Genomic DNA, 230,686 nt, shown 5'->3' on the forward strand with positions numbered 1-230,686 from the left:
GCGCCGCGGCGCGGCAGCAGGCGCACAAGCTTTACCAGATAAACGAGCGAATAGAACGCCAAAAGCGGGATGCGCCATACCGTCAGCGCGGTAAACAGCAGCGCCGCCGGAACATACCCGGCGATACGCCAACCGAGCCCATCCCCGCATGGCCCGCACAGTGCATCATCCAAACGCAGGCAAACACGGCTGTGCAGCACGGACAGCACCACGACCAAAACTACCGCGACCAGCACAGCTTATCTACCCCTTCCTCATTTGTTGAATTTTTTTCCTATTTAAATATGCTACCACATCGCTCTTTGCTTTTCAAGCGCGAAGGCTGGTGCATTTCGCCGGTTTGGGCGCGCTAAAGTATCTCACGCGCGTAAATTACCACAAAAGGGCGCTTCTTTCGGAAATCTTAATATTTTCCTTTTACATTCCTTAATTTCTTACCGGCATACTGCTAGGTAGAGGTGATGAGGAATGAAACGAGCAAAGCTGGCGCCGGCCGCGCTGTCGCTTGTTCTGCTGCTGACAGGGTGCGGCCCACAGCCTGCCGGGCCGGGTTCGGCGGATAGCGCGCGGTGGAACCCCGCGCTGAATAATATACTCGGTCTGACAGCCGAGCAGCGCTTGGAGGATTACGACTATTTCCGGGACACGCTGCAAAACAGCTACCTGTACCTTGGCGTGCACGACCGGGAAGTACCGGACGACCCGTCAAGCGGCATTTTTGACGAGTACCGCGAGTTGATCGCCGCAAACGATACGGACGAGGCCTTTTATACCGCGCTTTACAGCTGCCTATACCGTTTGAACGGATTTGGCCACCTGTGGCTGATCGAACCAGAGGGTTATCAAGCTACGGTGGAAGCGGCCCAACTAGGCGCTTACAGCGATAAGCCCTATTGGGCCGAGGTGATCGGCAGCTCAAAGGCCCGAGAGGGCTACGCCAAGCTATCCGCCTATTTAGCGGAGCGGGACAAGGACGATCCATATGACGGCCAGAGCCCCACGGTGGACGAGGATTACCAAAACCTGCGCACGATGCTGCTGCCCGGCGGTGAGATCGGCTACATCAAGATCGACAGCTTTCTCGCGCCGTATGAGTACGAGGAGGAACAGAACGCGCTTTTCGCCTTTTACGAGCAGGCCGCAAATTGCACCGACCTGATAATCGACCTGACCGAGAACAGCGGCGGCAGCGAGCTTTACTGGCAGAATCTGATCGTCGCGCCGCATATCGACCAGCCGCTCGCCTGCGAAAACTACGCGTTGCTGGCCAAAAGCGAGAATAACACGCCCTATATCGAATCCGCTTTCCGGCCGGAGGAGCTGCACCCGATCGCCGAACTGCCAAAGCTGCCCGCCTTTCAGCAAAGTGGCACCCAAGCCGCCACCCATTTTATAGTCAGCAAGCTTGCGGTCTCGCCCTCCGCCTACCGCAGCCCGTTCCGTGGACGCTTATGGTTTTTGGTGAATGAAAGCGTGTACTCGGCCAGCGAGAGCCTGTGCGTGTTTGCCAAACAGACCGGCTTTGCCACACTGGTTGGCACGCAGACCGGCGGCGACGGCATCGGCGCGCTCGACCCGGTTTATATGACGCTGCCCAACAGCGGCCTGATGATCCAGTACTCCATGATGTTCGGCCTGAACCCGGACGGTTCAAGCAGCGAGGAAGCGGGCACCACGCCCGATATCGTTTCGCCGGCCGGAGAAACGCCGCTGATCACCGCGCTGCGCGCCATCATCGAAAAATAGAACAAGAGGACGTTGCTATCATTCGCAACGTCCTCTTGTTGTGATCCCGCGGCTGTAAGCCAAAGGACTGATGATCGCTATCATGCGGCGGCGGACGCATCCTCCGTGGTGAGCGCGATGGTTTGCGTTTTGCCGTCCCACGCGACGCTCACGCCCGCCATGCGGCACAGGTCGCGCAGCTTGAAATAGTGGTTGCCCGCAATCTCATACGCCTTGCCTACAAGGGGCATATCCCCGATGGCCACGTCGCTCGTCGCGCGCACCGCGGTCTGGTCGCCGCCCGTAAGGGGCTGCAACTCGCCGCCGACCGGCGTATACGTCCCCTCCGTCAGCTGGATGTGCTTTGCCGCGCCGTCCCACGTGACGTTGAAGGCGCTTTTTGTGCCCGCGAACGCCATGGCCAGATCGCGCAGCTTAAAATAGTTGCTGTCCGCGATCTCGTACGCCGCGGCGGCAACCGGCTTGCCGTTCACCGTAACGCGGGCAGAGGATACCTTGGCCGTCTCCGTCAGCACCGGCGTGACGGGCGCGTGATCCAGAATATACTGCACCGCCGTGTCCACGCCCTTTAAATAATCCGCGAAAGAGGGCTGCACCGTGATATCGGGCGGGAAGCTTTCCACATCATAGGGCTTTGCCGCGTCCAAATAGTCCGCCATATCGATAAATTTATTGGAATATTGGCCGCGCATTTTGGAATTTGGCAGCTCGAACGTGCTGATGGAACCGAAATGATCCACGCTGCCGCCCGTCGGCGTGCCGACCACCGCCGCGTCAACGTCCTTAAGTTGCACGGTGTTGATCAGCGCCGAGGAAAAGGTGCGGTCGCCGGCCAGAGCGTAAACCGCGCCGCCCTTTGCCAGAAACTGCTGCGTCTGATAGACGACCGGGTACAGCACGCCGTCCGACCCGCCGCCATTGTTCCGCAGATCGATGATAAATTTGGAATACGCGCCGGAGTCCAGCTTTTCCTTAATCTCGGCGGCAAAGGCAGCCATGGGCAGGTTTTCGTCCTCCCGGCACTTGTTATACTGCATATAGAGCGTGCCGTCGCCCAGATCGAGCAGCTTGTAGATCACGGCGCTGTCCGGCTCGGTCGCGGGCACGGCGGAACGCAAAAGCTTTTTGTTGATAAAGCCGTCGTCGCCTAGCGCCGTTTCCTCTTCCGCGGTCAGGATGGGCATATCCAGTACGGTCTCCTTGCCGTCCGTGCCGCGCAGGGTGACGGGCACCGTCTTTTCATCGCCCTTTACCACGCCGTAGTGCGCGAGCACCTCGAACACATACATGTTGCCGCCGAGCTGAACGCGCAGTCGCGTGTCGTTGTCGTTGCTGAGCATGGGCTTCAGGCGCTCCAGCAGCTCGTCCATGGACACGCTGCCGATCGCCGTGATCTCGCTGCCGACGTACTGCTTATATTCGCGCAATCCGCCGGTCATCGTCCAGCGGCCGTCAAACCATTCGGGCGCAAAGGGCAGCATATGTACCTGTGCGCCCGCGCTGCCGATGGAAAGCATGGTGTGCGCGTCGCCCGCAAGGGCGGCCAGCTCCTGCAGGGAGATCGCAAAATCAATATCGCTCGCCGTTGCGATCGTGCTCTCGATCGCGGCCTTTTTATCCGCCACCGCCTGCTTTGTCGTGTTCCGGTAAAAATCCGGGTGTTTCTCCGTCAGCGTCTGTACGAGGAAATCCAAATCCTCCTGCCTTTTGTCCGCTTCCGTGCCGCCCGCCGCAAAAGCGGAGACAGGCAAGAGCGCCGCCGCAAGCAGCGCCGCCAACCAGCGTTTGATCTTCATCCTGCTTCACTCCTTGTATTATTAAATTAACACAATAATATCATGTCCATAACGCCCTGTCAAGTGGTTCTATCAAATACCCAAGGGCGCATACAATGGCTGGGTAAAGGAGGCGGGGACAGACATGCGCAAGCTGTTTTACGCGGGATTGGGGCTAGTGCTTATTTTGTATCTGCTGCCCGCTGTTTATCAAATCATGGGGCGCGGGGACAAACTCGCGATCGACTTTGAAACGCTCGACCTGCCGGGCGCGGTGCCCGCGAGCCAAACGCCGGAAGCGTCGCCCGGCGCGGCGCAGGATGAGACCGGCGACGCTGACGCGCCGCTCGACTATTCTTCCATTACCGTTTCGATCGACGGCAAGCCGGAAACCCTATCGTTGGAAAGCTATGTGGCGGGCGTGACGGCGGCGGAGATCGGCGATGAGTTCCCCGAAGAGGCTATCCGCGCGCAGGCGGTAGCGGCGCGCACCTATGCAGTCTATAAAATCTTTCGCGGCCGGCCGGACGCGCACCCGGACGCCGACGTATGCGACGATTTCCACCACTGCGCGGCCTACCGCGCGGACGCGGCGGAAGCTTCGACCGGCGGCGGGCTGACGCGCGTGCAGCAGGCGGTAAAGGACACGGCGGGCCAAATTCTGACCTACAATGATGAACCGATCGCGGCGGTGTTCCACTGCGCGAGCGGCCCGCGCACCGAGACCGCGACCGATGTTTGGGGCGGGGACGATATCCCCTATTTGCAAAGCGTGGTCAGCCCCGGCGGTTCGGCCTGCGAGAAATATGAAGGCACGGTGAAGGTAACGGCGGATGAATTTCGGGAAAAGGTAAAAGCCGCCTTTCCGACCGCCGACGTATCCGGCAAACCAAAGTCATGGTTTAAAGCCTCCGTGCGGTCGGAAGCGGGCGGCATAGAAACCATCAAGCTGGGCGGCGTAACGGTTGAGGGCACGGCGGTGCGCGAGCTGTTCGGCCTGAACTCCACCAACTTCACCGTCACCACGGACGAGGACGCGATCACCTTCCACACCATCGGCTACGGCCACGGCGTGGGCCTGTCGCAATACGGCGCCAAGTACCTTGCCGAGCAGGGCGAAGATTTTGAAAAAATTCTAACGCATTATTATCCCGGCACGTCGCTCACGCAAATTTAATTCAAAAAAATCCGCTTTTTTTGTTGCTGTTACAAATCATTTTTCATCAGGCCCGAAACGAAGTATAAATGAAATTCCTCCTGTCGATACTATTGGCAACGGAGGTAAAGGGACATGAAAAATTATCAATCCAAACACGTATCCACACTATCCACACGCGGCTTTTACACGATTTTGACCATATGCGCGCTGATCATCGCGGTATCGGTCTATGTGCTGACGAGCACCGCTTCGCGCGGTCAGGAGGAAGGCCCGGCGACGATCTCCACACCGATCATCGCGCCGACCGAAGCCATCCCCGACCTGTCGGGCGACGAGCCGGTATCCGCCGACGAACCCGAACCGGCGGAGCCCGCGTCCGCCACGGCGGAAACGAAAGAGAAGGAGCAAGCTCCCGCCGTGGTCGAGACCGTGCACGCGCCGGTCTACGTCCGTCCGACGTCGGGCGCGATCATCACCCCGTTTTCGGGTGACGAGCTGCTTTACCAGCCGACGCTTGGCGATTGGCGCACGCACACGGGCACCGATATCGGCGCCGAGCCGGGCGAGCCGGTGCTTGCCCTGACGGACGGCACGGTCATTTCGGTTTATGACGACGCGCTGTACGGCACAAGCGTCACCGTATCGCACGACGCGGAGCTGACCACCACCTATTCCGGCCTTGACGCGGTGCGCGTTTCCGCCGGTCAGGCCGTGGAAGCGGGCGAGACCCTCGGCACCTGCGCGGAGACCATCGACGCGGAAGCCGACCTTGGCACCCACATCCACGTGGTCGCCCAGCGCGCCGGCACCAACATCGACGTTCTGGAGCTGCTCGGGGAAGCGGAAACTGAATAATGAAGTAAGACGGGGCTGGGGCTGCGACGATTTACGTTTCGTCGCAGCCTCCGTTATTTTTGAAGGCTCGCTGTGCTCGCGATATCATCCGCGGCAGTAGCCGCGAGGACGGTGCGGCTCCCGCCGCAGGGGCAAAGGGGAAGGAACAACCATACGGTTTTTCCTTCCCCCTTGACCTCCATTCATTTCCTTTATTACTGTCCGTGGGCGGTGTTTGCCGTCCTTTTATGATACATATAATTTGCCATGGAGCTGTATCGGGTGCCAAGTGATTCAGTGGACGGGTTGCTTCGCCCGGCCGAACCGGCCTGCTCCGCGCGCCCATCTTTGTTGGCGCTTCGCTTTCGGCGGGCTGGGGTCAGCCCGCTCTACCGCGGCGTATTTTATTGCAAGCAAAGCAAGTATCCGCAAGCCTCCCATACGCAATAAGGACATGTTTTTTTACAAAAGCACAGCGCTTTCCAAACACTTTGCACCTGTAGGGCGGGCTGTCCCAGCCCGCCGCAAGCGAAGCGCCCAGACATGCGGGCGCGCTAATCAGGCCGGTCCGGCCGAGCGAAGCAACCCGTCCACTGAATCACTTGGCACCCGGTACGGCTCCATGACAAATTGATTATATAGCAAAAGGGCGGCACGAGTCCTCCAGTCGGGAGATGGGAAAAGGAGAGGAATCCATAAAGGGGAGGAAAAACCGTCTGGGTTTTCCTCCCCTTTATGCCTCCGCGGGTGCCGCACCGTCCTCGCGGCTACCGCCGCGCATTATATTGTGAGCAAAGCGAACCTCCTACAAAACGAAGGCACCGGCCCCGCCAAGTGCGGGAAGCCGGTGCCTCTTCTTCTTCATTTCTAATCACATTTTACGATGCTGTGTAGTTTCCTGTTACCCCGCCGCCCGCGACGGTGATGACATCATCCGAAAACAGGAAATTGATCTTGCCGTCCACGCTCTTGGCGGTGTTGCCCGCAATCTGCGCGTTGCCGGTGGTGCCGTCTGAGAATGCGAACTCAAACGAGCTGCCATCCCCCTGCAGCACATCGAGCGTTACCTTGGCCGGGCCGGTGTAGCTGCCTTCCCAATCGCAGACCGCGTCCACGGTGGGATCGTACAGCGGAAAGGTAGCATAATCATCCAAAACGCCGTCGCCCAGATAATTGTACTTGTCGCCCGTCTGCTGGTCGACCGCGACACGGCCGACGGAAGCGCCTTCGAGGTCCTTTACATCGATCACAAAGTAATCGTGCTGGCTCTCTTCATCCTTGCCGACGGTGAGCGTTTCGTCGGTCAGTTCGGCGGTATAGTGGTCATCGTTTAGCGATTCCACAACGCGAGCCTTGGCTTCCTCGCCGGTCAATCCGGTGCCGGGCGCGGGGTCTTCCGGCGTTTCCGGCGGTTCGTCGGTCGGGTCGGTCGCGCCCTGTTCCGTCGCGGGCGGCTCGGTTCCGGCCTGCGGATCGGTCACGGGCAAATCATCCTTTCCGCAGCCGGCCAGAACGAGCGTAAGCAGCGCGATAAGCGCCAAAATTCGTTTCATTTCTCCCCCTGCCTCCTTTTGCGCACGGTTGTAAAGTGCGTCGAGTCGAAGTATACCGTTACATCATACCGTATTTTATGCAAAAAAGCAATGGGATTTTTCCGAGAAGAAACGACCTTATTCCGCAGTTTCCTCCGCTTTCAGCAACTTCTGCCCCTTCCTCGGCTTCTTTTTCCGATTTGTGAAACGCGAAGCAAGGCTGTCGATCAGCGAGTAATAAACCGGGGTAATGAACAGCGTGGCAATGGTGGAAATAATCATACCGGTGACCATAACGATCGCCATGGGCTTCATCATTTCGGAGCCTTCGCCGCCCGAGAACACCATGGGCAGCAAGCCCAAAATGGTGGTGAGCGCGGTCATGAGCACCGGGCGCACACGGCGCGGACAGGCGTTCAGGATCGCTTCGTTTTTCTCCTCGCCCGCGTCGCGGCGCTGCTGGATATAGTCGATCAGCACGATCGAGGAGTTGACCACCGTACCGGCCAGAATGATAACGCCGAGCAGCGCGACCATGGAAACCTTGTTGCCGGTAAAGAACAGAAGCGACATGGATCCGAGCAGGCCGATCGGCAGGATCAGCATGATCGCCACCGGCAGCACGAACGAGTTGAACTGGCTGGCCAGAATGAAGTACACCAGCAGGATCGCGGCGCCCAGCGCCAGCATCAGCGTGCCGGTGGTCTCGGCCATATCGGCGGCGGCGCTCGACCCGTCGTCTATCTCGACGCCGTCCGGCAGATCATAGGTCGCAAGGAATTCGTTGACGCGCGTGGCCATGCCCGCCGAATCGCCCGATTCGGAATCGCCCGATATCGTAACGGTTTCGTTCTGGTTTTCGCGCTCGATCGACTGCGGGGCCAGCTCGGTGTATACATCGGCCACCATGCTCAGCGGCACGGTGCCGCCGGTCGGCACCGGAAGCTGCATGGACTTGAGCGCGTCGATATTTTTAGAGGCGCTGTCGTCACCGGAAACGGTGATGTCGTACTCCTCGCCCTTCATGCGCAGCTTGGTAGCGACCGAGCCGGTCAGCTCGCCGCGCACCAGACCGCCGATGGAGGCAGCCGACAGGCCGAAACGCGAAGCGTTCTCGCGGTTCACCTTGACCGCGATACGCGGCACCTGCTCGGCGGCGGAGCTCTTGACGTTGACCGCGTCCGGCAAGCGGGACAGTTCCTCCGCCAGATCGTTTGACACCTGACTGAGCTCGTCATAGTCCTTGCCGGTCATTTTCAGGCTGATCGCGCTGCCGCTCACGCTCGACATCGAGCTGGACGACGAGACCGTGATCTCGCAGCCCGCGATATCCTGCAGGTCGCGGCGCAGCTGGTTGGCCACCTGCTTTGCCGAGCGGTCGCGGTGCTTGCGCTCGACAAGCGTGATGCCCACGCTCGCGCTGGACGAGCTTGACATCATGGAGGAGGAGTTGCCCGTGGTGTAATACAGCAGATCCATTTCCGGGATCGTATCGGTCGCAATGGTCGCGATACGTTCCTGAATGGCCGCCGTTTCCTCCATCGAGGAGCCGGTCGGCATGCCGACCGAGACGCTCAGTTCGCCCTGATCCATTTCCGGGATCAGCTCCATGCCGGCAAGTCCGATGCTGATGATGGAACCGACACAGATCACTACCGTGAGCAGCATGCCCACCGCGCGGCGCGTGATGAACAGCTTCAGCACCGCTTTATACTTGCGCATCAGCGGCTTGTCGGCGATAAATTTATCCTTCACATCCGGAATGGTGACCATCCGGTGGCGGCCGCCGCGATCGAGAAGGATATAGCACAGCAGCGGCACAAGGGTAAGCGCGATGATCAGCGACGAGCCGAGCAGCGCGCAGATCGTGATACAGAACTCGCGGAACATCATACCGGTCATACCGCCGGAAAGGCCGATGGGCAGGAATACCGCCACGGTCGTCAGCGTGGACGCGGTGATGGAGAGCGAAACCTCGGCCGCGCCCTTGGTACAGGAATCCCAGCGGTCGTAGCCGTCCGCCCGGTATCGGAAAATGTTATCCAGCACAACGATTGAGTTATCCACAATCATACCGACGCCGAGCGCGACGCCGCCGAGCGACATCATGTTCAGCGTGATGTTCAGGCCCTTCATGATAAGGAACGTGAACAGGATACAAAGCGGCATCGCGATCGAGATCGCCGTGGTCGCGCCGAAATCACGCAGGAACAGGAACAAAACGAGCGCGGCGAAAATAACGCCGAACACGATGTTGGAGATCGCGTTGTCAACCGACAAGTTGATAAATTCGGATTGATCCATGAGCATATCCCAAGAAAGCGCCGCGTTCTGGCTGACCAGCTCGTCGAGCTTGGCCTTGGCGCGTTCCGCGATATCCACCGTGTTGGAGCCGGACTGCTTGTTGACGGAAAGAAGGATACATTCCTCGCCGTTTACCTTGGCGAGCGAGTTCTGATCCTTATGCGCCATGGAAACGTCCGCGATCTGGCTCAGGCGGACGGTGCCGCCGGTGGGCAGCGAGATCAGCGCGTTTTTCACATCGTTGACCGATTCGTACTGGCCGTTCGTGCGGACCGACAGCGTCTGCGAGCCGCTGTCCAGATCGCCGCCCGGCACGGCCATGTTGTCCGCGCCGATCTGCTGGGCCACGCTCGAAACGGTCAGGTTATAGCCCTTGAGCTTGACAGCGTCGGTCTTGACCGCGATCTCGCTGTCGTAGCCGCCCGATACGTCGACCGAAGCGACGCCGTCCAGACGGGAGAGCGCGGGAGAAAGCTCATCGTCCGCGATGGACTGCAGGGAAGCCAGATCGTTGCCGCGCAGCGCGACCATGATGACCGGCATCGAATCGATGTCGAGCGACATGACCGTGGGTTCGCCCGCGTCGTCCGGCAGGGACGACTTCGCCATGCCGATCTTATCGCGCAGATCGGCCATCGCGGTATCGATCTTGGTATCCTCCGTAAACTGAATGACGATCACGCTCATGTTCTCCGAAGAGGACGAGGTGAGCGTATCAAGGCCGGACATACTGGCGCAGACGCTCTCGAGCGGATCGGTCACCTGCTGCTCGATATCGTCCGGGCTCGCGCCCGCGTACGTGGTGAACACGATGGCGATGGGCACTTCCATGGACGGCATCAACGAAAGCGGCAGGGCTTTAAAGCCGACAAAGCCGAAAATGGCGATTAGGATAAACGTCAGGATGGTCATGACCCTGCGTTTGATGCAAAGCTGTGCGATTTTCATATGCCGCTCAGCCCTCCCCGCCGTCGTCCTGAGACGCGGCCGGGCTTTCCTCGCCCGCGGTATCGTCATCCGATACGACACGGACGGCCGCGCCATCCGACAGATAGGATTGCCCCTTGGTCACGACCAGATCATCCGGCTCCAGTCCGGAAACGATCTCGGTCAGGCTTTCGCCGACCAGACCGGTCTCCACCGGCAGGCGCATGGCGCTTTTCCCGCCTTCCCCATCGTCCTGCACGATATAGACGAACTGTCCGTCGGTGCCGGTCAGGATCGCTTCGGTCGGGATTTGGATGGTGTTGTCGCGTCTATTGGTATAGAAGGTCACCGTGGCGAACGCGCCGATGGGCGGCGTCACGCCGCTCGGCAGCGAGATCGACACATCGTAAAGGCTGGTCTGCACGTTGGCGGCCGCCGGTACGGAAGCGATCTTGCCCTTTGCCGTCTTTTGCTCGGTGGAGGCGATGGCCAGATCGACCTCGTCCCCCGCCTTGATATTGGTAAACACATCCTCGGCAACGGAGACCTTTACCTCTACCTTGCTATCCTCCGCGATGACCACGGCGGGCTGCGCGGACGAAGCCATTCCGCCGCGCACAACGTTCACCGAGGTAATCAGGCCCGCGCAGGGCGAAACGACCGTGCCGTTTTGCGCCTGCTTATTGATCTGGTCGATCTGCGCTTGGATCTGCGCCAGCGAAGCCTTCTGCTGCGCCTGCGCCTGATTCAGACCGGCGGTGGCCTGTTCCAAAGCCTGCTTTGCCTTGGTCAGGTCCTGCTCGGCCGCCGCGCCGGCTTCGTACAGCGCCTGCGTGTTATCCACCGCGGTCTGCGCCTGATCGATGCTGATGCGCGCCGACTGGATGGCGAGATTGGTCGCCTGCTGGGTTGCAGCGTAAGACTGCTGCAGCGCGGAAAGCGAGGAGGTCACGTTAGAAGTATCAACCGTGAACAGAACCTGCCCCTTGTTTACCTTGCCGCCTTCCTTGACCGGAAGCGTGAGCACCTGTCCCGCGAGCATCGGGAACACCTGCACCTCGTTTACCGCGGCGACCTTGCCGGTCAGCACCGACTGCGCCGACATCGGCCCCGCGAGCGCCGGGGTTACCTCTACCGCCGTGCCGACCGGCGCTTCTTCTTCCGGCTCTTCCTCTTTGCCACAGCCCGCGCAGAGAATCAGCGCTCCCGCGAGCGCGGCTGCTATGATACGTTTGGTTTTCATGCGGTTCCTCCGTTATATGTGATTACTGCCTGATCCCGTCAGGAAGCAGAACTGATGACGCCACGCTTGGCCCACTGGTAGTTGTTATACGCGGTGAGCAGATCGATCTTTGCACTATCGATCGCTTCCCGCGCGGTCTCCAGCTCATCCTGCGCGTTTAAATAGTCGAGTTTGGAGATCATGCCGCGCTTATACTGTGTTTCCTGCACATGGAAGGTCTTCTGCGCCTGCTCCCAGTCGGACTGGGCCGCGCCGAGCATCGTTCTGGCTTCCTCCAGCGCTTTGTACAGCTTGCGGAAGGCGACGGTCGCCTTTTCCTTTTCCGCGTCCAGTTCGATCTGCGCGGCCTTATAGGCGTACAGGTTGTTGGTCTTGTTATTTTCGTAATCATCCGAAGCCTGACGCACCGCGTCCTCCTTGGACCAGATGGAGTAGCTGTTTTTCAGCGCTTCGGCCAGATCGGCGGCATAGTCCACCCCGCCCGCCTGCTCGGGCGCGACCTCGGGCAGCGCGGTGGTAATGATCTCGGTGCCGATGGCGTAGCCGCACTGCACGGCCAGCGTGTTTTTCAGGTTTTCCGCCTGCGTTTCGATGGTGTCGAGCGCGGCCAGCACGGTCTCGCGCTGGCTTTGCAGGCTTTTCAGGGTGTTCTGCCCCGCCGCGCCGAGGGATACGCGCACGCGGGTCGCTTCGATGTTGCGTTCCAGCTGCTTGAGGCTGCGCTCCCGCTCGCTGTGCGAGAAAGCCAGCGACTGGAGCGAGATATAGGTGCTTTCCGCGCCCATGCAGATCAGGTCGGCCGCGTTTTCAGTCTGCCTTCTGGTGCTGTTCACCGTAAACTCGTGCTGTTCCTCGTCGTCGTCTTCCTTATCCTCCAGATCGTCGTAGGATGCCTGCGCCGCTTCCAGACTTTGTTGCAGCGCGTAGCGCTGGGCCTTGAGCGTATCGCGCAGCGCGGTCTCGCCTTCAGGCAAGGCGGCGATCGCTTCGTCCAGCTCCTTGATCTGCTTGGTGTACTGGGCAATCTCGTTGTCCGTGTTCCAGTAGTTTGTTATGTAGCTGTCTCCGGGATCGGTTTTTTCCACGCCGGTGAGCGTCGACTGTCCCGCCTTGATGGAGACGTTGTTCTCGCGCACGGTTTGCTCCAGCGTTTCAAAGGAGAGCGTTACCGGCCCCTTTTTCGTTTCGGTCTTGTCGGTCTCCGCGGCGTCCGCTGCGTACGCGGGCACGCAAAAGCCCATCAGCATCAGCGCGGTTAAGCCCGCGGCTATATATCGTTTCATTCCTTCGTTTCCTCCTGTTTCGCCTAAGCTGCGCCGCTTTATACCAACCCTTGCTTGGCCCACTGGTACTTGTTGTACGCGCTGGTGAGCTGTAGCCCCGCGCTGTCCACCGCGTCCTTCGCGCTGTCCAGCGTATCCTTCGCCGCCAAATAGTCCATTTCGGATATCATGCCGTGCTTATATTGCAGCTCGGCCGTTGAGAAATCCAGTTCGGCCTGCCGCAGCGCGGCCTCGGTGGCGGTCAGCGTGGTCTGGCAGTTGCGAACGGTTTGGTAGGTGGTAAGAAACGCGCTTTCTACCGTTATCTTTTCGGCCGCCAGCGCGTCCTTCGCGCCGGCCACCGCTTCGGCCGTGCCCGCGATCGCCGTATCGTAACGGTTTTGCGCGTCGCGCAGGTCGCACTGCTTCTGCCAGATGGAAAAGCTGTTATCCTTAGCGGAAGCCAGATCGGCTTCATACTTCATCTTACCCAGATCGGCCGCGCCGGGAACGGGCAGTACCGACGGCAGCACCAGCGTGCTCGCGTCGAAGCCGCACATCAGCGCAAGGCTGCTGGCCAGATTTTCGCGCTGCGTCGCCAGCGTGGTCATGTTGACCGCAAGGCTCTGCCGCGCGTGCCGGGCGGTGTCGATCTGGTACTGGCTGATCATGCCGAGCTTGCGGGTGGTCTCCATCATCGAAAGCGTGCGGTCGAGCTGCGCGAGCTGACGGTTCAGCCCCACCTCCGTGCTTTGCAGGGTCTTGATGCCGATCAGCATATCCTGCGCGCCCATCGCAAGCTGGTCGGCCACGTTCGCCGCTTGCTTTCGCAGGTCGTACACCGCGTCGTCGATCGCGGAGGCGTAGGCCTGCTGCTGCACCGGCATGGTCAATTCGTTAAGCTGCAAGCTCTTTAAATTGTCCTCCAGCAGCTTTTTCTGCGCCGCGTAGGTTTTGTACAGGTTATCCGAGGGTTCCAGCCCCTCCATCGCCGCATCCAGCCCGGCGATCAGGTTTTTGTAATTCTCGATCTGCACTTGGATCAGGCCGCCCTGTGCCGCGTATTGATCGGAGATGTCTGATACCGTGTCGATGCTGGACGCTATGTTTTTTAGCGATCGCACGGTCGAGTTGTTTTCGCGCACCGCGCGTTCCACCGCCGTCAGGCCCATTTCTTTCACTGTGACCGGCATTCCACTAACGGCGGGGGCCTCCGTACCCTGTGGTGCCTGCGCGGCCGCCTGTCCGCCGTCCTCCGCCGCGCCCGCCGGCGCGGCCAAAGCAGCAAGCAGCGCCGCCGAGAGCAGCGTGCTGACAAGCCGCCGTCCCTTGTTGCTATTTTGCTTCATTCGGTTCTCTGTTCCTTTCTCTACCGTCGCTGCCAAGCGGCCGCGACCATGCCTGTAGAATACGTTTCGCTCACCAAACGCGGGGCGCTCCCCCAAGCGCGGCGCACGGCGGGCGATATGCGGGGTTTGCTACCTCAAATTTAAGGTTCGTTCCATAATCGCAAGACGTAGTTATATTACCACAACTTTGCCCTTCAAAACAAGCGTTCGCGTGTATTTTAGACATCTTTAAGGGAAGTGTTGCATTTATTCCGCCCTGAATTTGACACCGCGCGCATGATTCCCCTATTCTTTCCCCCGTTTTCCTTCGCATAATGACCAATGGCAAGCCAAGAAATTACAGCGGTGCGCCAAAAATTTGCAAGACCGCTTGCAAGCGCCCCGGCAACAGGCTATAATAAAGGTGCCCTTGTATGAGGACAACCTTAATATTCTAAAGGAGAGAAGAATAATGGGAATCTTAAAAATTGGCGTAGTGGGCTGCGGCCGTATCGGCAAGCTGCACATCAACAACCTGATCAACTCTGTGCCGGGCGTGCAGGTCGTCGCCGCTGCCGATCCGATGCTTGACAAATCTGGTGCGCGCGAGTGGCTGGCAGAGCGCGGCGTTACCAATGCCTCCACCGATTTTATGGACGTGATCAACAATCCTGAAGTGGACGTTGTTTTCGTTTGCTCCTCCACCGATACGCACTGCGACGTTTCCATGGCCGCTGTCAAGGCCGGCAAGCACGTCTTCTGCGAGAAGCCGATCGATTACGATATCGACAAGATCAAGGCGCTGCTCGCCATGGTAGAGGAAAAGGGCGTGAAGTTCCAGGTCGGCTTCAACCGCCGCTTCGACCACAACCACAAGGCCGTGGCTGACGCTGTGAAGGACGGCTCCATCGGCGATCCGCACATCGTTGTTGTTTCCTCCCGTGACCCCGAGCCGCCCCCGGCTTCCTATGTCGCTGTTTCCGGCGGTATTTTCTACGATATGATGATCCACGACTTCGACATGGTCCGCTACGTGACCGGTTCGGAAGCAGTAGAGATCTCGGCTGTCGGCTCCTGCCTCGTCAACCCGAAGCTGCAGGAAGAGTCCGGCATTCCGGACGTTGACACCGCTGTTGTTACCCTGAAGATGGCCAACGGCTGCATCGCCGTGATCAACAACTCCCGTCAGGCTGTTTATGGCTACGACCAGCGCGTCGAAGCGTTCGGCTCCAAGGGCATGGCTTCCGATGCGAACGATCTGGTCAACACCACGACCGTTGTCACCGTGGACGGCGCCAAGAGCGAGAAGCCGGTTTGGTTCTTCCTCGAGCGCTACAATCAGGCGTTCATCGAGCAGGTCATCTCCTTTGTCGATGCGATCCAGAACGACAAGCCGACCGCCGTTGGCGCTATCGACGGCCTGCGTCCGGTCCTGATGGCAAAGGCTGCTACCGAATCCTGCCGCAACGGTGGCGTTTACGTAAAGGTAGAAGCATAAGCACATATGCATCAAAGAGCGTCCGCTTCGGCGGGCGCTTTTTTTGCGCCCTTATTCCTCTTGCTCCGCTTCCTTGGGATCGCTGGCCGCTTCCATAATGGCCTGCGCAAAGCCCATGATCGCCTCGCTTTTTATCATCGCCAAGCCGCCGCCCTGCGCTTCATCGCCTAAGACGAGCAGTAGGTCGCCCGGGTGGATGCCAAATAGATCCCGCGCTTTCTTCGGGATGACGATCTGCCCCTTTTCCCCGACCTTTACCGTGCCAAAAATATGTTTGCCATGCTGCTTCACCAAATCAGTTCCCCCAGTTGATAAAAGTATGAAAAATATGAATTGTGCGATAAGTATACAACTTCTCTCCTTTCATGTCAAGGCCTTCCGAAAGGGCTTTTCGCAATCTGATCGCGGTTTCTTAAAAAAATTCAAGGGGCGTGCGATAAAGCCCGCGGCCGGCGCATTATCCTTACAAAGGCGGAAGCGCCGCGACGAAAGGATGGATCGACATGAAAAAGAAAAGGTTAGCACTTCTCGCCCTGCCGCTGGCGGGCGCGTTCGCCCTCGGCGCGGCTGCCGCGGGCGGCGTTCAGCAGATCACCGCATATCTCCGGCCCGACGTGACCGTAGAACTCGACGGCTACCGGCAGGTCATGACGGACCGGAACGGCAACACCGTTTACCCTGTGGAGTATAACGGCTCGACCTACCTGCCGATCCGCGCGCTCGGCGAAATGCTGGGCCAGCAGGTGGTGTGGAACCCGGATACCCTGACCGTTGCGCTTTCCGCGCGCACCGGCACCCCGGCAGAATCGCTGAGCCCCGAGGCCCTGCGTTCGCGCATGACGGCGCTCGAAAACCGCTACGCTTCGCTCGCCGCCGATCTCCGCAATACCGACAAGGCTTCCTCCTACGCGGAAAACCAAAACCGCTACGGCAAGCTGGAGGAACGCCGCGAAGCGATCGAGGACGCGGCCACGTTTTTACTGATCGACTGCCGCGAAGCGCGGTACGGCGGAACCCTGACCGCGAGCGAGTATCAAGCGCTGCAAGACCGTCTTGCCACCTTGGAGGATCAACTGGACACACTAAAGGATAGCATACGCACCAAATTCGGCGTCTATGAGGACGGGGCGAAAACCGAGCAGGCGCTCCGCGGCGAAGCCGACCGGCTGGACGCCGAGCTGACCGCATTGCGGCGGCAGGTGGCCAATGTGGAAGCGGCGGACAGCAAGTCCGTCTGGAAAGCGCGTGACAACGAAGCGCGCGCCGACTGGCGTTCCTTCCGCACCGATGTGCGCGCGTTGCAGCTTGCGCTGAACGACAGCCTGCGGCGTGACGTCATCGGCTACACCGCGTACGACGAGATCCGCGCGGACGCCGACGCGCTGGACACCGCAAGCAAGGAACTGGGCGACCGGCTGGATCGGGCGCAGGCCCGCTGGGACGGCACGGCCACACAGCCCGGCGCCGAGCCGTCGGGCAAGGATTATGAAGGCTACTTGGATGACCTTGCCGCTCTGGAAACAGATTCGGAAGCCCTGCTCACCGATGCGCGCGAATTTTTCACCAGCAAAACGCAGGACCGGGACGCTTACCGCGCGCTCGAAAAGCGGCTGGATACGCTGGATGACCGCGCCGACCGGCTGGAAGACGCGGTGGAGGACAGCCGCAAGCTGAGCCGCCAGCAGGCGCACGAGCTGCTCAGCCGCCTCGACAAGGTGGAAAACAAACTCGATCAGGCGGACAATTTCCTTGACAAGGCGGAAGACCGCTATGACGACGACCACGATGATGACGATCACGACGACTGGGACGATTGATCCCTTGCCCCCAGCGCGCCGCGCCGAACAGGCGCGAGGAGGAGGGCATTTCCCTCCTCCTTTCCAGCTTGTCAAAGAGCCCCTCGCGCCGCAGCGCATATAAAATGGAAACTTGAAGCAAAGCTTCAAGTTTCCAAAAAAGTGGGAGCATGTATCTCACTTTTTTAACAAACCGGCGGAGAAGTGTGCCCAGAGGGCGCGCGCCGAAGCCGGAATACTCGATCGAAATGGGGCTTTGTTTCGATCGACAGACTGTCAAAAATAGTTTTTGACAGTCTGGGAAGGAGGAGGGCATTTCCCTCCTCCTTTCGCCTGCGGCGAACGCCACGCCGCTCACTTGAATTTCCCCGTCCGCTCTGCTACACTGTAAAAAACGGGCCAAAAGGGGGAACGGGCCATGCTGTTTACCATCGCAGAGCCAAAGGCGGACATAGACGCCGCCGCGTTGGAACGGATGCTGGCGGCTATCGCGCTTGGGGACGGGTCGGCCTTTGAAGCGTTTTACCGGGCGACCGAGCGCACGGTATACACCTTTGCCCTTTCACTTACCCGCAACGCGCCCGATGCGCAGGACGCCATGATGGAGACCTACCTTGCCGTGCGTACCGGCGCCGGACGGTATCTGCCTATGGGCAAGCCGCTCGCATGGATTTTTACCATTACCAAAAACGCGGTGCGGATGCAGCAACGCAAGCTAAGCCGCGAAACGCCGCAGGACGAACTGCCCGAGACCGGCCCGCCCTGCGCCGCCGATGAAACGGACAGCCTCGCCCTGCGCGAAGCGCTTACGATCTTAGCCGAGGACGAGCGCGAGATCGTTCTGCTGCACGCGGTATCCGGACTGCGCCACCGCGAGATCGCGGACGCGCTGGCCCTGCCGCTTTCCACGGTTTTATCCAAATACAGCCGCGCGATGCGCAAGCTGCGCCGGCATCTGACCGCGCTCGACGAGGAGGTGGGCAACCATGCGGAAGTGGAATAACCGCGAGATTGAACAAAGCCTATCCCGCGCGGCCTTGAGCGGCAAGACCGACGTATACGGCCGGTTGGCGAATGCGCCCGCCACGCGGCAGTCGCAAGCCCTCGCCCTGATCCCGGACAGCGCTCCCGTCCCACGCCGCCGCGCCCCCGTTCGCGCTTTGGCGGCTTGCGCCTGCCTTTTTATTTTGTGCGGGGTGGGGCTGTGGAGCTGGTTTGGCACGGCGGCTTCCATCACCATCGAAATCAATCCCAGCTTTTTGCTGACCGCGAACCGCTTCGGCCGCGTGCTCTCCATTGCGCCGCAAAACGAAGAGGCGGAAGCTGTACTGGATGGACTTACGCTCCGCTACGCCAAGCTGGACGACGCGCTCGCCGCCCTGTCGAATTCGCTGCTCCGGCACGATTACCTGACCCCGACTTCTACCGTGCGCGTCACCGTGACCGGGCCGAGCGAAGCGCGGGCGGAGCAGCTTGCGCAACGCGTAACGCAGGATATTCGCGCCCTTCAGCCACAGGCTAAGCCGGAGGAAAAGGCCGAAGAAAAGCCCGAAGCGCCCCCCGAAAGCGCGCCCGCCCCGGCCGCGCCAAACCAAGCGGCGACCGCGCCCAGCGCCGCGCCGTCCACAGCGCCGGCCCCCAAGCCCTCGGGCGCCGGCGCAAGCCCCACCCCGCCGCGCGGCGATCATTTCGACGATGACGAACGCGACGATGATGACGAGGACGACGAGGATGATGACCGCGAAGACGAGGATCTCAGCGACGAGCGGGACCAGAACGACGTGCCCGCTTTGCAGCCGACACCCGCGCCTCCCGTCGGACAGCCCGACGATTCCCAAAACGATGAGTGTGACGAAGAAGACTTCGACCGCGAAGACGACGGGGACGATGATGATCGCGACGATGACGGCGACGACGAGCATGACGATGATATCGATGATGAAGATGACGACGATGATTGAGCCCATTTCCAACGGCCCGTGGAGCAGCTTCCACGGGCCGTTCCTTTTCGTTTTTCTATAATTAGCTTCCGCTAACCATTTTTCTTTTCATTTTTGCAAAAACGTGGTATACTAGAGAAAAATACATTAAAGAGGCGACTATCCATGACCAAAATCGACATTATTTCTGGCTTTCTGGGCGCCGGTAAGACGACGCTGATCAAGCGGCTGCTGCCGGAGGCGCTATCGGGCGAGCAGGTCGTGCTGATTGAAAACGAGTTCGGCGAGATCGGCATAGACGGCGGCTTCCTCAAGGAATCCGGCATTGTGGTAAATGAAATGAACGCGGGCTGCATCTGCTGCTCGCTCGTGGGCGATTTCAGCAAGGCGCTTGCCGATGTGCAAGCCACCTACCACCCGGACCGCATTTTGATCGAGCCTTCGGGCGTCGGCAAGCTGTCGGACGTGATCCATGCCGTGCAAAACGCTCACATCGATGTGACGCTCAATTCCTTCGTCACCGTGGTGGACGCGCTAAAGGCCAAGATGTACCTGAAAAACTTTGGCGAGTTCTTTGAAAATCAGGTGGCGCACGCGGGCGCGATTCTTCTTTCCCGCACGGCGGAATGCCCGGCGAAGCGGCTGGAAGAGACCGTGGCCCTGCTGCGCGGCCTGAACGCGAACGCGCGCATCGTCACCACCCCGTGGAAGGAGCTTTCGGGCGCGCAGCTGCTTGAAGTGATGGAAGGCAGCCGCGACCTGACGAGCGAGGTGCTCGCCGAGCTAGCGCATGAACACCATCACGACCATGACCACGAGCATCATCATGAACACGACCATGAGCACGAGTGCGGCCACGACCACGAGCATGAACATCACCACGAGCACGGTCCGGACTGCACCTGCGGCTGCCATGACCATGACCACGAACATGCGCACGAGCACGACCACCACGAGCATGGCGCGGCGTGCGGCTGTGGCCACCACCATGACCACGACGCGGACGAGGTGTTCACCTCTTGGGGCACAGAAACGCCGCACGCCTACACCGAGGGCGACCTGAACCACGCGCTGATCGGTCTGGGCGATCCCTCGCTCGGCACGGTGCTGCGCGCCAAGGGCATCGTACCCGCATCGGACGGCGGCGAGTGGATCCACTTTGACTATGTGCCCGGCGCGCCCGACATCCGCCGCGGTCCGGCGGACTATACCGGCCGCCTTTGCGTGATCGGCGCAGAACTCGATCAGGAGCGCATTTCGGCCCTGTTCGGCCTGTAAGAAGGAGGATGCAGCATGATGCCACAGCGCATTCCGGTGTATGTGTTCACCGGTTTTTTGGAGAGCGGCAAGACCCGCTTTATCCGTGATATCCTGTCCGACCCGGACTTTACCGCCGGTGAAAAAACGCTTTATTTACAGTGTGAAGAGGGCGTAGAAGAGCTTTCAGAAGACGAACTGATGGATTACAACACCATCGCCGTGCCGGTCGATTCCCAAAAGGAATTAGAACCCGCGCCGCTCAAGCAGCTCGACCGCCTACACCAGCCCGAACGCGTGCTGGTCGAACTGAACGGCCTTTGGAACATCGACTCCGTTGTCGATCACTTCCCCGCCCGGTGGGAACTGTACCAGATCGTCACCGTGGTGGACGCGACCACCTTTGAACTATACTCAAACAATTTGGGTCCCATGATGTTCGAGCATATTACGACGGCGGATCTGGTCGTCTTCAACCGCTGCACGGACGAATTGAAGGACATGCTCTACCAAAAGAACATCCGCGCCATGAACCCCCGCGCCACCATCTTTTTGGACGGGGCGGACGGCACGACCGAGGATTACAACCAAAACCTGCCCCTGCCCTTTGATATCGAAGCCGATGTGATCGACATTGCCGATACCGATTACGGCCTGTGGTATGTGGACGCGATGGGCTCCCCCGGAAAGTACGACGGTAAGACCGTTCGCTTTACCGGCATGGTCTATGTCGGCGGCGAGGTGCCGCCCGGCTCGTTTATCCCGGGCCGGTTCGGCATGGTCTGCTGCGCGGACGATATCAGCTTTTTGGGCTTCCTTTGCCGGTATGACGGCTCCGACAAGCTGACCACGCGTTCGTGGGTCACGGTCACCGCGTCGATCACGGTCGAAGCCCTGCCCCAGTACCGCGGCGAAGGCCCAGTGCTGCACGCAACCCGCGTAACGCCCGCCGAAAAGCCCGAGGAAGAGCTCGTTTATTTTAATTAAACCCTCAAAAAGAGCGCCGCAGACCAAATCTGCGGCGCTCTTTTTTTGGGGGCGGCTCACCTGCCCCGGTAATAATCCGTATCCAATATCGCGTCGCCCACATGGGCAAGGCGGCGGGCATAAGCGTTCATTTGCGCGATTTCTTCCTCCGTCATGCCATGGTTCCACTCCACCGCGCCGTTTTTTACATAAGCCTTGTCCGTCATCCACGTGCCGTCCGGAAAGACGGCCCATCCCGGGTACGCGGAATCAAAGGCGTCGCGCCCCGGCGTGCGCGGCTCCGGCAGGCCGTACAGGTTCGCGAGGGTCGGCAAAATATCGATGGTTTGCAGCGTTTTGGAAACCGTCGTGGGCGTACAGCCGGGATACCAGAAAAAGCACGGCGTGCGCTCTAAAAGCGCGCCGCCCGCCTGCGCGGAGTAGGTTTCCAGCACGGCCCGGTCGGTCAGGCCATAAGCGTAATGATCGTCATAGACGAAAAACACCGTGTTTTCAAGCAAACCGTCCTCGGTCAGCCGTTCAAGCAGGCGCTCGAACAGCTCGTCGGTCAGACGCGCCTTGGCAAATAGACCGCTTATCTCATAGGGGCGCGCGGGGTCCAGATACTCGGGATAGCGTTCCAGCGCGTAGGTAGTCAGCGCGTCGCGCTCGTCATAGCCAAGATGTCCGCTATAGGTGATGATAAAATCAAAAAACGGCTGGCTTTCGATCATTTTCTCGTATAGCTCGTCGCAGTCCGCGAGGAAACGGTCGGTGCCCGCCTCGGTCTCGTTCGCCGCGTAATCAAGGGCGGAGTGGTAGCCCTCATACCCAAAGGCGCGGTGCATCGCGCCCCGGTTGTAAAACTTGGCTTCGCTCTTATGAAACGAATTTGCCGCATAGCCCGCCTGCCGCAGCAGATGCGCCAGCGTATCCGGAAACGCGCTGCGGCTGAGCGAATAGGCCACGTTGCCGTTGGCATAGGGATACAGCCCGGTCTGCGCGGCGAACTCCGTGTTGAAGGTATAACCGTTGGCATACTGCGGGGTATAAAAATTCGTAAAATTCACGCCCTCGCGCATCAAACGCGCCATTGTGGGCGTGTTTTCTTCGTTCAGCACAAAATCATCGATGCTTTCGAGCTGCACCATGATCAGATTCTTACCGCGCAGCAGACCGGTCATCTCGTTATCCTGACGGGCGGGCCGCTCCGCCAAAAACGCTTCAATCTCCGCCAGCGCCGCTTCCTCGTCCGCGTCCGGCGCAAGGGATAAAAACGCGTCCCGCGCGACGAACTGATACGGCCCGGTCAGCGCCATATCGTAGCTGGACGAAGCAAACTTTCGGTATTCGTATCCGCTCGACTGCCAAGCGTCCCAATCCAACGTTTCGGGCACGGACGCGTAGCAGCGCGGAGCCGCAAACTGTGTCAGAGCAAAAAACAACGCCAACCCGTCGCATACGCGGCGGCGCGGCAGCGCGCCGCCCGCCGGCAGCCGCCAAACGCCAAACGCGCCCCATACTATAAGCAGCAGCACGAAAAACGCAAACCGCAGATCGAGCAACTGGCGCACGTAGCCCAGAAAACCAAGCCCCTCGCCCGCGAACAGAAAATCGCTCAAAAATAAAAACCGGTCGAAAATGCGCCACACACCATACTGCACGACCGCATACACCGCCCACAGCGCGTAACAAACGCCGTATGCGATACGCCCCGCCCGCCTTGGCAGCGCAAGGCACAGCGCGGCAAACAGCGCGCCGAAGCCGAGCGAAAACAGATTCGGCGCTGCGGCATAAAGCGCGTAATAGCCCGCGCTGCCCGCCATGGCGCGCAGCGTCAGGTCGAGCAGCCAAAACGGCAAAACCGCCGTGAAAACGCCGAGCCACGCCCGTTTCTGTTCGGTTTTGTCCATACGACCGCCCCCCGTCTTCCAACAGACAGTATAAAGCAGATTTTACGGGGACGCAACGAAAATTTTACACAGGCGCGCCCTTAAAAGCCGTACAGCAGCCCGGCGATGCCCATTTCATTGTACAAAAGAAAATTGCCCAAAAACAGCGCGGCGATATAAAGCTCGGGCGCGCCCTTGCCCGCCGGCGTGCGCTTGACGTCGCGGCGCAGCAGCAGGCCCGCGAGCACCCGGAACGCCAGATAGCCCAGCACCGCGCCGAGTGTATTCATGAGCAGGTCGTCCACATCCGAGCTGCGCGGGTTCAAAAGCTGGCTCAGCTCGATCAGCAGAGAGACAGAAAGGCCGGACAGCGCCACGCGGCCAAGGCTTCGCATACACGGCCAGATCACGGGCAGCAAAAAACCCAGCGGCAGAAACAGCACCACGTTCAGCACATAGCCGACAAGGCTGATATCGTGCGAAAAGGGCAGCCAGTTGATGTTCGCGCGCTCCAGCTCCAGCCCGTGCCGCAGCAGATCGTACAGCGTGCCCGAACCGGTCAAATAAAAGACGGCGCAAAAATACGCGGCGAGCAACAACACCAGCGGCAGCCGCCCTGCGGCAGCGCCGCTCTCATGCTTACCGCGCCCGCGCAGCAGCGCGTAAACCACAACGCACGGTAGAAGCACCGCCGCGAACTGATAGGCCAATATGATATAAGTTTCCATTTTTCACTTCCTCCATAGACACTTAGGATACCACGGTTTTCTTGCCAAAACCGGCGGGAAATTCTTAAGAAATGATAAAGGACGCATTTTGTCTTACTGATAAGAGCCGCGAGCGCATCATTTGGTTCATTGATACACTGTGAAAAATCACAGAAAAAGTGAAATATGATCAAACCGCCCGCCCCGTCCCCAAAGGCCGCAAACCCATTGCGGCCCCTTCCAAAACCTGATATGCTGAATGCAACAAGAAAGCCGGCTGGTAAAGAGACGTAAGAGAAAGGGTGACGATTTCAAGGTTATGATGCAAAAAATTCAAAAGTTCGGCGGCGCAATGTTCACACCCGTCCTGCTGTTCGCGTTTGCGGGCATCGTGGTCGGCGTGGGCACGCTGTTCACCACCGAAGCGATCATGGGCGATCTGGCCCGGCCCGAAAGCATGTTCTACCAATGCTGGAACGTTATTTTGCAAGGCGGCTGGACCGTGTTCAACCAACTGCCGCTGCTGTTCGCGGTGGCCCTGCCGATCGGCATGGCAAAAAAGCAAAACGCCCGCTGCTGTATGGAAGCGCTCGTTTTGTACCTAACCTTCCATTACTTCCTGAGCACGATGCTTTCCCAGTGGGGCGGCGCGTTCGGCGTTGACTTTTCAGCCGAGGTGGGCGGCACCAGCGGCCTTGCGATGATCGCCAACATCAAGACGCTCGACATGGGTATGCTGGGCGCGCTGGCGGTATCCGGCCTCGTCATTTGGCTGCACAACCGGTTTTACGAAACCGAGCTGCCCGACTGGCTGGGCTCGTTCAACGGTTCGACCTTTGTTTTCATGGTAGGTTTTTTCGTGATGATCCCGGCGGCGCTGCTCTCCGCCCTCATCTGGCCCAAAATTCAACTTGGCATGCTGGCCTTTCAGGGGTTTGTCACACACGCCGGCGCGGCGGGCGTTTGGGTGTTCATCTTTCTGGAGCGCATGCTCATCCCCTTCGGCCTGCATCACATCCTGTACTCCCCCTTCTATTACGACAACGCGGTCGTACCCGGCGGCCTGTACTCCTACTGGGCGACCAAGCTGCCCGAGCTGGCCGCTTCGACCGCGCCGCTCAAATCGCTCGTACCCGAAGCGGGCTTCACGGCGACCGGCTTTTCCAAAATCTTCGGCTGCCCGGGCATCGCGCTGGCGTTCTACTCCACCGCGCGGCCTGAAAAGAAAAAGCAGGTCATGGCTCTGCTCATTCCGATCACGCTCACCGCGATTCTGTGCGGCGTGACCGAGCCGATCGAGTTCACGTTCCTATTCGTCGCGCCGCCGCTATTCGTCGTGCACGCGCTGCTGGCCGCGACCCTGTCAACCGTCATGTATCTGGCGGGCATTGTCGGCATCCACTCGGGCGGCGCGATCGAGATGGCTTCCCTTAACTGGATCCCGCTCGGCGCGAACCACGGCTGGCAGTATCTGGTGATGCTCGGCATCGGTCTGGTGTTTACCGTGATATGGTTCCTCGTCTTTAAATTCCTGATACAGAAATTTGACTTTAAAACGCCCGGCCGCGAGATCGACACCGGAGACGTCAAGTTCTACTCGAAAAAGGAGTACCGCGAACGGCAGGCGGAGGGCAAGACCGAAGACCAACCCGCACAGCAGGCCGCCGGAGGCGACAGCTTAGCCGCCCGCATTCTCGAAGGACTTGGCGGCGCGGATAATATCGAAGAGCTGACCAACTGCGCGACCCGGCTGCGCGTCAACGTAAAGGACGCGACCAAGGTACAGCCGGACGGATACTTTAAGTCCATCGGCACGCACGGCGCGATGGTAAAGGGCAAGAGCGTGCAGGTCATCGTGGGCCTGTCGGTCGCCAAGGTGCGCGCCAATGTGGAAGACCTGATGTTAGTCAAAACCTAACGAGAAAAAAGGAGATGCCATTGATGATGGATCTGCAGCTTACCGCTCCGCTGAAAGACGCGAAGCTGAACCGGTACTTTAACATTTTAAAGCTGGCGCTGGTTTTGATGCCCTTCCTCTGCCTCGGCTACCTGACGATCGGCGCGGGCGGCGCGAGCCTGACCGCGGACGGCGTGCTTGCGGGAAACCCGGCGATGGCGGTCTCCTTCCTCTCCGCGATGATACAGCCCTACGCGGCGTGGCTCGTCATTCTCGCCGAGCGCCGCCTCGCGGACGGCCGCACGGCGTGGGCGCTGGTGAATCTCACCCTGCTGCTGATTGCCGAACTGATGCTGATGAGCACGGTCGGCGTGATCGGTCTGGGTCTGATCGTATGGAAGACCGGCAGAGTCTACGCGCTGCGTCCCGCCGCCGCGTTCCGCCAGTGCGATAAGCGGCAGTTTGTACGCGAGGCGGGCGGCAGCGTACTGGTCATCCTGCTTGCCGGGCTGTGCCTGTTCGCCATGTGCCGGCTGGGGCTGGCGTTTTAAGAGCCTTAACCCTTTTGTCAAACCAACCACTTTAAGGAGGACGATATAAAATGTCTAACAAAAAATACGCAGTAACCGTCGCGGGCGGCGGCTCCACCTTCACCCCCGGCATCGCGCTGATGCTGCTCGAAGAGCGCGAGCGCTTCCCCATCCGCAAGATCATGTTTTACGATAACGACGCGGAACGGCAGGAAACCGTGGCCAAGGCGTGCGAGATCTATCTGCGTGAAAACGCGCCCGATATCGAGTTCGGCTACACGACCGACCCGGAGACCGCGTTTACCGATATCGACTTTGTGCTCGCCCATATCCGCGTCGGCAAATACGCCATGCGTGAGAAGGACGAAAAGATCCCGCTGAAATACGGCGTGCTCGGTCAGGAAACCTGCGGCCCCGGCGGCATTGCCTACGGCATGCGCTCGATCGGCGGCGTGCTGGAAATTCTGGACTACATGGAGAAATACAGCCCGAACGCGTGGATGCTCAACTATTCCAATCCGGCGGCCATCGTCGCGGAAGCGACCCGCCGCCTGCGCCCCCATTCCAAAATCCTGAACATCTGCGACATGCCGATCGATCTGGAAGAAAAAATGGCGAACATGGTCGGCCTGAAATCCCGCAAAGAGATGCAGGTGGGCTACTACGGCCTGAACCACTTCGGCTGGTGGCACAAGATTTATGACAAGGAAGGCAACGATCTAATGCCCGCCATCAAGGAGCACATGGCGCAAAACGGCTTTGCGGACGCGCTCTCCCTGACCAATCAGCATGTGGACCAAAGCTGGATCGAAACCTTCCAGAAGGCGCGCGACGTGTACGCGGTCGATCCTTCCACCATCCCGAACACCTATTTGAAGTACTACCTGTTTCCGGACTATGTGGTGGAGCACTCCAATCCGGACTATACCCGCGCAAACGAGGTCATGGCGGGCCGTGAAAAGAACGTGTTCGGGGCGTGCCGCGATATCATTGCAAAGGGCACGGCGAAGGACGGCGGCTTTGAAGCCGACGCGCACGCGACCTACATTGTCGATCTGGCCTGCGCCATCGCAGAAAACACGCAGGAGCGTTTTCTGCTCATCGTGCCGAACGAGGGCGCGGTGGAGAACTTCGACCGCACCGCGATGGTCGAGATCCCCTGCATCGTCGGCTCGAACGGATACGAGCGTATCTGTCAAGGAACGATCCCGCAGTTCCAGAAGGGCCTGATGGAGCAGCAGGTCAGCGTGGAAAAGCTGGCGGTGGAGGCATGGATCGAGGGCAGCTATCAAAAGCTGTGGCAGGCGCTGACGCTTTCGCGCACCGTGCCGTCCGCCCGTGTCGCAAAACTTATTCTGGATGATCTGATCGAAGCTAACAAGGGTTACTGGCCCGCATTAAAATAAAGCCCACTCCTTTTCATTCATCATAAGGTTCCCATCGCGAGCAAAAGACCGACGAAAGTCGGTCTTTTGTGCATTCTTGGTGATTCGCGCCGCCAATGTCATTTAGTTAAGGAAATTGTATATGTCTGTCATCCTTCGCTCTCATTCGATCGCCGCTCGGCGGCGATCGGAGGATAGAGGACTACGGTCTCGTCACTACGTTCCTCAGAATGACAATACAAACCCAAACCAAACGACATTGGTATCCCCACCCCGCCGTCTTGCTGGACATTCCCCGCCCCATCCGGTATACTGGTAAAAAAGGGTGCAAAGGGGCTGGACCGCGTGAAGCTGGATGAACTGTTTAACGAGCACCGTCCACAGCTTGGGGATAACGACCTGTATATTTGGAACTATATCGCGCCGCGCAAACGCGCCTGCGCCCGCCTGTCGATCGAAGAGCTGGCAAAGCGCTGCAACGTTTCGCGCACCACCATTCTGCGCTTTGCGCAAAAGCTGGGCTTACAGGGCTACAGCGAGCTCAAGCTGCTCATGCGCATGGAGCTGGACGAGCAGCAGGGACAGGCCCCGGACTACATCGGCCAAGCGTGCGACGCTTACCGCCAAATGATGGACGCCATCTGCCAAAAGGACTGTACGGACCTGTTCCGGCAGATCGATCAGGCGGAAAACCTTTATGTATTCAGTTCCGGTATGCTGCAAGATGCGGTGGCGCGCGAGCTGTGCCGCGTCTTTCCGGTGGGCGACCGGTGGTTCTTCCACATCCACGCGGGCAGCGAAGCCGATGTACTGCTGCAAAACGTGACCGCGCGCGATTTGGTGCTGATCCTATCCGTGTCCGGCGAATCGCCGCATGTGCTCAGCTTAGCGCAGGCGCTCAAGGTGCGCGGCATCCCGGTCGTTTCGGTCACACGGCTGCGGGAAAACACGCTCGCGCAGCTGTGCGACACGCGGCTGTACGTTTCCACCATTGAAATGACCGAGCAGGAGCTGGGCGCGCAATATCAATCGACCACCTCTTTTTTTATCCTGATCGAACTTTTATTCCTGAAATACATGGAATACCGAAAGGAGGCGGCCGGGCGTGACGCTGGAAACGCTGATCGAGCAGAATTACCATAAGCTGAGCGAGAACGATCTTTACATTTGGGACTACATCCGCACCCACCCCGCGCAGTGCCGCGACGGCTCGATCGACGAGCTGGCCGCCGCGTGCAGCATTTCGCACACGACGATTTTGCGCTTTGCCAAAAAGCTGGGGCTGACCGGCTTCAGCGAACTTAAGGTGCTGCTGAAATGGCAGGAGCCCGCGCAAAACCGCTTTCGCAGCGACGAAATCACGCGCACCATACAGGATTATCAGCAAACAATGGAATACCTCTGCATGGTGGACCTATCGGATCTGTTCACCCTGATTGATCGGGCGGGCAAGATCTATATTTACGGCTCGGGCAGCGTGCAGCAGCTTGCCGCGCAGGATCTGAAGCAGAAGTTTTTCCACGGCAACAAGCTTTTCCACACGGTGGAGGGTGAGGAGGAGATGCGCAAGCTCGCCGGACGGCTGGGCGAGAACGATTTGATGATCTTTATCTCGCTATCGGGCAATAATGCGTTTGTCAACGCCATTGCCGAGCAACTCAAGCAAAAGGGACGGACGATTGTCTCCATCTGCCGTGTGCAGGGCAACCGGCTGATCTACCTGAGCGATATCAACATCCCTTTTTTCACCCACGCCATTGACGCGGGCGTGCCGGTCGAACTGTGGCCGGTCAACCTGATTTTTCAGGTCAACGAATTTCTGCTGCTCCGGTATCTGGAATATCTGGACCGGCAGCGGAATAGATTATGAAAAGCGGGCGACTGCACATGAAAAAGCGGCCCCTTAAGGGGCCGCTTTTTCATGTGCGGATTCTTCTGTTTTGATCTCCCAATGGATCAGCAGGGTAAGCGCCGCGCGCAAAATGATGATCGCGCCGACCAGCATAATCTCGGAGAACTCGCGCACGACGACCGTGCGCAGGATTTCGCTGCCCAGCTTAAATTCCAATCCCGTGGACATGCCCTTGGCAAGCTTTAAGCGGGTAAACGGATCGCGCCGCAGGTAGTGGTAAAGCCCCATAGCGCCTGTGACTACAATGACGGATACGCCGCCCAGCTCAAAGAGCAGGATGGCGGCGTCCGTCACGAACGCCAAAAGGCTATGCAGTTGTTCGATCGGCTTTACCCCCTTCCGTTTTTACGCCTCCGGCTGCTTCGGCAGGGTAGCAAAGCCCTGCTCTAATTCTTCGTCGGAGGGTACGTGGTTGACCATGGTGTGATTCAGGTACGCTTCATAAGCGGCCATATCGAAATAGCCGGTGCCGGTCAGGCCGAAGAGAATGGTCTTGGCCTCGCCGGATTCGCGGCACTTGATCGCTTCATCAATCGCGCAGCGAATCGCGTGGGACGATTCGGGCGCGGGTAGAATGGTTTCCAGCTTGGCGAACTGAACGGCAGCGTCAAACACATCGGTCTGCTTGACGGCGTTCGCTTCCATGTAGCCATCGTGGTACAGCTTGGAAAGGATGGGGCTCATACCGTGGTAGCGCAGGCCGCCCGCATGGTTGGAGGCCGGGATGAAGCCGTTGCCCAGCGTGTACATACGCGCCAGCGGGGTCACGTGGCCGGTATCGCAGAAATCATAGGCGTACTTGCCGCGTGTGAGCGACGGGCAGGAAGCGGGCTCGACCGCGATAATGCGGGGATTGGCCTTGCCGGTCAGCTTATCCTGCATGAACGGCGCGATCAGGCCGCCGAGGTTGGAGCCGCCGCCCGCGCAGCCGATGACGATATCCGGGTATTCGCCCAGAATCTCCATGGCGGTCTTGCTTTCCAGCCCGATGATGGACTGGTGCAACAGCACCTGATTGAGTACCGAGCCGAGCACGTAGCGGCAACCCTCGTGCTTTACCGCCATTTCAACCGCTTCCGAGATCGCGCAGCCGAGCGAGCCCGAGGTGTTCGGGTCGTTTGCAAGGATGGCGCGGCCGGCATCGGTCGTCATGGAGGGCGAAGGGGTGACGTTCGCGCCGAAGGTCTGCATGACCGCCTTGCGGTAGGGCTTCTGCTCGTAGGATACCTTGACCATGAACACGTTCAGGTCAAGGCCGTAGAACGAGCAAGCTTCGGAAAGCGCCGTACCCCACTGGCCCGCGCCGGTCTCGGTCGTCAGCGAGGTCAGGCCCTGTTCCTTGGCGTAATACGCCTGCGCGATGGCGGAGTTGAGCTTGTGGCTGCCCGAGGTGTTGTTGCCCTCGAACTTGTAATAGATCTTCGCCGGGGTATCGAGCGCCTTTTCCAGATTGTACGCGCGGATCAGCGGCGAGGGACGGTAAATGCGGTATTCCTCCATAATGCCGTCCGGGATGTCGACATAGCGGGTCTCGCCGTCCATCTCCTGATGCGCCAGTTTTTCGCAGAAGATCGGATAAAGGTCCTTCTCCTCCAACGGCTCCATGGTGCCGGGGTTCAGCATCGGATCGGGCTGCTCTTTCATATCGGCCCGCAGGTTATACCACTGCGTCGGCATTTGATCTTCCGTTAAATACAGTCTGTGAGGAATCTTAGCCATAGTAGTTTCTCTCCCTTTATGATAAATTATTTGCTTATGAAATATAAAAAAACTCCTGCCCCACCGAAATGGGACAGGAGTTTGTAAACTCTTGCGGTACCACCCAAATTGACGCAAAAAGCGCCCACTTTGGCCACACATCGATCAATGTGCGCTCCCCTGATAACGGGTGGAGTCCCCGGCGCTGATACTCGGCCAAAAATGCTTCGGCCTTTCGCGTTGCCCTGCTGAAGTCCATTCACAAGGTTCTTGCCTGCCGCGATCCCACCGCCCGCGGCTCTCTGAGAGGTTCGATCTCCCTGCTACTCGTCTTCGTCCTTGGTTTGTCGTTATGTTGACAGTATAAGCGCGGATTTTTGATTTGTCAAGCGGATTTCCTGAAATTTTCGTGATAATATTTTATTGCATTTTTCTCATTTTGAGAAACTTTTATCCGAAGCGGCCGATCGCGCCGTACTGCGCGGGCCGTCGGTCGCGGAACACGCCCCAATCGCGGCGGAACGCGCGCACCGCATCCAGATCGAAGGTGTGCGTCAGAATGGCCGCATCGTCGCGCGGAGCCTGCTCGACGATCTGGCCGGTCTCATCCGCGATGAAGGAAGAGCCGTAAAACGTCAGCGAGGAGGACTGCTGCTGGTTATCCACCGAAGGCGTCACCGTTTCCGTGCCGATACGGTTGGCCGCGATTACGGGCATCAGATTGGCCGCCGCGTGGCCCTGCATGCAGCGCTGCCAATGCGGCATGGAATCGCAATCCAGAATCGGCTCCGAACCGATGGCAGTCGGATAAAGCAGCAGCTCCGCGCCCATAAGCGCCATGCTGCGCGCGGCCTCCGGGAACCACTGGTCCCAGCAAATGCCCACGCCGATCTTGGCATACGCCGTGTCCCACACGCGGAAGCCGGTATCGCCGGGGGTGAAATAAAACTTTTCCTGATAAAAGTGGTCGTCCGGGATATGCGTTTTGCGGTATTGGCCCAAGATCGTGCCGTCTGCATCGATCACGGCGACGGTGTTGAAAAACGTGTTGCCCACGCGCTCGTAATAGCTCACCGGCAGCACGACGTGGAAATCGCGCGCCACCTCGGTCAGGCGTATCACGGCGAGGTTTTCCTCCATCGGCGTGGCCAGCTTGTAATTTTCGTAATTCCGCTCCTGACAAAAGTACCAATTTTCAAACAGCTCGGGCAGCAGAATGATCTGCGCGCCCAGCGCGGCGGCTTCCTCCACGCGCGGTGCGGCCTCTTCGAGGCCGTGGGTGATCTGGATCGCCGCTACGGTTACCTTGCTCATATGATCTAAAACTCCTTCTTATGGTTTGGCCGCGGATGCGCGGCACGGCTCGTTTAAACACCATAGCAAAAAACGGGCTCCCGCTTTCGCGCCGCATCAAACGGCTTTGAGCCGGTCACACCGCCGGTATTTGCTGCGTGATGCAATGGATATTGCCGCCGCCGATCAGGATATTCCGCGTGGGGATGGAAACGATCTCGCGCGTGGGGAAAAGCCCCTGCAAAATGCGCACGGCTTCCGCGTCCGCCGGGTCGTCGAACGCGGGCATGACGACCGCGCCGTTCGCAATATAAAAATTAACGTAGCTTGCCGCAAGGCGCTCGCCCGGCACGCGGGTCGGCTCGCCCTCGCAGAAATCAAGGCCGCCGCATTCCTCTTCCGTGATGGTAACGGGCCGGGGCAGCGGCAGCTTGTGCACACGGATGGCCCGCCCCTTCGCGTCCCGCTCGTCCGCGAGCGTTTGCAGGCAGGCGTTCGACAGCGCGAACTGCGGGTCGCTCTCGTCGTCCGTCCAAGCAAGCACGACCTCGCCGGGCGCGGTGAACGCGCAGATGTTGTCCACGTGCTCGTCCGTTTCGTCGCGGTAAATACCGCGCGGCAGCCAAATCACCTTTTGCACATTCAAATAATCGCATAGGGTGCGCGTGATTTCGTCCTTCGTCATATCGGGGTTGCGGTTGGGGTTTAAAAGGCACGCCCCGGTGACCAGCGCGGTGCCCTGCCCGTCCACATGGATCGAGCCGCCCTCCAAAATAAACGCGCGCTTATCATAGCAGTCGTCGCCGTACAGGTCGCACACCTTGCGGGCGGCGGCGGCATCCCGCAGGCAGTCCGGGTAAAGCCCGCCCCATGCATTAAAGCCCCAGTCGATCCCGCGCCGCGTGCCGCGGCCATTCACCACATAGGTGGGGCCTACGTCGCGCGCCCATGCGTCGTCCGTCGCCGTTTCGATCACGCGCACGTTCGCCGGCAGCGCCAACCGGGCGTTATCATACTGCCGGGGCGAGCACAAAACCGTCACGCGCTCGCTGCGCCCAATGGCGGCGGCAATCTGAACAAACGCGCGTCTGGCCGCGTACGCGCCATACTGCCAGGAATCGCCCCGTTCGGGCCAGATCATCAGGCAGCCTTCGTGCGCTTCCCACTCGGCAGGCATATGAAATCCGTCCCGCGCGGGGGCTGTGTGTAAAATTTCCATGTCGCTTTCTCCATTTGCAATTCTTCTTCTCATAGGGTACAACATTTTCGCGGCACTTGCAACGCCCCCGGCCATATGTTACACTAAAGTCACAAATTCTTCAAGGTTTGCACAGGAGGCTCCTTCATGTTTTATACGCCACAGTTCTTTTACTCGCCCCTTGCCGTATTGCTGCCGCTGCTCGGTCTGATTGTCGTTCTAGCGTGCGGGCTGGCGCTTTATTTTCTGTTTGTTCGCAAAACGCCGGAAAAGCCGCTTTCCCACGCGCTCGCTTGGCTGCATGACGCGCTCAATTTCCGCACGCTGTTTACGGAAAAGCTGCTGCGCGTTTTATACTGCATCGCCGTTTGCGCGCTCATCCTAGGCAGTGTGGACATGCTGTTCACCAACTTCCTCGGCGCTGTTTTGCTGTTTGTGATCGGCAACGTCGCGGCGCGCATCGTATTTGAGTTCGCGCTGCTGCTGCTCATTTTGTGCCGCAACACGCAGGAGATCAACCGAAAAATGGGCCCCCTGCCCGCCGAACCGCAACCCACCCAGCCGCCCGTTCAGCCCGTGCAGCCGCCCGTTCAACCCACGCAAACGGAAGACCGCACCACGCTTTAAACTTAACCGCCCCCGGAAACATTTGTTTCCGGGGGCGGTTTGCTATCTGTCTTTGCCGCTGCGCGACCTACTCACGAGAAATAAACACCAGCTCCGCTTCACTCGACAGGCTGCCTTCAAAATAAAAGCCGTTCCAGTCGAAAAACGGGAGCTGTTCGGGTCCGTCCAGCTGGTTCTGTAGGATGAACCGCGCCATTGCGCCGCGCGCCATTTTGGCCATGGTAGGCAGGCAGCGCAGCTTGCCCCGGCTGTAAACGAGAAAATTACAGGCGATCAGCCGGTCGCCGGGCCGCAAGAACGCGCGTACCGCGCGGCTGTACTCCTTGGAAGCAAGGTCGATCACCGGCTCGCCCGCCGCAAACAGGTCCTCGTAAAACGTTTTGTCCCAAAATCCGTATAACGATTGCCCGCCGATCTTGTGCGCCAGCTCCAGCCGATACGGATGAATCGCATCCAGCGGCCGCAGCGGGCCGTAAAACCCGGAAAGCAAGCGCAAATGCTCCTGCGCGTACTCCAGCTCCCATTTGGACAGGCTGTGCGCGTCCAAGTAGCGGTAAGCCAAGCCGTCAAAGGTCAAGGCCGCAGCCGTGCCTCCCTCGTCCCGCCATTCGGCAAAATCCGCGCAGGCGCGCAGCGCGATGCGCGGGCCCACGTGCAAAACGCTTTCCAGTTCATGCGGCGCGAGCGCGCGCAATTCATCCCACAGCCGCCGCGTAAGCTCCATGTAACGTGGCGCGGCGGTCTTGATATCCGGCCGTTCCGTGGGCCGCATGTTCTTTGCCGGCGATAGCATGGCGATCATATGGTTATCCCTCCGTTATCCTGCCCCTATTATATACGGCGCGGCGGCTTATCGCAAGCGCGCGTATATTGCCAAATCTGCCAAGGCATGATAAAATAAGATATCTACATCCATCACTAGGAGGCGCAGTGCGATGAAACTGCAGGAAAGCGCGGAAAATTATCTTGAAGCAATATATGTACTGTCTCAGGAAAAGGGCTCGGTTCGATCGATCGACGTGGCCCACTATATGGGCTTTTCCAAGCCGAGCATCAGCCGCGCCGTCGGCCTGCTGCGTGATAACGGCTTTGTCGCCATCGACCAGAACGGTCTGCTCGCCCTGACCGAAGCCGGGCTGAAAACCGCGCAGTCGGTTTATGAGCGCCACACCGTGCTGACCGACTGGCTGGTCTCCATCGGCGTCAAACGCGAGACCGCCGCGCAGGACGCTTGCCGTATCGAGCATGTGATCAGCCGCGAAAGCTTTGAAAAGCTGAAAGAGCACCTGCGGGAACACCACAATACGTAACGCCATCCCGCCCGGCCGCATGGCTGGGCGGGATTTTCCGAAAGGAGCATAAAATGCCGCGCACCTTGGAGCGCCTGCCGAATGGGCTTGTCCTTTGGCAGGACGACGCTTATTTTAAACTGGGGCAGGACAGCGTGCTGCTCGCCGCCTTCGCCCGGGTCCGCCCGCGCGACCGGGTGCTCGATCTGGGCTGCGGAACGGGGGCGCTCAGCCTGCTTGTTTACCGGCCCGGTCTTCAAATCACCGGTCTTGAGCTGCAAGAGGGCCCGCTCTCCCTTTTTCGCACTTCTATCGCGGAAAACGATGTTCCCATCTCCACTTTACAGGGTGATATGCGGAATATTCGTCAGCTTATCCCCCACGGCAGTGCCGACCACGTGATCTGCAATCCGCCCTACTTCGCGTCTGCCGCGGGCAAGTCCGCCGCTTCTCCCGCCCACGCCGCCGCCCGGCAGGACGCCGCCTGTACCGCGCGGGACGTAGCGTCCGCCGCCTCCTTCGCGTTGCACACCGGCGGGCGGCTCAGCATCGTCTTTCGGCCCGAGCGGCTTTGGGTGCTGCTCCCCGCCCTGCACGAAGCAGGACTTACGCCCAAGCGGCTGCGCTTTGTCCACCAAAACGCCGGCGCGCCGCCCTCCGCCGCGTTGGTCGAATGCCGCAAGGGCGGCAGCGCGGAAGGGCTCGCCGTCGAGCCGCCGCTTCTCGTGGCGAGCGAAGAGTATCAACAGATATACGGAAAATAATATTTAAAGGATATACTACAATGAGTAATGGAACGCTTTATCTGGTCGCTACGCCGATCGGCAATTTGGGCGACCTTTCGCCCCGTGCGCGCGAGGTGCTCTCCTCGGTCGATTTTCTAGCGGCGGAGGACACGCGCGTCACACACAAGCTGCTCACCGCCCTCTCCCTGCCGCGCAAGCCGATGATCTCCTATTACGAGCACAACCGCCGCGCGCGCGGCGAAGAGGTGTTGGAACGGATTCTCGCGGGCGAGGACTGCGCCCTTGTGACCGACGCGGGCACGCCCGCCGTTTCCGATCCGGGCGAAGATCTGGTCGCCCTGTGTGCGGAACACGGCGTGGCCGTTATCCCCGTGCCGGGCGCGTGCGCCGCGGTGTGCGCGCTCGCCGCCAGCGGGCTGCCCACCGGCCGCTGGTGCTTCGAGGGCTTTCTTTCCGTCAATAAAAAGGCGCGACGCGAACATCTGGACGCGCTCGCGGGCGAAACGCGCACCATGATCTTTTACGAAGCGCCGCACAAGCTGCGCCAAACGCTGAGCGACCTTGCCGCCGCTTTTGGCGCCGAGCGCCGCCTATCGCTCTCGCGCGAGCTGACCAAGCTGCACGAAGAGACGCTGCGCATGACGCTGGGCGAGGCTATCGCTCATTTTGAGCAAACGCCGCCGCGCGGCGAGTTCGTCCTCATTTTGGAGGGCGCGCCGCCCCAAACGCCGACGGAGCAGAGCGAGACCGAACGCCTTTCCGCCGCCGCCACCGAGGTGCGCCGTCTGATCGAGGCGGGCGAAACCCAGAAGGACGCGGTAAAGACCGTTTCCGCCGCCTCGGGCGTCAAGAAAAACGCGCTGTACCAGTATGTTTTAGCCCTTGCGGACGATTTAGACACCTAAAACACGTCCCCTGTTCACACAACGGACAAAAAGCCGGTCTATACTAAAGGCATATTAGGATGGAGGTATCGGACATGTCCACCATATTGATTGCAGACGACGAGGCGCGCATCCGCCGTCTGGTCAGCGATTTTCTCAAACGGGATGGGCACACCATCATGGAGGCGGGCGACGGGCGCGAAGCGCTCAACCTGCTGGAAAACCGCCGCGCCGGTATCGATCTGGCCATTTTAGATGTTATGATGCCCGGCATGGATGGTTTTTCCGTGCTGCACGAACTGCGGCGGCAAGAGGAGGAAAACACCCACCTGCCCGTGATGATGCTGACCGCGCGCGCCGAGGACGCGGATCAGGTACGCGGGCTGGAGGACGGCGCGGACGATTACGTGACCAAGCCGTTTTCCCCGGTCGTGCTGGCCGCCCGCGTGCGCGCGCTGCTCAAGCGCGAAGGACGGGGCGCCGCGCCCGTGGCCGAGCTGGGCGCGCTGTCGATCAACGAGCTGCGTCGCGAGGTGCGCGTAAACGGCGCGGCGGTCGAGCTTACGCCCAAGGAATACGAACTGCTGATTTATTTTAAAAATAACCGTGCGATCGCGCTTTCTAGGGAAAGTATCCTCAACGCCGTTTGGGGCTATGACTATTTCGGCGACCTGCGCACCGTGGATACCCATGTGAAAAAGCTGCGCGCCAAGCTGGGCGACTGCGGCGCCATGATCGAGACCGTGCGCGGCTACGGCTACCGGCTTGAGGCCTGACGGATGAAACGCCATTCGATCAAATTTAAGTTTTTCGTTGCGATCAGCGCGGTTGCGCTGGTCTTTATCGGCGTGCTTTTGCTATTAAACCTGTTTTTCTATGACGATTACTACCTCATGACCCGCAAGACCGAGCTGCGCGACACCTACCAGACGATCACCAAAAGCTACGACGGCGATCTGGAAACGACCGCCTCCACGCTTGACGCGCTGGAAAGCAAAAGCGCCATCCGGTTCGCATTGGTCGACCGCAGCGGCTCGCTGCTCTACGCCTCGTTTTTTTCTTTTGATCAGGACCGGAAGACCACACCCAACTTTCCGCCGAACGACGACTTTTCCGGCCCACCCTTTACCGGCGGCCTTCCGGATTTCGGCGACCAACGCATGCGCGGCGCGGCGATCGTGTTCGCCGTACTCAGCAGCACCGACCTGAGCGCCGTTTCGCCCAACAAACTGCTCACCGTATCGCTGCACGGCAATGAACAGTACCTCTGTCTGGTCGGCGAATTGGACGATCATTACCTGATCGCCTACATGCCCTATGCCTATATCGAGCAAAACTCCACCTTCAATCTGCTTTTTCTGCTGATAGCGGGCGGCTGCGCGCTGGTCATCTGTCTGTTTTGCGGCTATGTCATCTCCCGCGCCTTCACCAAACCGCTGATCCAAATGGGTACCGTGGCCAACAGCATGGCGCGCTTTGATTTTTCCAAAAAGTACGAGGGCGGTGAATCGGACGAGATCGGGCAGCTGGGCGATTCGCTCAACCGCTTGTCCGCTTATCTGGAACAAGCCATCGGCGAATTGCAGCAATCCAACACGCAGCTCGCGCAGGAGATTCGCGAAAAGGAACGCATCGACAACATGCGGCGCGAGTTTATCGTCAACGTTTCACATGAGCTAAAAACGCCGATCGCGCTGATTCAAGGCTATGCCGAGGGCCTGACCGCCGGCGTGGCCGATGACCCGGAGGACCGCAAGTTTTACTGCGACACCATCGCGGACGAAGCCGATCACATGAACAAGCTGGTCATGCAGCTGCTAAGCCTTTCTAAGCTGGAACTGGGCGCGGAGCAGACCTATTTGGAGGACGTGGACCTGCACGCCCTGTGCGACGAGGCGGTACGCAAAACCGCCGTGCTCTGCGAAAGCCGCGGGCTGAGCGTCGGCTATGCAAACACCGCGCTTACCGTGCATACCGACAGCGGCCTGCTGGAGCAGGTGCTGATGAACTACCTGTCCAACGCGATCCGCTATACGCGGGACGGCGGACACATCGAGCTTTCCGCCGTGGAAACAGAAACCGGCGTACGCCTTTCCGTGTTCAACGAAGGCGACGGTCTGCCCGAGGAGGAGCTCGATAAGATCTGGGAGAAATTCTACCGCACCGACCGCGCCCGCACCCGCGAGGCGGGCGGTACCGGCATCGGCCTGTCTCTCGTCCGCGCGATCGCGGATACTCTGCACGGTTGCTGCGGCGCCTGCAACGCCCCCGGCGGCATTGAATTTTGGTTTGAAATACCCGCCGGAATTGCCTCCACGGAAAACCTTTGAATTTGTCGAACATAATTTCAAGTTAACGCTTGACAAAGCCCAATACAAATGGTATAGTATATAAGCACCTCAAACGAGGCGCCTATATCGCGGGGTGGAGCAGTTCGGTAGCTCGTCGGGCTCATAACCCGAAGGTCGTGGGTTCAAATCCCTCCCCCGCAACCATATTGAAAGGCCGGTTTCGTAAGAAACCGGCCTTTTTTCAGCGTGTCAAAGAACTCCCTCGCGCCGCAGCGCGCATAAAATACGATTTTGCCGTTTGCGGCAAAATTCGTAAAAACCGGGAGCATATATCTCGGTTTGCTCTCATTTAATCGCCGCACGGCGGCGGTCAGTGGATAGAGGCCTACGGGCTATACAAACCGACTTCAAGTGTGCCTGCAAGGCGCGCGCAGAAGCCGGAATTCTCGATCGAAATGGGGCTTTGTTTCGATCGACAGACTGTCAAAAATTGTTTTTTGACAGTCTGAGGCCGGTTTCTTACGAAACCGGCCTTTTTTTGTTATGATTACTCTCTTTCTCAGGCGTCACCGCTGTTTCCAATCAAAGCAGCCGTAAAACGCCGCGTTTTTACGCTTTAGATAATCCTGCTCGTCTTTTTCGGTCCAATCGTACAGCCCCCGCCCCGCGCTTCGGCCTGTCGCGCCGTCCCGCAGACCCTGCCGGACAATCGGCGCGATTTCCTGCGCGCTGCACAGCGAGGGGTACACGCTTTTGGCGATCTCCGCCTCCAGCGCAAAGCCCACATCGTCAAAGTATTCCAAAAGGCCGATATTGGCGTAGCGCATCCCGACCGCGTACTTGACCGCCTTATCGAGATCAGCCGGCGTCACCACGCCCTGACCGACCAAATAGAGCGCTTCACGAAACAGCGCCTGCGCCAGACGATTCACCACAAAGCCCGGCACGTCTTTTTTCAGCACTACCACCTCGCGGCCCAACGCTTCCAGCCACGCTTTCATTTGCGCCAGTACCGCGGGATCGGTTTTCGGCCCGGGGACGAGCTCAATCAGCGGCAGCAAGTGCGACGGCTGAAAAGGATGCGCCACCGCAAAGCGGCGCGGCAGGCGCAGGTGCTCCGAGATTACCGCCGCCGGTATGGCGGAGGTAGCGGAAACCAGCATCGTTTGCTCCTCCACCGCAGCTTCGATCTGTTGAAACACCGACCGCTTGACGGCGATTTCCTCCGAAACCGCTTCCATGACCATTTCGCAGCCTGTAAACGAACCATAGTCCACACCCCCTGTAATGCGCCCGGCGATCGTTTCCCGGTCCGCGGAGGTCAGCAGCCCCTGCCGCACAAGATCGTCCAAGTTTTCCCGCACCATGGCCAGACAGCGCGTTACGCTGCTCTCCCTACGGCCCACCACGGCGACCGAAAAACCGTTTCCCGCCAAAAGCGTCGCCAGCCCGGCGCCGATTCGTCCGGTGCCTGCAACGCCAGCCTTTCGCCCTTCCATTTGCTTTCCTCCTATGTTTTAAATGCCGCACTGCATCCAGTGCGGCATTTTGTTTATTTTTATTATATACGCCGCGCCGCGATGAAGTCCAGCGCGTTTTTCCACGCATCTTCAAACCCGGACCGGAACAATACCACCGGCCCGAACGACTCGTAATCCGCGGCCTGCAACGCGTCCGCGTCGTATCCCTTTCTAAAATCGGGCAGCTTGGCGCGCAATTCTTCCACGACAGACGCGGGCGTTGGCATGAAAAACCGTTGCACGACCGGCGGGTCCTCTTCGAGCAGCCGGTCCGCCGTACCCTTCCAGTTGATCGTGATGCACGCATCTGCGCCCACCATTTCTGTAAAGTGCTGCAAGCCGCGCGCGCCGCCGCCGATGAAGCCGATCTCCGGGCAGATCTCCCGCGCCATCCAATATGCTTTTTTCGCCGCGGCAATGCCTGCCTGCCAAAGCGCGTCCGGGCAAACGTCAATGCTCTGACGGGCCGCTTGCTCAGTCAGGTACTGATCCAGAATACCCGTGATATGGGAAAAATAAAGCTTGGGCTTTCTGCCCATGCCCTCCGTCGCGCGCCGGTATACCCGGCACACATCTAAAGCCTGCCGCACGCTCAGCACCTCAGTCGCGTTGACGGAGATTTCTTCCCGCAGCACGGTCTCGATCGCCCGAAGCCCCTCCTCGGTCACCGGGATCTTGGCGATCATATTGGGCGCGTTCTCGCAGTTATATCGCGCGCACCGCACGATCGTATCATAATCCTCGTGAAACGGGTCGCCCTGTATGCTCACCAAGCCCTCGTTGCCGCCGCTTTTCTCGTACAGCGGCAGGAACTGTTCGGCCACCCGCTCGACCAGCGTCCGTTGCAGCGCGACCAGCGCCTTCGTATCGTCCGGCTCCCGCTGCAAGATTGGATTTAGCAGCGTGCCCACATAATCGGCCTCTTCCGGGCTTTGCATCATCTTCCACGAGTAAGCCGGATTTTGCGTACAGCCCACCGCGCCCGCGTCGATCGCCAGCCGCGCCTGCTCCCTCGTTACGTTGTTGATCCAAAATCTCGTCGCGGTCTGCGCGTGCACCCGTTTAAAATAGCTTTCCTTCATCATGATTTTGCATCCCCTTCCAAGACGGTCGGATTGACCGGGTATTTTGGCGCGCCGCCTGTCAAAAAATCGGCGATGCCCTGCGCGCTGTCCATGCCCATGGCGCGCAGCGCCGCGTCGCTCAGCGCCGCGTTGTGCGGGGAAACGATCAGGTTGTCCAGTTCCCACAGCGGCGAATCGGACCGCGGCGGCTCTTGCTCAAATACATCCAGCGCCGCGCCCGCGATCGCGTGTGCCGACAGCGCCTCGTACAGCGCGCGCTCGTCCACCACCGGTCCGCGCGACGCGTTGATCAAATACGCGCCGGGCTTCATCCGGCTAAGCGCCCCTGCATCAATCAGATGGTGCGTTTCTTCGGTAAGCGGCGTGTGTAAGCTCACAATATCGGCAGCGCGCAGCACTTCCTCTAAAGACACCAGCGAAACGCCCAGCGCGTCCGCCTGTTCCCGGCTCATAAAGGGATCGTAGGCAAGAAACGCCGCGCCAAAGCCAGAAAGCTTGTCGCGCACCAGCTGCGCGATACGGCCGAACCCTACCAAGCCGACCGACTTGCCCCGCAGCTCGGTCGTTATGTACTGATTGCGCTTTTGAAACTCGCCCTTTCGCGTTGCCCGGTCTAAAAACAATAGGTTTTTCAGCAGCGCCAAGATCAGCGCCGCCGTGTGCTCGGCCACGGCGTGTATGTTGGCCGTGGGCGCGTTCACGACCAGAATGCCGCGTTCCGTCGCCGCTTGCAGATCGATATTGTCCACACCGATGCCGTGCTTTGCAATCACGCGCAGCGTGGGCAGCGCGTCCATCACCTGCGCCGTTACCTGCTTGACCCGCACCAGCATGCCCTCGCAGCCCCGTGCGGCGGTCAGGTCTTCGCCGCCCTGTACGACTTCAAACTGCTTTTGCAGCAGCGCGATCGCATCCTCGTGGATTTGTTCGGTTACCAATACTTTTTTCATGCCTCAGCCTCCGTTATCGATCGTTTGCTTTTTCCTTGTGCCGCGCGCGCAGCTCCTTACGCACCGCCAGCACGATCACGGCGGCTGTGATGAGAAGGAAAACCAAGCTGATCGGGTGTGTGAAAAACGGCACGATGCTGCCTTCCGACTGCATCAGCCCGCGCCGCAGGTTGGTTTCGATCATGGGCCCCAAAATAAAACCCAAAATGATCGGCGGCAGCGGGAACCCGCCCTTTTCCAGCAAATACGCCACGATGCCGAAAAACAAAACCGCCCATACGTCGAACAGCCGGTTGTTCACGCCGAACGCGCCGACCACGCACAGCACCATGATAATGGGCAGCAGAATGTGTTTGGGTACGGTGAGCACGCGGGCAAATACCTTAATGCCGAGGTACTCCATGACCAGCATCAGCACATTTGCGATCAGGCACGCGGCAAAAATACCGTATACCAGCGGCCCGTTGTTCTGGAACAGCAGCGGGCCGGGGTTTAGTCCATGAATCATCAGCCCGCCCAGCAGCATGGCCGTCACCGTGTCGCCCGGAATGCCAAGGGTCATCAGCGGCACCAGCGCGCCGCCGATCGATGCGTTGTTAGACGTTTCCGAAGCGACGATGCCGTCGATCACGCCCGTGCCGAACTTTTCCGGCGTTTTGGACTGGTTCTTCGCCGCCGTGTACGCCAAAATATTGGAGGTGCCGCCGCCGATGCCGGGCAAAATACCGATGCCGATACCAATCGCGGCCGAGCGGAAAAGGTTGCCGATCTGGCTTTTAAACTCCGCGAAGGAAAAGCCAAAGCCCCGGATCTTAAAATCCTGCAAGACCTTGCCCTGCGGCACGCCCTTTTGCTTTGCCGCTTTGATGATCTCCGAGATGGCAAACAGGCCGATCAGCACGGGCAAAATATCGAAGCCCGCGTCGAGCGCGTGAAAGCCGAACGTCAGCCGGGGGATCCCGTCGATCGGGGCCGAACCGACCATTGCGAACGCCAAACCGACGGCCCCGCTGACCAGCCCCTTGACGACCGACCCGCTGATCAGGCTCGCCATCATGGAGATCGAAAAAATACCGACCGCGAAATACTCGTAATAGCTGAATTTCAGCGCCACCCGCGCCAGCGAGGGCGCGATGAACATCAGAACCGCAAGACCCAGCAGCGTGCCCAAAAAGGAAAAGAAAATGCCCACGCCGAGCGCCTTGCCCGCCTGTCCCTTGGCGGCCAGCGGATAGCCGTCAAAGCACGTCGCGACGGAGGCGGGCGTGCCCGGGATTCGCAATAGGATCGCCGCCACCAGACCGCCGGAAATACCGCCGATATAGAGACCCATTAAAAGCGCCATGCCCGAAATGGGCTCCATGCCGTACGTCATCGGCAGGCAGAGCGCGACCGCCATCGTCGCAGACAGGCCGGGGATCGATCCGAAAATAATGCCCAGCAGTACGCCGCCCGCGATCAGCGCGATGCAAAGAGGATTGAAGACCTCGGCAAAGCCGGTAGAAATCAGTGATAACATGCGCTCTCCTCCTTAACCCAGCAAGCCGCTGGGCAGCATTAAATAAAACACGCGCGTAAACAGCAGATAAATACCGGCCGACAGCGCGAGCGACAGCAGCACGTACAGAACAAGGTCCTTTTTACGCCGGTGCGCATCGTCCGCCAGCACCAGCATCTGCACCACCAGATACACCGCGGTCGACAAAAAGAAGCCGACCGGTTCCAAACAGAATACGTACACCGCGATCAGCGCCAGCGTTATGATCATGCAGCGCGTGCCTTCTGAAATCCCCTTTTGCTCTGCTTCCGCAGGCCCCGGATCACGCTTCGCTTTTTTCACCCCGTCGATCAGCAGAATTATTCCGAGGACGCCAAGCAACACGGCATCCATTTTCGGAAAGAAATCCGCCTTAATCAGGTTTAGGGAAAGCGACTGGATGGTCGTGCTCGCCCCAAACAGAGCCAGCGCAATGAGGATGACAACGCCGCCAATCGCGGCGTCCTTATATTTTTTGAGCAATACGCTCGCCTCCCGCCCTTACTTGTTTTGCCTACTTCGGTATGGGGAGGGCGGTCGGACGCCGCTCCTTCCGAACAGCGCCCGTTCCGCCCCGGTCCGTCGATCTTTTAGGAAAGCAGCTCGGCCGCGTACCGGTCGATGATCTCCTTGGTCGAATCCAGCAGCTTTCGTCCTTCCGCCGCGTCGGCATAGAACGGCGTTTGCCGGTATGCGTCCATGATATTTTCTGCGTATGCCGGCTCCTCGCTTACGGCCTTGCACGCTTCCGCAAACTTCTGAACGATTTCATCCGGCGTATCCTTCGGGAACGCGAAGAAATAGTATTTTTCCAAATGCACGTCAAAGCCTTGCTCGGTCGCGGTCGGGATATCGGGGAAGCCGTCGCTGCGTTCCGCGTTCACCTGTCCCAGCGCCACGAACTCGCCGGTTTCCAGATAATCCTTCACCGTGCCATACGCGTTGATAATCAGATCGATATGGCCTCCCGCAAGCGCCGCCACACGGTCGGAAGCGCCGCCAGCGTCCACAAAGGAGATATCGATGCCTGCGTCCTGCATCTGCTTGCCGTTGATATGCACCATCGTGCCGGTCTCAATGCCCATTTTCACCTCGCCCGGATGCTCCTTGGCGTACTGCGCCAATTCGGTCAAATTGGTGTAGCCCGCGTCCTTGCGCGCCACGATGATCTCGCCCGGGCCCTTGCCGACCACGGCGGCGAGCTTAAACTCGTCCAGTCCAAAGTCCGCCGTGCCGATCGCCTGATTGACGTTCATTGCCGTATGGAAAAACAAAGCCGTATACCCGTCCGGCTCCGAATCCTTGACCTGACGGCTCGCGATCGAGCCGCCGGAGCCCGTCACGTTGCTCACCACCACGGATGTGCCGAGCTGCTGATTGAGCCCTTCGAGATAAGCGCGCGCGTTGAAATCCGTATCGCCCCCTGCGCCGTACGGTACGATAACGGTAATGGGCCGTGCGGGCCATTCGCCGCCCTTGGCCGCGTTTGCCCCGTCGCCCTGCGTTCCGCAGCCGCCCAAAAGCCCCATGCACACAGCGCCTGCCAGCAATGCCGATACCATTCGTTTCATTTCAATGACCTCCTAATTTTTATATTGTTTCCTTGTCAACGATCCGGGTATGCCGCATGGAATCGGTCCACCTGTTCGCGCGCCACGCGGCCGAGCGTGCCGCCATCCGCAAATGCCACCACCATGCTGTATCCCTTGTCGTACAGGTCTTTTGCTTTGTCAAAGCTGCCCGCCACCGTGGCGAGGAATTTCCCGCTTGCAAACACCTTTTGCTCGATCGTGCGGATCGCCTGCTGGACCTCCGGAGCGGAGGGATCGCAGAAATGCCCCATCGACGTCGCCAGATCCATCGGCCCGATAAAAATACCGTCCAGCCCGTCCACTTCCAGAATCTCATCCAGATTTTCCACGGCAGCGCCCGTCTCCACCGCGGTCATCACGACGATCTCGTCGTTAGCGTGCGCCAAATAATTTTGCGCGTTCATGCCGAAGCCGCCTGCCCGCGGAGAAGGCGCGATGCCGCGCATGCCCTGCGGCGGATATTTGCACGCGCGCACCGCGTTTTCCGCCTCCTGCTTTGTGTTCACGTAGGGAATGAGCAAGCCGTACAAGCCAACGTCCAGCATGCGCTTGATGGTCACCAGATCGTTCCACGGCGCGCGGGCGAAGGGCACCGCGTCGAACCGGCCCATGGCCCGCAGCTGTTCCAGCAGGGTGAGCGGGTCGTTGGGCGCATGCTCCATGTCCACCATCAGCACGTCCACGCCGGCCTTGGCGAATATCTCCGCCGCGTACGGGCTTGCCATTTGCAGCCAAGCCCCCAGTACCTTTTTGTTTTCTTTCAGCAGTTGTTTTACCGGATTGTGAAACGTCTCATCCAGTCTCAGCATCGTAATGCCCCCTTGTTTTATTTTTCAATGCGAAACGGTAAGTCATACCGTTCCGCGTAACCTTTCAGCTCTTCATAAATACTGGGTTGCAGCAAAAGGCCGTTTTTCTGTCTATCGCGTTTGCAGGTTTCCTCGATCTCGCCGGGGAAGCAAAGCGGCGGCCCGTCCTCCACGGTCGGGATGGCGGCGATGTATTCCCGGTATTCCTTCATCCGCGCCTTTAGGATTTCTTTTCCGATCACCGCTTCCGCGTTCAGGGCCAGAAACAGGTGGCATGTCCCGCTGGGTTCGTCCGGGTCGGCATACATGCTCTTCAGGTGGTCGGAAAACGCGCCGCCCGTCAACACGCCGCACAAGATATCTATCACGTAGGCGATGCCAAGGCCCTTGAAGCCACCCACCGGCAGGAAATAGCCGTCAAACCCCTTTTGCGGGTCGTCCGTCGGGTCGCCGTTGCGGTCGGTCGCCCAGCCGAACGGTATCTTTTCCCCTTTGCGCGCCGCCATTTTCAGCTTGCCGCCCGCCACAACGGACAACGCCATGTCCAGCATGAAGGGTTGCTCGTCATAGGTCGGTATACCGATGGCGAACGGGTTGTTCCCCACCACGCGCCCCTTCGCGCCCGGCGCGGTGATATTGGGGCGCACATTGGTCGCCGCCGTGCCGATCATGCCCGCGTCCACCGCCAGCTGCGCGTAAATCGAAGCCGCGCCGAAATGATTGCTGTTTTTCACCAGCACCATGCCAAGGTTATATTTCTTTGCCAGCGCGATCGCCCGCTCCATCGCAAAGTGCGAGGCGACAAACCCGGAAGCGTTGTCCGCGTCTATCACGGTAAGCGCCCGGTCGCCGGAAACCGTTCTCATCCGGGGCGTTCGGTTGATTGCCCCCTTACAAAACCGTTCAAAATAAGCGCCCGTCCGCATCACGCCGTGCGAATCCACCCCGCGCAGACTCGCCTCGGTTAAGCCGTGGGCGTGGATCTCGGCGGTTCGTTCGTCCAAGCCTGCCTTTTGATACAGGCATTTAATAAAATCCGCAAGCTTTTTATCATCGCATAGGTAAGCCTTATCACTCATTTTTGATCATCCTCCCATATGCCTTGTAAAATATTCACTTCCCCAGAACAATTATCCGAACAGCTTTTCTAGGCAAAATTATGCTATTCGACCAGAATTATTGGATTTTTCGATATCGAATTATGAATTGTGCTTATAATATAACAAGCATTCCGCTGTTTGTCTTTAGAATATCTTCACCTCTCTTTCCCCTATATTCGCTTTTTGCGTAAAATCTATCGCAAACCTTTTTGGTCATGATTTATCACCCCATCAAAAAAAGCGGAAGTCAAATGATTGACTTCCGCTCAGACTGTAGACAAAGGTCTCTCGCCGCAACGCGCATAGAATGGAAAATGGAGCGTAGCGACGTAAAATCCGTTTTTTCGGGGGCGTGTACCTCGAAAAAACACCTCGACCCGCGCCACTGGGCGCGTAACCCGGGGGTATCGAGACCGGTTTCTCCGGAACTGGTCGAGTATCTAGGGGGCACCCAATGCCCCCTAGACAGCGTGTCGACTTTGTCGACACGCTAAGCGGAAGTCAAGTAATTGACTTCCGCTTTCAGGTATGTGAGGTATGTATTGATGCGGGCGCAAAAAGCTTTATCCGCCATAATATCGATAGCTGAACTTTCCATGCTGCTGAATCGCCGTAAACATCGCGTCCTTTTCCAGTTCGCGCATTTCACCCGGCGTTTTGCCCGTCACTTTTTTAAACACTTGGGTAAAATAATGCACGCTGGAAAATCCCGAAAGCGCGCTGATATCGGTCAGGCTATAACCGGAATAGCAGATCAGCTCATACGCCTTGCACACGCGCAAATAATTTACATAATGCACGATCGTAAAGTTCGTGGCTTGTTTGAACACTTTGCACAGGTAATTCTTGTTGTATTTCAGCTCATCCGCCAGCTGGCCGAGCGTAAAATCCTCTGCAAAATGGGCGGAGGCGTAGTCCGCGATCCGCTTTTCGATCCCGGTCAGGTTCGCAATGATATGGTCGATCGCGCGCGAAAACGGGTTGCGCTCCACAAAGGAGCCGTTTTTCCGTATGTACAGGTAAAACGCCTGTTCAAACAGCGCGTTGGCCATGGCCCGGCTGTACCGCATGTTGGACTGCCACTCGTTCCGCGCGCCCAAAAGCGCGGTCTCAAACTCGCTGTCCTCAATGGCAAAGCAGCGCGGAAGGCCGTGCACCTCCTCGCGCATTTGCTCGTTATGCAAATAGAATTTGGTGTCAATAATGCGCAGGCAACCGGCTTTGATCACGGGCAGCTCGTGCAGCTGCCCCGGTTCAATAATCAGGCACAGGTGCGGATACAGGCGCAGCTCCTGCCGCTCGAGCAGCATGTCGGCCTCGCCGGAAACCACGTAATACATCTGGTAAAAGTCATGGCTGTGTTCGCGAATGCCCCAGCCCCGCATGTAATCCAGCATGAACGTCCATACGACCTCGATATCCCGCATGCGCCGTCGCCTCCCCTTTTATGTTTCAGCCCTATTATACCGTTCACCCATTAGCGGCGCAAGAGTGGGATTTTTCCTGTTTGCCGCGCGCGTTCCCAAGCATCCCGCGATTGCTTTTCCGTTTTGGTATGGTATAAGCCGCAAGACGGCTATTATACCCGGATTAAATTAATTATACCATCAGCGGCGCTTAGGTGCATTTTGACTCTTCGGAATTGCTTGCCGCTGTGGTATAATAGCCGCAAGACGGCTATTATACCCGGATTAAATTAATTATACCATCAGCGGCGCTTAGGTGCGTTTTGACTCTTCGGAATTGCTTGCCGCTGTGGTATAATAGCAGTATCTAAAATCCGAAACAGAGGTGTTGACCATGGACTTTACCACGCTTTCCGGTTGCATTTACGCGGAGGACGCCTCAGGCAAACGGATCGCCGAAATCACGTTCCCCACCGTTCGTCCGGGCGTCGTTGACATCGACCACACGTTCGTCGACAACTCCCTGCGCGGTCAAGGCGTTGCCGACCAGCTTATGCGCGCGGCGCTGACCGAGATCCGCGCCGATGGCAACCGTGTGGTCGCCACCTGCCCCTACGCCGCCGCATGGTTTGAAAAGCATCCCGAGCAAGCCGACATTCTTGCGGATTGATCCGTTTGGGCTGTCTGAAGGACCCGTTGCAGAATTTTATTCTGCAACGGGTCCTTTTCACAGTTTTACTGATTGCTGTTATATCGCTTTGCCCTTTACAGGGAGCAGCATGCTCGCAGTCCTTTGCATGCGCGCCAGCAGCGCGTCCACATACGCGGCGGAATCATCGCAGCGGATGCCGCCGAGGCCGATATACGGCTTCCCCTTGCCGTGAAAATCGCTGCCGCAGGTCACGAGCAGGCCGCGTATACCGGCCTGCCCACAGTAAAAGGCCGTTTGCTCCGGCGTGTGATAATTGCTGTACGCTTCCACGCCGTCCATCCCTATGTCCGCTAGGCGCTGCAGCTCGTCCACGCGCAGCGCGTTTCCCGCGCCCGGATGGGCGAGCACCGCCACGCCGCCGCACGCGTGAATCATCCGGATTGCTTCGGCCGCCTGCATGTAGCGGATCGGCACATAGGCGGGGCCGCCCGGCGTGCAGTAGTCCAAACAAAAGTTTAAATACGGGTCGTCGCTCCGCGAGCCGCCCGGCCGGTAGGGCTTTAGCCGCGAACTGTTGACGTTCTCCGCGTCGTTCATCGCCGCTTCCGCGATCAGCTTACCGGTGATCACGCCGTCGCGCGCATGGCCGCATAGCCACGCGCCGTCGATCTGGATACCGCATTTACGGATCAGCTCAATGCGCAGCCCGCTCGCGTGGCGCTCCTGCCGCAAGATATTTTCCTCCACATCGGCAAAAACCACGCGCGTCTCGTCCACGCCGTAGCCAAGCAGGCGCAGCGCGCGCCCTTCCCAAACGCAGTCGAGCTCGATGCCGCTGATCAGCCGAATGCCGTGTACCCGCGCCGCCAGCCTTGCCTGCGCCACGCCGCGCACCGAATTGTGATCGGTCAGCGCCACCGTGGCAAGCCCTGCCGCCGCGCACCGCCGCATCAGTTCCTCCGGCGGCAGCTCGCCGTCCATGCTCACGCTGGAATGCAGATGCAGGTCGACCGTTTGTTCCATGTGCATGCCTTCTTTCTATTGTGGATCGCCGCAAGCCGTCGCCCGTAAGCGCAGCTCGATCAGCTCCCCCGTTTCATCCTCCACGCGCTGGCGGCTTTCGGTTATCTGAAAAACAGCGGCGCCCGCCCGCCGCGCCTTCCGCGCGGCGGCTTCCCGCGCGCATCGCAGGGCGCGTTCCTCCGCCTGTTCCAGATCATCCGCCCGCTGGCGTTCGGTCTCGGTATATACAAAATAGGAGGAGCCCAGCTTGTTCGGCCGCACCAGCGTCCACGCGGTCTCCCGTATCTCGCCTACCGCCGCGCCCACCGCGTTGGCCACCTCGGCGTATGGCGGCACCGCGGCGCGCAGGCCAAGCCGTTTCGCCGCTTCCGCAAGCCAAATACGCGCCGGCGCGCCCACGCCCACCAGCACGGCGGCGTGTGCCGCGCCAAACGCCGCCATGCCATCCCGGCAATAAGCCGCGAGCCGCTCGGCAACCTCGGCGCGCAGCGATGCGGCAAGCGCCTCCGGCGTCCGCGCGCACCGCGCCGCTTCATCCGCCGCGCCCCGCATCGCGCGGGCGGTGTTCCACCGGCGGTATTCGCCGGTGATGTGAAGCAGATCGGTCGGCGTTAGGCCCGCGTCTTGCGCGCCGTCCCGCGCCCGGCAAAGCGGCAAAACGCGGCGCGGACCGATCTCGGCCCGTCCATCCCGCCCGATCTTGATCTCGCTGTCGCCGCCCAGCCCATAGGTGCAAATCTCCAGCGCGCGCACGCGCGTACGCCAGCCCGCCAGCCGCGCGCCCTCGTCCGATAGCGCGCAAACCCCGTTTTTCAGGCAGGCGATATCGGTCGTCGTGCCGCCCATATCGACCACGACGCAGTCCTCCCTGCCGCTGAGGAACCGTGCGCCGATCACGCTGGCCGCCGGGCCGGAAAGCACGGTCTCGACCGGACGCTCGCCCGCGTAATCGGCCCGCATCAGGCTGCCGTCGCCCCGCACGACCATGACCGGCGCGTCGATGCCGAACCGCGTCATGACCCGGCAAACCGTGGCGATCAGGTCGCGAATGATCGGAATCAGCCGGGCGTTGAGCACAGCCGTGACCGTGCGCTCGTAAAAACCGAGCGCGCCCGTCAGCTGGTGCCCGCAAACCACGGGCAGACCCAAAAGCGCGTCCGCCGCCCGCGCCGCCTGCAGCTCGTGCGCGGGATTACGCACGCTGGCATAGCCCGACACGGCCACCGCGTCGCACCGGCCGTGCAGGCGCAGCAGCGCTTCGTGCAGCTCGCCTTGCGCGAGCCGCTCGCGCACGCCGCCGCGAATATCGACCCGCGCGTTCAGCGTCACGCACACCTCGGCCGGCAACTGTCCCTCCGGCTTTTTGCCCATAACGACCAAACCGACGCGGCAGCCCCGCCCCTCCACGATGGCGTTGGTCGCCAGCGTGGTGGACAGGCTGACGAGACCAATCTCCTCCCAGCGATCAAACGGTAAGGCGCGCATACAGTTTTCCATGCCGATGGTCAAATCGTTTTGCGTGGTCAGCGCCTTGGCTGTGCAAAGCACCCGTTTGGTCTCGCGTTCGACGATCACCCCATCGGTATAGGTTCCGCCCGTATCGATGCCTAAAATCAGCATGACGCCGCCCTCCCGCGGTTCAATAATGGTTTCTGTTATCCGCGCGCCGGCCACACGCGGTCCAACGCTTCCACGGCGTGGCGCAGGGTCTCGGAAAACGGCCGGCCATTGAGCGCCGGATCAATCGGCTCCGGTACGACCGAGCCTCCGTAACCGAGCGCGCGCAGACGCGTAAACAGCGGCCCGCAGTCGATCACCCCGGTCTCGCCGGGCAGCCGCCTCTCCTGATCAAGCTGTTCGTTCGGCTGCCTGCCCGGCACGCCGTCACTCACATGCACCATGACGACCTGCGCGCCGTTTTCGATCAGCCGGTAGTCCTCCGCCTGATGCCCGGCACAGTAAAAATGGAAAACGTCCAGCACCGCGCCGACGTTTTCCATTCCGGTTTGCCGGAGCAGCGAGAGCAGATAGCCAAGGGTCGCCGGGATCGGATACCGGTACTGCTGCTGCAGCGTATAGGGCGCAACCAGCTCCACAGCTAAGCGCATATCATATTCCGCGAGCAGCCGGGCCAGCCGTGTCAAACGGCTGACCAACACCGCGCGGTGATCGAACGGCGGCACCGTGTCCGAACCCGGCATAATCCAAGTGAGCGCGGCGGGATACCCGGCCTCATACGCCAGCCGGATAACGCCCGGCAGCGCTGCGTAGGCTTTTTCAAACAACGCGGCGCACGCGTTGAGCCGGATCGGCAGGCGGAAACCGGTGGGTGTGAGGTGAAATTCTGTAAAGCACCGCCGGGTCTCCGCCGCGCCGCGCGCGGTGTCCGGGCCGATATCATACGAATAATAGCCCGCAAAGCCGCCCTGCGCCGCGATGCACGGCGCGGTCTGGTAAAAATCGTTCTTACAGCCCAGATAGGCGGGGCAAACCGTTTTAATCATACCGTTAATTCATCGTTTGGCCGCCCGAAATATTAACGGCCTGCCCGGTCATGTACGCGGCATAGTCGGAGGCGAGGAATACCGCGATATCCGCCACGTCCTCGGGCGTGACCCAGCGGCCCAGCGGAATGTCGGCCTGCCAAGCCTTGAGCGACTGTTCGGGTTCGATACCGTCCAGCTCGTAAACGGCCTGCGCCTCTCGCAGCGTCATGTCGCTCATGACCGAGCCCGGGCAGAAGCAGTTGACGCGAATGCCCGTATCCTTCAGCTCCATGGCCAGCGCGCGCGTATAGCCGATGACCGCCGCCTTGGTCGCGCAGTAGTGCACCTGCTTGGGGATTGCGCCCTTGCCGGCCTGCGAAGCGGTGTTGATGATGCGGCCGCCGCCCTGCTTTTTCATTTGCGGGATGGCCGCCTTGGAGCACAGGAACACGCCCTTGCAGTTGACGGCAAAGATCTTATCCCACCAATCCTCGGGCATTTTTTCAATTTCGCTCACCGTGCAGATACCGGCGTTGTTGTACAGCAGGTCGACACGGCCAAACAGCCGCACCGCCTTGTCGATCATGGCCTGCGCGTCCGCCGCGTTGGTCACGTCTACCTGCACGGCCGTCGCCTGACCGCCCGCCGCGCAGATCATGGACGCGGTTTCCTCCGCGTTTTGTAGCGCCATATCGGCGACCAGCACCTTGGCGCCGTGCGCGCCGAGCGCCATACAGATTGCGCGGCCAATGCCCGCGCCGCCGCCCGTGACAACGGCGACTTGATCCTTCAATGAGATTCCCTTGTTCAGCATCATGAATACCTCCATCAATAATTGGGTTTTTGTTTATGCGGTGCGCACGCCTGCCGCAGGAACGGCCGCGTGCAGCAGGCGCCGAGCCGGAACACCGCGTCGGCCTCCATGGCCCAGTACGCGGGACGAAATAGCTCCAAGCAGGCCGGGCCGTCGTATCCTGTGCTTTGCACCGCCTCCGTGATCTCCGCCACCGGGATACAACCCTTGCCCGGCATGATGCGGTGACAGTGATCGAGCACGCCGAAGGGCCGATCCTCGCAGTCGTTGATGTGATAGATAAACAGCTTGCCGCGCGGGATATTGCGAATGGACGCCATATCCGCGCACTTATCGTGCATGTAAAAGTTGATGCAGTCCACCGTCAGGCCGACGTTGTCCCGATCGACCGCATTTACGATCTCGGTCGCGAAACGGAGCGAGTTGCAGCACCAGCGCCGGTCGCCGACCGGCTCAAAGGCGATAGATACGCCATAGGGCCCGGCCAGATCGCTCAGCCTGCAAAGGACGGAAACCGTATCGTCAAAAACCTCTTGTTCGGTCTTGGTAAAATAGGTATCCGCCTTGCTGGGGCACACGATCAAATACCGGCAGCCGATCCGCCGCGCGATGCGGCAGCTAAAAAGCGCCTGCCGCCGGACCTCCTCCCACTGCGCGGGGGAGGTAAAATTGATATAATCGATCGCGTTGATCGAAAAAGGCTTTACATGGCTGGCGCTGAAAAATGCTTGCAGGTCCTCCACCGTGTGGGTTTGCAGGTATGCTTCCAGCATGTCGATGCGCAGCTCGATATCGTCGTACCCATATTTTTCGCACAGGATGAGATCCTGCTCCAAGCTGGAATTTTCCATACAGGTGGCTTCGTTATAGCCCAGTCGCATCGCGTATCCCTCCTAACGAACCGCCTTACACGTCCTCGCGCTTCTTTTTGCGCGCGTAACAGTCCATCGCGATAACGAACACGATCACGATGCCGCGGATGAGCTGCTGATAATAGGACGATACGTTTTTCAGGCTCATTGCGTTTTCCAGCACGCCCAGCAAGAAAATGCCGATGAGCGACTGGACGATACCGCCATATCCGCCGTTAAACGGCGTGCCGCCTACGACGACGCCGCAGTTGACCAGCAGCGCGGTATTTTCACCATAAGTGGCCGAACCGGAATTGAGCTCCGCCGAAAAACAGAAGCCCGCGAGCGCCGCGCACATCGCGCTGATCAAAAATGTCATGCGCTTGTGCCGCTTGACATTAATGCCGGAATAGGAGGCAACGCCCTTGTCGCCGCCGACCGCGAAGCAGTTACGGCCAAACTGTGTATGCGTCATCACCCACCAGCACACGAAAAACATGGCGATGGCCAGCCAAGTGATAAAGTTGATGCCTAGGAACTTGCCGTTGCCAAAATGCACATACGCTTCACTCGCGCCCGATACCGGCTTGCCGTTGCTCGCTACCAAGGAAACGCCGCGCAGCACCATCATCATGCCGAGCGTACAAATAAACGAGTTTGCCCCCTGATCGACGATGATAAAGGCATTGATCGCGCCGACCGCCAGCCCCACCAGCAGAACCACCAGTAAGATCGCGAGTAACGGTAAATACTGCTGCAACTGAATGGACAAAATGCCGGCTAAGCACATATTGGTGCCGAGCGACAGGTCGCACTCGCCGGATACGATGCAAAACGTTACGCCGAATGCCATTATCAGCAGAATGGTGACTTGCAGCATCAGCGCCGACATATTGGTGCCGGTCAGAAAGTAGGGGCTGAAGAAGGGCATGATGATGAAAAACGCGAGGATCGCCAGCGCGGCCTTTTGTTTTTTCAGCACTTTCCAAAGCTGCGTAGCCTTTTGGGTCTTTTCCATATCCGTCCCCCTCCTTAAACCGTCCGGCGGCTGTCAAGCCAGATCGCCGCGACCAGAATAACGCCCTTCCAGACGTTTTGCATGTTCGGGCCAACGCCCAGCATGTTCAGTGCGTTGGCCATAATGGTGAACAGCGCGACGCCCAAGACCGTATTGAGCACGCTGCCCTTGCCGCCCGACAGGCTCGTGCCGCCGATGGTGACGGACAGGATCGCGTTCGCCTCATAATTGCGGCCCGCGATCGGCAAGGCCGAACCGACGCGGCAGGTCATAATAAACGCGCCGAGAGTGGTGAGCACGCCCGTGATGATATAGATCATCATAATAATACGCTTGAGCGGGATGCCGCACAGCTCAGCCGCGACCGGATTACCGCCTGCCAGATGGATTCCGCGCCCGATCGGCATTTTCTTCATCATAAATTGCAGGATAGCCGTGACCACGATGAAGATGATTAGCATAAACGGAATGTGCAGCACGCCGCCGTTACCGACAAACTGCGTAAACGCCGTCTCGTTCAGCGCCACATAGTTGCCGCTATTGGCGATCAGCGCCAGCGCGCCGAACACGGTCTGCATGCCAAAGGTGATGAACAGTGCGTCCGAATCATCCCGCGCGCCGCACTTGATCAAGATCAGCGCGTTGACCAGACCGCACAACCCGCCGATCGCAAGCACCACGATCAAGGATGCCGGGCCCATGCGGTTGAGCAGCAGGGCGGACACGATGCCCATGAAGGAGAAAATTCCCGCGACGGACAGGTCGATATAGCCGCCGATAATGACGAGCGTCATGCCGAGCGCCACCATGCCGAGCGGCACGAACTGCCGAACCAGACTGAGCAGGTTGCCCGGCGCAAGGAAGGACGGCTGCACGATGCAGGTGTATAGAGTAAGGATCAGAATACCGATCAGGATCAAATAATCGTTTACAAGCTTTTTCACTACGTGCCGTTTTTGCGCTTTTGCGGCAGGCTGCGCCGAATGGATCGCATTCATATTTCTTCACCCCTCCCCCAGTGCGGCCGCCATAATATCCTCCGACGATACCGCGTTAGGATCGAACTCTCCGACCACGCGGCCATCCGAAAGGACGATCACACGGTTGGACATGTTCAGCACCTCGGGCAGTTCGCTCGAGATCATGATGATGGTGCCGCCCGATTCCGCGATCTGCTTCATCAGCATATAAATTTCGTACTTAGCGCCAACATCGATGCCGCGCGTCGGTTCATCCATGATCAGCACCTTCGGGTTGTTTTCCAGCCAGCGCGCGATCAGGCATTTTTGCTGATTGCCGCCCGAAAGCGTGCTGATGTAAACCTCCGGCCCCGGCGTTTTGACAGCGAGAGCCTTGATCTGCCGGTCGATTATCTCGCGCTCCTTCTGCTTGTCGAACACGCCGTTTCTGACAAAATGATCGAACGACGCCATGGTGATATTCGTGCCCACATCGAAATTCAGCAGCAGCCCCTGCTGCTTGCGGTCCTCGGTCACAAAGCCGAAGCCCTCGCGCTTGGCGTCCATGGGGTTTTTGATATCGAGTTTTTTGCCGTTCAGCCAAACCTCGCCCGAATGCTTTTTGTCCGCGCCGAATACGGCGCGCACGGTCTCGGTCCTGCCCGCGCCGACCAGACCGACAAAGCCGAGGATCTCGCCTTTTTTTGCGGTAAAGCTCACGTCATGCAGCTTCTTGGTGTTGATATTTTTTACTTCCAGAATGGTTTCGCCCACATTTTGCGCGCGCGGCGGGTATTCGTTTTCGATCGACCGGCCGACCATCTCGGCGATCATTTCGCCGCGCGTCACCTGCTCGATCGGCTTGGTGCTGATAACATGGCCGTCGCGCATGACGGTCACGCGGTTGCACAGATCGAATATCTCATCCAGCCGGTGGCTGATATAGATAATCGTAATGCCCTTGCCGCGCAAATCGTGGATGATAGCGGTCAAACGGTCCATTTCCTCGGCGGTCAGCGTGGTGGAGGGTTCATCCATGATAATCAGCTTGGAATCATAGGACAGCGCCTTGCAGATCTCCACCATCTGCTTTTCCGAGACCGAAAGATCCTCTACCGGCGTATAGGTGCCGATTTTGCTGCCGATGCTGTCCAACAGCGCCCTTGCCTTTTTATGTATCTGCCGCAGGCCGCCCAGCTCCTTAAACCGGCCGAGAAAGATGTTCTCGCCCACGTTCATCTGGTTGACCAAGTTGAATTCCTGATAAATGATCGACAGGCCCAGCCTGAGCGATTCCGTTGGTTTTTTAATGCGCATTTCCTGTCCGTCAAAAAAGATATTGCCTTCGTCCTTGCTATAAACGCCGGAAAGGATCTTCATCAGCGTTGATTTGCCAGCGCCGTTTTCACCGACGATCCCGTGCACCTGTCCCTGATAAATATCAAACGATACCTGATCGAGCGCCACGACGTTGGTGAACCGCTTGGTCACGTTCTGTACTGAGAGTATCACGTTAGTGTCCACATTCCCGCACCTCCTGATTTGGATGGCAGCCTCTGTCAGGACGCGCCCGACAGAGGCTTGCTGCCATCTAAGTTGCTATACCTTAACCGATCAGCCCCAGCCGGCCTCGAATTTACCGGCGTTATCGGCGGTGATCACCACGTTGGGGGTCACCGTTTCCTTGTCCACCTTGTCGCCGTCGCCGTTGAGGTAAGCGAGCGCGGCCATGACCTGAATGGCGGTATTGGCTTTGAAATCCTGCATCGAGGTGCTCTTGAAGCAGCCGTTCTTGGCGATCTCGTCCAGCGCGCCTTGCGTGCCGTCCACAGAGAAGAACATGATCTCGTCTTCGCGGCCGACGTTTTGGGTGGACTGGATCGCCGCCAGCGTGGCCAGATCAAAATGGCTGAACACCGCGTCGATCTCGGGATATTTGGATAAATAGGACTCCATGATATTCATCGCTTCGGCGGTAGACCACTGTGCCGACTGTTCCTCGACGATTTCATATTGGGGATAATTCTGCATTACGCCGCGGAAGCCCGCCGTGCGGTTGATCTGTGCGGTCGAACCCATCATGCCGTCGATCATAACGATCTTGCCGCCGTCTGGCAGCATTTCCATCAGGACGGACGCCATCTGCTGGGCGGCCATGGTATCGTCCGGGCCGACATAGCAGTCATACCCGCTCGTATCCGCGATGCGGTTCTGCGAGTTGATGACGACAAGTCCCGCGTCCTTTGCCTTTTTCATGGGAATGCTCAGCGCCGAAGCGTCCACCGGGTTTACGATGATCGCATCGCAGCCCTGCGTGATCGCGTTGTTGATATGGTCGGTCTGCTTCTGCGGGTCGCTCTGTGCGTCATACCGCACCAGCTCAAACCCGTATTCGTCAGCCGCCTGCTGCATCAATCCGGTCATAAACGCCATGGACTCATCGGAATCATCCGCGCAGCACCAAGCGAGCTTCCATTTGGAGCCGTCCTCCTTTGTGCCGCTCAAATTGCACTCGTCCGGGATGTAATCGGAAATGACCGGGGAACCCATGAAATCCTCGATATTGACAGGCTCTAAGCTTTCAAATTCCGAGGCCGTCGCCGCGGCCGCGCCGCTATCCGCCGGGCTCTCGTCCGGCGTCGCCGCCTTGCCCGCGCTATCCGCCGCGGGCGTACACCCTGTCATGCCGAGCATTGCGAGTACCGTTGTGATCGCGATCCATTTTCTCAGTTTCATCTTTCGCACTCCTTTTTTTCTATCGGTTTATACTTTAAGACCCCCGCCTGCGCGGCGATCCTAAACCACGGTGAAATGACATGCGCGGGGCCGCCATCCGGCCGGGACCGCCCGGCCGGAGCCTGAGGAGAGAAGAAATGAGTATGTAGGCAGATATGTTCTGTTTAAGAGAAGGCTGCACGGTATTACTCGTACATTGAAAAGACCTTTTCGTAAATGGGCAGCACCTGATCGAGCAGTTCCAGCGAGGGGTAGCTCAAAAACGTTTTGTTTCCGCCCGCCGTGAGCACGCCGTTCGCCGCGAGAGCCATTGCGAAATCGGTCATGCGCGCGGTGGCAAACTTGCGCTTTTCCGCCTGCTGCTCGGGCGTGTACTCCGGGAAGGTCGCCACGTGCTTCATGCCGGTCACATCGATCTGCATCACCGAGCCGGTGGACGAAATAATGGCGGGCAGATCATATTTGTTGGCAAGATCGGTCAGCTTCTGCGCGAACGTCTTGCCCGCCGCGTTCAGTTTGTTCGGGACATCCTCGCGCTGCAGCTTGCACAGCGTTGCGTAGGCCGCGGCGCAGGTCAGCGGATTTGCCGACAGGGTGCCGCCGATGACGATCTTCTTGCCGGCCACGTGTGACACGCCCGCCGTCAGCACGCTCATGACGTCCTCGTTGCCGCCGATGCCGCCCGCGCCGGCCAGACCGCCGCCGATGATCTTGCCGAAGATGGTGATATCCGCGCGGGTATCGAAAAACTCCTGCGCGCCGCCCAGCGCCAGACGGAACCCGGTGACGACCTCGTCGTAGATCAGTACCACGCCGTACTTGTCGCACAGCTTGCGCACGCCCTTGTGGTATTCCCGTGTGGTAGGCAGCACGCCGGAATCCTGCCCCATACCTTCCATGATGAAGCAAGCCGTGCCGCCCTTTTTCTCGTTATCGATAAAGCGCTGCTCGAGTTCGTTCAGGTCGTTGACCATAACGGCGGAGACATATTTGAAATTCTCATCCGGCACGCCGACCGCAAAGGAATTCATGGAACCGCAGTACCGCATATCGTAAATGAGCTGATCCGAATTGCCGTGGAAGTTGCCTTTCAGCTTGACGATGTTCAGCTTACCGGTGAAGGCGCGCGCCGCGCGAATGGCGAACATGCAGGCCTCCGTGCCCGAGCCGAGCATACGGAACTTATCCACGGAAGGGAAAAACTCTTTGACCTTTTGCGCGACCTTGTATTCGTTCTCGTGGTACAGGCCGGTCAAATACCCGGTCTTGCTCAGGCAGTCCTCGATCGCCGCGCGCACATCCGGATCGTTGTTGCCCAAAATAGACGGGCCGCCCGCGCCGATGAAATCAACATAGCGGTTGCCGTCGATATCGTACAGATACGCGCCTTCGCCCTTGACGCAGTTGAGCGCGAACGGATAGTTGTTCGCCAGATTATGCTGCACGCCGCTCGGGATCAGGCTTTTCGCCGCGTCGATCGTCTTTTTCGACGCGGCGCAGTTTTTTTCAAACCAGTCGAGGCATTCCTTTTCCGCCGCGGGCTTCAGGCGCTTCGTGTTTTCCAGCACATATTTGGCGCGGGCGTGCACGGCCTCGTAATCAAAGCCGTCAAGGTAATCCAGTTTCATCGTGATCGTCTCCTTCTACTTTTTATCCGCATTTAACTTTCTGTACATATCCTCCAGCGCCGTGTAGCTTTCGCGGTACAGGGCGTAGAGCCGGTCGTACCGGCTTTGCAGCCGGGGGCGGGGGATCAGCGTGGGCCCGCATTGCACCACGCGGTCTAAAACGCCAAAGCCTTCTTTGGAGCCAAGGCCCGTTTCGATACAGGCCTGTAAGCCCAAATTACCCGCAAAGCGGGGATTTTGCAGCGGCGTCACCGGCGTGTCCAGCACATCGGCCAGCATTTGCACAAAGGTCTCGCTCGACATGCCGCCGCCGATGCCGCGCAGAAAGTTGGGGTCCCACCCGTGCTGCGCCGCGTGGATGTCGCGCATCCACCGCAGGTTGAAACACACGCCCTCCATCACCGCGCGGGCGATATGCCTGCGCTCCGTCCCGCGCGACAGATTGAGGAGCGAGGCGCGCACCGTGGTATTGGAGATCGGCGCGGAAGCGCCGGCCAGAAACGGCAGGAAAAGAACGTTTTCACGGTCGCCGTCCTTCATGGCCTGACGGATCTCCTGATCCATCTCGGCAAACACGTCCTTGCCCTGCGCGGTTTCCTTGCCATAGTAGGTCTGCAACAGGTAATCGATACAGCTGCCGCCCGAATCGGTATCGTAAAAATGGTAGCGCAGCCCCTCCACCGGAGAGGGCATACGCCCCGGCGCGCGCGTGAACGCCGAGGTGCCCACGGCCAGCCACGCGCTGGTGCCGATGTAGAGGTGCGCGTCTCCGGGCCGGATGCAGCCGGTGCCCAGCATAGCGGTCGCGTGGTCGGTACAGCCGCCGAACACGGGAATTTCAGCCGCCAGACCGAGTTCGCGCGCCGCCTGCGCGGTCAGCGCGCCCACCCGCTCGGTCGAACCCACGATGCGGTCGGGCACCAGCCGCCGCGGAAAGCCGATCAGGTCAAACATGGCGGGGTCCCAGCTGCGGCGATCCAGATCGACCAGACCCGTCGCGCGCGAGCCGGTGAACTCATACGCCCACTCGCCGGTCAGCCGGTAAAACAGGAACGCAGATACGTCGAGCATATAGCGCGCCTCGTCCACCAGATCGGGCTCGTGCTGCAGGAACCACAAAAGCTTGGCGAGCACATTTTTGCCGCTGAAGCGCTTTTCGCCCAGCTTGCGGTTGATTTCGCGCGCCTGCTTGTCGGCGCGGCCATCCATCCACATGACGCAGTCGGAAAGCGGCTTGCCGCGATCATCCACAAAGATGATCGTCGTCGCGGTCTGCGCCATCGCCATGCCCGCGATCCGGCTCGGCGCTGCGCCCGTGCGCGCCATTAAGCGGCGCGTCGCCTTGCACATGGCCTGCCAAAGCTCCTCCGGCTTTTGCATTGCCCAGCCGAGCCGGGGGAAATAGGTGGGGTACGGCTCGTTTTCCACGCCAACGAGCGTGAACTGCTCGTCGGTCAGCGCCGCCTTGACGCTGCCCGAGCCAAAATCATAAGTCAGACGGTATTTCATCTGCCGGGCCGCCTTTCTTTGCTTAAATCTCGATCACAACCTTGCCCGCCGTGCCCTTGACCATCAGCTCGATGCCGTCCAGCAGCTGCTCGAGCGGCAGGCGGTGGGTGACCAGCTTGTCGATCGGGATAATGCCGCTTTCAATGATCTTGACCGCCAGCGGGAAGGTGCCCTTGGTGATGTAGGTGCCGCGAATGGTCAGTTCCTTTTCCGTGATCGGATACTGCGGAATATTGACCGTGGCCGTCTGGTTGACGCCGAACACCGCGATGCGCGCGCCCTTTTTGGCAATCTGTATGGCGGTGGGCAGCATCACGCCGACCGCGTCCACGATCAGATCCGCCCCCTGCGGCGCGTAAGCGCGAAGCGCGGCTTCCAGATCGATCTCCTTGGGGTTGATCACTTCGTCCGCGCCGAGCGCGAGCGCCAGCGCGCGGCGGTATTCGCCGGGCTCGGAAACCGTGACGTGCGCGCCCATGGCCTTGTACAGCATGGCGAAGATCAGCCCGATCGGGCCGCCGCCCAGCACGACGACCTCGTCGCCCGGATGCGCGGGCAGCGTGGTCGTGCCGTTCAGCACACAGGCGAGCGGCTCGGCCAGCGCCGCGATGTGGCTGGGCACCTTGCTGTCGATGACGTAGACCATGCGCTCCTCGATGCAGAGATACTCGGCCATCGCGCCGTCGATCCGGTCGCCGATGTGCCGGAAGTTTTCACACAAATTGATGTGCCCCGTGCGGCACGAAGGGCATTTGCCGCACCAGATATTCGGGTGAACGACCACCTTGTCGCCCACCTTGCAGTTGGACACGTCGCTGCCGACCGCCTCGACGATGCCGCAGCCCTCATGACCGACGATGATGCCGTCCACAAAGTCAAACGCGGGCGGATCGGCCAGCGCGCGCACGTCGGTGCCGCAAATGCTGACCGCCTCGATGCGGATGAGCACCTCGTCCGGCCGGGTGACGGCCGGTTTGGGCACCTGCGTGATCGGGCAGCGCGCCGCGCCGACGCCGTTCTTATTGAACTTCGCGCCCTTCATCATTTCTGTATTCGTCATACGGCTCACTCCCCCATGAATTCGTGGTCGTCATTTCGCCCGGCGGACGGAACGATGCCCTTGCACTGCGCCATGGCCACGCAGGGATTATGGCCCGACGTGCCGAACAGGCGCAGCTTGGCTTTGGCCACTTCCTTGACCTTTTCCCGGGCATAGGCCGAGCAGATGCGCGGCTCCTTTTCGCCCTTGTTAAACATTTCCTTCATTGCGGCGGACCAAGCGTATTTCAGCTCGGTGCCGACGTTGATCTTTGTAATGCCGCATTCAATCGCGCGCCGGATCATTTCATCCGGCGTGCCCGATCCGCCGTGCAGTACGAGCGGCACGTCGACCGCGGCGCGCAGCTGCTCGATGCGCTCAAAGTTGATCTTGGGCGGCTTGGTATAAACGCCATGCGCCGTGCCGACCGCGGGGGCCAGCGAATCAACGCCGGTCTCTTCGATCAGGCGGACGCAGTCCTCGACGCGGGCGGTCTCGTCGCCGTCGTCCAGCCGGTCGTCGTCCACACCGGCGCGGAAGATACGGCCGATCTCGGCCTCCGTGTACACGCCGACCGATTTTGCCACCCGAACGACCGCTTTGGTCAGCGCGATGTTTTCCTCCAGCGGCAGGGCGGAACCGTCCACCATGACCGAATGAAAATCCCATTTGATACAGCGCATGATCAGATCGTACTCGGTCGCGTGATCCAGATGCAGATAGGCGCAAACCTTGCTTTGCGCGATCGCCTCGAGGCTTGCCGCGGCGAGCACCTTGTCATGCAAAAAGGGAACGTACGCGCTGTAAGGCTGCACGATCACGGGGGCGTTTTCCGTTTCCGCCGCTTCCAGCACGGCGAATAGCACGTCGAGATTGTAATAATTGAACGCGGGCACGGCGTAACCGCGCATGCGCGCGTCCGCCATGATGACGTTAGGGGATACCAGCATGGTTTTGTCGCTCCTTTCCTCACCGGCCGTGCCGCGCGATCAGCGCGACCGTTGTCTTTAAATCGTTATCCGCTTGAATGCCCATGTCGCACAGCAGGGGGCCCACCTCGGTCGGCTCCGCGTCGCCCGGCAGAATGGTGTTGAGCTTGCCGCCCATGAAGATCACGTATTCCCTGCCGCGTTCGGCCGCGAGCTGTTTGAGCTGCCTGCCGTAATCGAGCGCCTGCCCGTTGTGGCAGCTGATGCCAAGGTAGGGCGTGCCGTCCTCGTCCGCCGCGTCCAGCACGTCGACCGGGTCCATGTCCACGCCGATGTTCACGGTTTCCGCGCCCATCTCACGCAGCACGCCGTCCACCAGCATCAAGCCGTAGGCGTGCGCGTCGCCGGACGCGACGACGATCTGCTTGCCGGTCAGACTGCCTGCAAGGCCTTCCGCCTTTAGCTCGGTCACGATCTCGTCGCGCATCTGATTGGTCTGGCGGCCCAACACGGTCGGATAGAACGGCGTCACCTCGCTCTTCTTGCCGTCCACAGTGGAGGAGTGGAACGCGCTTTCTAGCCTTTGCGGCGCGAACTTTTTGAGCATGAGCAGCATTTCAAGCGGATCGCCGGTGTCGATCCCGGCCTCTTCAAAAGCCGTCATTGCATTTCGGAAATAGCGCTTTGCCTCTTGCACCATCACGTCCTTCATATGAATGATGGGCGTCCAGTCGATCAGCGGCATCCATTCGTCCGCCTTTTCCTCCACGCGCTTGCCGCAGGCGTAGATATTCAGCAGCTCCTGCAGGGTGGGCACGGCGATTTTTTCCGTGATCGAAACCGGGTTGATGCCGAGCGACATATGGAACTTTTTTTCCGCGCAGATTTCCAGCAGCATTTCCTGCGCGGCGAAGCCGTAGTTGCCGTCGATATCGTGATCCCACTGCATGTTGGTGGAACCGTTGATATAGGTCAGCACGGGCTGTTCATCAGTGCCCATGAGTTCGTGCAGGGCCAGCGCCACCGCGATGCGGGTGTGCCCCTCGCTCAGCAGGCCGCCGAACGAAATGACGTAGCGCGCGCCGCACAATCTGGTGCAGATATAATGCTCGATCAGCGCGTAGCCGACGTAGGACGCGCAGTCCATAAAATAGCCGGGAAAGCTGTCGTCCAGATAGGTCTCGACCGCGAACATATCGTCCCGCTTGCTGGCCATCACGCCGAGCGAGGTCACCATATCGGAGTAGCGCTTGACGTGATCGGTGAAGCCGGGATAATCCCATAGGAACTGGCCGAACGAGCCGACGCGCACCGCGCCCGCCTTGAGCGCGTTTACCGTGGTCTCGATCGAGTTCGGGCAGACCAGATGGTGATCGTTCAGGCTGATATCGATGGGTGCGGCGTTCCGCAGCGCCATCCAGTCGTCCAGTCCGTCCAGCATAAAGCTGGTCGTCTTGGGCGCGTTTTCGCGGTATTCCCGGGGCAGGGCCACGTTGCCGCTCGGGATATGCAGCATCGAGCCGAGCTTGAAGCCCGTGCGCTTTTGAAATTCATCTATTTTCTTGACCGCGGCGACCTCGTCCTCCATGGTGGCCAGCCCCATCAGCAGCGTCCAGTAAATCTTGCCCTCGCGCTGATAAGCCTTCTTAAACTCCATGTGGTTTTTGTAGCCCTCGTACCGGGTCAACGGCGCTTCAAAGCTGTTTCCCAGTTCGATCCCCTGCCGCACCAGCGCGCGGCCATCCGCGTGGGGCGCGGGCTTGAGGCTGCGGATGTATTCAATGGTTGCGGGATTCATCCGCCCACCCTCCTTTTTGTTATTCAAACAGTCCGGTCGCGCGCAGATACTTGACTTCGCCATGAATGGCGGCGATCGCGTTTTCGCGCGTGGTGTGCGGTTCGAGCGTGCACAGGCCGTCATAGCCGTCCGCCGCCAAACGGTGCACCAGACCGTCGATGTTGACCACGCCGTCCTTGGCCTCGCAGTAATAGATCGTGCCCGGCTCCATCGTCATCGCGCCGCCGAACCATTTGGTGTCCGGACAGAAGCCGCCCGGCCGGTACAGCCGGCCGTTTTTGATATGTACATAGGCGATGTGCTCGCGCAGCAGCTCGTAGGCGTAGGGGAACGCTTCGCAAGAGGCGTGATAGTAGTTGGTCGCGTCAAAATTCGTCTTGAAAAACGGGGAATCGAACGCCTGCATGATCGCCAGCATGTTTTCCGGCGTGCGGCTCGCGTCGCCCGCTTCGTTTTCCAGCGCCAGCGTAATGCCCAGCTCCGCCGCGCGCTTTAGCGCCGCGTCGAAATAGTCGTGCAGGCGGCCCAATTCGGGCGTCGTGCCCGGCTGGATCTTATCCGAATAGTGGTTGACGACCTTTGCCCCGAAGAACGCGGCCGCCTCGACCGTGGCGACCAGTTCTCTCGAAAACGCCTCCGGGTCGCTGGTCATTTTAGTATCCAGCCCCAGACCGGACGATACCGAGCCGACCAAAAGCCCCGCGTCCGCGATCTGCCGCTTTGCCGTTTGCAGGTCCTTATCGGAGAACGCGTAAAAGTTTACCGGCGCTGCGCCGTTCGGCGCAAGGTTGGAGCCCCAAAGCTCTAAATATGTAATGCCGAAGTCCTTTGCCATCGGCAGCAGCACCGCGAGCGGTTCGCCCGCGAAGGTATTGGTATTAAGACCGATCTTCATCATTGCGAATTCTTCCTTTCCAGCTTTTCAGAGATTGCCCAGCACGTTGCGCAGCACATAGGACTTTTCCTGCGTGAACTCCAGCAGCGTGTGGGACGAACCCTCGCGCCCAACGCCGCTCTTTTTATAACCGCCGAACGGCATGGTCGCGGTGCGGTAGTTGCTGCCGCCGTTCACGATGACGCTGCCAGCCTGCACGCGCTCGGCAAAGGAAATGGCTTTTGCCATGTCCCGTGAAAACACGGCGCTGTTGAGTCCGTAGGGGCAGTTGTTCACAAGCGCCAGCGCTTCTTCCGCCGTGCGGAAGGTCATGATCGGGAACACCGCGCCGAAGATCTCCATATCGCGGGCCACATCCATTGCGCCGGTCACATTGGTCAGCACGGCGGGGATCAAAAAGTTTTTGCCCTGCGGCTCGCCGCCGTAGACCAGCTTCGCGCCCTGCTCCACCGTGCGGCGAATCTGCCGCACCACCTCGTCGCGCGCCTTTTCCGAGATCATGCCGCCAATATCCATCGAGCGGTCCATGGGGTCGCCGATTTTCAGCCCCTTCAGCGCTAGGATCAGCTTGTCGGTAAACGCGCCGAAAACGCTCTCGTGCACGATAAAGCGCTTGGAAGCGCAGCACACCTGCCCCGCGTTATTGGCGCGGCCTTCCAGCGCCTGACCGATCGTCCAATCGATATCCGCGTCGTCCATGACCACAAAGGCGTCGTTCCCGCCCAGCTCAAAATAGCAGCGCGTCAGGTTTTTCGCCGCGACCTCGGCAATGTGCGCGCCGGTCTCGGTGCCGCCGGTCATGGTGATCGCCGCGATGCCGGGGTGCGACACCAGCGTGTCGCCGATGACCGAACCGCGCCCGGTGACGACCTGCGCCGCCCCCGCGGGCACGCCCGCCTCGTGCAGGCAGTCCACCAGCCGGATGATGGCGAGCGGGCAATCGGAAGGCGGCTTGATGATCACCGCGTTGCCCGCCGCGAGCGCGGGCGCGATCTTGTGCCCGCACAGCTCGACCGGGAAATTAAACGGCAGCAGACAGGCGACCACGCCGACCGGCTCGTGCCGCGTGACGATCATATCGCCGTGGCAGTTGGTCGCGTCCGTCCCGTTCGGGAGGGAAACGCCGTATAGGTGGCTCGCCTTGTCGCAGTAGCTCTCCACCAAGGCCGCCACGGTGTCGAACTCCTCCTCCGCTTCGGCGATGCGCTTGCCGTTTTCCCGGCATAGCAGCTCGCCCAGCTCGGCGCGTCGGCTAAGCAGCAGCTCGGCGAAATGCCGTAAGATACGGTTGCGCTCGGTCTGCGGCTTGGCCGCCCACTCGCGCTGTCCCTCTGCCGCTGTCTCCACCGCGCGGTCGATATCCGCTTTCGTCAGCGCGGGCACGGTGTCGATCGCTTCGCCGGTTGTCGGATCGAAGACCGTCAGCGCTTCACGCTCCTTTTCAACGGTCCCGCCGCCAAGTTGAACGTACATGAGTCTACCTCCATAAATATCCCAATTTTCATTTTACTTTTTATTAATTCAATTAAAACTCGCGAAAAAATTTTACGGCCATACGCCGCGAATCTTCTTCGCCTCCACCACGCGCTGGATCGCGATCATATACGCCGCCTCGCGCAGGGTGACCTTGCTTTCCTCCGCCATTTCGCAAACCTCGCCGAAGGAGCGGTCCATGACGTGCTTGAGCTTTGTGTTGGTTTCGGTCTCTTCCCAGTAGATGGCCTGCTGGTTTTGCACCCATTCCAGATAGGATACGACCACGCCGCCCGCGTTGCAAAGGATATCGGGAACGACGGTGACGCCGCGCTCCGCCAAGATCTTATCCCCTTCGAGATTCGTCGGGCCGTTGGCCGCTTCGACAACGATCTTGCAGCGCAGGGTGGCGGCGGTGTCCTCATTGATCTGGTTCTCCATTGCCGCCGGGATCAGCACCGTGCATTCGGCCGCGAGCACCTCGGCGTTGGTGATGTGCGAAACGCCCTCCGCCTCGTAATCGGCAAACAGCTTATCGGGATTTTTCTTGGTAAAATCGAGCAGCTCATAGATGTTCAGGCCGTCCTTGCAGTACAGGCCGCCCGATACGTCGCTGACCGCCACGATTTTAAAGCCCTCTTTATAAAGCAGACGCGCCGCCGTGCCGCCCACATTGCCGAAGCCTTGAATCGCAATGGCCGCGTCCTCAAAAGCAATGTCCATTTTCTTTAAAATGTTCTTGGTGGTGAACATCACGCCGCGTCCGGTGGCCGACATACGGCCCGGAATCCCGTGAATGGCAAGCGGCTTGCCGGTGACGACGCCGGGCATGCTGTGTCCTTTCAGCATCGAATAAGTATCCATGATCCATCCCATGATCTCGGGGTTGGTATTGACATCGGGTGCGGGAATATCCTGATCCGGCCCGATGATGGGCGCGATCATCGCGGTGAAGCGGCGGGTCATATGCCGCAATTCGGATTTGGAAAGCTGCCTCGGATCGACCACCACGCCGCCCTTCGCGCCGCCGTACGGAATGTTGACGACCGCGCACTTGAAGGTCATCCACGCGGCAAGCGCCTTAACTTCGTCCTTATTCACCGCGGGGTGGAAGCGGATACCGCCCTTGGCCGGGCCGCGCGTGGTCGAGTGCTGCACGCGGTAGCCTTCAAATACGCGGATAGTGCCGTCGTCCATCCGCACGGGGATGGAGACCTGCAGCTCGCGCTCCGGGTGCTTGAGCGTTTCATAGTCCGCCGGTGCGTAGCCGAGTTTTTGCGCCGCGTTTTCCACAACAGTGATCACATTGTCAAACGGATTATAGCGTTCCATTTTTCCTTTACCTCACTTTGCTGTTTCGTGTTGCACGATATGCTTTTTATTGCGGGGCGCGTACCTTCGCCTCCTCTCAAAAGCGGTCCTCCCCGCTGCAAACTATATTTGATTTTACTTTTAATTAATTATTTAATTAGTTGTTGCAATAATCATAGCGCCACCTTTTCCATTTGTCAATCCGTTTTATGCAATTCCCCTCAAATACGTGATTCCCGCCAATCTTCCCTCTGTTTTTTTGTGCATTTCTCGTGACATAACAAAGGCGCGTTGCAAAATAAAAAAATTCTTGTCATTCCGAGGAGAGAAACGACGAGGAATCTCGCGCGAACGCGCGGTTTCCACGTTCATTCCGCGCGTTCGCGCGGGATTCTTCACTTCGATCAGAATGACATACGGAATTTCTTTTATTTTGCAACGCGCCCTTCGGTTTGTGTGCATTTTGGGGGCTTATGCTTTGCGTTTGACCAGCATCACGCCGCAGGACAGTTCCTCCAGCGCCAAATTGAGCAGCCCGCTGACATACTCCTCGTGGATATTGGCCCTGAGGATGATCTGCGGCATGTGCTGCGGGGCAATCAGCCGAAGGCAGCGCGCACGGATCTCCTCCACCGTCTTTTTATCAAAATAACCGCCCGTCAGCGCGACGATCTCCGGGTTGAGCACCGGCACGATCGAACCGATGATATGGCTCATCGACTCGACCGACGCATCCACCGGATCGATTTCCTTGGAGCGCACCACCGGCAGGAAGGACACCTCGCCGGCAAACCCGGAAAATCCGCGCAGGATATGACCGCCGGACACAAAGCCCGCGCCAAAGTTGATGGAAAGGTTGATCAGCGTGCGCTGTTCCTCACTCACCGGCATGGTGGGGTCTTCCCGCAGCATCTGCTCCAGCCCGGTCTGCGCGTCGATCGGCGAATAGATGAACGCAATGGTGGTGTCGCGCCCGCCGCAGTTGTTCTGGTAAAAACCGTAAGCGGCGGCGTTCATATCGTTTTCGACAAGTATTTTGATATCCGGGAACTTTTCCTGCAGCATGCTGCGCAGCGGCAGCCCCATCAAATCGACGAAGTTACAAAGGCCGATCACATCGTTTGTGATATAGCCCGGTATGCCGATGGAAGCCACGCGCAGCTTCGCGTGCTTTTCTGTCAGGCGGCGGATGGTATCTTCCAGCACATCATAGGTGGCCCGTTCGATCTCCCGCGTGGATTCCTCCTGCACCTCGCCCAGCAGGTTGCACACCATGGAGGAAAGCGTTACCTTGCCGCGGTCGCTTGCCACATAAACGCAGGCGATGAGCGAGTAGTTGCCGTTGTAAACATAGCTTTTCGCCGGGCGGCCATAACCGCCCGAGGTCACCGCCGCTTCCATTACCTCGCCGCTTTCGCAGAGCTCGTTGAGGATCTTGCCGCAGGTCGCCACGCTGATCTCGGTCGCCTCCGCGATCTGCGCCTTGGTGGCCGTGCCCAGCCCCTTGAGGGCGGATTTGATCAGTTCAACGTTTATTTCCTTCACTTTTGTGATATCGTTCCGAATAGTGTGCATGTATTTCACCCTGTTTCAAGGCCCCTGTTTCGGCGCCGTTAAAAATTTCATTATTTTCCTATTCACATCATAGCATTCCCGCTTACCCAGTGTCAATAGTTACGATTTCTTATTTTGATTCTATATTTCAAAATGATTTTCGTTTGTCTTTTTATATTGACAAGGATTTTTATTGTGCTATATTGAAAAGCAAGTCAGGCAACGGAAAGGAGCGCGACCTATGAAACACATTCTATGCTATGGCGATTCCAACACTTGGGGGTACAACAGTGAAACGGACGCCCGTTTTCCCTTTTGCGAGCGCTGGACCGGACGGCTCGCGGCGGAACTTGCCCCGGACTGCCGCATCATCGAGGAGGGACTCTGCGGGCGTACGACGGCCTATGAGCTGCCGCTTGAACCGGGCCGCAACGGCTTTGCCTATTACCCCACCGCGCTGTCCAGCGCCGACCCGCTCGATCTGGTCGTGCTGATGCTGGGCACCAACGACCGCCGCAAGCAGCTGATCGTCTCGCCCGAGGAAAGCGCGCTGGCGCTCGAACGCTACATCCAGTTCACGCGCACGCCGGTGCATTGGTCGGGCCGGCAAACGCCGCGGCTTCTGCTGGTCTCCCCGCCCGAAATCGACCCCGCGATCGCCGAAAACGAATTTGCCTTTTATTACGATGAAAATTCGGTCGCCCACTCCCGGCGGCTCAAAACCGTCTACCGCCGCCTTGCCGAGCAATACGGCTGCGCCTTCTTGGACGCTGCCGCACATTGCGGGCCCGGCGCGGACTGCGTGCATCTCGACGCGGCGGGCCACCGCGCTTTGGCACAGGCGCTGGCAATACAGGTCCGGCAGATCATATAGCCCACAACGATAAAAAGCACCCCAAAGCGATCGCTTTGGGGTGCTTCAGACTGTAGACAAAGGTCTCTAGCCGCAGCGCGTATAGAATGTAAAATGGAGCGAAGCGACGTAAAATCCGTTTTTTCGGGGGCGTGTACCTCGAAAAAACACCTCGACCCGCGCCACCGGGCGCGTAACCCGGGGGTATCGAGACCGGTTTCTCCGGAACGGGTCGAGTATCTAGGGGGCACTGGGTGCCCCCTAGACAGCGTGTCGACTTTGTCGACACGCTAAAGCACCCCAAAGCGATCGCTTTGGGGTGCTTTTTTAACAAGCTATGGGAGACGAGTTCTGTTTATCTGCGGAAACAATCGCTGCAGTACACAGGACGGTCGTTACGGGGCTCGAAGGGCACCTTGCAGGGCTTGCCGCACTCGGCGCAAACAGCGTCATACATCTGGCGGCCGCCACCCTGACCACCGCGGGAGTTGCCTTTGCGTGCATCGCGGCAGGGCTTGCAGCGCTGCGGCTCGTTGGTGAAGCCCTTTTCAGCAAAGAACTCCTGTTCGCTGGCTGTGAAGGTGAACTCCTGTCCGCAATCCTTGCAGACGATAGTTTTGTCTTGAAACATGTAATACCTCTTTTAAGTTAGTTCGCCATGATTGGTCGATGGTTTAACTGTACCTCTTAATCGCGATAAAGTCAACAAAAAGTTTTGCAAATGTTCCCGGATTCCGCAGAAAATACGTTTTTTATCGGAAAAGACCTTTTTATTCCATAACATCGGGGGGCGTATAGTCTAAAATCACGTGGCCGTGCTTGCCGCCGTGCTTGGCTTGGTACATGGCGGCGTCCGCCCGTTCGGTCACTTGGGCCGAAGTCAAATTCTCCATACCGCTTTGCGAAAAGTCGATACGGACCGCGCCGATACTGCAATAAACATACAGCCGGGCGCCGCTGCCGCGCACCACGAACTGGTTATTCGACGGCTCTTCCAGCCGGTTCAGGAACGCGTCGAGCGAAGCAAGCTGCTCCGACGCTTCCATGATCACCAAAAACTCGTCTCCGCCCACGCGGCCCACCGTGCCGCCCGTTTGCTGCGCCAACTTGGAGGTGAGGTACAAAAGCACCTGATCGCCCACGTTATGCCCATACTGTGTATTGAAATCTTTAAAATCATCCACATCCACAAACAGGACCGCCATCGGCGTGCGATCCGCCCGGTGCCGCTCGATCGCCTCCTGCAAGACCTGATCGATGCGCTCCTTGTTCAGCACCTTGGTCAGCGCGTCCTGCTCGGCCTTTGCCTGAAGCAGGCGCTGCTGCTGCGTTTTATAGAGATTTTCCGTTTCTATAAAGTCAAGCAGCTCGTTCACTTCCCCGGCCAAGCTGCCCAGCTCATCCTTGCGTTCAACCGCTACCCGCAGCGTATAATCCTGCTCCTGCCTGATGTTTTGCAGGGTGCCGGAAATGCTTTTGATGGGATGGATGATCCGCTTGGAGGCAAACCGGCCGATCCATATCGCCAGCAGGATGCATAAAAGCACCATGGAGCACGCCAAAACGAAATACACGGTCTCCTTGGACTGGTAATTGCTCAAATTCACCGAAAGCAGCACGCGCCAATCGGTATATGCCACGTCGGAATAATAGGTGATGTAACTATTTTCGTTCATGGTGTAGCAAAAGCTGCCTTCGGGTTCCTTTTCAAAATCAATGGCGCTATATTTTTCGTTATAATCCTCGCGCTCCTGCGCGCTCGTCACAAAGCTTTCCCGCTTTTCGTTTTGCGTGCCCGCGCTGACGATCTGCCCGCGGCCGTCCAGCAAATAGAACGTCGAGTCGTTCCAAAGCTCGGCCCGCTCGCGGATCGCGCTGTAAAAATCAAGATTGATCTCCGCCAAAATATAGCCGAGCGTCTGCCCGCCTTCCTCGATCCGGGCGGTCGCCACCAGCAATTTTTGGCCCTTGGCGTCCGTCAACACGTCGGAAATGTGGAAGGGCTGCCCCTTCATGGCTTGCAACACGTTATCGATGCCCTCATTCGCAAAGGCCGTGTGGGCCGCGCTGCACGCGACGACGCGGTTCTTGTTGTCAATGATAGCAAGGGTGTTCAAATAGTCCAGCGTTTGCACGCGGGCCAAAAGCACATTGTCCAAATACTGATTCATATCTCCGGCCAGCTCGCTGCGCATGGCCGCGTGAGACAGATCCATGGTGCCGATAAATTCCAGATATTCTTTTTGCTGCTCACAAAAATTCGCCATTTCCGCAACTTGCGCATCTGCGACCACACGAAGGCTATCCGCAATGATGTTCTCCAGTATGCTGGAGTACAGATTTGTGATAACCAAGCTAAACAGTAGAAAGGGCAAGACGATCAAAGCAAAAACCATGCGGTACATGGAAGTACGAACGCTCATGGTGATCCCCCGTTTAATTTTTTATATCGGGCCGCAAGCACATCTATGCATTGTGTTGTTACCATTATACAACTCGTCCCCCCGCACATCAAGTCAATAAAACAGCACTTTTCACAAGGCCTTGCCGGATTCGCCATGGTGTTTGCAGGGGGTGTGGTTCCGTTCCATTCTCAATTCGTTTGAAAAATTTTATTGACCGACCGGTCTATTTCGTGTAAAATAGACCATATAGTCTACTTTAGGAGGCCGGCGTATGAAGCAGGAGGAACGGAGCAAACGCACGTATCAGCGCATTTTAACCGCAGCAATCGCTGAATTTGGCGGCAAAAGCTATGAAAGCGCTTCTATCAACAACATTTGCAGCGTTAACCATATCCCCAAGGGGCTGATCTATTACAATTTTGAAAACAAGGATCAGCTGTATCTGCGGTGTGTGCAAGCCTGCTTTGACGAGCTGACCGCATACCTGCAAAGCGCGTCTTACCCGCCGGACGATACGGCGGGCAGCCTGCGGCTGCTGCTCGCGCGGCGGCAAACCTTTTTTACCGACCAGCCCTCGTATAAGCGCCTTTTCTTTCAAACGCTGTTCCAGCCCCCGCTTCATCTAGCAAACGAGCTTCGGACGCTTCGCCGCGCGTTCGACGGCTTCCATGCCGCCCGCTATCAAGCGGTGCTCGATCATATTGAATTGCGCGACGGCATCTCGGCGCAGGCCGCCAAAGAGTATTTCTTTATTTTTCAGGAGATGTTCAACGGGTATTATCAAACGCAGGCTGTCGGCGGCACCGACCTGTCCCTCCTGATTGAAAACCACGAAAGCAAGCTGCCCGCCCTAATCGACCTTATGCTTTACGGCGTTGCGAAGGAAAAGGACTGACGGCGCGTGCAACAAAGGAGGCCCCATGCTATTACCGATTCTCAGGCTTTTGGCCACAGTCGTTCTTGCTTTTGTGGTGGGCAGGCTGCTCGCTAGGATCAAGCTGCCCGCTATTCTCGGCTGGCTGATCACCGGCATGCTCCTCGGCCCGCACGCGCTGCAGCTGCTCGATCAGAGCGTGCTCGACGCGCTGTGGTACCAAGCCGCCGTTCACGTTCTGGAGTGCACCGTCGGCCTTCTGATCGGCACGGAGCTTGTGTGGAAGCGAATCAAGCAGTTCGGCAAGCAGATCATCGTCACCACGCTGACGCAGTCGCTCGGCACCTTTCTGGTGGTCAGTCTTGTGTTCGGCATCATTTTTCATTTCATGGATATCCCGCTCTATCTCGCCGTGATCTTTGGCGGCATCGCGTTGGCCACTGCTCCGGCTCCGGCGCTTTCGATCGTGCGGGAATTTCAAACCAATGGGCCGGTCACCAAAACCCTGATCCCCATGGCCGCGCTGGACGATATGGTGGGCGTTGTGGTGTTCTTTTCGGTCATCTCCCTTGTGGCTTCCCGTGTTTCCACCGAGCGTTTACCGGCGTATATGATCGCGTTAGTCGTGCTGCTGCCGCTGGGAGTTGGCGCGGCGGTGGGCGTGCCGGCCGGTTTGCTCCTGAAAAAGGAACGGGGGCCCGCGCCGACGGTCGCGCTGCTCGTTGGCACCCTGCTCCTTGCCTCCGCCGCCGGTTTTTACTTGAACTACCGGGTCATGCCGCGCCCTGTTTTGAACTTCATGCTCATCGGTATGGCGTTCTCCGCCGTTTTTGCCAATATGGTGGGCGAGGTGCGGCTGGAACGGATTCTGTGCAGCTTCAACCCGTTCCTCGGTTTGTCGATGATCGTGGTCATTTTAAATTTGGGCGCGCCGCTCGATTACCATCTGATCTTGGGCGCGGGCCTGTTTACCGCCCTATACATCGTCTCACGCGCGGCGGGCAAGTATGGCGGCGCTTATCTGGGCGCGACCCTTACCGGCGCGCCGCAGACCGTGCGCAAGTATTTGGGCCTTACGCTGCTGCCGCATTCCGGCGTCTCGCTCGTTTTCACCGGCATTGCCGTTTCCGTGCTCAGCGGCCCCGCGCCTGAAAGCGCGCAGATCATTCAGGGCACGATTGCGGCCGCGGCGGTCATCAACGAGGTGCTTGCGGTCGTTATCGCCAAAAAAGGCTTTGAATGGTCGGGCGAGCTGCGTTAGCGCACGCGCCGCACCGCCTTTTTTCGCATAAAAAAGTCTCCGATTCTTACATCGGAGACTTTTTGCGCTTTTGCTTTTTACGCGGCGGCGGCGTTCAGCGCTTCCGCGGGGATTTCAATGCTTTCCACACCGTTGATGTTGCTCACGGTCATGGATACGAGCACGTTGGCTACGTCGAGCTTATCGTCCTCGCCCGCGCCCATGCTGTCCATCATCTTGCCCATCAGGCTCTGCATGATCGCGGTCATGTCCATTTCGTACTTGACCGGGATCTGGTCCGCCTTGGAGATCCACAGGCTGATCGGCAGGTCGCCCAGATCGGTGAGCATGGTATCCAGCTGGTCGCCCGTAATGCCAAGGCTGGAAAACTGGTCCATCACGCCGGAAGCTTCGAGCACCTGAGCCAGGTCCTCCTCGGAGATCGTGCCGTCATAACGGGTCGCTTCCGCGCCGCCAACCGTTTCGGTACCGTTTTCCTTAAAGCTTTCCGCGCTGGAAAGATACAGGTCAAAGCTTTCGCGCGCGTCCATCTGATCGAACGCGGAGGTATCGGCCATCTCCTGCTTCTGCCAAACCAGATTGCCGTCGCCCGCGTCAATTCCGGTGTACAGCATGTACTTATCGCCATCCTGCGCAACGTACATGGCGGTATTCATATTGCCGACCTCGCCCATATCCACGTTCATATCCAGTTTCATCGTGATCGGATCGACGATCTGGTCGACCTTGCCGCTCGTGGCGATCTTCAGGGTCTCGTCATTCGCCTTCATTTCCATGCTCATGGTCATATCATAGCTCATGCTCTTAACATCCGCCATGTTGGCCTGCGCGGTCTTCATGATATCCTCGATGCTCTGGCCGGCGGCGCCGCCGTCAGCCTTGTCGCCGCAGGCGCCAAGCCCAGCCGCCATCGTCAGTGTCAGGATCGCCGCGGCCGCCCGCCGCGGCCAGCTTCTGGTATTTCTCATTTTTCGTCTCCTTTTGTGTATGTGAGTTTTATATTGAAACACGCCCCAAGGGGCGCAATTTCCACCCATAGCGTATGCGGCGCCGTTGTGGGTCATGACACGCGCCGCCCTTACACTGTCGAGGATACCACACCCGCCGCCTTTCGTCAAGAAAGCCGCTGTACAAAATGTGGAAATTCCCAAACCCGCATGACACACCGCGCGTTTGCCTTGCGGCTTGCGCTGCCGGCGCGCAATCGTGTTCGCACCGGTTGCAGTGTCAATATGGCTTCTTATGATCACGTCATGAACAAAAGGAAAAATGTATGTGCCATGCAATAAACTGGTATATCCTTCAAAAAAACCGCTTAAAACGACGAAAAAAACACGTTTCCGTACGATAAGCGGCTTGCACCCGTCCCGGCTTTCGGTTATAATGAAAATATAGCTTCAACTTTTTAGTAAAAGAAGGTGGCTGCATGGCTACGCTAAAAGAGCTGGCGGAATATACGGGTTTTTCCATCGCGACGATCTCCCGTGTGCTCAATAACGACCCCACGATGAGCGTGAGCGATTCGACGCGCGCCGCGATACTGGACGCCGCCGGAAAGCTGCATTACGATACCGCCGCGCGCACGCGCAAGGCGCGCGTGAACATACGCACACGTCGTTTCGCCATTGCGGAAATGCTCACCCCGGCCCAGCAGTTGGCTGATCCTTACTACTTATACCTGAAAAACTTTGCCGAGCAGCGCTTTTTCGATCTGGGCGCCGAGGTCACGCACCTGCTGGAACGCAACGGCGCTTACCGCCAGAATATGCCCCAGCCGGTGGACGGCGTGCTCGCCATCGGTATTTTTTCCGAAGCGCAGATTGAATCGCTGCGCAGCATCACCGAAAATTTGGTTTTTCTCGATTCCGCGCCGGACGAGTTGCATTTTGATTCCGTGGTGCTGAATTTTCGCCTTGGCGTCGAGCAGGCGCTCGATTATTTTATGCAGCGCGGCCACCGCAGCATCGGCTTTTTAGGGCCGGACTGCAAGCTGGACCAAAAAAAGCGCCCCGCGCCGGAAGTGCGGCGGCAGTATTTTATTCAATACATGCAGGACCGGGATCTGTTCGATCCCAAACTGCTCTTTAACGCGAAAATGAACGCGCGTGACGCGCGCGACGCCATCAGCGCACGGCTGACCGCCGGCGGGCCGATGCCCACCGCCCTGCTGGCCGCCAACGAAGAAGCCGCGATCGGCGCGGTCGGCGCGATGCGGGAAGCCGGGCTGCGTGTGCCGCACGACCTTTCCATCATCAGCTTTAATAACACCGCTGTTTCCGCGCTGACCGATCCGCCGCTCACCAGCATCAGCACGCACGTCGAAGCAATGAGCGCCACCGCGGTGAGCCTTCTTGCCCGCCGCACCGACGGCGCGTTGCCGGATATGCCGCTCAAGATCGTCGTGCCGCCCACGCTGATCGAGCGCGACAGCGTTTTTGCACCCAGTAAATAAACAAAAAAAGTGCACGCTACGGCGTGCTTCAGGCATCTGCGCGCGCCTTACAGGCGCACTTGAAGTCGGTTTGTTAAAAAGGTGAGATACATGCTCAATGTCATTCAGTTAAGGTCAGACAAGACAAAAAGGTATCGCAAGTACAGAACATGTAGGGCGCGACGCCCTCGGCGCGCCGAGAGCGAAGCACCGGGATAAGTGAGAGCATCAAACAGGCTGGTACAGCCGAGCGAAGGGACATGGTTTCTCAGGAAGCGTTACGTCCCTTCGAGACGGCGCGCCGGAGGCGTGGTCCAGACCAGCTTCTCTTGGCCTTCGGCCAATTCACCTTCTCGCGCCCTACTAGCTCGGTGATTCCCTTGTTTTTTCCTATGCGTTTCCCTTATCTTTATGACATTGGATACATGCTCCCACTTTTTTCAACTTGAAGCGCTGCTTCAAGTTGACACTTTATACGCGCTGCGGCGCGAGGGGATTTTTTAACAAGCTGGAGCACGCCAAGGCGTGCTTTTTTACTATTGCAAAACCACCAAAAAAGCGAGGGCGTTTTTGGTGGGTTTTTCAGTAAAACTTTCATTGAGTTTTTACTAAAACAGTGTTATCCTGATGATAGGAGCACTGCGCAACTGATACGGATAAGAATGGAGAGAGAGCATATGTTACGACAAAGCAGCCTTTCCGCTGAAATCGGGAACGGCGCGCTTGATTCACGCCTGCGCGCCATGACCGGCTGCGACCCGAGCGAGCTGCCCGCCCTGTGCGCGCGGCTATCCCACGTGCTTTCAAGATATGGAAAAATCTTTGGGCCGGACGGCGAGGTCGGCCTGTTCAGCGGCCCCGGCCGCACCGAGATCGGCGGCAACCATACCGACCATCAGCGCGGCCGCGTGCTGGCCGCCGCCATCAATCTGGACGCGCTTGCCTGCGCCGGGCCAAACGGCACGGATACCATCCATATTTGCTCGGCCGGTTATCCGGATATCGCGGTATCGCTCGGCGATCTTGCCGTACAGCCGGGCGAAGCGGGCACCTCCGCCGCGCTGGTGCGCGGCGTGGCCGCGCGTTTTACCGCGCTCGGCCATCCGGTAAGCGGGTTTAACGCCTATATCGAATCGACCGTGCTGGGCGGATCGGGCCTCTCGTCCTCGGCGGCGTACGAGGTGCTGATCGGCGTGATCGTGAACCACTTATTCTGTCAGGACGCGGTCTCGCTCGTGCAGATCGCGCAGATCGGCCAATACGCGGAAAACGTGTATTTCGGCAAGCCCTGCGGACTGATGGATCAGCTTGCCAGCGCGGTGGGCGGCATCGTTTCGATCGACTTTAAGGACCCCGAAACGCCCATCGTACACCAGATCGATTACGACCTTTCCGCTTCGGGCCACGCGCTGTGCATCATCGATTCCGGCGCCGACCACGCCGACCTGACCGAGGATTACGCCGCCATCCCCCGTGAAATGGGCGCTGTGGCCGCCTTTTTCGGCAAGGATGTGCTGCGGCAGGTCGACTATGAAGCGTTTTGGCAAAACATCCCCGCTCTGCGAAAGGCCGCGGGCGACCGCGCCGTGCTGCGCGCCATCCACTTTTTCGACGACAACCTGTGCGCGCAAAAGCAGGCGACAGCGCTTGAGAGCGATAACTTTGTTCAGTTTTTGAATCTGGTCAACCAGTCCGGCATCTCCTCGTCCGAGCACCTGCAAAATCTGTACAGCGCGTCGGCCCCGGGGCAGCAGGCCCTGCCGCTCGTGATTGCGCTGGCGCGCCGCCTGCTCGGCGGTACGGGCGCGGTGCGTGTGCATGGCGGCGGTTTTGCCGGAACCGTGCAGGCCTTTGTGCCCTTCCCGCAGCTTGATACGTTCCGCGGGCGGATCGAAGCCGCGTTCGGCAAGGGCTGCTGCCATGTGCTGCGTATCCGCCCGGAGGGCGGCGCTGTTATTGCGGGTTAACGAATCGATCACCGAATGCAAGGAGGCATTTTGTTATGGCAATTTTAGTTTTGGGCGGCGCGGGCTACATTGGTTCGCACACCGTACGCGCGCTGATCGACGCGGGACGCGACGTGGCCGTGGCCGATAATCTGGAGACCGGCTACCGTGCGGCCGTGCACCCGCAGGCCCGCTTTTACGAAGGCGACATCCGCGACCGCGCGTTTGTGGACCGTGTGCTGGAAAGCGAGCAGATCGAAGGCGTGATCCATTTCGCCGCCAACAGTCAGGTCGGCGAAAGCATGACGGACCCGCTGAAATATTATGATAACAATCTGACCGGCACCAAGGTGCTGCTGGAAAGCATGGTCGCGCACGGCGTGCTGAAGATCGTATTTTCCTCCACCGCCGCGACCTATGGGGAGCCCGAGCGCGTGCCCATCCTCGAAACCGATCGCACCGACCCGACCAACTGCTACGGCGAGACCAAGCTTTCGATGGAAAAGATGATGAAATGGGTTTCCGCCGCGCACGGCCTGCGCTTTGTGGCCTTGCGCTACTTCAACGCCTGCGGCGCGCAGCCAGACGGCTCGATCGGCGAGGCCCACAATCCGGAGACCCATCTTGTGCCGCTGATCCTGCAAGTGCCGAACGGCCAGCGCGCGCAGATCGCCATCTTCGGCGAGGATTATCCCACGCCGGACGGCACCTGCATCCGCGATTATATCCACGTTTGCGATCTGGCGCAGGCGCATATTCTGGCGCTCGACTACCTGCTCGCGGGCGGTGAAAACAACATCTTTAACCTTGGCAACGGCGTGGGCTTTTCGGTCAAGGAGGTCATCGAGGAGACCCGCCGCGTGACCGGCCACCCGATCCCGGCTACCGTTTGCCCGCGCCGCGCGGGCGACCCGGCGCAGCTGATCGCTTCGAGTGCCAAGGCCCGCGAGGTGCTCGGCTGGGAACCGCAGTACGACGACCTGCACACCATAATCGCGACCGCGTGGGACTGGCACAAGGCCCATCCCCACGGCTACTTCAAGTAAAAGGAGCGAACCGCCATGATCGACAACGCAGTCGCCAAGCTGATCGCATACGCGGAAAAGACCGGGCTAACCCTGCCCGAGGATCGCGTGTGGGCCACGAACGCGCTGCTGGAGGTATTACAGCTTCCCGCCTTTGACGCGCCCGCCTATGAGGGCCCGATCGATCTGCCCGGCGTGCTGGACGAACTGACGGACGACGCTTACGCGCGCGGCGTGACGAGTGAAAACTCCATCGTTTACCGCGACCTGTTCGACACCTCGCTGATGGGCCGCCTGACCCCGCCGCCGCGCGAGGTGACCGCTCGTTTCCGCGCGCTTTACGCGCAGTCGCCCCAAAAGGCGACCGATTGGTTCTATCAGTTCAGCCAAAACACCAATTACATACGCCGCGACCGCATCGCGCGGGATATGCAGTGGAAGACCGGGACCAATTACGGCACGCTGGATATCACCATCAACCTATCCAAGCCGGAAAAAGACCCCAAGGCCATCGCTGCCGCGCGCGAGATGCCGCAATCCGGCTACCCCAAGTGCCAGCTCTGCGCGGAAAACGAGGGCTACGCGGGCCGCGTCGATCACCCGGCGCGGCAGAACCACCGCATCATCCCGCTCACGATCGACGGCAGCCCGTGGTTTTTGCAGTATTCCCCCTATGTTTACTATAACGAGCACTGCATCGTGCTGAACAGCCGCCACGTGCCCATGCAGATCGACCGCGCTTGTTTCCGCAAGCTGACCGATTTCGTCACCCAGTTCCCGCACTATTTCGTCGGCTCGAACGCCGATCTGCCGATCGTCGGCGGCTCCATCCTGTCGCACGATCATTTTCAGGGCGGTCACTACCAATTTGCCATGGAGCGTGCGCCGATTGAAACGCGCGTACCGTTCGCCGGCTTTGACGATGTGACCGCCGGTATCGTGCGCTGGCCGATGTCGGTCATTCGCCTGCGCGCCGCGGACCGCGAGCGCCTGATCGAGCTGGCCGATCGCATTCTGAAGGCGTGGCGCGGCTATACGGACGAAGGCGCGCGGATCTATGCCGAGACCGGCGGCGTGCCGCATTCCACCATCACGCCGATCGCCCGCCGCCGCGGCGACGATTACGAGCTGGACCTTGTGCTGCGCAACAATTTAACGACAGAGGAGCACCCGCTCGGCCTGTACCATCCGCACGCGGAAAAGCACCATATCAAGAAGGAAAACATCGGCCTGATCGAGGTCATGGGTCTTGCCGTGCTGCCCGCCCGCCTGAAAGACGAGCTGGAAAGCGTGGCCGCGGGCCTGATCGAAGGAGCCGATCTGACGGCGGATGAAAGCACCGCGTCCCATGCCGCGTGGGCGCAGGAGATCGCGCGCCGCATACCGCTGAGCGAAGCCAATGTGCGCGACGTGCTGCGGCAGGAGGTCGGCAAGGTGTTCGCCGCCGTGCTCGAGGACGCGGGCGTGTTTGCCCGCACGGACAAAGGGCAGGCCGCGTTCCTTCGCTTTATAGAAACGGTGAGGTGATTTTACATGGATATTGTATGCACGCCCTTTGGGCGCGACCGCGCGGGCCATGCGGTGCTGCGCTATACGTTGACGGAAGGGGCGCTTTCCGCCTCGATCCTGACGCTGGGCGGCGTTTTGCAGTCGCTTACCGTGCCGGACCGGAACGGCAAGCCCGTGGACGTGGTGCTCGGCTTTGATTCGGCCGAGGATTACGAACAGCAGACCTGCTATATCGGCGCGTTGATCGGCCGGTGCGCCAACCGCATCGCGGAGGGCCGCTTTGTGCTGAACGGGCAAGCCTATCAGCTTGCCTGCAATGAAAACGGTACGACCCACCTGCACGGCGGTAAAATTGGCTTTGATAAACGGCAGTGGATCACCTCGATCCATTCCGAAGGGCTCAGCCTGCAATACCACAGCCCGGCGGGCGAAGAAGGCTATCCCGGCGCGCTGCACGCCGCCGTTACCTATCGGCTGACGGCGAACAGTCTGATCATCGACTATCACGCCGAGTCCGACACGCCTACCCCCTGCAACCTGACGAACCACAGCTACTTCAATCTGGACGGCCACGGCGCGGGTCCGGTGGGCGGGCAGCGCATCCGGCTGAACGCCGCGCGCTATACGCCGATCGACGCCGCGAGTATCCCGACCGGCGAGATCGCCGCGACGCAGGGCACGCCGATGGACCTGACCCGCGAAACGCCCCTCGGCGCGCATTGGGACGACGATTTTGAACAGCTGCGCCTTGCCGGCGGGTACGACCACAACTTTATCGTGGACGGCGCCTTTGGTACGCTGCGCCCTGCGGCGCGTGTGAGTAGCGAGCGCACCGGCATCATCATGGATGTGGATACCACCATGCCCGGTATGCAGCTATACACCGGCAACTTTTTACGCGCCGATATGCCCGCGGGCAAGGGCGGCGTCAAATACGCGCCGCGGCACGGCTTCTGTCTGGAAACGCAGTATTACCCAAGCGCGCTCACCCTGCCCCAGTTCCCGCAGCCCGTGCTGCGCCCCGGCGAGACATACCGGCACCAAACCGTGTTCCGCTTTTCGGCAGAATAAAACAAGCCCATAACCCACCCCATATAGCAGCAGCGCACACGGCAAACCGTTTTGCCATGTGCGCTGCTGTGTTTTTTACTGCTTCTCTCGGATCGGTAGCAGCTCGATATAACCCCTTGTGCCGATCGGCTCCAACTGCACGCGGGGGTTCGTTTCATCCCACGCATAGCCGATCACCGCCGGATCGTACTTTTGGATCGAAGCCTGCACCTCGTCAATGGCCTGACAGTAGTCCTCCTCCGCGAACGGCTCGCCCTGAAACATCAGATACTTGGCGGCAGGCAGGTCGATCACATCCAAGCCCTCGGGCACGACGCCGTCGTAATCCACGCCGACCTCGACGCCCTGCACATACTCCGAGGTGCCCGGCTTGCGGTACGGCAGCGGCAGCCACAGGCAAACCGGTTCGCCGCTAATGGATCGGATGCTTTGCAGCAAGCCCCACACGTCGCAGCCCACCTCCTCGCAATAGGTCCAATAATCGGCCGCCTTGATCCCACGCTTGATCAGCGCCTTGCGCGCGGGCTTTTCGATCACCTGTACAAATACGTTCTTTAAATTTTCCATGACCGGTCTCCTTTCGATATGCCTAAACTTCACGCCGTAGGGGGTGAACAGATAGACCGGAACCGGATGCGCGGCGTATTCGCTCGGGTTGCACCCAAATTCACGGCGAAACGCGCGCTGGTAGCCGTCCACGCTGCCGAACCCCATGGCAAACGCCACCTCCGCTATTTTGCACGGTTCGTCCCGCAGCCGCAGCGCCGATTTGGAAAGGCGGAACCGGCGGATATAATCCGCCGGGGCCATTCCGGTTTGACGGACAAACAGCCGGTGCGCGTACCACGGTGAAAACAGCGACGCCGCCGCGAGATTGGCCAGCGTGATATTTTCAAACAAGTGCGCTTCGATATAATCCTGCATGCGCTGTACGGCTTCTATTTGTTCCTGCATCTGTGTCACCTCCCGACAAACGTTATTATAGGAGACTTTGCAAAAAACCGCTCGACGTTTTTTGCGCAATCGCTTTTTCTATTATAATGCAAATCCACGGATCTTGCAGCTTTTTATGCTGCGGGCAGTAGTGCGCGTTCCTTTTTCCATAGCGCCAGTGTCAGCAGCGTGGCGCACACGTCCGCCGCCAGCTGGGCGCCGATCATGCCGGGAATGCCCCAAAGGCGGCTCAGCACTAAAAGAAACGGGATGAAAAATAATCCTTGCCGGAATACGCTGAGCATGCCGCCCTGCCGCGCCTTGCCCGTCGCCAAAAAGTAATTGCCGATGACGATCTGCACGCCCAGCAGCATAAAGGAGACCGCGTCCACACGGAGTGCGGCGCTGCCGATCGACAGCACCTGCGCGGAGGACTGATTGAACAGATGGATCAGCGGCCCGGCGAGCACGATGCAGATCACGCCAAACAGGATATTGGCCGCCGTGCTCCAACGAGCGGCGGTTCTGGTCGCTTCGCGCACGCGCGCCAGATCTCCCGCGCCGTAGCTGTAGCCGACCAGCGGAGAATACCCCTTTAAGAAGCCGTAAAGCGCGTTGGTCTCAATGGACATGATCCGGTTGACAATGCCCATGGCGGCTACCGCGGCTTCGCCAAACGGCTTTGCGGCGTTGTTGGTCAAGGTAACCGCGGCGCCGGCCAAAAACTGGAACAAACAAACGGGCAAGCCGATACGGAAGATTGTAGCATAAAGCTTACCATTCGGCCGAAAGCGCCGAACCGAAACACGAAGGCAGCTTTTTCCCCGCAGCAGGTACCCGATATAAAACGCGGAAGAAACCAAGCGCGAGAGCAGCGTGGCCGCCGCCGCGCCGCCCACGCCCCAGCCGCAGGCGAAAATGAAAATCGGGTCCAGCACCAGATTGGCGCAGCCGCCCGCCAGCATCGCAAACATGCCGAAGGAAGAAACGCCCTCTGCCGCGATCAGGTTGTTCATTATCATATTGAACACATTGAAGATCAACCCGATGATATAAAGTATACCGTAATCCCTTGCAAACCCATAGCTGCTCCGCGAGGCCCCCAAGGCATACATGAGCGGCTTGAGGAACAGAAGCATGCCGACCGCCAGCACGGCCATGACCGCCACGCCGGAAAGGATGGCCGTACTGCTGAAAGCGCCCACCTGTTCAGCATCCTTTTTGCCGAGCAGCCGAGAAATGTTAGAGCCCGCCCCGTTGCCAAACAGCAGCCCCACACCCATGGCGACCATGGTTAGCGGATAGACCACCGTAACGGCGGCTGTTTGCAGGGTGCCCAATGTGCCGATAAAAAAAGCGTCCACCAGATTATAGACCGTGGAGATCAGCATACCGGTCATGGCCGGTATGCCGAGCCGCAAAAGCGCGGGCTTCACCGGCGCTTTTTCCAACAGCTCGGTGTGTGTTTCTTGCATGATAAATCCTTCTTTCCGGTTTTCGCGTCAGTTAGCACCTCTACAGTATAAAAGCTAAACAATATAGGTAAAAAAATACCGCGTTAGCAGGTATTTCTTTTTGATCCTCATTCGGTTTTCCTGATCGCGGCGCTTTTTAAGCCGTTTTCTTTCGCCTGCTTGCGCCAACCATAATGGGCGGCCAGCTTATATAAAAAGCGTGGAAGATTCGGCTCTACAAACAGATCATTTTGGGCGCTTCCGGCTTCTATCGTCTTGACAAGCCGATCGATCGCCTTGCCCAAATTAACGAGCGGCCCATGTCCCATTGGCGCCATCTGCACCATTTCCCCCGCGCCGATTCCCACCGCGCAGCCCCTTTGAAAGCCGCACTGATCGCACCAATTCCAAAGGATATCGATCGCTATGCTGTTTTGCGCGGCGTCATAAAACCCATTGTTGACCAGCGTGTAGACTCTGATCTTTTCCCGTCCCGTTATGCTTGCCTGTTGGACGGCGCTTAACGCTTGCAGCAGGTTGGAAGGCACGCCATCCACATAGAGCGGGCATGCGATCACAAAAACATCGCTGCCGGATAGGTCAGCCGCCAAGGCAGCCAGATTGGTGCCGGTCGACTGATACATCGTTATCTCGTTTTCCGCCGCCAGTTTATCTTTTAGGATATCCAGCAAATATAGAGACGTACTTCGCTTTGGGCGCGGGCTGCCGCTTAACATTACAATTTTCATTGAGTTGCCACCCCGATTTCTTCCGCCGTTTCATAAAACAGTACCGAACAGCCTGCCGCGCCCAAATTGATCGCGTTGGCGTTGACCAATCTTTTTGCGATGCTCCGCTCGTTATCGCCGCACGTTCCATAAAAGTGTACGTTTAGCTGAAAGGGATTTTGGTGCCGCATTTGATGGTGCATCTGTCCATCGATATACCGGAAATACGGCAGCAAATAACCGATCGAACGGTCTAAAACAGCCTTTACATTGGCCGAATAGCCGCCATATAAAATGGGACTGACGATCATGACCTCGCTGCATTGCGCAAAGTAGGAAGGGAGCACCGAAGCCCGATCCTTTATTACACACCGGCCGGGCGTTTTAATCCAGCACCCAAAACAACCGATACAGTGCGCGACCGGCGGGTTGGCGGAAAAGAGCAGGTCCATCCCCTGTCGCCGGTCAAAAGTCGCCTCCAAACGCGGCTCCACATCATAAATCAGTAATCGTTTTGCCATATGGTCTCACCGCCCTTTACTCTTCCCGCAAGCCTTCATCGATGACCTTCTCGAAGGCTTCAAAATATTCCGCCATGCTTTCCAAAAGCGGCTCCGGCATTTCTCTGAGCAGGTTCAAGGCTTTGTCGCCCGCCTGCCGATGGTAGGCCGCGTGTGCTTCGTGATTCTTTTTTCCCGCCGCGGTGAGGTTCAGCACCACCTCGGTATCCGAATCCGGCGATACCCGTTTTTCCACCGCGCCTTTATCAACCAGCTTATAGATCATTTGCGAAGCCGCGCCCTTCGTGACGCCCATAACCTCCGCAAGCGCGGTAATGTTGATATTCGTATGATCGCCAACGGCGGCGATCGTATGGATTTCCGCCTTGGATAGCGGCACCTCGGTACCGTAGGTGCGCTTTTTGTCCTCCCAACGGGTATATTTATGGACAACGCGCTCCATCAGCGCGGTCAGCTCAGAAAAGTCCCTCATGCTATCATCCTCCAATTTTAGCATCTATACAGTTTAGTTTCTAAACTCATAATAGGCGCTTTCTTCCCATTTGTCAATAGGGTACGCAAAAAGGGCGGCACAGTTTTCCTGTGCCGCCCGGGGCGCGCTTCCGTTATTTATCCAATAGGCCCAGACGATCGAGCACGACCGCAAGCTGTTCGCGCGTGGCGCAAGAGCGCGGCGCGGTGCCGTCCATAATGCCCTGTTTCTTCGCGTCGGCCCAAGCTTCTACCGCGTAGCGGCTGGGCGCCTTCTCCTCCTGCGCCGCCAGATAGCCGTTCAGCGCCGTATCGAACATCCGATTAAACTCTTCTTGTGTCATTTCGGGCTCCTTTCGGTAGTTTTTATAACACAGATCAAGGTCTACGTTGGTCGGAATGCCGGGCACGCGCCCGGTCGAGGCATACTGCCACATTTCATAGCGGCCCGTATAGGTAGGCTTTGCGCTCCACTGCGCCAGCCACACGTCGCAGGGCGGCAGTTGCTCCACATCGATGTAATGCGTCAGCCAATCCTCGTTGGCGTAAACGCCGCAGGGCCTCCCATTGGCACGAATGACCTCTAAAAATGCCGCGCAAAGGCCAGTGATGTTTTGTCTGGAAAACACGAACCCATGCCGCGCCTTGTACCCGTCCGCGTCCTCCATATCGAGCCAAATGGGCATGGTGGGCCGTCTGGTGCCCAAAACGGAAAGCACATGGTTCGCTTCCGCGCGGGCGTCCGCGTCGTTCAGCGCATAGCTGTAATGGTAGACCCCGCGCAGCAGCCCGGCTTCTCCCGCCTGCTCATAGTTATAGGCAAAGCGTTCGTCCACACTGTACAGGCCATAGCTTGACCGAATCACAGCGAATTGCTGCCCATGCTGCGCTACCTGCGGCCAATCGATCGCGCCGTCGTGCTCGCTGACGTCGATCCCTCTCAGCATCCGCCATTCCTCCTTTCATCGGATAGAATTTCTGGTTCTACCCTATGCGGGGAACGGCGCCCTTATGCCGCCGGCAGCGTCACGCCGTGAGATTCCGCAGGATCTCCTGATAGCGCCTTGTGGCAAGCTCGCTCGTCCCGCCTTTTTTTGCAAAAGCGCAGCGCCCCGAGCTTGGGAACGACCCTTTCAACCGGCACCTCCCCATGGACCGTTTTGGATCGAAGTGCTTCAAAGGCCTCTAAAAAGCGCGGGTCGGCCTTGGCCCGGTCATAGAACGATAGCACATACACATAGTAAAACAGGCCGTAGCCGCGAAAGGGATATTCGATCTGCATGAACCGGGAACCAATGCCATAGTGGCAAGGGCTGATTGGCTTACGAATGACCCAGTGTTCCAAAAGAAATTCCACCGCCCGGTCGAGGCGTTGTTCCTTGTTGAGAACACGCGCATAGCGAAACAAATCCAAGACTTCCAAGGTCGTATAGGGGGTGGAGTATGCGGTCTCCTCGCCCCTGCCAAAGCTATATTTATTGCACTTCCAGCCGCCATCCTGCTGTTGCGTTACAAGGAAATAGTCAAACGACTTTTTCACCCGTTCGTCGTCCGCATAGCCCATGCGGCACAAAACATTTACCGCCAAAGCGGTATGACATGGATATATCCCGCCGGTGGGCGAAACTTTTATTCTTCCATCCTCTCTCCAGCCGTCAAAAATGAGCGCGGCGACGTGTTTCATCACCTCATCCTCCGGCGGCACCCCGAGTTCCAATAGATATAACGCGCTTTCCAAGGTCGTAAAGGGCGCGCCTTTCAGCAATTTGTGATCGGGCGTCGTCCAATAGTCCGCGCCATTATCATACCGGTGCGATAAAATTGCCTCCACATCGGCCATATATTGTTGTTCCATATCGACGGGTCACCTCACTCCTGATTTTCATGCTAACAGTATACCACCGATCCGAGGGGCGCACAATTTTGGGTACAAAGAGATCGGTTTACGCTAGCAAATCATTTTTCAGTACTTCCATACATTCCAACGCACTGCGAATCATAGCGGTCACCACCTCTATTTGATAGGGCGGCGCGGTTTTCCATAGGTCAGAAAGTACATTAAAACCGCTCAGTTCATTATCGTTCAAGCAATCTTCCAGCAAATAGGTTGGCGATACCGCAAGCTCCCTGCATAGGCTAACGAAAACCGTCAGACTGGGAATCTTACGGCCTGCCTCAATTTGCCGAAAATAGGTCGCGTTGATATGACACAACTCGGATAAATGTTCTCCTGTCAATCCCTTGGCTTTACGCGCCGCCTTGATTCGCTTTCCCATACCGCTTTGTTCTGCCACTTTCAATTCCTCCGTCCATCATAACCTTTCTGTGTAGGTAACGCTATCATAACATTAAATCTTTAGGGGTGGAATTGCCGTTAATAGTAATTTTACTACCACAGGTAGCTCGCACCGCTCGCAATTTCATACGCGGCAGTAGCCGCGACGGCGGCGTGAGTCACGCCGCCCTACATGCTTGGTCGATGCATCCCTTTTGTAGGGCCGGGTGACCTCACCCGGCCGCCCGCGGCTACCGCCGCGCATATAATTGTGAGCGCCAGCGAACCTCCTATTGAGGCGAAGGCCTCACTCATCGGAAACGCGCGTTCGCGCGGGATTCTTCGCTCTGCTCAGAATGACGGGGATGTGGAAAATGGGCGCGCCAATCAGGCCGGTCCGGCCGTGCGAAGGCTCCCTTCCACGGAATCCCTAGGCACCCGGTACGGCTCTCCCCAACTTGTTAATGATAACAAAAGGGCGGCACGCTCTTCCCCTGACAGGAGCAGCGAAAAGGATGGATGTCAAGAGGGAAACGCATGAGAAAAACAAGGGATTCACCGAGCTAGTAGGGCGCGACGCCCTCGGCGCGCCGTCTCGAAGGGACGTAACACTTCCTAAGAAACCATGTCTCTTCGTTCGGCCGTACCAGCCTGTTTGATGCTCTCACTTATCCCGGCTCTTCGCTCTCGGCGCGCCGAGGGCGTCGCGCCCTACATTTTCTGTGCTTGCGTTACCTTTTTCTCTTGCCTGACCTTATCATAATGACATTGTGGTTGTCCCTTCCTTCTTGCCCCCGCGGCGGGCGCCGCACCGCCCTCGCGGCTACTGCCGCGCATATAATTGTGAGCGCCAGCGAACCTCCTATAACCGCAAAGCAGCCCCGAAGCGTATGCTCCGGGGCTGCTTTTTTAAGCCTTACTTGCGGACTAAATATTTGCGCATATCGATCGCGCAGGCGATCAGGATAATAAGACCCTTGATGATATACTGCAAGTTTGCGCTGACCGAAAGGAAGGTCAGGCCGACGAAGATGATGCGAAGCAGCAGCACGCCAACGATGATACCGCTGATCGAGCCAATGCCGCCGACGAACGATACGCCGCCGATAACACAGGCCGCGATCGCGTCCAGCTCGTAGTTCAGGCCGGTGGACGGGCTGTTGGAACCGATACGGGCGGCTTCGATAAAGCCGGTGATCGAGTACATGACGCCCGCGAGGATGAAGACCATCATCGTATTCTTGGCTACGTTAACGCCGGAAACATTGGCCGCTTCCGGGTTGGAGCCGCAGGCAAACATGTTCTTGCCAAAGCGGGTCTTGTTCCAGATGAACCACATGATAATGGCAATAGCGAGCGCGTACCAAACAAAGTTCGGAATCGGCGTTTTGCCAATGGAAAGGAACGAACCGTTTACCACCTTCTTGTACGGTTCGGACAGGCCGGAGATCGGCGCGCCGGAGTTGCCGTTCAGATTGGTGAACAGAAGCAGGAAGCCGTAAACGATCAGCTGCGTGGCCAGCGTAACGATAAAGGGATGCAGGCCGAACTTTGCAACCGAGAAACCGTTGACAAAGCCGACGATTGCGCCGACGACCATGACGATCAGCAGCGTGCAGATGATCATAACAGCCGGGTGGAACTGCGGCAGATCCGGGAACATTCTATTCGGATAGTTTGCGGCCTGTAACAGCGCCGCCGAGATACAGGCCGTCAGGCCGACGACACGGCCCGCGGACAGATCGGTACCGGTCAGCACGATGGTGCCCGCGATACCCATTGCGATCGGCAGGTTGGCCGCCGTCAGCGACAGCATGTTGACGATGGACGGAATACCGAAAAAGCGGTTGTTATAAATACCGATGCCGATCGCGGCGACGATCAGGAAGATGTACAGCGAATTGCTGATGAACCATTCCTTCCAAAAGTTGCGTTTATCCGCGGCGCTGAGCGCCTTGAAATCTTCATATTTTCCTTTGATATTGAGTTTGCCCATGGTTTTTCCTCCCCCTAAGCGTACTTGGCCGCGAGCGTCATGATTTCCTCCTGCGAGGTGTTCTTCGCATCCACCTCGCCCGCGAGCCGTCCGCCCGACATGACGAGGATGCGGTCGCACACACCAAGCAGCTCGGGCATTTCACTCGATACCATGATGACCGCCTTGCCGCGGCCAGCCAGATCGATGATCAGCTGATAAATCTCGTATTTTGCGCCCACGTCGATACCTCGGGTCGGCTCGTCAAGCAGCAGAACCTCGGGATCGGTCAGCAGCCAACGGCCAAGGATTACCTTTTGCTGGTTGCCGCCGGAAAGCGAGCGGATTTTGGTCTCTTGCGTCGGGGTCTTGATGCGCATGGCCTTAATCGACCAATCGGTGTCCTTACGCATGGCGCCGTTGCTCAGCATCGGCCCCTTCATGTACTTTTTCAGGCTCGAAATAACGGTGTTGTCGCGAATGTTCAAAATACCGAAAATACCGGTGGCGCGGCGCTCCTCCGTCAACAGGGCAAAACCGTTCTTGATCGATTCGGTGGCGCGGCGGTTATGTACCTGCTTGCCATCCAAGCGTATCGTGCCGCCCTTGCGGGTCGCAACGCCGAATATGTTTTCCAGAACCTCGGTCCGGCCCGAGCCGTCCAGACCCGCGATGCCGAGGATTTCGCCCTTTTTAAGCTGGAAGGAAACATCCTTCACGTGGGAATACATGGCGGTCAGCCCTTCGACCTCCAGCGCGACCTCGCCGGGCTCGTTGGTCTTGGGCGGGAAACGGTTGGTCAGCTCGCGGCCGACCATCAGTTTGATGATCTTATCCATCGTCAGCTCGCTCGCGGGCTCGGTGGCGATCCACTGCCCGTCGCGCATGATGGTGACCTCGTCCGAAATGCGGAGGATTTCCTCCATTTTATGAGAAATGTAAATGATTCCGCAGCCCTGATCGCGCAGCATATTGATGATGCGGAACAGGTGCTCGACCTCTACCTCGGTTAGCGAGGAAGTCGGCTCGTCAAACACGATGATCTTGGCGTCGTACGAGACCGCCTTGGCGATCTCCACCATCTGGCGCTGGGAAACCGGCATTTTGCTCATCACCGTGTGCGGATTGACCTTAACGCCCAGCTTTTCAAACAGGGCGACAGAGTCCTTATACATCTTCTTTTCATCGATACAGTTGCCAAATTTGAGCGGGATACGGCCCAGCCACATGTTTTCCATGACCGTGCGCTTAAGCGCCTGATTCAGTTCCTGATGCACCATGGCAACGCCGTTTTCCAGCGCTTCCTTGGAGGTTTTGAAGTTGACCTCTTTCCCCTCCAGCTCGATGGTGCCGCTATTCTTTTCATAAATGCCGAACAGGCATTTCATCAGTGTGGATTTTCCCGCGCCGTTCTCGCCCATCAGCGCGTGCACGGTGCCGCGCTTCACGGTGAGCGATACGCCGTCCAGCGCTTTGACGCCGGGAAATTGCTTGCAGATTTTCGTCATCTGCAGCAAAACGTCGTTAGCCATACTTTTGCTCCTCCCCTATTTTCGGATAAAAACGGCCGCCGCCGCGTGCGCGGTAGCGGCCGTTTTTGTCATTGCTTCAAATGCGTCCGGGTGGAAGACGGCTTACTCGCCCAGATAAATCTGGTAGGGGATACGGATCTTGTTAACGCCTTCGTCGACCGTGTACTTGTCGGCGATGCCGTCCATCAGGTCCTTGCCGGCGGCCACGTTGGCTACCAGATCAGAGATGCACTGCGCCATGCCGTCCGCGTCCTGCTTGATGGTACCAGCCATCTTGCCGTCCGCGATCAGGGCCTTGGCGGCGTCCGTCGCGTCAACGCCGAATACCGGAATGGTCTTGGCGGCGTCGCCGTTGTTGTAGCCCGCGGTATTCAGCGCGGTTACCGCGCCTTCCGCCATGCCGTCGTTGTTGCAGATAACGAGTTCGACCATGTTGTTGTTCTGATCGTTGTACTCGGAAAGGATCGTGGTCATGTATTCCTGCGAAGCAGCGGAGGACCAAGAACCGTTCTTGTCAACCAAATACTTATCGGAGTTGTTCGCGTCATAGAATTCGAGTTCGGGCTTGCCGGCCTCGACCAGTTTCTTATTCGCGTCCTCAACGCCGTACTGGGTGCGGGCTTCCGCTTCCGCGTTGCCCTGCTCGCCCTTGAACATGACGTAGGAAATCTTGCCGTCGCCGTTCAGGTCGTACTTTTCATAATCAGCCAGCAGATAATCGCCGATCATTTCGCCCTGCATGTGGCCAGCTTCCGGTGCGTTGGTGCCGACAAAAGCGGACTTGTCATAGCTCTTGATCACATCGTCCGAAACCTCGCGGTTGAAGAACAGGAGCGGCAGATCGCCGGCCTTGGCCTTGTCTACGATACCGGTGGCGGCGTCGTCGGACGAGGTGTTGACCACGTTGACGACCAGCATCTCGGTGCCCTTGGTGATTTCGTTCTGCACCTGCTCGGACTGGGTGGTCTGGTTGTTGTTGCCGTCCTGATCGGAGTGCTTGATGCCCATTTCGTCGAGCTTAGCGGAAAGCGCGCCGCGAACGGAAGCGATGTAAGTATCCGCGTAGTTGTAATACAGTACGCCGATCGACAGATCGTTTGCCGCGGGCTGGTCGCCGCCGGCTTCCGTGCCGCCGCCCTCAGCGGGCTTCTTGTCGCCGCCGCACGCGGTGAGCGTAAACAGCATCGTTGCCGTCAAACCGGCTGCCAGCCATCTTTTTGTGTTCATGTGATAACCCTCCTCAAAATTAACGGAATCTTCTCTTCTTCTCAAAGGCCTCTCGGGCTTTTCTGTGTTTTTATTATATCGGCCGGGCGGCAAAAAAGAAATGGAATCCTTTACTGAAAGGGTTAGAATTTTTACTGAAAACAAAAAGTCACCGGTTTATTCCTACACCACCTTTGGTTAAATCCTATATAAATGTTACTGATTTTCTGTAAAGCTGAACAAAAACTTCTGGTTTTCATCGGAATACATGCCTTCGCGGTCGATCGCGCGCACTTCGGTGTCAATCCGGTCGGCTGAAGGGATTTTACCGGAGGCGAGCAATCCGGCGTTTTCCACGCCGAGGTAACCGATGGCAAACGGGTTTTGTACGATTAGCACGTCGATCTCGCCGGTTTCCAGCATACCGACTGAAACAACGTTGTTATCGAACCCGACCGCGCGCACCGTGCCGCCCAGCCCCAGCTCGCCGATCGCGTGGCCGACGCCGAGCGTCGTCAGCTCGTTAAAGGTGACGACGGCGTTGATCTCCGGGTGGCGGGTCAACAGATCGCGGGTGGCCTTCTGGGCGGTCTCGGAATCCGAAGAGGTGTTGACCGTTTCGACGATCTCGGCGCGGCTGTCCTCCGCGATGGCGTCCTCAAAGCCCTGCTCGCGCTCCTGTCCGTTTTTGGTGTGCACGTCAAAGCCGATCACGCCGATGCGGAGCGTGTTCTCCTCCCCGCCGAGCACGGCCAATCCTGCTTCCCGGCCGGCGGCGTAGTTATCCGTGCCAATGCGCACCGCGACCTGATCGGAATCCACATCCGAATCGATCACAACGATCTTAACGCCCGCCGCCGCCGCGCGCTCCACGGCTTCCGCCGTACCGCTGAAGTCGATGGCGGAGAGCACGATCGCGTCCGCTCCGGCGGCGACCGCGTCGCCGATCATCCGGTTCTGGCCTTCGTAATCCTCTTCGCTGAGCGGGCCGTCAAACGAAAAGCCAAAGTTGTATTCGCTTGCGGCGGCGTTTGCCCCCGCTTTGACCGATTTCCAGAAAGAAGAACCGGTGGATTTGACGATAACCGCCACAAAGGGCTTTTGCGCCCCTACCCCCTGCCGCGGCGCGGCGCAGCCCGCATACAGCGCGAGCGATAGCAGCAGCATGGCGGCGCATAAGCGTTTCAGCCTAATCATGGTTCCTCCCTTCCTGTCTGCGGCAGACGGATCGTGACGCGCGTGCCCCTGTCTGGCTCGCTTTCGATTGAAAGGCCGTACGGCGCGCCGAAATAGATACGGATGCGGTCGGCCACGTTTTTGATGCCGATACCGCCCGGCTCGGATTGGTCATGCGACAAAATAGCGTGGCACTGCGCCTCATCCATGCCGATGCCGTTGTCCGTCACGGTGAGCACCACGTCCGCGCTGTCCGCTTTTGCGGAAATGACGATCTCGCCATCCTCGACCAGTTCGCCAAAGCCGTGCAGAATGGCGTTTTCAATGATGGGCTGTAGCGTAATCTTGCTGCACAGGCAATCAAGCACCGATTCGTCCACGTCAAACCGATAGGAAAACTGGTCTTTGTAGCGAAATTTCTGAATGATCAGATAGCTTTCGGCGTGCTCCAGCTCGCGGCGGATGGGAATTAGATCGGCCCCGCGCGAAATGCTGATGCGGAACAGACGCGCCAGCGCAGAGACCATCTGCACCGCCTCATCCGTGCGGCCCACCTCGCACATCCACTGGATGGAATCGAGCGTGTTGTACAAAAAGTGGGGGTTAATCTGCGCTTGCAGAGCCTTCAGCTCGGTCTTGCGCAGCGTTTCCTCCTCGCTCTTTACCTCGGCCATCAGGTTTTGAATGCGTACCACCATGTGCTCGAACGAGCCGGAAAGCACGTTAATCTCGTCCGTGCCGCTGACCGGCTGGTAAACAAACTGGGCCGCGTCCTGCTCAAAGCGGCGCATTTCATCCACAAGCCCGTGGATGGGGCGCGACACCAGCCGCGACACCAGCACGCTGATCGCGAGCAGAATCAGCAGCACAACCGGCACGACGGCCAGAATCCGGCCTAACGCCGCCTGCCTTGGCTGCGCGACCAGTTCGTCCAGATAGCTCACGCCCACGATGCGCCAATCCCCCTGCGGCAGGCTTTTGATCACGCGGATGAGCGAGCCGTCCGCGTGCACGCCGTCCGGCAAAGCGGCCAGCGGCAGGGTATCCTCGCTTTTGAGGCCCGAATAGATCAGCTGCTGCTGCGGGTGATAGACCAACCGCCCCGCGTTATCGATGATGAAGCTGTAGCCGCGCTGGCCGATGCCGACATCGTCCATATACCCGGCGATGGTGGAAAATTGCAGATCGACTGTGACATACGCGTTCACGCCGCCGTAGCGCGTCAGCTCCGCCGGGCGCGCTACCGATACCACCCACGGGTAGTAATCCATGTAAAGGCTCTGCACGTGCGGCGGCGTGATATAAACGCCGGTGGAGTCCGCCTCCATCCCGGTCAGGTCGAGCGAAGCGACCGACGCCTTGCGGCGGCGGTTATCCGCGTAGCAGGCGATGAGCGAGCCGTCCTGCCGGTAAACGCCGATGCTGGCCAGATCGTCTCGCATCTGCACCATGGTGGCAAAGGTCGCGCTGAGCGTTTCGGAATCATCACTGCTGTTCAGCTCGCCGATGATCCGGCGCAGCAGCTTATTCGTATCCGCCGTATAGTTGGCGATCGCGTTGGCCGCCTGCGTGACGGACTGCTCGGAGCCGGTCGCGGCGTTCGAGCGAAGCGCCGCCGTATATAGGGTAGTAAAAACGAAGATAGAAATCAGCGCGGTCACCGCCGCGACGCCGCTGACCAGCACCACCATCAAGCGAGAGAGCGACAGGGCCTTTTTCTGCTTCATCCCTGCCCGCCTTCCTCCGCGCCGCCTTGCCTGCGCAGGGTGATCGGGGAAATACCAAAGCGCTTTTTAAAGCAATAGCTGAAATAGTGCTGATCGGAATAACCGCAGCGCGACGCGATCTCCATCACCTTGAGCGAGGTGCAGGTGAGCAGCTCGCGCGCGGTATCCAACCGCTTGGCGGTAAGCAGGTTGATAAAGGTATCCCCCGCGTTCTTACGGATCAGCGCGGAAAGATAGTTGGGGCTGATATGCAGCTTTTCGCTGATGGTGCCGAGCGAGAGCGATTCGTCGCCGTAGCCGCTTTGAATCATGCCGATGGCCTGCTCGCACAGGACCTCGCCGCTTTCGCGGCACTGATCGGTAATCGCTTCTTTGGCGCGCAGACAAAAATCGGTCATCTTTTCCTTTAGCTCTCCGGGCGACCGGCACGAGAACGACAGCCCGGAAAGGGGCGAAGCGCTCCAAAGCGCGCCCGCCGCGTCCGGGTCGACCACCGCGCCGATCGAGCGGCACACAGCGGCCAGCAGCTGCACCATCATCAGGTCGATCTCCAGCGGGTCGTGCGCGCCGGTCTGGAAGCCGCCGAACAGCGTGTCGAGAAATCCGGTCAACTGGTCCGTGCTGCCGCCCTTGATCAGCCCTTCCAGCTGCGCCGCGGCCTCGGTAAAGTCCGAACGGATTGCGCGGGCGTGTTCCAGATCGGCGATATAGCGCGTTTCGCCCGCGCCTTCCTCCGACGTATAGTGCAGCGCGCCGACGGCTTCGCGGTAGGCCGCGTGGCAGCCGGAAAGCGAAGCGATCTCGCGGCTTACGCCGACCGTGCAGCGACCGCCAACCACGCGCTCCAAGCTCTGCGTGATCTCGCTAACCGCAATATGCAGGTACTTCCCGATATCGTGCGCCCCGGCGGCGACCAAGGTGAGCACCCGCCCGCCGATCAGACAGCTGGCCGAACGCAGGTATTTTTCCGTGATCGTTTCGACCGCGTGTACATGCGCGCGGTCGGTACAGACGCGGCCAAGGCCGTCCTCTATCTCGGTGGCCAAAACAACGAAATGAGGAGGTAACTCCTCATCCGTTATCAGGCCGCATTCTGCGGCCTGCCGCGCGAGGTCTTTTTCCGCCGCTTCCGGCGGCAGGGCGGTATCCGCGCCCAAAAGCAGCGGCATAAGAAAATCATGCGGATGCAGGCGCTCGGCGCGGCTCTGCGCCAGATCGGCCCAGTGCTTGTCCATTTTGGCGCAAATGGTTTTCAGTTCGCGCGCCAGTTCCTGCGAGGAAATGGGCTTTAGCAAATAGCTGATGATGTTGTATTCGATCGCCTGCTGCGCATAGGTAAAATCGTCATACCCGGAAAGAAAGGCGATATGCATGGCGGGCCTGATCTCGCGCACTTCGCGCGCCAACGCGATCCCGGACAAAAACGGCATGCGAATATCGGTCAGCAGCAAATCCGGGGCCAGCCGCTCGACCTGTTCCAGCGCGTCCATGCCGTTTTCGGCCTCGCCCACGACCTGAAAGCCGCACTCCTCCCAAGGCGTGCGCTCAATCAGCGACCGGCGCAGCTCCGCCTCGTCGTCCGCCACTACTACGGTATACATATCGGCATTCCCCTTTCCGTATCCTTCCCCTTTAGTGTATAATTTTTCCCGTCCGCTGTCCAGTATACGAAACAAAAAAATAACCGGGTCGCTGCCTAGTAAAAAGCAACGGCCCGGTTATGGCAGGATCAATCCCACGCAAAACGCAAGCGAAAGAAGCAGAATGGCCAGCATGGAGCCGCGTGCAAGTCGCGTCTTCCAGCAGACCCGCCGATAGCGCTTTAGCTGGGTTGTGTAGTAATGTCGAAGCGTCGGAGGAATATCCACACCCTGTGCATGCGCTTTCTCGATAAAATAGTGTTCTCCATTTTGGCCATCCAGCGCAATATAAGCAGCTTTTCGATAGATATCTTCCAGCGTCAAGGCATTAGTATCTGTGTCATACATATGTAATACCCCCTACAAGCCCTTCAACAAATTCAAAATCATTTCCTGCTGCCTCGCGTTTAGGGCGGACCAATTATCCAGAAGCACTTTTTGTTCTTCCGTGAGTGATATTGCATCGTCGCCCTCTGCAAAAAACTGTGATAATGTAATGTGGAAACCCTTGCAGACCTTTTCCAGCGTATGTATGGTAGGTATTTGCTGCTTACGATACCATGTTGATATGGTCGATTGAGATAACCCGGCGTGCTTGGCCAGTTCATATTCCGTCCAGTCACGATCCAACCGAAGTCTTTCTATTTCTTTTAGGATATCTTTCATATCTTCCCCACCTAGTGTTTTGCTACGTATAGTATACTACGGCAAAAAACCATATTTTAGTTGTTTAAGCCGTATAAATAATACGTTTTAAAACACTGGTTTGCAGCGCACCAATCGCTGCATCGGCGGCAGGGTGAGTCACCCTGCCCTACGAAGCACCCACCGTGGAACGGGATGGTAGGGCGTGGTGACCGCACCACGCCGCTCGCGGCTACCGCCGCGCATTTCATTGTGAGCATTGCGAACCACCAGACGCAACAACGCCGCCGGGCAAACCCGGCGGCGTTGTTTTATGCAGTTACGAAAACCCTTCCGCGATCGTTTCAAACAATTCGTTGACACGGTCGTACTGCTGGCGCAGGTACAGCCAGCCGAACAGCGCTTCCAGCGCAGTGGCCTGCGCGTACTCGGCGATGGACGCCGATTTGGGCACGCTTTTCGGTTTGGCGTTGCGCCCGCGGCGGAAAACGGCTTCTTCCTCCTCGGTGAGGAGCGGCAGGATGCGCGCGGCCGCTTTGGCCTGCGCAGCCGCGCGGACCAGCTCGGTCGTGCGGTTGTGCAGGTTTTTAGAGGTCTGTGTGCCCGCGCAAGCGAGCAGGGCGCGCACCATGATCTCGTACACCGCGTCACCCACATGCGCGAGCGCCAAACTCGACATCTGCGCGAGCGCGGCGTCGTCCAGCCGGGGGCGGAGGTAGTCCATTACTTGCCTTCCGGCGCGGCGGGAGCGGCTGCGGCAGCCTTTTCAGCAGCGGCGGCCTTGGCCTTTTCAGCCTGCGCCTTCTGCATGGCGGCAAACTTGGCCTTTTCCTCGGCGGTCGGTACGGGCTCGATGCAGCCCTTGGGGCAAACCTTGGCGCACATCTTGCAATTCTTGCACTTGTCGTAGTCGATCTTAGCCACGTTGTTTTCCACGTGGATCGCATCGAACTTACAGGTCTTTTCACACATCTTGCAGCCGATACAGCCGACGGAGCAAACCTTTGTCACCTCCGGGCCCTTGTCGCGCGACATGCAGTTGACATGGGTCTTTTTGCTTTCAGGGGCAAGATCGATCAGCTTCTTCGGGCAGGCGGAAACGCACTGGCCGCAGGCCACGCACTTTTCCGTATCGACCTTGGCTACGCCGTCCACGATGTGGATCGCGTCAAACGCGCAGGCCTTGACGCAGGAGCCAAGGCCCATGCAGCCGAACGCGCAAGCCTTGGGGCCGCCCGCGACGCGCATGGCGGCGGTGCAGTCCTGCAAGCCTTCGTACTTGGCCTTGTCGAGCGCGTTGCAGCCGCCGCCGCAATGTACATGCGCGACCTGACGCTCCGCGTCCGACACCGTGACGCCCATGACCTCGGCGATCTTTTCAGCGGCGGCGGCGCCGCCCACCGGGCAGCCGTTTACCGGCGCGGTGCCCTCGACGATGGCGGCGGCAAGGCCGTCGCAGCCGGGGTAGCCGCAGCCGCCGCAGTTGGCGCCGGGCAGACACTCGCGCACGAGCGGCACGCGCTCATCCACTTCAACCGCGAACACCTTTGCCGCGACGCCGAGCAGGATGGCGAAAACGACACCCATGACAAACAGCACCGCGACCGCCGCGATTACATTTTGCATATTCATATTAATTCATATCCTCCCTTACTTCCAGATCTGTAAGCCGGAGAAGCCCATGAAGGACATAGCGAGCAGCGCAGCGGAAACCAGCGCGATCGGGAAGCCCTCGAAGCACTTGGGGCATTTTGCGGTCGCATCCAGACGCTCGCGGATGGACGCGAACAGCACGATCGCCAGCGTATAGCCGATACCGGCGCACACACCGTAAACCACCGAACCGATGAAGGAATAGCCGTTATCGATATTGGAGATAGCGGCGCCAAGCACGGCGCAGTTGGTGGTGATCAGCGGCAGGAAAATACCAAGCGCGGAATAAAGCGCGGGCATCGACTTCTTCATGAACATTTCAACGAACTGCACCAGCGTCGCGATAACAAGGATGAACGCGATCGTCTGCATGTAGCCAAGGCCCAGCGGCTCCAAAATGAAGTACTGAACCGCCCACGATACCGCGGAGGCCAGCGCCATGACGAAGATAACCGCCATGCCCATGCCCACAGCCGTGTCGGTCTTCTTCGATACGCCGAAGAACGAGCAGCAGCCGAGGAACTGGACCAGAATGTAGTTGTTTACCAGAATCGCCGCGATAGCGAGGGACAGGAGATCGGTGATCCCCATGGAAGCGGGTAATGCGAAAGACATTTACTTGTCCCCCTTTCCAGCCATGACCTTCTGGATCACAGCGAAGATGAAGCCCATCATGAGGAAGCCGCCCGCGGGCAGGATCATCATGACCATGGGATTGGAATTGAAGAACGGTACCGCGATACCCTTGATGCCGTTCACGTAGCCGGACAGGATGGTGCCTGCGCCCAGCAGCTCGCGGAAGAAGCCCATGAGGACCAGCGCGAATGTAAAGCCAAGGCCCATGACCACGCCGTCCAGCGCGGAGGGCATCACCTTGTTCTTGGACGCGAACGCCTCGGCGCGGCCGAGGATGATGCAGTTAACAACGATAAGCGGCAGGAACAGGCCGAGAGAAGCGGCCAGATCCGGCAGGTAAGCGTTCAGCGCCATCTGAATCAGCGTAACGAACGTTGCGATAATGGTGATGAAGCACGCGATACGAACCTTTTCCGGAATAATCTTGCGAAGGATGGAAATAACGACGTTGGAGCAGATCAGAACGACGGTGGCCGCAAGACCCATGCCGATCGCGTTGTTCAGCGAGGTCGTCGTGGCGAGCGCGGGGCAAAGGCCGATGGTCTGCATGAATACCGGGTTGTCGAGGATGACGCCGGCCTTCAGTTGATCACTAAATTTCATAATGGCTTCCTCCTTAACCCAAAGTCGCAGCATACGCCGCGGCGGTGTTGACGCCGTCGGTCACCGCACGGGAGGTGATCGTCGCGCCGGTAATGGCGTTGATCGTGCCGCCGTCCTTGGTAACCTGGAAGCTGGCCGTCCGCCGGCTGGCCGGCGTACTGCGCGATCCATGCGTCGTCGGTCTGGCTCTTCGCGCCAAGACCCGGGGTCTCCGCGTGGCCGGTCACCTTCGCGCCGGCGATGGTGCCGTCCGCGTTCACGCCGACGATCATGGTCAGCGCGCCGCCGAAGCCCTTGGGCTGTACTTCAAGGCAGTAGCCCGCGTCGGCGCCGTCCACGTCCGCTTTGTAAACGCCCGAAATGGCTGCCGCCGAGCGGCCCGCCGGCAGCGATACGCCGGCCGCCGCGACGTCTTCCGCCGCAAGGGTCACTTCCATATCGGTGAAATGCGCGCCCGGAATGATCTCTTCCATGGCGGCGTTACGGGTCTTTTCCTGATTGGCCTGAATCAGCGGCTCGGTCACGCCGTTGGCAACGCCGAGAAGCAGCGCGCAGACCAGTGTGATAAGGCCCAGTACGATGACGAGCTGGATAATGCCGCCTTCTTTTTTGCTGCTGTCCATATTACTGCGCCTCCTTTTTCTTTTCTAAAGCGTAGCCGAACTTGCGGGGATGGGTGGCCTTGTCGATCGCCCACACCAGCGTGTTCATGATAAGGATGGAGTACGATACGCCCTCCGGCAGGCCGCCGAAATAGCGGATGAACACGGTTAAAAGACCGCACCCAATGCCGAAGATGACCTGACCCTTGGGGGTGACCGGGCTGGTGACGTAATCGGTCGCCATAAAGATCGCGCCGAGCATCAAGCCGCCGGAAAGCACCTGCGCCAGCATCCATTCCAGACGCGGCTGGCCGCCCATCGGGAACAGGAAGGTAATGACCGCAACGGTGAGGATGTAAGCCGCCGGGATATTGATGGTAATGACCTTGCGGTACAGTAAGTACAGGCCGCCCGCGATCAGCGCGAGGGCGGAGGTCTCGCCGATGACGCCGCCGGACTGGCCGAGCAGCAGGTCCATCATGCCGGTAACGGGCGCGGGGTTCGCGCCGTTCTGCACCCACGGCAGCAGGCCGGCCTTCATGTTGGCAAGCGGGGTGGCGGTGGAGATCGCATCGGTCACGGCGACATTCTTGATCCAGTCGACCGCGGCTTTCGGCGCGACCCAAGCGGTCATCAGCGCCGGCCAGGAAGCCATCATGAACGCACGCGCGCCGAGCGCCGGGTTCATGAAGTTCTTGCCCAGACCGCCGAACAGCATCTTCACGATGATGATGCCGAACAGGCCGCCGAACACGGGCATCCACCAGGGCGCCGCGACCGGGATGTTGAAGGCGATCAGCACGCCGGTGACCATGGCGGACAAATCGCGCACGGTGACGGGCTGATGCACTATTTTGCAGTAGAGCGCCTCAAACACGCCGCAGGACACCATCGAAATGATGGTGAGCACGAGCGCGCGGGGCCCGAAGGTGAACACCGCGACGGCCAGCGCCGGGATCAGCGCGATCAGCACGTCCAGCATCAGGCTGCGGGTGTCGTCCTCCGCCTTGATGTGGGGCGAGGAGGTGACGACGACTTTACTTAAATCATACATATTCGTTTTCCCCTCCTTACTTCTTTTTCGGCTTCGGCGGCCTTTTCGGCCTCGGCCTTTGCCTTTTCAGCGTCCGCCTTGGCCTTTGCGGCCATGCGCTGCGCCTGTATCTTGCCCTTGGACAGGCGGAACTGGGCCACCAGCGGAATGCGCGCGGGGCACACATAGGCGCACGAGCCGCACTCGATGCAATCCATCATGCCGCACTTTGCCGCTTCGTCCAGATTATCCGCCTTGCCATACACGTTCATGTACATGGGCAGCAGATGCATCGGGCAAGCGCCGATGCACTTGCCGCAGCGGATGCACTGCGGGTTTTCCACGCGCTTATCCTCTTCGCCGCACATAGCGAGGAACGCGTTTGTGCCCTTAAACACCGGAATTTCGAGCGAGTACTGTGCCACGCCCATCATCGGGCCGCCCATCAGAAGCTTATTGGGCGCTTCTTTAAAGCCGCCGCACGCGTCGATCAGCTTTTCGATCTGCGTGCCGATGCGGACTTCAAGGTTCTTGGGGTCCGCCACGGCGGAGCCGGAAACCGTAACGATACGGCGGATGACCGGCATGCCCTGCGCGAAGCAGCGGTAGACAGCGCCCGTGGTATCCACATTGAACACGGCGCAGCCCGCGTCCGCCGGCAGCTTGCCGGAGGGAACCTCGCGGCCGGTGCAGGCGTTGATGAGCTGCTTTTCCGCGCCCTGCGGGTATTTACACTTTAAGGGGTAGAGCTTCAGCCGCGGGTCGGATGCCATCAGTTCCTGCAGCTTCGGGAAGGTATCGGACTTGTTTTCCTCGATCGCGATGATCGCAGTCTGCACGCCCATGAGATCGGCCAGCATTTTCAGGCCTTCGACGACCTCTTCGGGGCGCTCGAGCAGCAGACGGTGGTCGGACGTGATGTAGGGTTCGCATTCGGCGCCGTTTACGATGATGGTATCGCACTTGCCGATGCCGGATTGGATTTTGACGTGAGTCGGGAACGTCGCGCCGCCGTGGCCGACGATGCCGCTCTTGCGGATATGTTCGATGCGCTCCTCGTTTGTCATTGCCGTAAAGTCATACGGATGCACGGATTCGTGGAGCCGGTCCTCGCCGTCGTTTTCGATCACGATGGAAAGGATCTTGTTGCCGCTTGGATGCAGCATGGGAGCTACTGCCGTGACCTTGCCGGACACGGTCGCGTGGATCGGCGCCGAGACAAAACCGCCCGCCTCGGCGACCGTCTGGCCCAAATCCACGATGTCGCCGACCGAAACGATCGGCTTCGCCGGAGCGCCGATGTGCATAGAAACCGGAAGTATTACCTTCTCAGGCAACGCCAGCTTCTCGATCGGCTTGGTGTTTGTCGCGGCCTTGTATCCCGGATCGCTGTGGGTACCGGGATGAATGCCGCCACGGAACGAATACACCATGTTTTTCACCTCTCTATTTTTTTGCGCAAGAAGAACCGAAGGGAGCCCCTTCGGCTCCATCTTCAAACGATATGGTTAGGCAGCGCCTTCACACAGCCTTACATAGTAGATTATACTGTTGTTTACCCCCAATAAGCAACCCCGAAACTCAAAAAACTTGCCTCAATGCAAAAAAAATTTGCGCACAATGGGTAAATTGTGGTGAAGTGTAACGGTCGATTTGTGAATAAATACTGAACGGCCGCCGCGCGCGAACGCTGCCGAATCATACCGTAAAAAGTATACTTTTGGGAATTTTACGCGGCGAGCAGCTGGACAACCAGCCGTTCCAGCATCACGGCTGCTTCGGCGCGGGTAACCGGGCTTTTTAGATCGAGCGAGCCGTCGGGCCGCCCGGTGAGCAGCCCCTTCTCCCGCGCCCACCGCACCCCGGGAAGCGCCCAATCAGAGGGTTCCGCGTTACTGGGAAGGACGGATTGGCCCGCCACGCTTGGGCTTCCGGCGTAGCGGTGCAAGATGGTGACGAGCTGTTCGCGCGATACCGGTCGGTCTGCCGCAAAATCCGGACCGATCCCGCGGATCAGTTCGTTTTCGGCCGCCCATGCGGCGGCCTCGGAATAATAGCGGTTTGCGGCCAGATCGTCAAATCCGCCGTCTCCTTGGGCGGCGGGGCAGCTTTCCAATCGGTGCAGCACGGTTGCAAGCATGCCCCGGCTCATACCGCCGTCCGGCCAAAAGGTGGTTTCCGTCATGCCGCCGAACAGGCCGCGCGCCGCGACAAAGGTGACCGCGTCCTTCGCCCAGCTTCGGCCGTCCATATCGCTGAACGTTTTGTCTTGATCGACAATGCGCAGCGAGCAGGTCGCGTGGCACAAAAAAGCCACGCCTTCCTCCGATACGGCGGATTTTGGAATCACGCGCTCGCCGCCGTCCGGCAGATGCGCCAGCGGCACCAACCCGGAACGCGGCGAATCGACCGGGATGGTCACGGTAAGCGGCGGCGCGCCGTCCGGCACGGTAACGGCCGCGCTCGTCGCCCCTTCGGGCGAGATCAGCGTATCGATACGCACGCCGGAGGGCGTAAGGTCGCTGATGCGCCGGGTGCCGTCCGTTTCAGTGGTTTCGGTTCGCTTGGTACCGTTTTGCAGCGTCACGGTATGCTCGGCCGGCGGCGTTTCTTGGGCCGCCGCGCCGATACCGCCGGACGGGCCGCTCCCGGTGCCGCCGCCCGGTCGGCTCGGATCGGCCGGAGGTTCGGATGGGCCGGGCGGCTCCGGTTGCTCGGGCTCGGTCGGCGTATCCGGTACGTTGGTCGGCGGCAGGGCTGGGGTGAGCGCCGCGATCTCTTGCTCCGTCAAAACTCTATTATATAAGGTAAGCGCGCCGATACCGCCGGTCATGCCTTTCCCAAGATAGGCGGTTGGCAATAGAAAGGTGGAACAATCCGGCAGGCGCATCACGCCCGGCATGGACGTGTCATACAGCATGGGGCCGCCCTGCTTTTTACCGTCTATGTAAAGGGCCGTACCGTTCCGGTCGCCGGTCAGCACCAGTGTGCACCAGCGACCGGCGGGCAGGTTGGCGCCGTCAAAGCAAAAGGTGTAGTCGCCGCGCCGATAGCCGGGACAGCCCGTCTCTTCCACATTCCAATAAAAAGAGCCGTCCGCGCCTGTGTAAAGCAGGGTGTCGGGCGACATTTCCGTATCACAAAATATATCGATGCGGGCGGTATAGGGATAACCGATCGCAGCGACCGGGAGCGTTAACGCGCCGGTTCCATCGAGACAGAGGGCGGGCCTACCTTCCAGCGTGTCAAACGTCGCGCCCCCCTCGGCCACGCCGTCGCGGCCGTTCTCCGTGCGGTCGGCGCCGTTCGATGCAAAGTCCAGATCAACCAGCATATCTGTTTGAGAGGCGACGAAACGGCCCGGATCGGCGTTGCCCGCCCGCGCGCCGACCTTTTCAAAGCGGCTGGCGAACCGCGCGCCCGTCTGTTTGTCCCCATCGCCGCACCATGTTTTTTCCGCGATCAGCGCCACGGCGTTTTTCATCCGGTCAAATAGGTCGACGGCTGCATAGCCGCCGCCAAAAGAGGCCTGTTCGTTCCAAAGGCAGAAAATCGCGCCCCGCGTTTGCGGATCGGCGGGCGAGATACCGGCGGACACGGCAAGGTCTTCGACCGCATACCGGTCAACCTGCGCGGCAAGGTCGAAATGATCCGGCAAACCGTTTCTTCCGCCGGTCGAAAGCTGTGTCAGGGAGCGGCGAACGTCGATAACGCCCCGGCCGGTTTGAAACGCGGTTCGCGCCGCCGCCGGATCGTCCGGCCACAACAGGATATCCGCGGCGGACCGCATATCTTTGATTCCGTTCATATACCAGACTCGCGCTTGCTTCCCGGCTGCCCCCGCACGGTCTGCCAGCGCATCCGCAAGCTGTGCCAGCGCCGGTCCGTTCGCTTCGCCGTAGATCCCCGCGCCGACGTCGTAATACGCGCCCTGCAAAAAAGGGTCGTCTCCGGTCAGATACGCATCGGTCAATCGCTGCAAGAAGCGGGCGGTCAGATTAAAGGCTTCGGGAAAAGATATATCGAACGCGCCGGTCTCATCCAAGGGCAGTTCGGCGGCGTTTGCAAAGCACGCGCCGCGTGCGGGGCCGACGATTTCGGTCACCACTTCGATTCCATAGGCTTTGGCCTCTGTCTGCAACGCCTGATAGGTTTCCTTGGTGTAGAAGCCGTCCGCAGCGGGCAGTAAGGGAAAGTCCTCACAGGCCAGCCGAAAGGCGGATTTTCCGGAAGCGGCGCTGCTGTCGTTGATGTGAAGGTGCAGCTCGTTAAGCTTGAACCACGCCATATAGCGGGAAAGCTGCGCCAGCTCGTCCGGCGTAAGATAGGCCGACGCGATATCGAGCAGACCGCCGCGCACATCGTAACGCGGATAATCACGCGCCTGCCCGCGCGGGAACCGGGTATGCGCCGCATCCTGCCACAGCACCTGTACGAGCGAAACGCCGCCGTATAATACGCCCTGCGGCGCGGCGGCCGATATGGTAAAGACATCGCCGCTGTTCAGCGTGTAGCCTTCCTCACCGAGCGACGAAAGCGCACGGTCGAGCCGAAGCAGCACATCGCCCGGCTCGGGCGATCCCACGCGTGTCGCAATGGGACGATTCAGCATATCCGAAAAAAAGGACGCAATTTGCCCCGCGGTGCCGTCAAGCGCCGCGGCATCCTGCGGGGACAGCACCAAAGCGCTATTGCCGTTCAGGCAGAAATCGCCTTCGCCCCCTTGCCACTCCCGCAAGCCGGGCACCACGTTCGGCTGCTGATTGCCGCCAGACGCATAAGCGCCGGGCACCGTCACGGTATGGGCCCGCGTCGATTTGGCCGTATCGGACGGGTCGGCAAGGCTGCTCACCTGATACAACACGCTCACCTCGGTATCGCGGAGCGGCTGACTGACCGTGCCGTCCGCCGCGATCACCTGACGGGGCTCGCAGCCGTACAGCGTCACCTGATAGCGCGGGTCGGGCGAGTCCGGAAGGCGCAGCATCGTTCCGTCATCCGACAGGGTCGGGGCGCCGAGCCGCTCCAATACCGCCTCCGCCGTGGTGGAATCCGCGCCGTATACTTCCAATTCATAGATCGCAAAGCTATAAGGCTTGCTGTTGATCTGATAGCCTTGCCGTTCCAGCAGCTTGACATAGCGCGCGGGCGGAAAAGAGGAAAGCGAAAACACGCGCTCCGCCTTTTTGCCGTCCTTGCCGTCCGTTACGGTCACCGCTTCCTCAAAATGTGCGCCGTCATCCGAGAGCAGGATACTGTACGCGGGCGATTCATGAAAAAAGAAGAGCGCCAACTGCTCGATCGAAACGATCTTTCCTAAATCAAGCAATAAATAGCGCTCCGCATCATCTGCGTTAGCAAAAAAATAAGTGGATCGGTCTCTGTCCACCGCTTTGTCCGGACCGTCATCTGTCCGGTGTCCTCTCGAACCGCTGACCGCGGCGATATGCAGCAGGTTATCCGGCGTACCGGTCTCGCCCGTGCCGACAGCGCCGGCGGAGACCGGCGCGACAAGGCCACAAAAAAGCGCTAGGCACATAGCCCAAGCGCGCCATTTGGAGTTTTTCATATGAAATTCCTCCTATCGTCCCTTCTCTTTCTATACGGGACTGATTTATTTTCACAGCAGCAGGCGGAACATATGCCGTCATTTTCGACCGGCGCGCGCAACCCCCTTTCCGTTCCGGTATTCCGATACCTTGAATTGTTTTTAGTGTATCGTTTTTGCACTTTCATGTCAATCCGCAGGTGTATATGTGAGACATTTTTATACAAACTACACAAGCTATAAAAAGACGAATTGGAGGTTTTATCCTTAAAAAGATGTGCAAAAAAGTCGCCGCAGCTTTGCGCTGCGGCGACTTACCATTTTATATCAATTCCATGATATTGCTGCACGTCAGGCCGAACGCTTCGGCGGCGCCGGGGCAGGTGCAGCGGCCCTTAAAGCAGTTAACGCCGTTTGCAAGCCCGGCGTCGTCGCGGACCGCCTGCGCAAAGCCCTTGGTGGCGAGCGCCAGACCGTGTCCGAGCGTGGTGTTCGTCAGCGCGATGGTCGAGGTGCGGCTTACCGCGCCCGGCATATTGGCCACGCAGTAATGCACCACGCCGTCCACCGTGAACACGGGGTCCTGATGGGTGGTGGGGTGCGTGGTCTCGATACAGCCGCCCTGATCGACCGCAACATCGACGATGACCGCGCCCGGCTTCATGCGCTTTAGATCCTCGCGCAGCACCAGCTTGGGCGTGCGGCGGCCCGGCAGCAGCACCGCGCCGATCACCAGATCGGCCTTCTCGATCGAAGCGAGGATATTGGCGCGGCTGCTGTACAGCGTCTGCACGCGGCCGCTGAACTGATCGTCCAGCTCGGCCAGACGCGCCGCGCTGACGTCCATAATGGTGACGTTCGCGCCCATGCCGGTGGCGATCTTGCAGGCGTTGGTGCCAACGCCGCCGCCGCCGATGATGACGACCTCCGCCTTTTGCACGCCCGGCACGCCGGAAAGCAGGATGCCCCGCCCGCCGAACGGCGTTTCCAGATACTTCGCGCCTTCCTGCACCGCCATGCGGCCCGCGATCTCGCTCATCGGAATCAGGCACGGCAGGCCGCCGCGCGCATCCGTGATGGTCTCGTAGGCGACCGCCGTTGTGCCCGCCTTCAGCAGCGCGTCGGTCAGCGGCCGGTCAGCGGCCAGATGCAGATATGTATAAAGAAGCTGCCCTTCCCTTAAATACCGGTATTCGCTTTCGATCGGCTCCTTGACCTTGACGATCATGCCGGCTTCGTGCCAAACGGCGGCGGCGTCCGCGCGGAACGAAGCGCCCGCCCGCTCATATTCCTCATCCGTATAGCCCGAGCCAAGGCCCGCGCCGCGCTCCGCCACCACCGAGTGGCCGGCCTCCACATAGGCCCTGACGCAGTCCGGCGTCATGCCCACGCGAAATTCGTTGTTCTTGATTTCTTTGACCAATCCAATAATCATTGTGTTCCCATCCTTTCCAGTCTTCTCATGCCGGGAAAGTTCCCTACCCTTATATCCTCCGCGCATACGGCCCTCTTGTCAAGCTTTTTTTGTAAAAAAAGCGGCGGGCGGACCAATTCGGCCCACCCGTCGGTGTATGCATGAATTATAGGTTTTCCTTCAAAAACGCTTCCAGCGTTTGCGCGGCCTCTGCTTCGTTATCGCCCTCCAGCGTAAAGACGATCTCATCGCCGCCCTTGACGGAAAGCCCCATAACGGCGAACATTTTAGCCGCGTCCGCTGTTTTTTCACCCTTGGCAAGCATCACCTTGCAATCAAGCTCCTTGGCCTTTTTGACCAGCATGCCCGCCGGGCGCGCGTGCAGCCCCAGCGGATCGGTCACGGTATAGCGTAGCGTTGTCATATTCATTCCTCCTGTTGTAATGCGTCCTGCTGCGCCTGCTGTTCTGGCGACCACGCGGCCTCCCAGTCCGCGCACCACTGCTGGAGCGGCTCCGCCATGCGGATGGTCACCTTGTCGTTCAGACCGGGCACCTTGGCAAAAAGCAGCCGGCAGCCTTCCCGGCACTTTTGCACATATGGCGTGTCCTGCCGGAGGATGTAAAAATCCCCGGCGGAGAAATGGTACTCGGTTCCGTCCGACAGATCGATATACTTGGTTTCGCCGGACAGCAGGTAGCAGTATTCACTTGTGATCGTGTGGTAATGCGCTTGTTCCCAGTGGTAATGGTCGTAATCGCTGATGCCGATCTCCACGTTTTTATCGAGTAGGAAATTCAGGTGCTGGGGCAGCCGCAGATCGCCCGCCAGATACTGTCTGGTGCTGAATTCGAGCGAAGCCTCGATCTCCTCCGCGCGCAAAATCTCGATACGGCCGGAGAACCGGCTGGGCTGCTCGCCGAGCAGCAGGGTTTCCAGCGCCCACGCCACGCCGTCTTTTTGGTTGCTGGGCGCGATATAGTTCGCCTTGGCCTTGAGCGCGTCGCAGGCGTTTCCCATTGCCACGCGGGTGACCGCTTCATCGAACATGCCAAGGTCGTTTTCGCTGTCGCCGATGACCATGATCTCTTCCGGGGCAAGGCCCATGGCTTCGCGCACGGCGCGCACCGCGCGGCGCTTGTCCGCCCCTTCCGGGATGACCTCGATATAGTGCTCGCCCGAGGACAGCGTGACCACGCCTTCGATCGCGTTCAGGGCGACGCGCAGAAACGGGATCTGCGACACATCCCCCACGCTGACGAAAAACTTGTTCACCTTCAGCCGGTGCGCGGAGAGATAGGCGCGCAGATCGGCAACGGTCTTTTGCGTGCCGGAAAAGAAACGGACATGCTCTTCATCCATCCCGCAGGAGCATATCAGCCCCGCGCGGTCCTCCTGACAGTAGGCGCGGTTGCCCGCGTACGCCTGAAAGAATACCTTTTCGCGCATAAGACGCTCTAAGATGAACGAGACCGCCTTGTCGCTCATATACGCCTCGTACAGCAAGTGGCCGGTGCGGTAATCATCATATACCGCGAGGCCGTTCATGGCGATCATATAGCCGTCCGCCTCGATGGCGCGCATGGCGAAATCCGCCTCATAGGCCAGCCGTCCGGTCGCGACGACCGGGATAACGCCCGACGCGCGCAGCTTATCGAACGCCGCCACCGTGCGGGGCGTTACCGTATCGACGCCCTGCAACAGCGTGCCGTCCAGATCGACGAACACCGCCCGGATCGCCTGCTTTTCGTTCATGCAAAAACCGCCGCCTTTCATATCGATAGGGCGCGGGGCCGCGCCGGGCAAAGCGCACCCGGCCGCGGCCCCGCAGAGAGAGTGGAAATTGATGTGTGGGCAAAACTAGAAAGGGATTTAGAATGTCATGGCATCCTGTTCCTTGCGGAGCTTATAGATGAGGGTGGAGGTGTCCAGCTCGAGCATGTCGAGCGTGAGCAGCTGGCCCTTCTTGGCGTCCTTGAGCATCTTGGCGCCCTTGGTCACAAGGCCGTAAGGCACATAGCCCTTGGCGTCGGATTCTTCCTTGGTCGCGATCGAGCCATAGGTGGTGTAACCGCCGATGCCGTCGATCGTCTGGCCCGCCTTCAGATCGGTCTTGGCGACCGTAATGCACTCGGATACCAGACCGGCCTTGGGCACGATGGTGGTCTCGCCGTCGATCACGCACTTGGCAACGGTCAGCGGGGTCTCGAGGTTGCACAGGTGGTACGGGCGGTACAGCGTCCACAGCGGGCCGGGGCCCATGGAGTGGTACTGCATCTGGTAAGCGATCTCTTCATTGTCGGTGGAGATGGTGACGAACACGCCGGGGGCGATACCGTTGACAAACTCAACGACGCCGTGCTTGTTCAGGATGCCGCCGTCTTCCTTGAGGCGGTACATATCGTTCAGGCCCTTCACGTCGCACGCAATGCCGTGGCCGCCGATCACATCGGGTACCAGACCGGTCGCGTTGGACATGGCGGTCATTTCCACCATGGTCTTGGTGCCGTCCTTGAACGCGCAGAGCATCTTGGGGCTCATCTTGCGGCGGGTGGCCTCTTCCAGCACGGTATCCGGGTTGCAGTCGCGGGCCAGACGGTTGTTCTTGCCCTTGCCCATGACCTTAACGTCCATGCCCATGGCCTTGGCGAAGCAGTACAGCTCCATAACGGCGCCCGGCTCGTCGCCGGCGGAACCGGTATACAGCACGCCGTTGTCCTCGGCCAGTTTTTTCAGGTAAGGCCCAATGACAACGTCGGTCTCAACGTTAAGCATGACCACGTGCTTGCCGTTCTTGATCGACTCGGTCGCCACGCGGGCGCCGACGTCGGGCACGCCGGTCGCGTCGATCGCGCACTCGACCAGATTGGCCTGCGAAATGAAGTTTGCGTCCTCACAGGCAATATACTTGCCGGCTTCCATATAGCGGTTGGCCTCTTCGATGGTCTTGGCTACCACGATGTCGCTGTCGTCCACGCCGGCATACTTAAACGCGTTTACCGCGTTCTGTACCTGAATATCGGATACGATCGCCGGGGTGATGCCGTGCATCAGCACCATCTGGGTGACCATGCCGCGGCCCATCTGGCCTGCGCCGACAATACCGGTGCGGATCGTTTTGCCTTCCTGCTCACGCTTGATGAGTTTGTTGTTCATGTTAAGCATAGTTTTTTCCTCCATTTATGTAATTAAATAGCTTTCGTTGGTGAAAAAAGCCGTACTCCCCTACTGGCGGCGCGGCAAAACGCGCCGTCACAAGCGAATCAGGCTATTTTCTTTTTACCGGTACGTCTTTTGGAGGCGTGCCGCAGTGGGATCAATAGATCTCGATGGTACCGCCGACCGCAAGATCGGCCGCCGTGAGCTTTTCGCCCTCCAGCATGATGCAGCCGGGGCGCTCGGGCTCCGCCCCGCCCTTAAAGCTGAGCGTGCAGTGGCCCAGCGCGCGCAGGGTCTCCTTGGCTTCGTCGCCTACCGCGGTCACATCGTACACCTTGCCACAGATCATCAGGGTATCGCCGGGCGCGGGATCGGTGTGCAATTCGGCCTCCGTATGCAGAACGGCGATCTCGGCCAGCTCTTCGGGAGCGTTTTCGTTAAAGAGAATGAGGAAGTTGCACTCTTCGTCTTCGAGAAAGCCGAGCGCGTCCGGTCCCCAACCGGTGATGGTGGAACAGTACTTCATGCGGATTGCCTCCTTCGTAATGATGCGCCGCGGCGCGGCTGAATGATAAGGAAATTGTTATGCGGCGTACAAGCCGATGCTGAATACGAACGCGATGATAACGGACAGCGGGCCGGTGATGACGCGGGAGTACAGAACGGCGGGCACGCCAAGTTCGATGGTCTCTTCATCCGCTTCGCCGAGGGACAGGCCCACCGGTACGAAGTCGCCGCCGACCTGCGCGTTGATCGCGAACAGTGCGGGCAGGGCGAACTGCGCCGGGATATTGCCAAGGCCGATCTCCGCGCCGAGCAGCGTGCCGACGACCTGCGCGATGACCGCGCCGGGGCCAAGCACCGGGCTGAGGAAGGGCAGCGCGCAGATCAGCGAGATCACGAGCATGCCGGGCAGTGTGGAGCACAGGGGCGAAATGGTGTTGGCGATCACATCGCCCAGACCGGAGGCCTGAATGATGCCGAGCAGCATCGAGGTGAAGGCCATGAACGGCAGGATGTTGCGAATGACCATATCGATCGAATCGCGGCCCGCCTGAAACAGCTTGCCGACCACCTTGCCGACGCCGATGCCGATCCGGGTGATGATGCCGGGCTTCTTCTGCTCGCGCATCGCGGCGATCTCAGCCTTGGCCTGATCCTTGCTCTTGGGCTCGCTGACCTTGGGCGCGGCGGGAGCGGCGGGGGCAGCCGAGGAAGCGGCCGCGACCGCGCCTTCGTCCGCGTAGCTGATGTCGGTTTCCTTTACATCGGACACATACAGGTCCTCGGTGATAAACTTGGCCAGAGGGCCGGTCGCGCCGGAGGGCATGAGGTTGACAGTCAGGATTTTTTTCTTAGGGTAAACGCCGCAGCGCGCGGTGCCGCCGCAGTCGATGACCGCGATCAGGACCTCGTCGTCGGGCGCGCCGCCCTTGAAGCCGTCCACAACGGTGCCGCCGGTCATTTCAGCCAGCTTGATCGCAACCGGGTGGATACCGCCGATGGTCAGGCACAGGATCTTATTTTTCTTCTCGGTGGGCACCGCCGTGATCGGGCCGCCCCAGCCGCCTTGTCCGTGACGAATCGTTACAGCTTTCATTAGTTGTCACCTCCGCGTCCGGCCTTTTTGATCATGTTCAGGTAAATCTTCTCCGTCAGGATGCCGCGAATCAAAATGACGATCACGCCCACGATGAAATAGCGCACAGCCAGATCGCCCAGCGACAGGCCCAGCGTCGTAATACCGGCGGCAATGCCCATGTACACAAACAGCTCGCCCGCGTTGGCGTGCGGGAACAGGCCGGTGACCGGGTGCAGGAAGGATACGCAGGAATCGTAATAAGCGGGCTTATACTTCTGGTCGACGAAACGGCCGAAGGTATAGCACATCGGGTTGCCGAGGAACAGTACCGCGAGGATCGGGAGCAGTGTATAGCGCAGGACCATGACGTTCGTGATCTTCTTGACGAAGCGCTCAACGCGCTCCTCGCCGATCAGCTTAATGATAGAGTTGACAGCCGTCATCAGGCAGATGACCATCGGAATGATACCGGTGACCCATCCCATAAACGTCTCTCCGCCGGCTTGGAACAACGACATAAAGCCGTTGGCGAGCCAAGTGATAAATTGCATGTTGTTACCCCTTTCTAAAATCATCCTCTTTATATCTGGTATCTATGCGGGATTCTATATAGAATCGGTCCGGGCGCTTTGGCCGCGTTTTGGGGCAGCGGGAGATACCCTTTCACACGTAACCACGCGTTGTCCTGCCGCCGTCGGAGCGGGGCCCCATATCCGACGGCGGCGGGACTTAGCCCGGCCGCTTCCTATATCAAACGCTGGGGGCGGGTTCCGGTTCGGCCGCGCCCACGGGCTCGGTCTCGAGCAGTTCGGGCTTTTTCAGGCGCAGTTCCAGCGCTTCGATCGCTTGTATGTAGCCCTTATGGCGCTTGCGCTGTTTTTTATCAAAGGTCTCAAACAGCGCTAAAAAGGAATCGATGCTCGCGCCCACAAAGGGATGGCCGAGAAAGTCCTTCCGGGGTTTGAAATGGGTCAGAAAGGTCAAGCCTTCCATCACTTCGACGCCGGTGATCACGCCTGCCGAATCGCAGGCGACGAGCACCAGATTGCCGGATAAAAACCGGCCCTTGGTCTGACCTACGCCTACGTTGCCGAGCTTGTGCATGCGCCGTATGGCTTTCTTATAATTTTGAATCTGGAACCAGCCGCCGACCGCCTGCATCACAAACAATGCGAGCGCCACCAGAAAGATCAGTTTCAGTTCATTCGACATGGTGCTTCTCCTTTCCCAATTCGACGAGGCGCTGCGCGCATTCCTCATCGGTTACCAATATATTGATATAACCGCCTTGCAGCGCGCCGTATACGGCTTCCGCCTTGTGCAGGCCGCTGCCGATGCCGATTTTGTTTTCCACCGTGCGCAGCTGCGAAAGCGGCATGCCCGCGACGCGGTCGTTAAACGCCTGATATTGTTCCGTTTCACCGTTGCGGTCGTAGAATTGGAGCGACAGGTCGCCGACGATGCCCTCCTCGACCAGCTGGTTGATCTGTTCGGCGGTGATATAGCCCGCCTTGATCATCGTAGAGCCCGCGCGGTTGGGGATGCCGATGCCCATGATGACCGTTTTGATCTCCTTATAATACTGGATGATGCGCTGCATCGCTTTTTCCTTCATAAAGCCCTTTAGGATCTTTTGATCGGAAAAAACCGCGGGCGCGAAAAATTCCACATATTCAGCGCCGAACAGCTGGGCAAATTCGAGCGCGATCTGGTTGGAATGGATGTTGACCGTCGAACTGCGGCCCGAGCTGATACCGCCTAGGATCGGCACAAAGGTGCAGGCGATGCTGTCCGCCGACTGGCGCGGGCTGCAGCATACGTTGTGCAGCGTCATACCCATGGACACGCCGACGACGTCGCCGTCGCGCAGGTAGGTTTCTAGCAGACGGATGGTGGCGGAGCCAAGCTCCGTCATATGATCGAACCGGGTGGATAGCGGGCTGTTTTCGACGACCACGGCCTCCTTCAGGCCGTAAAGCTGCTCCAGCTCCTGTTCGAGGCGGCTGTACTCCAGACTGTTCGGGCTGAGCACCTGCACCACGACCATGCCCATTTCCCGGCCCGCCGCCAGCATCCGGGAAACCGAAACGCGGGATATCCCAAGCCGGTCGGCGATTTCCTGCTGCCCGATATGCTCCTCATAATACAGCTTGCAGCATTTGTAAATTAAACGGGGATCATCGACTACTTTTCTCATGGTATCCCCCTCTTTTTATCACTTTTTGGTGTTCTTTTCCGTTTTCCCTTGATCTGATTTGAGTATAGTACCCATGCATCTTTTTTGCAATAGTTTCAGTGCTGAACATATGTAAAAATGCGTACAAATGGGGCCGATTTCATTATCATTTGTAAGCACTCTGTTTGAAAAACACAATTTAGGGGCCGGTTTTCTGTGCACTTTTACCCTCATCTTTTCCATGTGTTTCCATACGCTTTTGCATCTGTTCCGCGCGATGCAGGGATCGTGATGCATGATCTCGTTTGTTCTCCCTCGCCCAAGGCGCTTGCGCGGCGTAAACAATGGGTGTAGAATAGGAGCACTTCTGAAACCAAGGAGGGATACCATGGCGCTTGATACTTATTTGCCGTTTTGGAACCGGCTTACAGAGGCGCAGCAGCGTTTGCTGCAAAACGCCGCGCGTGAGGAGCGTTACCCCGCGGGCGCGGTCCTGCACAACGGATCGGCGGACTGCATCGGCTTTCTCTTGGTAACGAGCGGACAACTGCGCGCCTACCTGCTCAGTGAGGACGGCAAGGAGCTGACGCTTTACCGCCTGTTTGAGCGGGATATATGCCTGCTTTCCGCCTCGTGCATGCTGCGCGGCATCGATTTTGACATCACGGTGGAGGCCGAACGCGACACCGTGGTCTGGCATATCCCGCCGGAAACCTATAAGCGGCTGATGGACCAATCGCTCGCCGTAGCGGCTTACACCAACGAACTCATGGCTTCGCGCTTTTCCGATGTGATGTGGCTGATGGATCAGGTGATGAACAAAAAACTGGATTCCCGCTTATCCGCCCTGCTGATCGAGGAGCAAGCGCTCGCCGGGAGCGACGCGCTGCACATCACCCACGAACAGCTCGCGCATCATCTCGGCAGCGCGCGCGAAGTCGTGACGCGGGTGTTGAAATACCTGCAAGGCGAAGGGCTTGTCCGGCTGACCCGGGGCACGATCGAAATACTCGATCGCGCGCGCCTTGCGGCGCTGGCGGCGGACAGTCTGCGCTGAACTGTGACTAAGTCACGGAAAGGGCGGGCGTTTTGCGGTATCCTTATCTCAACAAAAACAAATGCGATAAAGGAGCGAAACAAGATGTCTGTTTTTTCTGTTCATGAAGGTAATTTTGAAGCCGAGGTATTACATGCCGGTCAGCCCGTGCTGCTCGATTTCTGGGCGCCGTGGTGCGGACCCTGCCGCATGCTCGGCCCCGTGGTGGAGGAAATCGCCCAGACGCATCCCGAAGTCAAGGTGGGCAAGGTGAACGTGGATGAAGAGCCCGCGCTCGCCGCCCGGTTCGGCGTGATGGGCATCCCCGCCCTGTTCTACCTAAAGGACGGCGAGGTCGTATCCTCCGCCGTGGGCGCGCGTCCCCGCGCCAGCGTGGAGGCCATGCTTAAATAAACACACCATAACCATATATAAGGGAAGCGGCGCGAAGGGTTCTTTTGCACGCTTCCCTTATATATCTCCGAATTTTTTCTAATTCATTACAAAAGTTACGCGCAGCGCCCAAAAAGAAACCGATATGTAACCGCCCCGGTGTAAGATGATTTTATGATAAAGGAAATCTCGGCGCCGTATCGGCGACATCTCATTGAGGGTGGGGGGCATACCATGAAACAAAATCGTTTACTGGCAGGGCTGCTATCTCTTCAAATGCTTCTGGCATTTGCGCCGGCTTATGCGCTGGCGGCGGAAGAGACTTTGACCAACGGCCAGATTGTTAAGAGCAGCGCCGAGCAGACGGCGGAAGAAACGCTGGAAAACGGCCTGCTCTCCATCAATAAGCAGGTTCTTGCCACAGAAGAGGAAAACCGGTTTCAAATCCAGTTGGATGTAACCACGGCCGAGGATCTGCGGCAAATGGAGCTGCCCGCAAACGCGGCGGTATTTGTTCTGGTGGATAAATCGTCGAGCCTGAACGGCAGTTCAGAGATCATCCCTGATTTGGAGGAGCTGCGCGACGTTGTGGCGCAATTTGATCTGCCGGTAAGCGCGGAGGATTTCCCTGCCCGTACGGACTATGCCAAAGAAACCGGCGCTCTCACCGATGTGGATGATATGTTGAACGCCAATTTCGCATACGAAGAGACCGATCCTACTGATGAATACGCGGTGCGCGCCGATACTTCTCTTCATTTGTCCGCGGTCAAGCAAGCGGTTTACAACTGCTACCATCGCCGCGCTTGGTTCGAGCGCAAAGCGGTGATCGACTTTTTGGATGAATATACAGCGGATGATTCTGCGGACCGTTATTTTGCGCTTGGCGTTTTTCATCAGGACGCTTCGGTAAAAGCGGATTGGCAGAAGGTCGATTCCGATTGGCAGGACGACGACAGCCTCTATACCACCGTGACCGACTATACCAAGAACGAAGAGCCGTGGAACACGAATACGCAGAAGAATTTTCAAAACGATCCCTCCCCCTGACCTATACAAGGGGCAGCGGCAGCAACCTTGAAGCCGCTTACCTGCTGGCCCGCAATATGATGTATAAAGCGTTTAACGAACAAAGCGGCGAGCTGGCAAGCGCCAATGTGCCCGCGGCAAACCGCCACGTAATCATTGTTTCCGACGGCGAGCCGAGCTGGAGCTGCTCGGCCGATGCAAAAGATGCGGCGAACAGCGACTGGTCGGACACCGGCAAGATCAAGGGAGATAAAACCACCTACGGGCAGGCTTATACCGAGGACCAGTTGGAGTCCATGGCCGAGATCGCCCAAAGCGACGATTTTTCGCTGGACGTTGTTTGGTACGGCGAAGCAACGCTGGGCAATTCCATTTATAAGGACGATCCCGAGCGCTTTGCGGATTCCTTTCAGGGCACTGAGGATGAAGACCTGTCCCAGCTTGGCATGAGCGGTATTTTCCGCGAGCTGGCTTCCATCGAGTCGATCGCTTATCCGTGGTCGGTCAGCGATCCCATGGGCGAGTATATTGAATTTACCGGCGCGCCGGAGCAGGACGGCGTACCGCAGCGCGCGGTCACGGAGAAAAACGGCGCGCTTGTCTGGGATTTGACCCAGTGCACGCCGGTTGAAACGACCGAAATGGAGATCGAGAACGGCAGCCGCACCCTCTCGCACTACCGGCTCACCTATTTCATCGCGCTTGATAACCGCGCGGACGGCTTTGTCAGCCGCGCGGCTCTCGATACCAACGGCGAGACCGTACTGACCTACACCGTGACCAGCATGACCGACGGCGCGGTAAACGACTATGAAAAGCGCACGGCCCGTTTCGATATCCCGCAGGTACAGGGCTATCTCGCGGATGTGACCATTCAAAAAGCGACGGGTACCGGCGCGCCGCTCTCTGGCGCGACCTTTGCTCTAACCGATGCCGGTGGCAAGACCCGCACCGCCGTATCGGATGAGACCGGCGCGGTCAAATTTGAAAAGCTCCCTTCGGGCTATGCCTATACGCTGACCGAGACCGCCGCTCCGGCGGGCTACGACCGCAGCGAAGCAAGCTACGCCGTGCAGGTGCGCTATGGCGCGGTCTCCTTTGGCGAGGACGGCGCGCCCACGCTGACCGTTGTAAACACCGCCACCGGCGGCAGCAACGGCGGCGACAACGGCGGCGGTAACAACAGCAACCATGGTAACAATAATAACAACACCGTAAACATTGAAGACGAACAAACCCCGCTCGCCGCGGCGCTCGATTCGGACGATCACTTTGCATACATCATCGGTTACCCGGTGGACTATCGCACCGGCGAGAAAACAGAGGATAAGACCCTGTGGCCCGTCCGGCCCGAGCAAAACATCGATCGGCAGGAGGTGGCGACCATCTTCTTCCGCCTGCTGACTTCGGACTCCCGCATAGAAAACTGGTCGCAAACCAATTCTTTCCCCGATGTGGCGGCGTCCCGCTGGTCGAACAACGCGATTTCGACCATGACGAACGCGGGCATTCTGAACGGCTATGAGGACGGCGCCTTCCGCCCTGAACAGGCGATCACCCGTGCCGAGTTCGCCGCGATCGCGGCCCGTTTCGATTCCTCGCTTTACGTTGGCGAACACCAATTCTCCGATATCGGCGGACACTGGGCGGCGGAGTACATCGACCGCGCGGCCCAAAAGGGCTGGGTCAACGGCTATCCGGACGGTACCTTCCGCCCCGACCAGCCGATCACCCGCGCGGAAGCCATGACGCTGATCAACGCCGTTTTGGGCCGACGCACCCATGCGGAGAATATGCTGAATGAGATGAACCACTGGCCGGATAACGCGCCGGACGCTTGGTACTACGAAGCGGTGCAGGAAGCCACCAACGGCCACGATTATGAACGCGAAAACCCGACGGCCTACGAAACTTGGACCGCCATGCAGTCCGCACGCGATTGGTCCCTGCTCGAACGTCAATGGTCTGTCGCCGCTGCCGCAAAAAATGAAGCAGCCGCGCAGACCGCCTGATCAAGCTTCCACCCTCCCAGCCGGAAACGGCAGCCGGGCCGCAGAGAAAAGCACACGCTGCTTCTCTGCGGCCCGGTATTTTTTACCCGCCGCGTGAAATCAGGAAACTTTTGGGCGGCGGTTTCGTCTATTAAGATATCAAACAAACGATCGTGGGAGGAATGGCTATGAAACGAATGGTCGCAAGGATCGCCGCCGCGCTAGCCGCGCTGGCACTATCGGGCTGCGGCAGCGCGCCCGGCGATAAAACCAGCGAGGTCACCGACCCTAAACTGTATTTTGACGCCACTGTTTTAGAGGTGCGGGAGCATTCCGTTTTGGTCGAGCCGCTCGAAGGCGCGGAGGAGGGAAACACCGCCGACCAGATCAGCGTTGGCACCGACAGTATCAGCGAAGAAAGCTCGGTCGGAACCTTAGCGGCCTTGCGGCCCGGCGACACGATCCGCATCGGCTATCATGGCGGTATCACGGAAACCTATCCCGCCGGGATCGACTCCGCCTTTGCGATAACCTTTACCGACGACGCGGCGGCCGGGCAATCCGATCTTGCCCCTATGGTCATGGTAGACGGCGCGCTCTACTACGATACAGGCGAGGAAAGCACCATAGACGGCCGCTGCGGCGTGATGGACGGCGAGATCACCTCGGCTGTGAGCGCCTCCGAGATCCCGGCAACAGACGATCAGTCCAACTTTGGCACCGGCTATGGGTACCAATATACCGGAGAAGGCCAAATTGAAATTTATATGAATGAAAAGTGGATGGTATTTGAGGAAAGAGAGTGATCCTGCATCGATCAAGCCGTCTTTTTGATTTTTCGTACCTATACAGCAAGGGCGCGTTGCAAAACAAAAGAATGTTCCAAATTCTTGTCATTCTGAGGAGCGAAGCGACGCAGAATCTCGCGCGAACGCGCGGTTTCCACGTTTATTCCGCGCGTTCGCGCGAGATTCTTTACTTCGTTCAGAATGACATACGGCATTCCTTTTATTTTGCAACGCGCCCTTGCTTCGTGGTATTGGTTGCGGGCACACCTCTCTCTATGGTATTTGTTCGCTTCCTTATGCATACTAATATATTAATTCATAAGATGCTTGTTGTCAATCCCCCTTTCGTTCATTTATATCCGGCAATCCACTCTTGACAAACGATAACTTATATATTAATATGTTAATAATGCCTTTAGAAGGGGGCCTTTGCCGTGTCTCATCGCCGCTCTGTGCTTCTGCTCGTCGTCACCTCTATTTTATGGAGCTTTGGCGGGCTGTTCGTTAAGTCGATCGGCTGGAACAGCTATGCGATCACGTGCTTTCGCAGTCTTGTCGCGCTGATCGTGCTGCTTCCGTTTGTCGGCCGTCCCCGTCTGCCGCGCAGCTGGTACGGCGTTTTGGCCATGCTATGCTACACCGGCCTGATCTGCACCTGTATCATGGCAACCAAGCGGACAACCGCCGCAAACGCAATTTTGCTGCAATATACCGCGCCTATTTATTCGCTGCTGGCCGGTCACCTGCTGCTGCGCGAGCGTATCCGGCGGCGCGATATCGTTTCTATCGGCGCGCTGTTTTTGGGCATGGCGCTGTTTCTTTCCGACGGGCTGGCGGGCGGCGCGATGTCGGGCAATCTGATCGCGCTGCTTTCGGGTGTGTTCTATGGGCTGATGGGCGTATTTATGCGCAAGGACCCGAGCGGCCGCCCGCTCGACAATGTGTTCTGGGGCAACCTGCTGGCTGTTTTGATCATGCTGCCGCTGATCGGCAAACCGGTATGGACGCCAACAAACCTCACCCTAATCGTACTGATGGGCGCGTTCCAGCTTGCCCTGCCCTATCTGCTGTATTCCAAGGCCATCCACGGCGTGACCGCGCTGGAGATCACGCTGATCACGGTGTTGGAGCCGATCATGAATCCCGTATGGGTATTCCTTTCCACCGGCGAGCGGCCCGGCCCGCTCGCGCTGATGGGCGGCGTGGTCGTGCTGGGCACCGTGGTGCTGCATGAACTGCCGCTTGGGCGGCGGACCAAGCCGCTCATCTGACAAAAAATTCCGCATCAGCGCGTATGCGCCAATGCGGAATCGATCGGTATTTTTTATTACGTTTCCACGAAGTACTGGGGGAACTGCTCGCGGATGAGGATTTCCCACGTTTGATCGTTCTTATGGTCGTGGTGCACATCGAGAATTCTGGTAAGCGCGGCTTCATCGCCGTCTTCGATGCAGCGCATGATATTCAGATGCTCCTCCAGCGACTTTTCCAAAATACCCGGACGCTGCATATCGAGCACCAGCACACGGTTATAATGCGCGCGGGAATTTGAAATAATATCCCAGATCTGCTCATGCCCGGCCCGCTCGAAGATCGCGCGGTGGAACGCGTTGTCATTTTTGATATACTCCACCGGAAGATGCTTTTTGACCGCCTGCGTCATGAAGTAAATTGCCTGCTCGGTCTCCGCCTGAACCGACTGCCTGCGGCGGCACAGATCAAGGCAGATCTCCGTATCCAGCAAATGGCGCATATACGCGATCTCGCGCGCCATTTGAAAATCGATCCGCGCCACATAGGTGCCCCGCTGCGGATAGATATTGACCAGATACTCGTTGGAAAGACGGATCAGCGCTTCACGAATCGGCGTGCGGCTGACATCCAGCTGTTCGGCCAACTCGGTCTCGCGGATGACCGCGCCCGGCATCAGGTCGAAGTACTGGATCGCGTCCTTCAAATATTGGTATACATCCATTCTATTTTGCTGTCGCCTGCCGCTCATATACAATGCTCCTTATGAAGTACTATTCTAATATTAATATATCACCTTTCCCTCCGGCTGTCAAGCCTGCCAGTTCTAACCATTTAATGCCATTCTTCAAACGTAAAATAGGGCTGTAAAAAAACTGTTGCAAAATAGAAGAGTACCCAAATGTCATTCTGAACGAAGTGAAGAATCTCGCGCGAACGCGCGTTCCCAGCGTAAATTTCGCGCGTTCGCGCGAGATTCGCGCTCATTAAAATGCCGCTAAGCGGCAGATGAAGGATAGCAGACTACGGTCTCGTCACTTCGCTTCTCAGAATGACAAAATTGGTAGCATTCTTCGTTTTGCAACAGTTTTCTATTCATTTTTTAAAATTTATTTTACAGTTCCACTTTTTATTGGTTGAGCCAATAAAAAGCCAAATTCAGGTAACCGGCAAAGACAAGCCAGATCAAATAGGGTACCATAAGCGCGGCCGCGCGACGGTTTATCGATGCAAAATCCCATATCGTCACCGCGACGACCGCAATCAGCAACACCAACCACCAAAACGCCGTTAAATACGTCTGCGATCTGAAAAACAGCAGCGGCCATACAAAATTTACCGCAAGCTGCACGCCATACGCAATCAGCGCCTGCCGCTTGCGTTCGATAGGCGCCTGCGACCGGCTGACCAAATACGCCGCGATCCCCATCAGAATATACAGTACCGTCCACACCGCGGGAAAGACCCATGCCGGCGGTGCGAGCGGCGGCTTTACCAGCGTCTGATACAGGCCGAAGCCATCCGTGGTAAGACGGGCCGCCGCGCCGCCCACCAGCAGCGGGATCAATATACTGATCGTTAGTCCCATGTTTGCACCACGCTCCTTGGCGCAGTATATGGCGGGGAATGCGGCATTATGCCGCCGCGCTTTTACACCGCCTGTTCGCCGCCCGTCCACGGCAGCACCTTGATCCGGCTGCCGTTGCTCAGCCGCGCCACGGCGCTGTCGGGCAGCACGTACCCATCCAGCAGCAAGCTGTAGGGCGGCAGCGCCGGGTAATGCTCCCGGATAAAGGAACGGATCTGTCCTTCCGCACGGCCTTGCTCCGCGCTGACGCAAACGGTTTCCCGCTCGCGCCGGCAGCGGTCCGATATCAAACCATAATACTCCAAAACCGCTTCCACCATCATGACCATTGCGATCCCTCCTTTCTCCATCAGCTTATTGCCCTTAACCGCCCGCCGGTATCCCTTCGCAGGTATCGAGATAGGCGCGGATCACGCCGCAAGCGCCCATGCCGATCCGGCTGCTGTCAATACACAGGTGGTAGTTCGAGGCCTTGCCCCATTCTTGCCCGGTGTAGTGCTGATAATACATGCTGCGCCGCGCGTCCATTTCCAGCACGGCGCGCAGCTGCTCTTCCTGCGCGTCCCCGCCGCCCCTGCGGCTGGCGAACAGGCCCTTTTTCTTGATATTGCGCACGCGCTTAAGCGAAGCGCTGCATACGAATACATTGACCGCGCGGTCACAGTCGCGCAGCACATAATCGGCGCACCGGCCCACGATCACGCAGGGGCCGCGGTCGGCCAGCCGCCGGATGGTGCGGGACTGCATCAAAAATAGGCTGTCGTTCCGGTTGTTCGGGTCGAGCATGGCAAGAGAGAGCTGAAAGGCGCTCGGCTCCTCGCCCAGCTGTTCAAAATCCGATTCGTCGACGCCGCTTTCCTTGGCCGCCAGCGTGATGATTTCCTTGTCGTAAAACGGAATGTTCAGCTCCGCGGCCAGCCGCTTGCCGATATCGTGCCCGCCGCTGCCGTATTCGCGGCTGATGGTGATGATCTTATCCAACCTTCTGCACCTCCTTGACGCGTGCTTTTTCCGAATAGCGGCCGAGCTGTAATTCGCCCATGACAAAGGAATATTCCTTATCGAGCTTATACCGCCACAGCAGCAGCGCCATCAGGCCCCATGCCACGAACGGCATCAGCAGAAACAGGCCCGAGATCGCGCTGTGCGCCGAGGCGGGCTGCACCGCCGCCATGCCGTTAAAGCCCGCCGCTTCGAGCGCAAAGCCGATCGCCGCATTGGTCAGGCCGCCGCCGATTTTGTAGCCGACGGTCGCGGCGCTGAACAGCAAGCCTTCTGCGCGGATGCCCGTGCGCCAGTGGCCGTATTCGATCGCATCCGCCATCATCGAGTACACGGTCGCGCCGATCGGACCGACGCCCGCGCCCTTGAGCGCCGCGCCGATCATGACAAAGGTCAGATCCTGCGGGCGCAGCGTGATGATCGCGGCGCCCGCGAGCGCGACCACCGCGCCGATCAGCGATAGATTGCGCTTGCCCAATTTTTTGATAAACGGCGCGATCGCGATGGTGACGATGATCGAGGGCAGCTTTTCCACGACCGTGATCACGCTCATCAGTTCGTTATTGCCAAGCTCGTACTGCGCGTAGTAGGTCAGCATGGTGCCGTTGAGCGTGGTGTAGACCGACCACGCGAAGAACATCATCGTCACCAGCCACCAGTATTTGTTGTGCAGCATGCAGCTAAAGCTTTTGCGCATGGGGATCTTATCGCCCGCCGGGGTGGGCGGGATGTGCACGCGTTCCTTGCAGCCGAAGAAGCATATCAGCAGCATGCCCATTGCGATGACCGCGTAGACAACCGTTACCATGATCCACGCGCGCTGGTCGCCGCCCAGCCGATTGATAAGCGGCAGCGTCAGCGCGGTCACGATCAGGTTGCCGAGCGGCGCCATTGACATGCGGTAGATATTGATGATCGAGCGCTCGTTTTGGTTGCGCGTCATCAGCGCCGCCAGCGTGCCGTACGGCAGGTTGAGCGCGGTGTACACCACCGTGACCGCCAGATTATAGGTGATGAACACGTAAATGCACTGAATGATCGTGGTCGCGTGCGCCGGGACCATGAACAGCAGCACCGCCGAAAGGCCGTACGGCAGCGTCATCCACAGCACCCACGCCCGCGCCTTGCCGAAGCGGGACTTGGTTTTGTCCACCAAAATGCCGATCACCACATCGGACACGCCGTCGAACAGGCGGGACAGCATCAAGATCGTGCCGACCAGCGCGGCCGACATACCGACCACGTTGGTATAGAAATAGGTGGAAAGCGACATCGTCAGCGCGAACACCACGTTGCACGCCACATCGCCGAACCCATAGGCCACCTTTTCCCGAATGCTGATCCTGCCGAGTGCATTCTGTCCGGTACTCATTTCTTCCTTCAAATAAGACCCCTCCTATGTTTTTTAGCGTCTAAAATATACTAGTATATAATATCCTTTCGTTTTTTCCCCGCCTCGTTCACCGGGGCGGGGAAAAGCAGGGCTTATGAAAACGCGCCCTTCATGGCGTAAACCTTGATATAGCTGAATTCTTCCAGCGAGATGCTCACGCCCTCGCGGCCAATGCCAGACTGCTTGTAGCCGCCGAAAGGCTGGTCGAGGTGACGGTAGCCGCCGCTGCCGTTTACCACGGCCGCGCCCGCCTTGAGCTTGCGCCCGACGCGGAACGCGCGCTGCATATCCGCCGTCATCAGGCCGGAGGACAGACCGTAGACCGAATGGTTGGCGATCTCGACCGCTTGCTCCTCCGTATCAAACGGAATGAGCGGGAACACCGGGCCGAACACCTCCATGTTGGAGGCAATATCCATATCGCGGGTCACACCGAGCAGCACGGTGGGCTCGATACGCGCGCCCTCGCGCTTGCCGCCGCAGGCAAGCACCGCGCCCTGCTCTACCGTGCGCGCGATCTGGCTTTCCACCTCTTTGGCCGCTTTTTCACTGACCAGCGCGGTCACAACCGCCTGCTCATCCAGCGCCGAACCGCGCGGCAGCGCCTGCAAGCGCTCGATCAGCCGCTTGGCGACCGTGTCGTAAATGCTCTTCTGCACCAGAAAACGCTTGGTCGAGCAGCACACCTGACCGTTGTTCTCCATTCGGCTGTTCACCATTTCGTCCAGCGCGCGGTCCAGATCGGCGTCCTCGAAGATCAGCATCGCGTCGTTGCCGCCCAGTTCCAAGAACATGCGCTTGAGCGTGTCCGCGCCCTCGCGCGTCAACTGCTTGCCCGCGCCCGTCGAACCCGTCATGCTGACGGCGGCCACCCGCTCGTCATGGATGACGCACTCGGTCATCGCGTCGCGCTCGCAGACAAGGAAGGTTGCCACGCCCGCCGGGATGCCCGCCTTGTCGGCCAGCTCCTGCAGGGCCAGCACGGCCAGCGGATTGGACGAGGGCGCCTTGACGATCACCGCGTTGCCCATGATGAGCGCCGGAGCGATCTTTTGGAAGGTCAGCTCGATCGGGAAATTGAAGGGGATGATGCAGGCGATCACGCCCAGCGGCTCGCGGCGGGTGAACACCAGATCGTGCTCAAAGCCGGGTCCGTTGTCGGCCAGCACCTCGCCGTACAGATGCTTGGCGCGTTCGACCGCCGCGCGGATCAGCTTGACGCCGTCCAGCGTTTCGCCGCGCGCCTGCTCGATCGGCTTTGCCATTTCGCGAGCGGATAGCGTGGAAATGCGCTCCGCGTCCTGCTCCAGCAGGTCGGCGAAACGGTAAAGAATCTCGCCGCGCGCATAAAGCGGCATATCCTCCCACACGGTCTGCGCCGCCAGCGCGTCGTTCACGATCTCGCGCACGCATTCCTTGCCGGCCAGCTCTGCCTTATCCACGAGTTCGCCGCTGATCGGGTCAAAAACTTCTAAAAATTTACTCATCGTGTCCTCCTTGTTTGTGTAGCGGGTGGTTTACAGCGCCGCGAGCTGCGCCACGGTCTGCGCGATATTGTTTTCCGCGTGAATGCCCAGCTCGGTCAGCATTCCGGCGATCTCGGTCGGTTCGGCGTCGCCGGGCAGGATCGCGTTGAGCTTGCCGCCCATGAACACCCAGTATTCCTTGCCACGCTCCTTTGCCAGCTGCGTGAGCTGCCGCGCGTAGTCGAGCGCCTGCCCGTTGTGGCAGCTGATGCCGATGAACGGGGTGTCCTCCTCATCCGCCAGATCGAGCATATCGATCGGGTCCATGTCCACGCCGCCGTTGGTCACGGTAGCGCCCATATCGGTCAAAACGCCTTCGACCAGCACCAGACCATAGGTGTGCGCGTCGCCCGAGGCGACTACGACCCGTTTACCCGTGAGCGGCTGCTCGAAGCCCTGCTCGCGCAGCGCGGAGGTGACTTCCTCCTTCATCTCCACCGTCTGGCGGCCCAGCACGGTCGGATAGAACGGGCGGATCTCCCGGCTTTCCGTGCCGTAGGTGGAGGAATGGAACATCTGCTCGAAGCGGATGGGGTTCATCTTCTTCAGCAGCAGGAACATTTCCAGCGGGTCTTCAATATCGATACCGGCGGCCTTCAGGCCTTCCAGCGTGTTTTCAAACATCTTTTTGCCTTCGCGCACCATCACGTCGCGCATTTGCTCAAGCGGCGCGAAGTTGAAGTACGGCATCCATTCGTCCGCCTTTTCCTCGGCGCGCTTACCGGCCGCGAAAATATTGCACAGCTCCTCCAGCGTGGGCACGCGCAGCTTTTCGGTGATGGATACCGGATTGATGCCGAGGCCCATGTGATATTTCTTCTCCACCAGCATTTCAAAGAGCATTTCCGGCACGCTGATGCCGTAGTTGCCGTGGATATCATGATCCCATTGCAAATTGGTCGAGCTGTTCAGATAGGTCAGCACCGTCTGTTCCTCGGTGCTCATCAGTTCGTTCAGCGCCATGGCGACCGCGCAGCGCGTATCGTTCTCGCTCAAAAGGCCGCCGAAGCTGATGGTGTACCGCGCGCCGCACAGCGCGGTGCAGATATAGTGCTCCAAAAGCGCGTAGCCCACGTAAGAGGCGCAATCCAGAAAATAACCGGGATAGCCGTCGTCCAGATAGGTTTCGGCCGCGACCATCTCATCCCGCTTGGAGGCCATGATGCCCATGGCCCGGCATACGTCGGAAAAACGCTTTACATCGTCGTCAAAGCCCGCGTAACCCCAGAAAAATTGGGTCATATCGCCGATACGGGGCGAGCCCGCTTGAATCGCGCGTATGGTATTCTCCAAAGCGTTCGGCGAAAACAGGTGGTAATCGTTAAAAGTCACGTCGATGGGCGCCGCGCCCTCCTGTACGTCGTAGTCCTCCTGCGAGTACATCTCGAAGCTGGTCGTTTGCGGCGCGTTCTCGCGGTATTCCGGCGGCAGCGCCACCAGACCGGAGGGAATGGCCTGCACGCAGTTGACCGTAAGGCCGGTGCGCTCGGTGAACCGGTAGATCTCGCGAATCGCTTCCACCTGTTCGTCCAGCGTGGCCAGACCGAGCAGGATGTTCCAGTAAATCTTGCCCTGCCGCGCCATATCCATTTTCATTTCCATGTGGCTTTTGTACTTGCTCTGCGTGCGCAGATAACCGCTGCGCCCATAGGTTAGCGTTTTGCCCAGCGCCATCCCCTCGCGCACCAGCGCTTTACCGTCCGCGTGCGGCGCGGGTTTTAGGCTTTTTATGTATTCCAGTGCCGCTTCGTTCATCGTTCCGCCCCTTTCTCCATCAGGCGCCGCCTGAAAAAGGCGATCGTTTCGTCATAGTTCTCCTGTTTACAGTGGGCAAAGCCGTGATCCTCGCCCGGCACGGTCTGCACCGTGACAAACGGCAGGCCGTGCGACGCGATCCGCGGCCCAAAGGCGCTGTCTACCACCGTGTCCGCCGTGCCAAGGCGCAGCAGCACCGGCTTTCCGCTCTCGCAAACGGCCCGTTCCACCGATAGGGTTTCAGCGTCCTGTACGAACCGGGGCGCGGCGTCAAAGCTGCTGTCGGCGTACTCGTGATGGATCGTTTCTCCGTTTTTGAGCTTTTGCCAGTTTTCTTCACCCATGATCTTTAAAAAGGTCTCCGCCGGGTACAGCACCGGCGCCCAGCCCACGGCGGCGCGCACACGGCTGTCCGGCAGGGTGAGCAGGGCCGCCGCCGCGCCCATGCTGATCCCCATCACCGCCATACGGGCGGCGTCGGTCTCGGGCTGATCCGCCGCGAACGCAAGCGCCGCCAGCATATCATCGCGCCAGCCGCCAAGGTAGGTATCCGCGGCAAAGTCTCCGTCGCTCCCGCCGGAGCCGACGCAATCGAACCGCAGCGCGTAGAAACCCGCGCCGCAGGCCTGTTCGGCAAACGCTTCAAACAGGCCGTGCTCGGACATGTTGCCCGTAAAGCCGTGGCACATCACGATGACCGGCGCGCCATGCGCGCCCGCGGGCACATGCGCCGCGCCGCGCACCGTGCGTCCCCTGCTACAAAAGGCTATCTGTTTTTCCATAAGCTGCATCCTCATTCAGACCTTATTTTCGTTCCATGCAGGCGCGCCGACCGCCACGACCCGGAGCTGCATCTCTACAAAGCTTTTTTCTGTGGTGCCCGGACGTTCGGCATAGACCGGACGCACGGTTTGCGTTAACTCCACCGCCGTGCTGCCCGCCGCTTCGGCTTCCGCGGCCGCATATTGCGCGGCTTTGCAGGCGGCGAACCGTTCGGCCTCGTCCAGCGTGTCAAACGCTTTCGCGCCCCACGGCGCGTGCACGACCAGCTTTTCGTGATACTGGTCGGGCCGGATCAGCGCCGTTACCTCGACCGACACATTGCCAACCGCCGCGCCCACCGCGTTGGCGACCTCGGCGTGCTCGGGAATGAGCAACCGGGCGCCCAGCGCCCCGCAAACGGCCGGCAGCCACGCGGCCACCGGCGCGCCCAGCGCGATCACGGGCCGGTCGACCGAAAGCCGCAGGCGGAGCAGATCGTCCGGCGCGTTTTTCACCGCGCTGTTCCACAAATACGCCGCGATCGTATCGGCGTTCGCATCGCAGCCGGTCAGGCCCAGCGCGGTGCACAGGCAGGCCATGCCCACGCTGCGCTCGACCGTGTCGATCGCCTGCTGCAAAAACACGTCCTCGGCCTTGCCCGCGCGGGCGGCCATGACCGCCGCGCCCGCGGACGCGGTTTCCGCATTCCAGCGGCTGAACCGCCCGGCAGCATGCAGCAGATCGGTCGGCGTAAGGCCGCAGCGCTGGATCAGGCCGCGCCGCACAAGCGGCTCCAGCCCCAGCTTCGCCGCGTCGCAGCCGGTCCGGTCGGCTAACCAGAACAGGCTGTGCACCCCGTCGGCAAGCAGCCCAAGCAGCGTTTGCTCTCTCGCCGTCAGGTTTTCGCCCACCCGTCCGGTCAGGCGGTAGCACTCGGCATATTGCTCCTCGCCCAGCTCGGTCATGGCGCGGCCCATGCTCTGCCGCAGTTCTCCGGCGAGCCAAGGCGCGTGCACGCCGGCCACGCACAACGGAACCACCCGCCGCGGGCCCACGGTCAGCCCGCCCTGCGGATCGAACGCCAGACGGCTGTCGCCGCCCACGCCGTAGGTATAGATATCCGCCGCGCGCAGCTGGGTGCGCCAGCCGCCCACCGCTGCCCCCGCCGCGCTGATCGAGGCGCGGCCGCCCTTGATATGCGCGATATCGGTGGTGGTGCCGCCCATATCGAGCACCAGCGCGTCGTCCTCGTTTGTCAGATACCGCCCGCCGACGATGCTGGCCGCCGGGCCGGATAGCACGGTCTCGATCGGCCGGTCGAGCGCATATTCGCGCCGCATCAGGCTGCCGTCGCCCTTGACGATCATGACGGGCGCAGCCGCCAGTCCGTACGAATCCAGCACGGTCTCGACCGCGCTTATCAGCTCGGTGATGCCGGGAATCAGCCCCGCGTTGAGCACGGCGGTCACCGTGCGGTCATAAAAGCCAAGCTGCTGGCTCAGTTCGTGCGCGCATACGACGGGCACGCCGAGCGTTTGCCGCACGATCTCCTTCACCCGGTTTTCATGCGACGGGTCGCGCACGCTGGCAAAGCCGGAAATGGCCGCCGCGTCCACTTCGCCCCGCATTTCAAGCGCCTTTCGCCGGATTTCGTCCTCATCCAGCGCGGTCAGCTGGCGGCCCTTGATGTCCAGTTCGCCCCGCAGCCGCGTGACGCGGGCGGCGGGCAGCGGGCGGTCGAACGACCGCCCCATCAGAAACGCGCCGACCCGGCCGCTCCTGCCCTCGACGACCGCGTTGGTCGCCAGCGTGGTAGAAAGGCACACCATCACGCTTTCGCGCAACAGCTTTTCCGGTAGCCGCTCCATACACGCGGCTATGCCGCTCGCCAGATTTTCCCGCGTGGTGAACGCCTTTGCCTTGGCGCAGACCGCGCGCGTTTTTGGGTCGATCAGCACGCCGTCCGTATAGGTGCCGCCCGTATCGATGCCCAGTATCGCCGCCATGGACCGCGCCCCCTTTCATAGATCGCTTCCAGCCGCGCGTAGCCGCGCCGGACGATTCCAGCGCGGCTACGGCATCCGGTCTATATACAGTCTACCATATCGCGAACCGGCCGGAAAGTCTCTTTTAGAAAGGCTGTTTTTTTATTCTTACTTGATGTCGTATTTCTTTTCGATCTTGGCGATCTCGGCCTCCAAAATATCGAAGATCTCATCCACCTGCGCCTCGGTGATATTGATCGGCGGGATGAAGGAAATGCGATTATTGTAGTATCCGTTCAGCTGAGCCAGCAGGCCCGCGTCGCGCATGTTGTTGATCAGCTCGTGCGCCTCGGCCTTTGCCGGTTCCTTGGTCGCGCGGTCGCGGACAAGCTCCAAACCAAAGTAAACGCCCTTGGCATCGTATGTGCCCACGATCGGATGCTTTTCCATCAGTTCGTCAGCCTTTTTCACGATGCGCTCGCCGGCCTTTGTGCATACCTCGAGCAGGTGATCCTCCTCGATGATATCGAGCACCGTGTTGGCGACGCGGCAGCCCATGGAGTAGCCCGCGTAAGTGGAGCAGATGAAGCTTACGTCGATATCCTCAAACAGGTCCGCCCGGCCCACGATGCCGGACATCGGGATGCCGCAGCCCAGCGCCTTGCCGAATACCAGAATATCGGGCGCAACGCCCTCGTGCTCGCACGCCCACATCTTGCCGGTCCGGCCCATGCCGGTCTGCACCTCGTCAAAGATGAGCAGGAAGCCGTACTTGTCGGCCAGTTTGCGCAGCTCGCGCAGGAAGCCTTCGGGCGGAACGATGTAGCCCGCGGAGCTCTGGCACGGCTCGACGATCAGCGCGGCGACGTTGCAGATGCCCGCGTCCGGCGCGCCCATCGGCGTAACGCCGGTGCTCATCATATTGTCGATTACCTGTACGCACTGCCGCGCGCAGTCCACGCCGTCTCCGTCGCCGTAGGGATTGCGGTACGCATACGGATAGGGGAACTGATGGATGCAGTTATCCTGCGACGGCATGGGATTGTAGTAGCTGGTCATACGACCCGAGCCGGTCAGGCCCATGGTAGCGGTGTTCTGGCCGTGGTAAGCGCCGTAGAAGGAAATGATGTGCTGCCGCTTTGTCGCATAACGGGCCAGACGGATGGCGTTTTCGATCGCGTCCGAGCCGGACAACGCCAAACGCACTCTCTTCGGAAAATCGCCCGGGGTGAGCTCGGTCAGTCGCTTGACCAGCTTCAGGCGCTCCGGCGTTGGGAAGTCAAACCAGAAATCCAGCTTGTTCATGTACTGGTCGTACATCGCATCGGCAATGCGCTTGTCGGAGTGGCCGAGGTTCATCGCGGACATGCCCGAAATGCAGTCGATATACTCCTTGCCGTCCACATCCCAAATGCGGTTGCCCTTGCCGCGTTCAATGATCTGCGGGTAATCCCATTTGGTGAAAAGCACGTCGCCCGGATGTTCATATGTAAGGAAGTCTACCAGACCCGCTTTATTACCCGGCGTAACGCATTCTGCGTTTTCGATCCGATCCAACAGTTTTTCATAGGGCTTTTTATCCATTATCGTTACCTCCATTATGTAAGCTTTATGTTCTCCAATACCAGTACCCTCTCTGCAATTCATATACTAATATATTAATGTTCATTTGTCAATCCTCTTTCTGAACTTTAGCAAAATGCACAACTTGGGGATAGCGGCATATTGCAAAAGGACGAAATCAGGCAGGAGTGAAGAGTTAGGAGTTAGGAATTAGGAGTTGAAGGAAACGCGCGCGAGCGCGAATTAAAAAACACGCCGCGCAGCGGCGTACCGCAATTACTAACTACTAATTCCTAATTACCAATTATTAACTCCTACTTCCTAATTTAAAAAAACTCCTACCTAAAAAGGCTTTATCTCATATATTGTCCGCCGTTCACATCGATCGTCGCACCGGTGATATACCCCGCCCCGTCGGAAGCCAAAAAGCACACCGCTTCCGCCACCTCCTCGGGCCGGGCCGCACGGCCAAGGGGCACATCGTCAGCCGGCACGCCTTCCTCGCGCGACATGGGAGTCTCCACCACGCCGGGCGACACCGCGTTAGAGGTAACGCCGTACGCCGCGCCCAGCCGCGCAAAGCACTTGGCCATGGCCGCCAGCCCGCCCTTGGACGCACTATAATGTACGCCCGAATACAGGCCGCCCCGGTCGCCCGCGATTGAGGTAATCCAAACGATACGCCCAAAGCCCACGCGACGCATAGAACGGAATACGGCTTTGGTCAGGAAAAATGGTGCCTTTAAATTGGTGTCCAGCATACGGTCCCATTCTGTTTCATCTATTTCCTCTATGGGCTTGGTGTTCGACAGCCCCGCGCAGTTGACCAATATATCGATCCTGCCGTACCTTGCCGCGATCTGTTCCGCCATCTCGCGCGCCGCCGCGGTATCCGCAAGGTCGCAGGCCACCGCCTCGACCTTGCCGCCGAGCCGCCGCACCAAAGCCATTGTTTGTTCCGCGCCGCGCGGCGAACGGTAAGTAAATATGACCGTATGCCCCTGCTCCGCCAGTGCCGCCACGATCGCGCGCCCAATTCCCGAACTGCCGCCCGTTACCAATGCGATCCTTTCCATGCGCCGTTCCTCCTTATTGATTTCAACGATTTTAGGTTTTTTCAAAAAATCTTTGCAAAACCTCTTGACAACCATATACTAATATATTAATATACTCTTGTCAAGTGAAACCAACCGAGACCGGTTGCGGAATGTAACTGACCTCTCTGCTTTGTTCCTATTGTCACCGATTTTATTTAAAGGAGAACGATTATGATCATCGGACTTGTCAAAGAGATCAAGAATAATGAATTCCGCGTCGGACTCACGCCCGGCAATGTAAAGGCTTACGCCGACGCAGGGCATACCGTGCTGGTTGAAACGGGCGCGGGCGCGGGTTCTGGCTTCGACGATGGCGAATACGCCGTCGCCGGCGCGGCCATCCTGCCGGACGCCGCCTCCGTTTGGGAGCAGGCGGAAATGATCGTCAAGGTAAAGGAACCGATCGAGTCGGAATATCAGTTCCTCAAGAAGGATCAGATCCTTTATACGTACCTGCACCTTGCGGCCGACCGGCCGCTGACCGACGCCATCCTCGCGGCGGGCACCAAAGCGGTCGCGTACGAGACCATCGTCGGCAAGAACGGCGGACTGCCCTGCTTGGCCCCGATGAGCGAGATCGCGGGCCGCATGTCGGTACAGCAGGCGGCCAAGTACTTAGAGCGCACCTACGGCGGCCGCGGCCTGCTGCTTTCCGGCGTGCCGGGTGTGGAAAAGGCAAACATCGTCATTCTGGGCGGCGGCGGCGTTGGCACCAACGCCTGCAAAATCGCGGTCGGCATGGGCGCGAACGTCACCATCCTCGACGTCAACGTACAGCGCCTCGCCTATCTGGACGATATTTTCGGCAGCCGCATCCAGACGCTTTACAGCACCCGCGCCAACATCCTTTCGGCCATTTCGCAGGCGGACGTCGTGATCGGCGCCGTGCTGATTCCCGGCCGCAAGGCGCCCAAGCTCGTTCTGCGCGAGGATCTGAAGAAAATGCGTAAGGGCGCTGTGCTGGTAGACGTGGCCGTCGATCAGGGCGGCTGCATTGAGACCACCCACGCCACCACCCATCAGGACCCGATCTTCGAGATCGACGGCATCGTCCACTACTGCGTGGCCAATATGCCGGGCGCCGTCGCGCGCACCTCGACCATCGCGCTGACCAATACTACACTGAACTATGGCCTCACCATTGCCGGTCAGGGGCTGGAAGCCGCTGTCCGTGCGGACAAGGGACTGGCCGAAGGCGTGAACTGCTATGCCGGCAAGTGCACGCTGGACGGCGTCGCCGAGGCGTTTGGCATGGAATGCTTTGATATCGAGTCGCTGATCTGAGCGGTCCTGATTAAATTTGCTCTTATCTCATATCTCTTTTCTCTTCTCTCTTTTCCCAAGCAAAGGGCCCGGCAAAATGACCGGGCCCTTCGCGGCATATCTCTATTCCGCGCGCCGGCGGACCATTACACCACAGGGAGGAAGTGTTGAACCCATGACCCGTTCGTCCAGCCAAACCGGGCGCACCGACGTATATCGCGCCCTCAAGGACGCGATCCAATATCTCGACCTGATGCCGGGCTCCGTCCTGCACGAGGCTGAATTGACCCAGCACCTGAATTGCAGCCGCACGCCGATCCGCGAGGCCCTGATCCGCCTGTCCGGCGAATATCTGGTGGAGATCTACCCCCAACGCAGCACCTATGTCGCGCCGATCGATTTTCACCTAGCCAATGAGGTCGCCTACATGCGGCACCTGCTGGATTCCAACGTCTGCCTGCTCCTGTGCCGGCAAAAAGCCTGTATCAGCGAGGCGGTCGAGCAAACGCTCTATTTTATGGAGCGCGCCATGGGAAAGGACGATGTTCTGGAATACATCCGTTTGGACAACGCTTTCCACCGCACAATCTTTTCCGTCGCCGGGCACGATCTGATCTGGTCGAGCATCGCCAATTCCCGCGCGCATTACAACCGCGTGCTCGTGCTCGACCTGAAACGGCCCGGCATGCTGCAAAAATCCTATCAGGAGCACCTGCAAATTGTGAGCAGTATTGAGGCCGGCGACGCGGCGACGCTGACCGCCGTCATGGACGTACACCACGATCACCAGAATACCGATGCGCGGGAAAAAGCCATCCGCGCGCAGTTCCCCGCGTATTTCGCAAACGACTGACCCATGTTATCAATAGAAAGGAGACTTTTACAATGTATATCGACAAGGAATGCAAGCGAGGCTATAACGAGTACATCAACTGCGACGTAAACAACGGCGAAAACAGCATGATGGACGTCGCTCTGCTCATCATGGAGGACGGCGACACCTATTCCTTCCACGAGGAAAAGAAGGAAATGGCTTGGATCATGTTCGAGGGCAAGGCCACGGTGGAATACGCCGGCCGGTCCGTCGATATCGACCGCCCCAATCCGTTCGAGTACAGCACCTACTGCCTGCACCTGTGCGCGGGCGACGGCTGCACGATCACGGCCCACGGCCACTGCGAGTTTTACGTACAGAAGACCTATAACGACAACCGGTTCGACGCCCACCTTTATACCCCGGAGGAGACCGACACCTGGCGGCGCGGCGCGGACGGCGAGTGTAACGGCTGCATCAAGCGCGATGTGCGCACCAGCTTTGACTACGGCAACGCCCCCTATTCCAACATGGTGCTGGGCGAAGTCGTCAACCTGCCCGGCAAGTGGTCGAGCTATCCCCCGCACTGGCATCCGCAGCCCGAGGTCTATTTCTACCATTTCGACAAGCCGCAGGGCTTTGGCGCGGGCTGGGTGGACGACGAGGTGTGCGAATTGCACCACAACGGTCTGGCCGTCATCACCAAGAACACGCACTCCATGGTCATGGCGCCCGGTTACCCCTGCTGCTACGCTTGGGGCATCCGCCATCTGCCCGGCAATCCGTGGAAAAAGACCCGTATCGACGATCCAATCCACGAATGGCTGGTCGATCCCAAAGCGAAATTCTGGACCGGCGAGGAAAACGAAGGCTGATCTCTGTCGATCATCGCCACGTTTTTTGATAGCCTGAGAAAAAAGCGGATGCGTTGCATCCGCTTTTTCTTATCGTATTTGTAGAACTTTTTGTTGTGATCTTGTAAAGAATGATGAATTTATAAACAACTTAGAAAATGCTGTTGCTTTTTCAGAATGCCTATGCTATAACAAAAACAACAAGATTTCATACGTATGCAAGAGGAGGCGCATCGTGAAAACCATTACTTCTGTCGAACTTGCAAAGCTTGCAGGCGTATCGCAGTCCACTGTTTCCCGCTGCCTGAACGACAGCCCGCTCGTATCGGAAGAAACCAAGGCGCGCGTGAAAAAAATCGCCGCCGAATACTCCTTTCAGTTCAATACGAATGCACGGGGCCTAAAGACCAACCGCACCGGCGTGGTCGGCTACATTTTTTCTGAAGACTTTACCGGCTTTGCCAATCACTATATCCAGAGCGACCTATACTATCGCATACGTATGCAGCTGCTGCGCGAAAATCTGGATGTCGTGCCGGTGTTTGACGACCGGACACAGGAAGACCAATCCGCAGTGGAAAAAAGCATAAGCAACCGGCGGTTTGACGCGCTGATTTTCAACCGTCCGCAGGTGAACGACCGCGTGCGCAACCTGTTGCAAGAAACGCGTATCCCCTATATTTTCATCTACGACACCAACGAGATCTCCGAGGAACCGTTCATGATCGCGCCGCACCATACCGAGATCGGCCGACTGGCAGGCGACGCGTTTTGCCGGGCCGGTTATGAACGCTTTGTCGAACTGACCGGCCCCTCGCAGCGCATCGATGTGGTCCATAAGCACACCGGATTCACGGAAGCGCTGCGCCGCCACGGCTTCGGCCTGCCCCCTTCCCACGTCTTGTGCGCGGACTACCATTTGGAACAGGCAACCGAGCAGACACTTGCCCATATCGAACTGTTCCAGCCCGGTACCGCGTGCTTTGCACAAAATGATCTCATGGCGCTCGGCGTGATCGAAGCCCTGCGACAAAAGCAGCTTCGCGTGCCGGAGGATGTGGCGATCATCGGCGCGGACAACATCGCCATGGGAACTTGGTTCCATCCCCAGCTCACCACGGTCGCGGTCGATTATGACCGGATCATCGAACTGACGGTCGATTGGGTGCTCGCCATGACCGAAGGCAGGTCCCTTGCGACCTACCGCTATCTGCTGGACAGCGAATTGGTCATTCGGGATACCTTTGTTCCCCCTAGCCAAAGCGGGTCGATCAAATGATCGGTCTGCGCTAATGAATACGTATGCAAGTGCTGGAAGGCACTTCAGAAAATGTAAACCAGAAAAGGAGAAGTAACATGAAACTGAACAAAGCGGCATCGATCTTATTGGCATCGTCCCTGATGTTGACCGCGCTGACGGCCTGCGGCGGCCAGCCGGGCGGCAAGGAGGTCAAAACCGAGGATTATCCCAGCAAGCCGGTCACGATCATTTGCCCGTGGGGCGTCGGCGGCGGCGCGGACGTAATCGCGCGCAAAATCTCGCAGGTGGGGCAAAAGTATTTCGACCAGCCGATCGTGGTGGAAAACCACACCGGCGCTTCCGGAACGATCGGCATGGGCGATGCGTTCGACGCCGAGGCGGACGGCTACACGCTGGTGGTCGCCAACGGGCCGCTGTTCTCACTCACGCCCAAGTTTATCGATGTGGAGTATGAGCTGTCCGATTTCACTATGCTGCGCGGCATGCGCACGGTCTCGCTCATGGTGCTGGTTAATCCTGAAAAATCCGGTTTGGAGACCTTCGACGATGTGCTGGATTACGGCAAAAACAATAAGCTCAAGTACGCGACCTCCTCCGGCCCGGGCGGCGATCAATATGTTGTCGCTTCCGCCGCGTTTATTTCGCAGGGGATCGAGGCCGAACCGGTCGTTCTGGGCAGCTCGGCCGAGGTGATCAACGCCGTGGTATCCGGTCAGGTGGATATCGGCCTTGCCCCCCAGCCGGATTATTACGCCTACCAAGAGGAAGGCAAGGCCAAGGCGGTCGCGACTCTATACCCGGAAGCTGTCGAAACCAAGTTCGGCGCCATGCAGCCGCTGAGCGAGTGGGGGATCGACGCGGAGTTCGGCGGCATGGACTGCCTTGCCATCCGCGCGGACGTTCCGCAGGAGATCAAGGACAAGTTGACCGCGCTGCTCGATCAGGTCTATGCCGACCCTGCATTCACCGGCTATATGGAAGAGCTGGGCTATCCGCTGTGGGACGCGGACGCGGACGAAGTGACCCGGTTTATCGAAGACCAAATGGAAAGCATGGACGATTACGTCGCCCTGATCCAGCAGCCCTGAAACCAGCGGAAAGGCGTACGCGGCCCTATCATCCGCGCACGGATTGGTGATAACCATGAAAATAAAGCTCAATTCCAATATGATCACCGGTGCGGTCTTTCTCGTCTTTTCGACGGTCCTGCACCTGTTGATCCCCTCGCAGATCAAAACCTATGAGACCGGACCGATCACGGCGGCCACCGTGCCGACGCTCTTGATCCGCGGCCTGATCCTGTGCAGCGTGATCCTGCTCATACAGGGCGTCCTATCCAAGGATAAAAAGGAATACGTGGTGTCCGGCGCGCTGTTTTGCAAAGACAACCTCCGCCGGCTCAAGCCGCTTCTCTACATTGCGATGCTGATCGTCTACGCGCTCATCCTGCCGCGCGCCGGGTTTATCGTTTCCTCCCTGCTGCTGTCGGTCGGCATCCTGATCTATTTCGGCGCGCGGAAATGGTGGTTTTACGCCATCGTCAGCGCAAACATCTTTTTCGCTTACTTTGCGTTCCAAGCAATGAGCGTATCGCTGCCGTAAAGGAGGGAAACCATGTTTGAAAATATTCTGACCGGACTTTCGATGATGGCCTCCTTGGAAAGCTTTGTGGCGATCGCGGTGGGCCTGCTCGCGGGCATTATCATCGGCGCGATCCCCGGCTTGACGGCGGATATCGCCATCATCCTTTGCCTGCCGCTGACGTACAGCATGCCGCCCATCCCATCCATGCTGTTGCTGCTCGGCCTATATTGCGGCGGTACCTACGGCGGATCGATCACCGCCATCCTGATCAACACGCCCGGCACCCCCTCCAGCGCGGCGACCGTTTTGGACGGCTATCCTCTGACGCAAAAGGGCAAGCCGCTCAAAGCGCTGACCATGGCGCTGTACGCCTCCTTTATCGGCGGCCTGTTCAGCGCGCTGGTGCTTTTGTTCGCGGCGCCCAATATTGCAAAGATCACACAGATCTTCGGGCCGCCCGAATATTTCTGCATTGCGGTTTTCGGCCTGTCCATTATTTCCAGCATTTCAAACGGCAACATTATCAAGGGCATCATGGGCGGCATCATCGGTATTTTCATTGCCGTGATCGGGCAGGACTCGGTCAGCGGCGCCATTCGTTTTGCCTTTGGCAACCGCAAGCTGGCCGGCGGCATCCCGCTGATCGTCACGCTGGTGGGCCTGTTCGCCATTGCCGAGCTGCTCAGCCGGTCTGATTACAACCCGCGAACAGACCCCGCGCGCACGCAAAAGCTGAAGCTGGACCGTGAAAAGCTTTCATGGCCCGAATTCAAACGCTGTATCCGCACGATGCTCACCTCGTCCGTTATCGGCACGATCGTCGGCGCGACGCCCGGCACAGGCGGCGGTATCGCGGCCTTCATCAGTTACGATCAAGCCAAAAAAACTTCCAAATACGGAGACAATTTCGGCCATGGTGAAATTGAGGGCATTTCCGCTTCGGAATCCGCCAACAACGCCACCACCGGTTCGACGCTTATCCCGCTTTTGACGCTCGGCGTGCCGGGCGACGGCTGCACCGCCATTCTGCTCGGCGCGTTCATGCTGCAAGGCATGGTGCCGGGGCCGGCGCTGTTCAAGGATTACCCCGATGTGCTGTACGGCATCATGGTCGGCCTGATCGTGGTCAACTTGCTCATGCTGCTGATCGGCCGCGTGTTCACCCCGTTTTATTCCAACATCACGCGCATTCCCTATGAACTGATGAGCGCGATGATCATCGTCTACTGCGTCGCAGGCACCTATTCGAGCGAGGCCAGCACCTTCCATGTGCTGCTGGCGGTATGCATCGGCGTATTTTCCTTCCTGCTGCGCAAGCTTGGCTTTTCCGTGGTGCCAATCATTCTCGGCGTCGTGCTGGGCGATCTGGTGGAAACGAATTTCCGCAACGCGATGGTCATGTCGGATAACTCCCTGTCCATTTTCGTGACCCGCCCGTTCAGCTTGCTGTTTCTGGCGCTGGCCGCGCTTTCCATCGGCATGTTCTGCTATAAATCGATCAAAAGCAAGCGCCAAGCAGCGGCAAAAGTCATATCAGAAGGAGAAACAACATGAATTATATTACCGAACCGGCCCGGCAAACCCCGGTCGTCGCCGAGACCGAGGTGCTCGTCGTGGGCGGCGGCCCGGCGGGCTTTGGCGCGGCGCTGCATGCCGCGCGCATGGGCCGCAAAACCATGCTGATCGAACAGAGCGGCGCGATCGGCGGGGTCGCTACCACCGGCATTATGAGCCACTGGACCGGGCGACAGGACGGCGGCTGCTTTGAGGAGTTGCGTGCCAAAGCACGCGACTGTGAAAGCGAACAGGTGATCAACCCCGAAAAGCTTCGCATTTTAATGCTGGACATGCTGCAGGAAGCCGGGGTGGAGGTACAGCTGTACACCGCGTTCAGCGATGTGGTGATGGAGGGCAGCCGCGTGACCGGCATCATTACGGAAAGCAAATCCGGACGGGAGGCCATCGCCTGCCGCATGCTGATCGATTCCACGGGCGACGGCGACGTGGCCGCCCGCGCGGGCGCGCCGTTTGAAAAGGGCCGCGAGGACGGCGGCATGCAGCCGATGACCATCATGTTTAAGGTCGCAGGCGTGGATATGGATCGGGCCATGTTCTTCTGGGGCTTTGAAGACACCGTGCAGCTGCCCGAGGGCGACCTACAGACGCTGGGCCGCCGGGAGCTGCCCCAGCCTGCCGGCCACATCCTGCTGTATCCCGCCTCGCTGCCCGGCGTGGTCACCGTCAACATGACCAACGTGATCGATGTGGACGGTACGGACGTGCGCGATCTCAATCGCGCTGAATACGTATGCAGAAAACAGATCCCGGAAATCATCACTTTCTTGCAGCGCCATGTGCCCGGCTATGAGGGCTGCTACCTGATCGACAGCGCCGACGTGATCGGCGTGCGCGAAACGCGGCGTTTTGAAGCGCACTACCGTTTGACCGAAGACGATATCGCGGAGGCAAGGGTGTTTGACGATTGGGTCGTCACCAAGTCCAACTTCTTTTTCGACCTGCACAACGTTGAGGGCGCGGGGCTGGACGCAAACGGCGAATACAAGGCCTTTCAGCAGCCCGCCCCCTATACGATCCCGCTGCGCAGCTTCGTACCGCGAGGGATTGAAGGGCTGCTGCTCAATGGACGCAACATTTCAGGCACGCACAAGGCGCATTCCAGCTACCGCGTCATGCCGATCGTCATGAACATGGGGCATGCCATGGGCATTGTGGCAGCGCTTTGCATCGCGCGGGAGAAAGCGCCGCTCGCTCTCGACCTGAACGAACTGCACGACGCGCTGCGCCGCACCAATGTCGCGCCGTAAAACATGGAAAGGAGAGCGGCCCGCGTGAAGGCGGGCCGCATGAAAAAAATGCAGAACAAAATGCAAATAGCCGCGCCCCCCTGCCCCGCCCTGTCGGACGGCGTTCACGCGCTGGCACAAGTTGCGGCGCAGCTCTATGGCAGCGGCAAGCTGGTGCAGTATATCGATTCGGATGGCGGGTATCACACAACGCCGTCCTTTGCGGTACTGCTGCAAAACGCGCAGCTGGCACAGCAGAAGGGCCGGGCCGCCGCCGTGCTGCGGCAAGCCGAGATTCCCGCGGACGGCGTAAAAACCGCGCTGATCCTGCTTTCCGCGCTTTTGGAACGCGGTGTGGCGGCGGGTTGCACCGCTCAGGATTGGACGCAGTTGGACGACCTGCTGGCCTATGGCGCAGCCTATCTGCCGCGCGTGGCCCGTGAAAACAGCGGCCTGCTGCCGGGCGGCGGACTTTTCCTCATGACGCTCGCCGCGCCCGTGCGCAAATACGCGCGCGACAAGCGCGATACGTCCGCGGCGAATATCCTGATCCACGCACTGGCCCAGCCGCTTCTGGCGCTGGCCCAAACCGCCGGCGTGGATGGCTGCGAGGTGTACGAGCGCGTCAAGGCGCTGGCCCCCAACCAATTTTTCAGCCTGCATCAGGTGGGGATCGAACGCTCCATCAGCACCGATTCTCCCTATACCGATATCCTGCGCATGGGTCTTGACCCGGCGGACGGCAAGATCAAGGACCTTTCCCATGCGCCGCACGGCGTGGAGCTTGCCGTGGGCGAACAAACGCTCGCTTTTGTTCGCCGCGCGCTGTCCAAGGTATTGGATATCGCCGCGGTCCTTTGATTGACAGCCTCTTTCTTCCTTCTCAGACCGCCGGGCTTATCGCCCGGCGGTATTTTTATGATCCGAAGGCGCGCCGGAATTGACGTTTTAGGTAGAGAAGGCCGACGGCGTCCGCCAGAAACCAGCCGATGGGTACGGACCACCAGATGCCCGCCACGCCAAAGGCGGGGACAGCGGAAAGCACATATGCCAGCGCCACACGGGTGCCGAGCGACAGCACGGTGAGGACGACCGACATACCCGGCCTGCCCAGCGCCCGGTAAAGCCCATACAGCAAAAACAGGCAGCCGATGCCGCAGTAAAACGCCCCTTCGATATGCAGATAGCGGATGCCCTCCGCCAAAATGGCGGTTTCCCCCGCGCCAACGAACAAGCGCATCAGCGGGCGCGCAAACAGCCACACGCCAGCGGAGACCGCGACGCAGAAGAGAAGCGAGACCGCGATCGCGCCTTTCACGCCGGTGCGGATACGCTCCTTCTGCCCCGCCCCGTAGTTCTGCGCAATGAAGGAGGAAAAGGCGTTGCCAAAATCCTGCACCGGCATATAGGCAAAAGCGTCTATTTTCACGGCCGCCGCGAACGCCGCCATCACGGTGGCGCCAAAGCTGTTGACCAGCCCCTGCACCATCAGAATGCCCAGATTCATCACCGATTGCTGCATGCAGGTGAGCACCGAAAACCCGGCGATCTCCTTTAGGCAACGCTTGCTCACACGGCAATGCTTTTTCTGCGGCCGCAGTACGGGGCACTTAAGCCACGTATAAAGCGCGATCCCGATACCCGAAACATATTGCGCGATCACCGTGGCTTCCGCCGCACCGGCGACGCCCCGGCGCAGCCCCAGCACGAACCAAAGGTCCAGCCCAATGTTGAGCACCGCGGATATTGCCAAAAACAGCAGCGGGATGATGGAATTGCCAATCGCGCGCAGCAGACACGCAAAAAAGTTATACAAAAACACAGCCGTGATTCCAGCAAAAATAACGATCAGATAATCGTGCATCAAGCCGACGATCTCTTCCGGCACTTGCAGCGCGCGCATGACCCAGCCCATTCCCCAAAAGGCCAGCACATTCAAAAGGATGCTCAGTGCCGCGATCAAAGCAAAGGAGGTAACCATGCTTTCCTTCAGCCCATCCATGTCCTTTTGTCCAAAGCGGATCGAAAAGACCGCGCCGCTTCCCATGCACAGCCCGAGCAGGATCGAGGTGAGAAAGGTCATCAGTGAAAAAGCCGAGCCAACCGCCGCCAACGCCCCGGCGCCTAAAAAGCGGCCCACGATCAAGGTATCCGCCACGTTGTAGCATTGCTGTAGCAGGTTGCCTAAAATCATGGGGACCGCAAAAAGCAGCATGGTCTTCATCACCGGACCCTTGGTCAAATCGCTTTGCATCGCCGCACCGCTTTCTAGCTGTAATTTACAACTTACGTTTTGTAATGATTATATCCTTTTTGTCAAATGGAAGCAACGCTTCAATTTCTCATTCCATACGCGCAGCGGCGCGAAGGTTTTTTTACATGCCAAGGCGAAGGAACGCGGCCGCGTCCCTTCGCCTTTTGTTTTTATTATGAGAGCACACGGCGCAGCGCTTGTCATGGCTTGCAGCAGCGGCGCAGGTATTTGCCGGTTTCCGAATGCGGGCAATCGATTAGGCCCTCCGGCGTGCCGGTAAACAGGATTTCGCCGCCCTTGTTGCCGCCCTCCGGCCCCATATCGATGATCCAATCGGCGGCGGCGATCAGCTCCAAACGGTGTTCCACCACCACGACCGTGTTGCCCTGCTCCACAAGCCTGCGCAGCAGCGCCAGCAGGTTTTCCACATCCCGGCTGTGCAGACCGGCGGAGGGCTCGTCCATCACGTAAACATTGCCCTCCCGGTTCAGCTCGCTGGCCAGCTTCAGGCGCTGCGTCTCGCCGCCGGACAGGGTGCTGGTGGGCTGCCCCAGCGTCATATAGCCCAGCCCGACCTCCTGCAAGGCCTTCAGCGGCTCCTGTATCTTTTTCTGGGGGAAGAACTCCAGCGCCTGCGTGATGGTCAGGCCCATCACCTGTTTGATGTTCTTGCCCTGATAGGTATAGCTGAGCGCCGTGGGGTTAAAGCGGCTGCCGCCGCACTCCTCGCAGCGGATTGCCACAGGATCGGCAAAGGCTACGTCCGGGGTGATTTCGCCCTTGCCCTTGCAGACGGGGCAGGCCCCCTTGGAGTTGGCGCTGAACCACTGCGCGCTCACGCCGTTTTGCTTGGCGAACAGCTTGCGTATTTCGTCCATCACGCCCGTATACGTGGCCGGGCTGGAACGGGTCGAGGTGCCGATGGGCCGCTGGTCGATCACGATGGCCTCCGCGCAGCGCACGGCGAATTCATGGCAGATTAGGCTGCTTTTGCCCGAACCGGCCACGCCGGTAACGGCTGTCAGAATGCCCTTGGGCACCGTCACGGAAACGTCCTTTAAATTGTGCAGCCGGGCGTGCTTGATGGCAAAACCCTCCTGCCACGGCAGGGGAGACATGTTGAGCGCGATATGGCCGCTCATCGAGCGCGCGGTCAGCGTATCGCTTTTCCGCAGGCCGTCCAGATCGCCCTGATAGACCAGCTCGCCGCCCTGTCCGCCGGCCCATGGCCCCAGCTCGATCACATGGTCGGCCAGCTCGATCATCTGTCTGCTGTGCTCTACCACCAGCACGGTGTTGTGTTTGTCGCGCAGATTGAGCAGCAGGTCGCCGATTCGTCTGGCGTCCGCCGGATGCAGGCCGGCGGTCGGTTCGTCAAAAATATAGGTGATATTGCTCAGGCTGCTGCCCAGATGGCGCACCATCTTCAGTCTCTGCGCCTCGCCGCCGGACAGCGTGTCCGTCCGGCGCGACAGGCTGAGATAGCCCAGACCGACCTGCACCATATGCCGCAGGCTATCCGCGATCTGCGCCGCGATGGAGCGCCCCAGCGGATCGCTGATCTGCTCCAGCACCGGCAGCAGGTCGCTCACCTGCATGGCGTAGTAGTCCGAAATGTTATAGCCGCCGATGTGGGAGGCCAGCGCCTTGGGGTTCAGGCCGCTGCCGCCGCAGGACGAGCAGGGGCAGCGCCGGACAAAGCGCATGGCTTCGTCCCGCACGCCCTTTTTCAGCCCGGAGATATCACGGTTCAAATACAGCCGGTTGAACCGGGCGACCACGCCCTCGTACGGCAGCTTGGATACTTGACCGGTGTTGTTGCGGATAAAATCCATCACCAGCGGCGTGTCCGGGCCGATGCGCAGGACCTTCCACTCCTCCTCGGTATAATCGCGCAGCTTTTTATCCGCGTCCAGCAGGGGGTTGCAGTGATAATAAAACTCCTGCCAGCTGCCGCCGGAAAACTGGCTGAACCGGATCGCGCCCTCGTTGATCGATTTATCGATGTCAAATAGGCTGTCCTCGTCTAGCTGCACCCGCTCGCCAAGGCCGGTGCAATCCGGGCACATGCCGTGCGGGTGGTTGAACGAATAGGCCATGGAGCCGCCCGCGCTGGGCTTGCCCACGCGCGAAAACAGCAGGCGGACGAGCGGCGAAACATCCGCCGCGGTGCCCACGGTGGAGCGGGCGTTCGCGCCGATGGCCTTTTGATCGACCACCACGCAGGGGGTCAGGTTGCGGATATAATCGACCGCCGGGCGCTCGTAGCGCGGCAGGCGGTTGCGCAGATACAGCGGATAGGTGGCCTGCCATTGGCGGCCGCCTTCCGCCGCGAGCGTTTCAAAAGCGAGCGTGCTTTTTCCGGAGCCGGACACCCCGGCGATCACGACCAGCTCCTCCTTGGGGACGGAAAGGGTCAGGTGCTTCAGATTGTTTTCCGAAGCGCCGACGATCTCGATCTCTTCTCTTGCCTTCATCACGGTTTCCATCTATCCTTCTTCCAATTTCTTTTCCGGGTGCCCGGAACGCGGCCCCACGCGATGCTCCCGCCGCCGCAGATAGATCCAAAACGGAATGAGCGCCAACGAGATCAGCACCCAGCTGATCGGGAACGACATATACACCCAATGCACGCTGACCTTGCTGGTATCTAAGAGGGATATCCAAAGCAGGCGGAAGCCGCAGGTGCCCAGCAGATTGATGATGACCGGCGCGATCGGATAGCCGTAGCCGCGTATCGCGCCAACCAGCACATCGGCGCAGCCGAAGATCACATAGGGCGTGGCCATGATGACCAAACGCTCCGCGCCCGCCGTGATCACGGCCGGGTCGCTGTTATAAATGCTGATCAGCGGGCGGGCGAAAATATCCGCCAACGCGCTTTGGGTCACGCCGAGCACGATGGTGCAGAGAATGCAGGTGCGCACGATACGGCCGATGCGGTCATACCGCCCCGCGCCCACGTTCTGGCTGGTAAAGGTCTGGCAGGCGTGGTGGAACGAATTCATCGAGCTGTACAGGAAATTTTCTATATTGGCCGCCGCGCTGGAACCGGCCATGATAATGCTGTCGTACGAGTTGATCGCGCCTTGGATCACCACGTTTGCCAAGCTGAACAGGCAGCTTTGCACGCCCGCGGGAATGCCGATGCGGGCGATATCGATCAAGCTGCGCCGGTCCAGACACAGGTCCCGCCAGCTAAAGCGCAGCTCATCCTCTGCCTGAGACAGGCAGTGCAGCACCAGCACCGCGCTCAGCCCTTGGCTGATGACCGTGGCCAGACCCACGCCCACCACGTTCATATGCAGCGGAATGACAAAGATTAAATTCAGAACGACATTGAGCACGCCGCTGATGAGCAAAAAGATGAGCGGGCGGCGGGTATCGCCCTTGGCGCGCAACGCGGCCGCGCCATAATTATACAGCATATTAACCGGCGTGCCAATAAAATAAATGCGCATATAGGTGGCCGCGAGCGAGCGCACGTCTTCCGGCACCGAGATGAGATCGAGCACCCAGCCGGTCGCCGCGATGCCGATCAAACCGAGGAGCGTGCCGCCCACCAGCGCGACCAGCACCGAGGTGTGCAGCGTGCGCGATATCTCCCGCTCGTACCCGGTCAGCCCCAAATAGCGGGCGATCACCACATTGACGCCCACGGCAAGGCCGATCAGCAGGTTGGTAAACAGAAAGATCACGCTCACCGTGCTGCCCACGGCGGCCAAGCTGGTGTGGCCCGCAAACCGGCCCACCACGACCACGTCCGCCGCGTTGAACAGAATCTGCAAAATATTGGACGCCATCAGCGGCAGGCTGAACAGCAGAATATTGCCCAGCAGCGGGCCGTTGGTCATATCGATCGTTGTTTTGCTTTTCACCGCAAGCGTCTCCTCATGATGTAATATCGGCCCCTCCGCCGGAAAGCCGCGCTTCCGCTTCCTCCGCCGAGCCGTAGCCGTACCGCGCGACCATGTTTTGCAGGATCATGGCGTTTAAACTTACGCCTTCGCGCGCAAGGCCCGCCACATACGCGGCGTAGCGCTCCAGCGTATCCAGCGAATAGGTCGCCAGTTCCCCCCAAAGGTAGGTCTCAAACGAGGTCACGGCGGCGCTGTCCGCCTCCTTGCGTATGGCCCTGCCCCGGCCCGCAAGACAGGGGTATTGCCGCGCCAGCGCCTCCTGCCACGCAACGTGCGCCTTGCAGATCAGCTCGATCAGCCGCTCCTTATCCGGGGTGCGCGGCGGCAGGCGGTCACATATCCGCGCATATTCTTCCGGCGCCGTGCGCGCCATCATATAGGCGTATTTTTCGCTCAGCAAATTGCGCCCCGCCTTTTGCGCGGCCGCAAGGTCGTTTAAATAGCTTTCGCGCATGGCGGGGCTCCACGCCGCGATCTGGCTGGAGCGCATGATAAAAAAGGTATCCCGATCATTCTGGCAGGGCGCTCTTCCGCCAAGGTTCTGCACCCTATCGAACATTTCCCATTCCATGGCGACGATCTCTTCCACGGGCTTTTTCATGCCGGTCACTCCTCCATGATGTGCGTTTGCCGCAGCGCGGGTCTTTGATCCGTTTCATCATTTCCAAACAGTGCGCCTGTAAAAATGGTTCCGTGCGGTCGGTCAGGCCTTGCCGTTTCAGCTCGGCCGCCACGGTCAGGCAAATACCTTCGATCCGCTCTTCCGTTTCCGCGCCGGGCCTTGCCTCGCCGAGCAGCCGGAACTGCTCGTAAGCGCGGGGCAGCTTCGGCAGGCCCTTGAGGCCGCGATGCATCCACTTATAAAAGGGGGCGTACCGGCGGTTCAGCAAATAGACCATGCTAATTCCCGCTTTGGTGAATTCCGCCAAGGCGAGCCGCGCCGCGACGGTTTCGCCGCGTTTCATGCTGCGCGGATAGTTGTACTGCCCCGCTTGCGCCATGACCGCCGCCCGCGCCACGAGCTTTTTAATCCGTATATCCTCGGGGTAAAAGCGCGACAGCCTTTCGCGGACCGCTGTAAAACGGCCTAACGGGTCGTCGAATATCTCTCCGTTCGTGGCGGTCGCCAAAAAGGCTTCCGGCACGCGCCGCCACTGCGCGAGCGTTTCCGGGCCTTCGGGCAACCCGGTATAGCGCCGGTACCAGTCCGGCGCGCACAGACAGCCGACCCGCCCGCCGCTCCACGCGCCGTTTTCTCTTGCGGGGAAGCCCTCTATTTCGCCGGGCAGGCTATCGTATACCGCCTGTACCCGCGCGCCGTGGGCGCGGTAGTCCGCTTCCTCCAGCCAGATGCAAAAGGCCGGGCCCCAATCATGATCCCTTGACCATTCGTCGTCAAAGCCAAAGCATTCGGACCCTTCCCCCGCCAGACCGACCGCCATGCGGGGCACGAGCGCGGGCACGTTTTCTTGGAGCGCCACGCGGCCCACGGTCTCATAATAGGCGCGGGCAAGCGCCAGCCCCTTCACGCCTTACTCCCCTGCCGCAGCTGCTTCAAATTATCCGCCACCGCGCGGGTGCGCTCGTGGTCCTCGCCCAGCAGCCGTTTGTATACCTGCTCCGCCTTGGCCAGCACCGCGATGGCTTCGCCCCATTTTTCCAGCTTGGTATAGGCCCAGCACATATTTTGGCAGGTGATGCCGTACTCCATGTTTTCGCCAAAGAAGCGCTTGGTGTATTTCGCGGATTTGCGGTAAAGCGCAAGCGCCCGCTCGTACTCCCCCGCCGCAAACAAAAAACCCGCCATGCTGTTCAGGCCCGCGGCATAATGCACGTTTTCATCATCCGCGCATTTTTCAAATTCGTTCAGCGCGCGGTCCAAACAAAGCATGGCCCGCTCGTTGTCGCCCGCCGCGTGGTACAGCGCGGTCAGGTTATTGTAGGTCACCGCGAGTTCCTGCTCATACCCCGGCATTTGCTGGATGAGCTGCAAGGCCTGCTCCAAGTATTCGATCGCCCGGTCGATCTGGTTCGCTTCCCGGTAAACAAGGGACAGATTATTCAGTACGCTTGCATAAGCATAGGTGTGCTGCTGTCCCTCGCGGCGATAGATCGCCATCGCTTCGTGGAACAGCTCGATCGCGCGATCGTATTCGCCGGTCAGCCGGTAGGTGCCCGCCATATTGTTGAGGATGGTGGCGTACTGGCTGCATTCCTGCCCCAGATCGCTCGCGGCCAGCGCTCTGGCCCGTTCAAACGCGGCAAGGGACTGCGCATACCGGCTAACGCCCCGGTAAAAGGAACCTAATTCATTATAGATCGCGATGGCCTCGCCCCGCTCGTTTTTCTGTCCGTTCCGCGTGCGGCTCACGCTTTCCAGCAAATACTGTTCCACATCGCTCAGGTTTCCCCCGGCGTACTGCCGATCCAGACCGCGATAGAATTTTTCCAGACCGTCCTGCATGGCGATCCCTCCAGTCTTTGGTTACACCACTCCCATTTTTAATCATTATAAAAAAACGCCCGTCCGAATGATTTGCATCATCTCATGAGATTTTTGCATTTTGCGGTCTGTTTGCCGGGGGTTCTTTGTTGCAAATCACGAAAGCGCCGGACGGCCTGCAACTTATGCGGTTAAATTTTCGATAAATTCGACGATTTTTCTTGAAATACCGGCTTGTTTGGATTATGATAGTGCAGGCCTATTTTGGGAAGCATTGGAGAAGCAGAAAACATGGAACAGCAAGTCACGCACAACAGTCTTTTTGAAAAAGAAAGCATCTGGAAGATTTTGATCCGAATGGCGCCGCCGGTCATGCTGGCGCAGCTCATTCAGGCGCTTTATAATATTGTAGACAGCTACTTTGTCGGCCAATATTCCAGCGACGGACTGACCGCCCTGTCGGTCATCTTCCCCATCCAGCTCACCATCACGGCGCTCGCGGTCGGCACGGGCGTGGGCGTCAACATCGTCATGGCGCGCCTGTACGCGCAGGGACGGGCGGAGGACGCGGACGGGACCGCGGGCGCGGGCGAAGTGCTCGCGCTGATCACTTGGGTGGCCTTTGCCGTGTTATCGACGATTCTGATGACGGCGTACGTCAAGACCTCCGCCGGGTCGCCCCGGGCGGTCGAATACGCGGTGACCTACGGCACGATCGTGTGCGTGGGCAGTCTCGGCATATTTTTAGAGAGTATTTGGACCAAGGTGCATCAGGCAGGCGGCGACATGCGGCTGCCCATGCTGGCGCAGATCGCGGGCGCCGTGACCAATATCATCCTTGATCCGCTGCTGATCTTCGGTTGGGGTATTTTCCCCTCTATGGGCATCGCGGGCGCGGCTGTGGCGACCGTCGCGGGGCAATTCGTGGCCGCGTTGATCACAGGCGTGACCGGCTTTCGGCGGCTGCCCAGCCCCGCCGCCATCACGCGGTTCGCGGGGCAGATCTACACGATGGGCTACCCCTCCATCTTCATGCAGCTGCTATTTACGATCTATATCGTGGTGCTCAACGTCATCCTCGCCGGGTTTTCGGACGAAGCCGTGACCGTGCTGGGCCTGTACTATAAAATGCAGTCCTTTTTCTTCATCCCGCTGATGGGCCTGCAAACCTGTATCATCCCGGTACTGAGCTACAATTTTGCCCGTGCAAACTTTACACGGTGCAGAAAGATCATGGCGAACTCCATCGTGGTGGCCATGAGCTTCATGCTGCTCGGCGTCTTGTGCTTTGAACTGATCCCCGGTCCGCTGATCGCGCTGTTTTCCCAGAATGCCGCGGTGCTGGAGATCGGCAAGCCGGCGTTTCGCATCATCGGGCTGAGCTTTCTTCCGGCGGTGCTGTCCCTGATGATGCCGATCTTCTTTCAGTCCATCGGGGCGACGCTGCCCAGCATCGTGCTTTCGCTCATCCGGCAGGTTTGCTGCCTGATCCCGATCTTCTGGCTGCTGTCGCTCATCGGGCTGGGCTATACTTGGATCGCGTTCCCCGCGTCCGAGCTGATCACCGGCGCTGCCGGCGTTTTTCTTTACCGCCGTCAGCTCCATCGCTGGGACAGCGCGGCAGAACCTACTGTATCATAAAACATGTTTTTTTGCCAGCCCGCGAGATGTTTGCGGGCTGGCTGTTTTAATATCCTGTTTTGCAAAAAGCGAGATTCTGCAAAAAATAAAGGAGGGAAAGCACATTGCGGCCACGGGCCTGCCGTTATAATAAATACAAGGTAGGCGGGGCGGAACGTACCGCTCCACTTGGTATTGTAATTCATTTTAGGAGGTAGATAGTATGGATAATTTTGAATTTTACAGCCCGACATACTTTGTATTCGGCAAGGGCACGGAGGAAAAGACCGGTGAGTTTGTATCGCGCTACGGCGGACACAAGGTGCTGATCCACTACGGCGGCGGCTCTGTCGTTCGCTCCGGCCTGCTCGACCGCGTCAAGGCTTCGCTGGACGCCAAGGGCATCGGCTATGTGGAGCTTGGCGGCGTAAAGGCCAGCCCCCACAGCGATTTGGTTTACGAAGGCATCGAGCTGGCCCGCAAGGAAGGCGTGGACTTTGTCCTTGCCGTAGGCGGCGGCTCTGTCATGGACTCCGCCAAGGGCATCGCGCTGGGCGTTCCGTATGACGGCGATTTCTGGGATTTCTACTGCGGCAAAAAGGGCCCTGTTACCGAAGCGCTGCCGGTAGGCTGCATCGTCACCATCGCCGCTTCCGGTTCGGAAGGCTCGACCGACTCGGTCGTCACGCTGGTAACCGAGGACGGCAACCAGTACAAGCGCTGCGCGGACGGCGACATCCTGCGCCCGCTTTTTGCCATCATGAACCCCGAACTGATGATGACCCTTCCCCCGTACCAGACGGCCAGCGGCATCGCCGATATCATGGCGCACTGCATGGAGCGTTACTTCTCTCACTCCAAGGACGTTGAGCTGACCGACCGCCTGCTTGAGGCCGTCATGCTCACGATGATTAAGGAAGGCCGCCGCGTAATGGCCGACCCGCAGAATTATGAAGCGCGCGCCAACATCATGTGGGCCGCGATGATCGCCCAGAACAACTCGACCGGCGTGGGCCGCGCGCAGGACTGGGGCACCCACCATATGGATAACGAGATTGGCATCCTTTACGGCGCGTCGCACGGCGCGGGTCTGGCGCTGCTCTTCCCCTACTGGATGGAATACGCCATGAAGACGCAGGGCACCGACCGCTTCGTCATGTTCGCCAACCGCGTATGGGGCTGCCAGATCGATTTCGAGCACCCCGAAGTGACCGGCATGGAAGGCATCAAGTCGTTCCAGCGCTTCATGAAGGATATCGGCATGCCCACCACCATCGGCGAGCTGGGCGGCAAGGAAGAGGATATCCCGAAGATGGTGGAAAATATGTTCCACGGCGCGCCCAATCACGGCAACTTTGTCAAGCTGACGCCGGAGATCGCCGCCGAGATCTATCGCATGGCGCTTTAAGCGCAAAACGGCTTGCGGAGGGTTTGCCCTTCCGCTGGTAATCCATGGGTACGGAATGAACCGGGGCCTGTTGACATGAACGCAGTATGTCAGCAGGCCCCGGTAAATTGGCTGATTTCCCTTTTTTCTTTTTCTGGCGGGTCACGGGTTCCATGCATTGAAACGCGCTTATAGCATGACAAAATAAGAAGGAAAACGCCGGCTGCAACACGCCGGATAAATTATGAAAGGGGTATGGCATGAAATACTTCACGGAAATTGACGCGGTGGAAGAGCTTGAATCAGTCGAGCAAACGGACGGCATCATGCTGACGGCGGAAGACTGCCTGATGCGGATGGACGATCAGCGCCTGCTGATCCAAAGCCTGCTGCTCGACCCGCCGGAAAACGCGGAGGATGAGCGGCTGAAAAAAATGCTGCGCGGGCAAACGAGCCTGTGGCTGGAAAAGGTCGAGGAGTGCGGCAAAATGCAGGTCTGCATTCGCCTGCCCGACCGGCCGATCGATTCGTTCCTGCCCCGCACCGCGGCGGAATTCGCACGGTTGAGCGAATATACCGCCCGCCCCGCCGAATGGCTGGAGGGGCAAAAGCGCGGCCTGCAATCCTTCAATCCCGAGCTGAGCTGCCGGGGCTGCCGCATGATGATCGGCAACGGGCTGCTGTTCCGCACGCTGCTGCAAGCGATCTTCACGGCGGCCAAGGAGCGCGGCATCCACAAGCTGTCCATGCTGCTTCCGTTCGTATCCGATTGCGGCGAGGTCGAATATTTGAAGGGCATTATCACCGAGTACGCCGCTACCTTCGGCATCGCGTGCACCGTCGGCATCGAGATCGCCACGCCGCGCGCCGCCTGCATCGCGGATCAGCTTGCCGCCTACGCGGACGCGATCGTCTTTAACGTGGAGGAGCTCGTGCAGCTGCTGTATGGCATGTGCAAGCTGGATTCCCGCAAGGTGATCTCCAAGTATCTGCACGAGCAGGTTTTTCGCCACAATCCCTTCCGCGAGTTTGACGACGTCGGCGTCGGCACGCTGCTTACGATCGCGTTGGAGCGCATTCGCAGCGTTCGCCCGGATATTCGGCTGAGCGCTATCGGACACTGTGTGTTAAGCGAAAAGGGCAGAAAGTTCTGCGGCAACATGGGGATCGATATCCTGATCGGCCAGCAGCACCTGCTCCGCGCGGAAAACATTCTAAGCAGCGAAGAACCCGAAAGCGTTTGATCTCCCCTTGAAACAGGCCCTGTGGAAAATCCACAGGGCCTGTCAGACTGTCAAAAAACAAGTTTTGACAGTCTGTCGATCGAAACAAAGCCCCATTTCGATCGAGATTTCCGGCTCTGGCGCGCGCCCTTTGGGCACACTTCGCCGCCGGTTTGTTCAAAAACCGAGATACATGCTCCCGGTTTTTGGTCAAATTGAAGCTAAGCTTCAATTTTCAATTTTATTGCGCGCTGCGGCGCGAGGGGTTCTTTGACACGCTGACAGGCCCTGTGGAAAATCCACAGGGCCTGTTTTATTGGTGGCTCGGGGTCACCAATTTTATTAAGATAAGGGAAACGCATAGGAAAAAACAAGGGATTCACCTTCTCGCGCCCTACATTTTCGGTGAGCGATAACCCTTTCGGTGTAGGGCCGAGTGACCTCACTCGGCCGAGGACGGAGCACCCAGATAAACGGCTTTCATCATTCCTTTCGCAGGTGCTCCAAAACGCTGCGAATCATTGCCGTAACAAGTTCCAGTTGATCCGGCGTTGCGGTTGACCACAGCGCGGCCAGCTCGCCCAATCCGCTCAGTTCATTTTTGTCGATGCTGTCTACGAGTAAAAAGGTAGGGGATACCTCTAATGCTTTGCACAAGGTGATGAAAACCGGTAAACTTGGCAGCTTTCTGCCAGCTTCTATCTGTCGCAAATATGTCGCGTTGATGTAGCATGATTCCGCTAAGCGTTCTCCGGTAAATCCTTTGCTTTTACGTGCGGCTTTTAGGCGTTTCCCCATATATCCCTTATCCGTCAACTATATACCCCCTTCCTGAAGGAATTCAGGATATGCTCTATCTCCCCTTCTTCATAATAGCACTGAAAACACCCCAAGCTACCCATATACGGGTAACTTGAATAAAATATAATTTTATGAAGCAAAAGCTGTGATGCAAAATAGTATAATTCCTCATGTTATTCTGAAAGAAACGGCGCGCCAAGAAAACTGGGCGCGCCAAACAAGGCCGGTCCGGCCGAGCGGAGGCGCCCATCCACTGAATCCCTCGGCACCCGATCCGGCACACAGCCAACCGTACGCAAAACGAATGGGCGGCACACGCCGCCCCAGACTGGGAAAGGGAATGGATTGGAGATCAAAGGGCGCGTTGTAAAATAAAAGAAATTCCGTATGTCATTCTGAACGAAGTGAAGAATCTCGCGCGAACGCGCGGAATTAACGTGGAAACCGCGCGTTCGCGCGAGATTCTTCGTCGTTTCACTCCTCAGAATGACAAGAATTTGGAACGTTCTTTTATTTTGCAACGCGCCCTTTGCCCCCTCGCCTGACGGGAATTTTATTTGATTACCGCAAGTAGCTCGCCGGCCTTTACCGCCGTGTTTTCCGCTATGCGGAGCGTTTCGACCCGGCCCGCCATGCGCGCGACGACCGAGGTCTCCATTTTCATGGACTCGATCAGCAGCAGGACCTGATTCTTTTCCACCGTGTCGCCCTCGCGGATCATCACGCGCGAGACCATGCCCGGCATGGGCGCGCCGATCTGGCCCTTATCCTCCGGATCGGCCAGCGGGATGCGCTGGGCGGTGGTCTTGGCCTGCACATCGGGCACGGTCACTTCGCGCCGCATGCCGTTCAGCTCGAACAGGACGCTGCGCGTGCCGTCCTCGTTCTGATCGCCCAGACCGAGGTACTTGACGACCAGCGTTTTACCATCCTCGATCATGATCTGGTTGGTTTCGCCAAGCGCCATGCCGTTAAAGAACACATGGCTGCCCATGCGGGTGATATAGCCGTATTCCTGCCGGTGGCGGCAAAATTCCTCCACAACCTTGGGATACAGGCACCAGGAAACCACGGTGCGGTCGTTCGGGTCCGGCGTAAACTGCCGGACCTGCTCGCGCGCCGCGTCGAAATCCACCGGCGGCAGCAATTCGCCCGGGCGGCAGGTGATGGGCTCCTCTCCCTTGAGAATGAGCTTTTGCAGCCCTTCCGGGAAGCCGCCAGCGGGCTGGCCCATCATGCCCTTGAAGTAGGAGACGACGGAATCGGGGAAGGTGAGCGCTTCGCCCTTTTCCAGTATGTTTTCCGGCGTAAGCTGGTTTTGCACCATGAAAATGGCCAGATCGCCCACCATTTTAGAGGACGGCGTCACCTTGATGATATCGCCCAGCATTTGGTTGACCTGAATGTACATCTCGCGTACCGCTTCAAACTGCGTGCCCAGACCGACCGCCGTGACCTGACTTTTCAGGTTGGTGTACTGGCCGCCGGGCATTTCGTACCGGTAAATATCGGTGGACGGCGCTTTCATGCCGTTATCGAACGACGCGTAACGCAGCCGGACGTCCGCCCAGTACTCGCTGAGCGCCTGCAAGCGGTCCAGCTCCAGCCCGGTGTCCCGCTCCTGCCCGTGCAGTGCCGCGACAACGGCGTTCATCGACGGCTGGCTGGTGATGGAGGACAGCGAATCGATCGCGGTATCCACAATATCCACACCGGCTTCCGCCGCCATCAGCAGCGCCGCGACCTGATTGCCCGAGGTATCGTGCGTGTGCAGGTGGATGGGCAGGCCGATTTCATTTTTCAGCGCCGTGACCAGCTTTTTCGCCGCGTACGGCTTGAGCAGGCCGGACATATCCTTGATGCAGAGGATATGCGCGCCGCGCTTTTCGATCTGTTTGGCCAGATCAACATAGTACTGTAACGAATACTTATCGCGTTTGGGGTCCATGATGTCGCCGGTGTAGCAAATCGTGGCTTCGCACAGCTTATTCTGCTGCAAAACCTCGTCGATCGCGATCTCCATGCCGGGCAGCCAGTTGAGCGAATCGAAAACGCGGAACACATCGATGCCGCCCTTCGCGGCCTGCCGCACGAACGCGCGCACCAGATTATCCGGATAGTTCGCGTAGCCGACCAAGCTGGACCCGCGCAGCAGCATCTGGAACGGAATGTTGGGTATTTTTTCGCGCAGCAGGTCGAGGCGCTCCCACGGGGATTCGTGCAGGAAACGGTAGGCGGTATCGAACGTCGCGCCGCCCCACATTTCCAGCGAAAAGCAATCGTTTAAAATCTCTGCCGTGCCGGGCGCGGCGCCCAGCATATCGCGGGTGCGCATGCGGGTGGACAGCAGCGATTGGTGCGCGTCGCGCATGGTGGTATCGGTGATCAGCAGCTTTTTTTCGCCCAGCACATACCGCTTAACCGCTTCCGGCCCCTCGCGGTCGAGCAGCTGCTTGAGACCCTCGCGGCGCGGGGGCGAATCCTGATACGCCGGGAAGCGCGGCACATCGTACTGCGCTCGCTCGGCGGAGGGATTGGCGACCTGCAGCGCGGCAATGTAGCGCAGCACCTTGGTCGCGCGGTCCCTGCCCTCCTCAAAATCGAACAGCTCCGGGGTTTCGTCGATAAAGCGGGTGTGGCACTTGCCCGCCCGGAATACCGGGTGCTGCAAAATGTTCGTGATAAAGGGGATATTGGTCTTCACGCCGCGGATGTGCTCCTCGCTGATCGCGCGCAGCGCCTTTTGGCACAGCCCCCCAAAGGTATGGTCGTGGCAGGTGATCTTGACGAGCAGCGAATCGTAATACGGGGAAATAATCGCGCCCGCGTAGGTGTTGCTGCCGTCCAGCCGCACGCCGTTGCCGCCGCCCGAGCGGTACGAGGTGATCTTGCCGGTATCCGGCAGGAAGTTGTTCTTGGGGTCCTCCGTGGTGATGCGACACTGCATGGCAAAGCCGCGCGCCTGCACATCCGCCTGCTCGCGGATGCCGATCGCGGGATCGGACAGCGGATACCCCTCGGCAATCAAAAGCTGCGCGCGCACCAGATCGACCCCGGTCAGCTCCTCGGTGACCGTGTGCTCTACCTGAATACGCGGGTTCATTTCGATAAAATAGTAGTTGCCGTCGCGGTCGACCAGAAATTCGATCGTGCCCGCCGACACATAGCCGACATACCGGGCGATCTTGACCGCGTCCTCGTACAGCTTTGCGCGGATCTCCTCGGGCACGCTCCACGCCGGGGCGAACTCCACGACCTTTTGATAGCGCCGCTGGAGCGAGCAATCGCGCTCAAACAGATGAACGATGTTGCCGTACTGGTCGCCCAGCACCTGCACCTCGATATGCTTCGGCTCGACCAGATACTTTTCAATGAAGATATCCTCGTTGCCAAAGGCCTTCTTGGCCTCGTTTTTGACCATTTGGAAATTGGTGCGGATCTCCTCCGGGGTATCGCAGCGGCGCATGCCGCGACCGCCGCCGCCGCCCGCCGCTTTGAGCAGCACGGGGTAGCCGTATTCCTCCGCGAGCTGGACCGCGTCGTTTTCATCGATCAGGGCGCGGGTCGAGCCCGGAATGGTGGAAACGCCGCACGCCTTCGCGATGGTCTTGGCGGTCAGCTTATCGCCCATCTGCTCCAAAATGGTGTGCGACGGGCCGATGAACGCGATACCGGCCTGCTCGCAGGCGGCGGCAAAATCCGCGTTTTCGGACAGGAACCCATAGCCGGGATGGATCGCGTCCACCTGACGGCGCTTTGCCAGATCGATAATGGCCGGGATGTCCAGATAGGCGGCAAGCGGGCTTTTGTTTTCGCCGATCAAGTACGCTTCGTCCGCGCGGGTGCGGTACAGGCTGTAGGTATCGTCCTGTGAATAGATCGCAACGGTTCTGAGGTTCAGGTCATAGCAGGCGCGGAAAATGCGAAGCGCGATCTCGCCGCGGTTCGCCACAAGGATTTTTTTGAATTTCTGAATTTCCATGGGGCATCAGTCCTTTCTGGGTCTGTCATCCGAACAGAAACGATCTGCTGGCCTATCGTTTTTGTGTATTTTTGCTATTATAGCACATTGATTTCGGGTCGTCGACCGTTTTGCTAAAAAATCCGATATCGGACAAAAAGATAATAAACCGCGTGGGAATAAGTTGGGCAACTGTTGAATAAAAGTCAGAATGGAGCTGTTACCGTTCCACAGCTCCATTCTGATTGCGCACCGATCGGAATCGGTATTTTGATATTCTTTACCAGCCCAGTTTGCCCAAAAGTTTGCTCTTGGGAGCTTCCGGCTGGCCGTTGTCGGGCGCGTCCTTCACCGCGTCCTCATATTCGTATTCGCCGGTGGTCTTACGCGGCCGTTTGGCCATATAGCGTAAGTAGCCGAGCGTTACGAACAGACAGATGAACGTGAGCGGTATGCCGCAGAAGGATTTGATGGTTTTTACACCGCCAATACCGCCAAGCACCGTGAACACCAGCGCGATCACGGCAAACACGATGCCCCAGAACAGCTTCAGCGGGATGGGCGCTTCGGTGTTCTCGTCGCTCTTTTCCATGCACATGCCCGCGAGGGTAACGGTCATGGAGTCGCATTGCGTCACGAGCGAGACCGTAATAATAATGAGCATCACGACCTTCGCTATCGTTGAGAGCGGCAAGACGTTGAACATGGAGAGCGTCAGCGCTTCCGCGCCTTCCGCCAGATACACGCTGTAGAAATCGATGCCGTCGAACAGCTGGGCATGCAGAATGGTGCCGCCGAAAACGGAGAACCAGATGATGCCGAACAGCGCCGGGAACAGCCACTCGATCAGAACGAACTCGCGTAGGGTGCGGCCGTAGGCCACGCGTACCATGAACAGGCCGAGCAGCGGCGCGTAGGCCATCCAGTCGACCCACCAGTACATATCCCAGTTCTGGGGCCACATGCCGCTGTCCACGTAGGGCGCGGTATACAGGCTGGCGGAGAAGAACTCGCTCAGGTACTCGCCGAGGCTTTCCGTGAACAGGTTGCAGATATACGCCGTGGGACCGGCGAGCAGCACGAACAGCAGCAGAATGAAGAAAAGCTGCGTGTTGCGGTTGGACAGTAAGGTAATGCCGTTGCGCAGGCCGCTCACGGCGGAAGCGTTATAGCAGAAGAACATGACGATAATGATGATCGCATACACCGTGGGACTCGGCTCAAAACCGGTAAAGGCTTTCACCGCCGCGGAAAGCTGCATCGCGCCGTAGCCCAAGCCGCCGGCGACAGCGCCGGTCAGGGCGAAAGCGGAGATCGCGTCGAACACGTCGCACCAGCGGCTTTTAAGCACCTTTTCGCCGAAGATCGGCACCAGACAGGAGCTGGCCTTAAAGGGCGCGTTCATGTTGAGGATCGCATAGGACAGGATAACGCCCATGATCACGCAGCTGGCATACGGCGTCAGGCCCCATTGCAGGAAGCAGTGCAGCATGCTCCACAGTACCGCGCCGTTGCTGCCGGCCGCAAGACCGGTGCTGGCCGAGGGTTCCATGGCGAACAGCAGCGGTTCCGCCGCGCCCCAGAACACCACGCCCGCGCCGATACCGGTGCAGAGCGAGATACCAAACCACTGCATATAGCTGAACTTCGGCTTCGCGTTCGGGCCGCCCAGCCGAATTTTGCCAAGCGGCGTGACCATAATGACGATACAAAGGATAACCATAAACAGCATGACCAAGCTGACGGCCCAGCCCACGCTGGACATCAGCGTGTTCATGACTACCGTATTGAGTACATAGTAGAACGCTTCACCGTTGATGAGGATTGCTGCAAGCATCAGTACAAATAGGATGACCGTGACAGACATGACGGCCGGTCTGATTTTTACCTTTTCTTTCATTTTTGTCCTCCAATCATTTACCCCAAATCCTTGAATATATCAGACTGTTGTCTCTTCCTTCTGCATCGCCTCCTTATCAATCTGCTCCTTGTTGATTTCCATCCATACGTCGCAGTTTCTGATGCCAAGCTTTTTGGGGTTGAAATACGGATTTTCAACGCCGGCCTTGCGCTGCGCCATATAGTCGTCGTAAACCTTCTTGACCGTCGGGATGAGGAATACCAGCGCGATGCCGTTGATCCAAGCCATCAGGCCGAACATCACTTCGCTGATCGCCCACGCGGTGGCAGCCGTAACGTTCGCCCATACAAAGAACAGGATCGGCATAACGATGCGGATAGCCCAAATCAGCTTGCCGCGCGTTTCTTGCTTCAAATGTCTGAACAGGTACGCCAAGCCGGATTCGCCTTCGTAATAGTAGGCAATGCAGGTAGAGTACGCGAAACAGGTGAGCGCGATCGCGATCAAAGCGCCGCCGATGCCCGGCATGACCGAGTTGGCCGCTTCCTGTACCCATACGACGCCCGCGGTGTTGCTGGCCGCCTGTACCGCCATGGCTTCGGAGCCCGAACCGATGTGCATGAAGGCCACGCCGTCCGCGCCCAGCACGTTGAAGCAATCGGTAATCAGCGCCATGATGCCGGAGCAGAAGCAAACGGCAACGTCAATATAAACGGAAAATGCATTGACCATGCCCTGTGTGGCCGGGTGCGCGGTCTCCGCCGCGGCGGCGGACGCCGGGGTCTCGCCGAAACCGGAACCGGAGGAGTTGACCGCGCGCTTGACGCCGTACGAGAACGCGCCGCCGATCATGCCGCCGAAGAGCGCGTGCGCATTGAACGCGCTGCCTACCATCATCGCGATCGTCGAGGGAATGGCGCTGGCGTTCGCGATCAGCACGATCAGGGTGATGATCAGATAGCCGATGGTCATAAACGGAACAATAATGGTGGAGAATTTCGCAATGCGGCGCACGCCGCCGGAGATGACGAGGAACAGCAAAACCGCAATGACAGCGCCGGAAATAACGGGCGCAACGCCAAAGCTGTTCTCAAACGCCATGGCAATGTTGTTCGCGCTGGGGCCGGTAACGAGCAGCGGCACGCCGACCGTAGCCAGCAGCGCGAAGATAACGGCGAGCACCTTGCCGAGCTTCTTCCACGGCAGGCCGTTTTCCATATAGAAGTAGGGGCCGCCGCGGTACTGCCCGTCCTGCCGGACCTTGTAAATCTGGCCTAGGCTGTTTTCCGCGTAAGCAATCGCCGAGGTGACCAGCGCGGTGACCAGCATCCAGAACACTGCGCCGGGGCCGCCGTACATGATCGCGACCATAACGCCGCCGATGTTGCCGACCGCGACGCGGTAAGCGGCTACCGAGCAGAACGTTTCAAACGGAGAGATGCCTTCCTGCGAGCCCCCGCCCGATTTCAGCAGCTTCCATTGTAACTTTACCTTAGTGACGTTACCGAACTTCATGATTACGCAGTAAACGACTGCGGTGATAAAGATCAGCGCGATCAGCGGGGTCGCCCACAGCATATTGTCGATCTTAAAAATCAGATCCGAGATATTCATCTTGTTCCCCTTTCATTCTGTAAACAATACTTCTTCATTTCATAGAATCAGGTGTCTGACAGGGTATTGCCGGGATAAACAGCTTATCTGTATCTTCTATATCACGCTTTGCGTCTGGTCTTAGCGGCCGGTAATGCCGATATCAAGCACCTCGTGCATGTACTTGATGCTCTTGCGCATGGCGTCGATCTCCTCCTTGCGGCCTTCCTCAAGCGTGTAGCCGGAAAGAGGCAGCTCGATCTCAAGGTCGATGGTGTCGAGTTCCTCGGGCGCGTTCTCGCGCAGGATCTTCATGACCTCGATCACGTCCACATCACCGTCGCCGATGGCGCAGCCCAGCGAATGGGTGCCGTCCGGGTCGGCGAACACGCGGTTATCACAGAAGTGCACGCAGTAGCAATACGGCGCCATCTTGCGCACGCATTCCTCAATGCCTTCGGCCATCATGAGCGAGTTGATGGTGTCGCAGCACGCGCCGATCAGCGGGTGATTGAGCTGCTTGACCATCCAAATGACCTCGTCCGAAAACAGGTCGCAGTGGTTCTCGATGGCGATCTTCATGCCGTACTTTTCAATGGTGGGAAGGTTCTTCTTGAAATTCATCACGATCTCGGACATCTGCGCCATTGCCTCGGGGCACATGCAGGCGTGCGAGATGGGGTGCGGATGCTCCACATCGGTGCTGAACTTAACCAGCTTCGCGCCGATCGCGTGGCCGATCTCGAGCGCGTCCTCGATTGTGGCGTTGACGCGCGGATCGCTCGGCGCGTTGAAGGAAACGTTCAGTTCCAGATCCAGACCGTGCTTTTCCGCGTTCGCCTTGACGGCCGCGAGATGCTCGGGCGAAACATCGTTATCCAGATCAACCAGCGTGATGTGAAGGACTTCGATGCCCTCCTCCACCGCCAGGTCCATCAGTTTATCCAGATCAATCACCTTGTCGAACGCAAAGGTCTTGCCTTCGCTCTGGAAACCCCAGCTTTCGCCGAGACCGCTCAGGTGCAGGGTGTAGCTGTGCATGCCAAGCTTGAACTTGCGGTTTGCGCTTTTGGAAGTGTACATAGTCATATCTCCTTCATATTTACGGGGCGTAACGCCCCTTTGTTTGAATACAACGGTGATCATTTAGCCGATTTTTTGGAAGCAGGGGCATTCCCGGTAGGCCTTTGGGGTCATGCCGGTGATATTATGAAACGCGCGCGTAAAGGTGGAATTACTGGAATAGCCCACCATGACGGCGATCTCCATCACACTGAAATTGGTGCTTGTAAGCAGCTCCTTCGCCCGGTCGATCCGAATGCAGCGCAGATACAGGCTGGGCGAAAAGCCGGTCTGCTGTTTGAACCAGTCGCTGTAATAGGTGACGTTGTAATTTTCGATCTTCGCCAGCTGATCGACCGTGATCGGCAGATCGTAATACTGGCTGATGTAGCGGATGGACGGCGCGGCGCAGTTTTCGATCAGCTTGGAGTACAGGTAGCTGTACAGGTAACGCACCGATTTGCTGTCCGGATTCTGCTGCAGCTCGGCTTGGATCAGCTCGACCAACTGGGTGATCTGGCCGCGCATCGATACGATCAGGGGGTAGGACAGCAGCACGGCGTCCCGGGTCTCCAGCATATCCTCCGAAAGGTCGATCGCCAGCAGCCTGCCCAGATAGTTGCACTGGTGCTTCATACCGGCCGGAACAAAGCACAATTCCTGCGAGGTGACCTCATACTCGGTCTCCCCGATCCGAATCTGCATCGTTTCCTCGAGCGGTACCAGAATTTGCGGAAACTCGTGGGCGTGCTCCCCGTTGCACTCATGAAAAATACGAATATTGACCTTCTGATTCATGGTATTTCCCCCATCCAAGATGTGGCGGTTTTAAAATCCGGCCCTAGGCCGAAACAGTCGAGCCATCAGTATAGCATATTTAGCCTAGATCGTCTTGCCGACGTATTGCCGTATCACGTTCCGGCAGCGTTCCATTTCCTCGAACGAGGGCGATTTGACATGCTCCAGCAGATAGGGGCGGCCCAGCTTTTTGTAGGTTTCCGTCCCCAAGCGGTGATAGGGCAGCAGCTGCACATAGTCCAGATGGCGCAGCTTCGCGCAGAATTCTCCGATGCGGTTCAGTTCCTCATCGGAATCGTTGATGCCCGGAATGATCGGCGTGCGGATGACCAGACGGAGCTTGCTTTCGACCTCGTTGGTTCTCAGCATGTTGTCTAAGATCAGGCTATTATCCACGCCGCAGTATTTTTTATGCAGGTCGCTGTCGATCAGCTTCATATCCGCGTAGATGGTGTTGATGTAGGGAAGCATGGTCTCGATGTGCTCCCACGGGCCAAAAAAGCAGGTCTCCACGGCGGTATTGAAGCATTCCTTTTTGCAGTTTCTCAGCAGAGCAAGGGCAAATTCCGGCTGCGACAAAACCTCGCCGCCGGATAGGGTCACGCCGCCGGTGGAAAGGAAGAAAAACAGGGAATCCTTACGGATCTCCTTCATTACCTCCTCCACGGTCATCAGGCTGCCATAGGCATTGTCGGCGGTATGCTCAACGCCGAAGGACTGGCTCTCCGGGGTGGAGCACCATTGGCAGCGCAGGGGGCAGCCTTTAAAAAACACGACCGTGCGGAAGCCGTCTCCATCGTGGATAGACGACCGCTCGATGCGCAGCACCATCCCTTGCCTGTCTTTTTCGATCATTTCCAGTCCCATAGCGCCTCGCGCCTCCTTGTTTGTTACTTTTGTATCCGGTCCGTCAGCGGGCGGCCGGTTCTTCGCTGCCGCAGTCCACCGCGTCCCCAATGTCCTTTTCCAGCGGCTTCGCTCCGAAGCGGCACAGTGAGACCAGCGCCGAGACCATGCCGAACGCTTCGGACATCGTGCCGGAGATGGAACGCACATAGGCATTGTAAACGACCCACATGGGACCCACGAGAAACAGCTTGCACCGGCGAATCACCTTGCCGTTGCCGGAGTAGTTGGTCATGATAAAGATGACAGTCGCGGCGCAAGGCAGCAGACTGAAAATATCCTGATAGGTAAAGATGCAGGCGACGACCGCCAACGCGGAAAAGAGCCATTTCCAGCCCTTCCATTTTCCCCACGGCTGATCGCCCGCGCAGATCGGTATCGCGCTGCACGCGAGAAGCGCGGCGCTGACGCAGCCGCTATACGCGCCAAGCATCAGATAGTGCACGACATATACCGTGTTGCCGAGCAGTTGAAACAGGAGTAGGAGCCGGCTGCTTTTGCATTGGAAGCAGCCGATACAAAGGGCCATGCCAAGAAAACCGATCGCTTGAGCCACCAAGTGATACACAGCCGGCTCCCCCTCTCGCTAAATCATCTGGTTATCTGCCGCAGCAGCTCTTGCCGGCCCAGCTGCCGATCTCGGTACGGCCGATGATCTCGTTTTGCACTTCTCTGCCGAGTTCGACGAAGAAGGCGGTGTAACCGGCCACGCGGATGAGCAGGTCGCGGTGCTGCTCCGGATGCTCCTGCGCGTCGATCAGCGTCTCGCGGTCGACCACGTTGATCTGCGCGTGGTACACATCGAGCGTGCACATGGTCTTGAGCAGGTTCATGCCATGGGCGATGCCGTCGTCGCCCTTAATCAGTTCGGGCGCGATCTTCAGGTTCAGCTGCGTGCCCTGCGTGAAGCGCGCGTGCGGGATATGGCTGACCGACTTGAGCAGCGCGGTCGGGCCGTTGACGTCGGTGCCGCCGGTCGCGCCGATGCCGTCCGTCAGCGGGGTGCCCGCCTTGCGGCCGGAAGGCAGCGCGCCTACCCATTCGCCGATCGGCGTGTTGCCCGAAACAGGCAGCATGCCGCAGGTCATCTTGCCGAACAGGGTGTCGTACTTTTCAAACTGGTCGATAACATGGGTGAACACTTCGCCCACGCAGAAGTCCGCGCGCTCGTCGTCGTTGCCGTACTTGGGCGCTTCCAGACACAGCTTCTGCACGTCCTCGTAGCCCTCGAAGTTGGCGGCCAGCGCGTCGCAGAGCTCACGCATCGTCAGCTTCTTCTCGTCGTATACCAGATACTTGACCGCGGCCAGCGAGTTGACGATATCGGCCTGACCGACCGTGATCACGCCGCCGCCGCAGGTGTACTTGGCGCCGCCCGGCTGGCTGTAATCCTTGCCGGATTCCATGCAGTGCTCATAGCCCAGCGACAGCACCGGCACGGTGCGGTAATGCATGGACAGGTAATCGAGCAGCTGGTTGCCGGATACGATTACATCGACGATATAATCGATCTGCTTCTTGACCGCCGCAAAGAAATCGTCAAAGGTCTTGAAATTCGTCGGGTCGCCGGTGGAGATTGAAACGCGCTTGCCGGTGGTGCGGCTGACGCCATCGTTCAGCGCCAGCTCAACCGCCGCGCCCATGTTGATATCGGCGATGTCCGTGTACTGCTTCATGCGGCCGGAAAGGTTGGTCTCCACACAGCCGCAGGGGTTCCAGTCCCAAGCCTCGGAGAGCGGCACGCCCTTGTTCTGCATCATGCGGATGCCGATGTCGTTCGAATAGATCGCCGGCATGGTCAGGCCCATGCCGATGGCTTCTACCGCCTTGTGCAGCAGCGCGTCCGGGTTCTTGGACATGCTGTAAGTAACCGAAAGGTTGGGCTCCTTGAACTTTACGTCCATGGTGGCTTGAATCATCATGTAGGACAGCTCGTTGGTCGCGTCGTTGCCGTATTCATCGATGCCGCCGCAGCTGGTCTGCACGGTGATGCAGTAACCGGCCGCGTACTGCGCGGTGACTTCGTCTTGGAACAGGCTCATTTCCGCGATCTTGATCCACAGGCAATCCAGCAGCTCCTGCGCGTCGTCGTCGGTCAGGATGCCGGCGGCCTTGTCTGCCTTGTAGTACGGATAGAGGTACTGGTCCAGACGGCCCAGATTGTACGACGAAGCGTTTTGCTCCATGTAGATCGCGTACTCGTAGGACAGGATGGACTGGCAAGCTTCGTGGAAGGTGCGGGCCGGATGCTCGGGCACCCAACGGCAAACCTCGGCGATCTTGAGCAGATCGGCCTTGCGGGCTTCGTCCGTGCACTCCGCCGCCATTTTCTCCGCGAGGTCGGCGTGGCGGTGCGCCAGCGTGACGACGGCTTCGCACGCCATCAATTCGGCCTTGTAGAAAAAGCTCTTTTCGAGATCGCCCGGCGCCGAATCGTCCAGCTTCGCGAGCGCTTCCTCGGCTTCCTTGCGGATGCCGCCGATGCCCTTTTGCAGAATGCGGTTCCAGCTCGGCGTGGTCTCGCCGTAGCCGCGAACGGCCTTGCGGTCGATATAGATCACGCCGTTATCGCGCAGGGTCTCCATGTCTTCCGGCGCCATGATGCGCCAGCGGTCGAGCACGCACTTGCCGCGCCAGTAATCGGCTACGTCCTCGCGGAACACCTTCTTGCCCTCCTCGCTCAGGTAGAACGGGTCGAACGGACGGGTGCTGATGGTGTCCAGCTCCTTCTCGATGACCGAGCAGGCGCTGTCCGGGTTCAGGATGCCGCAGCGGGGCTTGAAGCCGACGCCGCCGACCAGCAGTTCGTGGTCTTGAATGTAGATGTCCTTCTTGCGGCACTGGTTGAGGTAGCCCGTCGCCTTCTGGATGATCCACGGCTGTCCCTCGGTCTGCTTAAAGCCCTCGGTAACATATTTTGCGTTGTAGACGTCCATGTCCACCCGGGTATCCAGATACTGCTGTCTCAGCGCCTCAATGCGTTCCATATACTTTTTCGCCATAGTTGTTCCTCCTTGTGTCTTGGTTGGACGCCCCGCCGGGCGGGGCCCTGTTGAAAGCTAGGGGTGCCACATCCGGTGCGAATCGGATGTGGCGGTTGTGTTCGATGCAGTCATTTATATAGAAGCAAATATCGTGCCACTTGTGCAATCTAAGCTTATTTCTTTTTAATTTTCCATCAAATTTGTGTAAACTATCAAAACTCATCCGAAGCGATTTATGCGTTTTGTTCAAGCTTCTTTTCATTATGTATATTAAAATCGCGTTTTTTGTGCACTTTGCCATACTCGTTTTACGCGCTACGTTTTAAGCGGTGCTTTTCTTCTGCTTTTTACGGATTTTTTGATTTTTCTTCATTTAGAATCCCATTTGGAGACAGATTCCAGTGACTACTCACACAAGAGTTGAACATGTCTACAAATAGACTTCTTCTGTTTAAGTGGTTTTGCACAAAGCGATTTTGCCGGTTCCCGCAAAAAATTTTGCACTTTTTTTGCACCCTATCGCAAACTTTTTTGCACCCCTTTTTGCAGGCGAATTTCCCCGCCTTTTCCGGTGCGCCGCACAGCAAAACCAAAGGCGTGCAAAACAATGTTTTGCACGCCTTTGGCCGGAAAGAATAGGGGGTAAAAGTAGGTGTAGGTGTATTGTCAGAGAATCAGCCGCACTGCCCGAGCGGCTGGGCCAGAAAACGTGTGCTCAATACGTTTTCTGTCAGAACCCACTGCAAATGGGATGCAGGATCAGCGGCAAAAAGCCGTTTTACTTCGCGGTGTATACGCCCTCGCGCAGATACTTTTGCAGCTGCTCGTGGGTCATGTGGCCGATCTCGAGGTAATCCAGCGTGTACTTGCTGTCCTTGATCAGGTCGCGCTTGATCATGGTGCTGGCCAGCAGGATCATCGCGTCGATGATGGGGGTGGCCACGTCGTACTTCTTGCCCAGCTGGCTCATCAGGTAGCAGCCCACCGGAACGTCCTCGGTGATGTAACGGTTTTCGAGATCGAACGGACCGTCGCCCCAGAAGTTCTCGTAGTTCTCTTCATACGGAACGGCGAAGTCGGGGCCCATGTATTCCTTGCCGTACATGGTGGTACGGGAGAAGAAATCCTCGTAGTTGACCGTGCACAGGCCGACTTCCATCTTGGCGGCCAGAGCCTTCTCTTCCTCCCAGAAACGGGCCTGAACCTCGGCGATCGCCGGGCAGGCGCCAAAGGCGTACAGGGAGTACTTTTTCTTGTCCTGACCCAAAACGGTGTCGAAGTTCTGCATGGTGGAAACCGCCAGCAGAGCGCCGGGAACGTGAATGACAGGGTTGACGTTGGACAGGTTGATGTCGAGCACGGTGTTGCCCACGACAAAGCCGTGGTGGAACTCCTCGCCCTTCTTGCTGATCGTCACTTCGCCCTCCGCGTCGATGATGGCGTCAAAGGCGGGAATGTAGAAAGCGGAAGCCATGAAGGCGTCGTTGTCGCTCATCGGCAGCGCACAGCCACGGATGGTGGTGATGCGGTCCTCTACCTTACACTCGTTGGTGGTTACGCCGCCGCGGTTGACGATGCGCACGCCGTACGGAGCGGTATACCAGGCGCCGACAATGACCTTGGCCGTGCAGTTCATTTCACGCATCAGCTTGCGGAAGATGAAGGTGCCGCAGTTGTCGGGCAGGATGTGAATGACCTGACCGTCCTCGAGCAGCGGGATCAGCTCGCGGAAGATGGACTCATGTGCAACAGCAACGGTGGCAACAATGATGATGCCCGCGCCCTTGACGGCCTTGGCCATATCATCGGTCGCCAGAGCAACCTTGGCGGTGCCGGTGCGCTTGAAGCCGAAGAAGCTGAACTGATGCCCAGCCAGAGTGATGCCGGTCTTTTCGATGTTGACAAAGTTTCTCTTTGCGAAAGCGGGCTGGTCCCACATGCGGACCTCTTTGCCTGCCAGCGCGCAATCGCCCGCCATCGTCTTACCTACGCCGCCGGCACCCAAGATTGCAATCGGCTTGTCTTTCAAATAACTCATGTCCATGTTTCATTTGCCTCCTTAAATTTCATGGTACCGGTCAGTGCGGCCGGTGCTTTGCAACGCGTTTAATGACTATCAGTCATTGACTTAAGGTCATTATATGCGCAGCGTTTTGAATTGTAAAGATGTAATGGTTTACAAAAATACTGCCGTAATCTTGTGTATATCGTCCGACACGCGGTCTTTCCGCGAGTGGACGCCTATTAACCATCGCCTCCTACCAACGAAAGGGCTATGTGGAATAGGGCTCTTTCATGGTTCCTATTGTAAAGAAAGATGCAGCCGCTCGCTTTGCCAAAGCTATCGTGTTTTTTGCATCCCTTCAGGTGGGGCATTGCAGGCCCGAAACGCAAAAGGCCCGTGCGCCGGCGGCTTGCCCACAGCCGGCGCACGGGTCTTTTGACAGGTCTATGCAAACAGGTGATAAACTGCACAAAAAACATGAAATCGGGCAAGGCCGAAACGGCCCGCCCGATTTAATATAAAGATAGCACAAAAACTAAGCGCGGGTACTCATTGCATCATGCCCTTCGCCACGACAAGCACGGCTTCCTCGATTAGATCCGCGAGGCTAAGCTCCTGACTATCGAAGCACCACATGACTTCGACGCCGATCATGGTGGAAAGAAGGATATCCACGTACCGCTCGGTCGGATACGCCGTATCGAGCACCCGCTCCGTCTTGCCGCTCTCCACGATCTCGCTTAGGCATTGGAGCAAGGCGCGGTCCCTTCCGTAAAAACTGCGCCCCGGCATGGTAAAGTAATTCGATATCATGGCCTTAATAATCCCCTTGCCGCGTTTTTCGTACGCGGTATAGGATATCCGTACGAAATGCGTGACCATGTACAGAAAATCCTGTCCCTTTACCCGCTCGTAGGCCTGCTTGTAAATTTCGTCCGAACATTGGAACGTATAGAAAACAAGCGCCTCTTTCGATTCAAAATGCGTATAGAAGGTGCCTTTTGCAACATTGGCCGCCGTCGTGATGTCCTCCACGCTGACATTGCCAAAGCCTTTTTCGTTGATCTCCTTCAAGGCGGCGTTATAGATCTTATCCTTGGTTTCCATTGCCTGCAGCTGGCGCTTGGTTCGTTTGGCGGCCGGTTGCCCGGCATCCATGGCGGTCCGGTCCGCCGGGTTGCTTTTCATGTCGTACACCATCCCTTCTCAAACGTGCGTCCGCGCTCATTGCTTTGTGTCGGCTACCCCGCCAAAGCATTTGAGAAGATACGGATCGATGCCGTAAAAGTCCTTGATATGCTCGCAGTTCAGCGTGCGGATATCGTCCAGATCTCTGCCGCGAATCGCCGCTATGATCGGCTTGTGATGATGGATCTGGATCAGACTGTGCTCGATATCGGTGTATTTGGACACCTGAATGAGATGGACCTGCTGATAGATCGCGTATTGCTGCCGGATCAGCTGCGCGTTGCGCGAAATACTAGCGATCTCCAAATGGAAATCATCATCCGCGCGGATACGCCCGTAAACGTCGCCCCTCGCGGCGGCCTCCTCGCAGCTGTCGGCCATGCGGTCGAGCTGGTCGAAGTCGGACGCGCTTCCATAGTAGGACGCGAGCTGCGCCGACAAAATATCCTGCGACAGGCGGATCGCGCCGATCTCCTTGATCTCCTCGTCGCTAAAGCATCTAACCGACGCGCCGCGGTTGGGGCCGATTCTTACCAACCCCTCCGCCGCCAGACGCCGAAGCGCGTCATGGATCGGGGTCCTGCTGATGGAGAGCTTGGCGGATATCTGAAGTTCGGGGATCCGCGTGCCGGGCAGCAGCTCCATGCGAAAAATCATATCCTTGATTTGCTGATAAGCAATTTCACTTTGTGAACGGATAGGTCAACACCTGCTTTCTTTCCCTCTTGCACCATATAAAAGCAGCATACAATATTTCATTTAATCGGTCAATCGTTTTTTTAGCATTCTTTTTTCCTGTTCCATATAAAACTCCATTTTGCACAGTTTTCTTTTGTCCGATTTATCTATAACGCAGAAAATTGCTATTCACTCTTGACAAATTGAATGCAATTATCTATATTGAATGCAAGATTAAGCCGCGGAACGCCATCACAACACACACCGTCCGCTGCCGGATCAACTATCTTCACTTTTGTGTACAAAAAAACAGCACTATAATACCCAAAAAATTAAAGGGGGCAATCTGTATGAGTAAAAAAACCGAGTTAATGGACGGCAATCAGGCAGCTGCGTATGTCTCGTACGCCTTTACGGAGGTGGCGGGTATCTTCCCGATCACACCATCCTCTCCGATGGCGGAATATGTAGACGAATGGGCGGCCAATGGTAAGAAGAATCTCTTCGGCCAGCCGGTTCAGGTAGTGGAAATGCAGTCCGAGGGCGGCGCCGCAGGCACCGTGCACGGTTCGCTGCAATCCGGCGCACTGACCACCACGTACACCGCTTCGCAGGGCTTGCTGCTGATGATTCCCAACATGTACAAGATTGCCGGCGAAATGCTGCCGGGCGTGTTCCACGTTTCCGCCCGTACCCTTTCGGCCCACGCGTTGTCCATCTTCGGCGATCATTCCGACGTTATGAGCGTTCGTTCCACCGGCTTCTCCATGGTGGCCTCGTCCTCCCCGCAGGAAGTCATGGATCTGGGCGCGGTCTCGCACCTTGCCGCCATCCACTGCCGGATGCCCGTTCTGCACTTCTTTGACGGCTTCCGCACCTCCCATGAAATCCAGAAGATTGAAGCGCTGGATTACGAGGATCTGCGCCCGCTGGTGGACATGGAAGCGCTTAAGGCTTTCCGCAAGCATTCTCTGAACCCCGAGCATCCCTCCACGCGCGGCACGACCGTCAACCCGGACATCTTCTTCCAGTGCCGCGAGGCCTGCAACAGCAAGATCGCCGAGATCCCGGCCGCGGTTGAGTACTACATGCAGGAAGTCGGTAAGATCACCGGACGGCCGCACCACCTCTTTGACTACTACGGCGCGCCGGACGCGGATCGCGTCATGATCGTCATGGGCTCTGTCGCCGAAACCGCCAAGGAGACCGTGGATTACCTGACCGCGCAGGGCGAAAAGGTCGGCCTGATCAATGTACATCTGTACCGTCCCTTCTCGGCGGAGCACTTCCTTGCAAGCTTGCCCGCCACCGTTAAGCGCATCGCGGTGCTCGACCGCACCAAGGAGCCCGGCGCGATGGGCGAACCCCTCTATCAGGATATCTGCACCATCTATAAGGAGCGCGGCATCCCGATGGAGATCGTGAACGGCCGTTACGGCCTCAGCTCGAAGGATACGACGCCGGGCCAGATGCTGGCGGTGTTTGACAACCTGAAGCTTGATGCGCCGAAGACCAACTTCACGGTCGGTATCGTGGACGACGTGACCTTCACCTCGCTGCCGCTCACCAAGGAGATCGATACCTCGCCCGCCGGTCAGACCAGCGCGGAATTCTGGGGCATGGGCTCGGACGGCACGGTCGGCGCGAACAAGAACTCGATCAAGATCATCGGCCATGCCACCGATCTTTACTGTCAGGCTTACTTCGTATACGATTCCAAGAAATCCGGCGGCCTGACCCAGTCCCACCTGCGCTTCGGCAAGGAGCCGATCCGCTCGCCTTACCTGATCAGCTCGGCTGATTTCGTTGCCTGCCACAATCCTTCCTATGTCCGCCAGTACGACATGGTCAAAAACCTGAAGGAAGGCGGCACGTTCCTGCTCAACTGCCAGTGGGATATGGACGGTCTGGAAAAGCACCTTCCCGCTTCCATGAAGCGTTCTCTGGCGGAAAAGCACGCCAAGTTCTATACCATCAACGCGATCGACATCGCCCGCGGCCTCGGCCTCGGCAACCGTACCAATACCATTTTGCAGGCCGCGTTCTTCAAGCTCTCCGGCGTGATTCCGGTGGATACGGCGGTTAACGAAATGAAGGAAGCGATCTACAAGTCCTACTTTAAGAAAAAGGGTCAGGCGGTTGTTGATATGAACAACGCGTCCATCGACCACGGCCTGAACGAGCTGGTCGAGATCCGCATCCCCAACGCTTGGCTGACCGCGCTTGACGAGCCGGGGGCCGATTCGAGCCCCGCCTTTATCAAGGAAGTCGTTTCCGTCATGAACCGTCAGGAAGGCGACATTCTGCCCGTTTCCACCATGACCAAGTATGGTCTGGAGGACGGCACTTGGCCTTCGGGTACCTCCAAGTACGAGAAGCGCGGCGCCGCCGTCGAAGTTCCAGTTTGGAACATGGACGCCTGCATCCAGTGCAACCAGTGCTCGCTGGTCTGCCCGCACGCCGCTATCCGGCCGATCCTGCTGAACGAGGACGAGGTGAAGGCCGCGCCCGCCGGCTTTGAGACCAAGAAGGCGCTCGGCGCCGGTCTGGATAAATACCAGTACCGCATGCAGGTCTCCCCGTACGACTGCACCGGCTGCGGCAGCTGCGTCAACGGCTGCCCGGCTAAGGAGAAGGCGCTCGTCATGGCGCCGCTCGATACCCAGCTCAAGGAAGCGGAAAACTGGACCTTCGCCGTGGAGGAAGTGGCGATCAAGACCGATGCGGTCAGCGCCAAGAGCGTCAAGAGCTCCCAGTTCGCCAAGCCCTACTTTGAGTTCTCCGGCGCGTGCGCCGGCTGCGGCGAGACCCCGTACATCAAGCTGGTGACCCAGCTCTTCGGCGACCGTATGTATATCGCAAACGCCTCCGGCTGCTCGTCCGCTTACGGCGGCTCCACCCCGTCCTCCCCGTACTGCACGGATAAGAAGGGCTGCGGCCCCGCTTGGGCAATGTCGCTGTTCGAGGATAACGCGGAATACGCTTATGGCTACCTGCTCGGTCAGGACGCCGTACGCCAGCAGCTCGCGGAAAAGGTACACGCACTGGCTGAGCGCGGCGTCGCGAAGGATGCTTGCGAAACCTATTTGGAAAAGGGCAACGACGCCGCGGTATCCCGCGCGGTCAGCGATTCGCTTTTGGCCGCTCTTGTCGACGATACCAGCGAGGAAGCTGAATTTATCCGCCAGAACGAGGAATTCCTGACCAAAAAGAGCGTTTGGGCTTTCGGCGGCGACGGCTGGGCCTACGATATCGGCTACGGCGGTCTGGATCATGTGCTTGCTTCCGGAAAGGATATCAACGTGCTGGTTCTGGATACCGAGGTGTATTCCAACACCGGCGGTCAGGCATCCAAGTCCACGGCGGCGGGCGCGATCGCCAAGTTCTCCGCCAGCGGCAAGGCCACCAAGAAAAAGGATCTGGGCCTGATGGCGATGAGCTACGGCTATGTTTACGTAGCACAGGTCGCAATGGGCGCGGATCAGGCGCAGACGCTGCGCGCAATCCGCGAGGCCGAGGCTTACGACGGCCCGTCCCTGATCATCTGCTACTGCCCCTGCATCGAGCACGGCATGAAGTGCGGCATGGGTCTGAGCCAGCAGGAAGAAAAGAAGGCGGTCGAAGCCGGTTACTGGCACCTGTACCGCTACAATCCGGATCTGAAGGAAGAGGGCAAAAATCCGTTCTCGCTGGATTCCAAGGCGCCCACCGGCGATTTCCAGAAGTTCCTTCTGGGCCAGAACCGTTACGCTTCGCTCAAGCTGTCCTTCCCGGATAAGGCTGAAGCCCTGTATTCCAAGGCGGAGCGCGATGCCGAGGAGCGGCTTGAAAGCTACCGGAACCTGACCAGAGAATAAGCGCAAGGCGCGTTCTCTCATCTGTACAGCCCACATATCACCCTGCTTTTCGCAGGTTGTCTCCTTCGCTTCCGGCAGTCCGCCATGGTCTGCCGGAAGCGTTACTTTATAACGCGTTAGGCGCTGCCCACAGGCGCAAAAAAGGCAGCCCTATGGAGGGCTGCCTCAGATCTTTTCGTTGTCACCACTGCGGGATCGTGCCGGTTAGCAACGCGGCGATATCGATCTTATACCGTTTGATGCGGTATTGCAGGTTCTGTCGGCTTATTTTTAATATGCGCGCCGCTTCTGAAATATTGCCGCCGGTCTCCCGCAGCACCTTGCAGATGGTTTGGCGCTCCATGTCGTGTATCGCGCCGCTCAGCGAGCTTGCGGACGGTACCGTTTGCGCTTGTTCCGCGCCGGCGGCGCCGCTTGACGAAGCGATCAGATCGGGGATATAGTCCGGCGTGATCATCGAGGCTTCGTCCGGCAGCACGTTCATGGCGTGCTCGATCGCATGCTGCAGCTCGCGCACGTTGCCGGGCCAGCTATAAGCCTGAAACCTTTCCAGCGTGGCCCCATCGATGTTCCTCACGTTCCGCACCAGCTTTTTATTGCATTGCATGATAAAATGCTTGGCCAGCAGGGCGATGTCCTCCCGCCGGTTCCGCAGCGGCGGAACGCTGATATTGACGACGCCCAAGCGATAAAACAGGTCGCGCCGCAGCTTATTTTCCGCGATTGCCTGACTGGGCGGTACGTTGATGTTGGACAGCACGCGCACATCCACATGAATCTCCGACGAGCCGCCCACGCGCCGTATAATGCCGTCCTGCAAAACACGGAGCAGTTTGGATTGCAGGTTGATGTTCATTGAGTTGATCTCATCCAGCAGCAGCGTGCCGGTGTTTGCCTGCTCAAATAGGCCGGGCCGGTGTTCCGCGCCGGTATAGGCGCCCTTCTCCGTGCCGAACAGCAGGCTTTCAAGCAGGTTTTCCGGAATCGCCGCGCAGTTGATGGCGAGGAACGGCCCGTCCGCGCGGTTGCTGGCGTTGTGGATGCTTTGGGCGAACATCTCCTTGCCGGTCCCTGTTTCTCCGTAGATCATCACGGAAGAGTCGTTTTTTGCCACCCGCTTGCATTGCGCGATCACATTGCTCATGGCCGGACTAATGCAAATGATATCCTCAAAGGTAAATTTGGCCGATAGCGCGCTTTTGGTTTTGTGCCGGCCCGCGGACGTACGGTTGACCAATTTGTCCTGCAAGTCGATGATCTGCTTATGCAAGCTGTCGATGGCGCTCCAGTCCTCCATGACGCTGAAGCCGCCCAGCACCTGACCGTTCTGCACGATCGGGAAATTATTGCATACAATATCGACATTTTTGCCGTACCGCGTCGTATAATACTGCCGCTTGTTGATATTCGGGCGTTTTTCCCGGATCACCTCCGGCACCATTAATTCCGAACCGTCTCGGGAGCGGTATACGTTTGTGATATTTTCTCCCAGCACATCCTGCGTGACAATGGAATCCATTTTTACCGCCGCGTCATTGAGCAGATAGATGCGGCACTGCGCGTCGCATAGGATGACCGGCTCGCTGATCTGGTTCAGCACGCCGATCAGCATATCGTGGCAGGCGTCGTTTGTCGCCTCGCGAAACACCACCATCCGGCAATGCTCCGGCAGATCAGCCAGTTCCGGCGTGGGGCAGCGCAGCAGATATTCCCCAAATACAACAGATGCATAAACCGGTTGATCCGATTCTTCACAGAGCGGCTCCGCTATATCCTGCAGCCGCGTTCCCTGCAAGCGGCCGTCTCCATGGAGCAGACGGTCTCCCGTTTCGTTAACGGATAAGATTTTTTCCATCCTCCGCCGTCACCAGCGCGCCAAGTCCGCACGCCGACAGCGTTTCCATCGCTTCCTGATATCGCACCCGCCATTCCTCCCGCTCTTTTATGCCTTGATGCGGCGTTTTGCCGCAGCCGTCATGAAGCTGTGCGTTTCTATAATATTATATAATACTTTTTTACCGTTGCCAACACATTTGATGAATAGCCGCGCACATTGCCCTTCCCTTTTACACTTGCCAGCATCGCGCCGCTATGTTACGCTTTGTACATCACCAGCCGCTCCGTTGTCTCATACACACGCAAGTTGCTCCGCAAAAAAGGTAGTGATACGATGAAATTGGAACTGAGCCAGAAGCAAGGCTTCACGCTTGCCATGCAAACCTCTGTCCGTCTGCTGCAGCTTAACAACTTACAGCTGCGCAACTATCTCGGCGAACTGATGACCAGCAATGCGGTGGTCGAGCTTGAATACCCTGAAATAGATTACCGGCCCGGCCCGTTTGAACGGCAGGAACGGACTCCCGATCACGCCAAACGCTCGGACCGCCAGCAGGCGGTTTCCATGGAGCAGCTGATGGAGGATAAAGCCGCCGGCTCTTCCGCGCTGCGCGATCTGTTCCTGCAAAGCGCCGCGTTGAAATTGCCGAAGTACCATCAGCGCATCATGAATTATCTCATTCATTCGCTGGATGAAAACGGCTTTCTGACCGAATCCGCCGAAAGCACCTCCGGCGTCCTGCAAGTCCCGCTGGAGGAAGTCCAAAAATGCATCAAGCTGCTACAGGATATGGAGCCGGCGGGCGTCGGCGCGTCGAACCTTGGCGAATGCCTTCGTTTACAGTTGCTTCGCACGGCGCCGCAGGACAAGACCGCGCTTCAGATCGTTGACGCGCACCTAACGGATATGGCGGACCAGCAATACGGCGCGATTGCCAAGGCGCTCAACACACCGAAATCTCAAGTCGTCCGTTCGTGCGATCGCATTCGGTCGCTGAACCCCAAGCCGCTGAACGGCCTGAGCACCGAAGCGCTTACCCCGTATACGATGCCCGATTTCTATGTCGTCGAAGAGGATGGGGAACTGCGCTTTATCCTCAATGACTATTATTTACCGAAGATCAAAGTGGATCCATCCTATTGGCAGCTGATCCGGGATAAACAGCTCAGTCAGGCCGATAGTGAATATATTCAAAACAATTACAAGCAGGCGAGCGACATCATCAAGTTTCTATCCTACCGCAAAGCGACCTTACAGCGCGTCGTCGAATACATGCTTACCGTGCAGGGCGATTTTTTCCGGCTTGGTCCGGGGCATCGCGTGAGCTTAAGCAACCGGGAGGTCGCGCAGGCGCTCTTGCTGCACGAATCCACGGTCAGCCGTGCGGTGAGCGGCAAATTCTTTGAATGCAAATGGGGCGTGTTCCCGCTCAAATCCATGTTTATCCGCAGGACCACCGCCAACCCCGGCGCCGCGGGCAATTTGGATGAGATTTTGCAGAAGCTGCAAACGCTGATCGCCTCAGAGCCTCCGGGCGCCGCCTATAGCGACCACCACCTTGCCTCCCTGCTCAGCGCGGAGGGCATCCGTATCGCACGGCGCACCGTGGCCAAATACCGGCTGATGCTCGGCCTGCCCACCGCCAGCCAACGAAACGCAGAGCGCAACGCTCCGCCTCGTCATCCTTGAGCCCAATAAACCGAAAGAATAAAGCGCCAAACCATCTCGGTTTAGCGCTTTTCTTTTTGCCGCCATTTTCCCGATAAACATCCCATATGTCGGGCGCTAAATTATTGAAAAAGTCAGCTTTTCACTTTGATCTATATTTTGAATGACCTGCTCCTCAGCAAAAGGCGCTTGCCGAAGAAGGATACAAATCCCACGGCTAGTGCCGGCAAGCAGATATAGGACCCCTTGATCGCAGGAAAATCTCATTCCGCGCACCGTTTGATTGGAACGTACGAGATTGCCCTCATAACGAAGGCCGCTAAGTTCTATCGTTCTGTTCAGCCACGATTCCCACGCAGTCGGATATCGATCCCACACAAGATCATACTCCGTATCGTGTTCCTTTTGATAGAGGAAATAACTGTTATCACCACATTTGAAAAGCAGCGATTCTTCGCAAAAGCTCATGCTCTGATCAAAATACGTCTTATTGGCGCGCAAGTAAATACCATCTATCACCGTACCGGGCTGGAATCCCGCAGTGTCTTCCTTACGGCTGATCTGGAACCCCCCGCGAATCTCGCTGCCCTTATATTTACCATAGTTATTGGTAAACGTCACGCTGTAGCCATTATCAAATTTCAACTTTACCGTGTATGTGTCCATGAAAGTAAAATCGCAAAGCTTTGAACCGAGGACAGAACCAAACCTGTCGCTAACATCCAACCGTTTATGGCCGTCTTTCGGTATGATTAATGGGTTTACCGCAAATTCGATATCACGGTCCACGACCAGCGGTAAGGATTCAAACCATAAAACCATACTATTTTTGAAACTATTTTGCGGCTCCTCGTTTACATACTCCGGCGTATACTCTGATACAATGTATTCGGCTTTCGTTAACCGCTGCCCCACGCATACGCAAAACGGCCGAATGCATGTATAATCTTCACCAGCTTGCGCCGATTCTATGATCGCTCGATAAGTTTCAAAAATATTCGCTTTTTCATAGTCGCACTGCAGCCAAGCGCCCGGAAGCTTGTAATAGAGGCTGCATAAAACACCGGGCCCCTCTTCCTCTTCCTCTTCAAATTCACTGTCGTTGAAATATGGGTCAGCGCCTGCGTCAAGCAGCATTTTCGCAACCTCTAGCATATAAGTATCATAAGATACCCAACAAAGGTTATGCAGGCATTGACCGCCGTTCATGCCATCGTTTTTATAAACGGAATAACCGTTTTCAAGAAAAAGCCGTGTCAGTGTGACCAGCCGTTCTCCTCCCCGGTCTATTCCTACATCAAGGAACAATTCCGACAAAATAGAGCCATCTACGTAAGGCTCATTAATAACCGGACGCAGTTCATGGATGATCTGTTGAATAGCCGTCCAGTCTACACATTCGCCCGACAGTTCTTGGCACAGCCTTTCCACACGCTTCTTGGACTGAGCATTCACTTAAACCACCGCCCTTTCATTAACGGACAAAGCAAGCTTACTATGTAAAAGATTCATATCCCTCATTATCCGCACCTCATCAGCGTGTTCATTTTGGCCTGTATGTTTACCCTTTTTGTTTTATCTTTTCTCCAAAACGCAATACCCCCGCAGTCTTACGACCGCGAGGGTTTGTTTGGCGGAGAAGGAGGGATTTGAACGATCACAAAATCAAGATATATCTATGAAAACCAACGTCGCTGTGTTCGCTCTGTGTCGATGCAGATAACATACCAAAAGGGAATAAATTAAAATTATTTATCAGTAAAATTTTTATTGCCCTTGTATCCGTTTTCTGTTTCAAACTGTTCTACCATTTTTTCAAGTTCCGCGATCAGTTCCTCGTTCTTGTCGTCCGGTTTGTCACCAGCTTGCTTTTTCACAAGGGCAACTGCAATTTTTGCCAAAGAAGCCGTACCCACACCCTGATCTTCTAAAATCTTTGATATATATTGTTCCTTATCAAAACAGGGTGTAAACTGCCGGGAGTAATGTTTGCCTTCTTGCGTAACACCGCACATGCTTAGAAATCCCTTTTCTTGCAGCAAACCAAGAAGCTTATGAATATAGTTGCTGCTCCAATTCTGGTCAGTAGAAAGCTTGACGAGTTGCGCGCTGGTAAGCGGCACGCTTTCCCGCCAAAAAATATTCATTAAGATCTCTTCCGAGTTTGATAGTTTAATGCTCTGCATCTAAATTCACCTTTGCAAATGTCGAATCACCTATATAGGCAATCGTAACACATCCGACACATACATACAATCGGTAAAGTTTACCTATAGGGATGACCGCACACTGCTCGCGCGTCAGCGGCGCGGCGCCGATCACTATCCTTTCGTCAGCTTTTCTTTTTTCATACGCTGCCGTGCTGCAATCGCTTCTATTCTTTCAAGGGTGAAATGATCCAGCAGTTCGTTGTCCAGATCGTCGAGCAGGTGGGATGGTTCTGTGTCCGGTGTATCATCTGGGCGCTTCACACAGTACCGAACAAAGAGGTTAAACGTGGCATAGCACGGCTGAGCGCCCTCAATGCCTCCGTTTTCATCAAACAACTCATAATCCTGTAGGTTATAGCCAAATTTCAATTTCCGAATCGATTGAAGGGTTGTATTCTGTACCCCGCGTTCTATTTTTCCTATAAGCTTTAGCGATATACCCGCTCTTGCTGCAGCCTCTTCCTGTGAGCATATGTTTGCGCGTGATAACGGCTTGTCCGGTTCGGGGCGGTTTAATTCCCGTGCCCGCAACGCATTTTTTGCAACGATGTCTTTTAGCATGAGATACCTCCTTTTATTGTCAAAAGAAGCGTATCGCATTTTGTAAAATTTTGAAAGGTACTCCGGTACTTGCCTATTTATACACATAAGAGAGGCCCCGGCCACTCCAATCAAGGAGCAGCCGGGGCCTTATCATATCTATTCGCTATCAAACACCTTGTCCGTGTAGTCCTTCGCAAGGGTCAGCACGCGCGCCATGTCCTCGGTCATATCGATGCCCTTGTGGGACTCACTGCCGCCCTTGCCTTTGAGCGTGCCGACCGCAGCCAGCGCCTGCAGCTCTGTGTGAATACGGCCAGCAAACTCGTCCACGCTCTTGTGCCGCTGCTCGGCCAGCACCTTCAACGTTTCGTCCCGCGCGATCTCGCGCACCTGTTTTTCTGTCATATCTTCATCCTCCAATCTGCTTTTAAAGCTTGTCCATAAAGATTCATTGCGCACCCACGGCTCCGGGCAGCACTTGCCGGTCACGTCGTAATGCCGTATCACACGACTGGCCGGGATGTTATACCGGCCCATCAGGTACCGCACCAGCTCCAGCGCACGGTCTACCGTTGCGTCCGGGATCGTGTACTTGCCATCGCGGATCACGCTGCACATTTCCACGCCAATACTGTTGCGATTGGTGCAGATGCCGCGGTACGGGTGATGCGCGGATTCCAGCGGTCCGCCGCAGTGCCAAGCAGCGTCCGTGTCCTTGACGGACTGCACGACGTTGCCGGTGTCCACGAAGTAGTGGGCCGATGTACCGATATTCGGATCGCCGAAATAGTTGCCGTTGCCCGCCGCTGTGTCGCCGTCGTTGCCAGTGTAGTGCAGGACGATGTACAGGATGCTGTTACCTGCCCGTCCTTGGTAGTGGTTGCTGGGGTGGGCGGGAATGTAGTCAATCCGCATCCTTGCCACCACCCGTCAACTGCTTATACACTTGGTTTACGCCGGTCGCGGCAAGCCCCGATACGATGCCCACAGCCGCAGCGGTCATGTAATCCACGCCAGCATAGTCCGGCATGATAAAGGTTGCCACTACACCCAGCGCCATACCCAGCGCGCCACAGAGCACCGGCAACCATTTGTTATCAAGGGCGGTCGCCTTGATTGCCTGCGCCGCCAGCAGACAGATCGCGGTGATTGCGGGGATAGAAACTAGGCCTAAGTTGTTGATGTCCATTTTATAATTTCTCCTTTCACTGACCGCGCTGCTCCAGCACGGTGATTCGATGTTCATGATCGTCAATCGTCGCATCCTGTTCGTCGTTATGTCGCCAGATGCGATCATGACTTTTTTCGTTTTTGGTGCTGATGTCGTCCAGACTTCCCGTCATTAAATCTATACGGGTCGTCAGCTTGACAATCGACGTATTCAGCGCAAGCAGCGGTTTTACCACGGTCACGCCAAAGCCGACAAGCGCGATCAGCACGCCGACTACGCCCCATTCGTTCATAAGCTCTTCCTTCCCGCCCTCGAGGGGCTTAGTAGATGTTTGCGTCGAGCGCTATTTCTAGGTTAGTTATTTGGTTTATTAGATATTCAATATCCTCCTTCGCATGCGCAATAAACTCCGCATCCGCGTACATCGTCGGTCTGCACGTATCGGATAGGCCGTCATACGTTGTCTGTGCGATATAGTCTCCTGATTCAGTTGTAATACAGGGGTCCTCATCCGGCATTGTAGGGCTGAATCTTTCGGTATCCGAAAACCATACCTTCCATGCTCCGGGCGTTGTTGCTCGGAGCCTTTCTTTTATCTGCTGGATACGGTTGTCCATATTATTTTCCTTCCCGGCCCGCGTGGGCCTAGTAGATTTCTGCGTCGGCTGTATAATGGAACGATGCTTGATTACCCGGCATGTGTGGGTCGTCTAATATACGAATTTGGCGAAATCCAGTTTTGCCCACAAACTGCGCTTCGGCAAGTCCCACGCAATCCGCGCCATCAGTTCCATACGCCACCTTGCCAGCGGTACGTGAAACGCCTGAGTACAGCGTAATTGTTGGTACAGTGCGCATTTCAACCGGAAATTCAGCGCCTGAGCCGTAGGAAATGTTTGCCGTACTGACATTAAACGCTTCGCGGGACAGCGCCCCGCGTTCGCCGTCGTTATTCAGCGTACTATAAAAGTACCGTTGACACTTCGCGAGTTCCTGTTGATAGTTCGGCGGCGCGTCATAGGCTAGGGTAGAGGCAGGGCCGAGTTCCAGCTTGACGGCTCGCACATCAAGTCTGTTTTTGTTTCCGCTTCGGTCTGCATATATTGCGATTTCGCATCTGGCCAAGTTCGCCAAATTCATTGTTACACTAATTAACTGCCAATTCGCCCCGGTTAAGTAAACACCGTCGCCATAATCCCAAGGATTAATATATAGGCCGACACATTGGCCCGCAACACCTCTCACGATGGCAGATAGCGTAACCGTCTTATTAGCCAATTCAGAAAACCTTTCAATATGTTGGGCAAAAGATGAATAATCAGTTCCGGGAACCAGCGTAACGTAACTGTCTTGCACGACAACCTTTTCCATATTGTTTTGTGCAAACCAACGGTCGACACCGTATACCTTGCCAATGTACTCTGTTTTCCCCCTCTGGTTTATCTGAGACCACGGGTTATCCAGCAAATTCGGATTGCTTGTCGGCATACCGCTACCATGTATGTTAGTCATAGTAGCCACCGCCTAACGGGTAATTAGGGGTTTTTACCCCCCCCCCCCAGATTTTTACATTTTCCACCTTATGCATTGTGGTTTACCTCCTGCACCATCATTCCGGTCAGCTCCGTGTATTCCGCTTCGCTGATCTTGTCCGCCGCGAAAAAGATATCAAGCTTTTCGGCCATTCCGGCGGTCTGACCGCGTTCGATCATACGTTTTAAGGTTCTGTATAACATTCTTATACCCCCAGTTCTAAAATCGTCAGTCTGTATTCATGGTCTACCAGCAGCGCGTCCGCATCCTCCTGCGCGGTCGGTGTGGGGATGGGCTTCGCCGCCACATCTGCCTCAACCTCATCGGCGGTTCGCTCCACGGCTCCGCTACCCTCCAGCTTATACTTGTACACACCGTCACCGATAGTCAGGCTGTCAAAGTACTGTGACTGCGCGTGAGCGTAGTGGTCGCCGTAGCCCTCACCGATCTGCACCCAGCCGGTGGGATCAGTAATAAAGATGCTGCTGCCTACGGCAGTAATGCGGTTTTGATCGTCTACTTTGACGTAGACTTTGATGGGTTCTTGTTCTGGCATTTTGGTTCCTCCTTAGTGGATTTCTGCGTCAATATTGATCCATGCAGATGTTGCGACATCTGTTCGCTGTAACATGCCATGCGCTGGTCGGTCGGTTGTGCCGATTGCGGCAGTGACCGTTGCAGTTGTTTTGGAAACCTCGTTTGTGGCCAAGGCGATAACTGTTGGTGCCCTAAAAATGTTGCCCGTCGCCGATTCACGTAAAAGCACCCGGTATTGATCTGGCGCGCTAAGTGCAACGGTTGGAACGACTCGTTTCGCGGAATACGCAATAGAAAATATTGCTTGTGCCGATCCTTGCGGAATGTATGTCCAATTCGTCAGCTTTCCGCTCTGCGCATTACCAAGTCTTTCAAAATACCTCTTACACCTCGCCTCCTCCACTGCCATATCCGGCGGCGCGTCATACATCAGCGTAGAGATGGGGCCGGGTTCCAACTTGGCGCGGTGGATGTGGGCGACGGTATCCTCCGCAAGGGCGTTACAGATAAATCCCCGAAAATAGTACAGTCCATTAATGCCATTTGGCACAGTTGCCGTGACGGCGTTGATGCCCTTCTGTAGATTCTTGCCTACAGTACTTGCCGTAACACCCGGATTTCCCTCCGTGACCGGTACCATATGTAAGTCTATATACCATCCCGGTACCGGCGTTTCTGGGAAGTCAACGCTAAATGTGTAGGTATCGCCCGATTGCACATACATATTTTCTGAGTGCTGCCATATCCCTGCATATACGTTTCCCAACGAATGCACCTTAATACCGTCGCTTACTACATCGATCTGCGCGTCCAAGTTGGATTTCCAGCGATCTACGGTGTAAGTGTTGTGCGGCACCCTGTACGACGTTTGCTGCCTCTGATTGACCAAAAGCCCGCCATTAACCAGCATATCCGTCCCCGGAACCCAAATCCCCGACCCCGGAATATTGATACTCATCAGCCATCCCCTCCAATCGTTATGCCGATCGGGATAACCACCGTATTCAGCGCTCCATAAGCCCGCAAAGTGATTTGTCCCGCCGCCTGTCCACCATCTTGCAGGCCAAGTACCTGATACTGCTGCGCCGCCTGTACCGATGCCGTGGATGCAAGCCGCACATCCACCGTGCACGTCGCCGTGACACCCGGAATGGAAATCGTCTGCGAATATGGATAGCTGCCTGTCCAAGTAGGCGTGATCGTAGCCGTGGCCGCCAGTGGCTTGCCCACCGCGTTTGCCAGTTTCGCCCGGTCTGCATCGGACAGATGCTTTGCCGCATCCTCTATGTGCTCCGGCATAGCGGCGGCGGATTGATCGTATTGCTGTTCAGTGCCGCTGTAGCCGCCCTCGACGGCGGATTGATATTGGCTTTTACCCATCTCGCCCTTTGGCCCGGTCGCACCGGTATCGCCTTTTATGCCTTGCGGGCCCGTCAGCCCGGCAGAACCCGTGGCCCCTTGAGGTCCCGTCGCGCCCCTTGCACCAGTCGCGCCAGTATCTCCTTTGTCACCCTTCGGGCCCTGCGCGCCTTGAGGTCCGGTGTCACCCTTATCTCCCTTCGAGCCCTGTACGCCCTGCTTACCCTGTGGTCCTTGCGCGCCGACCGGTCCAGCCTCTCCCCGTGGGCCTTGCGGGCCAATCAGCGGCCCACCGAGAGGGATATCTTCATATGTTACATCAGGCATTTACAGTCTCCTTTCGCCAGTAAAGTATTCCGTCTTTTAAAACCAGCGGGGGCGGCGATGTACCAGTAGGAACGCGCGCCATCAGCATACCATCCGCGCGCATCCACAGTGTAAAAAATCCATTAATCGGAGTTGTAATGCCACTGTCTCCGCGCTGTCCCGCGGTGCCTTTATCGCCCTTATCTCCTTTGGGTCCCTGAATGCCTTGCGCCCCCTGCGGGCCAACCGCGCCCTGTATTCCCTGCTCGCCTTTAGCACCTGCCGGGCCGATGGGGCCAACAGTACCTTGCTCGCCCTGTATGCCGCGCTCGCCTTGGATGCCCCTCTCGCCCTGCGGTCCGGTCGCGCCGGTAGGCCCCTGTCCGCCGGTTGCACCCTTTGGACCGGTTTCGCCTTGTGCGCCGCGCGGGCCAGTTTGTCCAGTTTCACCGGTTTCGCCGCGTGCTCCTTTCGGGCCAACGTCACCTTTATCGCCCTTGTCGCCCTTTGCTACAATCCGCGTCCAAAAGCGACTATCCGGCGGAGCAACCCCAGTGCATGGGGCAGTACATATGAAGCTCGACCCGTCGCGGTATACCTTGTTTCCAACAACGTATTCTCCTGCTGGATCGTAGGTTTCCCACAGCATCATTGCGGCGTTATTGGCTTGCCGCTGCGATTCCTGTCGCTGCCGGATGGCTTCATCATTCTTGCGCTGAATTTCAGCCGCCTTTCGCTCATTCTCGGCGGGCTGCATGCTTGCCGCCGCCTGTTGGGCAACTTGCGAGGCTTGCCGGGCGGTTTCCTCCGCCTGACCCGCTTGCGTTGCTGCTTCTCGGGCTGCGTCGCGGGCGGCTTGTGCGGCATTTATAGCGCCCTGCAGCTCGACAGATCCATCCGGCCCGACAATACCGCCGCCGTTCATGTTATCAATGGCCGCGTCTATTTCTTCGCCGCTCCATCTGTGTGTATAATATCCTGCATTTGCTTCGCTCACACTACGACCCTCCTTCCGTATTTGTCGAAACGTTCACGGCCTTCGCGTTCGATCGCGCGGCCCGAGCTTAAGGGCGCGAATACGCGGTAGTACACAATGACACAACCGTCACCGCCGTCGCCACCATCGGAGCCACTACCTCCGGCTCCGGGATCTCCGCTTGAAGCGTTCAGTGAAAAGCTTGGCGATACATATGTATTGTTTGGGGTGGTCTGTGAAATAACACCCCATCCACCTGTACCGCCGCCACCGCCGCCATGTCCGCCGTTACCCCCTTTTCCATACAATGTTTGCTTACTTGGTGATATTGCGTTCGCTCCATTCGCGCCCGGACCGCCTTTTGCCGTTGCGAACAATGCATTTCCCGATTTGTATGCATTCGCATTGCCAACACCTATTCGGGTTTCACCGTTGTTTCCAACTGCTGCGCCACCCCCTAATCCACAATGCGAATATGCGTTGGCAATTCCCCAAACAGTTCCTGCGGGACCTGTTGCCGAGCCTATCATAGCTTCACGTCTTGAAGTACCCGTATTGTTTTCACCCGGATAAAATTTATTGCCATCATAGTCCGTAACTGGATCAGAAATAACAATCTCGTCGAGTTCGGCCGCCGTGCTGCTCGATTTTCCCGTGCCGCTATTGCCTTTTCCGCCGTTGATTCCAGTCCGACCGACAGCCGCATAGGTATTGCCAGTAAACGGATCAGTAAAACCAATGCTAGATGACGCCCCTCGGTCTGATGTCAAGCCTCCAAAGCGTGATGGCGTGCCCTCTGCACCGGCAACGTTCTCACCTGCCGATCTCCGTGCTCCAGCTCCGCCGTGGCCTATAGCGGCTTGGAATACTTGGCCAGCCTGCACGATCAATTCAGTTTGAAACACCTTTCCTCCCGGTCCTGCATCTCCCGGATCGCCACCCTCTCCGCCTTCACCGTACCCGTAGCCACTTTCCGTAGTGGTGTGATCTGTCACTCTGCTGGTATTGTGATAGCTCGGTCCATTGCCGGTGCTGCCCGACTCGCCGTCGCATCCGCTGTGTCCGCCGTCGCCACCACCGATCAGCACAATGCGGATGCTCGTTACGCCTTCCGGCACCACAAACGAACTGTCCTTCGTTATGACAACCGCATTGTCGTAATACTCCGCCTGCCCGATCTCCGGCGGCACAAAGCCGATCAGATGCCGTTCGGCGCTGCGCAGCACACCGGACAGTGTAATGTCCATACTCTCAATGCAGGACTGCACCATACCGCCATAGGGATGCGCGACATTCGCCACATTTCCCGGCACCTCGCTCGCGTATACAATATCCTGCTCCACAACCTCACGGCAAGCATAATAGCGCGCCAAACGGTCAGCCACGGCGTTTGCGTTCGCAAGGCTGACCAGCGTTGCATCTTCTACCCGCACCACATTCTCCGCCTGAGCGGCGTTAACCGCCTTGCTGACCTCTCGTGTTGAATGAATATACGGCGTTCCGGTCAGCGTTCCGTTGCCGGAGGACAGTTTTGCGTAGTTCGGGCCGCTCTCCAAAATTCTGAATCCGTCAGCCGACAGATCATGCGAAGGCTCATCAAAGGTGACAATATCGCCCTCCGAAGTGGCGCCCTCGTACAGTTTTTTGATTTCGGTGCCGCGCAAGTATTGGTGTTCTGTGACCACGACGCGGGTTACCGGAGTGTCCGATTCGACGGAACCGCCAGAGTATGCGCGATCCTCGTTAATCACATTGCTGATGCCGCCCCACAGCCCCTCAATGCGTAGGTACCCATTCATATCAGATTTTACCGTCGCGCCGATCGCGAACAGCACTTGCGACAGGTTTTCCCGGCGCGTAGCGATAGGCAGGTATCCATACAGTTTGATATTCTGCAAATTGGTCTTGACGTAGTGCGGCGTACTGCCGCAGATGTCCGCTACCACCTCGGCCACTGTCTGACCGGTGTAAATGCCGCCGTAGTGGTCTGTCTCATCCAGCAAACCCATGGCCGACGTGCAGGTGAAACTGTACTGCGTCTTGGCTGTGCGTTTGATTTTCTGCACGAAGAAAATACCGACCTGCCGGCCGTCGTTGTAGTACGTCAGCGGTGCGTTTCGGGTGAAAGCAAGTAGGCTGGTATCGTTACTCTCGACCTCGAAATCCAAGGTATTCATTTCAAGGCTTGCCGACATGAGATCGTTTGCGAGGTGGCATTCGCCGGAGATGATATCGCGGTCTTCAAACGTCCTGTTTCCGTATGTGATTTTATGGCTCATGGTTACGGTCTCCGATCCGGCTCCATAGCAGTGAACTTGATCGTCAGTTCACCCCACAGATTTACCTTATCGGTCATGCGGCGCAGCACATCCGATGCGTTGGACACATATGCCCGGAAGGTTTTCGTTTCCTGCCCATATGGCACCGTGATTGTGTGGTAGTCTACCGGCGCGGTTAGCGTTTCATATAGTGCATCATAATCGGCCGGCGACAGCGATGACCGGCCAAAGGTCAGGTCATAGTTGTAATAGGTGCCGATGATATCCCGCACCATGAGACCTGATAGCACGCGGCCCGCGTTTGTGCCGTCCAGCACCGACGCGCTCCGTTTAAGCGAAGTGACGTCGATGTTATAGGTTTTTCCGTCTACGATAAGTACGTTCATGGAGTTCTCCTTTGCTTGTTTAATATTTCCTGTTGTGATATAGTGTCGATAGAAGAGAGGGGGTGAAAAGTATGGAGTTAACCAAAGCGTCAAAACATGTTTTAGCTCAAATTTATAAACTGTACAAAGAACGTCGTAGCGAAGGAATGGATAAAGATGACGCCAGTTCTTTCGCAAGCTCTATGTGGGGCGGCCCTAAATTCGAGGACTTTGATTATGCAGAGGAAGAGTTGCGCAAAAAGGATTACATCAAGTCTGATGTAACTGGCGGATTTGTATTGACGGATTCCGCCATAGCCATGATGGAGAATCTTCCCAAGGAAACCGTAAAAGAATGGATTGACCTTATATCTAAACTTATACCGTAAATCAAGGCTGCGTCTATTCCAGTAGACGCAGTTCTCTTATTTGCCGAAAAAGTACTCCAGCTCCGCCATTCCGTCGGTTACTCTAAACTTTCGGGTGTTGATATCCATAAGCCGGATTGTACTTTTCATTTCTCCGTCTTGATTCTCCGTTGAAAATTCGAGTTTTTGAATGCCGTCCCCAATACATAACCCGTTGAGCAAAGCAACCGTATGTCTCCCGTCGGTCAGGATAGCCGTCACCGATTTAGGCGCGGACGAATCGGTAACGCACCGTGTTTCTTCCGTCTCTCTTTCACTCGATGTGTCTGGTGCGACCTTCTGAATTAATCTCGCGGGGACTCGCCCCGCCCTACCAACCTCATTATTCAGAGCGGCACGCAGTGTCTCTAAAAATTTGCTGCCACACTTTACGGACAAGTTAACTTCGTTATCCATTTTCATATCTCCTTCCGCCGCCCATCGGCGACTTTGCTTTAATCTCGTACCAGTTTCACACCAGCCCTGCGGTTCTCCTTATCCAGCTCTAGCCGCAGACCGCGGACAAAGCTGTTATCGTACCGTAGGTGCAGTACAATATCTTGTGGGGCGTTGCTACCGCCGCGCGCGTCGAGTGCTCTTCCAACCGCTTCCTCGATCGTGGAAAGTGGCGCTTCCACGTTTGTCCCGCGCTTCTGGTCCCCCAGCACCGCCAAAAACTCGTTGTTCGGCGGAATAACCGCGCCGGTCGCAAGGCGCGGTACAGGGGCCGAGCGGAGGGAATAGGCGGAGGCTGCACGGGGTGTGGCGCCGCTTGAGGAAGAAGCGGATCGACCGCCGGAACGGTTGACCGCCCATATTGCTGCCGATGCTCCGATAACGCCTGCGGTGATCGCGCCTAGAGTTAATGCAACGTTTGCCGCTCCGAGCATTGCACTAATTGCAATGGCCGCCGTTGCTGCTGCTATTGCAATTAAGCCCAGCACTGAAACGACCTTCTCAAAGGTGCTCATGTTGCCCCATGCCGAATATACCTTGTACGCTAAATCGGCAAATGTAGCAATTCCTATGAGAACCAATGCCATAGATGCACGAACGGCGAGCATCTGAAAATTTACGTTTCCAAGTGCCGCCGCCATATTCAACAGCGCGGGTATGATAGCCGTTATCTTCCAAGCGGCAATAAAAGCTATAACCAGCTTCGTCAACGAGGTTAATAAATTACCATGCTGTCCCAAAAATCCTAGAATGCTGGCTAACCCCTCGATTAATGCTGGCAGTGCTGATTCAAGCACCCACCCCAAAAAGGGTAGTGCGGTGTCTTCCCATATTTGGACAAGCGCATCGCCTATGCTCGCTATTACCGGTGAAAGCGCTTCCAACATGTTTCTGATCGTGCTGATGAATGGCTCCAAATTCAGCCCCGCAGCCCACTTCGCCGTAGCCTGAATAATGCTGTTCAAAGCGCTTAATACAATGTTAAAAATCCCAAGTATCGCGCTCCAAATCGCCTTGCCGTTTTCGTTTACGGCCCAAGCTTCTCTGAAACGTTCCACCAGATTCCCAACGATTTGAAAAATACCTGTGACGATCTGCAAAATATTGCTCATGATCGACTGACCAAGCCCGCCGCTGTTCCACGCCTCGATAAAGGCCTGTCCAATGTCGCGGGCCAACGAAACAATACTGTTCAGAACATTCGCGATCGCCTGCATCAAAATCGCGCCGACGTTGTTTGTCTCCCACGCGGCCTTAAATGCATCCGCAATGCTGCCGATAATACCGAGGACGGTTTGCAGCAGCCCCTGCAGGTTGTTCAGCAGCGTAAACCCCGTACCGTTTGTCCACACAGCCGCAAAGCTTGTTCCAATGGCGCCTATCGCGCCGAGCAGACTACCGAGCGCAGCTTTTGCCGCGGCAATCGTCGCCTGTCCAGACTGCGCCCACGACTGCTGAAACACCGACCATATTCCGGCCATATCCGCGCGCAGCTCTTCAAAGAATGCCTTGACCTTGTCGGCCAAGCCCTGCACCTTCTCGTCGATCGGCGCTTCCTCGAACATATCGTCTGGTGTGGGAGTTTCCGCTGCTTCCTGCTCGCCGATAGATATCTGGTTGATATCATCAAACGATGCCAGCGCTTTATCCGTCTTCTTGGCGGCTTTCTCGGTTTCGTCACCGTACTTCTTCGCCGCCTTGGTCGCCTGTGTGTAGGTATTGCTGTTGCCAAACAACGCCGTCGTGAACTGCGCAACGTTATTGGCCGCTTTTCCGAACCAACCGGCGACACTCTCAATGACCGGTGCGAGCGCTTCCAAGACGGGTTTTGCAACGGCTGTCACCGCATTGCGGATATAAAGAAACGCCGTCGATAACTTCGACAGCGCTTCTTGTGTGCTGGTGCTGTATTTTGCAAGATCGGCGAATCCCTCTTTCACCCCGTCTATGGTCTTGCGCATCGCCATGCGGATCAGCATAAGCTTGAACATATTGCCGAGCCGCAAGATGGATTTGGACAGCGGATCAGCTGCCTTCTTGGCGGTTTTCATGCTCTGTGCGTGCTTCTTTGTTTCCTTGCTGGCCTTTTTTGTATTATCCTTCATTGCGCCAAGACGCTGCGCCAATGCCGCAAACAGGGTTCGCGCCTTTTGGACAACGCTGTTCATCCTCTTTGTGGTGCCCGCATGCTCGTTAAGCCCGCGAGCTGCGTCCTCGTGCGCCACCGAGGCGGCTGCCATGGTCTGCCGCTGTTGTTCAAATTTTTGCTCTAGGCGTTCGGCCGTTCGTGTAAGCCTTCGATATTCAGCATCCAAAGCGGCCGACTTTTCGATAGCCGCATCAAACTGCCCTTCTTCCCACTTTAGGCCGATATCCAGCTCAGCGGCTTTCCCTGTTTTGATTTCGTCCATTCGCGCCCGCACATTTGCCAGCTCTTGCCCGGTTTTTTCAGCAGCGGCTTTCGCCTTTTCAAAAGTCTGCTGTGCCTTTTGTTCAACCTTTTCCAAATCCTTCAGTACTGGGTTGCTGTCGGATGTAATTTTGATTTTAATGCCGTCCGGCACGCAATCGCCTCCTTTTGGGCATAAGAAAACCACCCTACGTTGTAAGGTGGTTGCCGATATTGTCGAATTGTGGTAAACTGTATTTGGGCGCTGTCGCTCCCAGCGGCGGGCGGTTGGCCACTCCCTTCACGAAAGGGGGTGACGCGATTGTGGATAAGGCCTTTCGGCTTCTCGTATGCACAGCATTTGTGCTTTACATACTGACCATATACGCGAAATGACCGCCCCACCCTGACAAGTGAACGGTCATTTCTTTAAAACCTGTAGCTTTTAGGGTCAACCGCCTGTCGACAGCGCCCCTTTGTTCTTATAGTATAGTCTGTTGGCTTTTCAATGTCAAGTAGCTTTGCAAATCGCCAGAAATATGATAAGATGTTGAAATAAGGAGGTGTTGCAATGTTTTGTACTAAATGCGGAACCGAGTTTGAAGGGAACTTTTGCCCGAAGTGCGGCAGCCCTATCATCGACCAATCTGCGTCAACGCCGATGGGAGTTTCACACCAATATTACGATCACACTGGGGATATCATTGATCTTTCTGTGATTTATGGTCTTTATCAAAGCAGCCCTGAAATGACAAGTTTTTTTAGAGCGCACACCGACTATTCACCGGATGAAATCCGTAATATAATTGACTACACGTTCAAAAATATAAAGCCAAACGAATACTCCAGCAAAGCAGCCAATCAGTTAAAATCTCAAATAGAGCTTTCTTTTATTCCGTCCAAGGTGTTAAAATCAGCGCGCGTAAGGATTGCAATAATGCTTGGGTTTATGATATTTTTCTGCATTTTGGGAGTTGCCTTTTTGGTTCTTGGCGCATTCGGAGGTGTCGAACTGATCGCAGTCTCGGGGGTGGTAATGGTTCTTTGCGGAGTTGTCGGGGGCATGCTACAATACAAAACATATCAGCAACCTTTAAAGCTCATTGAGCGAATGCAACAAAATAAATCCTTTGGCATGCACTCTGAAGCTGCCTCGATCTCACGGCCAAGCAAACCTTTATCAAAGAACCAGAGGATAAGGGAAAATCGAAAAAGCGCTGTCGCCTGTTGCCCTAAATGCGGCTCCACCTCCCTGTCTGCCAATAAGAAAGGCTTCGGCATAGGAAAAGCCGTGATAGGCGCGGCAGCTGCTGGCCCTCTTGGATTAACCGCCGGAAATCTCGGTGCGAAAAAAGTTTGGGTTACCTGCCTCAACTGTGGCCACCGCTGGAAGGTATAAGCTTCCCCATAAACTCCGCTTCCGCTTCCCTCGTCTCCGCGTCTTTCTCTTCTGGCAGCACCAAGATATCCTCCATCTTGTAATAAACTGCGCGTTCCTCCTTGGTGAGCTTGCCCTCTTGCTTTCTCCGGCGCAGCGAGAGAATTTGCTGAAAGAAGCAGTCCTCTCTAAGGTCGAGAAACAGGTAACAGAACTTCCACCAGTGCAGGTATTTGACGCTCTCAAGGTCGATGCCATGCGTCTGCCGGATTGCCGAGTAAATGTACTTGGCATCGTGCCCGAAGCTGTACAGGCGCGGTCTCGGCTCCGCATCCTCCCCCGACGCCCGCTCTTCCCCACAGTCCAAAAACAATACCGCCAGCTCGCACGCTTTGTGCAGGTCTGGCGGTATTTCTTTGTACAAAAGCGTGAGCATCACCATGACCTTATCGGCCGCGGTCAAATTCGGATCCTCATAGGCGAGCATGATATCCACGCCGTTACGGAAATCCGTATTCAGCGCATACTCCACGCCCTCGATCTCGACCGAGGTCGGGAATGCATCGGTCAGAACGTTCATTTCTTAAGCGCCGTCCTGCGCTGCGCGCGATTGGTATACTTTGCGATACGCTTGTTCTGCGCGCTCTCCAGCGCGGGCACAATTCCATCCAGAAATTGCTCAATCACGTCGAAGGAGCAGGTTTCACCGAACGCCATGTCCGCCGTGCCCACCCCAAAAACGCCGTCTATCTTGGCGCGCATATCGGTGCAAGCGTCCCGCAGGAGTTTCAGGCGGGCACGGGCGTTCGTCGGAATGCCGTGCTTATCCACACTCTGGTCCAAGTCCAGCTCTGCCGCGCGCTTTTCGTATACGGCCTCCGCCGCTTCCAGCTCGTCAATCAAATCATAGCTTTTCTCAGCGAAGGCAACGTCGGTTGGGTCAATGTGGAGTACGCCGGCCGCCATACCGTCACGCTCAATCGGAATATCTACGCCAGTAATAATTTGCATACCCTACTCCTTTACTCCGTGGGCTGTTCAACGTCCGCGGTAAAAGTCACCGCGCCACTGTCCGAAATCGTCGCCGTACCATAGGTGCGCTTGCCTGTCCAGTGGATGTTGTACGGGATAGCAAGGCCTTTGGTGTCGCCGCCGTAGCTCTGCACCTCAATGATGCAGTCCTGCGTCCATGCATCGTAGGTGCCGCTGGCGTTTTTAAAAATGTTCACGCACAGGAACTTCCTCTGCACGTCGGAAAGCGTTTTGCGGAACTTGACAATATCGTACAGGATAGCAAATAGCTTGCTTTCCTTCCGGGCGCGGTACGGCTCGACCGAAGTCTGTTCCTCGTACTTGTCCAGATCTGCGTATGCGCTACCGGTCACATCGGTGCCCTTCTCGACATTGGCGTTCATTTCGATAGACAGGTCTTCTACTTTGTCGCCCTGCAGCTCCCATTCAGGCGTAGCGGTGTCGGATACATCGGCAAATAATTTAAACTCCTCGCGTTTAATATAGCCGGTGCCGGTGATCGTAGTGTCAGGCATTCGTATTTCTCCTTGTAAAAGTCAGTTTGATTTGAATTTGATATAAGCCGAGGCCGTTTTGCATCACCTCAAACAGCATGCCATTTGAAGCTGTGATCTCCTCGACCATGAAAGGATGCGGCAACTTAGGGAAGTTTCCCTGCCGCGACTGCTCATCGATCCAGTCCTGCAGCCGCTCCAGTAGATCGTGTGTCTCTACTCGGTCCGTCTCGTCCGTCTTGCTCTCACAGACATTGATGACATAGTTGTTCTGGTAGCTCGTGCCGCCTATCACGTCACGTTCGATCTGCCCGTTGCCGGTCGGCATGACGGCGATGCTGTCCACTTCGCCGTTCGCCTGATCAGTCAGGAACTTCATGCCGCAAAAGCCCTCTAAATAGGTTTGTACTGCGCGTAATATGCTCACTTTTACCCTCCAATCTGATTTTGCAGCGCGCGTAGGATATCATCTTTATGATCGGCCCACATGCGCACGTCCCACAGGGGGCCGCGCATCGGCGCGCCATGATAGGTCAGCGGGCGGCCGGTTGGATGTTTGGGTGCTTTCGAGAAAAAGCCCACAACCATACCGTTTTGCATGATCGGGATATTTGGTCCCCAAATCTCGCCCATGTACTGGTAATGCGCATAGGGGCCCGGATAGATCACACCATCCGGCACAATCACGCGGGAGTTTTTTAGCGTGCCCGTCTGCATCGGCACATATGGATCCATCGCTCTGGCGCACATCAGCACGAATTGCTGCTGTACTCTGCCGCCCGGTTCCAGCCCGTATTTGCGGAGCATCTGGGCGGCATCTATGTTATGTACGACCCGTATGTTCACTTCCCTGTCACCTCCCAATGGGGCAGCCCGCCAAAGTCCAGCCGGTCGGCCGCGGATACCATCACGGCGCCCACGGCTAGCAACTCCTTCGCGCTCTTGGGCTGCAGCGGGACGTCGCCCTGCATCATGTAGTCCTGCGCGCGGACGGCGAAGCCCTCTGGTACGTTCTCCATGGGAATAATGACGAATATCCCATTGTCCGGCGAAACGCCCGTCTTGCGCAGCTGAACGCCCCGGTTGTCCTCCCAGTACGCGCCCTCGATCAGGACGCGGGTATATGCTTCGTCGTCCGAGCGGTTCCAAACTGTGATTGTTTGCTGAAACATCAGGCGTTCACGCTCCTGCACATCAAGCCGGTCAGTCCGAGATACCGCCGCGCGGTTTCGTACAGTCGTTCTTCCGGACTTTGGCCGGTCGCAACATAATTCCTCGACCATTTGCCTACCGTCTCGCTGGCGAGCTCTCCGCCCTTTCCTTGACGGTGCATTTCATCCGTCACCGCACAGCAGGCGTCCTTGAGGTTCCCTCTATATTGTTCCGGCGCACGGGTGGCGCGGCCAAAGGTCACCTCGTCCAGATAGGCCGAAGCCTGACGGGACAGACGGTCAAAGTCTGTCTCCGGCATCTTGCCCCGGTAGGTATCCTTGTAGTAACTGTAATCCGCGTAGATCATACGCTCCTCCTTACTCGGCCGGAACCATGGTCACGCCCTTATCCACCGCGGTATCCGCGACAATGAAGCTCTCGGTTACAGGCTTAAAGCCCTTCTTGGTGATCTTCGCCGTATAGTCACCGGCGCGCAGGTTAAACTCCGCCACGCCGGACGCATTGGTTTTTAGGCGCGAACCGTTAACGTCGATCACGGCACCCGTTACCGCCTCCGGCGTATCTGCATTGTTTTCAACCGTGAAGGTCACCTTCTGGGTGGTCATGGCCGTCGCGGGCTCCAGATATGCAAACGGACAAGCCATGCGGCCGGTGTCCATGCGGGTTGCCGGGTTCGGCAGCGCCCAGCCCATGCGGAACACGACGCGTAGCGCGATCATGTCCTGCTGGGCGAGATTGTACACAATCTGCTTAGTCGCCGGGTCCTGAATCACGCCCTGATCGAGAATCTTAACCGTAATATCCTGCCGGATGGAATAGACCGCCTGCGAGAAGTCGCCAACAATAAGCTGGGCCACAGACTGGTCAAATGCGCCGTTCTGCGGGAAGTACATCGGCGCGCCGTCCAGCGCATACTGCGTCGGGCCCTGCATGTCGCTCTTGAAGATCGGATGTCCGTCCGTACCCTTGAGGCCGCGCAGCTTGGCGCGCATGCCCATAGACGAGAGCGCGCCGGTCACCATGCGGCCTGCTTCTTCTACCTTGGCGATCACGCCCCCCTCACTCATGATGAGGTCAAAATAGTTGGGCGACGAACCCGGCGCCACATTGTTACCCGCCTGCCGCGCACGGGTGATGATATCCGCCGGCCACGCTGCAGGGCGGTTGTCGCCGAAGATTACCGCGCCGTCAACGCGTGCGCCGATCGCTTCCACCACGCGAGGCTGCACCTCGCCAAGGATATCGAACGAAGCGTCATCCACGACCGCTTCCGGGATCGGCACGATCACGGCCAACTCCTCCGCGGTCAGGTACACGTTGTCCCATGCCTGCTCGCTGGTCTGCTTAAAACCCGTGTCGCCGTTGACCCAGTAGGCCATCGGCAACATGTCGAGCACGGGAATACGCGTCTGCTTGCTGGTCATGTTGGGCAGCTTACGCGCAAGTCCCATAAACACGGACTGCTTGGGCCCCTCCTGCTGAATAGTATTGATAAGCTGTTCCTGAATCAGAGCTTCCGCATCTTGTCTGTTGATAATGCCCATTAATTAGTTCTCCTTTCCGAACAGCGCGCGCAGCGCTGCATTTGCTTCTTCCTTCTTGTCGGGCGCGCCCTCGCTGCCGCCCTGATGGCTGATACCGGTCTTAACCGGCGCCTCCTGCTCAAACAGGAACGCCGTAGTCTCGCCCTTTCGCAAATCGGCCAGCTGCTTGTCAAGGCCAATAACCTCGCCGCCTGCGAAAGTGAGCTTTTCGCGATCGAGATGCGCCTTTACCGCAACGGTATCCTTCGCCTTCGCGCTGGAAAGCGCTTTGTCGAGCAGGAACTCATTGCGTTGCGCGTCAAGCTTTTTCTGCTCTGCCGCGGCGCTTTCCTTCCACGCCGGATCGTAGCCCTCCAACTTCTTGTTCGCTTCGCCCAGTTGGGTGGTGAGCGTGGTGATTTGACCGTTCAGATTGTCCGCGTCCGCTTTGGGGACGTACGCACCGCCCGCGGCGTTGACCACCTGAAAGCCCTTGTTCTTGGTAGCTTCGGCAAGCTGCTCAAACGTCAGCGCCTGCCCGCCAAATAGTTCTTTGAGAAAATCCATTTTTGCTCCTTTCATATTTGGGGTATAAAAAGGCACCGGCCTCTCGGTCGATGCTAATTTATTAAATTTGCGCATAATAAAACCGCCTTGCTTTCGCTCGGCGGCCTCTACATAATACTTTGGACGATTTCGCGAAACGGCTTCCCGTCCACGACCCACTCATCCAGCAGAGAAGTGATATCCGTGAAGTCAAAGGTGTTCCCGCCTGAATCCCACGTTGCATAAAGGTTATTCCTCGGACAGCAAACAGAATATTGTTTATCCCCGACTTCAAACGCAGGCTCGTTTATCATCAAAAAAAGGGCGATATCATCATCATTCATCTGTTGCACCTCCTAAAATATCTGCATGTTGTATACGGTCTTGATCGTTTAATTCGTGTGGCTCTCTATCGATTGGTTTTCCATGTTCATCCCATTGATAATCGTGCGCATGCTCCCCATGCATCCCAAACTGATGATACTTCGGGCGATTATGCTGTCCGGAATGGATCTGCTTCACCATAGTACCGCGTTCATCGTAGATCGTTCGGTCGATTTGCACCGTGCCGCTTCGGTATTCCGTTTGTGTTTCCACTACCGCGTGCGGCCGGTAAGACTTCGGGATCGTCGTTTTGCCCTTGCTCTTCCAATCGTCCGTGACCACGATCGTCCCGTCTTTATTATATCGGTATTGCTCATACTTGGCAAGGTCATGTTCCATCGCTTTTGCTTCACCACGGCCCCATGCCGGCACCTGCTCCCGGTCGCCCTGTTGCTTGAGTCCGGTCTGCCGCAGGAAATCTTGCTGCATTTCCTGCCAGTGCTTGATTTTTGCCGCGCTTTCGTAAGCGTCCTGCCCTGCGGCGGTCATGGCTGCATGCTCCCGCTTCCACCTGCGAATCTGCCGCTCAATATACCGCTGCCGCTGGGTGGCTTCGTATTCGGTCAGCTTCTGTCCGTTGTATTCGTAGTCCTTGGCTTCAAAGTTTTCCAACATCTCCGGTGTATAGGTACGCGGCATACCCTCAAAGTATGGAAAGAAACTGTGCCGACAATTCCATCCACCCAGCCCCGGGCCGGTCCCGTACCCCGTGATCTTGATAAAATCAGGGTACTTCGCCGACTTCCCCGATCGACTGTAAATTCCGCCCTGCCAGACCGCGTGCTCTGGTCTGGCGCCGGCGTGTGCCGTGACCTCAACCAGATCGCAGCCCATCTCATCGGCGAGCGTCCACTGCATTTGCAGTGCCGTCTGGTTGACCCCCGTAATGACCGCGCGCCGCACCGCCACCTCCAGCGTATCAATGTGCCCGGACGGATAGCAAATCGCGCCCACACCCTGCCGAGACAGGTCCTTGATCGCCGTGCGAATCGCGGCGTCGTAGGCGAACGCGCCGGTGGATATCTGCATGTACGCCCGGTCGAGCGCGTCCTCGAACTGTTTTGTCGCCGTATTTGCCGTCGTGCCCGTTAAGTTTCGGAAAAGACCAACCGTTTTGTGGAGCCCTGCTTCCAGTGTGCGCTGTTGCGCTTCTGACGCGGCCAGTGGTGGCGGGTCGAGCCCGTGCACCTTGTAGATATCCGTATCAAACTGCAGGCTTTCCGCCCCGGCTTCCTCCATCAGCCGTTCCAGCTCCTTGCGGCTTTTGCCGGTGCGGGCGGACAGCGCTTCCATGACAAAGCTGTGGAAGTTGCCAAGCTCGATCAGCTTCTTGTATTGGTGCTCTGCCGCCGGTATCCAGTAATCATAGTCACTGATCCGGCGCGCCATATCCTCAAGAATATCTATCTCTGCCTGACTGAACAGCATGATCAAGTTTTCCGGCACACGTTCCAGATACTTCGGTTTCAGCATCAGTCCTCACCGCCAAACATTGTCTCCTCATCGTCCGGCGCCTGTTCGATCATGCTTTTTGCGGCCTTTTCATCCTCCCCGAAAAACTTGACACGGTACTCCCATTTCTGCCGCACACCGTCACGGATCTCTTGCAGGAACTGCTGTTTGAGCGCCGCCGTATCCTCGATGATAGAATCGTCAAAGTTTACACTGACCTCAAAGTCAATTTTCATACCCATCAAGGATGCGATGGCGCGGGTCATGTCGGCCAGTGCCTTTTCCAGCACCAGCTCATGTTTTTTCAGGTTTTGGTACAATTCTGATTTTTCCGAAATGACTTCGGTCGCGGTCTTGATGTTTCCGTGCTCGAAACTGTACCGGTCGTTTCCCAGACCGCACTTCGCGGAGAGCAGGCCGAGCGCCGTCTTGATCGCCGCTTCATGCGCTTCGTGCCGCAGCTCCATGTTGATTTCTTCGATGGTCTCTCTACCCTCCCGCGACGCAGGAACGGCGAAAAACTCTGTATCGTTATCGTCGAATACCGGCGCAATCACCCCGTCCTCGGTCTGCTGCATCTGCGCCATAGTCAGCGGGATCGTGATACGCTTCTTGCCCAGCCGGAACTCGTTGATATAGCTGTCGTACACCAGATCGGCGCCTTCAAGCTGATCGATCGCGTTCGCGAATACTGACAAGCCCAGCGGGCAATCCGGGTCAATCGAGTTTACCAAATTGGGCTTGATAATCTGAAATAGGGGAATATCCGAACCGGTCCGCACAACCGGCTGCACCCCATCGGGCAGGTCGATCGGTGTGAGCGCCTGCCCATTGCGCCGGAACATCTGGTTCACGATCACGTAGGCGCCGCCCTCCAGTCGGTGGATATTCAGGTACACCTGCTTCTCCTTGCCGACCGTCCGCTCGCTGGCAAAGGCGCAGTCGATCACCGCCCCGTTGTCCCACCGCAGTGGATAGACCATGCCGGCGCGGATGTAGTCTATCTTGACGGCTTCGTTGTCCTTGTACTCGACGAAGGCGCCAGTCCCCAAAGCATAGGCCAGTTCCAGCAACTGATTGCCGCGTACCCGGAACTGGTTCGCGTCCAGCACCTCATGCACCGCCTTGTTGATCCGGCTGTTTCCGATAACGATCTCAACCTTTTCGTTCAGTTCAAGGCTGGCCCAATCCTCCGGCATCTTTTTCGCCATACCCAGCGTCTTGCGCTCGCGGGTAAGCTTGCGGATGCCGTTATACTGCCGGTAGGTGTGGAAGCTTGGCACTTTGCCGCGATACCACTTAAACCACCGGTCTATCTGCGTGTAAAAGCTATCATCCGGCACACTGTATCCCTGCTGTTTTAAGTACTGCGTAATGGCACGCAATGGCCTCACCTCCCCAAATACATGATGTCGTCTTGTACGCTCTCGGTTGAATACTCCATGCTGTCCAGACTGTCGATGTTGGTCGTGCCGTTATCCAGCCGAATGTCCTTGACCGGCTCGTCCGGATCGTATACCGCTTCCTCCAACGCCTTGATATGCGCCTTGCAGCGCCGCAGCACGCGGAAACGGTCTTGCGCCATCAGGCTGTTGTAAAACGCAATGCGGTCGTTAATCGGCCCCTTGGCTGCATTGCGGATCTCCACGCTCAAGCGCTCACGCACCGCGGCAACCTCAAGCCCCTCGATCAGCGTCTGCTCGGCGCTGTCGCAATAGACTTCGTACACGCGATATCGTGCCTTCGCCCGGCGCACAAAATCGACAAAGGCGTCCTCCACCTGTTTCGGTGAAAGCCGCCCTTGTTTTATGTTGTTGTGGTAGTACTCATCCAAGATGACTACCTGCCGCATCCCTTTGGTGAAGCCGGTCAGCGTGAAGGAGTGCGCCGACTTGCTCCCGCCAAAGTCCACGCCGATCACGGCATACTGAACATCATTCGGCGGCGCATTCAGCAGAAACCGTTCCTTCTCGTCGGCGAACTGCTGATAGACCAAACCGTCCGTCGCCGCCCAGTGGCCGAGAATAAACCGCTTGTAGAACACACCGGTAAACATGTGATAATACTTGTCCAGCGTCTTCTTCGACAGACTCAGGTTATCCTCCATGCGGAAGTGCAGGTGATAGATATTCTTTTCCTTCGCCTTATCGATCAGCTCAGTCTTGACATAGTGCGCTGGGCTTTCTGGGTTACAGTTCATGTAGACCTTTGCACCGTCCACTGAGCACCGGCCGAGCATCTGCTCGATGAAATTCTGCGGAAACAGCGCAACTTCATCCGCGTAAGCCCCGGCCGCCGTCAAGCCCTGTAATCTGTCCTGCGACCCTTCATTGTTCGCATCGTACAGGTAATACACATTGCTGCCGATCTCGATGTAGTTCTCGCCGCTGCGCACATAATGGTACGGGATACCCCACGCCGCGAGAATCTGCTGCATCGGCCCGATAACGTTCTTTTTCAGACTTCCAATCGTCTTGCCTGCCAAAATGAAGTTCTGTCCGCGAAATGTGTCCATTGACCAAGTAAGGAACGAGCAAATGCAGGCGATCGTCTTTCCCGACCGGATCGCGCCGTCCGCGATCATGATATCGCAGTCGCTGTACGGGCTGCCTACTCGCCACCAGTGCATGAGCTGCTGCTGTTTGACTGAGAACGGCTTAAACGCAAACCCTTTATTCATCCGTGCCATCGTCTGCCTCGTGCGCATACAAAGCCGCGATATCCCCCGGCGCCGGGTGCAGTGCTTTGAGGAAGTCTGCGATCGCGGCGCCGCCGCTGTCTTCCGGCTTATCCGCCCAGCCCCTAAAATTGTTGGTCAGGCTGAACCGTGCGCCGTTGAAGCCGTCCCTGTCAAATAGCCGCGCTTCCGCATATTCTTCGCAGCGAGACTTCGCACGCGTAATCGTGTCATTGAATGCTTTCTTCACTTGATAATTCAGCAGCGCCTGCCGCGAATGAAATCCAAGGAACAGTGCAAGCCCTGTCACGGTAGGCGGCTTCTCGCCCACAATAACCGGCCGCCCAAACTTATCAAATACGACCTGCTCGTCTTCGTCCTTCAGCACCGTGCCTTCGCATGACTGAAAGTATTCGTCGATTGCTGTTTGTAACTCCTCGACGGTCTTATATTTTAACGGTCTGGCCATTGCATCACCGCCTTTCTCAGTATATAAAACGCGGCCCTCTCAAAACTGCCACTAATTAATAGGATTTTTAGTTTATGTTCAGAAATTTATCTGTTATAATTAAACAAAAAAGGAGTATATCAATGAATAACTACTATATATGTTCAGATCTTAAGTGGTCCATTTTTTGCGAAGAAAACCCTATTTTTAGTACCCCCATTGCTAATTTAATGGTTCCTTCGCTTGCATTTGTAAAACAGGTATTTGAACGTTCCTTTGGCGAACAGCGAGTTAACAGTCTTTATTATTTAAGCATACTCCCCACTACTGATTGTCCACAATCGTTTAAAAAGAGAAATTTAATATTTCTTTCAGTTTCTCATAGTTTTCTGCAATTAATCTATCAGTTTTCCCACGAACTATGCCATTTAATGATACCAGATTCCCCTACTCAAAATATTAAGTGGTTAGAAGAAACTTTTTGTGAGCTAGCCTCATTGTATTCTTTATTACAACTTAAAGAACTTCCCAGTTGTGATTGCCATGCAACACTTAACGCAATCCGTCCTGAAGTGGATGCTTATGTAACCGAGACATTGAAAAAAGCAATACCCCTTAACGGTCTTGCTGTATCAGATTTCATCAAAGATCATATTAACGAGTTAGAGAATGATCCTTACATACGTTCTCATAACGCAACAGTTGCGCGTGAACTCTTTCCTATTTTCCGATCGCATCCAAACGCTTGGAAAATCATTCCGCATCTTTGCGAAATACCAAAAAACTATTCTTTTGATGAGGGCATACATTACTTGTCTACGATAGTCGAGAATGAGTGCCGCGATGGAATGGATTGTATAGCGTCTCTACTTCTCGGGTAGATAGCGTACCGTCCTCCCGTTGCGTTGTATTTCAATATGCTCTTCGGCTCGTAGCACGTTGTCGTAATTGACCAAAAGTTGCTTTATCTGATTGACGCAGTACTTATCTATCGAAAGATACTCATTCCCGTCCTCGTCACCGTGCCCAGTTGCGGCATTTATTTGATGTATAACACATTCGATCATGCCCTTTTCTCCGGGATTTGTTGGGCACATCGGTCCTCTTGCACCTTTCCAGCTCATCGCATACACTCCTCTCGCAAGTTAAATAATTATATGCACACTTAATGACATTTGATGATTTTAGATAAAAAAGCACCCTCGTCAGAAGGTGCCTTTTGCGCCGGCTAAAATTTGTATTGGGATTGAAGAAGTTTTCAACTCCTTCGTTTTGGTTTGCCGGCGTGGTGGATCATCACAGAATCGAACTGTGCCCCGTCGGTTATGAGCCGACCGCGCGACCGTCGCGCCAATGATCCATATGCCGGGGGTAATATCCCTGTGGGCATGCCCCCGGCATGCAGCGTTATCGCCCGCCATACGTCCGACTGGTCACGGATGGCCGAAGCCAGACTGTCTTACCGCCCGCGGGTCGTGCCCCGCTTCGCGGCGTGTCGCCGCCCCGAAGGGCGGCTATGAACAGGAGGCTCAACATGAATCTTTTCACTGATCCATGGTACCAGTATAAACCCTTGCATAGGCCACGAAGTGCCATCTTTCACGGAAGATTCAAAAACTTTTCAACCGTGCGGATAAATGCAGCATTCCACCGTTTTGCCGTTCGCTCTGAAATCGGCACGCACAGCGCCGCTCCATACAACGTGTGAGACCGATCCCAATACACCCGCCGGATCAGCTCCACGCGGTGCCTTCCCTGCTTCATTCTTTCCGTCTCCTCTATCGCAGCGGTCACTGCGTCATACCGCCGCTGCTCCTTGTCCGTCAGCCGGTCAACGACCGCACGCTCCACCGGCCGCCCGACGCCGCTGCCGTGCCCGCCAGACGGCCCGTAGGCCGCCGTAACACTCTGCCCGCCGACACTCTCGGCCTTGCGCTTCAGCGCCGGATACGACCGAATGATACGCTTTGTATATTCCCACCAGTCCTCACGGGGTCTGCTCAAAATATCAACCTCCTATCCTGCTTTCACGCGCTCGATACGCGCCTTCAATGCTTCCATCAACGAATCTTGTGTACCGGCTTTATCGTGAAGCGCGGCCACCACATCTTCGTCCATGCCTCCCTGCACCACCAGATGGTGGCCTATCACAGGGTACTTCTGGCCCTGCCTGTGCAGGCGCTTGTTGGCCTGCTGGTAGATCTCAAGCGCCCAGTTTGGATACCCGAACCAGATCGCATGGTGCCCGCCTGCCTGCAGGTTAAGGCCATAGCCACAGCTGGCCGGATGCGCCAGCAGCAGATCGACCTCGCCGGCGTTCCATGCGTTTTCGTCCTCCGGTCCCTTGTAGACGCGCACCCGCAGTCCTGACTTGTCCAGCGCCGCCAGTAGCCGCTCTCGCTCGTGCTGGAACCAGTAGAACACCAAGGCGTGCTCGCCGTGCAGCTGTTCGACGACCTCCAGAAACGCCTCGATCTTGCAGCTGTGTACATCAGCCACGTGACCCTCGCCATCGTACACCGCGCCGCTGCACAGCTGAAGCAGCTTCCCGTTCAGCACCGCGGCGGTACCGGCGGTCACGGTCTGCTCGTCCACCTTCAGCAACATGTCGCGTTCCATCGTGTCATAGGCCTTTTTGGCCTTGGCGTCCAATACGACCGGCACAATGTCCTCGATGTAGTCCGGCAGCTCCAGATAATCCTCTGCCTTCATGCTCACGCAAACATCCGCGATCGCTGCCTGCACCCGGTCCATTGCCCCATCTTGCGGCGTGTATGTCCGGTACATCTGGCCCGGGTGGGCATAATCCTGCGTGAAGAACGCTTCGCGGTAGGCCGATACTGTTTTGCCCAGCCTTTCACCACCGTCCAGCAGGTATATCTGCGCCCACAGGTCTTCCAGCCCATTCGGCGCCGGTGTACCAGTCAGTTCCACCAACCGACGGATCTTCGGCCGCACCAGCTTCATCGCCTTAAACCGCTTGCTGCTATGGTTCTTGAAACTGCTGCTTTCATCCAGTACCACCATGTCGAACGGCCACAGGTTGCGGTAGTAGTCCACAAGCCAAGGCACGTTCTCGCGGTTGATTACCCAGATATCGCCGGGCGTATTTAGCGCCCGCACGCGCTTCTGCGCGCTGCCCAGCGCCGGGATGATCCGCAGATGCTGCAGATGTTCCCACTTGGCCGCTTCGTTCGACCACGTCGCTTCCGCGACCTTCTTCGGCGCTATGATCAGGCACCGCGACACAGCCCAACGGTTGTATCGCAGATCGTTCACCGCTGTCAATACCTCGACGGTTTTACCTCAACCGAGGCCCATATCCTGAAACAGCCCCAGATACGGATCTGTGATAATACGCTCGATCGCGTACCGCTGGTAGCCATGCGGTATGAACTTCACTCGACATCACCTCCCCTCATCTGTTCCCGGCACAGCTCCAAAAAGCCCTTGACCCCTTCTTCGCCCCAAACCTCCCATACCTCGACGCCCAGCTGACGCAGTCCGTCGATCTGGTGCAGCTGCATCCTGCTCAGCCGACCGCCGTCGGCTTTCAGCTCGGCGAAAAGGATCCGGCCGCGGGGCAGGATCACCAACCGGTCAGGCACCCCAACGTTGCCCGGACTGACAAACTTATAGGCGCGGCCGCCCAGCGCTTTCACCCCTCGTACAAGGCGGGCTTCGATTTCTGATTCTTTCATATTTTCGCTGTCTCCCTCGCGCGCACGCGCACTATACGCGCGTAACATGTGTGTGTTTAGGCGGGTTAGGTAGGTATATATCTCTCTAATTCTCTATTTATATAATCAATAGAAAACGAAAGTTCCAAAGTTCCACAACCCTGTTAAACCTAGATATTTAGCGGGTTTTAACCCCGGAACTTTGGCGGAACCTTTCGTTTTTAAATGTTCCGAAGTTCCGGAACTTTCATTGCTGAAAAACCAAAGTTCCAACCTAAAGGTTCCGGGCTTTCACCCAGCCCTTTTGCTTTCCGCAGTATCCGAAGCGTATGGAGCTTTTTGCTTTTTCCCATTCTGGCAGTGCGGCTATAATAGCGTTTATCTCTTGCGTATCGCTGTAACGCATATCCTTCTTCTGGCCGTCCAGAAGCTCGCACCATATTTCCAGTGCGCATATCCGGTCGCGGGGTACCATTACCTGCTCACCGGCTGCGTTGCCGCCCCAGAACATCCGCCGCCGATCCATTGACCACGACTGCCAATCCTGCGGCACCTGCCGCTCCAAAAACTCTGTGATCAGACCCTCGCGGGCGCTCACTTCCCGGTGATCCTCCTGCTGTGCTTTAGCTGCATCGGCCAGATCTCCTACCAGATATAATGGCTCACCCAGCCGCCAGCGCATAACGGCCTCCGCCCACAGTTGGTCGAGCTCTTGATCCAAATCGCGCCATACGTTCTTTTTCGCAACCTGTTTGCCCACGTCTATCGGCAGGAAACGACGGTTGCCGGTCTTATCCTGCAGATAATCTCCCGTATTGGTCGTGCCGAAAAACACACAGCATCGCGGCATATCCTTCACGTGCCGCCCGTAGGCAGCGCGGAAGCGATCCACGCGCTGGCTCATGAATTGCTTGATGCGCGACACGTCCGTGCGCCTAAAGGCGTCCAGTTCGGCCACCTCGACGATCCAAACGCCTTGCAACAGCTCCGACGCTTCCTTGCCCTCGAATGTCCGAATGCTGTCGTTAAACCAGCCGCGCGACATCTTGTCAAGCAGCGTTGACTTGCCCAGACCTTGCGGTCCGGAAAGGATGGTCATACTGTCAAATTTGATCCCCGGATGCATGGCGCGGGCAACCGCCGCCGTAAACGCTTTGCGGGTCACCGCGCGTGTGTACGGCGTATCCTCGGCGCCTAAGTAGTCAATAAAAAGCGTGTCCAGCCGCTCCACGCCGTCCCATGACAGCACATTCAAATAGGATACGACGTCGTTGAACGCATGCCGTCGGCTATGTAGGGAAAGCGCGTCGTCTATCTTCTTCGTGCCGGTGATCTGATAATACTTTTCCATGTACCAGTACAGTCCCGCGTTGTCGTTATCATCCCAAAGCCTGCGCCCGGTATCCTTCGACCACGGCAAGCTGTCCAGCACCTCGCCGCGCCCTGCAAACGCATTCAGCGCAAATTTGCCTTTCAGTCGTGGGTCATGCTCCAAAATCAGCCACACGTTATCGATCGTAGAGAGAGGAACACCGGTCTTGGCGTGTACCTTGAGGGATTGCATCCAGCCGGTATCTTCAGGCTGCTCTTCCACTGTCGTAAATCCTTCGGTGGCCTGCTCCCAGCGCTCTCGCAGCAACAGCCCTGATACTTGCGGATCCTGTGTCGCCAGCTCGCACATGGCCGTGTAGCTCGGCAGGCGGTTTACCGGCGTGCCGGGTGCAGCGGTATCGTCTTGATCGTCAAAGCGATGCAGGCGCACCAGATCAAAGGCGTTGACCAGCCGGCCGCCGCAAGGATCCGTCGCATGGTGGGAATACAGGAACTTGCCGTCATCGTACAGCACCGCGCCGCCGGTTGTGGAGCCGCCGGTGAAGGTAAAGCGGCCGGGGATATCTGCCGACTCGTAGACGCCCGGCAGGAACGCCGCCATAGCCCCCTCTATGTCGTAGACTCGGCAGAACGCGCCGACGGCGCCGTGCTTTGCCAGCGGGTCTCCCTGCTTGGCCGCAAGCCGCGCGGGGCTCGGCGCGCCGGGCACGGTGGGCCAGCTGGTCGTATCGTGCCAGTCCGCATAGGTCGCCAGCAGACCATCCGCGGACAGCATGGGCTTGTCCGCGGCGTAATAGATGTATTCTCCATCCGCGCAGCAGCTGGGGAAGTACATCAGCCGCGACGCCTCAAAGGTTGTCGGGTCGCACAGCTCCATGCCGATCATCTCGGCCATGCGCCGCGCGCAGGGCTCATACTCATCCGCCGTACAGGTGCGATCCAGCGGCAGCAGCACACGCAAACGCGGCGCCGAGGGCATGTGCTTGCGCGTGGAATAGATGCAGTAGCCGCAGCCCAGAGCTTCCACCCGCCGCGCCACATCATCCGTACCGCCCGCGGGGATGCTGTCCAGATCGAGCGTCAGCACATCACGGCCGGAGACGGCCCCAGCCTTGCGGCGGGGGCCATTCAGCGTGCCGGCAACAAAGCCGCCCACATCCTTCAGGTCGTCCTGCTGGCCCTTGGACAGCGCGAGATACGCCGCCATGGTTTCAGTGCTGCGCGCCGGCACGCGCAGGCGCTCATACAGCTCGGACAGCCGTAGCGTCTGCGGCTGCCAGTTCGTTGCCCGCCGGCTGCCCGCGGTCGAGATTGTAATTTTTCTATCGTTTATCATCACGGGCTCCTTGCACAAATTCTCATGACCTGAGCACACTGATCCAAGTCAAACATCCCGATATGCGCCTTCTCCTCCGGTATCCCCATCTGCTGTGCAAGCCAGTTGTAAGCCATACCGCGGCTCATGCGCCGCGACCGCCAGATCGGGTCGAAGGCCGCATGCGCCATGTGCCGCGCGGTGCGTAGCGCCTTGTTTGCCGGCGTACCCAGAGGGCGGGTACCCCCGGGGTGACAGCCGACATAGGCCCCGCATATTAAGCACAGGTACACCGGTCCATAGCTGCGGCCGTACAGCACCTTGCTGTCAGTCAAACAGGTCGCGCAACGGCAGTATGGGCAGATAACCTTTTCGCCCTTCATATTCCAATCAGCCTGACCAACTCGTTTACGGGGCAGCTGTGACAGGCCGCGTCATGCTCTTTATCCGCCGGCGGATGATGCCGGCGGATATCCTCGCAGACAGCCGCCAGCAGCCACGGCGCCCTGTCCTCGATCGCGCCGAGCTTCTGCACCAGCTCGTCCTTTTTTGCGGACGACCAATAGCCAGTTTTAATGCCATTGCGGCGTTCAGATGTCAGTTTCATCGGTTTCGCCCTCCTCGGCCGTTTCTTTCTCGTATTCTTTCCATGGTATCACCTCAACGTCATCAGATTGGATACCAAACAGCTCAGCAGTAGCGGTACGTTGCTTATCCAAAAAAGCATCGTCGGTTTCTTCAACAGCACGTACGTGGCCAAAGGTTTGTTTGGTATAGCCTACCGATTCTGCACCCCCGAACCAGTCGCTATTATGGATTCGGTAATGTATCGCTACCGATATATCAAATAGTGGATTCATAACATCCTCCGTTTCTCTTTAATGGGCACCACCGCGGAGCTGTCTTGTTTGGGATTGTTTTCTCCCGGCTTCGCGAAATAATACGATCTGGTTCATATTTGGATTTGGCGGCCGGATTGCAGCAATAAAATATGTTGCGGCCGACGTTGCAGTAACACGGTTGCATGTACCGGCACTTTTTACAGATCGTCTTTTCCATGGTTCACCTCACAATCCCAAATTCAGCAGCCGCACCAGCGCGCAGTCGTCGCAGCGCCGCTGAAACTCTTCTTCGGTTAGCCCCTCGCGCGGGAAGCGGCAATACTCGTCGCAAAATTTCTCGGCCATTTTGCATGTTTCAGTCTCCCAACAGGCCGAATGAAACACGTTAGCACACCTCACCGGTTTGCCGCAGATTTTACAGTTTGCCATTTTAATCAATCCTTCTTGAAGAACTCGTTCACCCAACCGTCCGCCGCGAGCGGCAGCCCCGGCGCCCAGCTGGGCACAATACTCATGATCTTCTCGACCGCGTCCAAGCCGGCGCGGTCTTTTTCTACGTCAATTACGACTTCATCATGGATATGGAACACGACCGGGTAGCCCGCGGCTTCCAGCCGGTCGATCGTCTCGGCCAGACAGTCGCGCGCTGCGGCTTGTGTGATATTCTCGGCCAACTTGCCGCCGTAGGTCTCGACGACCTCCCACTTGTGCGTGGTCTGGTTCATGCCCCAGTAGCACAGGCTCGGTCGCCCGAAATGGTTGACGCCCATATGCGGATGCGCGTAGTACAGCTTGCGGCCGTTCGGCAGCTGAATCGTCAAGAAGTCCAGATCGTTCGCCGGGTCACACTCGCGTGCAAAGGTCAATCGACCATCCCACAGTGCGATCTGGCGGCCTGTGTTGACGGCTTCCCGCGCGGCGGCGTCTACCGAATACCAGAACTGCACAATCGCAGGGTTGGCCGTTCGCCAGCGATCGACGATATCCGGCAGATCCTCCTCCGGGATGCCCATGCGCAGCGCGCCCATATTAACCAGCGCGCCGGTGCCGCCCTGATAGCCCAGCGCCAACGTTGCGACCTTTCCCTTTTGCCGGTAGCTGTATTCCGGGTTGCCCTTTTCGATCCGCTCGATCGGTACGCCGAACATCTGCGCCGCCGCGGCCTCGTAGATCTTGCCGTGCGTGCGGAACACGTCGAGCACCCACTCCTCGCCCGCCAGCCACGCGATCATGCGCGCCTCGATCGCCGAAAAGTCCGCGTCAACCAACACGTGCCCCGGCGCGGCCACAAAAGCCGTGCGGATCAGCTGGGACAAGGTGTCCGTTACGCTGCCATAGACCAGCTGCAGCGCGTCCTTCTCCCGGTGTTTAACCAAATCACGGGCCAGTGGCAGAAGCGCCCCGTCGATATAGGTCCGCGGAAGGTTCTGCGGCTGCACGATCCTGCCTGCCCAGCGCCCGGTTCGGTTGGCCCCGTAGAACTGCAGCAGGCCGCGTACGCGACCGTCAGCGCAGACAGCCGCCGCCAGCGCGTTATACTTTTTGTTGCTTGTCTTGCCCAGCTCCTGCCGAATCTTCAGCATTCGCCGAGCAGCGTCACTCGGCAAGTCTTTGCCCAGCAGGTCATCTACCGTTGTCTTGCGCAGATCGGTTATCTCCGCGCCGGTCTCGTCCTGCAGCCATTTGGTCAGCTGCGCTACGCTGTTGGGGTTGTCCAGACCGGACAGCCGGGCAGCTTCCCTGACATACTGCGTGCGCACGGCTGCATCCAACTCAAGCGCGCCGTCGACGAGCTCGGTATCCACCGCCACGCCGCGCAGGTTGATGATCTGATCGGTCACCCACTGGGCCTGCACCGCGTCCGGGACTGGGAAGCTGGACAGCCGGCGCTCGATCTCCATTTCTGTCACCACGTCCTGACCGTTATAGTCCTTGAACAGCCCCCACTTTTCCGGGTCGTGGTGCGGCAGGTTGCGCAGCCGGCCACCGTTTGATTTGGTGGGCGCGCATGGCGCGCAGAAGTATTTGATCAATGCCTTGCCCGCGGCGAGCTTTTGCTTGTCCTCCGGCAGGCCCAGCGCCTTGCCGGTTGCGGCAAGGCCCGCGGTATAGCCGCAGTACAGGCCGTGCAGCATGGCGCAGTGCCATTGTGGCAGCCACTTTTCCGGCGGGTATCCTGCATTATCATCCAGTCGAAAATGCCGGGAGAGGCAGTACCACTCAAACGCCGCATTGTAGGCGTGCTTAATGCAGCAAGGGTCAAACAGATACCGCAGCACCTCTTGCGGCAGATACTGCTCCTGTGTGAGATCCACAACCTTGACCTCGTCGCCGTCCAGACTGTACGCGAACAATAGAATAGCAAAGGCCGGGCTCTGTGCGTAACGGTAGAGCCCGGCCTTGCCAATATCCACGTCGCTGTACGTCTCGATGTCGATCGAGAGGTGATGTACAGCATCCATAGTTTAGATCCCCGCGATCGGCATACCGGTAGGCGCATAGCCCTGCTGCTGGATCGGCTGCCCGGTGACAGGGTCCACCCGCTGCTGGATCGGTCGGCCTGTTACTGGATCGGTCAGCTGGATCGGCTGCCCGGTAATCGGGTCGACCTGCATCTGGTACCCCGAGGCCGGTGCAGCTGCCTGCGGATAAGCAGGTGCTGCGGGCGGCTGGTACGTCGGTGCGGGTGCGACCGGCGCCGATGCCATGGGCGCTGCATATTGCGGATACGCAGGCTGCTGGTATGCCGGCGCAGGTGCTGCCGGCGCTGCCGGCTGAAACGCTTCCTGCGCTGTGACATGGCTCGACAGCGGTTCATCGTCCCGCGTCTTCTGCACGCCGTTCAAGCCGCAGCCGATCCCCTTCTTACCCGCGTTGCTGTAGGCAAAGAAGTTGACGTTGATATTGCCCCACATGCCGGAATAGACCTGCGTCGGGTCGATAATGTTCTGCACCTGCGCGTCAACCACGAACGGAGGCTGCTTGCTGGACGCGGTAAACACCCAGCAGCCGCGGCACTCCTCACCGAAAGCCGAACCGTCCGACGGGCGCGGGCCGTCACCGTCGTGCACGCAGATCGCGGGCTGCGGCGGCCGGACGCCGCCCCATTTGCTTGCCACGCCGGCTTCGATCGTGGCGGCGATCGCCTGATCGATCGTGGCTTTTGCCTGCACATTGGATTTGGGGATGAGAACAGTCGTGCTGTATTTGGGCTCGCCGTTCGGATTATTGAACGGCGGCTTGGGCTGAAACAGATTGCAGTAGGAAAAACGAACGTTTTCGATTGTGATAGCCATAATTTAAGTATTCTCCTTTTCGTTTTGAGTTGGATTGAATGCCGCTTCCGCCGGCGTATATGGTTTGCGCGGATCCGTTTCAGGCGCCAGCGCGGGCTTGCCGGGGCTTTTTGTCCATAGGCCTTCCGCGGTCTCCGCGAAATCCTTTTTGCCCAACGTTTTTTCAAGCCCCGCCACACTGACAGGCTTGCGCTCATATAACAGCGCTTCTGCAATGCCATGCTCCTGCAGCGCTGCAAAAGCTGCATCCACGTCATTCCAGTCGCGTGAGCCGCGGCCCTCGACGGCCTTCCAACCGGCCACCTCGCGGCCTTCCAGCGTTGCGGTAAGCGCATAGTTCTTCAAATCTTTTACCCAAGCTTCGAGACTGATCGCCCGCGTGAGGATATCTCCGACCTCTGCGTCAGTCAGCAGCGGCGCAGAGGGCTCGTTGATGGCTGACGCAGCGAGTTCTTCTGGCACAGCCCCTTGCAGCGGCTCCAGCTCCAACATCTTCTTTGCGCGGGCCGTACACTGTGATCGGGCCGGGCAAAAGTTTTTTTCGCACCATTCGCCGGGATTAAATTCGCCCTTGCCCTCCCACGCCAGCACCGCCTGCGGGCGCACGTAGTTTTCAGCCCACAGGTCCAGCGCTTCGCGAGAGGCCTCCCACTCTTTGACACCGCCGGCGTTCGGCTGGACGATTGACAGGTGGATGGTGTGGATCGTGTCACCGTAGATCGGCGCGTAGACATGCAGCGCGCCCAGCGCATACAGCATCATCTGGCTGTTATCGACAGCATCCACGGGTACGCCGGAACCGTTTTTGTAATCGACGACGCACATTTTGCCGCCGCCGATCATGATGCAGTCCGCGGTGCCGAATCCCTCCGGCACCAAGTAGCTGTAGTCCACCTGCGTTTCCAGCGCCACGAACGGCGGGCTGACAAAGATCATTGCCAGCGCTTTCAGGTGCTCCAAGTACTGGTCTGTAGCGTCGTCCATACCGGGGTCATAGCGCGGATCTGCTTTCAACTTTTTCATGCGTGCGTTATATGTGCGGACACCCATCGGCTCAATGAAGTGCTTACGCGCCTTGAGCTCCGCGATCTCGTGCGCCAGCGTGCCCGCCGCGGCGAAGGAGCTGCCTGTGTCCGGGAACTGCTCGGACAGCCGTGCGGAGGGCGGGCAGTTCAGCCACCGGTGCGAGCTGCTGGGGCCCAGTAGTGCGTGCTTATCCGGCATCAGATCCTCGCCCCCAGACCTCGAAGTGCAGTAGCAAACTGTCCTACCTGCTCCGGTTTCAAGGATTGCACCGCCGGCACGCTGAACTGCTGCAGCAGTGCCAGTAGCTCCGGCATCTTGTCCGGGTGTTCGCGAATCAGCTCCGCGCCGGCAGCGCCCACCTGCTCAAGAGTAAAACTGGGCGCGGCTGCGAGCGGTACGGTGGCCGCCGGTCCAGTCACCACGGGTGAGGTCTGTAATGGCGCGTTAGTCTGAACAGGCGCAGGCTGTACCGGAGCTGCAGGCGCGGCGACCGACACAGGGGCCGGAGCGGGGGCGATAGGACTTGCCTGTACAGGCTGCAGGGACGCCTGCTGTACCGCGGGCACGGGCTGCGCAGCTGCCGCGCCCAACGCGCCCGCCAGATTGTTCAGCGCCTGCACCAGCTCCGGCGACACCTTGACTTCAATCGCAATACTGTTCATAACTTTTGACCTCCTCGAATAATTCCTTGTTTTCAAGCATGATTTTTTCTACGAACCCGGCCGCGTCGTTGCCCATGTCGCGACGTACCAGCGCCGGAAAGTCTCTCTCGGGATAAAACATGACCTCGGTCTTACCACGGATGCAAATAGTTTCCATCAGCAATCATCCCGCAGGAACTCGCCTATCAGATCCGCGCCGGCGCCTATCATCTGGTTAAGCATATCAGACGTGACCGGATCCTTGGATGTCTTGCAAATGGTGATCCCGTTCGGATCGTCCGGCACAGCGTCTATCCACAACGGACTATCCGGGGCCGCGACCATTAGCATAACCGACTGTCGAAACGTCTTTGCCGCACGAGGATCGTTTGCATGCAGCTGCCGATAAATGCTTTGCAGAATAGTCCCCACTTCTGCGCAAATATTCATGAGACTGCCGCTGCGCTGCAATTCAATTTTCGACCTGCTCACTCTTGCTTCAATCATTTCGCACCCTCCTCTACCGTGACGGTAATGCCTTTGCGTGGGTCAATCCCGGCATCGTCTACGTCAGATTTCTTCAGGTACAGTGTCATCTGATCCTTGCCCCGCTCACCGCGTTCAAAACGGTAGCAGGTCTTGGTTTCATTTTTCAGGGTCATGTCCAGTTTTAACATTTGACTTTTCCTCCTGTTGTGGTATCATAATGGTGAAATATATTTTTCGTTTGGCCGCTATCCGGATTGCCGTCTGGACAGCGGCTTTTCTCATGGCACGGGGTGCACATACAACAGCGCTTCGCACAGATCCTGTTCAAAAACAAAGTCCGTAAACTCCCCGTCCGTGTCGGTCCGGCAGACCAGCATTGGCCCGCATAGCTTGTCCACCGGAGCAAGGCCGCCGCGTTTGGTTAGCCAAGCCGTTTCAGGTAGGCCCAGTAGCTTCCCCTCTTCGTTGCAGATCAGGGCCAGCTGTTCCGTCAGCGGCACGACCTCGATGTAGCCACCTACATATTCCTGCAGCGCCTTTAGATCGTTAGCGATTTCTCCCATATGTAGGTCTTTATCTTCGATTTTCAGCACTTTCATTCGTGCTCACCGCCCTCGGCTGATATCTGCTTGCCCGAGATCTTTTGATACGCCATGATCGCGCCGATCACAGCAAAGTGTGCCATAGCTGCCGGCATATACTCGATCTGTTCACGCAGCCCCTCGGCCCAAAGATCGATCATATCCAGTGCGCAGCGGAATGTCCGCGAGGGATCCTCGCCATCCGCCTGCAGCCGAAGCACAAGCTCGTCCAAGGCGTAAAATACAACACGGTCAAGCAGTTCGTTCTGCTTCGGTTTGGCACCTTGTAGTTCGGTCGGGAGTTGCTTCGGCTCTGCAGGTTCAGCCACCGGAACGGGCGTAAACGGATCGAGCTTGCGCGGTAGCGCTGTTGGTACCTTTGCCTTGAGTGCGGTCAACTTGCTTCGCACCTTGTCCAGCGGCACGCTCAGCTCCTGCGAAATCTCCTCCGCAGTTTTCTGCTGATCGACCAAAGCGGTAAGCTTGTCCACCAGTTCTTGCGGCCACTTAAAATACGTATGCTTCTCCGTTGGCTTGCGGCGCTTGTCCGTCGCGGCATCCTCCGCTTCGACCGCCGCGCGTATTGCATCAAAATCAACTTTTCCCAATGTCTTCGTTGCTCCTTCCTGTCTGTTCTGGTTGTCCTTCTATGCTATGTTGTGATAGAATCAAAGCATGAAGGAGGTGATTTATATGTTGGGTATAGACGTACCTTGGACCTTCAAAACATGGATTCTTAACTTCCGCGGCGTGGATCTGCCTATTGGGGACCTTGCTAATGACATCTCAAAAGATCCTGACTTTCCGGAAGAAGATTACTTTGACGAGATTCTGAGCCATGTTTCGCAAAAATCTCACAACGATTCCGACGTTGTTGAGACTTTCGTATTAGCTTGGAGCTACTATCTCGCGTCCAAGGACAATTCCCGTCCAGAAGTCAAATCAACAACCCTGTAGCATCGCTGGTAAGGCTTTCGCACAGCCACCAGTTCCTCCGAGCTTCGCCGTTCTTGTATTTCCGATACAAGGGCGGCGATCTCTTTAGGTTCAACATCTATCGAGATTTTCACAGATTATCGTCTCTCCTTTCACTTCCACAGCCGCTCGTCGCGCTCCACCTTATAGCTATGTCTGATCGCCGCATCGATTTTGTACGCCAGCACCAGCATCATCACCGCCAGCCCCGCCGCGATCCCCGCATACACCGCCAAGTTACCACCCCTTTCGCACCAATTTGTTGCTATCACCAGAATGGCCAACGCTATGCCCGCCAGCCGGTAGTGGCGCTTCATCCTTCGCCCTCGCAGAACCCGATTGACCAACCGGCACAGTTGTGACTCAGTACCTTGCCGTGCAGCATCTCGACGAGCAGTTCCATCACGTCGTCCATATCAAACTCACGGTCATGCAGTAGCCCCGTGCGCAGCGTTTCCAGACAGCCGTAGGCCTCTGCGATCGTGCTGCATCTGTACGTCAGCGGGTAGTCTCCGTTGCTTACGGTGATTTCATAGTGTTTCATGGCTTGTCCACTTCCTTTCTATACTTTTGTCAGCCACCGCGCCAGCGGGATAAGCGGGACAAACCACCGTCCGCAAGTCTTTTTCTTCGGAAAATTGCGATCATCTAAAAGCGTGTCGCGAGAAATTCCCGTCACCTCCACCGCCTCATTCAGCGTGATCGTCTCCGTCTGGAACTTTTCTCGAAGCGTTGCAAGCTGTTCGCGGAATACGTCATTATCTACCATAGTTAGGCTCCTTTCTCACCAGCATTAAGCGGCTTGTCCTTTCACCTCGAACGTGGTAATATTAGGGTGAAAGGATGTGTTTTTATGTCTAAAAAACGATATTACATTCCCGGCTTTGATAAAATTACACAATTTGAAGAAACTCCCGCATCAAAGGCAAGGACGGAATTACACCGATTCATTATTACCACGTCCCTCGCTGTGGTTGCGGCTGTCGCCGCCATTGTCGCCGCAGTCGTGTCGATCATGACGTATTTCAACATTTAGTGCTCTGCAATTTCCACAAACGCAACGAAACACACCGTTTTTATCGCGTCCACACTTGGGACTTGCCACTAAGTATCTGTTCGTTTCTTCTTGCTGCCCGGCTACCGCGCGGGCAGCTTCGTTTTGCTTGTCCATTGCTTCTCACCTCCCCTCCTTATCCCGCCCGGTCGCCTACCGGCTCGCATAGACCAGCAAAAAGATACTCCAAAGACATCCCGCAAAAGTAAGTATCGCGGATTTTTAAAGCCTCCGGGAAAGTAAATGCCGCTCGCCCGGATGCTTTATCGCGAACGCAACGTTCCGTCTTGTCGATCGCCCTTGCTAAGTCACAAAACGAGATGTTATTTCTGCGCATCTCCGCCTTCAAGTTATTCATCGATTCACCTCCTCCACCGTCAAAGGTGGTTTGTGCTTTCATGTTACCACCGCTTATGGTGGTTGTCAAGATATGAATTGAATTTTTTCCACCGCCAAAGGAAATTTTCTTCTTGCATTCGCAACCGTGTAGTGTTACTATACTGTCATGAGGAGGTGGAACGATGATCTGGTTAGATAACCTTAAACTGATGAAGGAGCGAAGTGGTCTCACAACAAAGGAGATTGCAAAGCAGTCTGGAATACCAGAACCTACGCTGGAAAAACTTTTTGCGGGCCAAACTAAAGACCCCAAATTAACAACAATGACTCAACTTGTTCATTTTTTGGGATTCACCCTTGATGATCTGGTTGTAACAGAAAAAACCCCCGAAGCCGGAGAACCGGCAACGGAGGCTGAGATGCTGGAATATTTAAAAGGACTGGAGACCCTCTTGGTGCGAAAGGGGTATATTAAAGAAGGGGAAGACATATCAGACCGAGACGCTGATTTTTTAATCGCACTTCTCGATTTGATTGACGCCCATTTCGAGAATCGTTAAGAGCGCTTTATTTCTGCTATTGTGTTGCCCATCTTGACAGATGCGCCGTACAACACGAAGCAAATTCGGTTGGCTATGTACAGGCTCGTTCGCCCGCCTATTTGCATTATTACCATTGCCTTTCATGTCAATGTCTCCTTTCAGCAAGCGAACGTTTGTTCGTGTTTTGTCGGTGCTTTTATGATACCACCGTACCCGTATATTTGCAATGCTACAAGTTGCCCAAAATAATTCCTGTTTTTTGCAAACATATGTTCTGTTTTCATTGTTATTATTATATCAAGGAATATGTCCAATAAAGCGGACTTTTATGGTCGAGTAAAAGATACCTGAACAAGTTAATCGCGCAAGAAAAACAAAGCATTCACTGTCACGCCTAATACTACCGATAACTTTATGCTATTTCACCTCCAGCTCCATGAATCAACCCAAGTCACTTTAATAGTTATTGATTAACGCGCATGCAATTCAATACCATCAGAGGTATCTGTTGTATATATAATACTCCTTTGTCATTTTTCCATCAATGGCGAAAGTTTTCCTGAGTTGTAAACCAAATACAAATTAAAGTGCCATATGAACACAAACTCTGATTATTTGCCACAGGAGCAAATATAAAAAACCGCTCAGGTGTGCTTGGAGGTTTAAAGTGGACAATCGAACGCCAATCAATTTGCAGACCGTACTGTTAAATACTGTGCGCAAAGACCGCATGCCGGTGACCATCTATCTGACAAACGGCTTTCAGATCAGGGGTGTCATAACCGGATACGACAATAATGTCATCATAGTAAAGTCCAACGAGACGCAGGAGATGATCTACAAACATGCAATATCGACTATAGTACCGCAATCACCCGTTGAAATCATCACTCAATAAAAAAATCCCGCCCCGGTGTTGGCGCACCAGAGCAGGACGGGGTACAGATTAAACTTGGCGGTAGAATCTGTACCTCTATTTTACCATACCTATTTTAGGTTGTAAATGGAGGTTTTTTATTATGTCAAGGCAGAGCAAGAAGCCAAAATACTATATCCGCCCGGATGGACTACATGAAGCAATACGGAAAATAGACGGCAAGCGCGTGGCGTTTCGTGGCCGAACCGACGCGGAAGTCGAGCAGAAAATGATTGCCTATCAGAACACGATTCGCGACGGCTGGCCCTTTTCTAAGGTTGCCGATGCTTGGTGGGACGAACACGAGCCGACCATAGAGGAAAACACCAAGAAGGGCTACCGGCCCGCCCACCGCCGTGCAAAAGAGCAGTTCGGAAGCGTTGCAATCAAAACCATCCGTCCACAGGATGTGCAAAAATTTATTAATGCGTTTGCACGCGGTCGGTCACAAAAGACCGTCACCAACCAACTGTTAATTCTCAATTTAATATTCTCCTATGCAGTCGTACACGGCGACGCGGAATCCAATCCATGCACTTATGTAAAAATTCCTCGCGGTCTCCCAAAGCGACACCGGGAGGCTGCATCGCCACAGGATGAAGCTATCGCTGAAGATTATGCAAGAACATGGCTTTTCCCGTTCCTGATTTTGTGCACCGGCCTCCGCAAGGGCGAAGCACTGGCGCTCACTGATCAGGACTTTGCGGGAGAGTGGATCACTGTAAGCAAAAGTGTATACCATGTCGGCAATCAGCCCCATATTAAAGTGCCGAAGACGGACCATGGCGATCGTGTAGTCCCCCTGCTGGATCGCCTGCGGCCCTATCTCCCCAAGCGGTGGCGGGGGTATCTCTTTTCTGACGACGGCGGCAAAACGCCCCTGTCGGAAACGCAGTACCAACGATACTGGGAGGTGATGCGCGCACAAACTGGAATCACCTGTACTGCGCACCAACTCCGGCATTCTTACGCCACGTTTATATATGACCGCGGCGTGCGAGATAAGGACGCTCAGGATCTTCTGGGCCATGCGCAACTCTCCACGACTTCTGACATATATACGCATTTACGTGATGATCGGCGGCGGCGAACCGCGCAGATTTTAAACAACAAAACAAAAGGCACGCCCTAAATTAAGGCGTGCCTTTCACTGTGTATTTACTGTGTTCGCATATAGCATTAAACGCCTATAATTGGCTATTTTCAGCCTTGTTATGAATGAAAACTATATATTCATAAATGTCTGTCAAAGTTGCTGTTTTGCTACGTTTTGGTGATTCATTAATTGCAAAACAAAAGAGTGATTGCATTTCGCAACCACTCTTGTTTGGCGGAGAAGGAGGGATTTGAACCCTCGCGACCCTTTCGAGCCCTACTCCCTTAGCAGGGGAGCCCCTTCACCACTTGGGTACTTCTCCATACCAATCTTCACTTGTAGGGCACCCGCCATTAAGATGTATGGCGGAGAGGGTGGGATTCCTTTTTCTGCGGAAAAAGCCACGGCGGTTGCAGCATGCCACCGGCATGTTGCTAAAAGCCGCCTTTCGAATCGCACCTCTCCAAAAAAATGGCGGAGAGGGT

The 230,686-nt window shown here is 57.8% G+C and carries 216 protein-coding genes, 4 tRNA genes and 1 pseudogene (2 of these 221 only partly in view); 57 read left to right on the forward strand and 164 right to left on the reverse strand.

Features of this window, described 5'->3' with window-relative positions:
• On the reverse strand, window positions 1–236 hold the start of the coding sequence (locus tag RWV98_RS16700; RefSeq protein WP_317862191.1) for a GGDEF domain-containing protein. Its footprint begins 961 nt before the window's first position; only the first 236 of its 1,197 coding nucleotides appear in the window; its start codon is at window positions 234–236; the stop codon falls past the left edge of the window.
• 232 nt (window positions 237–468) lie between these two features.
• Between RWV98_RS16700 and RWV98_RS16705 the strand changes: the two genes are divergently transcribed.
• The gene (locus tag RWV98_RS16705) at window positions 469–1,746 is read left to right on the forward strand and encodes a S41 family peptidase (protein WP_317862192.1); all 1,278 of its coding nucleotides are present in this window, start codon (window positions 469–471) and stop codon (window positions 1,744–1,746) included.
• Window positions 1,747–1,826: 80 nt separating this feature from the next.
• On the opposite strand, the gene RWV98_RS16710 is transcribed toward RWV98_RS16705, so the two are convergent.
• The gene (locus tag RWV98_RS16710; RefSeq protein ID WP_317862193.1) at window positions 1,827–3,542 is read right to left on the reverse strand and encodes a hypothetical protein; all 1,716 of its coding nucleotides are present in this window, start codon (window positions 3,540–3,542) and stop codon (window positions 1,827–1,829) included.
• 124 nt (window positions 3,543–3,666) lie between these two features.
• Here RWV98_RS16710 and spoIID point away from each other — a divergent pair, with 124 nt between their 5' ends.
• Both spoIID and RWV98_RS16720 read left to right on the forward strand, forming a co-directional pair.
• Window positions 3,667–4,698 (forward strand): stage II sporulation protein D, encoded by a 1,032-nt coding sequence (gene spoIID / locus RWV98_RS16715; protein ID WP_280962289.1) that lies wholly within the window; start codon window positions 3,667–3,669, stop codon window positions 4,696–4,698.
• 114 nt (window positions 4,699–4,812) lie between these two features.
• The gene (locus RWV98_RS16720) at window positions 4,813–5,535 is read left to right on the forward strand and encodes a M23 family metallopeptidase (RefSeq protein WP_317862195.1); all 723 of its coding nucleotides are present in this window, start codon (window positions 4,813–4,815) and stop codon (window positions 5,533–5,535) included.
• An 857-nt stretch (window positions 5,536–6,392) separates the two neighbouring features.
• On the opposite strand, the gene RWV98_RS16725 is transcribed toward RWV98_RS16720, so the two are convergent.
• The 5 genes from RWV98_RS16725 to RWV98_RS16745 all read right to left on the reverse strand — a co-directional run bounded on the left by RWV98_RS16725 (window position 6,393) and on the right by RWV98_RS16745 (window position 14,131).
• A complete protein-coding gene (locus RWV98_RS16725; protein ID WP_280962287.1) occupies window positions 6,393–7,067 on the reverse strand; it encodes a hypothetical protein in 675 nt (224 codons plus the stop codon).
• A 117-nt stretch (window positions 7,068–7,184) separates the two neighbouring features.
• Window positions 7,185–10,298, reverse strand: a complete 3,114-nt coding sequence (locus tag RWV98_RS16730; protein WP_317862197.1) for an efflux RND transporter permease subunit — start codon at window positions 10,296–10,298, stop codon at window positions 7,185–7,187.
• A 7-nt stretch (window positions 10,299–10,305) separates the two neighbouring features.
• Window positions 10,306–11,520: an efflux RND transporter periplasmic adaptor subunit gene (locus RWV98_RS16735; protein WP_317862199.1), complete on the reverse strand. Its 1,215-nt coding sequence runs from the start codon at window positions 11,518–11,520 to the stop codon at window positions 10,306–10,308.
• Window positions 11,521–11,558: 38 nt separating this feature from the next.
• Window positions 11,559–12,803, reverse strand: a complete 1,245-nt coding sequence (locus tag RWV98_RS16740; RefSeq protein ID WP_317862201.1) for a TolC family protein — start codon at window positions 12,801–12,803, stop codon at window positions 11,559–11,561.
• A 38-nt stretch (window positions 12,804–12,841) separates the two neighbouring features.
• The gene (locus RWV98_RS16745; RefSeq protein ID WP_317862203.1) at window positions 12,842–14,131 is read right to left on the reverse strand and encodes a TolC family protein; all 1,290 of its coding nucleotides are present in this window, start codon (window positions 14,129–14,131) and stop codon (window positions 12,842–12,844) included.
• Between the two features lie 457 nt (window positions 14,132–14,588).
• Between RWV98_RS16745 and iolG the strand changes: the two genes are divergently transcribed.
• Window positions 14,589–15,608 (forward strand): inositol 2-dehydrogenase, encoded by a 1,020-nt coding sequence (gene iolG / locus RWV98_RS16750; protein WP_280962318.1) that lies wholly within the window; start codon window positions 14,589–14,591, stop codon window positions 15,606–15,608.
• Between the two features lie 51 nt (window positions 15,609–15,659).
• On the opposite strand, the gene RWV98_RS16755 is transcribed toward iolG, so the two are convergent.
• On the reverse strand, window positions 15,660–15,899 hold the full coding sequence (locus tag RWV98_RS16755; protein WP_280962317.1) for an AbrB/MazE/SpoVT family DNA-binding domain-containing protein: 240 nt from the start codon (window positions 15,897–15,899) through the stop codon (window positions 15,660–15,662).
• Between the two features lie 212 nt (window positions 15,900–16,111).
• Between RWV98_RS16755 and RWV98_RS16760 the strand changes: the two genes are divergently transcribed.
• The 5 genes from RWV98_RS16760 to RWV98_RS16780 all read left to right on the forward strand — a co-directional run bounded on the left by RWV98_RS16760 (window position 16,112) and on the right by RWV98_RS16780 (window position 21,588).
• Window positions 16,112–17,425: a stalk domain-containing protein gene (locus tag RWV98_RS16760; protein WP_317862205.1), complete on the forward strand. Its 1,314-nt coding sequence runs from the start codon at window positions 16,112–16,114 to the stop codon at window positions 17,423–17,425.
• A gap of 397 nt (window positions 17,426–17,822) precedes the next feature.
• Window positions 17,823–18,407 carry an RNA polymerase sigma factor gene (locus RWV98_RS16765; RefSeq protein ID WP_317862207.1) on the forward strand — a complete coding sequence of 195 codons (585 nt, stop codon included), beginning with the start codon at window positions 17,823–17,825 and terminating at the stop codon, window positions 18,405–18,407.
• Window positions 18,391–19,365, forward strand: a complete 975-nt coding sequence (locus RWV98_RS16770) for an anti-sigma-I factor RsgI family protein (RefSeq protein WP_317862209.1) — start codon at window positions 18,391–18,393, stop codon at window positions 19,363–19,365. The genes RWV98_RS16765 and RWV98_RS16770 overlap by 17 nt, the downstream gene beginning before the upstream one ends.
• A 144-nt stretch (window positions 19,366–19,509) precedes the next feature.
• Window positions 19,510–20,622 (forward strand): CobW family GTP-binding protein, encoded by a 1,113-nt coding sequence (locus RWV98_RS16775; protein WP_317862211.1) that lies wholly within the window; start codon window positions 19,510–19,512, stop codon window positions 20,620–20,622.
• Window positions 20,623–20,637: 15 nt separating this feature from the next.
• Window positions 20,638–21,588, forward strand: a complete 951-nt coding sequence (locus RWV98_RS16780) for a TIGR03943 family putative permease subunit (protein ID WP_280962278.1) — start codon at window positions 20,638–20,640, stop codon at window positions 21,586–21,588.
• Between the two features lie 56 nt (window positions 21,589–21,644).
• Here RWV98_RS16780 and RWV98_RS16785 read toward each other — a convergent pair whose 3' ends face one another.
• Together RWV98_RS16785 and RWV98_RS16790 are read right to left on the reverse strand one after the other, a co-directional pair.
• Complete coding sequence (locus tag RWV98_RS16785; RefSeq protein WP_317862214.1) at window positions 21,645–23,480, reverse strand: LTA synthase family protein; 1,836 nt, start codon at window positions 23,478–23,480, stop codon at window positions 21,645–21,647.
• A gap of 80 nt (window positions 23,481–23,560) precedes the next feature.
• Window positions 23,561–24,187 carry a VanZ family protein gene (locus tag RWV98_RS16790; RefSeq protein ID WP_317862216.1) on the reverse strand — a complete coding sequence of 209 codons (627 nt, stop codon included), beginning with the start codon at window positions 24,185–24,187 and terminating at the stop codon, window positions 23,561–23,563.
• A gap of 298 nt (window positions 24,188–24,485) precedes the next feature.
• On the opposite strand from RWV98_RS16790, the gene RWV98_RS16795 reads away from it, so the two are divergent.
• The 5 genes from RWV98_RS16795 (at window position 24,486) to RWV98_RS16815 (ending at window position 29,848) form a co-directional block, all read left to right on the forward strand.
• Window positions 24,486–26,084 (forward strand): alpha-glucoside-specific PTS transporter subunit IIBC, encoded by a 1,599-nt coding sequence (locus tag RWV98_RS16795; RefSeq protein WP_317862218.1) that lies wholly within the window; start codon window positions 24,486–24,488, stop codon window positions 26,082–26,084.
• Window positions 26,085–26,107: 23 nt separating this feature from the next.
• Window positions 26,108–26,614: a hypothetical protein gene (locus RWV98_RS16800; RefSeq protein WP_317862220.1), complete on the forward strand. Its 507-nt coding sequence runs from the start codon at window positions 26,108–26,110 to the stop codon at window positions 26,612–26,614.
• Between the two features lie 50 nt (window positions 26,615–26,664).
• Complete coding sequence (locus tag RWV98_RS16805) at window positions 26,665–27,999, forward strand: 6-phospho-alpha-glucosidase (RefSeq protein WP_280962273.1); 1,335 nt, start codon at window positions 26,665–26,667, stop codon at window positions 27,997–27,999.
• Between the two features lie 324 nt (window positions 28,000–28,323).
• Window positions 28,324–29,121: a MurR/RpiR family transcriptional regulator gene (locus RWV98_RS16810; protein ID WP_317862222.1), complete on the forward strand. Its 798-nt coding sequence runs from the start codon at window positions 28,324–28,326 to the stop codon at window positions 29,119–29,121.
• Window positions 29,084–29,848, forward strand: a complete 765-nt coding sequence (locus RWV98_RS16815; protein ID WP_317862223.1) for a MurR/RpiR family transcriptional regulator — start codon at window positions 29,084–29,086, stop codon at window positions 29,846–29,848. The genes RWV98_RS16810 and RWV98_RS16815 overlap by 38 nt, the downstream gene beginning before the upstream one ends.
• Before the next feature lie 33 nt (window positions 29,849–29,881).
• Here RWV98_RS16815 and RWV98_RS16820 read toward each other — a convergent pair whose 3' ends face one another.
• The 4 genes from RWV98_RS16820 to aguA form a co-directional block, all read right to left on the reverse strand.
• Window positions 29,882–30,184, reverse strand: a complete 303-nt coding sequence (locus RWV98_RS16820; RefSeq protein WP_419196003.1) for a DUF1622 domain-containing protein — start codon at window positions 30,182–30,184, stop codon at window positions 29,882–29,884.
• Window positions 30,185–30,235: 51 nt separating this feature from the next.
• A complete protein-coding gene (locus RWV98_RS16825; RefSeq protein WP_317862225.1) occupies window positions 30,236–31,609 on the reverse strand; it encodes a TrpB-like pyridoxal phosphate-dependent enzyme in 1,374 nt (457 codons plus the stop codon).
• Between the two features lie 429 nt (window positions 31,610–32,038).
• On the reverse strand, window positions 32,039–32,902 hold the full coding sequence (gene aguB, locus RWV98_RS16830; RefSeq protein WP_317862227.1) for an N-carbamoylputrescine amidase: 864 nt from the start codon (window positions 32,900–32,902) through the stop codon (window positions 32,039–32,041).
• A 115-nt stretch (window positions 32,903–33,017) separates the two neighbouring features.
• Window positions 33,018–34,100, reverse strand: a complete 1,083-nt coding sequence (aguA, locus tag RWV98_RS16835; protein ID WP_317862229.1) for an agmatine deiminase — start codon at window positions 34,098–34,100, stop codon at window positions 33,018–33,020.
• A gap of 126 nt (window positions 34,101–34,226) precedes the next feature.
• On the opposite strand from aguA, the gene RWV98_RS16840 reads away from it, so the two are divergent.
• Entirely contained in the window at window positions 34,227–34,706 is a 480-nt protein-coding gene (locus RWV98_RS16840) for a hypothetical protein (RefSeq protein ID WP_317862231.1), read from the forward strand.
• Window positions 34,707–34,773: 67 nt separating this feature from the next.
• On the opposite strand, the gene RWV98_RS16845 is transcribed toward RWV98_RS16840, so the two are convergent.
• Window positions 34,774–35,508 (reverse strand): YaaA family protein, encoded by a 735-nt coding sequence (locus tag RWV98_RS16845; protein WP_317862232.1) that lies wholly within the window; start codon window positions 35,506–35,508, stop codon window positions 34,774–34,776.
• 133 nt (window positions 35,509–35,641) lie between these two features.
• On the opposite strand from RWV98_RS16845, the gene RWV98_RS16850 reads away from it, so the two are divergent.
• The 6 genes from RWV98_RS16850 (at window position 35,642) to RWV98_RS16875 (ending at window position 40,120) form a co-directional block, all read left to right on the forward strand.
• Entirely contained in the window at window positions 35,642–36,016 is a 375-nt protein-coding gene (locus RWV98_RS16850; protein ID WP_317862233.1) for a metal-dependent transcriptional regulator, read from the forward strand.
• 53 nt (window positions 36,017–36,069) lie between these two features.
• Window positions 36,070–36,759, forward strand: a complete 690-nt coding sequence (locus RWV98_RS16855; protein ID WP_317862235.1) for a tRNA1(Val) (adenine(37)-N6)-methyltransferase — start codon at window positions 36,070–36,072, stop codon at window positions 36,757–36,759.
• Window positions 36,760–36,779: 20 nt separating this feature from the next.
• Complete coding sequence (gene rsmI / locus RWV98_RS16860) at window positions 36,780–37,646, forward strand: 16S rRNA (cytidine(1402)-2'-O)-methyltransferase (protein WP_317862236.1); 867 nt, start codon at window positions 36,780–36,782, stop codon at window positions 37,644–37,646.
• 74 nt (window positions 37,647–37,720) lie between these two features.
• Window positions 37,721–38,401 carry a response regulator transcription factor gene (locus RWV98_RS16865; protein WP_317862237.1) on the forward strand — a complete coding sequence of 227 codons (681 nt, stop codon included), beginning with the start codon at window positions 37,721–37,723 and terminating at the stop codon, window positions 38,399–38,401.
• A gap of 3 nt (window positions 38,402–38,404) precedes the next feature.
• Entirely contained in the window at window positions 38,405–39,955 is a 1,551-nt protein-coding gene (locus RWV98_RS16870) for a sensor histidine kinase (protein WP_317862238.1), read from the forward strand.
• An 88-nt stretch (window positions 39,956–40,043) separates the two neighbouring features.
• Window positions 40,044–40,120 (forward strand) — tRNA-Met (locus tag RWV98_RS16875).
• A gap of 362 nt (window positions 40,121–40,482) precedes the next feature.
• On the opposite strand, the gene RWV98_RS16880 is transcribed toward RWV98_RS16875, so the two are convergent.
• The 9 genes from RWV98_RS16880 to RWV98_RS16920 all read right to left on the reverse strand — a co-directional run bounded on the left by RWV98_RS16880 (window position 40,483) and on the right by RWV98_RS16920 (window position 49,936).
• A complete protein-coding gene (locus RWV98_RS16880; RefSeq protein WP_317862240.1) occupies window positions 40,483–41,415 on the reverse strand; it encodes a 3-hydroxyacyl-CoA dehydrogenase family protein in 933 nt (310 codons plus the stop codon).
• Between the two features lie 62 nt (window positions 41,416–41,477).
• On the reverse strand, window positions 41,478–42,521 hold the full coding sequence (locus tag RWV98_RS16885) for a transaldolase family protein (RefSeq protein ID WP_317862242.1): 1,044 nt from the start codon (window positions 42,519–42,521) through the stop codon (window positions 41,478–41,480).
• Window positions 42,518–43,471: a hydroxyacid dehydrogenase gene (locus RWV98_RS16890; RefSeq protein ID WP_317862244.1), complete on the reverse strand. Its 954-nt coding sequence runs from the start codon at window positions 43,469–43,471 to the stop codon at window positions 42,518–42,520. The genes RWV98_RS16885 and RWV98_RS16890 overlap by 4 nt, the downstream gene beginning before the upstream one ends.
• A 13-nt stretch (window positions 43,472–43,484) precedes the next feature.
• Window positions 43,485–44,990, reverse strand: a complete 1,506-nt coding sequence (locus RWV98_RS16895; RefSeq protein ID WP_317862246.1) for a tripartite tricarboxylate transporter permease — start codon at window positions 44,988–44,990, stop codon at window positions 43,485–43,487.
• Between the two features lie 12 nt (window positions 44,991–45,002).
• Window positions 45,003–45,491, reverse strand: coding sequence for a tripartite tricarboxylate transporter TctB family protein (locus RWV98_RS16900; RefSeq protein ID WP_317862247.1), 489 nt, complete (start codon window positions 45,489–45,491; stop codon window positions 45,003–45,005).
• Between the two features lie 107 nt (window positions 45,492–45,598).
• Entirely contained in the window at window positions 45,599–46,579 is a 981-nt protein-coding gene (locus RWV98_RS16905; RefSeq protein WP_317862249.1) for a tripartite tricarboxylate transporter substrate binding protein, read from the reverse strand.
• Window positions 46,580–46,614: 35 nt separating this feature from the next.
• Entirely contained in the window at window positions 46,615–47,409 is a 795-nt protein-coding gene (locus RWV98_RS16910) for an HpcH/HpaI aldolase family protein (RefSeq protein WP_317862251.1), read from the reverse strand.
• A 17-nt stretch (window positions 47,410–47,426) separates the two neighbouring features.
• Window positions 47,427–48,488, reverse strand: coding sequence for an Ldh family oxidoreductase (locus tag RWV98_RS16915; RefSeq protein WP_317862253.1), 1,062 nt, complete (start codon window positions 48,486–48,488; stop codon window positions 47,427–47,429).
• A 584-nt stretch (window positions 48,489–49,072) separates the two neighbouring features.
• Window positions 49,073–49,936, reverse strand: coding sequence for a helix-turn-helix transcriptional regulator (locus tag RWV98_RS16920; protein ID WP_317862255.1), 864 nt, complete (start codon window positions 49,934–49,936; stop codon window positions 49,073–49,075).
• A 373-nt stretch (window positions 49,937–50,309) separates the two neighbouring features.
• Here RWV98_RS16920 and RWV98_RS16925 point away from each other — a divergent pair, with 373 nt between their 5' ends.
• The gene (locus RWV98_RS16925; protein WP_317862256.1) at window positions 50,310–50,585 is read left to right on the forward strand and encodes a GNAT family N-acetyltransferase; all 276 of its coding nucleotides are present in this window, start codon (window positions 50,310–50,312) and stop codon (window positions 50,583–50,585) included.
• A gap of 78 nt (window positions 50,586–50,663) precedes the next feature.
• Here RWV98_RS16925 and RWV98_RS16930 read toward each other — a convergent pair whose 3' ends face one another.
• The 18 genes from RWV98_RS16930 to RWV98_RS17015 all read right to left on the reverse strand — a co-directional run bounded on the left by RWV98_RS16930 (window position 50,664) and on the right by RWV98_RS17015 (window position 72,611).
• On the reverse strand, window positions 50,664–51,590 hold the full coding sequence (locus RWV98_RS16930; protein ID WP_317862257.1) for a PHP domain-containing protein: 927 nt from the start codon (window positions 51,588–51,590) through the stop codon (window positions 50,664–50,666).
• A 15-nt stretch (window positions 51,591–51,605) separates the two neighbouring features.
• Window positions 51,606–53,210 (reverse strand): hydantoinase/oxoprolinase family protein, encoded by a 1,605-nt coding sequence (locus RWV98_RS16935; RefSeq protein ID WP_317862259.1) that lies wholly within the window; start codon window positions 53,208–53,210, stop codon window positions 51,606–51,608.
• Between the two features lie 35 nt (window positions 53,211–53,245).
• Window positions 53,246–54,094: a sugar phosphate isomerase/epimerase family protein gene (locus RWV98_RS16940; RefSeq protein WP_317862261.1), complete on the reverse strand. Its 849-nt coding sequence runs from the start codon at window positions 54,092–54,094 to the stop codon at window positions 53,246–53,248.
• Window positions 54,095–54,098: 4 nt separating this feature from the next.
• Complete coding sequence (locus RWV98_RS16945; RefSeq protein ID WP_317862263.1) at window positions 54,099–54,890, reverse strand: SDR family NAD(P)-dependent oxidoreductase; 792 nt, start codon at window positions 54,888–54,890, stop codon at window positions 54,099–54,101.
• Window positions 54,891–54,904: 14 nt separating this feature from the next.
• Entirely contained in the window at window positions 54,905–55,771 is an 867-nt protein-coding gene (locus RWV98_RS16950) for a sugar phosphate isomerase/epimerase family protein (protein ID WP_317862265.1), read from the reverse strand.
• Window positions 55,772–55,796: 25 nt separating this feature from the next.
• Complete coding sequence (locus tag RWV98_RS16955; RefSeq protein ID WP_317862267.1) at window positions 55,797–56,759, reverse strand: ABC transporter permease; 963 nt, start codon at window positions 56,757–56,759, stop codon at window positions 55,797–55,799.
• Window positions 56,760–56,773: 14 nt separating this feature from the next.
• Window positions 56,774–57,757, reverse strand: coding sequence for an ABC transporter permease (locus RWV98_RS16960; RefSeq protein ID WP_280963528.1), 984 nt, complete (start codon window positions 57,755–57,757; stop codon window positions 56,774–56,776).
• Between the two features lie 6 nt (window positions 57,758–57,763).
• A complete protein-coding gene (locus tag RWV98_RS16965) occupies window positions 57,764–59,242 on the reverse strand; it encodes a sugar ABC transporter ATP-binding protein (protein ID WP_280963529.1) in 1,479 nt (492 codons plus the stop codon).
• A 90-nt stretch (window positions 59,243–59,332) separates the two neighbouring features.
• Entirely contained in the window at window positions 59,333–60,454 is a 1,122-nt protein-coding gene (locus RWV98_RS16970) for a sugar ABC transporter substrate-binding protein (protein WP_317862269.1), read from the reverse strand.
• Window positions 60,455–60,639: 185 nt separating this feature from the next.
• Complete coding sequence (locus RWV98_RS16975) at window positions 60,640–62,082, reverse strand: aspartate aminotransferase family protein (RefSeq protein WP_317862271.1); 1,443 nt, start codon at window positions 62,080–62,082, stop codon at window positions 60,640–60,642.
• Window positions 62,083–62,097: 15 nt separating this feature from the next.
• Entirely contained in the window at window positions 62,098–63,591 is a 1,494-nt protein-coding gene (locus RWV98_RS16980; RefSeq protein WP_317862273.1) for a xylulokinase, read from the reverse strand.
• 22 nt (window positions 63,592–63,613) lie between these two features.
• Window positions 63,614–64,651, reverse strand: coding sequence for an alcohol dehydrogenase catalytic domain-containing protein (locus RWV98_RS16985; RefSeq protein WP_317862275.1), 1,038 nt, complete (start codon window positions 64,649–64,651; stop codon window positions 63,614–63,616).
• Window positions 64,652–64,656: 5 nt separating this feature from the next.
• On the reverse strand, window positions 64,657–65,580 hold the full coding sequence (locus RWV98_RS16990; protein ID WP_317862277.1) for a class II fructose-bisphosphate aldolase: 924 nt from the start codon (window positions 65,578–65,580) through the stop codon (window positions 64,657–64,659).
• Window positions 65,581–65,599: 19 nt separating this feature from the next.
• A complete protein-coding gene (locus tag RWV98_RS16995; RefSeq protein WP_317862279.1) occupies window positions 65,600–67,357 on the reverse strand; it encodes a cobalamin-dependent protein in 1,758 nt (585 codons plus the stop codon).
• 19 nt (window positions 67,358–67,376) lie between these two features.
• Window positions 67,377–68,255: a sugar phosphate isomerase/epimerase family protein gene (locus RWV98_RS17000; RefSeq protein WP_317862281.1), complete on the reverse strand. Its 879-nt coding sequence runs from the start codon at window positions 68,253–68,255 to the stop codon at window positions 67,377–67,379.
• Window positions 68,256–68,279: 24 nt separating this feature from the next.
• Window positions 68,280–69,725: an aldehyde dehydrogenase family protein gene (locus tag RWV98_RS17005; protein ID WP_317862283.1), complete on the reverse strand. Its 1,446-nt coding sequence runs from the start codon at window positions 69,723–69,725 to the stop codon at window positions 68,280–68,282.
• Between the two features lie 72 nt (window positions 69,726–69,797).
• The gene (locus RWV98_RS17010; RefSeq protein ID WP_317862285.1) at window positions 69,798–71,057 is read right to left on the reverse strand and encodes a Glu/Leu/Phe/Val family dehydrogenase; all 1,260 of its coding nucleotides are present in this window, start codon (window positions 71,055–71,057) and stop codon (window positions 69,798–69,800) included.
• Window positions 71,058–71,507: 450 nt separating this feature from the next.
• Window positions 71,508–72,611: an ROK family protein gene (locus tag RWV98_RS17015; protein ID WP_317862287.1), complete on the reverse strand. Its 1,104-nt coding sequence runs from the start codon at window positions 72,609–72,611 to the stop codon at window positions 71,508–71,510.
• A 220-nt stretch (window positions 72,612–72,831) separates the two neighbouring features.
• Here RWV98_RS17015 and RWV98_RS17020 point away from each other — a divergent pair, with 220 nt between their 5' ends.
• The gene (locus RWV98_RS17020; RefSeq protein ID WP_317862289.1) at window positions 72,832–73,464 is read left to right on the forward strand and encodes an SGNH/GDSL hydrolase family protein; all 633 of its coding nucleotides are present in this window, start codon (window positions 72,832–72,834) and stop codon (window positions 73,462–73,464) included.
• A 334-nt stretch (window positions 73,465–73,798) separates the two neighbouring features.
• Here RWV98_RS17020 and RWV98_RS17025 read toward each other — a convergent pair whose 3' ends face one another.
• Window positions 73,799–74,074, reverse strand: coding sequence for a zinc-ribbon domain containing protein (locus tag RWV98_RS17025; RefSeq protein WP_280963170.1), 276 nt, complete (start codon window positions 74,072–74,074; stop codon window positions 73,799–73,801).
• Window positions 74,075–74,213: 139 nt separating this feature from the next.
• On the reverse strand, window positions 74,214–75,866 hold the full coding sequence (locus tag RWV98_RS17030; protein WP_317862292.1) for a sensor domain-containing diguanylate cyclase: 1,653 nt from the start codon (window positions 75,864–75,866) through the stop codon (window positions 74,214–74,216).
• A gap of 253 nt (window positions 75,867–76,119) precedes the next feature.
• Here RWV98_RS17030 and RWV98_RS17035 point away from each other — a divergent pair, with 253 nt between their 5' ends.
• Both RWV98_RS17035 and RWV98_RS17040 read left to right on the forward strand, forming a co-directional pair.
• Complete coding sequence (locus RWV98_RS17035; protein WP_317862293.1) at window positions 76,120–76,743, forward strand: TetR/AcrR family transcriptional regulator; 624 nt, start codon at window positions 76,120–76,122, stop codon at window positions 76,741–76,743.
• 25 nt (window positions 76,744–76,768) lie between these two features.
• Entirely contained in the window at window positions 76,769–77,983 is a 1,215-nt protein-coding gene (locus RWV98_RS17040; RefSeq protein WP_317862295.1) for a cation:proton antiporter, read from the forward strand.
• Window positions 77,984–78,060: 77 nt separating this feature from the next.
• Here the strand turns inward: RWV98_RS17040 and RWV98_RS17045 are convergent, their stop codons facing one another.
• Window positions 78,061–78,951: a DUF6612 family protein gene (locus tag RWV98_RS17045; protein WP_317862297.1), complete on the reverse strand. Its 891-nt coding sequence runs from the start codon at window positions 78,949–78,951 to the stop codon at window positions 78,061–78,063.
• A gap of 458 nt (window positions 78,952–79,409) precedes the next feature.
• Between RWV98_RS17045 and RWV98_RS17050 the strand changes: the two genes are divergently transcribed.
• The 5 genes from RWV98_RS17050 (at window position 79,410) to RWV98_RS17070 (ending at window position 85,965) form a co-directional block, all read left to right on the forward strand.
• Entirely contained in the window at window positions 79,410–80,435 is a 1,026-nt protein-coding gene (locus tag RWV98_RS17050; RefSeq protein WP_280963165.1) for a LacI family DNA-binding transcriptional regulator, read from the forward strand.
• Window positions 80,436–81,091: 656 nt separating this feature from the next.
• Window positions 81,092–82,381, forward strand: a complete 1,290-nt coding sequence (locus RWV98_RS17055) for a galactokinase (RefSeq protein WP_317862299.1) — start codon at window positions 81,092–81,094, stop codon at window positions 82,379–82,381.
• A 35-nt stretch (window positions 82,382–82,416) separates the two neighbouring features.
• On the forward strand, window positions 82,417–83,406 hold the full coding sequence (gene galE / locus RWV98_RS17060) for a UDP-glucose 4-epimerase GalE (protein WP_317862301.1): 990 nt from the start codon (window positions 82,417–82,419) through the stop codon (window positions 83,404–83,406).
• Window positions 83,407–83,421: 15 nt separating this feature from the next.
• The gene (locus tag RWV98_RS17065; protein WP_317862303.1) at window positions 83,422–84,912 is read left to right on the forward strand and encodes a UDP-glucose--hexose-1-phosphate uridylyltransferase; all 1,491 of its coding nucleotides are present in this window, start codon (window positions 83,422–83,424) and stop codon (window positions 84,910–84,912) included.
• A 6-nt stretch (window positions 84,913–84,918) separates the two neighbouring features.
• The gene (locus tag RWV98_RS17070) at window positions 84,919–85,965 is read left to right on the forward strand and encodes an aldose epimerase family protein (protein ID WP_317862305.1); all 1,047 of its coding nucleotides are present in this window, start codon (window positions 84,919–84,921) and stop codon (window positions 85,963–85,965) included.
• A gap of 75 nt (window positions 85,966–86,040) precedes the next feature.
• Here the strand turns inward: RWV98_RS17070 and RWV98_RS17075 are convergent, their stop codons facing one another.
• From RWV98_RS17075 to RWV98_RS17235, 33 genes are all read right to left on the reverse strand, one after another.
• Window positions 86,041–86,919: a helix-turn-helix transcriptional regulator gene (locus tag RWV98_RS17075; RefSeq protein ID WP_317862307.1), complete on the reverse strand. Its 879-nt coding sequence runs from the start codon at window positions 86,917–86,919 to the stop codon at window positions 86,041–86,043.
• Between the two features lie 113 nt (window positions 86,920–87,032).
• Window positions 87,033–88,373, reverse strand: a complete 1,341-nt coding sequence (locus RWV98_RS17080) for an MATE family efflux transporter (RefSeq protein ID WP_317862309.1) — start codon at window positions 88,371–88,373, stop codon at window positions 87,033–87,035.
• A gap of 107 nt (window positions 88,374–88,480) precedes the next feature.
• Window positions 88,481–89,101 (reverse strand): NAD(P)H-dependent oxidoreductase, encoded by a 621-nt coding sequence (locus RWV98_RS17085; protein WP_280963156.1) that lies wholly within the window; start codon window positions 89,099–89,101, stop codon window positions 88,481–88,483.
• Window positions 89,098–89,601: a flavodoxin family protein gene (locus tag RWV98_RS17090; protein ID WP_317862312.1), complete on the reverse strand. Its 504-nt coding sequence runs from the start codon at window positions 89,599–89,601 to the stop codon at window positions 89,098–89,100. Before RWV98_RS17090 ends, RWV98_RS17085 begins: the two co-directional genes overlap by 4 nt.
• Before the next feature lie 16 nt (window positions 89,602–89,617).
• Window positions 89,618–90,073, reverse strand: a complete 456-nt coding sequence (locus RWV98_RS17095; protein ID WP_317862314.1) for a MarR family winged helix-turn-helix transcriptional regulator — start codon at window positions 90,071–90,073, stop codon at window positions 89,618–89,620.
• Window positions 90,074–90,206: 133 nt separating this feature from the next.
• Window positions 90,207–91,019 carry a glycoside hydrolase family 25 protein gene (locus tag RWV98_RS17100; protein WP_317862315.1) on the reverse strand — a complete coding sequence of 271 codons (813 nt, stop codon included), beginning with the start codon at window positions 91,017–91,019 and terminating at the stop codon, window positions 90,207–90,209.
• Window positions 91,020–91,081: 62 nt separating this feature from the next.
• On the reverse strand, window positions 91,082–91,927 hold the full coding sequence (locus RWV98_RS17105; RefSeq protein WP_442872081.1) for a prenyltransferase: 846 nt from the start codon (window positions 91,925–91,927) through the stop codon (window positions 91,082–91,084).
• Window positions 91,928–92,015: 88 nt separating this feature from the next.
• On the reverse strand, window positions 92,016–92,366 hold the full coding sequence (locus RWV98_RS17110; protein ID WP_317862316.1) for a helix-turn-helix domain-containing protein: 351 nt from the start codon (window positions 92,364–92,366) through the stop codon (window positions 92,016–92,018).
• An 897-nt stretch (window positions 92,367–93,263) separates the two neighbouring features.
• Window positions 93,264–94,343, reverse strand: a complete 1,080-nt coding sequence (locus tag RWV98_RS17115) for a galactose/methyl galactoside ABC transporter permease MglC (protein WP_280962028.1) — start codon at window positions 94,341–94,343, stop codon at window positions 93,264–93,266.
• Between the two features lie 14 nt (window positions 94,344–94,357).
• Window positions 94,358–95,854 (reverse strand): sugar ABC transporter ATP-binding protein, encoded by a 1,497-nt coding sequence (locus RWV98_RS17120; RefSeq protein WP_280962029.1) that lies wholly within the window; start codon window positions 95,852–95,854, stop codon window positions 94,358–94,360.
• Between the two features lie 102 nt (window positions 95,855–95,956).
• Complete coding sequence (locus RWV98_RS17125; RefSeq protein ID WP_280962030.1) at window positions 95,957–97,081, reverse strand: galactose ABC transporter substrate-binding protein; 1,125 nt, start codon at window positions 97,079–97,081, stop codon at window positions 95,957–95,959.
• 195 nt (window positions 97,082–97,276) lie between these two features.
• Window positions 97,277–98,257 (reverse strand): substrate-binding domain-containing protein, encoded by a 981-nt coding sequence (locus RWV98_RS17130; protein ID WP_317862318.1) that lies wholly within the window; start codon window positions 98,255–98,257, stop codon window positions 97,277–97,279.
• Complete coding sequence (locus RWV98_RS17135) at window positions 98,254–99,963, reverse strand: sensor histidine kinase (RefSeq protein WP_317862320.1); 1,710 nt, start codon at window positions 99,961–99,963, stop codon at window positions 98,254–98,256. The genes RWV98_RS17130 and RWV98_RS17135 overlap by 4 nt, the downstream gene beginning before the upstream one ends.
• On the reverse strand, window positions 99,960–101,564 hold the full coding sequence (locus RWV98_RS17140) for a response regulator (protein ID WP_317862322.1): 1,605 nt from the start codon (window positions 101,562–101,564) through the stop codon (window positions 99,960–99,962). The genes RWV98_RS17135 and RWV98_RS17140 overlap by 4 nt, the downstream gene beginning before the upstream one ends.
• A 117-nt stretch (window positions 101,565–101,681) precedes the next feature.
• The gene (locus tag RWV98_RS17145; protein WP_317862324.1) at window positions 101,682–101,951 is read right to left on the reverse strand and encodes a hypothetical protein; all 270 of its coding nucleotides are present in this window, start codon (window positions 101,949–101,951) and stop codon (window positions 101,682–101,684) included.
• Between the two features lie 12 nt (window positions 101,952–101,963).
• A complete protein-coding gene (locus tag RWV98_RS17150) occupies window positions 101,964–102,269 on the reverse strand; it encodes a helix-turn-helix domain-containing protein (RefSeq protein WP_317862326.1) in 306 nt (101 codons plus the stop codon).
• A 298-nt stretch (window positions 102,270–102,567) separates the two neighbouring features.
• Complete coding sequence (locus tag RWV98_RS17155; protein WP_280962036.1) at window positions 102,568–102,972, reverse strand: Mini-ribonuclease 3; 405 nt, start codon at window positions 102,970–102,972, stop codon at window positions 102,568–102,570.
• Window positions 102,972–103,874, reverse strand: a complete 903-nt coding sequence (locus RWV98_RS17160; RefSeq protein ID WP_419196001.1) for an RnfABCDGE type electron transport complex subunit B — start codon at window positions 103,872–103,874, stop codon at window positions 102,972–102,974. Before RWV98_RS17160 ends, RWV98_RS17155 begins: the two co-directional genes overlap by 1 nt.
• 24 nt (window positions 103,875–103,898) lie before the next feature.
• A complete protein-coding gene (rsxA, locus tag RWV98_RS17165) occupies window positions 103,899–104,516 on the reverse strand; it encodes an electron transport complex subunit RsxA (protein WP_280962038.1) in 618 nt (205 codons plus the stop codon).
• Window positions 104,517–105,140, reverse strand: coding sequence for an electron transport complex subunit RsxE (gene rsxE / locus RWV98_RS17170; protein ID WP_280962039.1), 624 nt, complete (start codon window positions 105,138–105,140; stop codon window positions 104,517–104,519). It lies immediately after the preceding gene.
• Window positions 105,137–105,763: an FMN-binding protein gene (locus RWV98_RS17175; protein ID WP_317862329.1), complete on the reverse strand. Its 627-nt coding sequence runs from the start codon at window positions 105,761–105,763 to the stop codon at window positions 105,137–105,139. Before RWV98_RS17175 ends, rsxE begins: the two co-directional genes overlap by 4 nt.
• 1 nt (window position 105,764) lies before the next feature.
• Entirely contained in the window at window positions 105,765–106,796 is a 1,032-nt protein-coding gene (locus RWV98_RS17180; protein WP_280962041.1) for an RnfABCDGE type electron transport complex subunit D, read from the reverse strand.
• Window positions 106,784–108,208 carry an electron transport complex subunit RsxC gene (gene rsxC / locus RWV98_RS17185; protein WP_317862332.1) on the reverse strand — a complete coding sequence of 475 codons (1,425 nt, stop codon included), beginning with the start codon at window positions 108,206–108,208 and terminating at the stop codon, window positions 106,784–106,786. Before rsxC ends, RWV98_RS17180 begins: the two co-directional genes overlap by 13 nt.
• A 296-nt stretch (window positions 108,209–108,504) precedes the next feature.
• The gene (locus tag RWV98_RS17190) at window positions 108,505–112,344 is read right to left on the reverse strand and encodes an S-layer homology domain-containing protein (protein ID WP_317862334.1); all 3,840 of its coding nucleotides are present in this window, start codon (window positions 112,342–112,344) and stop codon (window positions 108,505–108,507) included.
• A 301-nt stretch (window positions 112,345–112,645) separates the two neighbouring features.
• Window positions 112,646–113,758, reverse strand: a complete 1,113-nt coding sequence (gene ald / locus RWV98_RS17195; protein ID WP_317862336.1) for an alanine dehydrogenase — start codon at window positions 113,756–113,758, stop codon at window positions 112,646–112,648.
• A gap of 145 nt (window positions 113,759–113,903) precedes the next feature.
• Window positions 113,904–114,161, reverse strand: a complete 258-nt coding sequence (locus RWV98_RS17200) for an HPr family phosphocarrier protein (protein WP_317862337.1) — start codon at window positions 114,159–114,161, stop codon at window positions 113,904–113,906.
• Window positions 114,162–114,163: 2 nt separating this feature from the next.
• Entirely contained in the window at window positions 114,164–115,492 is a 1,329-nt protein-coding gene (locus RWV98_RS17205) for a Cof-type HAD-IIB family hydrolase (protein WP_317862339.1), read from the reverse strand.
• 117 nt (window positions 115,493–115,609) lie between these two features.
• Window positions 115,610–116,902, reverse strand: a complete 1,293-nt coding sequence (locus RWV98_RS17210) for an NAD(P)H-dependent oxidoreductase (RefSeq protein WP_280962047.1) — start codon at window positions 116,900–116,902, stop codon at window positions 115,610–115,612.
• 151 nt (window positions 116,903–117,053) lie between these two features.
• Window positions 117,054–117,422 (reverse strand): PTS glucitol/sorbitol transporter subunit IIA, encoded by a 369-nt coding sequence (locus RWV98_RS17215; RefSeq protein WP_280962048.1) that lies wholly within the window; start codon window positions 117,420–117,422, stop codon window positions 117,054–117,056.
• Window positions 117,423–117,479: 57 nt separating this feature from the next.
• Entirely contained in the window at window positions 117,480–118,496 is a 1,017-nt protein-coding gene (gene srlE, locus RWV98_RS17220) for a PTS glucitol/sorbitol transporter subunit IIB (protein WP_317862341.1), read from the reverse strand.
• Complete coding sequence (gene srlA / locus RWV98_RS17225) at window positions 118,496–119,029, reverse strand: PTS glucitol/sorbitol transporter subunit IIC (RefSeq protein ID WP_280962050.1); 534 nt, start codon at window positions 119,027–119,029, stop codon at window positions 118,496–118,498. Before srlA ends, srlE begins: the two co-directional genes overlap by 1 nt.
• Before the next feature lie 199 nt (window positions 119,030–119,228).
• On the reverse strand, window positions 119,229–119,690 hold the full coding sequence (locus RWV98_RS17230; protein WP_317862343.1) for a transcriptional regulator GutM: 462 nt from the start codon (window positions 119,688–119,690) through the stop codon (window positions 119,229–119,231).
• Window positions 119,680–120,675 carry a sugar-binding transcriptional regulator gene (locus RWV98_RS17235; protein WP_280962052.1) on the reverse strand — a complete coding sequence of 332 codons (996 nt, stop codon included), beginning with the start codon at window positions 120,673–120,675 and terminating at the stop codon, window positions 119,680–119,682. Before RWV98_RS17235 ends, RWV98_RS17230 begins: the two co-directional genes overlap by 11 nt.
• Before the next feature lie 367 nt (window positions 120,676–121,042).
• On the opposite strand from RWV98_RS17235, the gene RWV98_RS17240 reads away from it, so the two are divergent.
• The 6 genes from RWV98_RS17240 to RWV98_RS17265 all read left to right on the forward strand — a co-directional run bounded on the left by RWV98_RS17240 (window position 121,043) and on the right by RWV98_RS17265 (window position 127,162).
• Entirely contained in the window at window positions 121,043–121,711 is a 669-nt protein-coding gene (locus RWV98_RS17240; protein WP_317862345.1) for a Crp/Fnr family transcriptional regulator, read from the forward strand.
• 84 nt (window positions 121,712–121,795) lie between these two features.
• Entirely contained in the window at window positions 121,796–122,104 is a 309-nt protein-coding gene (trxA, locus tag RWV98_RS17245; protein ID WP_317862347.1) for a thioredoxin, read from the forward strand.
• 213 nt (window positions 122,105–122,317) lie between these two features.
• Window positions 122,318–123,133, forward strand: coding sequence for a hypothetical protein (locus tag RWV98_RS17250; protein ID WP_317862349.1), 816 nt, complete (start codon window positions 122,318–122,320; stop codon window positions 123,131–123,133).
• Window positions 123,085–125,124: an S-layer homology domain-containing protein gene (locus tag RWV98_RS17255; RefSeq protein WP_317862351.1), complete on the forward strand. Its 2,040-nt coding sequence runs from the start codon at window positions 123,085–123,087 to the stop codon at window positions 125,122–125,124. Before RWV98_RS17250 ends, RWV98_RS17255 begins: the two co-directional genes overlap by 49 nt.
• Before the next feature lie 167 nt (window positions 125,125–125,291).
• A complete protein-coding gene (locus RWV98_RS17260; protein WP_317862353.1) occupies window positions 125,292–125,909 on the forward strand; it encodes a hypothetical protein in 618 nt (205 codons plus the stop codon).
• 416 nt (window positions 125,910–126,325) lie between these two features.
• Window positions 126,326–127,162: a DMT family transporter gene (locus RWV98_RS17265; RefSeq protein WP_317862355.1), complete on the forward strand. Its 837-nt coding sequence runs from the start codon at window positions 126,326–126,328 to the stop codon at window positions 127,160–127,162.
• 56 nt (window positions 127,163–127,218) lie between these two features.
• Here the strand turns inward: RWV98_RS17265 and RWV98_RS17270 are convergent, their stop codons facing one another.
• The 11 genes from RWV98_RS17270 to RWV98_RS17320 all read right to left on the reverse strand — a co-directional run bounded on the left by RWV98_RS17270 (window position 127,219) and on the right by RWV98_RS17320 (window position 139,792).
• Window positions 127,219–127,893, reverse strand: a complete 675-nt coding sequence (locus tag RWV98_RS17270; protein ID WP_317862356.1) for a GntR family transcriptional regulator — start codon at window positions 127,891–127,893, stop codon at window positions 127,219–127,221.
• A 378-nt stretch (window positions 127,894–128,271) separates the two neighbouring features.
• Entirely contained in the window at window positions 128,272–128,730 is a 459-nt protein-coding gene (locus RWV98_RS17275; protein WP_317862358.1) for a TspO/MBR family protein, read from the reverse strand.
• 62 nt (window positions 128,731–128,792) lie between these two features.
• The gene (locus RWV98_RS17280; protein ID WP_280963240.1) at window positions 128,793–129,059 is read right to left on the reverse strand and encodes a hypothetical protein; all 267 of its coding nucleotides are present in this window, start codon (window positions 129,057–129,059) and stop codon (window positions 128,793–128,795) included.
• A gap of 34 nt (window positions 129,060–129,093) precedes the next feature.
• Window positions 129,094–129,711 carry a cytidylate kinase-like family protein gene (locus RWV98_RS17285; RefSeq protein ID WP_317862361.1) on the reverse strand — a complete coding sequence of 206 codons (618 nt, stop codon included), beginning with the start codon at window positions 129,709–129,711 and terminating at the stop codon, window positions 129,094–129,096.
• Window positions 129,704–131,116 carry an MFS transporter gene (locus RWV98_RS17290; protein ID WP_280963238.1) on the reverse strand — a complete coding sequence of 471 codons (1,413 nt, stop codon included), beginning with the start codon at window positions 131,114–131,116 and terminating at the stop codon, window positions 129,704–129,706. The genes RWV98_RS17285 and RWV98_RS17290 overlap by 8 nt, the downstream gene beginning before the upstream one ends.
• Before the next feature lie 101 nt (window positions 131,117–131,217).
• Complete coding sequence (locus RWV98_RS17295; RefSeq protein ID WP_317862363.1) at window positions 131,218–132,612, reverse strand: aldehyde dehydrogenase family protein; 1,395 nt, start codon at window positions 132,610–132,612, stop codon at window positions 131,218–131,220.
• A gap of 30 nt (window positions 132,613–132,642) precedes the next feature.
• Window positions 132,643–134,406 carry a cobalamin-dependent protein gene (locus tag RWV98_RS17300; protein ID WP_317862364.1) on the reverse strand — a complete coding sequence of 588 codons (1,764 nt, stop codon included), beginning with the start codon at window positions 134,404–134,406 and terminating at the stop codon, window positions 132,643–132,645.
• On the reverse strand, window positions 134,403–135,188 hold the full coding sequence (locus tag RWV98_RS17305) for an alpha/beta hydrolase family protein (protein WP_317862366.1): 786 nt from the start codon (window positions 135,186–135,188) through the stop codon (window positions 134,403–134,405). Before RWV98_RS17305 ends, RWV98_RS17300 begins: the two co-directional genes overlap by 4 nt.
• Window positions 135,189–135,203: 15 nt before the next feature.
• Window positions 135,204–137,174 carry a hydantoinase/oxoprolinase family protein gene (locus RWV98_RS17310; protein WP_317862368.1) on the reverse strand — a complete coding sequence of 657 codons (1,971 nt, stop codon included), beginning with the start codon at window positions 137,172–137,174 and terminating at the stop codon, window positions 135,204–135,206.
• A 147-nt stretch (window positions 137,175–137,321) separates the two neighbouring features.
• A complete protein-coding gene (locus RWV98_RS17315) occupies window positions 137,322–138,737 on the reverse strand; it encodes an aspartate aminotransferase family protein (RefSeq protein ID WP_280963233.1) in 1,416 nt (471 codons plus the stop codon).
• 332 nt (window positions 138,738–139,069) lie between these two features.
• Window positions 139,070–139,792, reverse strand: coding sequence for an SDR family NAD(P)-dependent oxidoreductase (locus RWV98_RS17320; RefSeq protein ID WP_317862369.1), 723 nt, complete (start codon window positions 139,790–139,792; stop codon window positions 139,070–139,072).
• Window positions 139,793–139,984: 192 nt separating this feature from the next.
• On the opposite strand from RWV98_RS17320, the gene ald (RWV98_RS17325) reads away from it, so the two are divergent.
• The 9 genes from ald (RWV98_RS17325) to RWV98_RS17365 all read left to right on the forward strand — a co-directional run bounded on the left by ald (RWV98_RS17325) (window position 139,985) and on the right by RWV98_RS17365 (window position 149,254).
• Complete coding sequence (gene ald / locus RWV98_RS17325) at window positions 139,985–141,097, forward strand: alanine dehydrogenase (RefSeq protein ID WP_280963231.1); 1,113 nt, start codon at window positions 139,985–139,987, stop codon at window positions 141,095–141,097.
• A gap of 154 nt (window positions 141,098–141,251) precedes the next feature.
• The gene (locus RWV98_RS17330; RefSeq protein ID WP_317862372.1) at window positions 141,252–141,929 is read left to right on the forward strand and encodes a GntR family transcriptional regulator; all 678 of its coding nucleotides are present in this window, start codon (window positions 141,252–141,254) and stop codon (window positions 141,927–141,929) included.
• Window positions 141,930–141,961: 32 nt separating this feature from the next.
• The gene (locus RWV98_RS17335) at window positions 141,962–142,765 is read left to right on the forward strand and encodes a 5-deoxy-glucuronate isomerase (protein ID WP_317862374.1); all 804 of its coding nucleotides are present in this window, start codon (window positions 141,962–141,964) and stop codon (window positions 142,763–142,765) included.
• A 214-nt stretch (window positions 142,766–142,979) separates the two neighbouring features.
• A complete protein-coding gene (locus RWV98_RS17340) occupies window positions 142,980–144,023 on the forward strand; it encodes a LacI family DNA-binding transcriptional regulator (RefSeq protein WP_317862376.1) in 1,044 nt (347 codons plus the stop codon).
• A gap of 77 nt (window positions 144,024–144,100) precedes the next feature.
• Window positions 144,101–145,093, forward strand: coding sequence for a Bug family tripartite tricarboxylate transporter substrate binding protein (locus RWV98_RS17345; RefSeq protein ID WP_280963227.1), 993 nt, complete (start codon window positions 144,101–144,103; stop codon window positions 145,091–145,093).
• A gap of 55 nt (window positions 145,094–145,148) precedes the next feature.
• Complete coding sequence (locus tag RWV98_RS17350) at window positions 145,149–145,607, forward strand: tripartite tricarboxylate transporter TctB family protein (protein ID WP_317862378.1); 459 nt, start codon at window positions 145,149–145,151, stop codon at window positions 145,605–145,607.
• A gap of 12 nt (window positions 145,608–145,619) precedes the next feature.
• Window positions 145,620–147,143, forward strand: a complete 1,524-nt coding sequence (locus RWV98_RS17355) for a tripartite tricarboxylate transporter permease (RefSeq protein WP_317862380.1) — start codon at window positions 145,620–145,622, stop codon at window positions 147,141–147,143.
• Window positions 147,140–148,414, forward strand: a complete 1,275-nt coding sequence (locus RWV98_RS17360) for an FAD-dependent oxidoreductase (protein WP_317862382.1) — start codon at window positions 147,140–147,142, stop codon at window positions 148,412–148,414. Before RWV98_RS17355 ends, RWV98_RS17360 begins: the two co-directional genes overlap by 4 nt.
• A 39-nt stretch (window positions 148,415–148,453) precedes the next feature.
• Window positions 148,454–149,254: a hypothetical protein gene (locus RWV98_RS17365; RefSeq protein ID WP_317862384.1), complete on the forward strand. Its 801-nt coding sequence runs from the start codon at window positions 148,454–148,456 to the stop codon at window positions 149,252–149,254.
• A 55-nt stretch (window positions 149,255–149,309) separates the two neighbouring features.
• Here RWV98_RS17365 and RWV98_RS17370 read toward each other — a convergent pair whose 3' ends face one another.
• From RWV98_RS17370 to RWV98_RS17395, 6 genes are all read right to left on the reverse strand, one after another.
• Complete coding sequence (locus RWV98_RS17370; protein WP_280963223.1) at window positions 149,310–150,647, reverse strand: MATE family efflux transporter; 1,338 nt, start codon at window positions 150,645–150,647, stop codon at window positions 149,310–149,312.
• 200 nt (window positions 150,648–150,847) lie between these two features.
• Window positions 150,848–153,136, reverse strand: a complete 2,289-nt coding sequence (locus tag RWV98_RS17375; protein WP_317862387.1) for an excinuclease ABC subunit UvrA — start codon at window positions 153,134–153,136, stop codon at window positions 150,848–150,850.
• The gene (locus RWV98_RS17380) at window positions 153,137–154,525 is read right to left on the reverse strand and encodes an MATE family efflux transporter (protein ID WP_317862388.1); all 1,389 of its coding nucleotides are present in this window, start codon (window positions 154,523–154,525) and stop codon (window positions 153,137–153,139) included.
• A 13-nt stretch (window positions 154,526–154,538) separates the two neighbouring features.
• Window positions 154,539–155,168 carry a DUF4125 family protein gene (locus tag RWV98_RS17385; RefSeq protein WP_317862390.1) on the reverse strand — a complete coding sequence of 210 codons (630 nt, stop codon included), beginning with the start codon at window positions 155,166–155,168 and terminating at the stop codon, window positions 154,539–154,541.
• Entirely contained in the window at window positions 155,116–156,096 is a 981-nt protein-coding gene (locus RWV98_RS17390; protein WP_317862392.1) for a DUF4037 domain-containing protein, read from the reverse strand. Before RWV98_RS17390 ends, RWV98_RS17385 begins: the two co-directional genes overlap by 53 nt.
• Window positions 156,093–157,031, reverse strand: a complete 939-nt coding sequence (locus RWV98_RS17395; protein ID WP_317862394.1) for a tetratricopeptide repeat protein — start codon at window positions 157,029–157,031, stop codon at window positions 156,093–156,095. Before RWV98_RS17395 ends, RWV98_RS17390 begins: the two co-directional genes overlap by 4 nt.
• Before the next feature lie 270 nt (window positions 157,032–157,301).
• On the opposite strand from RWV98_RS17395, the gene RWV98_RS17400 reads away from it, so the two are divergent.
• The 3 genes from RWV98_RS17400 to RWV98_RS17410 all read left to right on the forward strand — a co-directional run bounded on the left by RWV98_RS17400 (window position 157,302) and on the right by RWV98_RS17410 (window position 161,261).
• The gene (locus tag RWV98_RS17400) at window positions 157,302–158,651 is read left to right on the forward strand and encodes an MATE family efflux transporter (RefSeq protein WP_317862396.1); all 1,350 of its coding nucleotides are present in this window, start codon (window positions 157,302–157,304) and stop codon (window positions 158,649–158,651) included.
• 202 nt (window positions 158,652–158,853) lie between these two features.
• Complete coding sequence (locus RWV98_RS17405; RefSeq protein ID WP_317862397.1) at window positions 158,854–160,038, forward strand: iron-containing alcohol dehydrogenase; 1,185 nt, start codon at window positions 158,854–158,856, stop codon at window positions 160,036–160,038.
• A gap of 239 nt (window positions 160,039–160,277) precedes the next feature.
• The gene (locus RWV98_RS17410) at window positions 160,278–161,261 is read left to right on the forward strand and encodes a putative PEP-binding protein (protein ID WP_280963215.1); all 984 of its coding nucleotides are present in this window, start codon (window positions 160,278–160,280) and stop codon (window positions 161,259–161,261) included.
• Window positions 161,262–161,723: 462 nt separating this feature from the next.
• On the opposite strand, the gene RWV98_RS17415 is transcribed toward RWV98_RS17410, so the two are convergent.
• From RWV98_RS17415 to RWV98_RS17470, 12 genes are all read right to left on the reverse strand, one after another.
• Window positions 161,724–162,056 (reverse strand): helix-turn-helix domain-containing protein, encoded by a 333-nt coding sequence (locus tag RWV98_RS17415; protein ID WP_317862399.1) that lies wholly within the window; start codon window positions 162,054–162,056, stop codon window positions 161,724–161,726.
• Between the two features lie 538 nt (window positions 162,057–162,594).
• Window positions 162,595–166,023, reverse strand: coding sequence for a pyruvate carboxylase (locus tag RWV98_RS17420; protein WP_317862401.1), 3,429 nt, complete (start codon window positions 166,021–166,023; stop codon window positions 162,595–162,597).
• A gap of 259 nt (window positions 166,024–166,282) precedes the next feature.
• The gene (locus RWV98_RS17425) at window positions 166,283–167,902 is read right to left on the reverse strand and encodes a BCCT family transporter (RefSeq protein WP_317862403.1); all 1,620 of its coding nucleotides are present in this window, start codon (window positions 167,900–167,902) and stop codon (window positions 166,283–166,285) included.
• Between the two features lie 39 nt (window positions 167,903–167,941).
• Entirely contained in the window at window positions 167,942–169,477 is a 1,536-nt protein-coding gene (locus tag RWV98_RS17430; RefSeq protein WP_317862405.1) for an alanine/glycine:cation symporter family protein, read from the reverse strand.
• Between the two features lie 120 nt (window positions 169,478–169,597).
• Window positions 169,598–170,539, reverse strand: coding sequence for a sugar phosphate isomerase/epimerase family protein (locus tag RWV98_RS17435; RefSeq protein WP_280963415.1), 942 nt, complete (start codon window positions 170,537–170,539; stop codon window positions 169,598–169,600).
• Window positions 170,540–170,602: 63 nt separating this feature from the next.
• On the reverse strand, window positions 170,603–171,316 hold the full coding sequence (locus tag RWV98_RS17440; protein WP_280963416.1) for a helix-turn-helix transcriptional regulator: 714 nt from the start codon (window positions 171,314–171,316) through the stop codon (window positions 170,603–170,605).
• Between the two features lie 84 nt (window positions 171,317–171,400).
• Window positions 171,401–172,183 (reverse strand): glycyl-radical enzyme activating protein, encoded by a 783-nt coding sequence (locus tag RWV98_RS17445; RefSeq protein ID WP_280963417.1) that lies wholly within the window; start codon window positions 172,181–172,183, stop codon window positions 171,401–171,403.
• Between the two features lie 43 nt (window positions 172,184–172,226).
• Window positions 172,227–172,790, reverse strand: a complete 564-nt coding sequence (locus RWV98_RS17450) for a YgjV family protein (protein ID WP_280963418.1) — start codon at window positions 172,788–172,790, stop codon at window positions 172,227–172,229.
• Window positions 172,791–172,821: 31 nt separating this feature from the next.
• On the reverse strand, window positions 172,822–175,224 hold the full coding sequence (locus RWV98_RS17455; protein ID WP_317862408.1) for a glycyl radical protein: 2,403 nt from the start codon (window positions 175,222–175,224) through the stop codon (window positions 172,822–172,824).
• Window positions 175,225–175,984: 760 nt separating this feature from the next.
• Window positions 175,985–177,250: an NAD/NADP-dependent octopine/nopaline dehydrogenase family protein gene (locus RWV98_RS17460; protein WP_280963420.1), complete on the reverse strand. Its 1,266-nt coding sequence runs from the start codon at window positions 177,248–177,250 to the stop codon at window positions 175,985–175,987.
• A gap of 510 nt (window positions 177,251–177,760) precedes the next feature.
• Complete coding sequence (locus RWV98_RS17465) at window positions 177,761–178,399, reverse strand: TetR/AcrR family transcriptional regulator (RefSeq protein WP_280963421.1); 639 nt, start codon at window positions 178,397–178,399, stop codon at window positions 177,761–177,763.
• A gap of 36 nt (window positions 178,400–178,435) precedes the next feature.
• Window positions 178,436–179,098 carry a GntR family transcriptional regulator gene (locus RWV98_RS17470; protein ID WP_317865791.1) on the reverse strand — a complete coding sequence of 221 codons (663 nt, stop codon included), beginning with the start codon at window positions 179,096–179,098 and terminating at the stop codon, window positions 178,436–178,438.
• A 329-nt stretch (window positions 179,099–179,427) separates the two neighbouring features.
• Between RWV98_RS17470 and nifJ the strand changes: the two genes are divergently transcribed.
• Window positions 179,428–182,934 carry a pyruvate:ferredoxin (flavodoxin) oxidoreductase gene (nifJ, locus tag RWV98_RS17475; protein WP_317862410.1) on the forward strand — a complete coding sequence of 1,169 codons (3,507 nt, stop codon included), beginning with the start codon at window positions 179,428–179,430 and terminating at the stop codon, window positions 182,932–182,934.
• Between the two features lie 181 nt (window positions 182,935–183,115).
• Here nifJ and RWV98_RS17480 read toward each other — a convergent pair whose 3' ends face one another.
• The gene (locus RWV98_RS17480) at window positions 183,116–184,789 is read right to left on the reverse strand and encodes a sigma-54 interaction domain-containing protein (protein ID WP_317862412.1); all 1,674 of its coding nucleotides are present in this window, start codon (window positions 184,787–184,789) and stop codon (window positions 183,116–183,118) included.
• A gap of 315 nt (window positions 184,790–185,104) precedes the next feature.
• Between RWV98_RS17480 and rpoN the strand changes: the two genes are divergently transcribed.
• Window positions 185,105–186,460, forward strand: coding sequence for an RNA polymerase factor sigma-54 (rpoN, locus tag RWV98_RS17485; protein ID WP_317862414.1), 1,356 nt, complete (start codon window positions 185,105–185,107; stop codon window positions 186,458–186,460).
• A gap of 96 nt (window positions 186,461–186,556) precedes the next feature.
• Here the strand turns inward: rpoN and RWV98_RS17490 are convergent, their stop codons facing one another.
• The 15 genes from RWV98_RS17490 to RWV98_RS17560 form a co-directional block, all read right to left on the reverse strand.
• A complete protein-coding gene (locus RWV98_RS17490; RefSeq protein ID WP_317862416.1) occupies window positions 186,557–187,894 on the reverse strand; it encodes a hypothetical protein in 1,338 nt (445 codons plus the stop codon).
• 293 nt (window positions 187,895–188,187) lie between these two features.
• Window positions 188,188–188,625 carry a BlaI/MecI/CopY family transcriptional regulator gene (locus RWV98_RS17495; protein WP_317862418.1) on the reverse strand — a complete coding sequence of 146 codons (438 nt, stop codon included), beginning with the start codon at window positions 188,623–188,625 and terminating at the stop codon, window positions 188,188–188,190.
• A 135-nt stretch (window positions 188,626–188,760) separates the two neighbouring features.
• Window positions 188,761–189,210, reverse strand: coding sequence for a helix-turn-helix domain-containing protein (locus RWV98_RS17500; RefSeq protein ID WP_317862420.1), 450 nt, complete (start codon window positions 189,208–189,210; stop codon window positions 188,761–188,763).
• A 138-nt stretch (window positions 189,211–189,348) separates the two neighbouring features.
• Window positions 189,349–190,107 carry a peptidoglycan recognition protein family protein gene (locus tag RWV98_RS17505; RefSeq protein ID WP_317862422.1) on the reverse strand — a complete coding sequence of 253 codons (759 nt, stop codon included), beginning with the start codon at window positions 190,105–190,107 and terminating at the stop codon, window positions 189,349–189,351.
• Window positions 190,097–190,381, reverse strand: a complete 285-nt coding sequence (locus tag RWV98_RS17510) for a phage holin family protein (protein ID WP_317862424.1) — start codon at window positions 190,379–190,381, stop codon at window positions 190,097–190,099. Before RWV98_RS17510 ends, RWV98_RS17505 begins: the two co-directional genes overlap by 11 nt.
• A gap of 16 nt (window positions 190,382–190,397) precedes the next feature.
• Window positions 190,398–190,655, reverse strand: a complete 258-nt coding sequence (locus RWV98_RS17515; protein WP_280962689.1) for a hypothetical protein — start codon at window positions 190,653–190,655, stop codon at window positions 190,398–190,400.
• A gap of 28 nt (window positions 190,656–190,683) precedes the next feature.
• Window positions 190,684–190,980: a hypothetical protein gene (locus tag RWV98_RS17520; protein ID WP_317862427.1), complete on the reverse strand. Its 297-nt coding sequence runs from the start codon at window positions 190,978–190,980 to the stop codon at window positions 190,684–190,686.
• 28 nt (window positions 190,981–191,008) lie between these two features.
• Window positions 191,009–191,875, reverse strand: a complete 867-nt coding sequence (locus tag RWV98_RS17525; protein WP_317862429.1) for a hypothetical protein — start codon at window positions 191,873–191,875, stop codon at window positions 191,009–191,011.
• 68 nt (window positions 191,876–191,943) lie between these two features.
• Window positions 191,944–192,099, reverse strand: coding sequence for a hypothetical protein (locus RWV98_RS17530; protein WP_317862431.1), 156 nt, complete (start codon window positions 192,097–192,099; stop codon window positions 191,944–191,946).
• Between the two features lie 2 nt (window positions 192,100–192,101).
• Window positions 192,102–192,452 carry a hypothetical protein gene (locus RWV98_RS17535; protein WP_317862433.1) on the reverse strand — a complete coding sequence of 117 codons (351 nt, stop codon included), beginning with the start codon at window positions 192,450–192,452 and terminating at the stop codon, window positions 192,102–192,104.
• A 12-nt stretch (window positions 192,453–192,464) separates the two neighbouring features.
• Window positions 192,465–193,391 carry a hypothetical protein gene (locus tag RWV98_RS17540; protein WP_317862435.1) on the reverse strand — a complete coding sequence of 309 codons (927 nt, stop codon included), beginning with the start codon at window positions 193,389–193,391 and terminating at the stop codon, window positions 192,465–192,467.
• Window positions 193,391–194,119 carry a hypothetical protein gene (locus tag RWV98_RS17545; protein WP_317862437.1) on the reverse strand — a complete coding sequence of 243 codons (729 nt, stop codon included), beginning with the start codon at window positions 194,117–194,119 and terminating at the stop codon, window positions 193,391–193,393. Before RWV98_RS17545 ends, RWV98_RS17540 begins: the two co-directional genes overlap by 1 nt.
• Entirely contained in the window at window positions 194,112–195,095 is a 984-nt protein-coding gene (locus RWV98_RS17550) for a hypothetical protein (RefSeq protein ID WP_317862439.1), read from the reverse strand. Before RWV98_RS17550 ends, RWV98_RS17545 begins: the two co-directional genes overlap by 8 nt.
• Window positions 195,092–197,353, reverse strand: a complete 2,262-nt coding sequence (locus RWV98_RS17555) for a hypothetical protein (RefSeq protein ID WP_317862440.1) — start codon at window positions 197,351–197,353, stop codon at window positions 195,092–195,094. The genes RWV98_RS17550 and RWV98_RS17555 overlap by 4 nt, the downstream gene beginning before the upstream one ends.
• Before the next feature lie 2 nt (window positions 197,354–197,355).
• Window positions 197,356–197,739 carry a hypothetical protein gene (locus RWV98_RS17560; RefSeq protein ID WP_317862442.1) on the reverse strand — a complete coding sequence of 128 codons (384 nt, stop codon included), beginning with the start codon at window positions 197,737–197,739 and terminating at the stop codon, window positions 197,356–197,358.
• A 71-nt stretch (window positions 197,740–197,810) separates the two neighbouring features.
• Between RWV98_RS17560 and RWV98_RS17565 the strand changes: the two genes are divergently transcribed.
• Window positions 197,811–198,107, forward strand: a complete 297-nt coding sequence (locus RWV98_RS17565; RefSeq protein WP_317862444.1) for a hypothetical protein — start codon at window positions 197,811–197,813, stop codon at window positions 198,105–198,107.
• A 36-nt stretch (window positions 198,108–198,143) separates the two neighbouring features.
• Here RWV98_RS17565 and RWV98_RS17570 read toward each other — a convergent pair whose 3' ends face one another.
• On the reverse strand, window positions 198,144–198,542 hold the full coding sequence (locus tag RWV98_RS17570) for a hypothetical protein (RefSeq protein ID WP_317862446.1): 399 nt from the start codon (window positions 198,540–198,542) through the stop codon (window positions 198,144–198,146).
• 38 nt (window positions 198,543–198,580) lie between these two features.
• Entirely contained in the window at window positions 198,581–201,145 is a 2,565-nt protein-coding gene (locus tag RWV98_RS17575; RefSeq protein WP_317862448.1) for a hypothetical protein, read from the reverse strand.
• A 396-nt stretch (window positions 201,146–201,541) separates the two neighbouring features.
• Here RWV98_RS17575 and RWV98_RS17580 point away from each other — a divergent pair, with 396 nt between their 5' ends.
• A complete protein-coding gene (locus RWV98_RS17580; RefSeq protein ID WP_317862450.1) occupies window positions 201,542–202,369 on the forward strand; it encodes a hypothetical protein in 828 nt (275 codons plus the stop codon).
• Here the strand turns inward: RWV98_RS17580 and RWV98_RS17585 are convergent.
• The 14 genes from RWV98_RS17585 to RWV98_RS17650 form a co-directional block, all read right to left on the reverse strand.
• Entirely contained in the window at window positions 202,341–202,928 is a 588-nt protein-coding gene (locus RWV98_RS17585) for a bacteriophage Gp15 family protein (RefSeq protein WP_317862452.1), read from the reverse strand. The genes RWV98_RS17580 and RWV98_RS17585 overlap by 29 nt on opposite strands.
• Window positions 202,925–203,359, reverse strand: a complete 435-nt coding sequence (locus tag RWV98_RS17590; protein ID WP_317862454.1) for a hypothetical protein — start codon at window positions 203,357–203,359, stop codon at window positions 202,925–202,927. Before RWV98_RS17590 ends, RWV98_RS17585 begins: the two co-directional genes overlap by 4 nt.
• A gap of 11 nt (window positions 203,360–203,370) precedes the next feature.
• Entirely contained in the window at window positions 203,371–203,895 is a 525-nt protein-coding gene (locus RWV98_RS17595; protein WP_317862456.1) for a hypothetical protein, read from the reverse strand.
• Window positions 203,888–204,301 carry a hypothetical protein gene (locus RWV98_RS17600; RefSeq protein ID WP_317862458.1) on the reverse strand — a complete coding sequence of 138 codons (414 nt, stop codon included), beginning with the start codon at window positions 204,299–204,301 and terminating at the stop codon, window positions 203,888–203,890. The genes RWV98_RS17595 and RWV98_RS17600 overlap by 8 nt, the downstream gene beginning before the upstream one ends.
• Before the next feature lie 2 nt (window positions 204,302–204,303).
• Window positions 204,304–204,720, reverse strand: a complete 417-nt coding sequence (locus RWV98_RS17605; RefSeq protein ID WP_317862460.1) for a minor capsid protein — start codon at window positions 204,718–204,720, stop codon at window positions 204,304–204,306.
• Window positions 204,717–205,046, reverse strand: a complete 330-nt coding sequence (locus tag RWV98_RS17610) for a DUF6751 family protein (protein ID WP_317862462.1) — start codon at window positions 205,044–205,046, stop codon at window positions 204,717–204,719. The genes RWV98_RS17605 and RWV98_RS17610 overlap by 4 nt, the downstream gene beginning before the upstream one ends.
• The gene (locus RWV98_RS17615; protein WP_317862464.1) at window positions 205,046–205,393 is read right to left on the reverse strand and encodes a hypothetical protein; all 348 of its coding nucleotides are present in this window, start codon (window positions 205,391–205,393) and stop codon (window positions 205,046–205,048) included. The genes RWV98_RS17610 and RWV98_RS17615 overlap by 1 nt, the downstream gene beginning before the upstream one ends.
• 10 nt (window positions 205,394–205,403) lie before the next feature.
• Entirely contained in the window at window positions 205,404–206,591 is a 1,188-nt protein-coding gene (locus RWV98_RS17620; RefSeq protein WP_317862465.1) for a phage major capsid protein, read from the reverse strand.
• Window positions 206,592–206,594: 3 nt separating this feature from the next.
• The gene (locus RWV98_RS17625; protein WP_317862467.1) at window positions 206,595–207,137 is read right to left on the reverse strand and encodes a phage scaffolding protein; all 543 of its coding nucleotides are present in this window, start codon (window positions 207,135–207,137) and stop codon (window positions 206,595–206,597) included.
• Window positions 207,138–207,244: 107 nt separating this feature from the next.
• On the reverse strand, window positions 207,245–207,460 hold the full coding sequence (locus RWV98_RS17630) for a hypothetical protein (RefSeq protein ID WP_317862469.1): 216 nt from the start codon (window positions 207,458–207,460) through the stop codon (window positions 207,245–207,247).
• Window positions 207,453–208,973 (reverse strand): phage minor capsid protein, encoded by a 1,521-nt coding sequence (locus RWV98_RS17635; protein ID WP_317862471.1) that lies wholly within the window; start codon window positions 208,971–208,973, stop codon window positions 207,453–207,455. The genes RWV98_RS17630 and RWV98_RS17635 overlap by 8 nt, the downstream gene beginning before the upstream one ends.
• The gene (locus RWV98_RS17640; RefSeq protein WP_317862473.1) at window positions 208,973–210,337 is read right to left on the reverse strand and encodes a phage portal protein; all 1,365 of its coding nucleotides are present in this window, start codon (window positions 210,335–210,337) and stop codon (window positions 208,973–208,975) included. Before RWV98_RS17640 ends, RWV98_RS17635 begins: the two co-directional genes overlap by 1 nt.
• Before the next feature lie 5 nt (window positions 210,338–210,342).
• Entirely contained in the window at window positions 210,343–211,641 is a 1,299-nt protein-coding gene (locus RWV98_RS17645; protein ID WP_317862475.1) for a PBSX family phage terminase large subunit, read from the reverse strand.
• Window positions 211,625–212,098: a terminase small subunit gene (locus tag RWV98_RS17650; RefSeq protein ID WP_317862476.1), complete on the reverse strand. Its 474-nt coding sequence runs from the start codon at window positions 212,096–212,098 to the stop codon at window positions 211,625–211,627. Before RWV98_RS17650 ends, RWV98_RS17645 begins: the two co-directional genes overlap by 17 nt.
• A 122-nt stretch (window positions 212,099–212,220) precedes the next feature.
• Here RWV98_RS17650 and RWV98_RS17655 point away from each other — a divergent pair, with 122 nt between their 5' ends.
• Entirely contained in the window at window positions 212,221–212,958 is a 738-nt protein-coding gene (locus RWV98_RS17655; protein WP_317862477.1) for a hypothetical protein, read from the forward strand.
• 405 nt (window positions 212,959–213,363) lie between these two features.
• Here the strand turns inward: RWV98_RS17655 and RWV98_RS17660 are convergent.
• The 18 genes and pseudogenes from RWV98_RS17660 to RWV98_RS17740 form a co-directional block, all read right to left on the reverse strand.
• Window positions 213,364–213,437 (reverse strand) — tRNA-Met (locus tag RWV98_RS17660).
• A gap of 239 nt (window positions 213,438–213,676) precedes the next feature.
• Window positions 213,677–214,081, reverse strand: coding sequence for a hypothetical protein (locus tag RWV98_RS17665; protein ID WP_317862479.1), 405 nt, complete (start codon window positions 214,079–214,081; stop codon window positions 213,677–213,679).
• Window positions 214,082–214,093: 12 nt separating this feature from the next.
• Window positions 214,094–215,371, reverse strand: a pseudogene (locus tag RWV98_RS17670) (SNF2-related protein); the annotation flags it as partial.
• Between the two features lie 12 nt (window positions 215,372–215,383).
• Window positions 215,384–215,479: a helicase gene (locus tag RWV98_RS19520; RefSeq protein ID WP_442872082.1), complete on the reverse strand. Its 96-nt coding sequence runs from the start codon at window positions 215,477–215,479 to the stop codon at window positions 215,384–215,386.
• On the reverse strand, window positions 215,476–215,778 hold the full coding sequence (locus RWV98_RS17675) for a VRR-NUC domain-containing protein (RefSeq protein ID WP_317862480.1): 303 nt from the start codon (window positions 215,776–215,778) through the stop codon (window positions 215,476–215,478). Before RWV98_RS17675 ends, RWV98_RS19520 begins: the two co-directional genes overlap by 4 nt.
• Before the next feature lie 253 nt (window positions 215,779–216,031).
• A complete protein-coding gene (locus tag RWV98_RS17680; protein WP_317862482.1) occupies window positions 216,032–218,425 on the reverse strand; it encodes a virulence-associated E family protein in 2,394 nt (797 codons plus the stop codon).
• Complete coding sequence (locus RWV98_RS17685; RefSeq protein WP_317862484.1) at window positions 218,425–218,787, reverse strand: zinc-finger-containing protein; 363 nt, start codon at window positions 218,785–218,787, stop codon at window positions 218,425–218,427. Before RWV98_RS17685 ends, RWV98_RS17680 begins: the two co-directional genes overlap by 1 nt.
• Complete coding sequence (locus RWV98_RS17690) at window positions 218,784–219,011, reverse strand: hypothetical protein (protein WP_317862486.1); 228 nt, start codon at window positions 219,009–219,011, stop codon at window positions 218,784–218,786. The genes RWV98_RS17685 and RWV98_RS17690 overlap by 4 nt, the downstream gene beginning before the upstream one ends.
• The gene (locus tag RWV98_RS17695; RefSeq protein WP_317862487.1) at window positions 218,995–219,264 is read right to left on the reverse strand and encodes a hypothetical protein; all 270 of its coding nucleotides are present in this window, start codon (window positions 219,262–219,264) and stop codon (window positions 218,995–218,997) included. The genes RWV98_RS17690 and RWV98_RS17695 overlap by 17 nt, the downstream gene beginning before the upstream one ends.
• A 416-nt stretch (window positions 219,265–219,680) precedes the next feature.
• Window positions 219,681–221,708, reverse strand: coding sequence for a DNA polymerase (locus RWV98_RS17700; RefSeq protein ID WP_317862488.1), 2,028 nt, complete (start codon window positions 221,706–221,708; stop codon window positions 219,681–219,683).
• A gap of 3 nt (window positions 221,709–221,711) precedes the next feature.
• Window positions 221,712–222,542, reverse strand: a complete 831-nt coding sequence (locus RWV98_RS17705) for a DUF2815 family protein (protein ID WP_317862490.1) — start codon at window positions 222,540–222,542, stop codon at window positions 221,712–221,714.
• A 3-nt stretch (window positions 222,543–222,545) separates the two neighbouring features.
• Entirely contained in the window at window positions 222,546–223,766 is a 1,221-nt protein-coding gene (locus RWV98_RS17710) for a DUF2800 domain-containing protein (RefSeq protein WP_317862492.1), read from the reverse strand.
• Window positions 223,766–224,230, reverse strand: a complete 465-nt coding sequence (locus RWV98_RS17715) for a hypothetical protein (RefSeq protein WP_317862494.1) — start codon at window positions 224,228–224,230, stop codon at window positions 223,766–223,768. The genes RWV98_RS17710 and RWV98_RS17715 overlap by 1 nt, the downstream gene beginning before the upstream one ends.
• On the reverse strand, window positions 224,211–224,387 hold the full coding sequence (locus RWV98_RS17720; RefSeq protein WP_317862496.1) for a hypothetical protein: 177 nt from the start codon (window positions 224,385–224,387) through the stop codon (window positions 224,211–224,213). Before RWV98_RS17720 ends, RWV98_RS17715 begins: the two co-directional genes overlap by 20 nt.
• Entirely contained in the window at window positions 224,387–224,716 is a 330-nt protein-coding gene (locus RWV98_RS17725) for a hypothetical protein (protein ID WP_317862497.1), read from the reverse strand. The genes RWV98_RS17720 and RWV98_RS17725 overlap by 1 nt, the downstream gene beginning before the upstream one ends.
• Window positions 224,713–224,886: a hypothetical protein gene (locus tag RWV98_RS17730; RefSeq protein ID WP_317862498.1), complete on the reverse strand. Its 174-nt coding sequence runs from the start codon at window positions 224,884–224,886 to the stop codon at window positions 224,713–224,715. Before RWV98_RS17730 ends, RWV98_RS17725 begins: the two co-directional genes overlap by 4 nt.
• 90 nt (window positions 224,887–224,976) lie before the next feature.
• A complete protein-coding gene (locus RWV98_RS17735; protein ID WP_317862499.1) occupies window positions 224,977–225,297 on the reverse strand; it encodes a DUF3846 domain-containing protein in 321 nt (106 codons plus the stop codon).
• Entirely contained in the window at window positions 225,294–225,887 is a 594-nt protein-coding gene (locus tag RWV98_RS17740; protein WP_317862500.1) for a hypothetical protein, read from the reverse strand. Before RWV98_RS17740 ends, RWV98_RS17735 begins: the two co-directional genes overlap by 4 nt.
• An 85-nt stretch (window positions 225,888–225,972) precedes the next feature.
• On the opposite strand from RWV98_RS17740, the gene RWV98_RS17745 reads away from it, so the two are divergent.
• Window positions 225,973–226,236, forward strand: a complete 264-nt coding sequence (locus RWV98_RS17745; RefSeq protein WP_317862502.1) for a YozE family protein — start codon at window positions 225,973–225,975, stop codon at window positions 226,234–226,236.
• Between the two features lie 131 nt (window positions 226,237–226,367).
• On the opposite strand, the gene RWV98_RS17750 is transcribed toward RWV98_RS17745, so the two are convergent.
• The 5 genes from RWV98_RS17750 to RWV98_RS17770 all read right to left on the reverse strand — a co-directional run bounded on the left by RWV98_RS17750 (window position 226,368) and on the right by RWV98_RS17770 (window position 227,708).
• The gene (locus tag RWV98_RS17750; RefSeq protein ID WP_317862503.1) at window positions 226,368–226,490 is read right to left on the reverse strand and encodes a hypothetical protein; all 123 of its coding nucleotides are present in this window, start codon (window positions 226,488–226,490) and stop codon (window positions 226,368–226,370) included.
• A 77-nt stretch (window positions 226,491–226,567) separates the two neighbouring features.
• A complete protein-coding gene (locus RWV98_RS17755; protein ID WP_317862504.1) occupies window positions 226,568–226,798 on the reverse strand; it encodes a hypothetical protein in 231 nt (76 codons plus the stop codon).
• A gap of 18 nt (window positions 226,799–226,816) precedes the next feature.
• Complete coding sequence (locus tag RWV98_RS17760; RefSeq protein WP_317862506.1) at window positions 226,817–227,023, reverse strand: hypothetical protein; 207 nt, start codon at window positions 227,021–227,023, stop codon at window positions 226,817–226,819.
• 168 nt (window positions 227,024–227,191) lie between these two features.
• Window positions 227,192–227,425, reverse strand: coding sequence for a hypothetical protein (locus RWV98_RS17765; RefSeq protein WP_317862508.1), 234 nt, complete (start codon window positions 227,423–227,425; stop codon window positions 227,192–227,194).
• 19 nt (window positions 227,426–227,444) lie between these two features.
• Entirely contained in the window at window positions 227,445–227,708 is a 264-nt protein-coding gene (locus RWV98_RS17770; RefSeq protein WP_317862510.1) for a hypothetical protein, read from the reverse strand.
• Window positions 227,709–227,829: 121 nt separating this feature from the next.
• Between RWV98_RS17770 and RWV98_RS17775 the strand changes: the two genes are divergently transcribed.
• From RWV98_RS17775 to RWV98_RS17785, 3 genes are all read left to right on the forward strand, one after another.
• Complete coding sequence (locus RWV98_RS17775) at window positions 227,830–228,207, forward strand: helix-turn-helix domain-containing protein (RefSeq protein ID WP_317862512.1); 378 nt, start codon at window positions 227,830–227,832, stop codon at window positions 228,205–228,207.
• A gap of 649 nt (window positions 228,208–228,856) precedes the next feature.
• A complete protein-coding gene (hfq, locus tag RWV98_RS17780) occupies window positions 228,857–229,087 on the forward strand; it encodes an RNA chaperone Hfq (protein WP_317862513.1) in 231 nt (76 codons plus the stop codon).
• Window positions 229,088–229,208: 121 nt separating this feature from the next.
• Window positions 229,209–230,237, forward strand: coding sequence for a tyrosine-type recombinase/integrase (locus RWV98_RS17785; protein WP_317862515.1), 1,029 nt, complete (start codon window positions 229,209–229,211; stop codon window positions 230,235–230,237).
• A gap of 196 nt (window positions 230,238–230,433) precedes the next feature.
• Here the strand turns inward: RWV98_RS17785 and RWV98_RS17790 are convergent.
• Window positions 230,434–230,523, reverse strand: a tRNA-Ser gene (locus tag RWV98_RS17790).
• A 150-nt stretch (window positions 230,524–230,673) separates the two neighbouring features.
• A tRNA-Ser gene (locus RWV98_RS17795) sits at window positions 230,674–230,686 on the reverse strand; it runs 76 nt beyond the window's last position.

Source organism: Agathobaculum sp. NTUH-O15-33 (assembly GCF_033193315.1).
GTDB classification, from domain to species: domain Bacteria; phylum Bacillota; class Clostridia; order Oscillospirales; family Butyricicoccaceae; genus Agathobaculum; species Agathobaculum faecihominis_A.

Bases quoted from the DNA above. Each gene is read 5' to 3' on its own strand.
- RWV98_RS16705 (WP_317862192.1), top strand. From the start codon at position 469: ATGAAACGAGCAAAGCTGGCGCCGGCCGCGCTGTCGCTTGTTCTGCTG.
- RWV98_RS16710 (WP_317862193.1), bottom strand. From the start codon at position 3,542: ATGAAGATCAAACGCTGGTTGGCGGCGCTGCTTGCGGCGGCGCTCTTG.
- spoIID (WP_280962289.1), top strand. From the start codon at position 3,667: ATGCGCAAGCTGTTTTACGCGGGATTGGGGCTAGTGCTTATTTTGTAT.
- RWV98_RS16720 (WP_317862195.1), top strand. From the start codon at position 4,813: ATGAAAAATTATCAATCCAAACACGTATCCACACTATCCACACGCGGC.
- RWV98_RS16725 (WP_280962287.1), bottom strand. From the start codon at position 7,067: ATGAAACGAATTTTGGCGCTTATCGCGCTGCTTACGCTCGTTCTGGCC.
- RWV98_RS16730 (WP_317862197.1), bottom strand. From the start codon at position 10,298: ATGAAAATCGCACAGCTTTGCATCAAACGCAGGGTCATGACCATCCTG.
- RWV98_RS16735 (WP_317862199.1), bottom strand. From the start codon at position 11,520: ATGAAAACCAAACGTATCATAGCAGCCGCGCTCGCGGGAGCGCTGATT.
- RWV98_RS16740 (WP_317862201.1), bottom strand. From the start codon at position 12,803: ATGAAACGATATATAGCCGCGGGCTTAACCGCGCTGATGCTGATGGGC.
- RWV98_RS16745 (WP_317862203.1), bottom strand. From the start codon at position 14,131: ATGAAGCAAAATAGCAACAAGGGACGGCGGCTTGTCAGCACGCTGCTC.
- RWV98_RS16760 (WP_317862205.1), top strand. From the start codon at position 16,112: ATGAAAAAGAAAAGGTTAGCACTTCTCGCCCTGCCGCTGGCGGGCGCG.
- RWV98_RS16765 (WP_317862207.1), top strand. From the start codon at position 17,823: ATGCTGTTTACCATCGCAGAGCCAAAGGCGGACATAGACGCCGCCGCG.
- RWV98_RS16770 (WP_317862209.1), top strand. From the start codon at position 18,391: ATGCGGAAGTGGAATAACCGCGAGATTGAACAAAGCCTATCCCGCGCG.
- RWV98_RS16775 (WP_317862211.1), top strand. From the start codon at position 19,510: ATGACCAAAATCGACATTATTTCTGGCTTTCTGGGCGCCGGTAAGACG.
- RWV98_RS16780 (WP_280962278.1), top strand. From the start codon at position 20,638: ATGATGCCACAGCGCATTCCGGTGTATGTGTTCACCGGTTTTTTGGAG.
- RWV98_RS16785 (WP_317862214.1), bottom strand. From the start codon at position 23,480: ATGGACAAAACCGAACAGAAACGGGCGTGGCTCGGCGTTTTCACGGCG.
- RWV98_RS16790 (WP_317862216.1), bottom strand. From the start codon at position 24,187: ATGGAAACTTATATCATATTGGCCTATCAGTTCGCGGCGGTGCTTCTA.
- RWV98_RS16795 (WP_317862218.1), top strand. From the start codon at position 24,486: ATGATGCAAAAAATTCAAAAGTTCGGCGGCGCAATGTTCACACCCGTC.
- RWV98_RS16800 (WP_317862220.1), top strand. From the start codon at position 26,108: ATGATGGATCTGCAGCTTACCGCTCCGCTGAAAGACGCGAAGCTGAAC.
- RWV98_RS16805 (WP_280962273.1), top strand. From the start codon at position 26,665: ATGTCTAACAAAAAATACGCAGTAACCGTCGCGGGCGGCGGCTCCACC.
- RWV98_RS16825 (WP_317862225.1), bottom strand. From the start codon at position 31,609: ATGGCTAAGATTCCTCACAGACTGTATTTAACGGAAGATCAAATGCCG.
- aguB (WP_317862227.1), bottom strand. From the start codon at position 32,902: ATGAGCAAGGTAACCGTAGCGGCGATCCAGATCACCCACGGCCTCGAA.
- aguA (WP_317862229.1), bottom strand. From the start codon at position 34,100: ATGGAAATTTTACACACAGCCCCCGCGCGGGACGGATTTCATATGCCT.
- RWV98_RS16840 (WP_317862231.1), top strand. From the start codon at position 34,227: ATGTTTTATACGCCACAGTTCTTTTACTCGCCCCTTGCCGTATTGCTG.
- RWV98_RS16845 (WP_317862232.1), bottom strand. From the start codon at position 35,508: ATGATCGCCATGCTATCGCCGGCAAAGAACATGCGGCCCACGGAACGG.
- RWV98_RS16850 (WP_317862233.1), top strand. From the start codon at position 35,642: ATGAAACTGCAGGAAAGCGCGGAAAATTATCTTGAAGCAATATATGTA.
- RWV98_RS16855 (WP_317862235.1), top strand. From the start codon at position 36,070: ATGCCGCGCACCTTGGAGCGCCTGCCGAATGGGCTTGTCCTTTGGCAG.
- rsmI (WP_317862236.1), top strand. From the start codon at position 36,780: ATGAGTAATGGAACGCTTTATCTGGTCGCTACGCCGATCGGCAATTTG.
- RWV98_RS16865 (WP_317862237.1), top strand. From the start codon at position 37,721: ATGTCCACCATATTGATTGCAGACGACGAGGCGCGCATCCGCCGTCTG.
- RWV98_RS16870 (WP_317862238.1), top strand. From the start codon at position 38,405: ATGAAACGCCATTCGATCAAATTTAAGTTTTTCGTTGCGATCAGCGCG.
- RWV98_RS16880 (WP_317862240.1), bottom strand. From the start codon at position 41,415: ATGGAAGGGCGAAAGGCTGGCGTTGCAGGCACCGGACGAATCGGCGCC.
- RWV98_RS16885 (WP_317862242.1), bottom strand. From the start codon at position 42,521: ATGATGAAGGAAAGCTATTTTAAACGGGTGCACGCGCAGACCGCGACG.
- RWV98_RS16890 (WP_317862244.1), bottom strand. From the start codon at position 43,471: ATGAAAAAAGTATTGGTAACCGAACAAATCCACGAGGATGCGATCGCG.
- RWV98_RS16895 (WP_317862246.1), bottom strand. From the start codon at position 44,990: ATGTTATCACTGATTTCTACCGGCTTTGCCGAGGTCTTCAATCCTCTT.
- RWV98_RS16905 (WP_317862249.1), bottom strand. From the start codon at position 46,579: ATGAAACGAATGGTATCGGCATTGCTGGCAGGCGCTGTGTGCATGGGG.
- RWV98_RS16910 (WP_317862251.1), bottom strand. From the start codon at position 47,409: ATGCTGAGACTGGATGAGACGTTTCACAATCCGGTAAAACAACTGCTG.
- RWV98_RS16915 (WP_317862253.1), bottom strand. From the start codon at position 48,488: ATGAGTGATAAGGCTTACCTATGCGATGATAAAAAGCTTGCGGATTTT.
- RWV98_RS16920 (WP_317862255.1), bottom strand. From the start codon at position 49,936: ATGCGGGATATCGAGGTCGTATGGACGTTCATGCTGGATTACATGCGG.
- RWV98_RS16925 (WP_317862256.1), top strand. From the start codon at position 50,310: ATGGACTTTACCACGCTTTCCGGTTGCATTTACGCGGAGGACGCCTCA.
- RWV98_RS16930 (WP_317862257.1), bottom strand. From the start codon at position 51,590: ATGGAACAAACGGTCGACCTGCATCTGCATTCCAGCGTGAGCATGGAC.
- RWV98_RS16935 (WP_317862259.1), bottom strand. From the start codon at position 53,210: ATGCTGATTTTAGGCATCGATACGGGCGGAACCTATACCGATGGGGTG.
- RWV98_RS16940 (WP_317862261.1), bottom strand. From the start codon at position 54,094: ATGATTAAAACGGTTTGCCCCGCCTATCTGGGCTGTAAGAACGATTTT.
- RWV98_RS16945 (WP_317862263.1), bottom strand. From the start codon at position 54,890: ATGCTGAACAAGGGAATCTCATTGAAGGATCAAGTCGCCGTTGTCACG.
- RWV98_RS16950 (WP_317862265.1), bottom strand. From the start codon at position 55,771: ATGCGACTGGGCTATAACGAAGCCACCTGTATGGAAAATTCCAGCTTG.
- RWV98_RS16955 (WP_317862267.1), bottom strand. From the start codon at position 56,759: ATGGAAAAGACCCAAAAGGCTACGCAGCTTTGGAAAGTGCTGAAAAAA.
- RWV98_RS16960 (WP_280963528.1), bottom strand. From the start codon at position 57,757: ATGAATGCGATCCATTCGGCGCAGCCTGCCGCAAAAGCGCAAAAACGG.
- RWV98_RS16970 (WP_317862269.1), bottom strand. From the start codon at position 60,454: ATGAAACTGAGAAAATGGATCGCGATCACAACGGTACTCGCAATGCTC.
- RWV98_RS16975 (WP_317862271.1), bottom strand. From the start codon at position 62,082: ATGAAACTGGATTACCTTGACGGCTTTGATTACGAGGCCGTGCACGCC.
- RWV98_RS16980 (WP_317862273.1), bottom strand. From the start codon at position 63,591: ATGAAATACCGTCTGACTTATGATTTTGGCTCGGGCAGCGTCAAGGCG.
- RWV98_RS16985 (WP_317862275.1), bottom strand. From the start codon at position 64,651: ATGACGAATACAGAAATGATGAAGGGCGCGAAGTTCAATAAGAACGGC.
- RWV98_RS16990 (WP_317862277.1), bottom strand. From the start codon at position 65,580: ATGCTGGTATCCCCTAACGTCATCATGGCGGACGCGCGCATGCGCGGT.
- RWV98_RS16995 (WP_317862279.1), bottom strand. From the start codon at position 67,357: ATGAATCCCGCAACCATTGAATACATCCGCAGCCTCAAGCCCGCGCCC.
- RWV98_RS17000 (WP_317862281.1), bottom strand. From the start codon at position 68,255: ATGATGAAGATCGGTCTTAATACCAATACCTTCGCGGGCGAACCGCTC.
- RWV98_RS17005 (WP_317862283.1), bottom strand. From the start codon at position 69,725: ATGTACGTTCAACTTGGCGGCGGGACCGTTGAAAAGGAGCGTGAAGCG.
- RWV98_RS17010 (WP_317862285.1), bottom strand. From the start codon at position 71,057: ATGGAACGCTATAATCCGTTTGACAATGTGATCACTGTTGTGGAAAAC.
- RWV98_RS17015 (WP_317862287.1), bottom strand. From the start codon at position 72,611: ATGCACACTATTCGGAACGATATCACAAAAGTGAAGGAAATAAACGTT.
- RWV98_RS17020 (WP_317862289.1), top strand. From the start codon at position 72,832: ATGAAACACATTCTATGCTATGGCGATTCCAACACTTGGGGGTACAAC.
- RWV98_RS17025 (WP_280963170.1), bottom strand. From the start codon at position 74,074: ATGTTTCAAGACAAAACTATCGTCTGCAAGGATTGCGGACAGGAGTTC.
- RWV98_RS17030 (WP_317862292.1), bottom strand. From the start codon at position 75,866: ATGAGCGTTCGTACTTCCATGTACCGCATGGTTTTTGCTTTGATCGTC.
- RWV98_RS17035 (WP_317862293.1), top strand. From the start codon at position 76,120: ATGAAGCAGGAGGAACGGAGCAAACGCACGTATCAGCGCATTTTAACC.
- RWV98_RS17040 (WP_317862295.1), top strand. From the start codon at position 76,769: ATGCTATTACCGATTCTCAGGCTTTTGGCCACAGTCGTTCTTGCTTTT.
- RWV98_RS17045 (WP_317862297.1), bottom strand. From the start codon at position 78,951: ATGAGAAATACCAGAAGCTGGCCGCGGCGGGCGGCCGCGGCGATCCTG.
- RWV98_RS17050 (WP_280963165.1), top strand. From the start codon at position 79,410: ATGGCTACGCTAAAAGAGCTGGCGGAATATACGGGTTTTTCCATCGCG.
- RWV98_RS17055 (WP_317862299.1), top strand. From the start codon at position 81,092: ATGTTACGACAAAGCAGCCTTTCCGCTGAAATCGGGAACGGCGCGCTT.
- galE (WP_317862301.1), top strand. From the start codon at position 82,417: ATGGCAATTTTAGTTTTGGGCGGCGCGGGCTACATTGGTTCGCACACC.
- RWV98_RS17065 (WP_317862303.1), top strand. From the start codon at position 83,422: ATGATCGACAACGCAGTCGCCAAGCTGATCGCATACGCGGAAAAGACC.
- RWV98_RS17070 (WP_317862305.1), top strand. From the start codon at position 84,919: ATGGATATTGTATGCACGCCCTTTGGGCGCGACCGCGCGGGCCATGCG.
- RWV98_RS17075 (WP_317862307.1), bottom strand. From the start codon at position 86,919: ATGCAGGAACAAATAGAAGCCGTACAGCGCATGCAGGATTATATCGAA.
- RWV98_RS17080 (WP_317862309.1), bottom strand. From the start codon at position 88,373: ATGCAAGAAACACACACCGAGCTGTTGGAAAAAGCGCCGGTGAAGCCC.
- RWV98_RS17085 (WP_280963156.1), bottom strand. From the start codon at position 89,101: ATGAAAATTGTAATGTTAAGCGGCAGCCCGCGCCCAAAGCGAAGTACG.
- RWV98_RS17090 (WP_317862312.1), bottom strand. From the start codon at position 89,601: ATGGCAAAACGATTACTGATTTATGATGTGGAGCCGCGTTTGGAGGCG.
- RWV98_RS17095 (WP_317862314.1), bottom strand. From the start codon at position 90,073: ATGAGGGACTTTTCTGAGCTGACCGCGCTGATGGAGCGCGTTGTCCAT.
- RWV98_RS17100 (WP_317862315.1), bottom strand. From the start codon at position 91,019: ATGCTGAGAGGGATCGACGTCAGCGAGCACGACGGCGCGATCGATTGG.
- RWV98_RS17105 (WP_442872081.1), bottom strand. From the start codon at position 91,927: ATGGAACAACAATATATGGCCGATGTGGAGGCAATTTTATCGCACCGG.
- RWV98_RS17115 (WP_280962028.1), bottom strand. From the start codon at position 94,343: ATGGGCAAACTCAATATCAAAGGAAAATATGAAGATTTCAAGGCGCTC.
- RWV98_RS17120 (WP_280962029.1), bottom strand. From the start codon at position 95,854: ATGGCTAACGACGTTTTGCTGCAGATGACGAAAATCTGCAAGCAATTT.
- RWV98_RS17125 (WP_280962030.1), bottom strand. From the start codon at position 97,081: ATGAACACAAAAAGATGGCTGGCAGCCGGTTTGACGGCAACGATGCTG.
- RWV98_RS17130 (WP_317862318.1), bottom strand. From the start codon at position 98,257: ATGATTAGGCTGAAACGCTTATGCGCCGCCATGCTGCTGCTATCGCTC.
- RWV98_RS17135 (WP_317862320.1), bottom strand. From the start codon at position 99,963: ATGAAGCAGAAAAAGGCCCTGTCGCTCTCTCGCTTGATGGTGGTGCTG.
- RWV98_RS17140 (WP_317862322.1), bottom strand. From the start codon at position 101,564: ATGTATACCGTAGTAGTGGCGGACGACGAGGCGGAGCTGCGCCGGTCG.
- RWV98_RS17145 (WP_317862324.1), bottom strand. From the start codon at position 101,951: ATGTATGACACAGATACTAATGCCTTGACGCTGGAAGATATCTATCGA.
- RWV98_RS17150 (WP_317862326.1), bottom strand. From the start codon at position 102,269: ATGAAAGATATCCTAAAAGAAATAGAAAGACTTCGGTTGGATCGTGAC.
- RWV98_RS17155 (WP_280962036.1), bottom strand. From the start codon at position 102,972: ATGGACTACCTCCGCCCCCGGCTGGACGACGCCGCGCTCGCGCAGATG.
- RWV98_RS17160 (WP_419196001.1), bottom strand. From the start codon at position 103,874: ATGCAAAATGTAATCGCGGCGGTCGCGGTGCTGTTTGTCATGGGTGTC.
- rsxA (WP_280962038.1), bottom strand. From the start codon at position 104,516: ATGTCTTTCGCATTACCCGCTTCCATGGGGATCACCGATCTCCTGTCC.
- rsxE (WP_280962039.1), bottom strand. From the start codon at position 105,140: ATGAAATTTAGTGATCAACTGAAGGCCGGCGTCATCCTCGACAACCCG.
- RWV98_RS17175 (WP_317862329.1), bottom strand. From the start codon at position 105,763: ATGGACAGCAGCAAAAAAGAAGGCGGCATTATCCAGCTCGTCATCGTA.
- RWV98_RS17180 (WP_280962041.1), bottom strand. From the start codon at position 106,796: ATGTATGATTTAAGTAAAGTCGTCGTCACCTCCTCGCCCCACATCAAG.
- rsxC (WP_317862332.1), bottom strand. From the start codon at position 108,208: ATGGTGTATTCGTTCCGTGGCGGCATTCATCCCGGTACCCACAGCGAT.
- RWV98_RS17190 (WP_317862334.1), bottom strand. From the start codon at position 112,344: ATGAAAAACTCCAAATGGCGCGCTTGGGCTATGTGCCTAGCGCTTTTT.
- ald (WP_317862336.1), bottom strand. From the start codon at position 113,758: ATGATTATTGGATTGGTCAAAGAAATCAAGAACAACGAATTTCGCGTG.
- RWV98_RS17200 (WP_317862337.1), bottom strand. From the start codon at position 114,161: ATGACAACGCTACGCTATACCGTGACCGATCCGCTGGGGCTGCACGCG.
- RWV98_RS17205 (WP_317862339.1), bottom strand. From the start codon at position 115,492: ATGAACGAAAAGCAGGCGATCCGGGCGGTGTTCGTCGATCTGGACGGC.
- RWV98_RS17210 (WP_280962047.1), bottom strand. From the start codon at position 116,902: ATGCTTAACATGAACAACAAACTCATCAAGCGTGAGCAGGAAGGCAAA.
- RWV98_RS17215 (WP_280962048.1), bottom strand. From the start codon at position 117,422: ATGAAGTACTGTTCCACCATCACCGGTTGGGGACCGGACGCGCTCGGC.
- srlE (WP_317862341.1), bottom strand. From the start codon at position 118,496: ATGAAAGCTGTAACGATTCGTCACGGACAAGGCGGCTGGGGCGGCCCG.
- srlA (WP_280962050.1), bottom strand. From the start codon at position 119,029: ATGCAATTTATCACTTGGCTCGCCAACGGCTTTATGTCGTTGTTCCAA.
- RWV98_RS17230 (WP_317862343.1), bottom strand. From the start codon at position 119,690: ATGTCGAATGAACTGAAACTGATCTTTCTGGTGGCGCTCGCATTGTTT.
- RWV98_RS17235 (WP_280962052.1), bottom strand. From the start codon at position 120,675: ATGAGAAAAGTAGTCGATGATCCCCGTTTAATTTACAAATGCTGCAAG.
- RWV98_RS17240 (WP_317862345.1), top strand. From the start codon at position 121,043: ATGGCGCTTGATACTTATTTGCCGTTTTGGAACCGGCTTACAGAGGCG.
- trxA (WP_317862347.1), top strand. From the start codon at position 121,796: ATGTCTGTTTTTTCTGTTCATGAAGGTAATTTTGAAGCCGAGGTATTA.
- RWV98_RS17250 (WP_317862349.1), top strand. From the start codon at position 122,318: ATGAAACAAAATCGTTTACTGGCAGGGCTGCTATCTCTTCAAATGCTT.
- RWV98_RS17260 (WP_317862353.1), top strand. From the start codon at position 125,292: ATGAAACGAATGGTCGCAAGGATCGCCGCCGCGCTAGCCGCGCTGGCA.
- RWV98_RS17270 (WP_317862356.1), bottom strand. From the start codon at position 127,893: ATGAGCGGCAGGCGACAGCAAAATAGAATGGATGTATACCAATATTTG.
- RWV98_RS17275 (WP_317862358.1), bottom strand. From the start codon at position 128,730: ATGGGACTAACGATCAGTATATTGATCCCGCTGCTGGTGGGCGGCGCG.
- RWV98_RS17280 (WP_280963240.1), bottom strand. From the start codon at position 129,059: ATGGTCATGATGGTGGAAGCGGTTTTGGAGTATTATGGTTTGATATCG.
- RWV98_RS17295 (WP_317862363.1), bottom strand. From the start codon at position 132,612: ATGAGTAAATTTTTAGAAGTTTTTGACCCGATCAGCGGCGAACTCGTG.
- RWV98_RS17300 (WP_317862364.1), bottom strand. From the start codon at position 134,406: ATGAACGAAGCGGCACTGGAATACATAAAAAGCCTAAAACCCGCGCCG.
- RWV98_RS17305 (WP_317862366.1), bottom strand. From the start codon at position 135,188: ATGGAAAAACAGATAGCCTTTTGTAGCAGGGGACGCACGGTGCGCGGC.
- RWV98_RS17310 (WP_317862368.1), bottom strand. From the start codon at position 137,174: ATGGCGGCGATACTGGGCATCGATACGGGCGGCACCTATACGGACGGC.
- RWV98_RS17315 (WP_280963233.1), bottom strand. From the start codon at position 138,737: ATGGATAAAAAGCCCTATGAAAAACTGTTGGATCGGATCGAAAACGCA.
- RWV98_RS17320 (WP_317862369.1), bottom strand. From the start codon at position 139,792: ATGGAAAGGATCGCATTGGTAACGGGCGGCAGTTCGGGAATTGGGCGC.
- ald (WP_280963231.1), top strand. From the start codon at position 139,985: ATGATCATCGGACTTGTCAAAGAGATCAAGAATAATGAATTCCGCGTC.
- RWV98_RS17330 (WP_317862372.1), top strand. From the start codon at position 141,252: ATGACCCGTTCGTCCAGCCAAACCGGGCGCACCGACGTATATCGCGCC.
- RWV98_RS17335 (WP_317862374.1), top strand. From the start codon at position 141,962: ATGTATATCGACAAGGAATGCAAGCGAGGCTATAACGAGTACATCAAC.
- RWV98_RS17345 (WP_280963227.1), top strand. From the start codon at position 144,101: ATGAAACTGAACAAAGCGGCATCGATCTTATTGGCATCGTCCCTGATG.
- RWV98_RS17350 (WP_317862378.1), top strand. From the start codon at position 145,149: ATGAAAATAAAGCTCAATTCCAATATGATCACCGGTGCGGTCTTTCTC.
- RWV98_RS17355 (WP_317862380.1), top strand. From the start codon at position 145,620: ATGTTTGAAAATATTCTGACCGGACTTTCGATGATGGCCTCCTTGGAA.
- RWV98_RS17360 (WP_317862382.1), top strand. From the start codon at position 147,140: ATGAATTATATTACCGAACCGGCCCGGCAAACCCCGGTCGTCGCCGAG.
- RWV98_RS17365 (WP_317862384.1), top strand. From the start codon at position 148,454: ATGAAAAAAATGCAGAACAAAATGCAAATAGCCGCGCCCCCCTGCCCC.
- RWV98_RS17370 (WP_280963223.1), bottom strand. From the start codon at position 150,647: ATGCAAAGCGATTTGACCAAGGGTCCGGTGATGAAGACCATGCTGCTT.
- RWV98_RS17375 (WP_317862387.1), bottom strand. From the start codon at position 153,136: ATGGAAACCGTGATGAAGGCAAGAGAAGAGATCGAGATCGTCGGCGCT.
- RWV98_RS17385 (WP_317862390.1), bottom strand. From the start codon at position 155,168: ATGAAAAAGCCCGTGGAAGAGATCGTCGCCATGGAATGGGAAATGTTC.
- RWV98_RS17395 (WP_317862394.1), bottom strand. From the start codon at position 157,031: ATGCAGGACGGTCTGGAAAAATTCTATCGCGGTCTGGATCGGCAGTAC.
- RWV98_RS17400 (WP_317862396.1), top strand. From the start codon at position 157,302: ATGGAACAGCAAGTCACGCACAACAGTCTTTTTGAAAAAGAAAGCATC.
- RWV98_RS17405 (WP_317862397.1), top strand. From the start codon at position 158,854: ATGGATAATTTTGAATTTTACAGCCCGACATACTTTGTATTCGGCAAG.
- RWV98_RS17410 (WP_280963215.1), top strand. From the start codon at position 160,278: ATGAAATACTTCACGGAAATTGACGCGGTGGAAGAGCTTGAATCAGTC.
- RWV98_RS17420 (WP_317862401.1), bottom strand. From the start codon at position 166,023: ATGGAAATTCAGAAATTCAAAAAAATCCTTGTGGCGAACCGCGGCGAG.
- RWV98_RS17425 (WP_317862403.1), bottom strand. From the start codon at position 167,902: ATGAAAGAAAAGGTAAAAATCAGACCGGCCGTCATGTCTGTCACGGTC.
- RWV98_RS17430 (WP_317862405.1), bottom strand. From the start codon at position 169,477: ATGAATATCTCGGATCTGATTTTTAAGATCGACAATATGCTGTGGGCG.
- RWV98_RS17435 (WP_280963415.1), bottom strand. From the start codon at position 170,539: ATGTACACTTCCAAAAGCGCAAACCGCAAGTTCAAGCTTGGCATGCAC.
- RWV98_RS17440 (WP_280963416.1), bottom strand. From the start codon at position 171,316: ATGAATCAGAAGGTCAATATTCGTATTTTTCATGAGTGCAACGGGGAG.
- RWV98_RS17445 (WP_280963417.1), bottom strand. From the start codon at position 172,183: ATGGGACTGGAAATGATCGAAAAAGACAGGCAAGGGATGGTGCTGCGC.
- RWV98_RS17455 (WP_317862408.1), bottom strand. From the start codon at position 175,224: ATGGCGAAAAAGTATATGGAACGCATTGAGGCGCTGAGACAGCAGTAT.
- RWV98_RS17460 (WP_280963420.1), bottom strand. From the start codon at position 177,250: ATGGACATGAGTTATTTGAAAGACAAGCCGATTGCAATCTTGGGTGCC.
- RWV98_RS17465 (WP_280963421.1), bottom strand. From the start codon at position 178,399: ATGAAAAGCAACCCGGCGGACCGGACCGCCATGGATGCCGGGCAACCG.
- nifJ (WP_317862410.1), top strand. From the start codon at position 179,428: ATGAGTAAAAAAACCGAGTTAATGGACGGCAATCAGGCAGCTGCGTAT.
- RWV98_RS17480 (WP_317862412.1), bottom strand. From the start codon at position 184,789: ATGGAAAAAATCTTATCCGTTAACGAAACGGGAGACCGTCTGCTCCAT.
- rpoN (WP_317862414.1), top strand. From the start codon at position 185,105: ATGAAATTGGAACTGAGCCAGAAGCAAGGCTTCACGCTTGCCATGCAA.
- RWV98_RS17495 (WP_317862418.1), bottom strand. From the start codon at position 188,625: ATGCAGAGCATTAAACTATCAAACTCGGAAGAGATCTTAATGAATATT.
- RWV98_RS17500 (WP_317862420.1), bottom strand. From the start codon at position 189,210: ATGCTAAAAGACATCGTTGCAAAAAATGCGTTGCGGGCACGGGAATTA.
- RWV98_RS17505 (WP_317862422.1), bottom strand. From the start codon at position 190,107: ATGCGGATTGACTACATTCCCGCCCACCCCAGCAACCACTACCAAGGA.
- RWV98_RS17510 (WP_317862424.1), bottom strand. From the start codon at position 190,381: ATGGACATCAACAACTTAGGCCTAGTTTCTATCCCCGCAATCACCGCG.
- RWV98_RS17515 (WP_280962689.1), bottom strand. From the start codon at position 190,655: ATGAACGAATGGGGCGTAGTCGGCGTGCTGATCGCGCTTGTCGGCTTT.
- RWV98_RS17520 (WP_317862427.1), bottom strand. From the start codon at position 190,980: ATGGACAACCGTATCCAGCAGATAAAAGAAAGGCTCCGAGCAACAACG.
- RWV98_RS17525 (WP_317862429.1), bottom strand. From the start codon at position 191,875: ATGACTAACATACATGGTAGCGGTATGCCGACAAGCAATCCGAATTTG.
- RWV98_RS17530 (WP_317862431.1), bottom strand. From the start codon at position 192,099: ATGTTATACAGAACCTTAAAACGTATGATCGAACGCGGTCAGACCGCC.
- RWV98_RS17535 (WP_317862433.1), bottom strand. From the start codon at position 192,452: ATGCCAGAACAAGAACCCATCAAAGTCTACGTCAAAGTAGACGATCAA.
- RWV98_RS17540 (WP_317862435.1), bottom strand. From the start codon at position 193,391: ATGAGTATCAATATTCCGGGGTCGGGGATTTGGGTTCCGGGGACGGAT.
- RWV98_RS17545 (WP_317862437.1), bottom strand. From the start codon at position 194,119: ATGCCTGATGTAACATATGAAGATATCCCTCTCGGTGGGCCGCTGATT.
- RWV98_RS17555 (WP_317862440.1), bottom strand. From the start codon at position 197,353: ATGAGCCATAAAATCACATACGGAAACAGGACGTTTGAAGACCGCGAT.
- RWV98_RS17560 (WP_317862442.1), bottom strand. From the start codon at position 197,739: ATGAACGTACTTATCGTAGACGGAAAAACCTATAACATCGACGTCACT.
- RWV98_RS17565 (WP_317862444.1), top strand. From the start codon at position 197,811: ATGGAGTTAACCAAAGCGTCAAAACATGTTTTAGCTCAAATTTATAAA.
- RWV98_RS17570 (WP_317862446.1), bottom strand. From the start codon at position 198,542: ATGGATAACGAAGTTAACTTGTCCGTAAAGTGTGGCAGCAAATTTTTA.
- RWV98_RS17580 (WP_317862450.1), top strand. From the start codon at position 201,542: ATGTTTTGTACTAAATGCGGAACCGAGTTTGAAGGGAACTTTTGCCCG.
- RWV98_RS17585 (WP_317862452.1), bottom strand. From the start codon at position 202,928: ATGAACGTTCTGACCGATGCATTCCCGACCTCGGTCGAGATCGAGGGC.
- RWV98_RS17590 (WP_317862454.1), bottom strand. From the start codon at position 203,359: ATGCAAATTATTACTGGCGTAGATATTCCGATTGAGCGTGACGGTATG.
- RWV98_RS17595 (WP_317862456.1), bottom strand. From the start codon at position 203,895: ATGCCTGACACTACGATCACCGGCACCGGCTATATTAAACGCGAGGAG.
- RWV98_RS17610 (WP_317862462.1), bottom strand. From the start codon at position 205,046: ATGTTTCAGCAAACAATCACAGTTTGGAACCGCTCGGACGACGAAGCA.
- RWV98_RS17615 (WP_317862464.1), bottom strand. From the start codon at position 205,393: ATGATCTACGCGGATTACAGTTACTACAAGGATACCTACCGGGGCAAG.
- RWV98_RS17620 (WP_317862465.1), bottom strand. From the start codon at position 206,591: ATGGGCATTATCAACAGACAAGATGCGGAAGCTCTGATTCAGGAACAG.
- RWV98_RS17625 (WP_317862467.1), bottom strand. From the start codon at position 207,137: ATGGATTTTCTCAAAGAACTATTTGGCGGGCAGGCGCTGACGTTTGAG.
- RWV98_RS17630 (WP_317862469.1), bottom strand. From the start codon at position 207,460: ATGAATGATGATGATATCGCCCTTTTTTTGATGATAAACGAGCCTGCG.
- RWV98_RS17635 (WP_317862471.1), bottom strand. From the start codon at position 208,973: ATGCTGAAACCGAAGTATCTGGAACGTGTGCCGGAAAACTTGATCATG.
- RWV98_RS17645 (WP_317862475.1), bottom strand. From the start codon at position 211,641: ATGGCACGGATGAATAAAGGGTTTGCGTTTAAGCCGTTCTCAGTCAAA.
- RWV98_RS17650 (WP_317862476.1), bottom strand. From the start codon at position 212,098: ATGGCCAGACCGTTAAAATATAAGACCGTCGAGGAGTTACAAACAGCA.
- RWV98_RS17655 (WP_317862477.1), top strand. From the start codon at position 212,221: ATGAATAACTACTATATATGTTCAGATCTTAAGTGGTCCATTTTTTGC.
- RWV98_RS17675 (WP_317862480.1), bottom strand. From the start codon at position 215,778: ATGAAAGAATCAGAAATCGAAGCCCGCCTTGTACGAGGGGTGAAAGCG.
- RWV98_RS17680 (WP_317862482.1), bottom strand. From the start codon at position 218,425: ATGATAAACGATAGAAAAATTACAATCTCGACCGCGGGCAGCCGGCGG.
- RWV98_RS17685 (WP_317862484.1), bottom strand. From the start codon at position 218,787: ATGAAGGGCGAAAAGGTTATCTGCCCATACTGCCGTTGCGCGACCTGT.
- RWV98_RS17690 (WP_317862486.1), bottom strand. From the start codon at position 219,011: ATGAAACTGACATCTGAACGCCGCAATGGCATTAAAACTGGCTATTGG.
- RWV98_RS17695 (WP_317862487.1), bottom strand. From the start codon at position 219,264: ATGAATCCACTATTTGATATATCGGTAGCGATACATTACCGAATCCAT.
- RWV98_RS17700 (WP_317862488.1), bottom strand. From the start codon at position 221,708: ATGGATGCTGTACATCACCTCTCGATCGACATCGAGACGTACAGCGAC.
- RWV98_RS17705 (WP_317862490.1), bottom strand. From the start codon at position 222,542: ATGGCTATCACAATCGAAAACGTTCGTTTTTCCTACTGCAATCTGTTT.
- RWV98_RS17710 (WP_317862492.1), bottom strand. From the start codon at position 223,766: ATGCCGGATAAGCACGCACTACTGGGCCCCAGCAGCTCGCACCGGTGG.
- RWV98_RS17715 (WP_317862494.1), bottom strand. From the start codon at position 224,230: ATGAACAGTATTGCGATTGAAGTCAAGGTGTCGCCGGAGCTGGTGCAG.
- RWV98_RS17720 (WP_317862496.1), bottom strand. From the start codon at position 224,387: ATGGAAACTATTTGCATCCGTGGTAAGACCGAGGTCATGTTTTATCCC.
- RWV98_RS17725 (WP_317862497.1), bottom strand. From the start codon at position 224,716: ATGATTGAAGCAAGAGTGAGCAGGTCGAAAATTGAATTGCAGCGCAGC.
- RWV98_RS17730 (WP_317862498.1), bottom strand. From the start codon at position 224,886: ATGTTAAAACTGGACATGACCCTGAAAAATGAAACCAAGACCTGCTAC.
- RWV98_RS17735 (WP_317862499.1), bottom strand. From the start codon at position 225,297: ATGAAAGTGCTGAAAATCGAAGATAAAGACCTACATATGGGAGAAATC.
- RWV98_RS17745 (WP_317862502.1), top strand. From the start codon at position 225,973: ATGTTGGGTATAGACGTACCTTGGACCTTCAAAACATGGATTCTTAAC.
- RWV98_RS17755 (WP_317862504.1), bottom strand. From the start codon at position 226,798: ATGAAACACTATGAAATCACCGTAAGCAACGGAGACTACCCGCTGACG.
- RWV98_RS17760 (WP_317862506.1), bottom strand. From the start codon at position 227,023: ATGGTAGATAATGACGTATTCCGCGAACAGCTTGCAACGCTTCGAGAA.
- RWV98_RS17765 (WP_317862508.1), bottom strand. From the start codon at position 227,425: ATGGACAAGCAAAACGAAGCTGCCCGCGCGGTAGCCGGGCAGCAAGAA.
- RWV98_RS17770 (WP_317862510.1), bottom strand. From the start codon at position 227,708: ATGAAAGCACAAACCACCTTTGACGGTGGAGGAGGTGAATCGATGAAT.
- RWV98_RS17775 (WP_317862512.1), top strand. From the start codon at position 227,830: ATGATCTGGTTAGATAACCTTAAACTGATGAAGGAGCGAAGTGGTCTC.
- RWV98_RS17785 (WP_317862515.1), top strand. From the start codon at position 229,209: ATGTCAAGGCAGAGCAAGAAGCCAAAATACTATATCCGCCCGGATGGA.